Annotated in this window: 201 protein-coding genes and 4 pseudogenes (1 of these 205 only partly in view); 84 read left to right on the top strand and 121 right to left on the bottom strand. The window is 63.0% G+C overall.

Annotation, left to right across the window (positions count from 1 at the left end; genetic code table 11):
• The 4 genes from LVS58_RS09670 to LVS58_RS09655 all read right to left on the bottom strand — a co-directional run.
• Positions 1–1,162 carry the 5' portion of a sigma-54-dependent transcriptional regulator gene (locus LVS58_RS09670; protein ID WP_233690879.1) on the bottom strand. It extends 266 nt beyond the left edge of the window, so the window shows 1,162 of its 1,428 coding nt (coding positions 1–1,162); the start codon lies at positions 1,160–1,162; the stop codon falls past the left edge of the window.
• Positions 1,131–2,624 (bottom strand): sensor histidine kinase, encoded by a 1,494-nt coding sequence (locus tag LVS58_RS09665; protein WP_233690878.1) that lies wholly within the window; start codon positions 2,622–2,624, stop codon positions 1,131–1,133. The genes LVS58_RS09670 and LVS58_RS09665 overlap by 32 nt, the downstream gene beginning before the upstream one ends.
• 306 nt (positions 2,625–2,930) lie before the next feature.
• A complete protein-coding gene (locus LVS58_RS09660; RefSeq protein WP_233690877.1) occupies positions 2,931–4,382 on the bottom strand; it encodes a sensor histidine kinase in 1,452 nt (483 codons plus the stop codon).
• 112 nt (positions 4,383–4,494) lie between these two features.
• The gene (locus LVS58_RS09655) at positions 4,495–5,088 is read right to left on the bottom strand and encodes a lytic transglycosylase domain-containing protein (protein ID WP_233690876.1); all 594 of its coding nucleotides are present in this window, start codon (positions 5,086–5,088) and stop codon (positions 4,495–4,497) included.
• 185 nt (positions 5,089–5,273) lie between these two features.
• Between LVS58_RS09655 and gspG the strand changes: the two genes are divergently transcribed.
• From gspG to LVS58_RS09620, 7 genes are all read left to right on the top strand, one after another.
• A complete protein-coding gene (gene gspG, locus LVS58_RS09650; RefSeq protein ID WP_003253843.1) occupies positions 5,274–5,699 on the top strand; it encodes a type II secretion system major pseudopilin GspG in 426 nt (141 codons plus the stop codon).
• A gap of 11 nt (positions 5,700–5,710) precedes the next feature.
• The gene (locus LVS58_RS09645; RefSeq protein ID WP_233690875.1) at positions 5,711–6,898 is read left to right on the top strand and encodes a type II secretion system F family protein; all 1,188 of its coding nucleotides are present in this window, start codon (positions 5,711–5,713) and stop codon (positions 6,896–6,898) included.
• Between the two features lie 192 nt (positions 6,899–7,090).
• On the top strand, positions 7,091–8,332 hold the full coding sequence (gene mexE, locus LVS58_RS09640; RefSeq protein WP_104961573.1) for a multidrug efflux RND transporter periplasmic adaptor subunit MexE: 1,242 nt from the start codon (positions 7,091–7,093) through the stop codon (positions 8,330–8,332).
• A 12-nt stretch (positions 8,333–8,344) separates the two neighbouring features.
• Positions 8,345–11,524, top strand: a complete 3,180-nt coding sequence (locus tag LVS58_RS09635) for an efflux RND transporter permease subunit (protein WP_003253849.1) — start codon at positions 8,345–8,347, stop codon at positions 11,522–11,524.
• Positions 11,521–12,936 carry an efflux transporter outer membrane subunit gene (locus LVS58_RS09630; protein ID WP_233690874.1) on the top strand — a complete coding sequence of 472 codons (1,416 nt, stop codon included), beginning with the start codon at positions 11,521–11,523 and terminating at the stop codon, positions 12,934–12,936. Before LVS58_RS09635 ends, LVS58_RS09630 begins: the two co-directional genes overlap by 4 nt.
• A gap of 185 nt (positions 12,937–13,121) precedes the next feature.
• Complete coding sequence (locus LVS58_RS09625; RefSeq protein WP_233690873.1) at positions 13,122–14,177, top strand: tetratricopeptide repeat protein; 1,056 nt, start codon at positions 13,122–13,124, stop codon at positions 14,175–14,177.
• Between the two features lie 78 nt (positions 14,178–14,255).
• The gene (locus LVS58_RS09620) at positions 14,256–15,872 is read left to right on the top strand and encodes a response regulator (protein WP_233690872.1); all 1,617 of its coding nucleotides are present in this window, start codon (positions 14,256–14,258) and stop codon (positions 15,870–15,872) included.
• A gap of 6 nt (positions 15,873–15,878) precedes the next feature.
• On the opposite strand, the gene LVS58_RS09615 is transcribed toward LVS58_RS09620, so the two are convergent.
• Positions 15,879–17,996: a hybrid sensor histidine kinase/response regulator gene (locus LVS58_RS09615; protein ID WP_233690871.1), complete on the bottom strand. Its 2,118-nt coding sequence runs from the start codon at positions 17,994–17,996 to the stop codon at positions 15,879–15,881.
• A gap of 139 nt (positions 17,997–18,135) precedes the next feature.
• Here LVS58_RS09615 and LVS58_RS09610 point away from each other — a divergent pair, with 139 nt between their 5' ends.
• Positions 18,136–18,822, top strand: coding sequence for a type 1 glutamine amidotransferase domain-containing protein (locus LVS58_RS09610; protein ID WP_233690870.1), 687 nt, complete (start codon positions 18,136–18,138; stop codon positions 18,820–18,822).
• Positions 18,823–18,951: 129 nt separating this feature from the next.
• Positions 18,952–19,758: a CSS-motif domain-containing protein gene (locus LVS58_RS09605; RefSeq protein ID WP_233690869.1), complete on the top strand. Its 807-nt coding sequence runs from the start codon at positions 18,952–18,954 to the stop codon at positions 19,756–19,758.
• Positions 19,759–19,781: 23 nt separating this feature from the next.
• Here the strand turns inward: LVS58_RS09605 and hppD are convergent, their stop codons facing one another.
• On the bottom strand, positions 19,782–20,858 hold the full coding sequence (gene hppD / locus LVS58_RS09600; RefSeq protein WP_003253865.1) for a 4-hydroxyphenylpyruvate dioxygenase: 1,077 nt from the start codon (positions 20,856–20,858) through the stop codon (positions 19,782–19,784).
• Positions 20,859–21,156: 298 nt separating this feature from the next.
• On the opposite strand from hppD, the gene LVS58_RS09595 reads away from it, so the two are divergent.
• Both LVS58_RS09595 and rarD read left to right on the top strand, forming a co-directional pair.
• Entirely contained in the window at positions 21,157–22,743 is a 1,587-nt protein-coding gene (locus tag LVS58_RS09595; RefSeq protein WP_233690868.1) for an EAL domain-containing protein, read from the top strand.
• A 33-nt stretch (positions 22,744–22,776) separates the two neighbouring features.
• Positions 22,777–23,664, top strand: coding sequence for an EamA family transporter RarD (rarD, locus tag LVS58_RS09590; protein ID WP_233690867.1), 888 nt, complete (start codon positions 22,777–22,779; stop codon positions 23,662–23,664).
• Here the strand turns inward: rarD and LVS58_RS09585 are convergent.
• Positions 23,627–25,198, bottom strand: coding sequence for a TerC family protein (locus LVS58_RS09585; RefSeq protein WP_233690866.1), 1,572 nt, complete (start codon positions 25,196–25,198; stop codon positions 23,627–23,629). The two genes, rarD and LVS58_RS09585, sit on opposite strands and share 38 nt — an antisense overlap.
• Positions 25,199–25,486: 288 nt before the next feature.
• On the opposite strand from LVS58_RS09585, the gene LVS58_RS09580 reads away from it, so the two are divergent.
• Positions 25,487–26,068, top strand: a complete 582-nt coding sequence (locus LVS58_RS09580; RefSeq protein WP_233690865.1) for a LysE family translocator — start codon at positions 25,487–25,489, stop codon at positions 26,066–26,068.
• Here LVS58_RS09580 and LVS58_RS09575 read toward each other — a convergent pair.
• From LVS58_RS09575 to LVS58_RS09565, 3 genes are all read right to left on the bottom strand, one after another.
• Positions 26,033–26,881 carry an AraC family transcriptional regulator gene (locus LVS58_RS09575; protein ID WP_233690864.1) on the bottom strand — a complete coding sequence of 283 codons (849 nt, stop codon included), beginning with the start codon at positions 26,879–26,881 and terminating at the stop codon, positions 26,033–26,035. The two genes, LVS58_RS09580 and LVS58_RS09575, sit on opposite strands and share 36 nt — an antisense overlap.
• Positions 26,882–26,928: 47 nt before the next feature.
• Positions 26,929–28,047 carry a glycosyltransferase 61 family protein gene (locus LVS58_RS09570; RefSeq protein ID WP_233690863.1) on the bottom strand — a complete coding sequence of 373 codons (1,119 nt, stop codon included), beginning with the start codon at positions 28,045–28,047 and terminating at the stop codon, positions 26,929–26,931.
• Positions 28,048–28,119: 72 nt separating this feature from the next.
• Entirely contained in the window at positions 28,120–29,274 is a 1,155-nt protein-coding gene (locus tag LVS58_RS09565; protein ID WP_233690862.1) for a hypothetical protein, read from the bottom strand.
• A gap of 446 nt (positions 29,275–29,720) precedes the next feature.
• Here LVS58_RS09565 and LVS58_RS09560 point away from each other — a divergent pair, with 446 nt between their 5' ends.
• The 3 genes from LVS58_RS09560 to LVS58_RS09550 all read left to right on the top strand — a co-directional run bounded on the left by LVS58_RS09560 (position 29,721) and on the right by LVS58_RS09550 (position 33,163).
• A complete protein-coding gene (locus LVS58_RS09560; protein ID WP_233690861.1) occupies positions 29,721–31,340 on the top strand; it encodes an NADP-dependent glyceraldehyde-3-phosphate dehydrogenase in 1,620 nt (539 codons plus the stop codon).
• 110 nt (positions 31,341–31,450) lie between these two features.
• Positions 31,451–31,930, top strand: coding sequence for a VOC family protein (locus tag LVS58_RS09555; protein ID WP_233690860.1), 480 nt, complete (start codon positions 31,451–31,453; stop codon positions 31,928–31,930).
• Positions 31,931–31,981: 51 nt separating this feature from the next.
• On the top strand, positions 31,982–33,163 hold the full coding sequence (locus LVS58_RS09550) for a hypothetical protein (protein WP_233690859.1): 1,182 nt from the start codon (positions 31,982–31,984) through the stop codon (positions 33,161–33,163).
• A gap of 120 nt (positions 33,164–33,283) precedes the next feature.
• Here the strand turns inward: LVS58_RS09550 and ilvA are convergent, their stop codons facing one another.
• From ilvA to LVS58_RS09530, 4 genes are all read right to left on the bottom strand, one after another.
• The gene (gene ilvA, locus LVS58_RS09545; RefSeq protein ID WP_233690858.1) at positions 33,284–34,843 is read right to left on the bottom strand and encodes a threonine ammonia-lyase, biosynthetic; all 1,560 of its coding nucleotides are present in this window, start codon (positions 34,841–34,843) and stop codon (positions 33,284–33,286) included.
• Positions 34,844–35,024: 181 nt separating this feature from the next.
• Positions 35,025–35,456: a PACE efflux transporter gene (locus tag LVS58_RS09540; protein ID WP_003253887.1), complete on the bottom strand. Its 432-nt coding sequence runs from the start codon at positions 35,454–35,456 to the stop codon at positions 35,025–35,027.
• A gap of 159 nt (positions 35,457–35,615) precedes the next feature.
• Positions 35,616–36,914, bottom strand: coding sequence for an ATP-binding protein (locus LVS58_RS09535; protein WP_003253888.1), 1,299 nt, complete (start codon positions 36,912–36,914; stop codon positions 35,616–35,618).
• Between the two features lie 6 nt (positions 36,915–36,920).
• The gene (locus LVS58_RS09530; RefSeq protein ID WP_019437505.1) at positions 36,921–37,622 is read right to left on the bottom strand and encodes a response regulator transcription factor; all 702 of its coding nucleotides are present in this window, start codon (positions 37,620–37,622) and stop codon (positions 36,921–36,923) included.
• Positions 37,623–37,857: 235 nt separating this feature from the next.
• On the opposite strand from LVS58_RS09530, the gene LVS58_RS09525 reads away from it, so the two are divergent.
• The 3 genes from LVS58_RS09525 to mobA all read left to right on the top strand — a co-directional run bounded on the left by LVS58_RS09525 (position 37,858) and on the right by mobA (position 42,810).
• The gene (locus tag LVS58_RS09525; RefSeq protein WP_233690857.1) at positions 37,858–39,033 is read left to right on the top strand and encodes an efflux RND transporter periplasmic adaptor subunit; all 1,176 of its coding nucleotides are present in this window, start codon (positions 37,858–37,860) and stop codon (positions 39,031–39,033) included.
• 11 nt (positions 39,034–39,044) lie between these two features.
• Positions 39,045–42,173 carry an efflux RND transporter permease subunit gene (locus tag LVS58_RS09520; protein ID WP_233690856.1) on the top strand — a complete coding sequence of 1,043 codons (3,129 nt, stop codon included), beginning with the start codon at positions 39,045–39,047 and terminating at the stop codon, positions 42,171–42,173.
• Positions 42,174–42,234: 61 nt separating this feature from the next.
• Positions 42,235–42,810 carry a molybdenum cofactor guanylyltransferase MobA gene (mobA, locus tag LVS58_RS09515; RefSeq protein ID WP_233690855.1) on the top strand — a complete coding sequence of 192 codons (576 nt, stop codon included), beginning with the start codon at positions 42,235–42,237 and terminating at the stop codon, positions 42,808–42,810.
• A gap of 120 nt (positions 42,811–42,930) precedes the next feature.
• Here the strand turns inward: mobA and LVS58_RS09510 are convergent, their stop codons facing one another.
• The 5 genes from LVS58_RS09510 to peaA all read right to left on the bottom strand — a co-directional run bounded on the left by LVS58_RS09510 (position 42,931) and on the right by peaA (position 49,267).
• Positions 42,931–44,604 carry a fatty acid CoA ligase family protein gene (locus LVS58_RS09510; RefSeq protein ID WP_233690854.1) on the bottom strand — a complete coding sequence of 558 codons (1,674 nt, stop codon included), beginning with the start codon at positions 44,602–44,604 and terminating at the stop codon, positions 42,931–42,933.
• A 140-nt stretch (positions 44,605–44,744) separates the two neighbouring features.
• Positions 44,745–45,866, bottom strand: coding sequence for a quinohemoprotein amine dehydrogenase subunit beta (gene peaD / locus LVS58_RS09505; protein WP_233690853.1), 1,122 nt, complete (start codon positions 45,864–45,866; stop codon positions 44,745–44,747).
• Between the two features lie 31 nt (positions 45,867–45,897).
• Positions 45,898–46,221, bottom strand: a complete 324-nt coding sequence (gene qhpC, locus LVS58_RS09500; RefSeq protein ID WP_014590799.1) for a quinohemoprotein amine dehydrogenase subunit gamma — start codon at positions 46,219–46,221, stop codon at positions 45,898–45,900.
• A 1-nt stretch (position 46,222) separates the two neighbouring features.
• The gene (gene peaB, locus LVS58_RS09495) at positions 46,223–47,653 is read right to left on the bottom strand and encodes a quinohemoprotein amine dehydrogenase maturation protein (protein WP_233690852.1); all 1,431 of its coding nucleotides are present in this window, start codon (positions 47,651–47,653) and stop codon (positions 46,223–46,225) included.
• A gap of 48 nt (positions 47,654–47,701) precedes the next feature.
• The gene (gene peaA, locus LVS58_RS09490) at positions 47,702–49,267 is read right to left on the bottom strand and encodes a quinohemoprotein amine dehydrogenase subunit alpha (protein WP_233690851.1); all 1,566 of its coding nucleotides are present in this window, start codon (positions 49,265–49,267) and stop codon (positions 47,702–47,704) included.
• Positions 49,268–49,679: 412 nt separating this feature from the next.
• Here peaA and LVS58_RS09485 point away from each other — a divergent pair, with 412 nt between their 5' ends.
• Complete coding sequence (locus LVS58_RS09485) at positions 49,680–51,173, top strand: aldehyde dehydrogenase family protein (RefSeq protein ID WP_233690850.1); 1,494 nt, start codon at positions 49,680–49,682, stop codon at positions 51,171–51,173.
• A 140-nt stretch (positions 51,174–51,313) separates the two neighbouring features.
• Positions 51,314–52,627 (top strand): alginate export family protein, encoded by a 1,314-nt coding sequence (locus tag LVS58_RS09480; RefSeq protein WP_233690849.1) that lies wholly within the window; start codon positions 51,314–51,316, stop codon positions 52,625–52,627.
• A 76-nt stretch (positions 52,628–52,703) separates the two neighbouring features.
• Here LVS58_RS09480 and qhpG read toward each other — a convergent pair whose 3' ends face one another.
• From qhpG to mnxG, 23 genes are all read right to left on the bottom strand, one after another.
• The gene (qhpG, locus tag LVS58_RS09475) at positions 52,704–53,996 is read right to left on the bottom strand and encodes a flavin-dependent monooxygenase QhpG (protein ID WP_233690848.1); all 1,293 of its coding nucleotides are present in this window, start codon (positions 53,994–53,996) and stop codon (positions 52,704–52,706) included.
• On the bottom strand, positions 53,989–54,666 hold the full coding sequence (gene qhpE, locus LVS58_RS09470; protein ID WP_233690847.1) for a subtilisin-like serine protease QhpE: 678 nt from the start codon (positions 54,664–54,666) through the stop codon (positions 53,989–53,991). Before qhpE ends, qhpG begins: the two co-directional genes overlap by 8 nt.
• Positions 54,656–56,389: an ABC transporter ATP-binding protein gene (locus LVS58_RS09465; RefSeq protein WP_233690846.1), complete on the bottom strand. Its 1,734-nt coding sequence runs from the start codon at positions 56,387–56,389 to the stop codon at positions 54,656–54,658. Before LVS58_RS09465 ends, qhpE begins: the two co-directional genes overlap by 11 nt.
• A gap of 1 nt (position 56,390) precedes the next feature.
• Positions 56,391–58,301 carry a sigma-54-dependent Fis family transcriptional regulator gene (locus tag LVS58_RS09460; protein WP_233690845.1) on the bottom strand — a complete coding sequence of 637 codons (1,911 nt, stop codon included), beginning with the start codon at positions 58,299–58,301 and terminating at the stop codon, positions 56,391–56,393.
• 288 nt (positions 58,302–58,589) lie between these two features.
• Positions 58,590–59,441 carry a CsgG/HfaB family protein gene (locus LVS58_RS09455; protein ID WP_233690844.1) on the bottom strand — a complete coding sequence of 284 codons (852 nt, stop codon included), beginning with the start codon at positions 59,439–59,441 and terminating at the stop codon, positions 58,590–58,592.
• 34 nt (positions 59,442–59,475) lie between these two features.
• Entirely contained in the window at positions 59,476–59,889 is a 414-nt protein-coding gene (locus tag LVS58_RS09450) for a curli assembly protein CsgF (protein WP_233690843.1), read from the bottom strand.
• Positions 59,886–60,287: a curli production assembly/transport protein CsgE gene (gene csgE, locus LVS58_RS09445; protein ID WP_233690842.1), complete on the bottom strand. Its 402-nt coding sequence runs from the start codon at positions 60,285–60,287 to the stop codon at positions 59,886–59,888. Before csgE ends, LVS58_RS09450 begins: the two co-directional genes overlap by 4 nt.
• Positions 60,284–60,811, bottom strand: coding sequence for a type II secretion system protein (locus LVS58_RS09440; protein ID WP_233690841.1), 528 nt, complete (start codon positions 60,809–60,811; stop codon positions 60,284–60,286). Before LVS58_RS09440 ends, csgE begins: the two co-directional genes overlap by 4 nt.
• The gene (locus tag LVS58_RS09435; protein WP_003247965.1) at positions 60,786–61,160 is read right to left on the bottom strand and encodes a type II secretion system protein; all 375 of its coding nucleotides are present in this window, start codon (positions 61,158–61,160) and stop codon (positions 60,786–60,788) included. Before LVS58_RS09435 ends, LVS58_RS09440 begins: the two co-directional genes overlap by 26 nt.
• Before the next feature lie 5 nt (positions 61,161–61,165).
• Positions 61,166–61,645: a type II secretion system protein gene (locus LVS58_RS09430; protein WP_233690840.1), complete on the bottom strand. Its 480-nt coding sequence runs from the start codon at positions 61,643–61,645 to the stop codon at positions 61,166–61,168.
• The gene (locus LVS58_RS09425) at positions 61,642–63,507 is read right to left on the bottom strand and encodes a secretin N-terminal domain-containing protein (protein ID WP_233690839.1); all 1,866 of its coding nucleotides are present in this window, start codon (positions 63,505–63,507) and stop codon (positions 61,642–61,644) included. The genes LVS58_RS09430 and LVS58_RS09425 overlap by 4 nt, the downstream gene beginning before the upstream one ends.
• The gene (locus LVS58_RS09420) at positions 63,504–64,010 is read right to left on the bottom strand and encodes a hypothetical protein (protein WP_233690838.1); all 507 of its coding nucleotides are present in this window, start codon (positions 64,008–64,010) and stop codon (positions 63,504–63,506) included. The genes LVS58_RS09425 and LVS58_RS09420 overlap by 4 nt, the downstream gene beginning before the upstream one ends.
• The gene (gene pilO / locus LVS58_RS09415; RefSeq protein ID WP_233690837.1) at positions 64,010–64,573 is read right to left on the bottom strand and encodes a type 4a pilus biogenesis protein PilO; all 564 of its coding nucleotides are present in this window, start codon (positions 64,571–64,573) and stop codon (positions 64,010–64,012) included. The genes LVS58_RS09420 and pilO overlap by 1 nt, the downstream gene beginning before the upstream one ends.
• Positions 64,560–65,102 carry a pilus assembly protein gene (locus tag LVS58_RS09410; protein ID WP_233690836.1) on the bottom strand — a complete coding sequence of 181 codons (543 nt, stop codon included), beginning with the start codon at positions 65,100–65,102 and terminating at the stop codon, positions 64,560–64,562. The genes pilO and LVS58_RS09410 overlap by 14 nt, the downstream gene beginning before the upstream one ends.
• Before the next feature lies 1 nt (position 65,103).
• On the bottom strand, positions 65,104–65,883 hold the full coding sequence (locus LVS58_RS09405) for a hypothetical protein (protein ID WP_233690835.1): 780 nt from the start codon (positions 65,881–65,883) through the stop codon (positions 65,104–65,106).
• Complete coding sequence (locus LVS58_RS09400) at positions 65,867–67,654, bottom strand: GspE/PulE family protein (protein ID WP_233690834.1); 1,788 nt, start codon at positions 67,652–67,654, stop codon at positions 65,867–65,869. Before LVS58_RS09400 ends, LVS58_RS09405 begins: the two co-directional genes overlap by 17 nt.
• Before the next feature lie 60 nt (positions 67,655–67,714).
• Positions 67,715–68,248: a response regulator gene (locus tag LVS58_RS09395; protein ID WP_233690833.1), complete on the bottom strand. Its 534-nt coding sequence runs from the start codon at positions 68,246–68,248 to the stop codon at positions 67,715–67,717.
• Between the two features lie 249 nt (positions 68,249–68,497).
• Positions 68,498–69,139 carry a SurA N-terminal domain-containing protein gene (locus LVS58_RS09390; protein WP_233690832.1) on the bottom strand — a complete coding sequence of 214 codons (642 nt, stop codon included), beginning with the start codon at positions 69,137–69,139 and terminating at the stop codon, positions 68,498–68,500.
• 12 nt (positions 69,140–69,151) lie between these two features.
• The gene (locus tag LVS58_RS09385) at positions 69,152–70,642 is read right to left on the bottom strand and encodes a cytochrome c/ABC transporter substrate-binding protein (protein ID WP_233690831.1); all 1,491 of its coding nucleotides are present in this window, start codon (positions 70,640–70,642) and stop codon (positions 69,152–69,154) included.
• An 86-nt stretch (positions 70,643–70,728) separates the two neighbouring features.
• Complete coding sequence (locus LVS58_RS09380) at positions 70,729–71,394, bottom strand: SCO family protein (protein WP_233690830.1); 666 nt, start codon at positions 71,392–71,394, stop codon at positions 70,729–70,731.
• Entirely contained in the window at positions 71,391–72,047 is a 657-nt protein-coding gene (locus tag LVS58_RS09375; RefSeq protein ID WP_233690829.1) for an SCO family protein, read from the bottom strand. Before LVS58_RS09375 ends, LVS58_RS09380 begins: the two co-directional genes overlap by 4 nt.
• The gene (locus tag LVS58_RS09370; RefSeq protein WP_233690828.1) at positions 72,044–74,020 is read right to left on the bottom strand and encodes a cytochrome D1 domain-containing protein; all 1,977 of its coding nucleotides are present in this window, start codon (positions 74,018–74,020) and stop codon (positions 72,044–72,046) included. The genes LVS58_RS09375 and LVS58_RS09370 overlap by 4 nt, the downstream gene beginning before the upstream one ends.
• Before the next feature lie 18 nt (positions 74,021–74,038).
• A complete protein-coding gene (gene mnxG, locus LVS58_RS09365) occupies positions 74,039–79,876 on the bottom strand; it encodes a manganese-oxidizing multicopper oxidase MnxG (protein WP_233690827.1) in 5,838 nt (1,945 codons plus the stop codon).
• A gap of 328 nt (positions 79,877–80,204) precedes the next feature.
• On the opposite strand from mnxG, the gene LVS58_RS09360 reads away from it, so the two are divergent.
• The 7 genes from LVS58_RS09360 to LVS58_RS09330 all read left to right on the top strand — a co-directional run bounded on the left by LVS58_RS09360 (position 80,205) and on the right by LVS58_RS09330 (position 88,600).
• Positions 80,205–81,278, top strand: a complete 1,074-nt coding sequence (locus LVS58_RS09360; RefSeq protein ID WP_233690826.1) for an enoyl-CoA hydratase/isomerase family protein — start codon at positions 80,205–80,207, stop codon at positions 81,276–81,278.
• A gap of 16 nt (positions 81,279–81,294) precedes the next feature.
• Positions 81,295–82,446: an acyl-CoA dehydrogenase family protein gene (locus LVS58_RS09355; protein WP_020193591.1), complete on the top strand. Its 1,152-nt coding sequence runs from the start codon at positions 81,295–81,297 to the stop codon at positions 82,444–82,446.
• 219 nt (positions 82,447–82,665) lie between these two features.
• A complete protein-coding gene (locus LVS58_RS09350; RefSeq protein WP_233690825.1) occupies positions 82,666–84,369 on the top strand; it encodes an amidase in 1,704 nt (567 codons plus the stop codon).
• Between the two features lie 83 nt (positions 84,370–84,452).
• On the top strand, positions 84,453–85,127 hold the full coding sequence (locus LVS58_RS09345) for a helix-turn-helix transcriptional regulator (protein WP_233690824.1): 675 nt from the start codon (positions 84,453–84,455) through the stop codon (positions 85,125–85,127).
• A complete protein-coding gene (locus tag LVS58_RS09340) occupies positions 85,124–86,041 on the top strand; it encodes a pyridoxal-phosphate dependent enzyme (RefSeq protein ID WP_233690823.1) in 918 nt (305 codons plus the stop codon). The genes LVS58_RS09345 and LVS58_RS09340 overlap by 4 nt, the downstream gene beginning before the upstream one ends.
• Positions 86,042–86,225: 184 nt before the next feature.
• Positions 86,226–87,323, top strand: coding sequence for a carboxynorspermidine decarboxylase (locus LVS58_RS09335; RefSeq protein WP_014756455.1), 1,098 nt, complete (start codon positions 86,226–86,228; stop codon positions 87,321–87,323).
• Between the two features lie 32 nt (positions 87,324–87,355).
• Positions 87,356–88,600 (top strand): saccharopine dehydrogenase family protein, encoded by a 1,245-nt coding sequence (locus LVS58_RS09330; RefSeq protein ID WP_003248123.1) that lies wholly within the window; start codon positions 87,356–87,358, stop codon positions 88,598–88,600.
• Positions 88,601–88,697: 97 nt separating this feature from the next.
• Here LVS58_RS09330 and LVS58_RS09325 read toward each other — a convergent pair whose 3' ends face one another.
• Positions 88,698–89,744 carry a class I SAM-dependent methyltransferase gene (locus LVS58_RS09325; RefSeq protein WP_233690822.1) on the bottom strand — a complete coding sequence of 349 codons (1,047 nt, stop codon included), beginning with the start codon at positions 89,742–89,744 and terminating at the stop codon, positions 88,698–88,700.
• Positions 89,745–89,988: 244 nt separating this feature from the next.
• Between LVS58_RS09325 and LVS58_RS09320 the strand changes: the two genes are divergently transcribed.
• Complete coding sequence (locus tag LVS58_RS09320; RefSeq protein WP_233690821.1) at positions 89,989–91,317, top strand: UDP-glucose dehydrogenase family protein; 1,329 nt, start codon at positions 89,989–89,991, stop codon at positions 91,315–91,317.
• Positions 91,318–91,369: 52 nt separating this feature from the next.
• Here the strand turns inward: LVS58_RS09320 and mqo are convergent, their stop codons facing one another.
• Positions 91,370–92,947, bottom strand: coding sequence for a malate dehydrogenase (quinone) (gene mqo, locus LVS58_RS09315; protein ID WP_233690820.1), 1,578 nt, complete (start codon positions 92,945–92,947; stop codon positions 91,370–91,372).
• Between the two features lie 145 nt (positions 92,948–93,092).
• On the opposite strand from mqo, the gene LVS58_RS09310 reads away from it, so the two are divergent.
• Entirely contained in the window at positions 93,093–94,313 is a 1,221-nt protein-coding gene (locus tag LVS58_RS09310) for a putative DNA modification/repair radical SAM protein (RefSeq protein WP_003248106.1), read from the top strand.
• Positions 94,304–95,152 (top strand): TIGR03915 family putative DNA repair protein, encoded by an 849-nt coding sequence (locus tag LVS58_RS09305; RefSeq protein WP_233690819.1) that lies wholly within the window; start codon positions 94,304–94,306, stop codon positions 95,150–95,152. The genes LVS58_RS09310 and LVS58_RS09305 overlap by 10 nt, the downstream gene beginning before the upstream one ends.
• A 66-nt stretch (positions 95,153–95,218) precedes the next feature.
• On the opposite strand, the gene LVS58_RS09300 is transcribed toward LVS58_RS09305, so the two are convergent.
• From LVS58_RS09300 to LVS58_RS09290, 3 genes are all read right to left on the bottom strand, one after another.
• A complete protein-coding gene (locus tag LVS58_RS09300) occupies positions 95,219–96,190 on the bottom strand; it encodes a biotin-dependent carboxyltransferase family protein (protein WP_233690818.1) in 972 nt (323 codons plus the stop codon).
• Positions 96,187–97,074: a 5-oxoprolinase subunit B family protein gene (locus tag LVS58_RS09295; RefSeq protein ID WP_233690817.1), complete on the bottom strand. Its 888-nt coding sequence runs from the start codon at positions 97,072–97,074 to the stop codon at positions 96,187–96,189. Before LVS58_RS09295 ends, LVS58_RS09300 begins: the two co-directional genes overlap by 4 nt.
• Positions 97,075–97,166: 92 nt before the next feature.
• Positions 97,167–97,925: a 5-oxoprolinase subunit PxpA gene (locus tag LVS58_RS09290; RefSeq protein WP_233690816.1), complete on the bottom strand. Its 759-nt coding sequence runs from the start codon at positions 97,923–97,925 to the stop codon at positions 97,167–97,169.
• A gap of 120 nt (positions 97,926–98,045) precedes the next feature.
• Here LVS58_RS09290 and LVS58_RS09285 point away from each other — a divergent pair, with 120 nt between their 5' ends.
• From LVS58_RS09285 to LVS58_RS09270, 4 genes are all read left to right on the top strand, one after another.
• Complete coding sequence (locus LVS58_RS09285) at positions 98,046–98,963, top strand: LysR family transcriptional regulator (RefSeq protein WP_233690815.1); 918 nt, start codon at positions 98,046–98,048, stop codon at positions 98,961–98,963.
• 130 nt (positions 98,964–99,093) lie between these two features.
• Entirely contained in the window at positions 99,094–101,160 is a 2,067-nt protein-coding gene (treS, locus tag LVS58_RS09280) for a maltose alpha-D-glucosyltransferase (protein ID WP_233690814.1), read from the top strand.
• 172 nt (positions 101,161–101,332) lie between these two features.
• Positions 101,333–101,962 (top strand): riboflavin synthase subunit alpha, encoded by a 630-nt coding sequence (locus LVS58_RS09275; RefSeq protein WP_233690813.1) that lies wholly within the window; start codon positions 101,333–101,335, stop codon positions 101,960–101,962.
• Between the two features lie 9 nt (positions 101,963–101,971).
• Entirely contained in the window at positions 101,972–102,673 is a 702-nt protein-coding gene (locus LVS58_RS09270) for a YoaK family protein (RefSeq protein WP_233690812.1), read from the top strand.
• On the opposite strand, the gene proP is transcribed toward LVS58_RS09270, so the two are convergent.
• The 6 genes from proP to glaH form a co-directional block, all read right to left on the bottom strand.
• The gene (gene proP / locus LVS58_RS09265) at positions 102,674–104,176 is read right to left on the bottom strand and encodes a glycine betaine/L-proline transporter ProP (protein WP_233690811.1); all 1,503 of its coding nucleotides are present in this window, start codon (positions 104,174–104,176) and stop codon (positions 102,674–102,676) included.
• Between the two features lie 151 nt (positions 104,177–104,327).
• On the bottom strand, positions 104,328–105,302 hold the full coding sequence (gene hemB / locus LVS58_RS09260; protein ID WP_233690810.1) for a porphobilinogen synthase: 975 nt from the start codon (positions 105,300–105,302) through the stop codon (positions 104,328–104,330).
• Positions 105,303–105,499: 197 nt separating this feature from the next.
• Positions 105,500–106,393, bottom strand: a complete 894-nt coding sequence (locus LVS58_RS09255; protein WP_233690809.1) for a PA4780 family RIO1-like protein kinase — start codon at positions 106,391–106,393, stop codon at positions 105,500–105,502.
• Positions 106,394–106,480: 87 nt separating this feature from the next.
• A complete protein-coding gene (gene gabP, locus LVS58_RS09250) occupies positions 106,481–107,872 on the bottom strand; it encodes a GABA permease (RefSeq protein ID WP_233690808.1) in 1,392 nt (463 codons plus the stop codon).
• Positions 107,873–108,022: 150 nt separating this feature from the next.
• Positions 108,023–109,273: an L-2-hydroxyglutarate oxidase gene (lhgO, locus tag LVS58_RS09245; RefSeq protein WP_233690807.1), complete on the bottom strand. Its 1,251-nt coding sequence runs from the start codon at positions 109,271–109,273 to the stop codon at positions 108,023–108,025.
• Between the two features lie 114 nt (positions 109,274–109,387).
• Complete coding sequence (glaH, locus tag LVS58_RS09240; RefSeq protein ID WP_233690806.1) at positions 109,388–110,365, bottom strand: glutarate dioxygenase GlaH; 978 nt, start codon at positions 110,363–110,365, stop codon at positions 109,388–109,390.
• A gap of 194 nt (positions 110,366–110,559) precedes the next feature.
• On the opposite strand from glaH, the gene csiR reads away from it, so the two are divergent.
• From csiR to LVS58_RS09225, 3 genes are all read left to right on the top strand, one after another.
• Entirely contained in the window at positions 110,560–111,255 is a 696-nt protein-coding gene (gene csiR, locus LVS58_RS09235; RefSeq protein WP_233690805.1) for a DNA-binding transcriptional regulator CsiR, read from the top strand.
• Between the two features lie 74 nt (positions 111,256–111,329).
• A complete protein-coding gene (locus LVS58_RS09230) occupies positions 111,330–112,010 on the top strand; it encodes a response regulator transcription factor (protein WP_233690804.1) in 681 nt (226 codons plus the stop codon).
• Complete coding sequence (locus tag LVS58_RS09225) at positions 111,988–113,379, top strand: sensor histidine kinase (protein ID WP_233690803.1); 1,392 nt, start codon at positions 111,988–111,990, stop codon at positions 113,377–113,379. Before LVS58_RS09230 ends, LVS58_RS09225 begins: the two co-directional genes overlap by 23 nt.
• 129 nt (positions 113,380–113,508) lie before the next feature.
• On the opposite strand, the gene cysS is transcribed toward LVS58_RS09225, so the two are convergent.
• Together cysS and LVS58_RS09215 are read right to left on the bottom strand one after the other, a co-directional pair.
• The gene (gene cysS / locus LVS58_RS09220; protein WP_233690802.1) at positions 113,509–114,891 is read right to left on the bottom strand and encodes a cysteine--tRNA ligase; all 1,383 of its coding nucleotides are present in this window, start codon (positions 114,889–114,891) and stop codon (positions 113,509–113,511) included.
• 9 nt (positions 114,892–114,900) lie between these two features.
• A complete protein-coding gene (locus LVS58_RS09215; protein ID WP_233690801.1) occupies positions 114,901–116,604 on the bottom strand; it encodes a glutamine--tRNA ligase/YqeY domain fusion protein in 1,704 nt (567 codons plus the stop codon).
• A 248-nt stretch (positions 116,605–116,852) separates the two neighbouring features.
• Between LVS58_RS09215 and LVS58_RS09210 the strand changes: the two genes are divergently transcribed.
• Together LVS58_RS09210 and LVS58_RS09205 are read left to right on the top strand one after the other, a co-directional pair.
• Complete coding sequence (locus tag LVS58_RS09210; RefSeq protein WP_010953805.1) at positions 116,853–117,353, top strand: peptidylprolyl isomerase; 501 nt, start codon at positions 116,853–116,855, stop codon at positions 117,351–117,353.
• Entirely contained in the window at positions 117,350–118,072 is a 723-nt protein-coding gene (locus LVS58_RS09205; protein WP_060544958.1) for a UDP-2,3-diacylglucosamine diphosphatase, read from the top strand. The genes LVS58_RS09210 and LVS58_RS09205 overlap by 4 nt, the downstream gene beginning before the upstream one ends.
• 81 nt (positions 118,073–118,153) lie before the next feature.
• Here LVS58_RS09205 and pvdQ read toward each other — a convergent pair whose 3' ends face one another.
• The gene (pvdQ, locus tag LVS58_RS09200; protein ID WP_442796450.1) at positions 118,154–120,466 is read right to left on the bottom strand and encodes a bifunctional acylase PvdQ; all 2,313 of its coding nucleotides are present in this window, start codon (positions 120,464–120,466) and stop codon (positions 118,154–118,156) included.
• Positions 120,467–120,662: 196 nt separating this feature from the next.
• Between pvdQ and LVS58_RS09195 the strand changes: the two genes are divergently transcribed.
• The gene (locus tag LVS58_RS09195; RefSeq protein WP_233690800.1) at positions 120,663–121,037 is read left to right on the top strand and encodes a fe2+ zn2+ uptake regulation protein; all 375 of its coding nucleotides are present in this window, start codon (positions 120,663–120,665) and stop codon (positions 121,035–121,037) included.
• Between the two features lie 36 nt (positions 121,038–121,073).
• Here the strand turns inward: LVS58_RS09195 and LVS58_RS09190 are convergent, their stop codons facing one another.
• Positions 121,074–121,262: a hypothetical protein gene (locus LVS58_RS09190; protein WP_003248064.1), complete on the bottom strand. Its 189-nt coding sequence runs from the start codon at positions 121,260–121,262 to the stop codon at positions 121,074–121,076.
• A gap of 150 nt (positions 121,263–121,412) precedes the next feature.
• On the opposite strand from LVS58_RS09190, the gene LVS58_RS09185 reads away from it, so the two are divergent.
• The 4 genes from LVS58_RS09185 to LVS58_RS09170 all read left to right on the top strand — a co-directional run bounded on the left by LVS58_RS09185 (position 121,413) and on the right by LVS58_RS09170 (position 123,844).
• Positions 121,413–121,871, top strand: coding sequence for a hypothetical protein (locus LVS58_RS09185; protein ID WP_233690799.1), 459 nt, complete (start codon positions 121,413–121,415; stop codon positions 121,869–121,871).
• 251 nt (positions 121,872–122,122) lie between these two features.
• Entirely contained in the window at positions 122,123–122,503 is a 381-nt protein-coding gene (locus tag LVS58_RS09180; protein ID WP_233690798.1) for a Mor transcription activator family protein, read from the top strand.
• 66 nt (positions 122,504–122,569) lie between these two features.
• Positions 122,570–123,214 (top strand): DUF2589 domain-containing protein, encoded by a 645-nt coding sequence (locus LVS58_RS09175; protein WP_233690797.1) that lies wholly within the window; start codon positions 122,570–122,572, stop codon positions 123,212–123,214.
• Positions 123,215–123,289: 75 nt separating this feature from the next.
• Positions 123,290–123,844, top strand: a complete 555-nt coding sequence (locus LVS58_RS09170; RefSeq protein ID WP_233690796.1) for a DUF2589 domain-containing protein — start codon at positions 123,290–123,292, stop codon at positions 123,842–123,844.
• Between the two features lie 19 nt (positions 123,845–123,863).
• Here the strand turns inward: LVS58_RS09170 and LVS58_RS09165 are convergent, their stop codons facing one another.
• From LVS58_RS09165 to LVS58_RS09155, 3 genes are read right to left on the bottom strand one after another with little or no spacing between them, the layout of a single operon-like run.
• Complete coding sequence (locus LVS58_RS09165; protein WP_233690795.1) at positions 123,864–127,538, bottom strand: translocation/assembly module TamB domain-containing protein; 3,675 nt, start codon at positions 127,536–127,538, stop codon at positions 123,864–123,866.
• The gene (locus tag LVS58_RS09160; protein ID WP_233690929.1) at positions 127,535–129,277 is read right to left on the bottom strand and encodes an autotransporter assembly complex protein TamA; all 1,743 of its coding nucleotides are present in this window, start codon (positions 129,275–129,277) and stop codon (positions 127,535–127,537) included. Before LVS58_RS09160 ends, LVS58_RS09165 begins: the two co-directional genes overlap by 4 nt.
• A 52-nt stretch (positions 129,278–129,329) precedes the next feature.
• On the bottom strand, positions 129,330–129,980 hold the full coding sequence (locus tag LVS58_RS09155) for a GNAT family N-acetyltransferase (RefSeq protein WP_233690794.1): 651 nt from the start codon (positions 129,978–129,980) through the stop codon (positions 129,330–129,332).
• Between the two features lie 163 nt (positions 129,981–130,143).
• Here LVS58_RS09155 and xthA point away from each other — a divergent pair, with 163 nt between their 5' ends.
• On the top strand, positions 130,144–130,956 hold the full coding sequence (gene xthA / locus LVS58_RS09150; protein ID WP_233690793.1) for an exodeoxyribonuclease III: 813 nt from the start codon (positions 130,144–130,146) through the stop codon (positions 130,954–130,956).
• A gap of 40 nt (positions 130,957–130,996) precedes the next feature.
• On the opposite strand, the gene LVS58_RS09145 is transcribed toward xthA, so the two are convergent.
• Positions 130,997–131,749 carry an anti-sigma factor family protein gene (locus tag LVS58_RS09145; RefSeq protein WP_233690792.1) on the bottom strand — a complete coding sequence of 251 codons (753 nt, stop codon included), beginning with the start codon at positions 131,747–131,749 and terminating at the stop codon, positions 130,997–130,999.
• Positions 131,746–132,267: a sigma-70 family RNA polymerase sigma factor gene (locus LVS58_RS09140; protein WP_233690791.1), complete on the bottom strand. Its 522-nt coding sequence runs from the start codon at positions 132,265–132,267 to the stop codon at positions 131,746–131,748. Before LVS58_RS09140 ends, LVS58_RS09145 begins: the two co-directional genes overlap by 4 nt.
• Before the next feature lie 123 nt (positions 132,268–132,390).
• Here LVS58_RS09140 and LVS58_RS09135 point away from each other — a divergent pair, with 123 nt between their 5' ends.
• The 5 genes from LVS58_RS09135 to LVS58_RS09115 all read left to right on the top strand — a co-directional run bounded on the left by LVS58_RS09135 (position 132,391) and on the right by LVS58_RS09115 (position 136,187).
• Positions 132,391–133,443, top strand: a complete 1,053-nt coding sequence (locus LVS58_RS09135) for a catalase family peroxidase (protein WP_233690790.1) — start codon at positions 132,391–132,393, stop codon at positions 133,441–133,443.
• Complete coding sequence (locus tag LVS58_RS09130; protein ID WP_233690789.1) at positions 133,440–133,973, top strand: cytochrome b; 534 nt, start codon at positions 133,440–133,442, stop codon at positions 133,971–133,973. The genes LVS58_RS09135 and LVS58_RS09130 overlap by 4 nt, the downstream gene beginning before the upstream one ends.
• Positions 133,974–134,052: 79 nt before the next feature.
• Positions 134,053–135,258 carry an MFS transporter gene (locus LVS58_RS09125; protein ID WP_233690788.1) on the top strand — a complete coding sequence of 402 codons (1,206 nt, stop codon included), beginning with the start codon at positions 134,053–134,055 and terminating at the stop codon, positions 135,256–135,258.
• 81 nt (positions 135,259–135,339) lie between these two features.
• On the top strand, positions 135,340–135,885 hold the full coding sequence (locus LVS58_RS09120) for a cupin domain-containing protein (protein WP_003248033.1): 546 nt from the start codon (positions 135,340–135,342) through the stop codon (positions 135,883–135,885).
• 2 nt (positions 135,886–135,887) lie between these two features.
• Positions 135,888–136,187 (top strand): DUF7693 family protein, encoded by a 300-nt coding sequence (locus tag LVS58_RS09115; protein ID WP_233690787.1) that lies wholly within the window; start codon positions 135,888–135,890, stop codon positions 136,185–136,187.
• Here LVS58_RS09115 and LVS58_RS09110 read toward each other — a convergent pair.
• Both LVS58_RS09110 and LVS58_RS09105 read right to left on the bottom strand, forming a co-directional pair.
• Positions 136,160–136,774 (bottom strand): 2-hydroxychromene-2-carboxylate isomerase, encoded by a 615-nt coding sequence (locus LVS58_RS09110; protein WP_233690786.1) that lies wholly within the window; start codon positions 136,772–136,774, stop codon positions 136,160–136,162. The two genes, LVS58_RS09115 and LVS58_RS09110, sit on opposite strands and share 28 nt — an antisense overlap.
• Before the next feature lie 29 nt (positions 136,775–136,803).
• Positions 136,804–137,535: an SDR family oxidoreductase gene (locus LVS58_RS09105; protein WP_233690785.1), complete on the bottom strand. Its 732-nt coding sequence runs from the start codon at positions 137,533–137,535 to the stop codon at positions 136,804–136,806.
• An 89-nt stretch (positions 137,536–137,624) separates the two neighbouring features.
• Here LVS58_RS09105 and LVS58_RS09100 point away from each other — a divergent pair, with 89 nt between their 5' ends.
• Together LVS58_RS09100 and LVS58_RS09095 are read left to right on the top strand one after the other, a co-directional pair.
• Entirely contained in the window at positions 137,625–138,188 is a 564-nt protein-coding gene (locus LVS58_RS09100) for a TetR/AcrR family transcriptional regulator (RefSeq protein WP_233690784.1), read from the top strand.
• Positions 138,175–138,768, top strand: coding sequence for an eCIS core domain-containing protein (locus LVS58_RS09095; protein ID WP_233690783.1), 594 nt, complete (start codon positions 138,175–138,177; stop codon positions 138,766–138,768). The genes LVS58_RS09100 and LVS58_RS09095 overlap by 14 nt, the downstream gene beginning before the upstream one ends.
• 327 nt (positions 138,769–139,095) lie before the next feature.
• On the opposite strand, the gene LVS58_RS09090 is transcribed toward LVS58_RS09095, so the two are convergent.
• Positions 139,096–140,085: a bile acid:sodium symporter family protein gene (locus LVS58_RS09090; protein WP_442796449.1), complete on the bottom strand. Its 990-nt coding sequence runs from the start codon at positions 140,083–140,085 to the stop codon at positions 139,096–139,098.
• A gap of 119 nt (positions 140,086–140,204) precedes the next feature.
• Between LVS58_RS09090 and ampC the strand changes: the two genes are divergently transcribed.
• Both ampC and LVS58_RS09080 read left to right on the top strand, forming a co-directional pair.
• Complete coding sequence (gene ampC, locus LVS58_RS09085) at positions 140,205–141,347, top strand: class C beta-lactamase (protein WP_233690782.1); 1,143 nt, start codon at positions 140,205–140,207, stop codon at positions 141,345–141,347.
• Positions 141,348–141,647: 300 nt separating this feature from the next.
• Positions 141,648–141,980 carry a hypothetical protein gene (locus tag LVS58_RS09080; RefSeq protein WP_003253895.1) on the top strand — a complete coding sequence of 111 codons (333 nt, stop codon included), beginning with the start codon at positions 141,648–141,650 and terminating at the stop codon, positions 141,978–141,980.
• A gap of 46 nt (positions 141,981–142,026) precedes the next feature.
• On the opposite strand, the gene LVS58_RS09075 is transcribed toward LVS58_RS09080, so the two are convergent.
• From LVS58_RS09075 to LVS58_RS09050, 6 genes are all read right to left on the bottom strand, one after another.
• Complete coding sequence (locus tag LVS58_RS09075) at positions 142,027–142,338, bottom strand: hypothetical protein (RefSeq protein WP_010953779.1); 312 nt, start codon at positions 142,336–142,338, stop codon at positions 142,027–142,029.
• A gap of 141 nt (positions 142,339–142,479) precedes the next feature.
• A complete protein-coding gene (locus tag LVS58_RS09070) occupies positions 142,480–142,668 on the bottom strand; it encodes a hypothetical protein (protein ID WP_003253897.1) in 189 nt (62 codons plus the stop codon).
• A 137-nt stretch (positions 142,669–142,805) separates the two neighbouring features.
• A complete protein-coding gene (locus LVS58_RS09065; RefSeq protein ID WP_003253898.1) occupies positions 142,806–143,126 on the bottom strand; it encodes a YbjQ family protein in 321 nt (106 codons plus the stop codon).
• A gap of 68 nt (positions 143,127–143,194) precedes the next feature.
• Entirely contained in the window at positions 143,195–144,079 is an 885-nt protein-coding gene (locus tag LVS58_RS09060; protein WP_003253899.1) for an EamA family transporter, read from the bottom strand.
• Between the two features lie 162 nt (positions 144,080–144,241).
• Positions 144,242–144,997 carry a class II aldolase/adducin family protein gene (locus LVS58_RS09055; protein WP_233690781.1) on the bottom strand — a complete coding sequence of 252 codons (756 nt, stop codon included), beginning with the start codon at positions 144,995–144,997 and terminating at the stop codon, positions 144,242–144,244.
• 22 nt (positions 144,998–145,019) lie between these two features.
• Positions 145,020–146,063, bottom strand: a complete 1,044-nt coding sequence (locus LVS58_RS09050) for an ABC transporter substrate-binding protein (RefSeq protein WP_233690780.1) — start codon at positions 146,061–146,063, stop codon at positions 145,020–145,022.
• A gap of 173 nt (positions 146,064–146,236) precedes the next feature.
• On the opposite strand from LVS58_RS09050, the gene LVS58_RS09045 reads away from it, so the two are divergent.
• Both LVS58_RS09045 and LVS58_RS09040 read left to right on the top strand, forming a co-directional pair.
• Positions 146,237–148,189, top strand: coding sequence for an oxidoreductase (locus LVS58_RS09045; RefSeq protein ID WP_233690779.1), 1,953 nt, complete (start codon positions 146,237–146,239; stop codon positions 148,187–148,189).
• A gap of 39 nt (positions 148,190–148,228) precedes the next feature.
• A complete protein-coding gene (locus tag LVS58_RS09040) occupies positions 148,229–148,828 on the top strand; it encodes a helix-turn-helix domain-containing protein (protein ID WP_017147667.1) in 600 nt (199 codons plus the stop codon).
• Between the two features lie 63 nt (positions 148,829–148,891).
• Here the strand turns inward: LVS58_RS09040 and LVS58_RS09035 are convergent, their stop codons facing one another.
• The gene (locus LVS58_RS09035) at positions 148,892–149,503 is read right to left on the bottom strand and encodes an FMN-dependent NADH-azoreductase (RefSeq protein ID WP_043196405.1); all 612 of its coding nucleotides are present in this window, start codon (positions 149,501–149,503) and stop codon (positions 148,892–148,894) included.
• Between the two features lie 133 nt (positions 149,504–149,636).
• Here LVS58_RS09035 and LVS58_RS09030 point away from each other — a divergent pair, with 133 nt between their 5' ends.
• Both LVS58_RS09030 and LVS58_RS09025 read left to right on the top strand, forming a co-directional pair.
• A complete protein-coding gene (locus LVS58_RS09030; RefSeq protein WP_233690778.1) occupies positions 149,637–150,539 on the top strand; it encodes a LysR substrate-binding domain-containing protein in 903 nt (300 codons plus the stop codon).
• Positions 150,532–150,891, top strand: coding sequence for an MmcQ/YjbR family DNA-binding protein (locus tag LVS58_RS09025; RefSeq protein ID WP_233690777.1), 360 nt, complete (start codon positions 150,532–150,534; stop codon positions 150,889–150,891). Before LVS58_RS09030 ends, LVS58_RS09025 begins: the two co-directional genes overlap by 8 nt.
• A gap of 58 nt (positions 150,892–150,949) precedes the next feature.
• Here the strand turns inward: LVS58_RS09025 and LVS58_RS09020 are convergent, their stop codons facing one another.
• The gene (locus LVS58_RS09020; RefSeq protein WP_233690776.1) at positions 150,950–151,363 is read right to left on the bottom strand and encodes a DUF1294 domain-containing protein; all 414 of its coding nucleotides are present in this window, start codon (positions 151,361–151,363) and stop codon (positions 150,950–150,952) included.
• Complete coding sequence (locus LVS58_RS09015) at positions 151,356–152,186, bottom strand: undecaprenyl-diphosphate phosphatase (protein WP_233690775.1); 831 nt, start codon at positions 152,184–152,186, stop codon at positions 151,356–151,358. Before LVS58_RS09015 ends, LVS58_RS09020 begins: the two co-directional genes overlap by 8 nt.
• A 299-nt stretch (positions 152,187–152,485) precedes the next feature.
• On the opposite strand from LVS58_RS09015, the pseudogene mcpP (LVS58_RS25275) reads away from it, so the two are divergent.
• From mcpP (LVS58_RS25275) to LVS58_RS08960, 12 genes and pseudogenes are all read left to right on the top strand, one after another.
• Positions 152,486–153,247: pseudogene (gene mcpP / locus LVS58_RS25275) on the top strand (methyl-accepting chemotaxis protein McpP); the annotation flags it as partial.
• A 357-nt stretch (positions 153,248–153,604) separates the two neighbouring features.
• Positions 153,605–154,120: pseudogene (gene mcpP, locus LVS58_RS25270) on the top strand (methyl-accepting chemotaxis protein McpP); the annotation flags it as partial.
• A gap of 229 nt (positions 154,121–154,349) precedes the next feature.
• The gene (gene pnuC / locus LVS58_RS09005; RefSeq protein WP_233690773.1) at positions 154,350–154,916 is read left to right on the top strand and encodes a nicotinamide riboside transporter PnuC; all 567 of its coding nucleotides are present in this window, start codon (positions 154,350–154,352) and stop codon (positions 154,914–154,916) included.
• A 14-nt stretch (positions 154,917–154,930) separates the two neighbouring features.
• On the top strand, positions 154,931–155,482 hold the full coding sequence (locus LVS58_RS09000) for an AAA family ATPase (RefSeq protein ID WP_442796453.1): 552 nt from the start codon (positions 154,931–154,933) through the stop codon (positions 155,480–155,482).
• A gap of 297 nt (positions 155,483–155,779) precedes the next feature.
• Positions 155,780–156,217, top strand: coding sequence for a hypothetical protein (locus LVS58_RS08995; protein WP_233690771.1), 438 nt, complete (start codon positions 155,780–155,782; stop codon positions 156,215–156,217).
• Between the two features lies 1 nt (position 156,218).
• Positions 156,219–156,797 carry an adhesin gene (locus LVS58_RS08990; RefSeq protein WP_233690770.1) on the top strand — a complete coding sequence of 193 codons (579 nt, stop codon included), beginning with the start codon at positions 156,219–156,221 and terminating at the stop codon, positions 156,795–156,797.
• Positions 156,798–156,846: 49 nt separating this feature from the next.
• A complete protein-coding gene (locus tag LVS58_RS08985; RefSeq protein ID WP_233690769.1) occupies positions 156,847–158,298 on the top strand; it encodes a heme utilization protein in 1,452 nt (483 codons plus the stop codon).
• 61 nt (positions 158,299–158,359) lie between these two features.
• On the top strand, positions 158,360–159,040 hold the full coding sequence (locus tag LVS58_RS08980) for a C39 family peptidase (RefSeq protein ID WP_233690768.1): 681 nt from the start codon (positions 158,360–158,362) through the stop codon (positions 159,038–159,040).
• Between the two features lie 45 nt (positions 159,041–159,085).
• On the top strand, positions 159,086–159,838 hold the full coding sequence (locus LVS58_RS08975) for a hypothetical protein (RefSeq protein WP_233690767.1): 753 nt from the start codon (positions 159,086–159,088) through the stop codon (positions 159,836–159,838).
• Positions 159,839–159,884: 46 nt separating this feature from the next.
• Positions 159,885–161,165 carry a hypothetical protein gene (locus LVS58_RS08970; protein ID WP_004577464.1) on the top strand — a complete coding sequence of 427 codons (1,281 nt, stop codon included), beginning with the start codon at positions 159,885–159,887 and terminating at the stop codon, positions 161,163–161,165.
• A gap of 135 nt (positions 161,166–161,300) precedes the next feature.
• The gene (locus LVS58_RS08965) at positions 161,301–163,502 is read left to right on the top strand and encodes an LTA synthase family protein (protein ID WP_233690766.1); all 2,202 of its coding nucleotides are present in this window, start codon (positions 161,301–161,303) and stop codon (positions 163,500–163,502) included.
• 94 nt (positions 163,503–163,596) lie between these two features.
• Positions 163,597–164,325: a DUF899 domain-containing protein gene (locus tag LVS58_RS08960; RefSeq protein ID WP_233690765.1), complete on the top strand. Its 729-nt coding sequence runs from the start codon at positions 163,597–163,599 to the stop codon at positions 164,323–164,325.
• A gap of 289 nt (positions 164,326–164,614) precedes the next feature.
• Here LVS58_RS08960 and ureG read toward each other — a convergent pair whose 3' ends face one another.
• The 9 genes from ureG to LVS58_RS08915 all read right to left on the bottom strand — a co-directional run bounded on the left by ureG (position 164,615) and on the right by LVS58_RS08915 (position 171,375).
• The gene (gene ureG / locus LVS58_RS08955) at positions 164,615–165,238 is read right to left on the bottom strand and encodes an urease accessory protein UreG (RefSeq protein WP_225778078.1); all 624 of its coding nucleotides are present in this window, start codon (positions 165,236–165,238) and stop codon (positions 164,615–164,617) included.
• Positions 165,239–165,249: 11 nt separating this feature from the next.
• Positions 165,250–165,924 carry an urease accessory protein UreF gene (locus LVS58_RS08950; RefSeq protein ID WP_233690764.1) on the bottom strand — a complete coding sequence of 225 codons (675 nt, stop codon included), beginning with the start codon at positions 165,922–165,924 and terminating at the stop codon, positions 165,250–165,252.
• Entirely contained in the window at positions 165,924–166,469 is a 546-nt protein-coding gene (locus LVS58_RS08945) for a HupE/UreJ family protein (RefSeq protein WP_233690763.1), read from the bottom strand. Before LVS58_RS08945 ends, LVS58_RS08950 begins: the two co-directional genes overlap by 1 nt.
• Before the next feature lie 18 nt (positions 166,470–166,487).
• A complete protein-coding gene (gene ureE / locus LVS58_RS08940; protein ID WP_233690762.1) occupies positions 166,488–166,991 on the bottom strand; it encodes an urease accessory protein UreE in 504 nt (167 codons plus the stop codon).
• A 9-nt stretch (positions 166,992–167,000) separates the two neighbouring features.
• On the bottom strand, positions 167,001–168,704 hold the full coding sequence (ureC, locus tag LVS58_RS08935; RefSeq protein WP_233690761.1) for an urease subunit alpha: 1,704 nt from the start codon (positions 168,702–168,704) through the stop codon (positions 167,001–167,003).
• A complete protein-coding gene (locus LVS58_RS08930; protein WP_003253928.1) occupies positions 168,701–169,018 on the bottom strand; it encodes an urease subunit beta in 318 nt (105 codons plus the stop codon). Before LVS58_RS08930 ends, ureC begins: the two co-directional genes overlap by 4 nt.
• A gap of 19 nt (positions 169,019–169,037) precedes the next feature.
• Positions 169,038–169,340 (bottom strand): urease subunit gamma, encoded by a 303-nt coding sequence (locus tag LVS58_RS08925; RefSeq protein ID WP_003253929.1) that lies wholly within the window; start codon positions 169,338–169,340, stop codon positions 169,038–169,040.
• Between the two features lie 9 nt (positions 169,341–169,349).
• Positions 169,350–170,183 carry an urease accessory protein UreD gene (locus LVS58_RS08920; RefSeq protein ID WP_233690760.1) on the bottom strand — a complete coding sequence of 278 codons (834 nt, stop codon included), beginning with the start codon at positions 170,181–170,183 and terminating at the stop codon, positions 169,350–169,352.
• Positions 170,184–170,460: 277 nt separating this feature from the next.
• The gene (locus LVS58_RS08915; protein ID WP_233690759.1) at positions 170,461–171,375 is read right to left on the bottom strand and encodes a site-specific integrase; all 915 of its coding nucleotides are present in this window, start codon (positions 171,373–171,375) and stop codon (positions 170,461–170,463) included.
• A 215-nt stretch (positions 171,376–171,590) separates the two neighbouring features.
• Here LVS58_RS08915 and LVS58_RS08910 point away from each other — a divergent pair, with 215 nt between their 5' ends.
• Positions 171,591–172,772, top strand: a complete 1,182-nt coding sequence (locus tag LVS58_RS08910) for an NnrS family protein (protein ID WP_233690758.1) — start codon at positions 171,591–171,593, stop codon at positions 172,770–172,772.
• Positions 172,773–172,869: 97 nt separating this feature from the next.
• On the opposite strand, the gene LVS58_RS08905 is transcribed toward LVS58_RS08910, so the two are convergent.
• The 5 genes from LVS58_RS08905 to LVS58_RS08885 all read right to left on the bottom strand — a co-directional run bounded on the left by LVS58_RS08905 (position 172,870) and on the right by LVS58_RS08885 (position 181,230).
• On the bottom strand, positions 172,870–175,131 hold the full coding sequence (locus LVS58_RS08905; protein WP_233690757.1) for an ATP-dependent DNA helicase: 2,262 nt from the start codon (positions 175,129–175,131) through the stop codon (positions 172,870–172,872).
• Positions 175,128–176,777, bottom strand: a complete 1,650-nt coding sequence (locus LVS58_RS08900) for a VRR-NUC domain-containing protein (protein WP_233690756.1) — start codon at positions 176,775–176,777, stop codon at positions 175,128–175,130. Before LVS58_RS08900 ends, LVS58_RS08905 begins: the two co-directional genes overlap by 4 nt.
• A 164-nt stretch (positions 176,778–176,941) precedes the next feature.
• Positions 176,942–178,303 carry a GntR family transcriptional regulator gene (locus LVS58_RS08895; protein WP_233690755.1) on the bottom strand — a complete coding sequence of 454 codons (1,362 nt, stop codon included), beginning with the start codon at positions 178,301–178,303 and terminating at the stop codon, positions 176,942–176,944.
• Positions 178,303–179,688: a hypothetical protein gene (locus LVS58_RS08890; protein ID WP_233690754.1), complete on the bottom strand. Its 1,386-nt coding sequence runs from the start codon at positions 179,686–179,688 to the stop codon at positions 178,303–178,305. The genes LVS58_RS08895 and LVS58_RS08890 overlap by 1 nt, the downstream gene beginning before the upstream one ends.
• A 519-nt stretch (positions 179,689–180,207) precedes the next feature.
• A complete protein-coding gene (locus tag LVS58_RS08885; protein WP_233690753.1) occupies positions 180,208–181,230 on the bottom strand; it encodes a zinc-dependent alcohol dehydrogenase family protein in 1,023 nt (340 codons plus the stop codon).
• 206 nt (positions 181,231–181,436) lie between these two features.
• On the opposite strand from LVS58_RS08885, the gene LVS58_RS08880 reads away from it, so the two are divergent.
• From LVS58_RS08880 to LVS58_RS08860, 5 genes and pseudogenes are all read left to right on the top strand, one after another.
• Positions 181,437–182,351 carry a LysR family transcriptional regulator gene (locus LVS58_RS08880; protein ID WP_233690752.1) on the top strand — a complete coding sequence of 305 codons (915 nt, stop codon included), beginning with the start codon at positions 181,437–181,439 and terminating at the stop codon, positions 182,349–182,351.
• Between the two features lie 184 nt (positions 182,352–182,535).
• A pseudogene (locus tag LVS58_RS08875) lies at positions 182,536–182,667 on the top strand (type II toxin-antitoxin system PrlF family antitoxin); the annotation flags it as partial.
• Positions 182,667–182,765: pseudogene (locus LVS58_RS08870) on the top strand (toxin YhaV); the annotation flags it as partial. The pseudogenes LVS58_RS08875 and LVS58_RS08870, both read left to right, overlap by 1 nt.
• A 345-nt stretch (positions 182,766–183,110) precedes the next feature.
• Positions 183,111–183,689, top strand: coding sequence for an NAD(P)H-dependent oxidoreductase (locus LVS58_RS08865; protein WP_233690750.1), 579 nt, complete (start codon positions 183,111–183,113; stop codon positions 183,687–183,689).
• A 165-nt stretch (positions 183,690–183,854) separates the two neighbouring features.
• Positions 183,855–184,238, top strand: coding sequence for a MerR family transcriptional regulator (locus LVS58_RS08860; protein WP_003253954.1), 384 nt, complete (start codon positions 183,855–183,857; stop codon positions 184,236–184,238).
• 69 nt (positions 184,239–184,307) lie between these two features.
• Here the strand turns inward: LVS58_RS08860 and LVS58_RS08855 are convergent, their stop codons facing one another.
• The 14 genes from LVS58_RS08855 to LVS58_RS08790 all read right to left on the bottom strand — a co-directional run bounded on the left by LVS58_RS08855 (position 184,308) and on the right by LVS58_RS08790 (position 203,525).
• A complete protein-coding gene (locus LVS58_RS08855) occupies positions 184,308–186,917 on the bottom strand; it encodes an efflux RND transporter permease subunit (protein WP_233690749.1) in 2,610 nt (869 codons plus the stop codon).
• A gap of 33 nt (positions 186,918–186,950) precedes the next feature.
• Positions 186,951–187,787, bottom strand: a complete 837-nt coding sequence (locus LVS58_RS08850; protein WP_233690748.1) for an outer membrane lipoprotein-sorting protein — start codon at positions 187,785–187,787, stop codon at positions 186,951–186,953.
• A gap of 50 nt (positions 187,788–187,837) precedes the next feature.
• Positions 187,838–189,121, bottom strand: a complete 1,284-nt coding sequence (locus tag LVS58_RS08845) for a DUF1302 family protein (protein WP_233690747.1) — start codon at positions 189,119–189,121, stop codon at positions 187,838–187,840.
• 2 nt (positions 189,122–189,123) lie between these two features.
• Positions 189,124–189,888: an SDR family NAD(P)-dependent oxidoreductase gene (locus LVS58_RS08840; protein WP_233690746.1), complete on the bottom strand. Its 765-nt coding sequence runs from the start codon at positions 189,886–189,888 to the stop codon at positions 189,124–189,126.
• Positions 189,885–190,622 carry an SDR family NAD(P)-dependent oxidoreductase gene (locus LVS58_RS08835; protein WP_233690745.1) on the bottom strand — a complete coding sequence of 246 codons (738 nt, stop codon included), beginning with the start codon at positions 190,620–190,622 and terminating at the stop codon, positions 189,885–189,887. The genes LVS58_RS08840 and LVS58_RS08835 overlap by 4 nt, the downstream gene beginning before the upstream one ends.
• Before the next feature lie 9 nt (positions 190,623–190,631).
• A complete protein-coding gene (locus tag LVS58_RS08830) occupies positions 190,632–193,502 on the bottom strand; it encodes an aminotransferase class III-fold pyridoxal phosphate-dependent enzyme (protein ID WP_233690744.1) in 2,871 nt (956 codons plus the stop codon).
• 38 nt (positions 193,503–193,540) lie between these two features.
• A complete protein-coding gene (locus LVS58_RS08825) occupies positions 193,541–194,752 on the bottom strand; it encodes a beta-ketoacyl synthase N-terminal-like domain-containing protein (RefSeq protein WP_233690743.1) in 1,212 nt (403 codons plus the stop codon).
• On the bottom strand, positions 194,749–196,047 hold the full coding sequence (locus LVS58_RS08820) for a beta-ketoacyl-[acyl-carrier-protein] synthase family protein (RefSeq protein WP_233690742.1): 1,299 nt from the start codon (positions 196,045–196,047) through the stop codon (positions 194,749–194,751). The genes LVS58_RS08825 and LVS58_RS08820 overlap by 4 nt, the downstream gene beginning before the upstream one ends.
• Positions 196,044–196,970, bottom strand: a complete 927-nt coding sequence (locus tag LVS58_RS08815; protein WP_233690927.1) for a beta-ketoacyl synthase — start codon at positions 196,968–196,970, stop codon at positions 196,044–196,046. The genes LVS58_RS08820 and LVS58_RS08815 overlap by 4 nt, the downstream gene beginning before the upstream one ends.
• A gap of 157 nt (positions 196,971–197,127) precedes the next feature.
• Positions 197,128–198,402: a beta-ketoacyl-[acyl-carrier-protein] synthase family protein gene (locus LVS58_RS08810; RefSeq protein WP_233690741.1), complete on the bottom strand. Its 1,275-nt coding sequence runs from the start codon at positions 198,400–198,402 to the stop codon at positions 197,128–197,130.
• 11 nt (positions 198,403–198,413) lie between these two features.
• Positions 198,414–198,983, bottom strand: a complete 570-nt coding sequence (locus LVS58_RS08805) for an acyl carrier protein (protein WP_233690740.1) — start codon at positions 198,981–198,983, stop codon at positions 198,414–198,416.
• A 509-nt stretch (positions 198,984–199,492) separates the two neighbouring features.
• Positions 199,493–200,416 (bottom strand): homocysteine S-methyltransferase family protein, encoded by a 924-nt coding sequence (locus LVS58_RS08800; protein ID WP_233690739.1) that lies wholly within the window; start codon positions 200,414–200,416, stop codon positions 199,493–199,495.
• Positions 200,413–201,459: an ABC transporter substrate-binding protein gene (locus LVS58_RS08795; RefSeq protein ID WP_233690738.1), complete on the bottom strand. Its 1,047-nt coding sequence runs from the start codon at positions 201,457–201,459 to the stop codon at positions 200,413–200,415. Before LVS58_RS08795 ends, LVS58_RS08800 begins: the two co-directional genes overlap by 4 nt.
• 8 nt (positions 201,460–201,467) lie before the next feature.
• Positions 201,468–203,525: an ATP-binding cassette domain-containing protein gene (locus LVS58_RS08790; protein ID WP_267954369.1), complete on the bottom strand. Its 2,058-nt coding sequence runs from the start codon at positions 203,523–203,525 to the stop codon at positions 201,468–201,470.
• A 348-nt stretch (positions 203,526–203,873) separates the two neighbouring features.
• Between LVS58_RS08790 and LVS58_RS08785 the strand changes: the two genes are divergently transcribed.
• Genes LVS58_RS08785 through LVS58_RS08775 form a run of 3 tightly spaced genes read left to right on the top strand, consistent with a single transcriptional unit; the run spans position 203,874 to position 206,387 of the window.
• Positions 203,874–204,032 carry a hypothetical protein gene (locus tag LVS58_RS08785; RefSeq protein ID WP_233690736.1) on the top strand — a complete coding sequence of 53 codons (159 nt, stop codon included), beginning with the start codon at positions 203,874–203,876 and terminating at the stop codon, positions 204,030–204,032.
• A 55-nt stretch (positions 204,033–204,087) separates the two neighbouring features.
• A complete protein-coding gene (locus tag LVS58_RS08780; protein ID WP_233690735.1) occupies positions 204,088–205,275 on the top strand; it encodes an acyl-CoA dehydrogenase family protein in 1,188 nt (395 codons plus the stop codon).
• An 8-nt stretch (positions 205,276–205,283) separates the two neighbouring features.
• Positions 205,284–206,387, top strand: coding sequence for a sigma-54 interaction domain-containing protein (locus tag LVS58_RS08775; protein WP_233690734.1), 1,104 nt, complete (start codon positions 205,284–205,286; stop codon positions 206,385–206,387).
• A gap of 36 nt (positions 206,388–206,423) precedes the next feature.
• Here LVS58_RS08775 and LVS58_RS08770 read toward each other — a convergent pair whose 3' ends face one another.
• The 7 genes from LVS58_RS08770 to msuE all read right to left on the bottom strand — a co-directional run bounded on the left by LVS58_RS08770 (position 206,424) and on the right by msuE (position 213,417).
• On the bottom strand, positions 206,424–207,749 hold the full coding sequence (locus LVS58_RS08770) for an ABC transporter substrate-binding protein (RefSeq protein ID WP_233690733.1): 1,326 nt from the start codon (positions 207,747–207,749) through the stop codon (positions 206,424–206,426).
• 67 nt (positions 207,750–207,816) lie between these two features.
• Positions 207,817–208,884: a branched-chain amino acid ABC transporter permease gene (locus tag LVS58_RS08765; protein ID WP_233690732.1), complete on the bottom strand. Its 1,068-nt coding sequence runs from the start codon at positions 208,882–208,884 to the stop codon at positions 207,817–207,819.
• A gap of 12 nt (positions 208,885–208,896) precedes the next feature.
• Entirely contained in the window at positions 208,897–209,778 is an 882-nt protein-coding gene (locus LVS58_RS08760) for a branched-chain amino acid ABC transporter permease (RefSeq protein ID WP_233690731.1), read from the bottom strand.
• The gene (locus tag LVS58_RS08755; RefSeq protein WP_233690730.1) at positions 209,754–210,587 is read right to left on the bottom strand and encodes an ABC transporter ATP-binding protein; all 834 of its coding nucleotides are present in this window, start codon (positions 210,585–210,587) and stop codon (positions 209,754–209,756) included. Before LVS58_RS08755 ends, LVS58_RS08760 begins: the two co-directional genes overlap by 25 nt.
• Before the next feature lie 9 nt (positions 210,588–210,596).
• The gene (locus tag LVS58_RS08750; protein WP_233690729.1) at positions 210,597–211,727 is read right to left on the bottom strand and encodes an AMP-binding protein; all 1,131 of its coding nucleotides are present in this window, start codon (positions 211,725–211,727) and stop codon (positions 210,597–210,599) included.
• 11 nt (positions 211,728–211,738) lie between these two features.
• Positions 211,739–212,830: a dimethylsulfone monooxygenase SfnG gene (gene sfnG, locus LVS58_RS08745; RefSeq protein WP_233690728.1), complete on the bottom strand. Its 1,092-nt coding sequence runs from the start codon at positions 212,828–212,830 to the stop codon at positions 211,739–211,741.
• Positions 212,831–212,856: 26 nt separating this feature from the next.
• A complete protein-coding gene (msuE, locus tag LVS58_RS08740) occupies positions 212,857–213,417 on the bottom strand; it encodes an FMN reductase (protein ID WP_233690727.1) in 561 nt (186 codons plus the stop codon).
• A gap of 338 nt (positions 213,418–213,755) precedes the next feature.
• Here msuE and LVS58_RS08735 point away from each other — a divergent pair, with 338 nt between their 5' ends.
• Positions 213,756–214,994 carry an acyl-CoA dehydrogenase family protein gene (locus LVS58_RS08735; RefSeq protein WP_233690726.1) on the top strand — a complete coding sequence of 413 codons (1,239 nt, stop codon included), beginning with the start codon at positions 213,756–213,758 and terminating at the stop codon, positions 214,992–214,994.
• Between the two features lie 125 nt (positions 214,995–215,119).
• Here LVS58_RS08735 and LVS58_RS08730 read toward each other — a convergent pair whose 3' ends face one another.
• The 11 genes from LVS58_RS08730 to LVS58_RS08680 all read right to left on the bottom strand — a co-directional run bounded on the left by LVS58_RS08730 (position 215,120) and on the right by LVS58_RS08680 (position 227,451).
• Positions 215,120–215,506, bottom strand: a complete 387-nt coding sequence (locus tag LVS58_RS08730) for a hypothetical protein (protein ID WP_020193806.1) — start codon at positions 215,504–215,506, stop codon at positions 215,120–215,122.
• A 9-nt stretch (positions 215,507–215,515) separates the two neighbouring features.
• Positions 215,516–216,748 (bottom strand): SfnB family sulfur acquisition oxidoreductase, encoded by a 1,233-nt coding sequence (locus LVS58_RS08725; RefSeq protein WP_233690725.1) that lies wholly within the window; start codon positions 216,746–216,748, stop codon positions 215,516–215,518.
• A gap of 247 nt (positions 216,749–216,995) precedes the next feature.
• Positions 216,996–218,345, bottom strand: coding sequence for an OprD family porin (locus LVS58_RS08720; protein WP_233690724.1), 1,350 nt, complete (start codon positions 218,343–218,345; stop codon positions 216,996–216,998).
• Positions 218,346–218,629: 284 nt separating this feature from the next.
• Complete coding sequence (locus LVS58_RS08715; protein WP_233690723.1) at positions 218,630–219,406, bottom strand: ABC transporter ATP-binding protein; 777 nt, start codon at positions 219,404–219,406, stop codon at positions 218,630–218,632.
• 116 nt (positions 219,407–219,522) lie between these two features.
• Positions 219,523–220,857, bottom strand: coding sequence for an ABC transporter substrate-binding protein (locus tag LVS58_RS08710; RefSeq protein ID WP_233690722.1), 1,335 nt, complete (start codon positions 220,855–220,857; stop codon positions 219,523–219,525).
• 59 nt (positions 220,858–220,916) lie between these two features.
• Positions 220,917–222,257 carry an ABC transporter substrate-binding protein gene (locus LVS58_RS08705; RefSeq protein ID WP_233690721.1) on the bottom strand — a complete coding sequence of 447 codons (1,341 nt, stop codon included), beginning with the start codon at positions 222,255–222,257 and terminating at the stop codon, positions 220,917–220,919.
• A 78-nt stretch (positions 222,258–222,335) separates the two neighbouring features.
• The gene (locus LVS58_RS08700) at positions 222,336–223,400 is read right to left on the bottom strand and encodes a branched-chain amino acid ABC transporter permease (RefSeq protein ID WP_233690720.1); all 1,065 of its coding nucleotides are present in this window, start codon (positions 223,398–223,400) and stop codon (positions 222,336–222,338) included.
• 4 nt (positions 223,401–223,404) lie between these two features.
• On the bottom strand, positions 223,405–224,286 hold the full coding sequence (locus LVS58_RS08695) for a branched-chain amino acid ABC transporter permease (protein ID WP_233690719.1): 882 nt from the start codon (positions 224,284–224,286) through the stop codon (positions 223,405–223,407).
• The gene (locus LVS58_RS08690; RefSeq protein ID WP_233690718.1) at positions 224,283–225,053 is read right to left on the bottom strand and encodes an ABC transporter ATP-binding protein; all 771 of its coding nucleotides are present in this window, start codon (positions 225,051–225,053) and stop codon (positions 224,283–224,285) included. Before LVS58_RS08690 ends, LVS58_RS08695 begins: the two co-directional genes overlap by 4 nt.
• Complete coding sequence (locus LVS58_RS08685; RefSeq protein WP_233690717.1) at positions 225,050–226,021, bottom strand: AMP-binding protein; 972 nt, start codon at positions 226,019–226,021, stop codon at positions 225,050–225,052. The genes LVS58_RS08690 and LVS58_RS08685 overlap by 4 nt, the downstream gene beginning before the upstream one ends.
• A gap of 20 nt (positions 226,022–226,041) precedes the next feature.
• Entirely contained in the window at positions 226,042–227,451 is a 1,410-nt protein-coding gene (locus LVS58_RS08680) for an LLM class flavin-dependent oxidoreductase (protein WP_233690716.1), read from the bottom strand.
• Positions 227,452–227,630: 179 nt separating this feature from the next.
• Between LVS58_RS08680 and LVS58_RS25045 the strand changes: the two genes are divergently transcribed.
• The 4 genes from LVS58_RS25045 (at position 227,631) to LVS58_RS08665 (ending at position 229,652) form a co-directional block, all read left to right on the top strand.
• On the top strand, positions 227,631–227,756 hold the full coding sequence (locus tag LVS58_RS25045) for a hypothetical protein (protein WP_267954355.1): 126 nt from the start codon (positions 227,631–227,633) through the stop codon (positions 227,754–227,756).
• A 110-nt stretch (positions 227,757–227,866) separates the two neighbouring features.
• The gene (locus tag LVS58_RS08675) at positions 227,867–228,436 is read left to right on the top strand and encodes a GNAT family N-acetyltransferase (protein ID WP_233690715.1); all 570 of its coding nucleotides are present in this window, start codon (positions 227,867–227,869) and stop codon (positions 228,434–228,436) included.
• Positions 228,437–228,702: 266 nt separating this feature from the next.
• The gene (locus LVS58_RS08670) at positions 228,703–229,296 is read left to right on the top strand and encodes a GNAT family N-acetyltransferase (RefSeq protein ID WP_233690714.1); all 594 of its coding nucleotides are present in this window, start codon (positions 228,703–228,705) and stop codon (positions 229,294–229,296) included.
• Positions 229,293–229,652, top strand: coding sequence for a cupin domain-containing protein (locus LVS58_RS08665; RefSeq protein WP_233690713.1), 360 nt, complete (start codon positions 229,293–229,295; stop codon positions 229,650–229,652). Before LVS58_RS08670 ends, LVS58_RS08665 begins: the two co-directional genes overlap by 4 nt.
• A gap of 81 nt (positions 229,653–229,733) precedes the next feature.
• Here the strand turns inward: LVS58_RS08665 and LVS58_RS08660 are convergent, their stop codons facing one another.
• Entirely contained in the window at positions 229,734–230,621 is an 888-nt protein-coding gene (locus LVS58_RS08660; protein ID WP_233690712.1) for a MerR family transcriptional regulator, read from the bottom strand.
• Between the last annotated feature and the right edge of the window lie 65 nt (positions 230,622–230,686).

Here is a 230,686-nt window from a genome sequence, read left to right as displayed (position 1 = left end):
GCACGACCTCGTTCGGCGCCAGCAACACGGTTTGCTCCAGCATGTTGCGCAATTCACGCACATTGCCCGGCCAGCTATAACCGAGCATCAGGCTTTCGGCCTCGGCAGAAAAGCGCAGGTTCGGCTTGCCATAACGCCGGCTGTGGTGGGCAAGAAAATGCCGCGCCAGTAGCAGAATGTCCTGCCCACGCGAATACAGGCGTGGCACCTTCAGGGCGATAATGCGAAGGCGGAAGAACAGGTCACGGCGGAACTTGCCCTGCTGCACCATTTGCTCCAGGTTACAGTTGGTGGCACTGATCACCCGCAGATCCACCTTGCGCTCCTTCACCGCACCAATCCGGCGGATGCTGCGGTCCTCCAGCAACTTGAGCAACTTGGCTTGCAGCACCAGGTCCATTTCTCCGATCTCGTCAAGGAACAGGGTGCCGCCATCGGCTGCCTCCACCAGCCCCACCCGGCGCTCCTTGGCATCGGTGAACGCGCCCTTCTCGTGGCCAAACAGTTCGGCCTCAAGCAGGTTGGCAGGGATCGAAGCGCAATTGAACTCGATGAACGGCCCTTTACTGCGCGAACCATCAAAATGCAGGGCCCGGGCGACCAGCTCCTTGCCAGTACCGGTCTCGCCTTCGATCAGCACCGGCGGCAGGTCGTCACTGGCCATGCGCCGCTCGGCATCAAGCACCTGGCGCAGGGTGTGCTTGAGGGTGAGCATCACCGGCGACTCGCCGATCAAGGCCTGCAACCCGGACTTTTGCGCCTCGCGCTCCTGGTAGAACGACAGCGTGCGCTCCATGCGCTCGGTAGCCAGGGCCTTGTCCAGGGTCAGTTTGAGCTCGGCCAGTACCACCGGCTTGGTCAGGTAATGAAAGGCGCCCTCCTTCATCGCCTGCACGGCATCTTCGACATTGCCGTAGCCGGTCATCATGATCACTTTCAGGTCCGGCGCCTGGGCCACCAGGGTACGCAGCAGGTCGTGCCCGCTCATGCCTGGCAACGAGTTGTCGGTCAGCACCGCGTCGGGTTGCGCCCGCTTGATCTGCTCCAGCGCCAGCTCCGCGCTGTGGCACACGATGACTTCGTAGCCCTTTAGGCTGAGGTAGGTGCGAATGTTGTCGGCAAGGATTTCATCATCCTCGACGACCAGGATGCTGTGCTCCATGTTCCCCTCCCGCTGCAATATTGAATGTAAGGCTGACGCGGGTTCCTTCCTCCTCGCGGCTGCTCAGGCTGACCGAGCCGCCAAAACGTTCCATGATGCGTTTGACCAGGGCCAGGCCTACACCGAGGCCACCCTGTTTGGTCGTGAAGAACGGTTTGAACACCATCCGTTCCTGCTGTTGGCTCATGCCTTTGCCCGTGTCGGTCAGCACGAACTCGGCACGCAGGCCTTCCTGCACATTGACCTGGGCATTGAGCATCCCGCCAGCGGGCATGGCCTCCAGGGCGTTGGAAAACAGGCTGTTGAGAATCTGCGTGAGCTGCAGCGGCTGGCTGACCACCCACTGCTCGTCAGGCCCTTCGAAATGAAAGCGCACGCCGTTGCGTTCGATCTGCTGGGCGAAGGCCAGGTGGGTGTCCTCGATGGCCGCCACCAGGTCCACGGCCTCGGGTTCGTCACTGGCCGGGCGCAACGACACCAGCAGGTCGCGCACCCAGCGCGACATGCGGTCGACCTGGCTGATGATGTCAGTGATGTTCTTCTGCGCAGCTGGGTTGGCAGTTTCCTGGGCAAGTTCGGCACTGGAGCGTATGTTGGCCAGCGGGTTACGCATGCTGTGAGCCACTGCCGACGACATTTCTCCCAACGCCACGTAGGTTTCGCTTGCCACCAGCCGCTCCTGCTGCAGGTGCAGCATGTGCGCCGCCCGGCGCACGATCCAGAACAGGCCGAAGTAGATCAACGCCCCACCCACCAGTGTCGAGGCCCAGATCAACACATAGCCGCGCTGGATGCGGCGGATGAGGTCTTGCGGCTCCTTGTAGATTTCCACCATGGCCAGTACCTGCTCACCCTGGCTGTCGAACAGCGGGATGTAGTTCTCGATGAACAGGTAGCGTGGTGCACGCTGGAACTTCTGCTCTTCGCGATCATGCGCAACCTTGTGATAGCTGGCCCACACCGCCTTGCGCGAGCGGAAGGCGCGCTCAAGATCGCCATCAACTTCTATCCGCTTGCCAATCAGTTCTACGTTGGTGGACCAGACAATGGTGCGGTCGCGGGCATAGACGTTGGCCAGCAAGGTGTCCGGCAGGTGCTCGACATGATCGAGGAACTCGACCCGGGTCGATTCGGCCAAAGCCGGGGTGACTTGCAGGTGCTGCAGGTCCAGCCGCGGGTCCAGCAACTCGCCCATGGTGGTGCCAGGCGGCAATTGCGAATGACGCACTTCGGCCTGGGCCATGGCCTGAATGAACTGCGCGGTGAGCATGGCATCGCGCTGCACACTGTCGCGCACGACGAAGCGTGTTGAGACGTAACCCAGCCCAACTGCCACTGCGGTAATGATCAACAGGCTGATCACCGAAAACCAGCGCAGCAGGTTGAAGTCACGCAAGGGTACGGCCAGTCCGCTGGCGGTTGCATTGGCCTTGTCGGGCGCTTCGTTTTCCAGCATCTGCATCGCGTGGTTCCCGCGCAGGGCGTACGTTAAGAACTGCATCAAAGCCAATGGCAGTCGCCAGTGGGTCGCAATCCACCTGGGCAGTCGCAGCTGCCATTTGTCGCGTGTCGCGCTTCACAAACTTCGTAGCAAAAACCTGGCCAGAGGAACCATTACAAATTAAATTCGTTATTTTTCAGTTAGTTGCGAAAACTTATTAAGTGTAATTAGAGGGTGATCCCCCACATTTGGGTGACTAACACCCAAATATATAACTCTTATATCTATCAGTACCTTACTGGGCTTTATTAATGTAATTTGACGCACTCAGGCCAGTCGAAAACCTAACGAAACCCTCGTGCCGTGGCCTTCGCTGCTGCTGAGCCGGACCGTACCGCCGAACCGTTCCATGATGCGTTTCACCAGCACCAGCCCCACTCCCAGCCCTCCCTGTTTGGTGGTGAAGAACGGCCGAAAAGCCATACGCTGCTGCTCTTCGTTCATGCCTTTGCCATTGTCGGACAAGCGCAGGGTCAGGCCGCGCCGGTTGTGACGTACCACCTCGATACGCAACCGCCCGCCCTGCTCCATCGACTCCAAGGCATTGGCAATCAGGCTACTGAATACCTGGCGCAGCAATACCGGGTGCCCCAACACCTGCGCGGCCGGTAACGGTTGCAGGTCCAGGCTTACCCCGCTGCGCGCCAGCGGCACAGCGTAGGTCTGCAGACTTTCCTGCAACGCCTGCGACAAGTCCACCGCCAGCGCCTCGTCGTTCAGCGGGCGCAGTGATTGCAGCATCTGGCGGATCCACTGCGACATGCGATCGACCTGGCTGATGATATCGCCGACTTGGCGCTGCGCCGGGCCTTCGTCGAACGCCTGCGCCAGTTCGGCACTTGAGCGGATGCTGGCCAGCGGGTTGCGCAAGCTATGGGCCACCGCCGAAGACACCTCACCCAGTGCCACGTAGGTTTCGCTGCTGATCAGTCGTTTCTGCTGCACCGCCAGCAGCCGTGCGGCGCGGTGCATGATGCAGTAAAGGCCGACATAGACCAGTGCAGCGCCGACCGTGATAGCCAACCAGATCAGGATCAGGCCACGCTCGATGCGTACGATCAGGTCGCGGGGCTCCTTGTAAATTTCGACCATCGCTGTGACCCGATCGCCATCGGCATCGAACAGCGGAATGTAGTTCTCGATGAACAGCTGCTTGGGCGGGGTGATGAACTTCTGCTCCGCGCGAGCCTGTTCGAAATTGTGATAGCTGGCCGAGACCCGCATCTTGTACTCGAAAGCCCGGTTCAGGTCTTCGTCGCCTTCGATCAGCTTGCCGATCAGTGCCGGGTTGCTGGACCAGATGACTGTGCGGTCCAAGGCGTAAATATTGGCCAGCAGCATATCGGGCAGATGCGCGATATGGTCAAGGAACTCGCCACGCGCCTTGCGCCGGGCTTGCGGGTCGACGTCGGGCAAGCTGTCGCGGTCGGTGCGCGGATCGAGCAGTTCGCCCATGGTCCGCACATTGGGGATCGACACATGGCGCACTTCGGCATCGGCGATGGAGGTGATGAACTGTGCCGTGAGTAACGCATCACGCTCGACGCTCTCGTCGATGATGAAGCGGCTGGAAATAAGCCCCAGCCCGGCAGCCACCGAGGAAATGATGGCTAGACTGACCCACGCATACCAGCGCAGCAGGTTGAACGGCTTGCGCGGGGCGGCCAACTCGCTACCGGCAGGCACATCAGTAGTGACGGAACGAGGGGCGACGTCCATAACGGACTCCTCAGCTGGGCACCTTCAAAAGGTTATAGCCCAGACGTGCGGAAACCATAGTATTAAATTGATGGCATCCGCCGAAGGGTATTTATGCCCTCCTCACTTCACCTTACAAAGACGAATCATCAGTCACCCCTTGCAGCTTTCGATACTCCCGCAGCACCGCGGGCACATAGCGGCGGGTCTCGGCAAACGGCGGCACGGCACCGCGGCGCAGCACAGCATCCGGGCCGGCGTTGTAGGCTGCCACGGCCAAGGTGATGTCGTTGTCGAACAGGGTGAGCATCTGCTTGAGGTAGCGTGCCCCGCCCTGCACATTGTCTTCCGGGTCCAGGCGGTCTTGCACCCCCATCTCGCGGGCGGTGTCCGGCATCAGTTGCATCAGCCCCACGGCACCCGCCCGCGAACGGGCGTTGGGGTTGTAGCCGGACTCGGCCTTGATCACTGCGTGCAGCAGCGCCGGCGGCACATTGTGGATGCGCGCAGCCGTCGCGACGACCTCGGCGTAAGGGCGGCCGGTGATCAACTGCGCTTTGACCGGCCCACCCTGGGCTAGCGGCTCGCTGATCACCTTCTCATAGTGACGCCCTGGTCGGTGGACATTGGTCAGTACGTAGCCCCCCTTGGCATCGATTGAGATGTACACATCGGCCTGGGCAGAACCTGCCGCCAGCCAGATCAAACCGAGGATGAGTCCACGCATGCCGGTCGCCTCTTGGTCGTGGCCCCTGATGTGGGGGAAATGCCCCGGAAAACCCGAGGACAGTCACCACGACGCAAGCACTGTGCCGCTTCCTGTGCCGCATGGCGCAAGGCCCCGAGGCAGACGTGCACGGCTGTTGCATAGTGCAGGTCAACGCTTGTCCCCATGCAGTGGAGGGTTTCACCATGCAGCGCAGAACCAACCCGCAACGTGGCTTCACTCTGCTAGAACTCCTGGTGGTACTGGTAGTACTCGGCCTGCTGGCCGGCATCGTCGCCCCCAAGTACTTCAGTCAGCTAGGCCGCTCCGAGGCCAAGGTTGCGCGGGCGCAAATCGAGGGGCTGAGCAAGGCCCTGGACTTGTACCGCCTGGAGGTCGGCCACTACCCCAACAGCGAACAAGGCTTGCAGGCGCTGGTGGTCGCACCCAGCGGCGAGGCTCGCTGGACCGGCCCGTACCTGCAGAAGGCCGTGCCGCAAGACCCGTGGGGCCGCCCTTACATCTACCGGCAACCCGGCGAGAACGGCGGTGAGTACGACCTGCTGTCGATGGGCAAGGACGGCCAGCCGGGTGGCGACGGGGAAAACGCCGAAATTACCAGTTGGCAGTAGGGAGAGCGGCCATGCGCTACAGCCTCAAGGCCCTGGGTAGGCAGGGCGTGGTGCAGTTGCAGATCGACGCCGAGGACGCCGACCAGGCCCGCCGCCAGGCCGAAGAACAAGGCCTGCGTGTGCTCAGCCTGCGCGGCGGCGGTACCTTACGGGGCATGGCCTGGCGGCGTGAGGCGGCGTTCGACCTGGTGCTGTTCAGCCAGGAACTGTCGACCCTGCTCAATGCCGGCCTGCCGTTGATCGATGCCTTGGAGAGCCTGGCAGAGAAGGCGCCTGCTTCGGCAGCGCGCAAAGTGCTGGCCGGGCTGGTACGCCAACTCTACGAAGGCCGCTCGCTATCCCAGGCCTTGGGCCAGCAACCGCGGGTGTTCCCGCCGCTGTACGTGGCACTGGTGCAGTCCAGCGAGCGCACCGGGGCGCTGGGGGATGCCCTCGCCCGCTACATCAGCTATCGCCAGCGCCTGGACCTGGTGCGGCAGAAGCTGGTGGGCGCTTCGGTGTACCCCTTGCTGCTGTTGCTGGTAGGGGGTGGCGTGGTGCTGTTCCTGCTTGGCTACGTGGTGCCGCGGTTCAGCCAGGTATTCGAAGGCATGGGCACCGAGCTGCCCTGGTTGTCCCGGGTGCTGATGCAGATCGGCCTGTTCCTGCATGCCGAGCAGTTGTCCCTGGCGCTGGCCACTATCGCCGGCGTGACGGCGCTGTGGCTGCTGTGCCGCCACCGACGGGTACGACACTGGGCATCCTGCCAGCTACGACGCCTGCCGGCCCTGCACCAGCGCCTGATGATGTACGAACTGGCGCGCTTCTACCGCTCGCTGGGTATCCTGCTGCAAGGTGGCATTCCCATCCTTATCGCCATGGGCATGGCCCGTGGCCTGTTAAGCAGCGCGGCAGCACAGGGCCTGGAACAGGCCAGCCAGCGGGTCGGCGAAGGCCTGCCGCTGTCGGATGCGCTGGAAGCCGGCCACCTGGTCACGCCGGTGTCGTTGCGCTTGCTGCGGGCCGGCGAGCAGTCCGGCAACCTCGGTGTGATGCTCGAGCGCTGCGCCGACTTCCACGACCAGGAAATCGGCCGCTGGGTGGAATGGTTCGTCAAACTATTCGAACCATTGCTGATGACGTTCATCGGCCTGCTGATCGGCCTGATCGTGATCCTGATGTACATGCCGATCTTCGAACTGGCTTCAAGCATTCACTGAGACACAAGGCCCAAGCTTTCGCGTGACGTGGTGCCCGCACAGGCGGTGCCTTGCGCCCAATCCATGGCCGCCATCGATAGTTGATCCCCACTTATCATTCAGCGTGATATTAACCTTCGTCCCGTTCGATTCGTGCCTTTCGCGCAACACACTCACACTCCGCCCACTACTCATACATTGGCGGAGTTCTCCATGGAACAATCACTCAAACCTTTGCGCTTCCCCCTCGCTGCCCTGGCAGTGGTGGTGATCAGCGCGTGCGGTCGAACCCCCGACGCCGTGCAGGCTCCCGCCGCGCCCAAGGTAAGTGTGGCCAAGGTGATCGAGCAACCGATCACCGAATGGGACGAGTTCACCGGTCGCCTCGAAGCCCCGGAAACCGTCGAAGTGCGCCCGCGGGTCTCTGGCCAGATCGATCAGGTCGCCTTCACCGAAGGCGCGCAGGTCAAAAAAGGCGACCTGCTGTTCCAGATCGACCCCCGTCCGTTCCAGGCTGAAGTCCGTCGCCTTGAAGCCCAGTTGCAACAGGCCAAGGCCACCGCCATTCGCAGCGCCAACGAAGCGCGTCGTGGCGAGCGCCTGCGTGACAGCAACGCCATTTCCGCCGAACTGGCCGAATCACGCAGCAGCGCCGCCGCCGAAGCCCGTGCCGGGGTCGATGCAATCCAGGCCCAGCTCGACCTGGCGCGCCTGAACCTCAGTTTCACCCGCGTCACCGCGCCCATCAGCGGCCGTGTCAGCCGCGCCGAGTTCACCGCCGGCAACATCGTCACCGCCGATGTCACCCCGCTGACTAGTGTGGTGTCCACCGACAAAGTCTATGCCTACTTCGACGCCGACGAGCGCGTCTACCTCAAGTACACCCAGCTGGCCCGTGAAGGCCAGCGTAGCCAGAGCACCCCGGTATACCTGGGCCTCACCAACGAAAGCGGCAACCCGCACCTGGGCCAGATGAACTTCGTCGACAACCAGGTTAACCCGCGCACCGGCACCATCCGCGGCCGTGCGGTATTCGACAACAGCGACGGCCAGTTCACCCCGGGCCTGTATGCGCGCCTGAAGCTGGTCGGCAGCGCCCAGTACGACGCCATGCTGATCAACGACGAAGCCGTGGGCACCGACCTTGGCAAGAAGTTCGTGCTGGTCATGGACAAGGACAACAAAGCCACCTACCGCGCCGTGGAACTGGGGCCGAAGCTGGAAGGCCTGCGCATCGTGCGCAGCGGCCTGGGCAAGGACGACCGCATCGTGGTCAAGGGCCTGCAGCGCGTGCGCCCTGGTTCGCCGGTCACCCCGGAAGAAACACAGATGGCCAGCGAACAAACCCTCGCTGCCCTCGCCCAACAGCGTCAGGCCCTGGAAGCCAGCAACCCGGCGCCGAAGGTGGCGGGCAATAACGTGAAAGTCGCCAGCGCCCAGGCGCCACGCGGTTAAGGGACTCTACCGATGAACTTCTCGAAATTCTTCATTACCCGGCCGATCTTCGCCGCGGTGCTGTCGCTGGTGCTGCTGATCGCGGGTTCTATCTCGCTGTTCCAGCTGCCGATCAGCGAATACCCCGAAGTGGTGCCACCCACCGTGGTGGTGCGCGCCAACTTCCCCGGCGCCAACCCCAAGGTCATCGGCGAAACCGTCGCCGCGCCGCTGGAGCAGGCCATTACCGGTGTGGAGAACATGCTGTACATGTCCTCCCAGTCCACTGCGGACGGCAAGCTGACGCTGACCATCACTTTCGCCCTGGGTACCGACCTGGACAACGCCCAGGTGCAGGTGCAGAACCGCGTTACCCGTACCCAGCCCAAGCTGCCCGAAGAAGTGACCCGTATCGGTATCACCGTCGACAAGGCCTCTCCTGATCTGACCATGGTCGTGCACCTGACCTCGCCGGACAATCGCTACGACATGCTCTATCTGTCCAACTACGCCATCCTCAACATCAAGGACGAGCTGGCGCGTCTGGGCGGCGTAGGCGACGTGCAGCTGTTTGGCATGGGCGACTACTCGCTGCGCGTCTGGCTGGACCCGAACAAGACCGCTTCGCGCAACCTCACAGCCAGTGATGTGGTTGCTGCAATCCGTGAGCAGAACCGCCAGGTGGCCGCTGGCCAGCTGGGCGCGCCACCTGCCCCAGGTTCGACCAGCTTCCAACTGTCGATCAATACCCAAGGCCGTCTGGTCAACGAGGAAGAGTTCGAGAACATCATCATCCGCGCCGGTGCAGATGGCGAGATCACCCGCCTCAAAGACATCGCCCGGGTCGAGCTCGGCTCCAGCCAGTACGCCCTGCGCTCGCTGCTGAACAACCAGCCGGCGGTGGCCATCCCGATTTTCCAGCGCCCAGGCTCCAACGCCATCGAGATCTCCGACGAAGTGCGGGCGAAAATGGCCGAGCTGAAAAAGGACTTCCCGGAAGGGATGGACTACAGCATCGTCTATGACCCGACCATCTTCGTGCGCGGCTCCATCGAAGCGGTGGTGCACACCCTGTTCGAAGCCCTGGTGCTGGTGGTGCTGGTAGTGATCCTGTTCCTGCAGACCTGGCGCGCCTCGATCATCCCGCTGCTGGCGGTGCCGGTCTCGCTGATCGGTACCTTCGCGGTCATGCACCTGTTCGGTTTTTCACTCAACGCGCTGTCGTTATTCGGGTTGGTGCTCGCCATCGGTATCGTGGTGGACGATGCCATCGTCGTGGTGGAGAACGTCGAACGTAATATCGGGCTGGGCCTGAAGCCGCTGGAAGCCACGCAAAAGGCCATGAGCGAAGTGACCGGGCCGATCATCGCCACCGCCCTGGTGCTGTGCGCGGTGTTCGTACCTGCAGCGTTCATTTCCGGCCTGACCGGGCAGTTCTACAAGCAGTTTGCCCTGACCATCGCCATTTCGACAGTCATTTCGGCGTTCAACTCGCTGACCCTGTCGCCAGCCTTGGCCGCAGTGCTGCTCAAGGACCATCACGCACCCAAGGACCGTTTCTCGCGGTTCCTCGACAAGCTGCTGGGCAGCTGGCTGTTCTCCCCATTCAACCGTTTCTTCGACCGGGCCAGCCACAGCTACGTCGGTGGCGTGCGCCGCGTCATCCGTTCCAGCGGCATCGCCCTGTTCGTGTATGCCGGCCTGATGGGCCTGACCTACCTCGGCTTCTCGTCCACGCCGACCGGTTTCGTGCCAGCCCAGGACAAGCAGTACCTGGTGGCCTTCGCCCAACTGCCGGATGCGGCCAGCCTCGACCGTACCGAAGCGGTGATCAAGCGCATGAGCGAAATCGCCCTCAAGCAGCCTGGCGTGGCCGACTCGGTAGCCTTCCCGGGACTGTCGATCAACGGTTTCACCAACAGCCCCAACAGCGGCATCGTGTTCACCCCGCTCAAGCCATTCGATGAGCGCAAGGACCCGAGCCAGTCGGCGGCCGCCATCGCAGCCGCGCTGAATGCTCAGTTCGCCGACATCCAGGACGCCTACATCGCGATCTTCCCGCCGCCGCCGGTACAGGGCCTGGGCACGATTGGCGGCTTCCGTCTGCAAATCGAAGACCGTGGCAACCTGGGTTACGAAGCGCTGTACAAGGAAACCCAGAACATCATCGCCAAGAGCCACAACGTCCCAGAACTGGCAGGCCTGTTCACCAGCTACCAGGTCAACGTGCCACAAGTCGATGCCGCCATCGACCGGGAAAAGGCCAAGACTCACGGGGTGGCGATCACCGACATCTTCGACACCCTGCAGGTTTACCTGGGCTCACTGTACACCAACGACTTCAACCGCTTTGGCCGCACTTACCAGGTCAACGTCCAGGCTGAGCAGCAGTTCCGCCTTGATGCCGAGCAGATCGGCCAACTGAAGGTGCGCAACAACCTTGGCGAGATGATCCCGCTGGCGACCTTCCTCAAGGTCAGCGACACCTCCGGGCCGGACCGGGTCATGCACTACAACGGCTTCATCACTGCCGAGATCAACGGCGCTGCCGCCCCGGGCTACAGCTCTGGTCAGGCGGAAGCTGCGATCGAGAAGCTGCTGAAAGAGGAACTGCCCAACGGCATGACCTTCGAGTGGACCGATCTGACCTACCAGCAGATCCTCTCAGGCAATACCGCATTGCTGGTGTTCCCGCTGTGCGTGCTGCTGGCATTCCTGGTGCTGGCCGCCCAGTACGAAAGCTGGAGCCTGCCGCTGGCGGTGATCCTGATCGTGCCGATGACCCTGCTGTCGGCCATCACCGGTGTGATCGTATCGGGTGGTGACAACAACATCTTCACCCAGATCGGCCTGATCGTACTGGTGGGCCTGGCGTGCAAGAACGCGATCCTGATTGTCGAGTTCGCCAAGGACGAACAGGCCAAGGGCCTCGATCCGCTGGCTGCGGTGCTGGAAGCCTGCCGCCTGCGTCTGCGACCGATCCTGATGACCTCGATAGCCTTCATCATGGGTGTTGTGCCTTTGGTGTTCAGCTCCGGTGCAGGTTCGGAAATGCGCCATGCCATGGGTGTGGCGGTGTTCTCGGGGATGATCGGCGTAACGGTGTTCGGCCTGTTCCTGACCCCGGTGTTCTTCTTCCTGATCCGCCGTTTCGTCGAGCGTCGCCAGGCCCGCAAGGCCGAACACGCTCAAGTGCTGGAGAACCACGCATGAACCTGCTCAAACCCTTGACCCCAAGTCTGCTGGCACTGGCCCTGGCGGCTTGTGCGGTAGGCCCGGACTATCAGGCGCCAGCCACCGAACCTGCACAACTGGGCAACGATGTGCAGGCCAAGGCCTACGACCGTAGCCGCTTCGAGAGCCTGTGGTGGAAGCAGTTCGACGACCCCGTGCTGAACCAGCTGGTGCAGGCTTCGCTGGACGGCAACCGTGACTTGCGCGTGGCCTTCGCCCGCCTGAAGTCGGCCCGTTCGATCCGCGAAGACGCCGAGAACGACCCGTTCCCGGTGGTCACCAGCCGTGCCAGCAGCGATCTCGGCAAAGGCCAGATCCCCGGCCAGACCACGCAGCGGGTAAACAGCGAGCGCTACGACCTGGGCCTGGACATGGCCTGGGAACTTGACCTGTTCGGCCGCATCCAGCGCCAGATCGAAGCCAGCGAAGCCCAGGAAGCGGTAGCCGCGGCCGATCTGCAACAGTTGCAGGTCAGCCTGATCGCCGAACTGGTCGATGCCTACGGGCAACTACGCGGTGCCCAGCTGCGCGAGAAGATCGCCCTGGCCAACCTGAAGACCCAGGAGGAATCACGCACCATCACCGAAACCCTGCGCGAGGCGGGCGTTGGCAATGACCTCGACGTGGTGCGCGCCGATGCGCGCCTGGCCGGGGTCGAAGCCACCGTGCCGCAACTGCAAGCCGAACAGGCACGGGCGCGGCATCGCATCGCCACCCTGCTCGGCCAGCGCCCTGACGCGCTCAGTGTCGACCTGTCGCCCAAAGCCCTGCCGGCCATCGCCAAGGCGCTGCCGGTCGGTGACCCGGGTGAACTGCTGCGCCGCCGCCCTGACATCCGCAGCGCCGAGCGCCAGCTGGCGGCCGCCACCGCCAACGTTGGCGTGGCCACCGCCGACCTGTTCCCCCGCGTCAGCCTTAGTGGCTTCCTCGGCTTTACCGCCGCCCGCGGCTCGCAGATCGGTTCTTCGGCGGCCAACGCCTGGGCACTGGGCCCGAGCATTACCTGGGCGGCCTTCGACCTGGGCAGCGTGCGGGCCCGCCTGCGCGGCGCCAAGGCCGATGCCGAAGGGGCTCTGGCCAACTACGAACAGCAGGTGCTGCTGGCGCTGGAAGAGTCGGCCAACGCCTTCAGCGATTACGACAAGACCCAGCAGCGCCTGCTGTCGCTGATGCGCCAGAGCGACGCCAGCCGCAAGGCTGCAGAACTGGCCTCGATTCGATATCGCGAGGGCACTGTGGACTACCTGGTACTGCTCGATGCCGAACGTGAGCGGCTAAGCGCTGAAGATGCACAAGCTCAGGGTGAAGTCGACCTGTACCGCGGCATCGTCTCGATCTACAAGGCCCTGGGTGGTGGCTGGCAACCGCAGACCGTGGCCAGCGCACACTGACACACCTCGTTTCAACGACTCCTTTGGTTGGCTCCTCCCCCAACCGTTTGCCCCGCAGGCCATGGTCTGCGGGGCTTTTTTATGTTTGCTGTTGTATTTAGCACACTGCGCAGTGTGCCCGGTTCGGTTGCATTTACCCCCCGGCTGGCCCAAGCTCTGCCCTTCCCGCCGCCACGGATCGTCCGATGCCCAGACGCAACCGCTACCTGATCGCCCTGCTGTTGTCGATTCTGGTATCGGCGCTGTTCGGTTACCTGTGGCGCGACGCCCCGCCAATACCGCCGACCTTGCCAGCACACAGCTACGCCAAGGCGCTGCGCCAAGCCCACGACGGCCAGCCCGGTGCCGCACGGGTGCTGTACCAGCAATTGCAACGTGATGACCTGCCTGCGATCCGCCGTGCGGCGCTCTACGCCGAGTTGCCCAACTACCCCTCGCCGCTGGCATTGAAACTGGCCCGCCAGGACCTGGAACATGCCGAGCCGCTGGTGCGTCGAGCGGCCATTGCCAGTATCCGCCGCCTGTTACCGCCAGCACAGCGCAGCCTGGTACTCGGCCCGCTGCTGGACGACGGTGAGCAAAGCGTGCGTTTTGCCGCCGTGGACGCCTTGCTGGGGCTTGAACCCGACGCCATCGGCCTCTATTTCGGCCCCCTGCAGTCAGCCCTGGAGGACTACCAGCAAGCCCTGGAGCAACAGCCTGAAGATGCCGACGCCCAAGTGCACCTGGCGCGCCTGTACCTGCACGAAAACGACTACACGCACGCCGCTGAGGCCTTGCAACGTGCGCTTGCGGTTGCCCCCGGCCACCTCGATGCCCTGGCGACTCAGGTACGCCTGCTGGAGCGCCAGGGCCACCACGACGCCTCCCGCGAGGTGCTGGGCAAAGCCCTGGCGCTGAGCCCCGACTCGGCCTTTCTGCAGTATGAGCTAGGGCTTTGGCTGAAGCGCCACGAACAGCGCGAGTATGCCTTGCTGGCCTTGTCCCGCGCCGTGGAACTGGACCCGGACAACGCCGACTACCGCTATACGCTGGCGGTCACCCTGCATGACCTGGACCAGTTTGACGCCGCCCAGAAGCAACTGGAAGCCGTGCTCAATCGCCAGCCAGCCAATCGCCGGGCGCGGGTGCTGCTGATCCAGTACTGGAAAGAGTCCGGCCAACTGCAGAACGTGCAAGTATCGCTAGCCGAACTGGAGCGCCAGAACCCGGACGACCCTGCGCTGCAACAGGGCCTGTAGGCAATACCTGGATTCAGTTGAACCCTGAGCCCATGCCAGGGTCCAGTGGGTATCAGGCCACCCTGAAGGAGAGTCGTTTTGGCCAGTTCGTTGGCGCTGGATGAACGTGCCTTGATCCTCGCACCGCCACAACTGGCGGCCGACACCTCACGTCTGCTGACTTGCGCCGGCATCAACAGCCTCTGCGCGGACGACCTGGCCAACCTGCAGGTGTGTCTGGCCGAGGGCGCAGGCTTGGCGATCATTGCCGAGCAGGTGTTCAGCCAAGGCCCAAGCGCCTCGCTGCAGGCCTTCATCGACCAGCAACCGAGCTGGTCGGATTTGCCCATCGTGCTGCTGACCCAGAGCGCATGGTCGGCCGCGGGCGTGAGTCATCATCCGGTGGGCAATCTTCTATGGCTGGCCGCGCCCTACGAGAATGCCCAGTTACTGCACATGACCCGGTCTGCGCTGCGCAACCGCCGGCGACAGTACGTCATACGTGACCAGCTCTCTGGTATGCAGCAGCGCCTGGACAGCCTGCCTTCAACGCCGGAAGAAGCGCAGGACCGCAATGAACTCGCCCGCTGCCACGCACGCAAGATGGAGGCCATCGGCCAACTGGCCGGCGGCGTCGCCCATGATTTCAACAACCTGCTCACCAGCATCAGCGGCAGCTTTGAACTCATCCAACGGCGCCTGCGCCCAGACTGCGGCGACGGACTGGATGGCGTTCTGCGCATGGGCCGCGAGGCCGTTTCACGCGCTGCCCGCCTGACCCACCGCCTGCTTGCCTTCTCCTCCCGCCAATCGCTGCACAGCCAACGTATCGAGCTGCCTACCTTGCTCACGGCAGAGCGCCTGGAAGCTTGCCTGGGCCCGTCGATAACCCTGCAAGTGCACGCCCCCAAAGACCTGTGGCCTGTGGAGGCCGATGACCAGCAATTGCAGGAAGCGCTCGGCAACCTGCTGCTCAATGCCAGCGAGGCCATGCCCAACGGTGGCCTGCTGCGCATCGAGGCGGACAATTATCACATCGCCACCGAGCAATTCGCTGACGGCGCTTTGCGCACTGGCGACTATGTGCGCCTGCGAATCATCGACAGCGGCCAAGGCATGGCGCCAAGCACACTGGAGCGCGCCTTCGAACCGTTCTTCAGCACCAAGGCGACCGGCCAGGGCATTGGCCTGGGGTTGTCGATGGTGTACGGCTTCAGCAAGCAGTCCCATGGCCATATCACCCTCAGCAGCGAGATTGGCCGGGGAACCCAGGTGGAGCTGTATTTGCCACGCCATGTCGACCTGGCCCTGCCATCCAGCGAGCCTGTGCCGCCCAGGCAACGTGGCTGCAGCCACCACGTGCTGATTGTCGAGGACGATCCCCATGTGCGCCAACTGCTCTGCCAGGCGTTGTGCGAAAACGGCTTCCCCTGCCAAAGCGCAGCCGACGCCAACGAGGGACTGAAGGTGCTGCGCTCGGCACAACCGGTGGATTTGCTGATCAGCGATGTGGGCTTGCCCGGCATGAACGGCCGGCAATTGGCAGAAATTGCCCGCAACCTGCGCCCACGCTTACCGGTGCTGTTCATTACCGGTTACGCGGAAACGGCCATGGCCCGCGAAGGCTTCCTGGGCGCAGGCATGCACCTGATCTGCAAGCCGTTCGAGTTGCAGCAGTTGCAGGCTCGAGTGACACAGATTCTAGGCAAACCTTGAAGCGCCTTACGCATCGAGCATGCGTAGCGCCTCATCGGCAAGATGCGCCAGCGAAAACGGCTTGTTCAACAATGCCGTGCCCGGCTGTTCGAGCAATTGCGGTTCAATGGACTGATCCGCATAACCGGTGATGAACAGAATCTTCTGTTGTGCAAGTTGCATGCGCATGGCCTTGGCCACTTGTCGGCCACTGAAGCCACCCGGCAAACCGATATCGGTGATGACCAGATCGAAAGGGCCGCCATGGCGAAAGCGCTCCAATGCGCTGTTGGCATCGCCCACATCCGTGACGTCAAAACCACGCTCAGTCAGGTATTCGCGCATGACCGCACGCAGATCAAGCTCGTCATCCACCAGCAGCAGGCGCTCGCCGTGTGCCATGCGCTGCAAAAACGGTACCGGCGCGGGCTCATCCGGAACCGGCTCATGGCACCTGGGGAAAAGCATGGAAACCTTGGTGCCCTGCTCCGGCACCGACTCGATCCAGGCATACCCGCCCGACTGACGGACGAAGCCATACACCATCGAGAGGCCAAGCCCGGCCCCACGCCCGAGAGGTTTGGTTGTGAAAAACGGTTCGAAAGCCCTGGCGATATCCGCCGCTGCCATGCCATGGCCATCATCCTCGACATGCAAGGCCACATAGTCGCCTGGCGGCAAGCCACCTTCATCCGGGAAAAAGGTGGTCAGCCGTTCGTTGACGCTGCTGATGGTGACATTGCCCTGTTCCAGGCATGCTTCACGGGCATTGGCACACAAGTGGATCAAGGCATTTTCCAGCTGGGGTAAGTCCAGGCTCACTGCCCAAGGTGCAACGTCCAGTTGCCAGTGCAACCGCATCTCCGCCCCCAGCGCCCGCAGCAAAACGGGTTCGCTCAGGCGTAACTGCCGATTGAAGTCCAGTGGCCGAGGGGCCAAGGGCTGATGGCGGGAAAATGCGATCAACCGATGGGTAAGGTCCATGGCACGCTGCACCGAGTCGCGCGCAACGTCCACGTAGGCCTCCACACGCTCCAGCCGCCCCTCCTGCAGGCGCCGCTGCAACAGTTCGAGGCTGCCACCGATACCGGACAGCAAGTTGTTCATTTCATGGCCCATGCCGCCCGCCAACTGGCCAACCACCTCCATACGCTCACTGTTGTGCATCAGCGCCTCTGCCTGACGCGCAGCCTCTTCACGGTCTGCGGTGATGTCGCGGCCAACCGCAGTCAGCAGGCTGCCGTCAAACCTCGCGCTCCAGCGAAACCAGTGGTAGTGACCATCGCGATGTCGCAGGCGAACCTCCAATTGCTCCGCGTGGCTGCATTGCAGCAGCCCGGACACTGCCAATCGCACTTCAGCACGCTCTGTCGGGTGCACCAGCTCCATCACCGACATCGCCTGCACCTGCTCTTGTGTCCAGCCCAGAATGCGGTACCAGGCCGGGTTGGCAGCATGCAGTTTCAATTCAGGGGTGAGCATCATCATCGCTTCGCGCGACAGCAACCAGAACTGCTCTCGCTCGGCCACATGCTGCGCAACCTGGCGTTCAAAGCTCTGTACCTGATCACGCCAATGGCGGTGTGCCTCGACGCTGGCCGTGGTCTCGATCACCGTATGCAGAAACCCCGCCACGTTCCCGAGTTCATCGTGCAGGGGGGCATAACCGAATGCGCACCATAGCGGTTCGGCACCTTCACTGCGGGCGATCCGCAGGGGTGGATCTTCGACAAAATTCGAGTGGCCTTCCAGTGCCTTGAACACCCAGGGCCCCACTGCAGGCCAGATATCACGCCACAGGGTATCGAACGCCATGCCCAGCGCATCCGGTAATGCCCGCAACGCCCGGTAGCCATCGTTATGCACTACACACAGGTCGGGGCCCCAGACCACCGCACACGGGAAGGGTGACAAATGCATCATGTCCACGGCAATGCGCAACGAAGCAGGCCAGCGCGACAATGGCCCAAGCGAGGTACGCCACCAGTCAAACTGGGCTATCCGCTCCCCCATCGGCTCGATCAATGGCAAAACTGGCGACTGCAGAATGACCTGCGGCGCAGGATCGCGTGGCGTACCGTTTGCGACCAATATCGTAACTCCAGCAATGCTCAGGGTTGACCACAGCGCCGCCAAGCCTTGCATGCTCGCCCGTGGATTTGTTCAACTTAGCACAGCACGTCGCGCACACCATGGCGTACTTGCAGGTGGCAGCTATGCTATTTAGGTTTTCCCTCGGGCCAGGGAGCACCGGCCCATTCAGGTTGCCGACGGGAGCAGGGTCATGAGCAAGAAAATTCTGGTGGTGCTGACCAATACAGCGAAGTATCCAACCCTCAAACGGGCGACCGGGTTGTGGCTGGGTGAGGCCGTACACTTCGTCGAGAAAGTCGAAAAGGCCGGCTGCACGGTCGATTATGTCAGCCCACAGGGTGGCTACGTTCCCGTCGACCCGCACAGCCTGCAACTGGCTCCTGACCTGGACTGGCAGTGGTACGACGACAAGCGCTTCATGTCGCGCCTTGGCAGTACCTTGACCCCGGGGCTGGTGAAGGCCGACGAATACAGCGTCATCTATTACACCGGCGGGCATGGGGTGATGTACGACTTTGCAGACAATCAGCCGCTGCAGGAACTGGCGCGCAAAGTCTATGAGAAAGGTGGCATTGTTACAGCAGTCTGTCACGGCGTTGTCGGCCTGCTGAACATCAAGCTGAGTAACAACTGCCTGCTCCTCAAAGGCCGCAAGGTGACCGGCTTTTCCAATATAGAGGAGAAACTGGTCGAACTGGACGACGTAGTGCCTTTCTTGACGGAGAACGAATTGGTGGCTCGCGGCGGTGAATACAGCAAACATGATGAGCCGTGGAAGCCGTTCGTGGTCGACGATGATCGGCTGATCACCGGGCAGAACCCCGCCTCCACTGCCTTGCTAGCCGACGCCGTGCTCAAAAAGCTTAACGGCAGTTAGCTACATCAAGGCGCTCGATTTCCTACCCCTTCAACTGCCGCCGGCCTACAGCAGGCCGGACAGTAAATACATAGGCTCAGGGCTCAGCTGTTCACCACGAACAGTTTCAGAGCGGAGAACTATTAGCCTATGTCGAAAATCATGCACGCAGGGCGCAGCATGGTGGAGCTGCTGCTGCTCATTGCAGTGGCGCTGGTGCCTGTGGTTTCCGGTTTGCTGGTGATGGCTTTCCAGCTGGAAGCGAAACTTGCGGAAAACGCCAATATTTCCGTTCAGGAAGCGGTTTTCAGTGTCGATAATGCGCTGGACAGAATGCACGAGACGGCCCTGCGCACCCTGCCATTTGCTGGGGAATCTTGCGATAACGTCAAAAGTGCCTTGCAGGACCTGGTCGCCATCCGTTCCATGGTCCGGTCGCTGACCTTGCTCAAAGACAATCAACCCTACTGCAGCACGGTTTCAGGTTCGTTGGAGCATCATTCATCATTCGCCTCGTCCGGCCAGCGGGTCGCACTGTCCTATGGCCCTCCTGATACGCGCCAGAAGCTGCTGGTCGACTTTCACCAGAAGGGCAAAAGCAACAGCGTCATCGTGACCGCCTATGACATGCAGATTCGCAACGAACTGGACGGCTTTCTGGATGGGCTGATACTGCTGGTCGAGTTTGGCGACCGCTACATATGGAGCAATGGGGACAGTCGTGACCTTGAGCGCCCTTCACAGTCCGAATTCTTTACCAGCGCAATGTCGGCCAAGTATGGATACACGGTCAAAGGCGGCTACCCAGAGGGCTTCACCGCTCAGGAAATCCGCCAGTCGGTGCTGCAGATTGCCCCCTCGCTGATGCTGGTGGGGATCGTGACCGGCTCGATCGTCTACCTGGCACTGTTCAGGGCACGTGCCAACAGGCGGGGTACCGCCGCCGAACGAACATGACGACGACGGTACTTCAAGGGCGGTCAGTCTGTGCTCAGCACGCCGCGGCGTACCTGGTCACGCTCGATGGATTCGAACAGTGCCTTGAAGTTGCCTTCACCGAAGCCATCGTCACCTTTACGCTGGATGAACTCGAAGAAGACCGGGCCAAGCAGCGTTTCCGAGAAAATTTGCAGCAGTAGGCGCTTGTCTTCAGGCTGCGAGGCGCCATCTAGCAAAATGCCACGCGCTTGCAACTGATCGACCGGCTCACCATGGCCAGGCAAGCGCTCTTCCAGCATTTCGTAGTAGGTTTGCGGTGGCGCGGTCATGAAGCGCATGCCCAGCCCCTTCAGTGCATCCCAGGTCTTGAGCAGGTCATCGGTCAGGAAGGCCACGTGCTGGATACCTTCACCGTTGAACTGCATCAGGAATTCTTCGATCTGCCCCGCGCCCTTGGACGACTCTTCGTTGAGCGGGATGCGGATCATGCCATCAGGAGCAGTCATGGCCTTGGAGGTCAGGCCGGTGTATTCGCCCTTGATATCGAAGTAGCGGATTTCACGGAAGTTGAACAGCTTCTCGTAGAACCCGGCCCAATAGGCCATGCGCCCGCGGTAGACGTTATGGGTGAGGTGGTCGATGATTTTCAGGCCAGCACCTACCGGGTTGCGATCCACCCCTTCGATGAAGTTGAAGTCGATGTCGTAGATCGAGCTGCCTTCCTCGAAGCGATCGATCAGGTAGAGCGGTGCGCCCCCGATACCCTTGATCGCCGGCAGGCGCAGTTCCATCGGGCCGGTTTCGATTTCTACCGGCTGGGCGCCCAGTTCCAGGGCGCGGGCATAAGCCTCATGAGCATTGCGCACGCGAAAGGCCATCCCACATACCGACGGGCCGTGTTCAGCGGCGAAGTACGAGGCGATGCTTTTGGGTTCATTGTTGAGGATCAGGTTGATGCCACCCTGGCGATACAGGTGCACATCCTTGGAGCGGTGGGTGGCCACTTTGGTGAAACCCAGTATCTGGAATACAGGCTCCAGTACGCCAGGGGTCGGCGAAGCCAGTTCAATGAACTCAAAGCCCATCAGGCCCATTGGATTGTCGAAGATATCAGCCATGTTCGTGTCCTCATCTGCTGCGAAAATTAGAGATTGCGTAGGATGTGGAACAGATACGGCGGTGAGCACGGGATACCGCGCACGCTGCGGGCGAGGAAGTCACCTATGATCAGCTTGAACCCATGGTATGTCATATGGACCCATTCTCGGCGGGCTTGGTCCTTCGGAAGTAAAGGACCTTATTGTTGTATTCGTAAATCGATTCTACATTGCGTAAAAAGGTTTGTCGCGTTTTAGTTGCTCGTACGCGGCGACAAACGGCTATCCTCACGTTTTATTTCAGGATAGCCAGATCAGCATGCCCCTTACCGTCAAACGCCGCGCCGCACTCAGCTGGCGCACGCTCTTGCCTTGGTTCGTCGGCGTGCTGCCGGTCATGTGCGGCCTGGCCGTGATGAATTGGCAGGTTGAGCGTGAAATGCAGGCCAGCAGCCACGCCACCACCCGCCAGGCGTTGGAGCACATCGAACACATCCTCGACAACCTGTCCCGTGCCGCCAATTCGCTACTTCCACTGACTGACCGTTCATGCGAGCAGTCCCAGCTTATGCTGCGGGCCCAGGTCACCCGCAATGCCTTCGTGCGCTCGACCAACCTTTTCAAGCACAACAACCTTTACTGCACCTCACTGTTTGGCGAGTTCGAAGAACCCGTCAATCCTGGCGATTACGTCGACGGCAAGTTATGGCTGATGGACGGCAACTCGGTTACGCCAGGCCACCCGCTGCTGGTCTACCGTGCCAGCGACGGCGACCATGGTGCAATCTCCACGGTGGATGGCGACCACCTGCTAACAGCACTGCGCCTGATCGGCCCCGATGAAGAACTGCAAATCCGCGTGGGCGATGCCTGGATGGGTAAGGACGGCGTGGTCCACAAAGGCGTCTCCCCTGCCGCCCCCAGCGCCAACGTGCTGATAGGCTCGACGCGTTACCCTTTCAGCGTGCAGGGAGGCTACAGTGCTGACAAGCAAGGCCAACTGTTGCGCAACCGATACCCAGGCCTGCTCAGTCTGTTGCTGGTACTGGGCGCCCTGGCAGCGCTGGTATGCCGCTGGCAGATTCGCCGCGCCACCTCACCGCGTGCCGAACTGGACCGTGCCCTGCAGGCCGATGAATTCCTGCCGTATTTTCAGCCTGTGGTGCGCAAGGGCGATTACCGCTGGGCCGGTGCAGAGGTGCTGATGCGCTGGCACCACCCACGAGAAGGCCTGGTTCGCCCCGACCTGTTCATCCCCTATGCCGAACACAGCGGGCAGATTGTCGCCATGACCCGCGCGCTGTTGACACATACCGCGCAAAGCCTGGCGCCCTATGCCGGGATGCTGGAAGACGGCTTCCATATTGGCGTCAACATCACCGCTGACCACTGCCGCGATCTCAGCCTGCTCGATGACTGCCGCACGTTCCTGCAGCACTTTCCGCCCGGCCGGGTGGTGCTGACCCTGGAACTGACAGAGCGCAAGCTGATCGAGCCCACGCCGGTCACCCTTGAGTTGTTCGAAAAGCTGCACGCCATGGGCGTGATGATTGCCCTCGACGACTTTGGCACCGGCCAGTCGAGCCTCAACTACCTGCGGCAGTTCAAGGTTGACTACCTGAAGATCGACCAGAGCTTTGTTGCCATGATTGGCGCCGATGCGCTGTCAGTACACATTCTTGAGACCATTATCGAGCTGTCGGGCAAGCTGGACCTAGGCATCGTCGCCGAGGGTGTGGAAACTGACCTGCAGCGCGACTACCTGGCCGCGCACGGGGTGGACTTCCAGCAGGGTTACCTGTTCGCCAGGCCCATGCCAGCCGCCCAGTTCCTCGAAGCCCTGGCCACTCGCCCGGGCGCAACGCAGTTGCCGCAAGGCGTGCCCCCTGAGATCATGCGCGGCTGATCAACCCGCTCAATTCCCGTATTCGAGGCATTCGTGTCAAAAGGCATTGTTTCATCCGTCATGGCGTCCTGCCTGTTCGCTGTGATGTACTTCTATACCTCCCTGCTCAAGCCACTCGATGGCGAAGAGATCTTTGGCTGGCGTACCCTGCTGACACTGCCCTGCCTCACCTTGTTCATGCTTGTCTCGAAAGACTGGAAGCGGGTGGGCGAACTGATGGGCCGGGTAAAACGCACACCGGTGCTGTTGCTCGGCATGGTCGGCACTTCCTGGCTGATGGGGGTGCAACTGTGGCTGTTTCTCTGGGCGCCCCTGCATGGGCGCAGCCTGGAAGTGTCGATGGGTTACTTCCTGCTGCCACTGGCCATGGTCCTGACCGGGCGGCTGGTCTATGGCGAGCGCCTGTCACGCCTGCAAACGGTAGCCGTGGCCTGCGCCGCACTGGGCGTGGGCCACGAGCTGTACCAAAATGGCAGTTTTGCCTGGGAAACCCTGCTGGTAACGATGGGCTACCCGGTGTACTTCGTGCTGCGCCGACGTTGCCGTACCGACCATCTGGGCGGCTTGTGGTGCGACATGTGCCTGCTGCTGCCGTGGGCGCTGTACTTCGTGATCCAGAGCCCACTTTCCAGCGCCGACCTGCACGCACACCCCGGGCTGTATGTGTTGGTCCCGATCCTTGGCGCGATCAGCGCTTCGGCGCTTATCGCCTACGTACTGGCCAGCCGGATGCTGCCATTCAGCCTGTTCGGCCTGCTCAGCTACGTCGAGCCCGTGCTGCTGGTGGGAGTGGCGTTGCTGCTGGGCGAAACCATCGGCCCGGATCAGTGGCTGACCTACCTGCCAATCTGGGCCGCGGTATTGGTGCTGGTGCTTGAGGGCTTCAAGCACCTGCTGCGTCAGCGTCGCCGTTCGGTGTGAGCCGGACCTGCCGTACCCGTCGCTCTTCAACCGCCTCCACGGTCAGCATCCAGCCATTCCAGGCGAGCCGGTCACCGACCATCGGCAGGCGGTCGAGCAAGCTCATCACCAGGCCCGCAAGGGTCTGGTAATCCTCGGTAGCACGGGCACTGAACCCAGTACGCGCCTGCACCTGGCTGAGGTTCAGTGCACCACTGACCACAAAACCTTCTCCCTCCTGAATGATGCCCGGGCCTTCAACTTCGCTGGCATCCGGCAGCTCACCGGCAATCGACTCAAGGATGTCGGTCATGGTCAACAGCCCGGTGAAGTCACCGAACTCGTTGACCACAAAGGCAATGTGGGTCGACTGACCGCGCATTTGCTCCAGGGCATTGAGAATGCTGAAGCTCTCCAGCAGGTTCAACGGCGCCCGGGCCAGGCTTTCCAGGTCAGGCTGGCTACCCGAGAGCAGTTCTTTCAGCAGTTCCTTCTTGTGCACAAAGCCCAGGGGCTCGTCCACGCGACCATCGCGGATCAGCGGCAGGCGCGAGTACGGCGAATTGGCCAGGGCCTGGGCAATGGCGTCGGCCGGTTGCGCCAGGTCGATCACATCAACCTCGGCACGGGCAGTCATCACCGTACGAATCGGCCGCTCGGCCAGGTTCAGCACGCCGCTGATCATGACCCGCTCACGGCGGTCGAAAAGCACCTGTTCCCCGCCGCCCTCGACCAGATCGGCAATGTCCTCGCCGACCTCGTCAGCCTCGACCCGGCGGCCGCCCAGCAAGCGAAGCACGGCATGGGCAGTCCGTTCGCGCAACGGCCGATGCTGTTGCAAGCTGCGCTTGCGGCGGGCACGGGCCAGTTGGTTGAACAGCTCGATCAGGATCGAGAAACCGATGGCCGCGTACAGGTAGCCTTTCGGGATATGGAAGCCCAGGCCTTCGGCGGTGAGGCTGAAACCGATCATCATCAGGAAGCCCAGGCACAGCATGATTACCGTAGGGTGGGCATTGACGAAGCGGGTCAGCGGCTTGCTGGCAACGATCATGATACCGATCGAGAAGATCACCGCGATCATCATCACGGACAACTCTTCGACCATGCCGACCGCCGTGATCACGGCATCCAGCGAGAATACCGCGTCCAGTACCACGATCTGGGCAACGATCGGCCAGAACGCGGCATGACGCAGCGTGCCACTGGCCTGGGTAACGTGACCTTCCAGGCGTTCATGCAGCTCCATGGTGGCCTTGAACAGCAGGAACACACCACCGAACAGCATGATCAGGTCACGGCCAGAGAAGCTCTTGCCGAACACGTCGAACAGCGGTGCGGTCAGGGTGACCATCCACGAAATGCTGGCCAGCAGGCCCAGGCGCATGATGAGCGCCAGGCTCAGGCCAATGACCCGCGCGCGGTCGCGCTGATGGGGCGGCAACTTGTCGGCGAGGATGGCGATGAATACCAGGTTGTCGATACCCAGCACCAGCTCGAGGACGATAAGCGTCAACAGGCCTAGCCAGGCCGTGGGGTCGGCTAGCCATTCCATTAGCAGGTACTCACGAGGGACACGTCACAAGGACGGGTGAAGGATGGCCAGAAAGGCCGAAGACTGGGGGGCTCCGCGAAGGTGCTCATATAGACCTTGATAACAAATTGGGAGAACGATGCTACAAGCACAGCAGGTTTCTGTAGTAGCGCAAAACTATTACAAAACCTGTAACACCCAAGCATCCCCATCAGCCCAACAGCGGGTCGTGTGCAGGTACTTTTCTTCAATACATCAGAACGCCAGCCACGCAAGGATAACGCCTCCCCAACCACCCGGATCTTCCTCATGAGCCTGTACCTGTCCATGGCCGCCTTCGCGCTTGCGGCCTCGATCTCCCCCGGCCCGGTCAACATCGTCGCACTTGGCAGCGGTGCCCGCCATGGCCTGCGCGCCAGCATTGCACATGTGGCCGGCGCCACGCTGGGCTTCTGCCTGTTGCTGGTGCTGGTCGGGCTGGGCTTGCATCAACTGCTGTTGCGCTGGCCCCTGCTGGGTCTGATGCTGCACTGGGGCGGTGTGGCGTTTCTGCTGTACATGGCGTGGAAGCTGGCCTGTGACGACGGCAACCTGAATAACGCACAGCCTACCCAAGCCCCTTCAGTCTGGCACGGGGCAGCGATGCAGTGGCTTAACCCTAAAGCCTGGTTGGCAGCCGTTGCCGGGGTGGGTGCCTACACCGGCGGTGAACAGCACTTGCTGTGGCTGTTTACCTGGATCTATGGCCCGATCTGTTTCATCTCGGTGGCCTGCTGGGCCTGGGCCGGCAGCGTGATTCGCCAGTACCTGGACCACCCACGTCACCTGCGCATGCTCAACCGGAGCCTGGCCGTGTTACTGGTCGCCAGCGCGGTTTACCTGCTCCTTTGAAGCATGCACGGCGCCTGCAGGAGCGCCCAGGCTGGCGACGGCACTTCTGTAATGCCCCGGTGTCGCCGCCAGGTGCTGTTTGAATGCCCGCTGCAGGTGTGCCTGATCAGCGAACCCGGCCTCCTGTGCCACTTCAGCAATTGAGCGGCCCCGGCGCAACTGCGCCCGGGCCAGTTGCACGCGCTGGTCTAGCAGGTAGCCATGCGGCGTCAGGCCGAAGCGTTGGCGAAAGGCACGAATCAGGTAGGAACGGGACAGGCCGCAAGCCCCGCAGATATCCTCGAGGCTGAGCGGGTCACTGCGATGGGCGCGTATGAAAGCAGCCGCTGCATCCAGCCGTGGATTGCCCTCGTCAGCCTCCCTGGTATTACTGGCAAGCATGCCCGGCAACTCGCTGAACAGGGCAGCCAGGCGGGTTTCTCGATCAGGCAGCCTGGCGTCGAACAGGTCGGCAAAGGCCTGCAACAGCCGCCGATACAACACAGGCGAACGGCTCCAGGTCTGCGTTGGCAGGGTAAAACCTACTGCCTGCAACCAAGGCTGATCGACGAACAGCATCAGGTAAGACCAGGGTTCCCCGGCAACAGGGTTGCAGGTATGCACCACACCCGGGTTCATCAACACCGTGGTACCCGCCCCAACCTCAATGCACTGGCCACTGTTGATATAAGTGCTGCGCCCCCCCGTGATAACCCCGATGGAGAAGCTCTCGTGAGAGTGGGCGGCGTAGCACACCTTGCGCCCGTCCCCTACCCGTCGGGCTTCGACGAACGGCAAGGCAGCGTCGCGCCAAAACCGTGATACCTCGATCATCCTCTACTGCCCTGCCCGCCGCTGATCCATGCACGGATACTACACATTTATCGTGGGAACAGATCCAGCGTGCGCTCCACTTCGTCAATATCAACCCTGAAACCATCGCCTTCCGGCAGGCCTACCACAAAGCCGAAATGCTGGTGGTCACGATCCATCAGGTATTTGTAGTAACTGACGAAACGGTTCGGCGGCTGCAACGTCAGCAGGCAGCCTCCAGCCTGTAGTACATTCACGCCATGCACCAATTGGCTACCCTCCACCCCGATGACCACTTTCGCCCCGGCGCACGCCGCGATAATGCTCGGCACATCGGACTTCAGCGGGTTGACGATGCGAAAACCGCGGGTAGTGCGCAAGTGCTCGGCCAGCGCCAGCTCGTTGCGCAACAGGCGCAGGTCACCATCACCGCCACGCAACAGGAAAACCCCGGGGTGCTGCGTGTACGACACATGCGACAGCAGCTTTTCACCCATGGCCCGGTAGCGGGCATGCCGGCTGCGGTTGTTGCTCTGGTCATCGAACAGCACCAGCTCACGGAAGAACGCACTGCGCAGGCGCAAAGGCTGCATGTCCAGCCAGTCTTCATAGGCCGGTGCCTGGGTAAACAGCGGATACTTGGCAGAGGGGGCGGTGGTCACCGGGATGCCTTCGTTGCAGGCCAGTGCATAGGTGGGACAATCCTCCATCAGCCAGGTGCCGAACCAGGCGTTACCGTTTTGCGTGCAGTAGATTGCGGCGCGGTCGATTTCATTGTCGATGAGGACGGTCGGGAAGGTACTCGGCTTCTGCGACAGCCAATGGCTGGCCTTGCCCTTGTACAACGCCCCCTCAACCAGCCAAACGTCCTTGATCAAGTAACCGCGGGTTGGCCCTTGCAACGTGCTGATGCCTCCCGCCATGGTCTGCGCCGGGTGCACGTAGGGGTAAAACCGCTTGCCTTCCCAGCCCGTCACCCGCTCCAGCTGGCCAGGCAGGAAAATGGCCGGTGGCGAAACCGTGGCCTCGCCTGGGGCAATGTCCCACCGCTTGGTGGCGAGGCTCTTGATGTCGATCGCCGCTTTCCTGCTCAGCCGTTTGCGCAGCATGTGGCGGTAGGCGGCCAAGGTCCAGGTGTGTTGCCTGGCTGCGGGCGATGCACTGAACTGCGAGATGTCGCTTCCCATGAAGCGTCCCCCCTGATGACGAAGACTGGAGCCCGGCGCCCGGCGCCAGATCGGAGCATCCCTGGCAGTTACTCAACTACTCGAGACTCTTTCCATGGTGGGCGGTGACTGCAAACTGGCGTAACGGCTGCGCAACGTTTCCACAAACGGTTCGCCTGCCCGGCTGCCGCCATAGAGATAAATCTTGTGCAGGCCACCAAACACCATTTCGTGATAGCGACTGGCAACTTCCTCATCGCTTGGGCCATCCGGGAGCCCCAGATGCAAGGTCAGCTTGTCGCCTTCGACCGCGAACATCGGCGTATCCCACAAGAACTTCGCCGTACCGGTCTTGGGCAGGCGGACAAACAGGTACGCATGGTTACCCAGCGAATCGATATCCCCCCCGCGGCGGCGCTTCCACTTCAGCAGGCCGTCGTCCGGGCGCGCCAGGCACAGGCCGATGTCGTAATAATCGAAGCCCTGCTCCAGCGCCCATTCGAGCGCCATGAAGGTGGTGATCGAATTCACCTCGCGCAGTTTCTTCGCATCGGAAAACACCGCCTCGCAATAGCCAAAGCGCAATGTGCTCCAGTAACGCTTGCCGCCGCGTACCACTTCACACCCCAGGTGGCAGCCGATCACCTCTTCGCCCAGCATGATCAAATCCAGCCGGCCGACACCTTTGGCAATACGGAACACCTCCTGGGTAGGAAACTGCGCGGCGTGAATGCCTTGCCTGGCCGTAGCGTAAGGGCGCAGCAGATCGCGGTCGGCCATGGCGATTTCTTCGTCCGAAAGGGCTTGGCGCATGTGATACAGCGGCCGGTGCTTGCGAATGCTGCGCCGCAGTTCGCTGTCGTAGCGGGCAGTGATGTCTTCCAGCGGGCGCCCCAGCGGCACCACGGCGCTCAAGTAGTGCGGCACTGACAGCGCCCCCGACGTGGGCATTTCGCTGATGACCACCACGTGGCTGGCAGCCGCCGTGGCACTTGCACCGTCTACGATCGATGCGCTGCCCTGGCCCTTGCCACCGATCAGCAGCTTGGCCATTTCCCGTTGATGCTTGCGGCCGATGTAGAGGATTTCGTACGGGCTCTCCTGTTGCGGGCGAAACCTGGCGACTTCCCAACGCCAGAGACAGGCACGCGCCATCATTTCTCGCATTTTGCTGGCCAGCAGCCTGATTTCATAGCGCATGGAGGGCGACAGGAGCTTGCGCGCCACAGTCGTCAAGGTCTTTTTCATTTCTTCTTCGACGTCCTTTTGAAGTGCACCATTGGCCAATCGGAAAAAGAGAAATATTCAGTAAAAACACTTAACACTTTGATTTTTATAGTGTGGCTTGCAACTTTATTATCACATTCAGTAACAATTTAAGATGCCTGCAAACGCTTTGGCAAGCGGCTTGTGGCTCACTTTAGATCAAGTTTCATGGCGTCAAATTCTCTGCATCAAACCCACGTTCAACAACACTTTTGCTATAAGCGTGCCGATTAAGCTCCGTTGGGCACTTCGTTATCAATGAATCGCCTTTGACGCCTACTTTGCTTTGGGTTCGATGACGGCTTGCCGGTTAGGCACTGGCGTCCATGTTGAGCCAGACTGGAGTTTTTCCGGCAGCCAGTGCATGCTCGCAGCTGAAACGATTCAACTGACTTGAAAACCGCCCTTTGATGTGAGGTGCAGTACCCATGGACCGTTTGCTCGATTCACTCTTCCCCAGCGCCGAGAACATCCCGGAAACCTGGCGCCTGGGCGCCCCACTGGAACAACGCGACTACCTGGTCAACGGTGAACTCAGGCGCTGGGACGGCCCGTTGGCCACGGTGCGCAGCCCGGTGTGGCTCAAGCAAGGCAACGAAGAGCATCAGGTCATACTGGGCAGCGCCCCGCTGCTGGATGCCGATACCGCGCTGACCGCCCTCGATGCCGCCGTGCAGGCCTATGACAAAGGCCGCGGCGCCTGGCCGAACATGCGCGTGGCCGAGCGTATCCAGCATGTCGAAACCTTCCTTGCCCGCATGCGTGAACAGCGCCAGGCCGTGGTCAAACTGCTGATGTGGGAGATCGGCAAGAACCTGAAGGATTCGGAAAAGGAATTCGACCGCACCTGCGACTACATCGTCGACACCATCAACGCCCTCAAGGACCTGGACCGCCGCTCCAGCCGCTTCGAACTGGAACAGGGCACCCTCGGCCAGATCCGTCGCGCCCCGCTGGGCGTGGCCCTGTGCATGGGGCCGTACAACTACCCGCTGAACGAGACCTTTACCACGCTGATCCCGGCGCTGATCATGGGCAACACCGTGGTGTTCAAGCCGGCCAAGTTCGGCGTACTGCTGATTCGCCCCCTGCTCGAAGCGTTCCGCGACAGCTTCCCGCCAGGCGTGATCAATGTCATCTATGGACGCGGCCGCGAAACGGTGAGCGCACTGATGGCCAGCGGCAAGGTCGATGTATTCGCCTTCATCGGCACGCACAAGGCTGCCAGCGACCTGAAGAAACTGCACCCACGCCCGCATCGTCTGCGCGCCGCACTGGGCCTGGACGCCAAGAACCCGGGCATCGTGCTGCCTCAGGTCGACCTCGACAACGCTGTCGAAGAGGCTGTCACCGGGGCGTTGTCGTTCAACGGCCAGCGCTGCACGGCACTGAAGATCCTGTTCGTGCACGAGGACGTGGTCGAGGCCTTCCTCGACAAGTTTCAGCGCAAACTGGCCGCGCTCAAGCCCGGCATGCCGTGGGAACCCGGCGTGGCGCTGACACCGTTGCCCGAGCCTGGCAAGGTCGACTACCTCGATGGCCTGGTTGCCGATGCGACGGCCAAGGGCGCGCGCGTGCTCAACGAAAATGGCGGGCACAGCCGCGGCTCATTCTTCTACCCGGCCTTGCTGTACCCGGTCAGCCGGGAAATGCGCGTGTACCACGAGGAGCAGTTCGGCCCGCTGGTACCGGTGGTGCCCTACCGCGACCTGCAGACAGTGATCGACTATGTGCTGGACTCCGACTACGGGCAGCAATTGAGCCTGTTCGGCAACGACCCGGCCACCATCGGCAGCCTCGTCGACATCTTCGCCAACCAGGTAGGGCGCATCAACATCAACGCGCAGTGCCAACGCGGGCCGGACACCTACCCGTTCAACGGCCGCAAGAACAGCGCCGAGGGCACGCTCTCCGTGGATGACGCTTTGCGCGTGTTCTCTATCCGGACGCTGGTCGCCACACGCTTCCAGGAGGCCAACAAAACGCTGATCAGCGAGATCATTCGCAACCGCCAGTCGAGCTTCCTGACCACCGACTACATCTTCTGACCGCCGCGCTTATAGACAATCGATCTAGCGTCACTGTCGATTTTCCATCTGGGCGAACGACTCTAAGCAACAGGGCGCCTTTCGGCGCCCAGTGCACAGGAGAGTCGAACATGGCAGTCAAACCCATCCCCGAAGGCCAGCACAGCATCACGCCCTACCTGGCCATCAACGACGCCGCCAAGGCCATCGCGTTCTACAAGCAAGCCTTTGGTGCGGTGGAAATGTTCCGTCTCGATGCCCCAGGCGGTCGCGTTGGCCATGCCGAACTGAAAATCGGCGATTCGTCGCTGATGCTGGGCGACCCTTGCGACATGGAAGGCGGCCTTACCGCCAGCCAGAAGCTCAGCGGTGCGGGTGTAGGCCTGCATCTGTATGTTGAAGACTGCGACAAGGTCTACGCCCAGGCCCTGGCCGCCGGGGGCATCCAGTTACATCCCTTGACCGACCAGTTTTACGGTGACCGCAGCGGTACCCTGAAAGATCCGTTTGGCAACATCTGGTTCGTGTCCACCCACAAAGAGGACCTCACCCCCGACGAGATTCGCGCCCGCGCCGCGAAGATGTTTGGCGGCAACCAAGCGGCGAGTTGAAAGCAGCGCGACTTTGCTTGAAGCTTGAGGCTCGTAGCTTGGAGCTGCTTCATGCGAATCATCGACAAAACCGCCACCCAGGTGCGCAGCCTGACCCCCGCTGAAGAGGAACTGCTGGTCGGCTTTGCCACCGGCAGCCTCGCCGGCCCGCGCCTGCTGCAGGCCAACCAGCTACTGATGAAGGTGCGCAACGCCAACCAGTGGCTGGCTTGCGACTGCCGCAACGATGCCTTGCCGGTGCTCAATGTCACCCTCAACGGCAGCACCGGCACACTTTTCCTCAAGAACAACCCAGGCACCGCCGAGCACGCCCCTGGCTGCCCGTTCACCAAGGACGAGCGGGAAGCCGCCGAACGTGAAAACGACCCCGCACCACCCGCCGCCTGGCTGCCACCCGATACCCCCTTGCGCCTGATCAGCGACTTCCGTGCTGGCACGGCCGGTGGCGTCGGCGATGGCAACGACAGACGCGAACAGCAGCGCCTGCTGTCACTGCTGCTGACCTGGATTGAAACCAGCGGGCTCAACCTTTACGCCACCCACCTGAAAAAAGACCTGACCACGCAATTTGCCGAGTTGCGCAGCGTGGCCAGCCGCTATCCGCTGCTGGAGCGGGTGCCCGCCAGCAACTACCTGGAAACCCGCCTGGACATGAAGCACATGATGATGCTCAAGTCCCGCCTGCGCGACGCCTCTGTGTTCGGCAGCCATCGCCGCCACGGCCTGCTGCTGGACTGCGTCGACCAGATCAAAGGGCGCAAGTTGTTCAACAACCGCAGCGAGGAGGGCTTCGACTTCCAGGGGCATCACCTGTACTGGGGCGGGAGCCGCACCACCGGGCCGTTACTGGCGCTGATGATCTACTCGCCGACCAGCGCCGGTAGCCATTTCTATGAGCTGATCCATGTGGCCAGTGTGCCCGTGCTGTCGCGCGCGCACCTGTTCCCAGTGTACCGCGATGAAGAGCGCGAGCCGCTCAAGGCATTGGTGTCGCTGATCGACTGGATGGCCAGTAAAGGGGTGAAAGTGCAGATGCGTCGCCCCGTGATCGGTGGGCAGGTGATGGATGAGCTGGTGCTGACCTCGGACCAGGACCGGGTGTTGTCAGTGTCGCTGCTGGAGCAGCCCATCGGCCCCGAGCCGGATACCGAGAACTTCAAGCGCTACGCCGACTTCAAAAGCCTGGAGACATTCCGCAAGTTCGTTGCCGGCTTTTTCATGCGCGAGCGTTGAAACCCTCGTTGGCGTGCGCAGTTCCTTGCAGGAGATCGCCCTGCCCTTTGGGCGGGGCGATCACGCAGCGAACACAGGCGGCAAGCGGCTAGACAAGCTTGCATTGGCCACACAGGCGCGTCAGCCCAGGAACAGCTTGTAGGCCGGGTTGTCAGTCTCGTCCCAATACCGGTACCCCATCTCGTTCAGCCTCAGGGGCAAGCTCGCCAACTCGTCCGATGGCACTTCCAGAGCAGCGAACACCCGCGCCTGCGCAGCACCATGGTTGCGGTAATGGAACAGGCTGATGTTCCAACGTTTGCCCAACCGCTCCAGAAACCCCAGCAACGCCCCTGGCCGTTCGGGGAACTCGAAGCGCAGTACCCGCTCATCAGCCCCTGACGCGGCATGCCCGCCCACGGTATGGCGCACATGCAGCTTTGCCAGCTCGTTGTCGGTCAGGTCCAGCACACTGTACCCCTGCTCCCGCAAGCTGGCCAGCAACTGCTCACGTGGGTCGTGCACCGGATGGGTCTGCACGCCCACGAACAGGCGCGCCTCCTTGCCGGGGTAGAAACGGTAGTTGAATTCGGTGATCTGCCGCTTGCCCAGTGCCTGGCAAAAGGCACGGAAGCTGCCCGGCTGTTCCGGGATTGTCACGGCGATGATCGCCTCGCGCTGCTCACCCAACTCGGCCCGCTCGGCCACATGGCGCAAGCGGTCGAAATTGACGTTGGCCCCGGAGTCGATGGCCACCAGGGTCTGCCCCTGCACACCTTCACGCGCCACGTACTTCTTGATACCGGCCACGGCCAAGGCCCCGGACGGCTCGGTGATCGAACGGGTGTCGTCGTAGATATCCTTGATCGCCGCGCACAGCTCGTCACTGCTTACCGTCACCACCTCGTCGACGAAGTGGCGACACAGCTCGAAGCAATGAGCGCCGATCTGCGCCACCGCGACGCCATCGGCAAAGGTGCCGACCTGCGGCAGGATCACGCGTTCGCCGACGGCCATGGCAGCCTGCAGGCAGTTGGAATCCTCCGGTTCGACGCCGATCACCTTCACTTCAGGGCGCAGGTACTTCACATAGGCGGCGATACCGGCAATCAACCCCCCACCGCCCACTGGCACAAAGATCGCGTCCAGCGCCCCCGGGCGCTGACGGAGGATTTCCATGGCCACGGTGCCCTGCCCGGCGATCACATCCGGATCATCGAACGGTGGCACGAAGGTGGCGCCTTCGTTGTCAGCCAGCTTGAGTGCGTGGGCCAGCGCATGCGGGAAACTCTCGCCATGCAGCACCACATGCCCGCCGCGCGAACGCACACCTTCCACTTTCAACGATGGCGTGGTGGTGGGCATGACGATCGTGGCTTTGATACCCAGATGCGATGCCGCCAAGGCCACGCCCTGGGCATGGTTGCCCGCCGAAGCGGTGATCACCCCGCGCGCACGCTGCACGCTTGTCAGGCGCGACAGGCGGGTATAGGCACCACGGATCTTGAACGAGAACGTAGGCTGCAGGTCTTCGCGTTTGAGCAACACCTGGTTGCCCAGACTGGCAGACAATGCAGACGCGGTTTGCAGGGGCGTTTCGATGGCCAGGTCGTACACCGGCGCAGCAAGAATGCGCCGCACCTGCTCCGACAGCAGTTGCTGGGGGGTGACGGTAGTACGAGGGACACTGAGGCTGGTCATCGATGACTCCTTGGCTATTTTTACGTTGCCCAGGAGTCAGAGAGAAAAAACCCGCCTCCAGGGCGGGTTCGGTGCACGTACGCGCTAGCCCGCCAAGCTGATAATGGCGGTAATAATAATGGCGTTCACATGCGGGAATGTATTCATGGGGTAGGAACTTAGCCTGCCTCGCGGCCGGAAGTCAACACTTGGCCTGCTGCGCCGAAAGCGGTACATCGAACACCTTGTCGAAACCCCACTGAAAGACAAAGGCGTAAACGAAGAAGAACACGAACAGCGCCAGGTTGGTCAGCAGGGCTGCCCACAGGCTCACGTCCAGCCAGTACGCCACCAGCGGCAGCAGGATCACCACCAGCCCACCCTCGAAGCCCAGCGCATGCAGCAGGCGCCTCAAGAAGGTGCGCTCACGCTTGTGCTGGCGTGCTTCCCAACGTTCGAACACCCAGTTGTAGCCCATGTTCCAGCTCATCGCGATGCCCGACATCAGCACCGAGAGCACGGTCGACTGCGCCATGCCGGCGCCGAACGCCAGCTCAAGCGCGGGCGCCACACAGGCGACGGCGATGGCCTCATAGAGAATGGCCTGGACGATCTTGCGGGCCTTGCCTTGCATGTTCAGCTCCCTGAATGAACGACCTGTAAAGCTACAAGATGTAGCCCGCAAGAAAAAGCCCGAACGCTGGACAACTTCGCGCTCGGCTGCCCGGCTGAGCGGTGAAGCGTTCGCGAAATGCTTTGATGGGCTGGTCCCGCTGGCAGAAAAGACGAAACATCATCCGGCGGGCAAACGAATCCTGAACTGCGCCCCACCCAGCGCCGACTGCGCCAGGGTCAAGGTGCCTCCCTGCCCCTCGATTGCCCGGCGGCTGATTGCCAGCCCCAGGCCAAAACCACCGGTGTTGCGATCGCGGCTGCGGTCCAGGCGGTAGAACGGCTGGAAAACCCGCTCGCGCTCCTCCACAGGGACGCCAATCCCGTCATCCTCCACCGTCAGCAGGCAGGCGCCATCGGCTTCCAGGCGCAAGCGCAGCAACAGGCTTTCATCGCAATAGCGCATGGCATTGCGCACCAGGTTCTGCACCGCGCGCGCCGTCAGCCGCGGGTCCAGTACAAAGCGCGGCAACTCACCCTCGGCCCGCACTTCCCATTGGATACCCCGACCGTCGAGTTCCTCGGCAAAGCCACCAAGCACACTGTCGACCAGCTCCAGCAGCGATACCTCCACCCGCTCCCGCGCCTGGTCGGCGTTGTACAACCGGCTGTAGGACAGCAGCTCCAGCACCAGTTCATCCAGCTCGCGCACATGCCCGACCAGTTCCAGCAGGCGCTTGCGGCTGGCTGGCGGCACTTCGTCGAACAGCAGCACCAGGCCGAAGTCCAGCCGGGTCAGTGGCGTGCGTAACTCGTGGGATACCGCATTGAGCAGTTCGCGCTGCTGGTTGACATGGCGCTCCAGGTCACTGGCCATGGTGTCGAATACCCCGGCCAGTTCACCAATGTTGGAGTGGGGCGAAATGTGCGTACGCTCGGCCATCTGCCCCTGGCCCAGGCGCCGGGCAGTCTCCTTGAGGCGTTCCAGATCACGCCAGTGCGGCCATACCCACAGCAGCAGGCAGCCCAGCATGGCTGCACCAATCAATACGGTCACGCCCCACGACAGCACGTTGATGTCCAGCGGGTCTGGCGGGGAATGCAGGCGTACCAGCCACTCCTTGTCCAGCGGCGCCAGCACCGTCTCGTAATAGCCCCACTCGGCAATGCGCACTGCGTAAAGGCCCTGCGCCAGACGCGCCTGCTCCTCATCGCTCAAACCGGCCTGATCCCTGCGCAGCAGCTGCAGTTCCAGCGGCGCGAAATCACTGGCCAGCTCCTGTTCCACCGCTGGCCACTGCTCGCGCGGGGCCTGGCGGAACTGGCGCACGATCAACGCTTGTACCCCCTTGGCCTGGTCCAGGTTGTAGGCCATGAACCGGTCACGGAACAAGCCGACGATGGTGTCAGGGATGAACAGCAATGCGCCGGCGTAGGCGACGATAATCACCAGGTACAACCGCACCAGGATCTTGAGCATGGCCGATCAGCACTCCCACTCGACACGGCTGAACAGGTAGCCCTTGCCCCACACCGTTTTGATCTTGCGCGCTTCGCCGGCGTTGTCGTCGAACTTGCGCCGCAGTTTGGAAATGGCCACGTCAACGGAGCGATCGGTGCCATTGAACTCGATGCCACGCAGTTGTTGCAGGATGCGGTCGCGGTTCATCACCTCACCGGCATTGCGCGCCAGCACCACCAGCAGATTGTACTCGCCGCTGGACAGCTCCACCTCCTCGCCGCGCCAACTCACCGTGCGCTCGGCCAGGTCGATGCGTAGGCCACCAATCAGGATCAGGTCGTTGTCCAGGCGCGGTTCGTTGACACTGCTGCGGCGCAGCAGCGTGCGCACGCGGGCCAGCAGCACGCGTGGCTCACAGGGTTTGGTCACGTAGTCGTCGGCCCCCATTTCCAGGCCAAGCACCTGGTCATGGCTGTCGTCGCGGGCCGTCAGCATGAGGATTGGCAGGGTCTGCGACTCCTGACGCAGCAGCCGGCACAGCTGCAGGCCATCGATGCCCGGCAGCATCAGGTCAAGGATGACCAGGTCGGGCCTTTGCCGACGGTACTCGTCCAGTACATGATCGCCTCGGGCGATCACCTGGACATGGAAGTCGTTGCGTTGCAGGTAACTGGCGATCAGCTCGGACAGGGCGCTGTCGTCTTCGACCAGGAAAATATTCGGCATAGGTGCTTGGGCGTCTGGGTTGAAGTTAGCCTTTGGCGGGTAAACCCGCGCCTGCAAGCCCCCCGTAGGAGCGGGTTCACCCGCGAAGAGGCCAGCACAGGCCCATGCAGAATATAGAACCCAACCACACGACAGGATCATTCTTCACACTTTTTCACACTCGCCCTACAGGTATTAACAGCCGCCCAGGCAGCGTCTGCCTTAGCATACACACGGTCATCATCGGAAGATCCGCATGCCTACTACCCTCTCCCCAAGCCTGCGCCCGTTGGCGCTCCTGGCATTCCTGAGCCTGTCCCTGGCCGGTTGCAGCGACAGCGCCGAGCCAGACGAACAGGCCCCCACTGCGCACGTGCGCGTGGAAACCCTGCAACTGCAGCCACTGGCCATCAGCAGTGAACTCAGCGGCCGTATCCTCGCGCCACGCACCGCCGAAGTGCGTGCGCGGGTCGCAGGCGTGGTGCTCAAGCGGGTGTACCGCGAAGGCAGCGACGTCAAGCAGGGTGATGTCCTGTTCCTGATCGACCCGGCACCGTTCAAGGCCGACCACGACAGCGCCCGCGCCACATTGGCCAAGGCCGAGGCCACCCGGTACCAGGCGCGCCTGCAAGAGCAGCGCTACCGCGAGCTGGTCGACGACAAAGCCGTCAGCCGCCAGGAATACGACAACGCCAAGGCCAGTTTCCTGCAGGCCGATGCCGAAGTGGCCGAAGCCCGGGCGGCGCTGGAGCGCGCCCGGCTGAACCTCGGCTATGCCACCGTGACCGCGCCGATCTCCGGTCGTATCGGCCGGGCCCAGGTTACCGAAGGCGCGCTGGTCGGGCAAAACGAAACCACCCCGCTGGCGACCATCCAGCAGCTGGACCCGATCCATGCCGATGTCACCCAGTCTACCCGTGAGCTCAACGCGCTGCGCCGCGCCCTGCGCGCTGGCGAATTGCAGCAGGTGGGCGACGGCCAGGCACGCGCCACGCTGATCCAGGATGACGGTAGCGCGTACCCGCTGCCGGGCAAGCTGCTGTTCTCCGACATCAGCGTCGACCCCAGCACCAACCAGATCACCCTGCGCAGCGAGTTCCCCAACCCGGACCTCGACCTGCTGCCTGGCAGCTACGTGCGGGTACGCCTGGAGCAAGCGGTGCAACCCAAGGGCCTGAGCGTGCCGCAACGCGCCATCCTGCGTGACAGCGCCGGTGTGCCGAAGGTGCTGGTAGTAGACCAGCACGCCCGGGTCAGCGACCGCCAGGTTGTACTGGGCAGCGCCCAGGGCGACCGCTGGGTCGTCAGCGACGGCCTGGCGGCCGGCGAGCGGGTGGTGGTCGAGGGTCTGCAACACGTCAAGGCCGGTGACCAGGTGCAGGTCGACAACGCCCCCGCGGCTCCCCCCATCGCACAGCATACCGGCCAGTGAGGGCCTGATTCATGCCGCAATTCTTCATCGATCGCCCGGTATTCGCCTGGGTGGTCGCACTGTTCATCCTACTGGCCGGCGCGCTGGCCATCCCGCAGCTGCCGGTGGCCCAGTACCCCAACGTGGCACCGCCGCAGGTGGAAATCTACGCCGTGTACCCAGGCGCCTCGGCGGCGACCATGGACGAAAGCGTGGTCAGCCTGATCGAGCAGGAGCTCAACGGCGCCGACAACCTGCTGTACTTCGAGTCGCAGAGCAGCCTGGGCAGCGCCACCATTACCGCCACCTTCGCCCCGGGCACCCACCCGGACCTGGCTCAGGTCGATGTGCAGAACCGCCTGAAGGTGGTCGAGTCGCGCCTGCCACGCCCGGTCACCCAACAGGGCCTGCAGGTAGAGAAGGTGTCCACCGGCTTCCTGCTGTTGGCGACCCTCACCTCCGAAGACGGCAAGCTCGATGAAACCGCGCTGTCGGATATCCTTGCACGTAACGTGATGGATGAAATCCGCCGCCTCAAGGGCGTCGGCAAGGCCCAGTTGTATGGCTCGGAGCGCGCCATGCGCATCTGGATCGACCCGCGCAAGCTGATCGGTTTCAACCTCACGCCCAACGATGTGGCCGAAGCCATCGCCGCGCAGAACGCCCAGGTCGCCCCCGGCAGCATCGGCGACCTGCCCAGCCGCAGCACCCAGGAAATCACCGCCAACGTGGTGGTCAAAGGCCAGTTGAGCAGCCCCGAAGAGTTTGCTGCCATTGTCCTGCGTGCCAACCCGGACGGTTCCACGGTCACCATCGGGGATGTCGCCCGGGTTGAAATCGGTGCCCAGGAATACCAGTACGGCACACGCCTGAACGGCAAACCGGCCACGGCCTTCAGCGTGCAGTTGTCGCCCGGCGCCAACGCCATGGAAACCGCTACCCTGGTACGGGCGAAGATGCAGGACCTGGCGCGCTACTTCCCGGAAGGCGTCAAGTACGACATCCCCTACGACACCTCGCCGTTCGTCAAGGTGTCGATCGAGCAGGTCATCAATACCCTGTTCGAGGCCATGCTGCTGGTGTTCGCAGTCATGTTCCTGTTCCTGCAGAACCTGCGCTACACACTGATCCCGACCCTGGTAGTGCCAGTAGCATTGATGGGAACGTTCGCCGTGATGCTGGCCATGGGCTTCTCGGTCAATGTGCTGACACTGTTCGGCATGGTACTGGCCATCGGCATTCTGGTCGACGATGCCATCGTGGTGGTAGAGAACGTCGAACGCATCATGGCCGAAGAAGGCTTGCCGCCCAAGGACGCCACACGCAAGGCCATGGGCCAGATCAGCGGTGCAATCGTCGGCATCACGCTGGTACTGGTGGCGGTATTCCTGCCCATGGCCTTCATGCAAGGCTCGGTGGGGGTGATCTACCAGCAGTTCTCGCTGTCGATGGCGGTGTCGATCCTGTTCTCGGCGTTTCTCGCCCTCAGCCTGACCCCGGCATTGTGCGCCACCCTGCTAAAACCCGTGGCCAAGGGCGAGCACCATGAACGCAAAGGCTTCTTCGGCTGGTTCAATCGCCGCTTCGAAAGCATGAGCAACGGCTACCAGCGCTGGGTGGTGCAGGCACTCAAGCGCAGCGGCCGCTACCTGCTGGTGTATGCGGTGCTGCTGGCGGTGCTGGGCTACGGTTTCAGCCAGCTGCCTACAGCGTTCCTGCCCACCGAAGACCAGGGCTACACCATTACCGACATTCAGCTGCCGCCAGGCGCCAGCCGCATGCGCACCGAACAGGTTGCCGCGCAGATCGAGGCGCACAACGCCGAAGAACCGGGCGTAGGCAACACCACCTTGATCCTCGGCTTCAGCTTCTCCGGTAGCGGGCAGAACGCGGCGCTGGCCTTCACCACCCTCAAGGACTGGTCCGAGCGCAGCGCCGACGACAGTGCCCAGTCGATCGCCGACCGCGCGACCATGGCCTTCACCCAGCTCAAGGACGCGATAGCCTATTCGGTGCTGCCGCCCCCCATCGACGGCCTGGGTGAGTCGACCGGTTTCGAATTTCGCCTTCAGGACCGTGGCGGCATGGGCCACGCCGAGCTGATGGCAGCCCGTGACCAGTTGCTCGAAAGCACCAGCAAAAGCAAGGTGCTGACCAACGTGCGCGAAGCCTCGCTGGCGGAAAGCCCGCAGGTGCAACTGGAAATCGACCGCCGCCAGGCTAATGCACTGGGCGTGTCGTTTGCCGATATCGGCACGGTGCTGGACGTGGCCGTGGGCTCCAGCTACGTCAACGATTTCCCCAACCAGGGCCGTATGCAGCGGGTGGTGGTGCAGGCTGAAGGTGACCAGCGCAGCCAGGTCGAAGACTTGCTGAACATTCACGTGCGCAACGACAGCGGCAAGATGGTGCCACTGGGAGCGTTCGTTCAGGCCAGGTGGGTCAGCGGCCCGGTGCAACTGACCCGTTACAACGGTTACCCGGCGGTGTCGATCTCGGGCGAGCCAGCCGCCGGCTACAGCTCGGGCGAGGCCATGGCCGAGGTCGAGCGGCTGGTGGCGCAGCTACCAGCCGGTACCGGCCTGGAATGGACCGGCCTGTCACTGCAGGAGCGGCTGTCCGGTAGCCAGGCCCCCATGCTGATGGCGCTGTCGCTGCTGGTGGTATTCCTGTGCCTGGCTGCGCTGTACGAAAGCTGGTCGATCCCGACTGCAGTGCTGCTGGTCGTTCCGCTCGGCGTGCTCGGTGCGGTGCTGGCGGTGACCTTGCGCGGCATGCCCAACGACGTGTTCTTCAAGGTTGGCCTGATCACCCTGATCGGCCTGTCGGCGAAGAACGCCATCCTGATCATCGAGTTCGCCAAGCATCTGGTAGACCAGGGTGTGGACGCCGTCGACGCCGCCGTGCAAGCGGCCCGCCTGCGCCTGCGGCCGATCGTGATGACCTCGCTGGCGTTCATCCTCGGCGTGGTGCCACTGGCCATCGCCAGCGGCGCAAGCTCTGCCAGCCAGCAGGCGATTGGTACCGGGGTGATCGGCGGCATGCTCAGCGCCACCCTGGCGGTGGTGTTCGTGCCGGTGTTCTTCGTGGTGGTGATGCGCCTGTCCGGGCGACGCCAGGTGCATGACAACGACGGGCAACCCGTGCCCCGCGAAAGCTGACTGGACAAGCCCCGCGTGAAATGGGAGGGTTCCCGGCAATGACTGCCCGGAACCCTTTTTCATGCCTGATGCACTCCCCCCCTGCTCCATCCTCATTCTAGCCGGTGGCCGCGGCCAGCGCATGGGCGGCCGTGACAAGGGCCTGGTGGACTGGCAAGGCGAGCCGTTGATTGCACATGTTCATCGAACGGTGCGGCCACTGAGCGACGACCTGGTGATTTCCTGCAATCGCAACCAGGCGGCTTACCGGGTATACGCCGACCAGTGGGTGGGCGATGCAGAAGCCGACTTCCCCGGGCCGCTGGCAGGAGTGATTGCCGGGCTCAAGGTGGCACGTCATGCGTGGGTGGTGGTGCTGGCTTGCGATGCACCGCTGGTTGATCGCGACTTGATCGAGGGCCTGCTGCGGCTGGCAGTGGCCGGCAACAGCGCGGCAATGGTGCGTCAGGGTGGTTTTTGGCAGCCGATGTTCAGCGTACTGCCCAAGCGGGTGTTGCCGGTGCTGGAACAGGCCTGGGCAGCGGGTGAGCGGAGCTTGCAGAAGGCCCTGCTGCTCGAAGCGGTGCAAGGGCTGGACTGCGCCGAGAGCGATCGCCGGTTAAGCAACTTCAACAGCCCGGAATGGCTGCAAGACTGAGGGCATGACAGCGCCCCACAGGTAATTCACTGGCCAGCAGGACCGGCCCCTTCGCGGGTAAACCCGCTCCTACAGGCTACGCGCACAAGGCCGTTGCTTTTACCTCGGGCGCGTAATAGGTCATCTGGCAGAAAGTTCTTCGACACTTATCTCGCGCATCCGGAACTTCTGCACCTTGCCCGTAACCGTCATCGGGAACGCGTCGACAAAACGGAAGTACCTGGGCACCTTGAAGTGCGCAATCCTTGCCTTCGCCCACTCACGCAAGGCTTCCTCACTGACAGCATGTCCCGGGTGCAGCCGCACCCAGGCCACGATCTCTTCACCGTACTTGCTGCACGGCACGCCAATCACCTGCACATCGGCCACCGCCGGGTGGGTGAAGAAGAACTCCTCCAGCTCGCGCGGGTAAATGTTCTCGCCGCCGCGAATGATCATGTCCTTGCTGCGCCCGACAATACGCACGTAGCCCTGCTCGTCCATCACCGCCAGGTCGCCGGTGTGCATCCAGCCGTCTGCGTCGATGCTCTCGGCGGTGGCTTTGGGGTTGTTCCAGTAACCCAGCATCACGCTGTAGCCGCGGGTGCACAGTTCGCCGATCTCGCCACGCGGGACAATGTTGCCTTCGGCGTCCACCACCTTGCTCTCCAGCCGGGGCTGGGTGCGACCGACGCTGGTCACGCGACGCTCCAGGTCGTCAGCGGCACCGGTCTGCAAGGACACCGGGCTGGTTTCGGTCATGCCATAGGCAATCTGCACTTCGGCCATGTGCATCTCGCCAATCACCCGGCGCATCACCTCGATCGGGCAGGTCGCGCCGGCCATGATTCCGGTGCGCAGGCTCGACAGGTCGAATTCACCACGCTGCGGATGGTCCAGCTCGGCAATGAACATGGTCGGCACGCCATACAGCGCAGTGGCTTTCTCCTGCGCCACTGCGCGCAGCGTGGCCAGCGGGTCGAAGGCATCGCTGGGGTAAATCAGTGCACTGCCATGGGTCATGCAGCCAAGGTTGGCCATGACCATGCCGAAACAGTGGTACAGCGGCACCGGCACCACCAGCCGATCGTGCTCGGTAAGGCCCAGGCTTTCACCGACCATGTACCCGTTGTTGAGGATATTGCTGTGGCTAAGGGTCGCCCCCTTGGGAAAACCGGTGGTGCCTGAGGTGTACTGGATGTTGATCGGGTCGTCGCAACGCAGTTGTGCCTGGCGCGCGACCAGGGCCTCGCCACTGACGGCCTCGGCTCGGGCCTGCAGTTCGTGCCACGCCAGAAAGCCCGGCGGTGGCGACAGCGCCAGGCTGACCACGCCACGCAACTCGGGGAAGCGCTCGCAGATCAGCGCGCCCGGTTGGCCGTTGGCCAGGCCCGGGAGCAAGCCCTGCAGCATGGCGTGGTAATCGGAGGTTTTGAACGCATCGGCACAGATCACCCAGCGGCAGCCGGACTGGCCAAGGGCGTAGTCCAGTTCGCTGGAACGGTAGGCCGGGTTGATGTTGACCAGGATCGCGCCAACCTTGGCGCTGGCGAACTGGGTAATACACCACTCGGCGCAGTTGGGTGCCCAGATGCCAAGACGGTCACCGGGTTGCACGCCCAGGGCCATCAGCGCGCGGGCGTGCTGGTCGACGGCGCCGGCCAGTTGCCGCCACGTGTAGCGCAGGGACTGATGATGCACCACCAGCGCCTCACGGTCGGGGAAGCGGGCCACGGTGGCATCGAAGGCGTCGCCGATGCATTGGGTAAGCAGGGGCTTGTCCTGGTTGCCCTGGGTGTAGCTTGGCTGGGGCATGGGCGCTCTCTTGTTGTTCTTGTGTTATCTGTGCTGGCCTCTTCGCGGGTGAACCCGCTCCTACACAGGACGGCGCCACATTTGAGGCCTGTGGAGGTTTTTGCAGGAGCGGGTTCACCCGCGAAGCAGCACACACCGGTTTAGCGAACGAACACCTGCGGCGTCGTGGTAGACATGTCACCACCCGGCAACTGGATGTTCTTCACCTTTTCCAGCGTATCCGGGTTGAACACCGCCAGGTCATTGAAGGTGCCGCCCAGGTAAAGCTTGTCGCCCTTCTTGTCGAACGTCACGCAGTAGTAGGTGTGCTCCAGATTAGCCGCCTTGATCAGCTTGCGCTGTTTGATGTCGTACTTGGCCAGGCGGTTGAGCACGCCGTAGATCTGGTTCGGGTCCTTGGGCGAGCGCAGGCCGGTGAAGTACAGCTCCGTCAGGTCAGCGAACTCCTGGGTGTGGGTCTTGCCGGTCTTCAGGTCGATGCTGAGGTAGCCATACAGGGGTTCGGCAGTGGCCGGGTCCTGCTTGTCATCCTTGAACTTGGCAATGGTGTACAGCATGGTGAACTCATGGCGCGGGCTCTGGTGCGGCCAGAAGTACAGCACGTCCGGGGCGCTGTAGCCTTTGCGGTTCCAGTTGCGCAACGGCAGGGCCACCGTGTACTTGCCGGTCTTCACGTCCATCTTGTAAATGTCCGGCCCGGCAACGTACAGGCTGCCATCGTCGGAGGTGCGCATCAGGTACACCTGGCGCGGCATCGGGAAGGTGCGCACGGGCTTGGCCTGAAGGCCATCGGCGGTGCTGAACACCTCCAGCCGGGGTGGCTTGACCACGTAATGGTCATTCAGCATCTGGGTCGGATTGACCGTGGCATACACCTCTTTGCCGTCTGGGCTGATGGCGAACGAGTATATCGACCGGCCGACTTCACCGGCTACGCTGGACAGGTTGGCGTGGAAGGTGTTCTTGCAGGTGTCCAGGTCAATGCCGTAGATGTCGCCGTAATGGTTGTTGAGCACGTAGGCGGTGCGGTTGTCCGGCGCCATCATTGCGGTGCCAGGGCCGAACTTGTCCGGCATCCGGCAGCTCTTGTAGACCGTGTCACTGGCCACATCGACCACATGCAGGTTGTTCGGGTAGTTGGTCACGATCATGTATTCGTGGCCAGCCTTGAGTGCCGGGCCAGTGTCGTCGGCCTGTGCCAGCCCGGCGCAAGCCATGGCGGCGATGGTGAGCGCCAATGGCGCGCAGCGTCCAGCTTTCATGCGGTTTCCCCTTGTCATTCTTGTTGGGCCGTCACTTGTCTTTAGGGAACACGGTGCCGAGGTTGCGCCAATCCTCTGCCGAGTTGGTCGCCTGGGCGTTCCAGTCCTGGTAGGTGCTCATCATGTCCGGCACCTGGGCCGGCCACCAGCAAGGGTCGGAACAACCATAAAGGTCAGCCTCCATCGGTTGGCACAGCGAGCTCACGCCGCCAAAGGCGTCCACTTCCCAGCCCGGGTCGGTAGTGGCCGTGCAGCCTGCCACCGCGCTCATGGCCATCACTTCTTCGACACGGTCTTCGGCGGCAGCCTGCTCCAGGATGCGCGCCTTGTTGTTCAGGGGCTTCAAGTGCTTCATGTCAGTGCGCCTTCCGCGGGGTGATATAGCGATCGATGAAGGCCGGGTTGGCGGCCATGATGCGGCTGTAGACTTCAATGCCGAAGTCCACCCAGTCGCGCATCAGTTCGCAGTAGTGATAGGTCGGGTGCTGCGGGTCGCCGTAGCGCGCATAGCTTTCGTGGTAGCAGCCGCCGGAGCACAGGTTGCGGATGCGACAGCTTTCGCAGCCTGTGTTGCTGCGGTCCAGGCGCTGCGACAGAAAGTCGTTGAGCTGCGCCTGCTTCACGCCCTGGTGCACGTTACCGAAGGTCGGCAGGCTGGAGCCGGTGAAGCGGTGGCACAGGTTCAGCTCACCTTCGTGGTCCACTGCCAGCATCTTCAACCCGGCGCCACACGGCAGGGCCTTCTTGTGGCCTTCGTGGATGTCGGTGATCAACTGATGCAGGTTGGAGAAGCCGATGTTGCGGTGCTCCAGTGCCGCCTCCAGGTAGCGCCGGCCGAGGGACTTCATGTTGGCGAAGACTTGCACCAGCTCTTCGCCAGTGAGGTTGAAATCGGCCATATCACCAGACGTAACCGGGGCAAAGCCAACCTCGGCGAAACCCATTTCGTTGAACAGGTGGTTCCAGATGGTTTCCACGTCGGTGATGCCACGGGTCAGCGTGACCCGCGCGCCCACCGGCCGGCTGGTGTAGCGCGACAGCAGCAGGTCGGCCTTGCGCCGCACCACGTCATAGGTGCCCTGCCCACCCACGGTGATACGGTTGCGGTCGTGCACGGTCTTGGGGCCATCGATGCTGATCGACAAGCCAAAGCGGTGAGCGTTGAGCCAGTCGATGATTTCTTCGGTCAGCAAGGTAGCGTTGGTGGTCATGATGAACTCCACCTGCTTGCCCGCCTCGGCGAACCGCCGCTCGCAGTAAGCCACCATGTGCTCGATCAACGGTCGGTTGGACAGCGGTTCGCCACCGAAGAACACCACGCTGTAGCGCTGCTCGTTGGGTGATTCCTTGAGCAGCATTTCCACCGAGGCTTCGGCGGTGGCGGCACTCATCTTCTTGCCGGCGGATGGCTTGTCCAGGTCTTCCTTGTAGCAATAGGTGCAGCTGAGGTTGCAACCGGTGTTGACGTTGAGCACAACGGTGTTAAGCGCGGTGCGCTCGACCTGCCTGAGGGCGATTTCCGGGGTCAGCGGCGAGCCGTCGCTGACCAGCTCCAGCGCGATCAGCTCGCGCAGGGTGTCCTGGATATCGTCGCCGGCAAACTGCTGGCCAAGGCGCTGCATCAGCTCCTCGGCCGAGCAGCCTTGCTGGCGCAAGGTGTCGATGATGCCGCCGGTCACCGCGTCAGCGGTGAACAGCGAACTGCTGGGGATATGGAACAGCATGCGGTCGGCATCAACCTGTACTTCGTGCAGGTTGCGTTCGACCAGGTTCAGTAGTACGCCCATGGCGACCTCCCGATAATCGATCCGTTGGAAAACCGTTGCAGCCTGCCGTTACGGCAGCGGCGGGTTATTCCAGCGCTGTACGGTGACGATCATGTGCCCTTCACCGGTCTGGCCACCGTCGGCCAGCGTGGCGATGACCTTCAGGTTACCGGCGTTGTTGGTCATCATCTTGCGCTCAGGGTTGGGCCCGGCACCGCCTGGCACGAACACGCCGTCGGCCTGCATCTGCCCGGCGAACTTGACGTCCTCATCCTCGACAGCACGCTCGTTGAACGGCTCGACCTTCCAGCTGGCCGGCAGGTAGCCGATACGCAGCGGCTGGCCATTGGCATCCTTGCCCCAGGCTTCGGCCTCGAAACGCCCCTGCACTTTCGGCACGGCGGCGCCGTTCTCGCCAATGCGCGCGATGGAGAACGCCGGCACGACCTTCACTTCATCGACTTTGTCGTAAACCGCCAGGTTCACGCCCTTGAGCGCACCTACCGCCACCTCGCGCAGCCCTGGCCTGGCATCGGCCGCGGCGCGGGCCTTGACCCTTACCAGGGTCGGGGTCTGCTCCAGCACTTCGGTCACTTCCACCCCGGCGCCCAGGTCCGGCTTGCCAGCCAGGCCGCTGCCAACCAGGGTGATTTCGCTTTCGTCTCCGGCCTTGATGAACGCCGGTTGTACCGCCAGCAACTGCGCCTTGCCTTCTTTTACGGCGCTGAAGTCCAGGCCTCGTTCATCGTGATCGGCTTCAAACATACGGCCTTTCATTTCGCCATCGAGCGCGGCGAACACCTGGCGCAGGTTGGCATCGCCAACCTTCACATTGCCCCGCCATTCATAACCGTTGTACAGGATGGCCGAGCCGCTGCCGTTGAACGGTGTACCGTCGGCGTAAGCACCCTTGACCTCGACCTTGAAGGTATCGCCCTCTGCGGCCGTGACGCTCATCACCCCACGTACATCGCCCTTGGCCAACATATGGCCGCTGAATGCCCATTGCCCCGGCAGTACGTCCGCCTTGGGTTTGGCCTTCTGCCATTCGTCCCAGGCCGCGCTTTCCATCGGGTAACGCTTGGCAAGGTCCGGCACCACTTGCTGCAGGGCAATCGGCAGCCAATCGCGGTCACGCGCCTGGGCCTGGTATTCAAGGGAAGGCCATTGGCCAAGGTGGAAGTTGACCAGGTGTTCCCACTCCTTCGCCGGGCGCCGTTGCAAGGCAACACGGGCACCGGAGTGGCAACGGCCACAGGTCTCGCTGAGCTGGGTGTCGAAGTGCTCGACCGTATTGAGCCGGCGCTCCATGGCGTAACGCACGCCATCGGTTTCGCTGGGCGCCAGGCCCTGCTTGTCGGCCAGGTATTTGACCAGCGTGCGGCGGTCGTCGTCGCTGATCTGAAGGCCATGCATCACCTGCATGCGGGCGATGCTCATCAGCCAGCCTTCCGGCGTCTTGCGCTGGTGGCTGATGCGGCTATAGGTATCGTTGCCTTCGGGGATATGGCACCCCATGCACTTGTTCTGCAACAGGCTCGGGCCCTGCTCGGCCGCCATGGCCTGGGTGCTCAGCAGCGCGGCGGCGACCAGCGCCAGTTTGCCCGCATGCCGCCGGAGTCGAGTCGTCTTCAAGGTCAGACCTCCACGGTTGTTGTTCTTATCGTTTTCGCACGCTTTGGTACAGCAGGTGTGCATGTGAAGGTTGCGATACAGGAACTGTGCCAGTTGCAATAAAAGCTTTTCCTTTCAACCTTTTAAGCGGTTTTCGGGGTTTCACCAGCAGCAGAGATGGCCATTTGCAGCGTGCCATTTCGCGACAGCGTGTTTCATGTTGAGACAGGGGCCTGCTGCCCGCGAAGAGGCACGCACAGGCAGTGTTTCACCACCGTCTCACACCGTCTCAATGTGCAACAGCGCACCCTTGCAATCCGAACCTTGCATCACCGCAAAACCCAATCAGCTCAATGCCTTGCTGCCATCTGCCCAGCTTGGCACGGCCATTGCGCCAGTGCCCGTCACATCCAATGACAAGAGGCACAGCCCCATGCTTTCCGAACTGCCCATCCTGCCCGCCACCCGCGCCTTTCTCGAACGCAAGCTGAAGATGCGCATCGGTGCCGACTGGCAGGACGCCGCCAGCGGTCGCACCCTGTCGTTCCGCAACCCGGCCACCGGCGAGGTACTGGGTGAAGTGCCGGCCGCAGAGGCCGAAGATGTCGACCGCGCCGTGCGCGCTGCGCGCCAGGCCTTCGACGACTCGCCCTGGAGCCGCATGCGCCCTCGCGAGCGACAGAACCTGCTGTGGCGCCTGGCCGACCTGATGGAGCGCGATGCGCGCCAGCTGGCCGAACTGGAATGCCTGAACAATGGCAAGAGCGCCGCCGTGGCCCAGGTGATGGACGTGCAACTGGCCATCGACTTCCTGCGCTACATGGCGGGCTGGGCCACCAAGATCGAGGGTAGCACCGTCGAAGCGTCCATGCCGCTGATGCCCAACGACCAGTTCCACGGCTTCGTGCGCCGCGAGGCAGTGGGCGTGGTTGGCGCCATCGTTGCCTGGAACTTCCCACTGCTGCTGGCCTGCTGGAAGCTCGGCCCGGCACTCGCCACCGGCTGCACCGTGGTGCTCAAGCCCGCCGATGAAACCCCACTGAGCGTGCTCAAGCTGGCCGAGCTGGTCGACGAGGCCGGCTACCCGGCCGGCGTGTTCAACGTGGTAACCGGTACCGGCCTGAACGCCGGCGCCGCGCTCAGCCGCCACCCCGGCGTAGACAAGCTGACCTTCACCGGCTCCACCGAGGTCGGCAAGCTGATCGGCAAGGCAGCCATGGACAACATGACCCGCGTCACCCTGGAACTGGGCGGCAAGTCGCCGACCATCGTCATGCCCGACGCCAACCTGCAGGAAGCCGCAGCCGGTGCGGCCACGGCGATCTTCTTCAACCAGGGGCAGGTGTGCTGCGCAGGCTCGCGGCTGTATGTGCACCGCAAACACTTCGACAATGTGGTGGCCGACATCGCCGCAATTGCCAATGCCATGAAGCTGGGCAACGGGCTGGACCCGTCGGTGCAGATGGGCCCGCTGATTTCAGCCAAGCAGCAGGACCGCGTCACCGGCTACATCGAGCTTGGCCGCGAACTGGGGGCTACCATCGCCTGCGGGGGTGAAGGTTTCGGGCCTGGATACTTCGTCAAGCCGACGGTGATTGTCGATGTGAACCAGCGTCATCGCCTGGTACAGGAAGAAATCTTCGGGCCGGTACTGGTGGCGATGCCATTCGATGACATCGACGAAGTGATCGGCATGGCCAACGACAATCCCTACGGCCTGGGTGCCAGTATCTGGTCCAACGACCTGGCCGCTGTGCACCGCATGATCCCGCGCATCAAGTCCGGCTCGGTGTGGGTCAACTGCCACAGCGCGCTGGACCCGGCGCTGCCGTTTGGTGGCTACAAGATGTCCGGCGTTGGTCGTGAGATGGGCTCAGCGGCCATCGAGCATTACACCGAGCTGAAATCGGTCTTGATCAAGCTCTGATCTTTTTCCTGTACCGGCCTCTTCGCGGGTGAACCCGCGCCTACACGGCATGTGTTACCTGATGTAGGAGCGGGTTCACCCGCGAAGAGGCCGGTACAGGCAACAAAAAAACAACAATAAAAAACCATGGAGCAAACCCCATGAGGCACACCCTCGCCTGCACATTGGCCCTGCTATTAACCGCCCCCGCCAGCCAAGCCTACGAGCTGTACAACCACGATGGCACCACCCTCAACGCCAACCTCGAAGCCCTGTTCGGCGTCTTCCACAGCGACGAAAGCTTCAACCAGGCCGGCAACCGCCAACCCGGCAGCACCGCCTGGCAGGAAGGCTACGTAAAGTACGGCCTCAGCGGCAGCCAGACCCTGGCCGATAGCGGCGCCCTCTACGGCGCCTTCAGCCTGCTCAGTTCCGCCACCTGGGGCGATGGCGACGCCGCCGGCCTGACCTTGGGCGACGAACGCCGCACCGCCATCGAAGACCTGTACCTGGGCTGGCGCTCGGCCAACCTGTTCCCGGCGCTGGGCGAAGATGGCGTGGACATTTCCGGTGGCCGCCAGGTCGTCACCCTGGGTGATGGTTTCCTGATCCAGGGTGACCCGGTCAACCTGGGCAAGGTCGACCTGGGGGCCAACTTCGATCGCGGCGGTGCCTACTACCTTGCCGCACGCAAGGCCTTCGACCGCACCGCCGTGCTGCGCCTGGGTGGCAATCAGGGCTGGCGCGGTGACCTGATGTGGTTGAAGTCCGACAACCATTACCAGGCCGACACTTCCCTGGCGGTAGCCAACCTGGAGCACGTCGCCGATACCGGTACCGTCGGCCTGAGCTGGATCCGCGGCCTCGACGTGGACCCGCGTTACGCGCAGATCATGGGCCTGGAACATCGCGACGGCATGGACACCGCCAGCCTGCGCGGGCGCGGCAACCTGGGCGTCAAAGACCTGGAGCTGGCCGCCGAGTACGTGACCCAGGACAAGACCGGCGGGCGCGAGAATGCCTGGTACCTTGAGGGCAACTGGACCTTCTCCCAACTGCCCTGGTCACCGACCGCCACCTACCGCTACAGCCGCTTCTCCGAAGGCTTCGATCCGCTGTTCTATGGCCTGAGCCGGGGCTACGGCACCTGGTTCCAGGGTGAAGTGGCAGCCAACTATGCCGGGCCCTTCAACAAGAACAGCCAAGTGCACCATGTAGCGCTGAAGGGCAAACCACGGGACAACCTGACCGTCGGCGCGCTGTACTTCGACTTCGACACGCTGGACACCGACCAGGGCAACCTCGGCGGGCGCGAGCTGGACCTGTATGTGGAGTGGATGGTCAACGACCACCTGCTGATCAGCCCGGTGGCGGGGTTCTACAAGCCGGACCGCAGTGCGGCCAATGGCGGTACGCAACTGGGTGGGCGCGATACCGGGACCTACCTGCAGTTGGTCGTCGGTACCTTCTTCTGATCCGACGTCCTGGGTTGTATGGTCACTGTGGGAGCGGCCTTGCGTCGCGATGGGCCGCAAAGCGGCCCCAACAATCTCAAGCCAAGCCCTGCTCCCCCAGCCAGCGCCGCACACTGCCCTGCTGTTCAGCCGCAAGCCCTGCCAACACCGCCTCAACAGGCCGGCCACTGCGTATTTTTCGCACCACAGGCGCCAACTCCACCCCCTGCAAATGCCACACCCCCAACGGCTGGTCCGCTGTCACCACCACCTCGGCCGCATCCACCAGCCCATCACGCAGTACCGGCCGCCGCTCAACCCGCACCGCTTGCCAATCAGCCGCCTGATGCAGGGGTTGCGCATCCGGCCAGCCTTGGCGGCGTGACCAGAACGCTTGACCCACCCGGCGTTGTTCCTGGGCATAGAAATCCCGGCCAATGCGGGCAAAACGCAAGAACAGTTGCTCGACCCGCTGCTGGTGAAACTGCCGCGCCAACTCGGCCCGCTCAGGCCTGCGCAGCAGCGTATTGACCACCACCGGCGCCTGCAATGCCGAAGAGAGCGACTGAAAAATCCCGTTGCCCGACAGCGGGTCAACGGCCATCGCCGCATCGCCCACCCGGATCCAGTCCTGCCCGACACATTCACCCGCCAGAATGGCGGTACTGCTGCGTGCATGCACCTGGGCCGGTATCAATGCCTGATCGTCGAACAGTTCGGCGACCAACGCGCTGCCGCCCCGCAACGCCACGCAGTACGCTGCCAACCCAGCCTTCCCCGGCAGCCCTGCCGCGTCCTGGGTGACTTGCCAGTAACAGCGGCCATCTTCCAGCCGTGCCATCCACGCCCAGCCATTCTCCAGGCTCTCCACCGCCGACGCAGGCGCACCGGGGCTACCCTGCCAGACATTGAGCAGGCTGACCGTTTCCGGCCCACGCAGGCGGTCTGCGGCCAGGGGCGCCTGACGGCCTCGGGCCTCGACCAGGAAATCAGCGGTCAGCACCTGCCCATCGTCCAGGCGCACATGATGACCGCCCGCCTGCACGACCTCACGCACCCGCCCCTCGACCACTCTCACGCCTGCGCGCTGAAGATCTTCGCGCAGCGCCTGGTCAAAGCGCTGCCGGTCGAGCAAAAACTCCTGGTTCATGTGCAGGTGCTGGCCGTTCCAGTGCACCTGGCGGGTGGCCGGCATGGCCGCCTGGCTCAAGGCCCCGCCAAGGCCTGCGTGACGCAAGCCCTCCAGCACCCGCTGCGAAACGCCTTCAACTGCCGCGAAACGGCGCCACTGCGACACCACCGTCACGCTGTAACCCAGCCGCCGCAGGCCAATGGCCGTAGCGGCACCCGCAGGGCCGGCGCCCAGCACCACAATGCGCGGCTCAGCCATGGCGGGCACCTCGTCGCTCGGGGCCTTTGAAGGCTGCATGCTCACGCAACCAGTCATGCACCTGCTGGCGGTCCATGCCCTGGGCATCCCGCAGCAAGGCAGCAATCTTCCCGCTCAAAGCCGCGCAGCCCAGGCTCGCACCCGCCCGCTCCCCCGCGCCCACATACGCGCCAAAATCCGCCTGTCGAGTCCCCAGCCACGACCACTGGCCCGGTGCACAGCGGGCGTCGCCAGTGACCCGAATGACGCCTGGGTAGCTGGCCGGGAACACCGGACCACCCTGCGCCGGGCTGGATGCACACAACAGCACACCCGCAGCCAAAGCCTCGGCACAGGCCTGGTGCAATACAGGCCGGTCCTGCTGCAAGCCCAGGCTGAGGTTGACCAGCGTTGCCCCCGACTCCACCAGCCACAGCAATGCGGCAGCCACCTGCAACGCACTGGTGCTGGCCTGGGCACTGAACACCTGAGCCACCAGCACCGACACCGGGCCGGCCTCGTGTTGCAGGCTGGCGAGCACCGCACTGCCGTGCCCAAGCTGGTCAGGGAGCATTTCACCTTCGCGCAACTGGCCGTCTTCCAGCCAGAAACGGCGGGCGTCCAGCAAACCGCTGACCTGCTCCGGCGAGCAGCCACTGTCGATAAGGCCAACGCGCACGTCAGTGCCCATGTTTGATCACCTCCTGCGCCAGCACCTGCAACTGGCCGTCATGCAGTTGCAGGTGCAGGTCGGCATCGGCCAGGGTCGAAGCCCGGTGGCTGATCAGGATGCGCGTGCGGCCGGCGAACAGCTGGTCGATGGCCGCGATCACTTCGCGCTCGGTGGCTTCGTCCACCGCCGAAGTGGCCTCGTCCAGCACCAGGATCGCCGGAGCCTGCAATACCGCGCGGGCGATGGCAATACGCTGCTTCTGCCCGCCAGACAACTGCTGGCCACGCTCGCCCAGCAGGCCGTCCAGGCCCAACGGCAGGCTGTCGACGAGGCTGTCCAGCCGCGCCAGGCGCACCACCCGCTCCAGCGCTTCACGGCTGGCCTCAGGCACACCGTAGGCCAGGTTCTGCGCCAAGGTGCCACGGAATAACACAATGTCCTGGCTGACCACCGCAATACGCCGGCGCAGTGCAGCCAGGTCCAGGTCGCGCAGGTCGGTGCCGTCCAGCAGGATGCGCCCGGCGTCCGGGTCGTAGAAGCGCTGCAGCAGGTCGATCAGGGTTGACTTGCCCACCCCGGAGGCACCGCTGATGGCGACTTTCAGGCCACCCGGGATGCTCACCTGCACGTTGTTCAGTACCGCACCCTGGCGCCCCTCATGGGCAAAGCTCAGCGCCTCCAGGCGCAACTCGCCGGGGCCATCGGGGATGGGCTTCGGGTTGGCGGTCTGATGTACCGCTACCGCTTCCTGCTTCAATTCCATCACCCTTCCCAGGCTGACAGCCATGCGCTGCACCGCCACGTACAAGCCCAACAGGCTCTGCACCGGCCCAACCGCCATGCCCATGTAAGTTGAAAAAGCGATCAGCGCGCCCAGCTGCCAGGTGCCCTGGATAACCCACCAACCACCAACCAGGAACGCGCAGGCGCGGCACCACGAGGTGAGCGTGCCGGGGATGGCCTGGGTGAAAAACTCCGTCACCTGCACCTTCAGCAACTGGCGCATGTAACCTTGGCCAAGCTGGTCCAGGCGCCCTGCTTCCCGGCCTTGCTGTCCGGCCGCCTGGATGAACTTCATCGCCGGCAGGGTCTCGACCAGAAAAGACGACACATCCGCCGAGCGCTCCCGCAAGTTGCGCACTTCGCGTTCCACCTTGCGCCGCATCCAGCGCAGCCACAGCACCTCGATCGGCACCAGCAGCGCCAGCAACAGGGACAACTGCCACGACAGCATCAGCATCAACGCCACCGCGCCCACCAGGCCGATCACCGCCGACACCGCCGAGAACAGCGAGTCCACGGCAAAGCGCTGGATCTCTGCCACATCGCCATCCAGCCGCGAAAGAATGTCGCCGATACGCCGCCGCCCGTAGAAGGTCGGTGACAATTGCTGCAGATGGCGGTAAAGGTCGTCGCGCAGGGCGAACAGGATGCGCCCCGACAAGCGCGTATGCAGGTAGCGGTTGACCCCAGCCAGCACAGTGCCCAGCAGGCCCGCGCCGATCATGATTGCCGCCATGTGCCAGAGGGTCTGGTAGTCCTTGGCCAACAGCCCTTCGTCGATCAGGGTCTTGACCAGCCAGGGTTGCGCCAGCGCCAGCAGCGATGCACCCAGCGACAAGCCGAGCAACAGGCCGATGGCACGCCGGTGCGGGCGCACGAAACCATACAGCCAGGCCAAAGCCTGGCGCATGAGTACAGGGTCGCTGGAATCCACCAGCCTTGCGAACAGGCCGCCCACGTCAGCCGCGCAACTGCTTGAGCTTGCGGTACAGCGTCGCCCGGCTGATACCCAGTGCCTCGGCGGCGGCCGAAACGTTGCCTTGATGACGCGCCAGAGCACCGCGGATCTGTTCCAGTTCATGGTCCTTGAGGCTGCCGGAGGGCGCTGCGCTGCTGGCCAGTTCGTCCAGCAGGCAGTCGGTAAGGTGATCGAGGGTCAGCACCTGCTCGCCGTCCTCGCGCATGGCCAGGGCGGTGCGCACCACCATTTCCAGCTGGCGGATGTTGCCTGGCCAGTCGAAGCCTTCGAGCAACGCGGTCAACGCCGGGTCGAGGGTTACGCCACGCGCATCGGCCTTGTCCAGCAGGCCCTGGATGATCGCCGCCAGGTCATCACGTTCGCGCAGGGCCGGCAGGCGCAGCGACACCCCGTTGACCCGGTAGTACAGGTCTTCACGGAAGTGCTGTTCCTGGACCAGGCGCTTGAGGTCGCGGTGGGTGGCACAGATCAGCGCCACGTCGATGTCCTGCTCGTCACCCGCCCCCAATGGTGCCACGCGGCGCTCCTGCAGCACCCGCAGCAGGCGTGCTTGCAGGGCCAGCGGCATGTCGCCGATTTCGTCGAGGAACAGCGTGCCACCATGGGCCTGCATCAGCCGCCCGACCATGCCACCCCGGCGCGAACCTGTAAAGGCGCCCTCGCGATAGCCGAACAGTTCGGACTCGATCAGCCCCTCGGGTATAGCTGCGCAGTTGACTGCCACAAACGGTTTGTCGGCACGCGGGCTGGCCTGGTGCAAGGCGCGAGCGACCACTTCCTTGCCGGTACCGGTTTCGCCCAGCAGCAGCACTGGCAAACCATTGCCAAGCCCCTGGCGAGCCATGCGCAGGTTGCGCGCCAGGCGTTGATCACCACCGGCCAGTGCATAGAGCGCCGGCGACTGCTTGCCCAGCACCGGCTTGCTTGCCGGCGTGCTGCCATTGACCCGGCCATGGCGTGGCAGCTGCAAGGCACGGAAGTGGAACTCGCCCTTGGCCGTCTGCACACTGCTCACACCGCCCTGCCACAGGCGCGCAATGAACGCAGGCGACCGCTCGCCGAGCAGATCAGTGCTGCGCCGGCCGATCAGCTCATGGCGCGGCACCTGCAACAGCTGGCAGGCACTGTCGTTGGCGGCCAGCACTTCACCGTCCAGGCTCAGGGCCAACAGGCCGTGCCAGGCGCTGTTGAGGTACTGCGGGCGGCTGTGGAAGGCCAGCACCAGATGCTCCGGATGGCACAGGCCAAACAGGCGGCCTTCAATGTTGCCGGCAGCCAGCATCAGGGTCGACAGGCTGTCCTGCGGTTGCGCCATCACCCCTTCACGGGTGATGTCGAGCACGCCGATCACCTCGCCCCGCGGGTCGCGCAGTGGGACGGAAGTACAGGAAAAGGGGCTGAGGCGGTCGAGGTAATGTTCGCCGCAGTTGATCAGTGTCGGCCGGCCTTCGACCACGGCCGTGCCGATGGCGTTGGTGCCACGCAGCGATTCACTCCAGCAGCTACCCGGGTGCAGGTCGCGCAGGCCCTCACGTTGCAGCACGTGCTTCTGGCCTTCGATGGCCAGCACGTTGGCCTGGGCATCGCCGAGGATGACGATGCCAGCCTTGCCCTGGCGCGCGACCAGGTAGTCGAGTTCGGGGGTAACGGCATCGATCAGCAGGCGGTTGCGCTCCAGCAGCATACGCAGGTCATGGCCCTGTTGCAGGCCCAGGCCGACCTGTTCGCCCTGCAGGCAGTCCAGGCCGTGGCCCAGGCTGCGGCGCCAGGAGGCATCGATCTCGTCGCGCAGCATGCCCAGCGGTAGTTCGCCTTCGCTGGCCAGCTTCAGGCGGGCCTCGCGGGATTCGTGCAGCGGGTCGTGGGCGTTTGTTATAAGTTGTCGCGCCATTTTCTACTCCGGCTGTGCCCCGCAATGTGACGGGGTACGGGCTTGGGAATTTTCCGCAGTGTGCGGGAGAAATGGCTGGGCGTCATCTGGTTGATGAATGCGGCGTGGCCGGGGCATGGCGCGCGTTTTGAGAGGAGGCCCCGGGGTATCGGAGGCAATCACCTGATTGCGTTGTCTGCATCGGCCTCTTCGCGGGTAAACCCGCCCTTACAAGTACAGCGCTGGCCTCAGGCTTGGCGCGGTCCTTTGTAGGAGCGGGTTTACCCGCGAAGAGGCCCTCAAGCCCGATCACGGCTGCAGATTCTGGCTCAAGAACTTGTCCACCGTAGCCGTGCCCTCCCCCGCATCGCCCGCCACCTGCCACAGCCGCCGTTCAATCCCCTGCGCCAGCAAGTGCCCCACCGCCGATTCAATCGCCGACAGCACGCACAATTGCGCCGGCTCATTGGTGGTATACCCCACCTCGGCCTCCAGCAATTTCTTGAACTCAATGAACTTGAACACCCCGGCACTGCGCCCTACCGAGTAGATGGTCTTGCTGGTCATCACGTTGGCCAGCACCTGCCCGGTGCGCACGTCCACGGCGCGCAGGTTGACGGTGACCTGGTCGACGCGGTACTCGCGAGAGATGTCGATCCCCAGGTAACGGGCGCCTTCGCCGCCGCTGCGCACGTTGGTGTCGTAGGCGATGATGCCGCCCTCCAGCATCAGGTTGGCGGCCTGCAGCGGTGGCAGTTCGCCCATGATGTTTTCGGCTACATCCGGCTTTTTCTGCGAAGCACGGATGATCTTGCGCTCGGTCAGCAGGTTCTGCAGCCCTTCACGCTCCAGCACCACGAACCAGCCGCTGGCGCTCAGGGCGTCCATCAACATGCTTGCCGCGCCTTGGGTGACGCTGGTGGAAAACGAGCTGGCCGGGGTGGGCTTGTACTGCCCGGTCTGGTCGCGGAAGCCGTATACCACAGCCATCAGCCGGCCTTTGGGCCGTGGCATGTTGATCAGGTCGTAGTAGGTCGAGGCCCGAGGGGTCAGGGTCGGGGTTTCCGAGTCCTGTTCGGCCGACATGGGTTCGCGCAGGCTGCAACCACTTTGCAGGCCCAGGGCGGTGAGGATCAGCAGCGCGCTCAGCAGACGTTTCATGGTGTTCTCTCCCCAACATAAAAGCCCTTCCCTCTCAGGGGTTCAGGCCGCTGACCTCAATGATCGAAATCTCTCCTGTGGCACGATCGGTGACCTTGATGCTCAAGGCCCCGGAATCGTCGATGACGTCGATGAGAAACGCATCGGTCGCCATGCTGCCGGTGTTGCCGTTACTGATGTTGTCCAGCAACTGCGACAACATCCGCGACTCCAACTGGTTGCTGAAGCGCTCAAGGGCCGTGGTGCCGGTAAAGGCCGAGGCACGGTCCTTGAGGTCCGGGTCGTCGTAGTCGTTCTGCGCCTGGGCGTTGTTCAGCAGCCAGGTGCCGTTCAACGGGTTGCCGCCAAAGGCCGGGTTGACCGGGGTGTACACCAGCTCGGTGGCCTGGGCAGCACAGGCGCTGGCCAGCAGGCAGGCGGCAACGCAACGGGGTATGCGGTGGTTCATAGCTCGTCCCTCTCCAAGTCGGTGGTGTCCTGTAGCAGGCGTTGCAGCTTGCGTTGAATGATCTGCTGCTTGACCAGGTCGGCAGCGGCGACGGCCTCGTCCTTGAGCTCGGTGGTATTGGGTGGCAGGAAGCGGCGGTACATCACTTCACGCTCGAACTCCACCGTCACCAGGCTGCCCCAGCGGGCATCCGGGCGTTCGCGTACCACCAGGTTGAAGTCCAGACGGCTGGTGGCACGCAGGCGGTCGGCGAAGTAGTAGTAAAAGTCGTGGCCGATGTGCGAGATGGTGTTGTCGACGATAAAACCCTGCATCTCGTCTTCAGCACCCGCCCTGGCGCAGGTGGTCACCCCTGCCATCAGCAGCAGGCTCAGGCACAGCGCAGCCAGGGGCTTCATGGCGTGCCTCCCGGGCCTGCCTGCGTCTGCACACCGCGTGCACTTTCGGTAAAGGCCTGCTCGGCGACGAACTGCCAGTCGCTGTAGTGCTCCATCCCCTCGAACCCGCTCCATTCGGCGCTGAAGCCACTGCGCTTGAAAGGGGTGGCGTCGGAGCGGCTGTACACCCCGGTGATACGGCCGTCGATCGAGCGCAGCAGGCCCCATTCGTTGCTGTTGCTGATCGGGTCAGGGTAAAGCCTGCGAATGTGCCGTTTGGCCTGCGGGAAGCGGTTGTCCTGCAGCAGGTCGATAAGGTCCTGGGGGTACTGGGCCAGCCCTGGCGAGGCCCGGTAGTAGCTGCGCAAGGCCTGGGCATACTGGCTGCCGACCCACAGCAACTGGCGTTCGCGGTCGCGCTGGGCGGCGCTTGCCCAGATTGTGCCGGTGGCCGCCAGGGCTACGCTGCTGACCGCAATCAACAGCAGCACACCCAGGTAGGTGAAGCCGCCGTTGGCCTTACCACTCAGCGAAGAGGCTGCCATCACGCGCCCTCCCTGTGGCACCGCTCTTGATATCGGCAACGCCGCCCGCCACGCCCTCGGGCGGCGGCACCAGCTGCCAGGCATCGCTGCGCTCGGTGATCGGGTCGACCGGTGTGTTGCGCAGGTAACGTTGTTCCACCAGTTGTTCCAGCGAATCGGGGTAGTGGCCGGTATCACCGTAGTAGTGGTCCAGCGCCTCGCGCAGCACGGCCAGGCTTTGACGCAGGGTGGCCTCGCGCGAGCTTTCCAGGCTGTTGAAGTAGCGCGGCATGGCGATGGTCATCAGCGTGGCGATGATCGCCATCACCACCAGCAGTTCGATCAGGGTGAAGCCTTTGCTGCGCTTCATGGCTGTCACCATTGCCCGTAAGGGATATTGTTCAGGCCTTTGCCGCGGGCCCTGGAATACACGTCGAACACGTCGTCGCCCTCGCGCGGGTTGTCGGGGCTGCTGTCGTAGGCGCGCAGGCCCCAACCGCCTTCGTCTTCATCCTTTGCCGCCACCAGCGGGTCGTGCGGGATGCGCCGCAGGAAGTAGAACTTGGCGCCCTTGGCACTGCGCACATCGCGCACGCCCTCTACCAGCACCTGCAGGTTCGGCGGGTAGCCACTGGCATCCACGCGCTTCTCGATGTAGCCGGCGTCGAAGGCCCGCTTGTAGGCATCGATGGCGTCGCGAATCTGGTACAGCGCCTCGCGCAATTGCTGCTCCTTGCCGCGGCGTACCACCGTTTCGGTCAGCGGCGCCGCCATGCTGGCGAGCAACCCGAGCAGTGCCAGGGTCAGCACCACCTCGATCAGGCTGAAGCCGTGCATGCGACGCCGGGCGTTCATGGCCGGGGGCTCCCGTTGACCGGGGCGACCGCCATCTGGCTGTCCACGACCGGTTCATCGGTGGTCGGCGCATGGCCAGGGACGTCCATCGGCGGCAGTGGCGCCATCTGGCGCACCTGCATGGCCGACTCGGTGCCCGTGGCAAACTCCATGTCAGACGGGCTCTGGTACGGCAGGTTACGCACGATGCGCGGGGTGATCGCCAGCACCAGCTCACTCTTGCTCATGTCGTCCTTGTTGCTGCCGAACAGCCGGCCCAGGCCCGGGATGTCACCAAGGCCGGGAATCTTGTTGCCACTGGCGTTGTGGTCGTTGCGCACCAGGCCGGCCAGCACCTGGGTTTCGCCGTCATGCAGGCGCAGGCTGGTCTGCGCGTTGCGGGTGTCGACCTGGACCGGGATGGTGCCCTGGCGGGTGGCCTCCAGCGGGGTGGCATTACTCACCTCCAGCGCCACCTTGATCGCCACTTCGTTGTTCAGGTGCACGGTGGGCTGCACTTCTAGCTTCAGGCCGACGTCCAGGTAGGTGACGCTTTCGGTGATCACCGGGCCCTGGGTGGACGGCACCGAGGTGGCGCTGATGATCGGTACCCGCTGGCCGATGTGGATGCGCGCCTGCTCGCGGTTGCTGACGCGGATCACCGGGCTGGCCAGGGTGTTGATGTCTTTGTCCTGGGCGTTGATCTTGGCCTGCGGCGCCGGCGCAATGCTGATGCGGCTGGAATTGATGCCCTTGAGCTGGTCGAGCACGCTGACCGGGTTGCCATCGTCGCTCAGCACGCCGAAAGTGTTGGGCCATTGCAGGCCAAGGTCGAGGATGCGCGAGGTAGCCACCTCCATCACCTCCACTTCCAGCACCACCTCGGGGTTTGACTGGTCCTGCGACTGCAGCAGCTTCTCGGCCATGCGCACGGCATCGGAGGTATCGCGCATGGTCAGGGTGTTGAGGCGCTCGTCAACGAACACGTCACGGGTCTTGAGCATGGTCTTGACCATGTTCAACGCGGTATTGGCGTCAATGCTGGTCAGGTAGAACGTGCGCATCACCAGTTCCTGGTAGTCCTTGGTCTTCTGCGGCGAGTCGGGGTAGACCATCACGGTGTTGTCGTTGACGATCTTCTGGCGCAGCTGGTTTTGTTCCAGCAGCAGCGCTATCGCATCCTCGATGCGCACCTCGCGCACGAAGATGGTGGCCTTCATGTCCGGGCGCAGGTCTTTGTCGAAGATGAAGTTGATGCCGGCCACCTGCGACAGCACTTCGAAGATGGTCTTCAGGTTGGCATCGCGAAACTCCAGGGTGACCGGCCGCTCGAGCTTGCTGCGCAATTGCGGGTACGGCTGCGCGGTGCGTGCCTGCACGTTTTCGATGTCGCTGCGCAGGGTCATGCCCTTCTGGTTCTGCGGGTCCAGACGCAAGACTTCGCGCATGTAGCGTTCGGCACCGAACAGGTCGCCCTGGCGCAGCGCCGCCTGGCCAAGCGCTATGCGTTCGTCCAGGGTGCGGATCAGCTCCAACTGGCGAATGCCTTCCTGGGCGCGGCGGTTGTTTGGCTCCAGGGTGAGCACCCGCCCGTAGCCCATGCGGGCATTGGCGAAGTCATGGCGGACGCGGTCGCTGTCGGCCTGCGCAATCAGGGCCTCGACAGCCGCCTGGCGGCTGTGGGCCAGGGCGATATTCAGCTCTGTGTCACGCGGGTCTTCGCGCAGCGCCTCTTCCAGGCGGGCGATGCCGGCCTCGTACTGGCCCTCTTTCATCAACTGGTCGCTGTCCTGGCGAACCGCACTGGAGCCGCAACCGGCAATGGCCACGCACAGCGCCACGAGCAGAAACGGAGCAGGCTTGCACAGCTTTGACGACTTCATGGTGCGCTCCCGACAGACAAGGTCTGCGACTGGTGCAAAGGCAGGTAGACCAGGTTCAGCTCGCCGGCCGATACCCGATCAAGGCGATAGGTGTCTTCGATCACGTCGCCTTGGCGCACGACGTAGAGCTTTTCGCCGCTCTGCAGGAAGACCTGCAGGTCGTCGCGGTCACCCATGCGGCCGATGAACTGGAACGGCAGTGCCGGGGCCGTCGGGGCCGCGGCGACGACAGGTGCGGTCATCACGGGTTGTTCGGTGACCGTGGCCAGGGTTTTGGGTTTGGTCCATTGCTGGGTTGGGAACAGGTCGCCGGAGGCCTGTTCCGGCCCTTTCGCGGGCAAGCCCGCGCCTACAATGGACGCAGCGCTTTCTGTTGTAGGAGCGGGTTTACCCGCGAAGGCCGCGACGCCATCGTCCTGGCCAAACCAATGGTCCGGTGCCCAGGCCAGCGCCGCGCTCACGCCGAGGAAGCTGGCCCAGATGACTGCACGTTGTGTGTTCATCATGACCTCGACAGGTAAAGGGTCATGCGCAGGCGGGCATTGAGCTCGCTGTCGCCGATGCGTTTGCGTTGCAGCTCAAGGTCTTCCAGCACCAGCGTCGGCAGCTGCCTGAGCAGGCCCTTGATAAAGCCGCGAATCTGCGGGTAGCTGCCGCGCACTGGCAGCACGATCTGGTAGCGGGCCAGCTGGGTCTTGGGGTCGATGCCCAGCGCGTATTCACCGCGGGCCAAGCTGATGCGCTCGGCGCTGGCCAGGCGGTACAGACGCTCGATCAGCTCGCTGGCCTGGGGCTGACCGGGCAGTTGCCGGCGCAGGCTGTCGAGCGCCTGCTGCTCGGGCTGGACCGCAATCTTCAGCTCACCCCGCTTGACACGCCCGACCTGTTCGCTGGCCTGCGCTTCGTTGGCGCGCAGTTCGCGCACGCTTTGCCATTGCGGTAGCACACCGGCACACCCCACGCCAATGGCGAGCAGGCCTACGGCTATGGCAGCCAGGCCCACCGGGCCGATAACGCGCAGGCGCTCCTGGAGGATCAGGCTGCTGAACGATTCAAGGGCGTGCATGGCCGGTCTCCCAGGTGGCGGTGAGGGTGAAGCGCACCGGGTGCTCGGGCCGCGCAGCAAGCACTTCGTGGTTGAGCAGCGACACATCGCTGAGCTCGTCGCTGGCTTCCAGCCGCTGGTGGTACTGCAGCATCGCTTCGAGGTTGCGCGCCTCGGCGGCAATGCGCACCTGGCCCTTGCGCGCATCCGGCGTCAGACCCAGCAGCGCGACGTCGTCCTGCGGCATGGCTTCAAGCATGGCGAACAGTTGCTGCCAAGGGCGCTGCAGTTGCTGCGACACACTGCGCATTTGTGCCAGACGCTCAGCCTGCTCCCGGCTGGCAGCGCTGTTCCTGGGTTCTGCGATGGCCGGGCGGCGGCCCAGTTGCAGTTCCAGGCTATGGACGCTGGCTTCCAGCGCCACTTGCTCGGTCTGCAAGCGTTGCTGCAGCAGCACCAGGCCGGCGACCATGGCACTGGCAAGGACGAGCAGCGACCAGACCAGCGGGCCGCTGCGCCGTGGCTGGAATTCCAGGTCGAGGCGGCGCATGTCAGGCCACCGTCCGCCACATGGCGCACAGTGGGTCGGCATCGCTGGCCGGCTGGCACAATTGCACCGCCGCCAGTTGCGGCACGTCGCACCGGCCCGGGGCATGCAGGTACACCCGCGGCAGGTGCTCGCCGTACAGCTCACAGGTACGCTCGATCAGTGCTTGCAGGGCCTGGTCGCTGTCAGCACAGCCTTGTGCCAGCACTTGCTGCCAGGCACCGCCGGCGGCCAGCAGCAATACACTGCGGCGCGGCTCGGCCAGCACGAACAGGAAGTCACCCTGCTCCAGCTGTGCCCAGCAACGGTTGTAGGCAGCCATCAGGTAGGGCTGCACCGAGCGCAGGTTCAGGCGGCTCTCCCGGCCCAGTGCCTGCAGCCGCTGCAGCAAGGCTTCGGGCAGCGCCGTGGCGATGCGGGCGGCACCGGCAGGCTCCGGTGACAGCACGATGCGCCAGTCGTCCAAAGGCTGCCCGTAGAGGTTTTCGAAGCAAGCGCGGGCATAGGCGTCCATCTCGCGAGGGTGGCCGATGGCGTCACTCCAGGGCACCAGGCAGAAGCGGCTGTAGCGGGCCGACAGCAACACCTGCAACTGGGCGCCACGTACCGCATGCTCGGCCAGCAGTGCAGCCAGCCCGTCGACGGCAGCATCCCAGGCCGGTTGGGTGGCATCGCTGCTGAACGCGCAGCTACCCAGCCATTGGTGGTGATTCTTGTGCCAGCGACCCAGGCCGACACCCTCGGCGCCCAATACGGTGCAGTAACGGTCAGATGAATGTGACACGGTTGATCTCCTCAAGGGTGGTACGGCCATCACGGACCAGGTCCAGGGCCGAGGCTCGCAGCAGGCGCAGGCCGCGCTGGCAGGCAAGCGTCTTGATCTGCGCCAGCGGGCGGCGCTCCACGATCATTTGCCGCAGGTCGTCATCCAGGTGCAGCAGCTCGGCAATGGCACTGCGGCCGCGGTAACCACTGCCACGGCACTGGCCGCAACCCTTGACACGCACGAACGTCCAGCCGGCCACACCCTCGCGGGTCAGGCCTGAGCCATACAGGGTGTCGTCATCGTGTTCGCAGGGCATGGCGCAGTGCGGGCAGGCCAGGCGAATCAGGCGCTGGGCCAGTACGGCGTTGAGCGCAGAAACGAAGCTGTAGGGGTCGACCTGCATCTGGCTGAAGCGGCCAATCACGTCGAACACGTTGTTGGCGTGGATGGTGGTGAACACCAGGTGGCCAGTGAGCGCCGATTGCACGGCAATCTGGGCCGTATCGGGGTCACGGATTTCGCCGACCAGGATCTTGTCCGGGTCGTGACGCAGGATCGAGCGCAGGCCGCGGGCGAAGGTCAGGCCCTTCTTCTCGTTGACCGGGATCTGCAATACGCCGGGCAGTTGATACTCGACCGGGTCCTCGATGGTGATGATCTTGTCCACGCCATGGTTGATCTCGCTGATCATGGCGTACAGGGTGGTGGTCTTGCCGCTGCCAGTAGGGCCGGTGACCAGGATCATGCCGTAGGGTTCTGCCGCCAACCGACGCAGGGCGCGCAAGGTTTCGTCGGCGAAGCCCAAGGCTTGCAGTTGCACGCCGCTGACCCGGTCGGACAAGTCCTGCTTGTCGAGCACCCGCAGCACGGCATCTTCACCGAAGATACTAGGCATGATCGACACCCGGAAGTCGATTTGACGGTCGCCCACGGCCACCTTGAAGCGGCCGTCCTGGGGCACGCGTTTTTCGCCGATGTCCAGTTCGGCCATGACCTTGATGCGCGAGATCACCTGGTCGGCGAAGGCGCTGCCACTGGCCTTGCCGGCCCCGTTGAGCACGCCGTCGATGCGGTACTTGATGGTCAGGCCCTGGCCCGTCATGCCCAGGTGGATGTCGCTGGCGTGCAGCTTGAGGGCGTCATACAGGGTGGAGTTGACCAGCTTGACCACGCGGCTCTGGTCTTCGCTGATACTGGCCAGCGACAGGCGTTGCAGTGGGTCGCTCTCGCTGCTGGCGTCGGGGTCGTGGTCAAGGGCATCGACGGCGTGGAAGCTTTCTTCATGGCGGGCCAGAAAGGTGGCCAGGTCGGCGGCGTGGGCCAGGTAAAGCGGCGCGCCTTGCAATACGTCGTCGATCCAGGCCAGGCGGGCGTGGTCGAAGGGGTCGGCGAACACGCCCAGCAGTTGGCCGCCCTGCTCGATCAATACGAACTCGCGCTTCAGGCACACGGCCAGGCTGACCTTGTCGAAGCGAGGGGTACTGGCCAGCAGGGTGTGGCTGTCCAGGACCGGATAATGCAGGGTCAGGCCCAGGCGTTGGGTGAAGGTGGCCGGGGTGTCGCAGGCCAGACGCTCCAGGCAGTTGACCAGGCGTTCGTCGGTGGCTTGCAGGCGGGCCTGGGCCAGCAGTTCGCGGGGGTAGGTCTGGCACTGGTTCACCGGTACCGGCCCGTTCGCGGGTGAACCCGCGCCTACAGGTCTAGCGCAATCCTGTGGGAGCAGGTTCACCCGCGAAAGGGCCGGTGCAGGCTTTGCAGATTCCGGGGTTGTATCGAGTGCTTCTGGCATGGCCTGCGACTCCGCTCAGGGGCGCGTCGCAGGCTGGCTCGGCCAGGGGTGCGGGCGCCGCTATTCCCCTGTGAGCAGTTGATCGTCGCTGGGCCCTGGTGGCTTGGCGCCATTACGGCGGCGGTCGGCCAACACCCAGCTTCCATCGTACAACTGCAGGGGGAACGATTCGTTCCTGTTCTGGCGTCGTTCGACGAACCCTTCGGCCGGGTTGTCCGTGGCCCTGCGCCGGCGCTCGATGCCCAGTAGGTCGAAGATCGCACGCGCCAGTTCCATCAGTGGGAACGGCTTGAACAGGACGTGACTCACACCGAGTTCGGCGGCCCGCTCACGCACCTCGACGGTGGGGTGCGCAGTGATCAGCACGAAGTGGCATTGCCTGTTCTTGCGTACAGCCTCCAGAACCTGAAAACCTTCCATGTCGGGCAGGCGGTAATCCAGCACAACTACTTGCGGTGCCAGGCTTTCAGCCTGTTCGATACCACTGGCACCGTCGTGGGCAACGTGAACGTCCAGGCCTTGCGCCTGCAGATACGCTTGCAGGTTCTGCGCAAGGGTCTGTTCGTCATCGACTACCAATACTCTGTTCACCAAGGTCGACTCCCAAATACTGCCCGGTTCCCCGGTCTGCGAAGTACGCCCTTGTGGAGACTTGAGCAGGCTTCGTGCCAGTTGTGAATAGTCATGTTGCACCACTGTAAACCACTGATTTTACTGGGATGCCGGCCAGCAACCGACATACACTGAGCAGGCGCACCCGTCCTGTTCCCCACAAGCGGGGAAAATGATGGCACATTGCCAAATCCTAATTCCCCAGCATTGGGGCAAGCGCCCTCAACGGCCTCAGTCGGCGATCTCCACTTTAGCGGACTCGCGCAAACGTTGGCGCACGGATTGGCGCGCCTGCGCCTGCCGCTGCCCGATGAGCGTTGCCCTGGCCAAGGCCAGGCCGTGTTCGCGTATGACCGATGGATTATCACTTTGGTTCTGCGATCCTTGCAGTCTCTGCTGGTTGGCATCATAAAATGCCTCCACTTCGCCCTGGCTCGGCGCGTCGACTGCGCTGAGCTGGGCGTACACTTGCTGGGCAGCCATCTCGTGCCGGGTGTACTCAGTGTACTGCGCCCTATCGAAGCCCGCCTCTGCCAGGCGCCTTTCGAATAACGCCGGGCTGCCAAATGCCGCTTCCACCTCGCCAATCTGCGCCGACACGTGTTCATCGCTGACGGCAATGCCTTGCCGTTGCGCTTCCTGCCACAACAACTCCTTGTCGATCAGCTCGTCCAGCGCTTGGTCACGCAGGCGTTTGTACAGGCCTGGGTTGCGGATGCTGGTCACCGCTCGCCCCTGGGCGTCCAGGTACTCGCTGAAGTAGCGTTCCAGGCGCATCAACCCGATCTCGACACCATTGACCCGCGCCACGGGCACATCGGCCCAGCTCACGCTGGTCAATACCAGCAACAGACACAACCACACGATCCGCATGACAACCTCCGCTCAAGGGCTGACCGGCACTGGCCGGTAGGGGGTGACCGCAGTAAAGCGTGGCCCGGGCAGGGCAACCGCCACCACATGGGCGCCTGCCATGCCCTGGCGGCGACCAGGGCCAAAGCCCAGTGTCGGGGTCAGGCCGGTGGGCACATCGTGCAGGCCTTCGAGCGCAGCAATCAGTTGCTCGCGGCTGGCATCCCGCCCAATCTGCTTCAGCGCTTCGCTCAGCAGGCGCAACGCGCACAGCGTATTGACCTGCAACGACGCCTGACGCGGGTCCAGGCCCTGGCGCTGCTGCAGCCCGGCGAGCGTAGCCAGGCCTTGCTCGGTCCAGTCTTCTGGCACGTAGGGGTAGGCCAGAAACAGCCGCTGTGACCACTGCGCCGGCAAACGCGCCACAGCGCCGGCTACCTGACTGGACGCGGCGAACAGGTAGGGCTCGCGGCCCGCCACCTGCAACGCCGCCGCCAACTCGGCAAAGGCCTGGGCGCGGCCAAGGAAGACAATGCCCTGCCCGTCCACCGCCTGACCGTCGAAAGCCTGGATAGCGGGTAGCGCCCAGCCCTGCTGCCCTAAACGCTCGCGCACCTGCTCGGCGAGCGCGGCGTGTTCGTTGCCGGCATACACCACGCGTAACTCATCCGGCGCCAAGCCCAGCGCCACACGGGCATGGTCTGCGAGACTCAGCAATTGCTCGGGCAAGCCGGGTAACGGATCGAAGATCTGTGCGCTGCCGCCGCTGCGCGGGGTGCTGCCGACCATCGGCACGTTCTGTGGCGCCAGCACGGTCGCCAGGCGCTGGTCGAGCATGGGCACCAATGGCGCGATCAGGGCGAACACCCGCTTTTGCTCGAGCAACTGTTGCAAGGCGCGTTCGGCACTGACCGGGTCGGAACCTGGGTCCAGCACCACCAGTTCCAGGCGCCGCCCGTGAATGCCGCCTTGCTGATTGAGTTGACCCACGCCGTCTTCCAGCACGGCACGCACCACCTGCCCGGCTTCGGCCAGCGGACCGCTCGCGGGTAGCAGTGTGCCAAGGCGCAACACGCCCTCCTCCACACCAGGGTCGCGTTCTTGGGCCAAGCGTTTGAGATAGGCGGTGAGGTTGCGCTGGTCGGCCAAGGTCAACTCGAAGCGTGGCATGGCCGGGTCCAGGCGATTGCCAGCCGGGTCGATACCCTGCTGGATGGCCCGCGCCAGGCTGCTGTCGGTATAGGCCGGATAGCGGCGGCCGTTGGCCTCGCGCGGGCCCTGGCCGAGTGCCAGGCGTTGCCAGTCGAGGCCAGGGGGGCGAACACCGCCTTCGGCACGGCCACGCCCGTCGTTACCGTGGCAACTGGCGCAGGGCAGCACCGTGGCGGGGACTGTGATATCGCTGGCACCGACCCGGACTTGCAGTTGAACGTCGCTACTGGAGACACCTTCGCGGTAGAGGCGTTTGCCGGCTTGTTCGTGGTCGGTCAGCTCCAGGGCCAAGGCTGAGGTTGAAAATGCCATGCCAAGCAAGCATGTGAGCCATATCGCAGGCCGCGCCCACAAAAACTGATGCCACAGAGGCCAATTCCCAAGGCGGCCCATGATACTCACCGACCCGCCAGCGGCTGGGCCAACAGCTGCATGCGTTGGGCAATCGCCGCTGGCGGTGCATCCGGGCGAATCTTGCTCCAGCGTTTACCTGCAACATCACCGGCAATCAGCTGCGTCGAATGCTGTTCGGGACTCGGCAGGAACTGCCCTATACGGCCAAGCACCAGGTCGACATTGGCCTTGTCGCCGGTCAGGAACAACCAGTTCGGCCCATCCACTCCCTGCTTGGCGGCGAACGCCTTCAGCGCCTCGGGCGTGTCGTTCAGCGGGTCACTGCTGATCGACACGAAGGTCACCTGGCCGGCCAGCGCTGGCCCCATGGCCTCGCGCACCTCGCGCAGCTTGCGGGTGATCAGCGGGCAGGCATCGGTGCAGTGGGTGAAGATCACGTTGAGCATCACCACCTTGTCCTTTAGCACGTCACTGTAAAAGCGCAGCTCGCGGCCATTCTGGTCCTTCAGTACGGTGTCGGTGAACCAGGTCCTGGCGTCGCGTGTACCGCCACCACTGGCCATCGCCTGCGGTGCTGGCTGCGGCTCGGGGGCTTGCGGCGCATGGCCTTCGTGGGCGAACGCCACCGACGTGAGGATCCACAGACAGCCACCCAGCACCAGCCAGTCGAAAGCGCGCATGCCAGCACGGTGGGAGGTTGCAGTGCTCATGGTTGCACCTCGTGATGGTCGGCAATGGCGGTGCTCTTGGCATGTACCCGGCGCGCACTGAGGCGGTTGATTTCTTCGATCAAGACGCCCGGGTCAGTGAAGCCGTAGTAACGTGTCCAGTGCCCGCTACGCCCGTCACCCACCAGGATCAGCGGCGGGTGCTGGCTGAGGTCGGCGTTGAAACTGCCCAGCCCCTTCAGGGTTTCGGTGATGGCGTACGGGGTACCGGTCAGCCAACTCCAGCCCGGCCCTTTCTGGAATGCCTTGGCATAGTTTTGCAGGCGTTTGGCGTCGTCACGCTGAGGGTCGACACTGATCGACACCATACGAACCTCCTCGCCTACCCGGCCGCCCAGCTGCTGCTGGACCTTGCCCATGATCGACGACACCACCGGGCATACCGTGGTGCAGCTGGTGTAAATGAAGCCCATGACTACCAGATGGTCACCCACCAGGTCTTTCTCCAGGCGCACCGGCATGCCGTCCTGGTTCAGCAGCGACACATCGGCAAAGCGCACACTGGCCTTTTCCTGATGCGCCGCCGGCGGCTGCGCGGCATGGCCGTCATGGTCGTGACCGGCGTGGGCCATGGCCAGATGGCTGGCAAATGCCAGGCTCAGGGCCAACAGTGTGCAAGCAGGCTTGGCGTTCATCGCACATTCCTCACGTCAGTCTGGGAAGCGTTGGTTGCAGCAGCTGGCAGAACGCGCAGGCTGGTGTAGTTTTCTTCGGCAAACTTGCGCCCCAACGAGGGCGATTGCACATGCAGGTACCAGGCACCGGCTTCAGGCAAGTTCAGCGCCGCCTGGTAGACGCCTTCGCCCACCTCTTGCAGTTGCAGGTTGCGCGGCATCGACGACGGCGCCAGAAAATAGCGCAGGCTCAGGTCGTTCAGGCCCAGGCGTGGCTGCCCGTCGTCACCGACAATACGTACCCGCGCGGTGAAGTCGCTGTGCTGCGGCAGCGGCTGCTCGAGGCCGATGAACTCGGCACGCGCGCCTTTGCGTTTGCTGGTATTGCCCTCAGCGGCCACCTCGGTGCTGAAGCAATGAATGATTTGTGGCTGGTTGAGCAGAAAGGCAACGTCGAACTTGCCGGCGGCGGGCAGCTTTACCGTCGAGCCATACACCCCGGGGGCCACTTCGCGCAGGCTGCGGTCAACGACGATGACCGCGCGGGCCTGGTGGCCGCGGTTGTTGTAGCCGGACATCGGTGCATTCATGCCTTCGGCATAGAAGTAGGTGGTGTTGTCCACCGGGTTGACCACGAACACCGAATTGTCATCACGCGATACCGACAGCCCCTGGGCCAGTGGCAGGTCACCGGCCTGACGCGGCGCTGCCGGGCCAGCCTCGAAGCCTTGCACGATGGGCGAACGCCCCTCGCCCAGGCTGGCCAGATTGATCATGCTCACTTTCGGCGAGGCCAGGCCACGCACATAGGCATAGCCCTTGGTGAACGTCAGCTGGTACGGTTCGGCCGCCACCGGGATGTGGTGGATCAGCTTGTCGGTACTGGCGTCGATGACCAGGGCCTGGTTCTCCAGGGTATTGAGTACAATGCCGTAGCGGCCATCATGGCTGAAGCGCATCGGCCCCAGGCCCTGTTCGGCCTGGACCGTGTGGCGCAATTGATGGCTGCGGGCATCGAACACCCGTACGCTGCCCTCCTCGCCATCTACCACGTACACGGCCTGGGACAGCGCCGAATAGCTGACCGACAGCGGGTGTGGGCCAACCTTGATGGTCTTGTCCAGGTGCATTTCCGGGATGTCGATGACGCTGAGGGTGCCGCTGTCGCGATTGCTGACGTAGGCATAACGCGAGTCGGCGCTGAAGGCGATTTCGTGGTGCCCGGTGCCGGTATTGAAGTGCTTCAGGGCGCTACGCCCCGGCACGTCGATCACGGTTACCCCGCCTTTGGCCGGGTCGCTGCTGTTGTTGCCAACCCACAGCCGATGCTGGTCCGGTTGCAGGGCCACGCGCAGCGGGTGGTCGCCGGCGTCCAGGTCCGCCACGCGGGTGAAGGTTTCGGTATCGATCACCGAGACCTTGCCCCGCTCAGGGATCGACACGAAAACCTGCTTGTCGTCGCTGGTGGCCGCCCAATCCATGGGCCGCCCTGGCAGCTCGATGCGGGCCAGGGTGCTGGTCACGCCGCCCACCGACACCGTCGGATCGATCACTGTCAGGCTGGCGTCCTTGTTCAGCATCAGCAAGAAGTAGCTGTTCAGGTCGAGCAGCGGCCGGGCCCCGATGCTGCTCTTGAGAAACAGCGCGACCCGCGCCTTGCAGCTCTGCTCGCGGTCCCCTGCCGGGGCCGACTGCGCCGGGTCGATCCATGCCCCTGGGGCCATGCCTGACAACGGTTGACCGCTGGTCTGGTCGCTGAGTTTGAAGCGGATGTTGGCGAAGCCGCCCTCCTTCAGTTCGCCTCCGGCCAATGGCCGGGCCTCGAACTCCACGTTCACGCCGTCCCGGCTAAGCCGGTGCAAGGCCTGCGAGCCGCCCCGTTCCTGCAACAGCTCACGCGGGTCGCACCAGAGCTTTTCGTACGCCACGCCCAGGCCGATCAGCACTACCCCCAGTACTACCCCCAAGTAAGCAGGGCGAGTCTTTTTGTTCATGCTCGCATTCCCCTTCCGTCACTGCGCCGGGGCCGTTGCCGGCGGCGCTTCGTTGGTCACCCGCAAGATCCCCCACAGCCCCGAGAGGTTGCCGTAGGCGGCGTAGTCGCGGAACAGGTAGTCACCCGCCACCGCGTTGGCACCGCCGGCACTCGGCAGCATGAAACTGAAGTGCGCCGCGGGCAGTACGCTTTCCTGCGCGCCGATGTACATGGCCATCGGGTTGTAGCCAAAGCGCACCGAACCGATACCGGGCAGGCTGATCGGGTAACCGTCCGCATCGCTCTTCTCGGCCTGGTAGTTGTGCAGTGGCCATACGTGCCCGTCCAGCTGGTAGACCATGCCGCGGCTGCCACCACTGGGCATCACGATATGGTTGCGCACCGGCTGACCAGGCTTGGCGTACAGCACCGGGGTTTGCGGGTCACCACCGACCAGGGCGTTGGCGTAGGCCATGTGGGCGTTGGGTACATCACCAAAGCCCAGGCCATTGGCGCGGCCGAATGGCGAGTCGGGCGCCATGCCGAAGCGCAGCCACAACGGTTCGGTCCTGTAGTTGACCGCCATGTTGCCGTTATCCTGCGGATCACCGGCAGCACCGTTGCCTTCGGTATTGATGCCTTCTACCGGACGACCATCGGCCCAGCGCATGTTCAGTGCGCGCTGCCACACCGTGACGAAGTCGCGGTAGTCCGGCTGGCCGCTGACCTTCACCGTGGCCTGGGCACGGGTCGCGGTATCCTCGGTCCAGGTGGCGGTTTGTGGCAGGATGCTCATGGCACCCACCAGGCCTTTTTGCGGCTGCTTGATGAAGTCTGACGGGGTCAGGTTGAGGCCGCCGAACTCGATAGGCGTGGTGTTTATGTTGTCCACTGTACGGCCCAGCTGCGACACCGGTTTGCCTTCACGCTCCAGGTGGCCGGCGTAGTACTGGTACTCCTCGGTCGGGTAGGCGCCGCTGGTGCCGGCACGTGGTGGCACGGTCTGCACTGGGTTCAGGCCAACGTTGGCGCCGTCTGACTTGGTGATGTCGTAGGCCAGCAGCTGCGCATGCAGGCCCACGTGGCTGGACGGCCGCATCAGGTTGTTGGCAAAGGCGGTGGAACCTTCACTGTCGAAGCGGTCACGCTTGACCACGTTGTGCATCACTGCAGTGCTCGGCAAGTCTGGCATCACCAGTGGCAAGCGGTTCTCCAGGGTGATGCTGATGCAGTCGCCGGCATTGGCGCGCAGTACCAGCGGCTCTACCGGGATACCCGCCTTGAGCTTGCCGGTGGTGGTATCGAGGTCAGCTTTGCGCACGTACAGGATCGCGGTCGGGTCATGCAGCGGCGCACTGTGGCCACCGATGGTGAAAGGCACCCCATCTTCGGGGTCAACCCCGCTCACCAGCGGGATGGCGGTTCTACGGCTGTTGAACACCAGGGTGCCGCCGTTGGCCTTGAGCGCGCCACCGACATGCTGGCCGATGCCCGCCGGGTCATTGATGCTGACGCCGTTACGGTTTTCGAGGATGTCGTTGGCCAGCGCTGCGACGATCTCGTAGCTGCGCTTGACCGTGGTGCGGGTCCCGATGCCATTAGGGTTGGCCGTGGTTTTCGGGCAGATACCGTTGAAGTTCACGGTGTTGCGCATGGCCACCGGCTGCGGGTTGTTGGGCAACGGGAACAGGTCGGCACGCTGCACGGTGTAGTTGCGCATGATGCCCCAGATACCGTTCCAGTAGCCCTCCAGGGCGGCGTCCAGCGAGTACAGGTAGTCGCCGTTGGTGGCTGCCGAACTGGAGATCATCGACACCGGCGCCATGAAGCCCAGCTGCTCGGAGATGCCGATCATTTGCGACGACTTCCAGCCCGAGTTGGAGCTATTGCCGAAGCCAGAGCCGTTCTGCAGCCATTTCACGCCGTGCAGGGTGACGTTGTGTTCCTCTTCATGGCCACCGGCGTGCATGCGCAGGCGCACGTTGTCACCGGAGTAGGTACGCAGCAACGGGGTGAACGGGTCGCCCGGCTCGGCGCCAGCCGTGTTGATATGCGGCGGGAACAGCGTAGTGCCGCCGGTGGGGCCGACTGCCGAGGTGATCGCCGATGGCGACAGGTTCATCGCCGGGATGGCGCGGTCGGTACGGGTTTGCAGGGCATAGCTGAGGTCACCGGCCAGGCCGTCGGCCTGCATGCCACGCTTGCCGTCCGGGCCGACCTTGTTCGGGTCATACACGCGCAGGGCCAGCGGCTCGTTGCGGTAGTTGACGACGAACATCCCCGGGTCATCCACCGAGATCGCCTGCGGGCATGGCCGGCTCGGGCAGCCTGGGTTGATTCCGCCGCGCTCCTCGACAATGGCTTCAAGCAGGTTCGACGCCTTGCCACGCACGGGCGGGTTGATGGCGTAGCGGAAGCTGTCGGCAGTGGCCGGGTACGACTGGGCATTGGGAATGCCGTCCGGCCCTGCGCCTACATAAACCCCGGCCTCATAGGCATGCTGAAAGTCACTGTACTCCAGGAAGAACTCGCGGTAGCTGTCGTTCCTGCCGTCGCCATCGTGGTCGCCGGTCTGGATCACCGCCTGCCACGAGGTCGGGCCGCCGTCCTGGCGCGTGGCCGGGTTGTACAGCTGCTCGCCGGTTTCGGCGTGGTACCAGGTGGAGCCGGCCGGTTCGGCCAGCACAGTGGCGTATAGGCCCAGTTGCTGGTGGGTCGATGGGCCAAGGTGGTCATGGGTGAAGATGGTACCCAGGCCACGGTCGACGTTATGCACGTTCACCAGCGGGTCAGCGAACCAGCGCTGCATTGCGGTACGTGCCCCCAGCCAGTCGGCACGGCCAAAGCGGCCGAAGTACGGGTGCTGTCTGGCTTTGGGGCAGGCTGCAGTGCCATCGCGGCTATCCCCTTCGGTGCAACCGTTGTAGGTACGAATGGCATGCACGCGCTCGACCACGCTACCGGGCGAAAGAATGCCGTCTTCGTAGTTCCAGCCGTTGGCCGAGCCGTCGGCAGCGGTCAGGTCCCATTTGGGCAGGTGGATGTGCTGGCCAATCACGTCGGTTGGGGTGCGCACCTGGTAATCGTCCATCTCATAGATGTTCGGGATCAGGTTGGTGTGCTGGTACATCGCGCAGTCGAAGGTGTTCATGCGCATCACCAGCGGCTCTGGCGGGCGCTGCTTGGTAATGACCGGCCAGGCGTCTTCCCACAGGGCGATGATGCGTGCCTGCGGGAAGTGGTAGCCCACTTTGTTGTACACCGCGTCAAACTGGATGTTGGCCCCTTTGTAGATGCGTGGTCGGTCGGCAGTGAAGGCCGAGGCGCCACGGAAGTTCAGGCCCGTCAGGCTCTCTCCACTGTTGAACTCCCCAACCCCGGAAGACTGGGTCAGGCGTTTTCCACGGTCATCCATGCAGGGCTCGTAGTACGGCGCACCTGCAGTCGGCAACGCGCCGTTGGTGCGGAATGCCCTGGCCACAGGCTGGCTGCCGGGGATCAATGCATAGCTGGGGTGTTCAGCCATGGCGTGGAACTGCATGGCTGCCTGCTCGACATCGGTGCCCTCCTCCGGCAGGTAGATGGGCTTGGCCTTGTGCACGACCTTGGTGAAGTCCAGTTTGGTGGTGGTGGTATCCGCTACGCCACCGGCGGACACACCGTCCAGGGCATGGCGGCCAAGGCCGCCGTCCCAGCCATCGACCTGGTTCGCATCCAGGTTGGCCCACAGGGCTTTGCCACTGTCTTTCAGTTGCCGGGCAAGGGCCGGGTCGAGCATGTCCAGGGGCGGGGTTGGCGGGCGGTTGCCCACGCTGCTTTCCATGCCGCCGATCCAGAACGGGTAGCCTGGGTTTTTCAGCGTGCCATCGGCATTGCGGTTGGCCTCGGTGCGGTCGACCAGCGCCAGCGAGCCCACGGCCTTGCGCACGGGCGCCTCGCTGACAGGGTCGTCATCGTCTTCGTGGTCATCATCGTTGGCGGCAACCAACGCCTCGGAGAGCTTGGGCACGACCACGACTTTGCCGGGCATGGGCGCCATGGCCTTGCCAGGCAACGGCACGATGGCCGGAATCGGCGTACCGGCAACGATCTCGCCATCGGGCAGGGCCCGGGCGCCAACGGCCGGCTTACCGCTACGCAAGGCGAAGGGGGTACTGTGGAAGCCATTCTCGCCCTGCCCGCTTACCTCCAGGCGCGTGCCTTCCTCGAACACGTCATGTACCCGCCACATGGCCCACATGCCCTGGGCGAAGTGCGGGTAGAAGTGACAGTGGTAAATGGCATCGCCGGCGACGCGGTTGCGGTTGCCCGAACCACCGTTGGCGATTTCGTAGGTGTAGCCGACGCCGGCGCCGATGCCTTGGGCATCGATGTAGTCGGAGTTGTCGTCATTGGGGTTGAACAGCCACTGATGGCCGTGCAAGTGGAAGATGTGCTGCTCGTGCCCGTTGTGGGTATTGCGGAACTTGGTGAAGTCACCGATATAGCTGTGGTGCACGTTGGCGGGCTCTGAGGGGTAAAGGGCCATGCTGGCCTTGACCCCGACGGCGCTGGCCGGCGGTACTTCGCCCGGGCGGATGTGTTCCAGGCCGACGTTGGCCGGTACATCCACCAGGGTACCTATATCGCCGACCGTGTGGGCGCTGAGGAAGAACTCTTCATAGGCACACGACAGGCAGTCGTGCATCGGGCCCACCCCCAGGCGGTTGGCCACCACTTCGGCGCCCATGCCACCAGAGCCGTAATTGATCATGAACGAATCGCGCGCCGGCTCCAGCACGTGGCCCATCACTGGGTCGGCCCAGTAGCCAGGGAAGGCCTGGGTACCGGCAACCTCGTCGGCGAACTGCGAGGCGAAATCACGGAACGCTTCCAGTCGGTTGGGCAGCGCCGGGTTGCGTTTGCCCGCGCTTTCCAGCGGGTAAGTGGATTTGGGGAAGCTGCCGTCGGGGTTGGGGCCCATGACGATGGCATCGGTTTCGCTGCTGATGATCTCGTTGCCGTTGACCATGGCAATGATCGGTTTGCCGGCCTTGCCTTCGGTGATCCAAGGTTCGACCTGCGGATAGCGGGCTTCATAGTCGATCACGGGCTGGCCGGTGGCGGTTCGCCCCGTGGTGGCCAGGCGCATTTCTTCTTCAGTGAGGGTATTGCGGTAGGTACGGCCCAGTTTGGGCACGACCACCACCTGGCCGAACAGGCCGTTGGAGACGTTGCCCGCCGTGCCCTCGCCGCCGAACGTAGCGGCTTTGCTGGTGGCGGCGAAGGCGCCTTCGCGCTCGGCATACAGGGTGTAGCTGCGGGTGCTGCCGGGGCTGACGAAGAAGTTGCCGTTACGTCCGGTATAGGCGGAAATATCGGCAATGCTGTTCACCGCCTGCATCCCGTTGACCTGGAAGCCGACCATACGCTCGGCCACCTGTTCGTCGGCGACAAAACCTTCGCCGCCTTCGTTTTCAACCTCCGGTCCCTCTACCTCACCCTCAGGCTCTTCAGCCTCGATGCCGTGCTTGTTGGGGTTCGCCCTGTAATCCAGCAGGTTGGTCAGGTTGACCGTCAGGCAGTCACCGGCCGCCACGCGCAGCACGATAGGCCGCGGGCGCTTGTCCGGGCGCAGGGTGACCTTGCCCGGTACCGCGGCCCCACCCATGCTCAGCGGGACGAGCTTGTCGTCCACCACATCCTCGCGCAGGGCGAACATCATGCCATTGGCATTTTGCGCGCCAAGGCGGTTGAACATCAGTGGCTGATCCAGTGCCACCACATTGGCGACCAGGGTGCGCTGACACCGCACAGCCGCCTCGCTGGTTGCTTCCCAGCCAAGCAAGGCCAGTACGAGTGATGACACGATGGGGCCTTTGAGCGGCGTCGACATGCTGCACCTCCGGGACACAGGATCTCTGCGGGGAGCTGGAGCAAGGTGTGTGCCAGAAGGAAAATTTCATATTTTTCAGCAAGTTGTACGATCAACCGCAACGGATTGGGGAGGATACCCCAGCAGGTTCCCCCGAATCGGGGGGCGAAATCCCGAGGGGGTAAAGGCTGCTCCACAGGCGCGCGCTGGCCTCACCCAAGGTAAAAACGCACAGTACCCTTGCACAATTGTCGATTGTGCAAGGCAAATTCGCATGCCAGGATCCTGCGATCCTCCAGCGAACTCCAGACTTCACTTGGAAAATCAATAACAAAGCAGGGAGAACGCAATGACTGCACACGCTCATACCCCGGCAGCAACCGACCATGTACTGGCCGAGGTCCGCAACCAGATCGGCCACCTGACCCTGAACCGCCCAGCCGGTCTCAATGCCCTGACCCTGGACATGGTGCGCAGCCTGCGTCAGCACCTGGACCAGTGGGCCGACAACCCGCACGTGCGCGCCGTGGTCCTGCGCGGCGAAGGCCCCAAGGGGTTCTGTGCCGGTGGCGATATCCGCTCGCTGTACGACAGCTTCAAGGCCGGCGACACGCTGCACGAAACCTTTTTCGTCGAAGAGTACGCCCTCGACCTGGTCATCCACCGCTACGGCAAGCCCATACTGGTGGTGATGGACGGCTTCACCCTCGGGGGCGGCATGGGCCTGGCCCAGGGCTGCGACCTGCGGGTGGTCACCGAGCGCAGCCGACTGGGCATGCCCGAAGTTGGCATCGGCTACTTCCCGGACGTGGGCGGCAGCTACTTCCTCTCGCGCATCCCCGGCGAGCTGGGCATCTACCTGGGTGTCAGCGGGGCCCAGATCCAGGCGGCCGATGCCTTGTATTGCGGCCTGGCCGACTGGTACCTGGCCAGCGATCAGCTCGCTGCCCTCGATCAGGGCCTCGACCAGCTCCACTTCAGCGACCACCCCCTCAAGGACCTGCAAAACCTGCTGGCCAGGCTCGGTACCCAGGTACTGGATGATGCGCCACTGGAAAAGCTGCGCCCGGCCATTGACCACTTCTTCGCCCTGCCCAACCTGCCTGCCATCGTCGAGCAGCTGCGTGCGGTGAGCATTGGCGACAGCCACGCCTGGGCAGTGGCCACCGCCGATCAGCTGGAAACCCGCTCGCCTCTGGCCATGGCGGTTACGCTGGAGATGCTGCGCCGGGGGCGCGAGCTGGGCCTTGACGACTGCTTTGCCATGGAACTGCACCTGGACCGCCAGTGGTTCCAGCACGGCGACATCATCGAAGGCGTGCGTGCCCTGATCATCGACAAGGACAAGCAGCCCCGCTGGAACCCGCCGACCCTGGCCGCGCTGCAAGACCAGCGGGTCGAACAATTCTTCGAAGGCCTGTGAGCCCGGGAGTACACAGATGCAAGACCTCGAACTGAGCGAAGAACAGATCATGATCCGCGACATGGCCCGGGACTTTGCCCGTGGCGAAATCGCACCCCATGCCCAAGCCTGGGAAAAGGCCGGCTGGATCGATGATGGCGTCGTGCGCAAGATGGGCGAACTGGGCCTGTTGGGCATGGTGGTGCCAGAGGACTTCGGCGGCAGCTACACCGACTATGTCGCCTATGCCCTGGCCGTGGAAGAGATCGCCGCCGGCTGCGGCGCCACCGGGGCGATGATGAGCATCCACAACTCGGTAGGTTGCGGCCCGCTGCTGGCCTACGGTACTGCCGAACAGCAACAGCAGTGGCTGCCACGCCTGGCCAGCGGCGAGGTGATTGGCTGCTTCTGCCTGACCGAGCCACAGGCCGGTTCCGAGGCCCACAACCTGCGCACCCGCGCCGAGCTGGTGGATGGCCAGTGGGTCATCAACGGTGCCAAGCAGTTCGTCAGCAATGCCCGCCGCGCCGGCCTGGCGATCGTCTTCGCAGTGACCGACCCGGAGCTGGGCAAGAAAGGCCTGTCGGCGTTCCTGGTACCCACCGACAACCCTGGGTTCAAGGTTGACCGCAGCGAGCACAAAATGGGCATCCGCGCCTCTGATACCTGCGCAGTAACCTTCGACAACTGCCGCATTCCTGCCGCCAATATCCTCGGTGAGCGTGGCAAGGGCCTGGCCATTGCCCTGTCCAACCTCGAAGGCGGCCGTATCGGCATTGCCGCCCAGGCCTTGGGCATCGCCCGCGCCGCATTCGAAGCTGCGTTGGTCTACTCACGTGACCGCATACAGTTTGGCAAGCCGATCAACGAACACCAGAGCATCGCCAACCTGCTGGCCGACATGCAGGTGCAGGTGAACGCCGCACGTTTGCTGATCCTGCATGCCGCCCGCCTGCGCAGCGCCGGCAAGCCGTGCCTGTCGGAAGCGTCACAGGCCAAGCTGTTCGCGTCGGAAATGGCCGAGCGGGTGTGCTCGATGGCAATCCAGGTGCATGGTGGGTACGGCTATCTGGAAGATTACCCGGTGGAGCGCTATTACCGCGATGCGCGGATTACCCAGATCTATGAAGGGTCGAGCGAGATCCAGCGCATGCTGATTGCACGGGAATTGAAGCACTATCCGCTGTAACGCAAAGGCAACGCGGTTTTTGGGGGAGCGGGCGACGCTGCGGATGGCACCGGCTTTGCCGGTGTTCGCGGGCGCACCCGCCCCCACAAAAGCCCGCCAAGCGCACCTGACAATGCCCCCCTGCATAAAACCATTTGCCCCTGCGCAAACCTGCGTCCGCCAAGCCCTTCTTGTACACTCCTCGCATTAGCCCCCACCTGCACATTTTTTGGTGAACGCATGATCGAGGTAACCGAGGTTTCCATTGCCGAGCTGCGCGATGCGCTCGAGTCGGGCCGCACGACAGCGGTCGAGCTGGTCAAGGCCTACCTGGCGCGCATCGACGCCTACGATGGCGCCGACACGGCCACGGCCCTTAACGCTGTCGTGGTACGCAACCCGGAGGCGCTGAAAGAAGCCGAGGCCTCCGACGCCCGCCGCGCCAAGGGCCAAGTACTTAGCCCGCTGGACGGCATCCCCTACACGGCCAAGGACAGCTACCTGGTCAAAGGCTTGACTGCCGCCTCCGGCAGCCCTGCCTTCAAGGACCTGGTCGCCCAGCGCGACGCCTTCACCATCGAGCGCCTGCGCGCCGCCGGTGCCGTGTGCCTGGGCAAGACCAACATGCCGCCCATGGCTAACGGTGGCATGCAGCGCGGCGTCTATGGCCGCGCCGAAAGCCCGTACAACGCCAACTACCTGACCGCGCCCTTCGCTTCGGGCTCGTCCAACGGTGCCGGTACCGCCACCGCCGCCAGCTTCAGCGCCTTTGGCCTGGCCGAAGAAACCTGGTCCAGCGGCCGTGGCCCGGCCTCCAACAACGGCCTGTGCGCCTATACCCCGTCGCGCGGGGTGATTTCGGTGCGTGGCAACTGGCCGCTGACGCCGACCATGGACGTGGTGGTGCCCTATGCCCGCACCATGGCCGACCTGCTGGAAATCCTCGACGTGGTGGTAGCCGATGACGCCGACAAGCGCGGCGACCTGTGGCGCCTGCAGCCGTGGGTGCCGATCCCCGCTGCCTCGACAGTACGTCCGGCTTCGTACCTTGAACTGGCGGTAGATGCCAGCGCGCTCAAGGGCAAGCGCTTTGGCGTACCACGCATGTATATAAATGCCGACCCCGAAGCGGGCACCGCCGAGAAGCCAGGCATCGGTGGGCCGACCGGCCAACGCATCAACACCCGCGCCACGGTGATCGACCTGTGGCAACAAGCACGCCAAGCCCTGGAAGCGGCGGGTGCCGAAGTACTGGAAGTGGACTTCCCGCTGGTGTCCAACTGCGAAGGCGACCGCCCAGGCGCACCGACCGTGTACAACCGCGGCATCGTCAGCAAAGCATTCCTGCATGACGAACTGTGGGAACTGTCGGGCTGGGCCTTTGACGACTTCCTGCGCGCCAACGATGACCCCAAGCTTAACCGCCTGGCCGATGTCGATGGGCTGAAGATCTTCCCCCACGACCCGGGCACCCTGCCCAACCGTGAAGATGACCTGGCTGCCGGCATGGACGAGTACGTCAACATGGCCAAACGTGGCCTGAAGACCTGGGACCAGATCGAGACCCTGCCCGACGGCCTGCGCGGGCTGGAGCAGACCCGCAAGCTGGACCTGGAAGACTGGATGGACAAGCTGGGCCTGGACGCGGTGCTGTTCCCCACTGTAGCCGACGTTGGCCCGGCCGATGCCGATGTCAACCCGGTATCGGCGGATATCGCCTGGAGCAACGGTATCTGGGTAGCCAACGGCAACCTGGCAATCCGCCACCTGGGCGTGCCGACCGTGACCGTGCCGATGGGTGTGATGGCCGATATCGGTATGCCGGTGGGGCTGACCTTTGCCGGGAAGGCCTATAGCGACAACGCACTGCTGAGTTTTGCTGCCGCCTTCGAGGCCACCGGCTCGCGCCGCATGATCCCGCCGCGCACGCCGGCGCTCGGCTGAGTCTTACAGGGCCCGCAAAAGCAGATCGCGAATCTCAACCATATGTGTAAAAATACACAAACAGTTGATTTTCGCGATCTGCCATGCCTATCACCCCCAGCGACGAACGCCAACTCACCCTCACCGTGCTCAAGGCCGCCATCCAGGCCCTGGGCAGCGTTGCCGCGCGCAACATGGAAATACTCCTGCACGACCTTGATCACCCCGAACACTCGGTGGTGGCGATCGTCAACGGTCATATTTCCGGCCGCAGCGTAGGCAGCCCGATCCTCGCCGCACCGGAGCAGGACCAGGGGTTCAAGGCACTGATGCAGGCCTCGGCCGACCAGTACGGCTGTGAGCCGGTGGTGCTGCCCGATTACCCTACTACGCTCAAAGACCGCACGCTACGCAGTGCCACGGCAATCTTCCGTGACAGCAGCGGCCACCCGTTCGCCAGCCTGTGCGTCAACACCGACGTCACCGGCCTGGATGCGGCCATGAGCTTTCTCCAGCAGTTGCAGCCGCTGGGGGCCATACCTGCGGTCAACGAACCGGCCGATATGGAGCTGCTGATGAGCGAGATCATCCAGGCTGCCCTGCAGCGCAGCGGCCAGGGGCGGATGAACAAACAGGCCAAGGTCGAGGCCGTGCGCGTCATGCAGGAGCGCGGCCTGTTCATCGTCAAGGGCGGCGTCGAGAAGGCTGCCAGCGCCCTCGGTGTGACGCGCTACACCATTTACAACTACCTCGAGCAACTACGCGGAGCCAGCCAATGACCTTGCACATTCATACCCCTCTGATCGAGTCGCGCCCGCTGTCGTTGTCGGCCGGTCGTACTATCTGGCTCAAGCTCGACGCCCTGCAACCCTGCGGTTCATTCAAACTGCGCGGTGTAGGCTACGCCTGCGAGGTACATCAGGCGCGCGGCGCCCGGCATTTTGTGTCCTCGTCAGGTGGCAATGCCGGTTTGGCAGTCGCCTACGCCGGACGCAAGCTGGGGCTGCCGGTGACCGTGGTAGTACCCGAAACCACCACCGAACGGGCCAAGGAACTGCTGCACCTGGAAGGCGCCAAGGTGGTGGTGCACGGCAGTTCCTGGCAAGAGGCCAATGCCCTGGCACAGACGCTGGTAGGCCCGAACGATGCCTTCATCCACCCGTTCGACGACCCACTGCTGTGGGCCGGGCATGCCAGCCTGGTGGATGAAGTGGCCGCGGCTGGCCTGAAGCCGGACGCGGTGGTGTTGTCAGTCGGCGGGGGTGGCTTGCTCAGTGGCGTGGTAGAAGGGCTCAAGCGCAATGGCTGGGGCGATGTGCCGGTGCTGGCGGTAGAAACCGAGGGCGCGGCGTCGCTGCATGCGGCCATGCAGGCCGGGCATTCGGTGGAGCTGGAGCGCATCGCCTCGGTGGCGACGTCGCTGGGGGCCAAGCGTGTGGCTGATCAGGCGCTGATGTGCGTGCAGCAGCATCCGGTGCACAGCCATCTGGTAAGCGATCGCGCAGCGCTGGAGGCCTGTGAGCGATTCCTGCTGGACCACCGTGTGCTGGTCGAGCCCGCATGCGGCGCGGCGTTGGCAGTGGCCTACGATGCCAAGGCACTGGGCGCCTTGCGCAATGTCCTGGTGGTGGTCTGTGGCGGTGCTACCGCAACACTGGAGCAGATCCAGGCGTGGCTGCAGCAGGCAGACTGAGGCTGCCATCTGTCGGGGGTGATTACGACAGTCACATGCACCTGATCTACTAGGCTCGCCGCAACCGAAAAAGCCCTCGCAATGGCGTCAACCCTGACGAAATGCGCATCCCGCCCTTTCGGTCTGCGGCAAGTGAAGGCACAATGCGTGTCCTTTTTTTGGCCGGCCTGGCCGGGGGCCTTAAATGATCAAGACGCCGTATTACCTCATCGATAAAACCAAGCTGCTCAGCAACATGGAGAAGATCGCCTACGTGCGTGAACACTCCGGTGCCAAAGCGCTGCTCGCCCTCAAGTGCTTCGCCACCTGGTCGGTGTTCGACCTGATGCAGCAGTACATGGACGGTACCACCTCGTCCTCCCTGTTCGAGCTCAAGCTCGGCCGCCAGAAGTTCGCCGGCGAAACCCATGCCTATAGCGTGGCCTGGGCCGACGACGAGGTCGAGGAGATGCTTGAGAACTGCGACAAGATCATCTTCAACTCGATCGGCCAGCTGCAGCGCTTTGCCGAACAGTCCGAAGGCAAGGTGCGTGGTCTGCGCGTCAACCCGCAGGTCAGCAGCTCGGACTACCTGCTGGCCGACCCGGCCCGCCCGTTCAGCCGCCTGGGCGAATGGGATCCGGCCAAGATCGAGCAGGTGATCGAACACATCTCCGGCTTCATGTTCCACAACAACTGCGAGAACGGTGACTTCGGCCTATTCGACAAGATGCTCACGCACATCGAAGAGCGTTTTGGCCACCTGCTGCACAAGGTCGAGTGGGTCAGCCTTGGTGGCGGCATTCACTTCACCGGTGAAGACTATGCAGTAGACGCCTTCTGCGCGCGCCTGAAGGCATTTTCGGAAAAATACGGCGTGCAGGTTTACCTGGAGCCGGGCGAAGCCGCCATCACCAACAGCGCTTCGCTGGAAGTGACCGTGCTCGATACCCTGTACAACGGCAAGCACCTGGCCGTGGTCGACAGCTCGATCGAAGCGCACCTGCTCGACCTGCTGATCTACCGCCTCAACGCCAAGATGGCCCCCAATGACGGCGAGCATACCTACATGGTCTGCGGCAAGTCATGCCTGGCCGGTGACATCTTCGGCGAGTACCAATTCGACCGTCCGCTGGCCATTGGCGATCGCCTGTCGTTCATCGACACGGCGGGTTACACCATGGTCAAGAAAAACTGGTTCAACGGGCTGAAGATGCCTTCCATCGTGGTCAAGCAGCTCGACGGCAGCGTCGAAGTCGTCCGCGAGTTCGGTTTCGAAGACTACGTTTCCAGCCTGTCGTAAGACCGGCTTTCAAGTAAGGAGCAAAAGGTAAATTGAAGAAGAACGTTCTTATCATTGGTGCAGGAGGTGTCGCCAAGGTGGTGGCCCACAAGTGCGCGCAGCATAACGACGAACTCGGTCGTATCGCCATCGCGTCACGGAACATCTCCAAATGCCAGGCCATCATCGACAGCGTCAAGGCCAAGGGTAGCCTCAAGGTGCCCGCCGACATCCAGGCCTTCTCGCTCAATGCCCTCGATGTCGAGGCAACCAAGGCGCTGATCCGCGAAACCGAATCGCAGATCGTCATCAATGTGGGTTCCGCCTTCCTCAACATGTCGGTGCTGCGTGCCTGCATCGACACGGGTGTCGCCTATCTGGACACCGCCATCCACGAAGAGCCGGGCAAGATCTGCGAGACCCCGCCGTGGTACGGCAACTACGAGTGGAAACACCTCGAAGAGTGCCAGGCAAAGAACATTACCGCCATTCTCGGCGTCGGTTTCGACCCGGGTGTGGTGAACAGCTACGCCAAGCTGGCGCAGCAGCAGTATTTCGACAGCATTGATTCGATCGATATTCTCGACGTCAATGCCGGTTCACATGGCAAGTACTTTGCCACCAACTTCGACCCGGAAATCAACTTCCGCGAGTTCACCGGGCAAGTATGGAGCTGGCAGAACAGCCAGTGGACCAGCAACACCATGTTCGAGGTCAAGCGTACCGACGACCTGCCAGTGGTAGGCTCGCAAAACCTGTACCTGACCGGGCACGATGAAGTTCACTCGATTTCGAAGAACCTCAACGTCCCGAACGTGCGCTTCTGGATGAGCTTCGGCGAGCACTACATCAACGTGTTCACTGTCCTGAAAAACCTGGGCCTGCTCAGCGAGCAACCGGTGAAAACCGCCGAAGGTCTGGAAGTAGTGCCGCTGAAAGTGGTCAAGGCTGTATTGCCAGACCCGGCCTCGCTGGCCCCTGGCTACACCGGCAAGACCTGCATCGGCGACCTGGTCAAAGGCACCAAGGATGGCCAGCCGCGCGAAGTGTTCATCTACAACGTGGCCGACCACGAAGAAGCCTACGCCGAGACCGACAGCCAGGGCATTTCCTACACCGCCGGTGTACCGCCAGTGGCTGCCGCCCTGCTGGTCGCCCGTGGAGAGTGGGATGCCAAGCGCATGGTCAACGTCGAGGAACTGCCAGCCGAGCCGTTCCTCAAGGCGCTGGACGTGATGGGCCTGCCGACCCGCGTCAAAGATGAAAAAGGCGATCGTCCTTGGGACGCTGAAGCCTAAGCGACAAACAGAAGGGGCGCCACATGGCGCCCCTTCTGCTTTCCAGGTCCAGCCCCTGGCGGGCGAACCCGCGAAGCGGCCAGTGCAGGATAACCCTCTACTTGCGGGCCTCCAGAATCAGGTTGAACGGCGTCTGCGTCGCCCGCCGGAACCTGCTGAACCCCGCCTCCTCGAACACTGCCCGCAGTCGCGCCTCTCCGGCTTGGGCGCCCAGTCCCAGGCCCACCTCCTGCGACAACGAATTGGGCGTGCAGATAAACGTCGACGCCGCATAGAACAACCGCCCGACCGGCGTCAGGTTACCCTCCAGCGAGTCCTCGGCATACGGCTCCACCAGCATGACCGAGCCATCAGCTTTCAAAGCACGGTAGGCATGCCTGGCTGCCCCGACCGGGTCACCCATGTCGTGCAGGCAATCGAAGAAGCACACCAGGTCATGGTCATGCCCCGGGTACTCCTTGGCGCTGGCCTGCTGGAAGCTCACCCGCCCCTCCAAACCCGCTTCACGTGCACGCTCGTTGGCGGTGACGATCGAAGGCTGATGATAGTCATACCCCACAAAGGTCGAGGCCGGAAACGCCTGCGCCATCACCAGCGTCGAGGCACCATGACCGCACCCCACATCCGCCACCTTGGCCCCCGCCTGCAACTTGGCCACCACCCCCTCCAGCGCCGGCAGCCAATCAGCCACCAGAAAAGTACGATACCCCGGCCGGAAAAACCGCTCGGTACCGCTGAACATGCACGGGTGGTGATCGCCCCAGGCCAACCCGCCATCGCCGCGCATGGCGGCTACCAGCTTGTCCTTGTCATGGAACAGCGCCGCCACCACTGCCGCGCCGCCGGCCATGTACGCCGGAGAGTCCTCAAGTGCCAGGGCCATGGCCTGTTCTTCAGGCAGCACAAAACGACCCTTGTCATGGACCATGTAGCCTGATGCCGCCTGGGCATTCAACCATTCGCTCACCAACCGCGGGTGGCAGCCGGTCTTTTCCGCCAATTGCTCAGGGGTGACCGCCTGGCTGTCGGCCATGGCCCGGTACAGCCCCAGTTCATCGCCGAGGATGACATTGGCCAGCGTCGCCGCTGCGCCCATGTCGCCCACCAGCTTGCCCATGAAATCGTGAAGCCTTGCCTCGTCCATGACCAGCCCTCCTCTACAAGAAGGCCATCGCCAACGAGGGACATCCGCTCCGGGAAGGCGGTGGTCGGTTCAAGGGTTTTCGTTCGCGGTACAACACGCTACCGCGAGCTGCCGGTAAGTTTAGCTGCTCTGCCTGGGCGACGTGGGATAACGTCCATTTGGCCCACGAGCACATCCTTCAGGTCACAATTCCTAAACAACGATGTGACATTTTTTTTCAGCTTTCCTATCAAGGAGCTGTGAAATGAAGGTCACGGTTTACGGAACCGGTTATGTCGGCCTGACCCAGGCGGTGTGCCTGGCCCAGGTGGGCCATTCGGTGTTGTGCATGGATGTCGATGCCGATCGCGTGGCCAGCCTGAGCGAAGGCCATTGCCCGATCTTCGAGCCCGGCCTTGCGCCGCTGCTGGAGAAGAACCTCGCCTGCGGTCGGCTGCGCTTCACCACGGATGCCGCAATGGCTGCCAACTATGCCCGGCTGCAGTTCATTGCCGTCGGTACTCCGCCGCAAGCCGACGGCAGCGCCGACCTGACGCACGTTTTCGCCGTGGTCGACAGCATCCTCGAACATGCTGACGGGCCCAAAGTCATCGTCAACAAATCCACCGTGCCGGTGGGTACGGTACACCGTATCCAGGCACGCATCGCCCAGGCCGTGGCCGATACCCGCCGCTTCCAGGTGATCAGCAACCCGGAGTTTCTCAAGGAAGGCTCTGCGGTGGAGGACTGCATGCGCCCCCAGCGCATCATCATCGGCGGCGCAGAAGCAGCCGAGGTGGAGTTGCTACGCGAGCTTTACCTGCCGTTCAACCGCAACCGCGAAAAGTTTATGGTCATGGACGCGCGCAGTGCCGAGCTGACCAAGTACGCAGCCAATTGCATGCTGGCAACCAAGATTTCCTTCATCAACGAAATCGCCAACCTGGCCGAGCACCTGGGGGCCGACATCGAAATGGTGCGCCGTGGCATCGGCTCGGACCCGCGCATCGGTTACGACTTCATCTACGCCGGCTGCGGTTTTGGCGGCTCGTGCTTCCCCAAGGACTTGCAAGCCCTGCGCCACAGTGCCGAGGCAGAAGGCTTCGAGACGCAGTTGCTGCGCGCAGTCGAGTCGGTCAACGAGCAGCAGAAGGGCCGGCTGTTCAGCAAGATCCAGCGCCACTACCCCGGCGGCCTGCGGGGCAAGGTGTTTGCCCTGTGGGGGTTGTCGTTCAAGCCCAATACCAATGATATCCGCGAAGCCTCCAGCCGGGTCCTGCTGGAAGCGTTGTGGGCTGCGGGCGCGCGGGTGCAGGCTCACGACCCACAGGCCATGGAAGAAATCCGGCGCCACTACGGCCCGCGTGCCGACTTGCAACTGGTGCCCTGCAAGGACGATGCGTTGCGGGGCGCCGATGCCCTGGTGATCGTCACCGAATGGCAGGACTACCGTGTGCTCAACCTGGACGAGGTGCCGCAGCAGTTGGCCGACCGGGTGGTGTTCGATGGCCGCAACCTGTACGAACCCGAGCACATGGCCTCGGCAGGGCTGACCTACTATGGCATCGGACGTGGCAAGATGGCGCCCGCTTGACGGCGATGATTGCCGGCTGGCCACGCCCGGGCTGCCAGCCGGTTTTATCGACTCAGGGCGCAGCGTTACTGACGGGAGGTTCAAGCTGCAACACCTCGTTGGTGTATGCCCACTCCTTCTGTAACTGATCCGGGTGGTCGTTCAGGCGAATGCCATAGGACGGGATGATCTGTTTGATCCTGGCCTGCCACTCGGGCGAGGCCACCTTGTCCTTGAACACCTTGTTCAACACATCGAGCATGATAGGCGCAGCGGTCGACGCACCGGGTGAGGCCCCAAGCAAGCCGGCGATACTGCCGTCCCTGGACGTCACCACCTCGGTACCAAGCTTGAGCACGCCACCCAACGCTTCGTCTTTCTTGATGATTTGCACCCGCTGGCCCGCCTGCCACAGCCGCCAGTCTTCTTTCTTCGCCCCGGGGAAGTAGGTGCGCAGTGCTTCGAAGCGATCATTGTCCGATTGCAGCACCTGTCCGATCAGGTACTGCACCAGGTCGAACTCGCGTACCCCTACCCGCACCATCGGCCAGGCATTGTGCACGCTGGTACTGGCGAGCAGGTCAAGCAATGAGCCCTGTTTGAGGAACTTGGTCGAGAACGTGGCGAACGGCCCAAACAGGATCATGCGCTTGCCATCAAGTACCCGGGTGTCCAGGTGCGGCACCGACATGGGCGGCGCACCGGTTGCGGCAATCCCATAGGCCTTGGCCATGTGGCGCTGGGCGATAGCCGGGTTGTCAGTGACCAGGAAGGAGCCGCCGACCGGGAAGCCGCCATAGTCCTTGGCCTCGTCGATACCCGACTTCTGCAGCAGCGGCAGTGCCGCCCCGCCAGCGCCGACGAACAGGAACCGGGCATCGGTGGCTGCCTTGCTGCCATTCTTCAGATTCTTGTACTCGACGTGCCAGGAACCGTCGTCGTTACGGGTGATGTCCCGCACTTCGCTCGACAGCTTGAGATCGAAGTTCGGCCGCGTCTGCAGGTAACTCACGTACTGCCGGGTGATTTCGCCAAAATTGACGTCGGTGCCGATCGGCGTCCAGGTCACGGCCAGCTTCTGATTGGGGTCACGCCCTTCCATCATCAGGGGTACCCACTTGCGGATCTGCTCGTGGTCTTCGGAATACTGCATAGGTTTGAACAAGGGGCTGGCCTGCAGCGCCTCGTAGCGCTTCTTCAGGAAGCGGATGTTGTCATCGCCCCAGACAAAGCTCATGTGCGGGGTGGTATTGATGAACGAATGCGGGTTTTTCAGCACGCCCTGTTTCACTTGCCAGGCAAGGAACTGCCGGGTCACCTGGAAGGATTCGTTGATTTCCACTGCTTTGCTGATGTCGATCTTGCCGTCTTTTTCCGGCGTGTAGTTCAGTTCAGCCAGGGCCGAGTGGCCGGTACCCGCATTGTTCCAGCCGTTGGAGCTTTCTTCGGCCACCTTGTCCAGGCGCTCGACCATTTCCATCGACCAGCCAGGCTCCAGCTCGTTGAGCCACACAGCCAAGGTGGAACTCATGATGCCGCCGCCCACCAGCAGCACATCGACCTTTCTGGTTTCCGCAGCCTGGGCGTTGAGCATAGCCATTGCCAAGGCCAGCCCGGCCAGCGCCAGTGTCGGCTTGATGGTGATCTTCATAACCTCTCCCGTGCCTCGTTGCTATCCATGAGCTCAGCCACAAGCTTAGCTGACGGATCTGGTCGGGTATGACCGGCGCACAATCACTTGCAATCCATCAAATCTCAAAATACTGTATGAATATTCAGTATAGCGAGACAGCGCCATGCAACTCATCGCCAAACTCGGCATCCTGGCCGACGCCGCCAAGTACGACGCTTCCTGCGCCAGCAGCGGCGCGCCCAAGCGTAACTCGCGCGGCGCTGACGGCCTGGGAGCTACCAATGGCATGGGTATCTGTCATAGCTATACACCCGACGGCCGCTGCGTATCACTGCTCAAGGTGCTGCTGACCAACTTCTGCCTGTATGACTGCCAGTACTGCGTCAACCGCCGCTCCAGCAACGTGCCTCGCGCGCGCTTCAGCCCCGAGGAGGTGGTACGCCTGACCCTGGACTTCTACCGGCGCAACTGCATCAGCGGCCTGTTTCTCAGCTCTGGCATCATCCGCTCGGCGGACTACACCATGGAGCAGCTGATCCGTGTGGCCCGGCTGTTGCGTGAAGAGCACAGCTTCCGCGGCTACATCCACCTCAAGGCCATCCCCGATGCCGACCCGCTGCTGATCGAAGAGGCCGGGCGCCTGGCCGACCGCCTCAGCGTCAACATCGAACTGCCCACTGACGCCAGCCTCAAGCGCCTGGCGCCGGAAAAGCAAGGGCGCACCATTCGCCAGGCCATGGGCGTGATTCATCAGGGCCAGCAGGCCGTGGCCAACGAGCCCAGGGCGCCGCGCTTCACCCCGGCCGGGCAGAGCACCCAAGTCATCGTCGGCGCCGACAGCACCGACGACAGTACCTTGCTGCGCAATGCCGAGTCGCTGTACCAGGGTTACGGCCTCAAGCGCGTGTACTACTCCGCCTTCAGCCCGATCCCCGACAGCCCCGGCAGCGTGCCCCTCGCCGCACCGCCGCTGCTGCGCGAACACCGCCTGTATCAAGCCGACTTCCTGCTACGTGGCTATGGTTACAAAGCTGGCGAGCTGCTGGGCCACAGCGGTAACCTGGCACTGGACATCGACCCCAAGCTGGCCTGGGCACTGGCCAACCGCGAAGTCTTCCCGCTGGACGTGAACCGCGCCGAACCTGCGCTACTGGCGCGTATCCCAGGCATCGGCCTGCGCAGCGTACAGCGCCTGGTTGCTCTGCGGCGGGAGCGGCGCATCCGTTATGACGACCTGATCCAGCTGCGCTGCGTGCTGGACAAGGCACGGCCATTTATCGTTACAAGCGATTACCGCCCAGCCCAGGCAGAACTGCGCAGCGGCTTGCTGCGAGCGCGCTTGAGTGAGCCGCCAGCGCCCGTGCAGATGGGGTTATGGGGGTGATCGCACTCGACTGCGACGACCTGTTCGCCACTTGGCGCGACCAGGCCCGGGTGTTGTTGAGCCATGGCATCGACCCGTCGCACGTCACCTGGTCGCAAGGCCCGATAGCTGACCTGCTGGCCGTGCCGGCTGCGCCGCCTGAAGGGCCTGGCCCTTTCCGGGCCAAAGTCCCGGCAGCACTGCTGAGCCAGTTGGAGCAGGCCTCTCGCTACCGTGGCGAACAGCGCTGGAACCTGCTGTATGAAGTGCTGTGGCGCGTCGCCCATGGCGATCGCACGGCAATGCTGGCCGGTGACCGGCTGGGCAGCGAGCTGCAACGGCGCATCAAGCAGGTAACCCGCGAGGCACATCACTTGCACGCGTTCGTACGCTTCGTGCCATTGCCTGATGAACTGGCTGAGCACTTGCAGCTGGATCTGGTGGCCTATCACGAGCCGGCACACGACATTCTGCACAGTGCCAGTGCGCACTTCGCCGACCGCCTGGGGCGTTTGCGCTGGTTGATTGCCACACCACAGGATGGCATTCGCTTTGACGGCCAGTCGTTCGACTACCAGCGACAGTGCCCCGAACCCTGGCGCCAGTGGGCCCGCAACGCCGAAGACCCCGGTGCCGAACTCTGGCGCACCTACTACCGCCATACCTTCAACCCGGCCCGCCTCAACCCGGATGCCTTGCGCCTGCACATGCCGGGGCGATTCTGGCGGCATTTGCCGGAAGGCATGCTGATACCGCAATTGGAAGGCCTGGCGCGCCAAGGCAAACAGCGGGACGGCCAAGCCCTCGAGGTGGCCGCCCAAACCGGCAAGACAATCAGCAAGCCTGCGCGCTCGGTGTAGCCGCGCAGCCCGTTGCGGCCCCTTCGAAACACAAGGCCCCCCGCTGCTACAGCGAAAACATCAAGCTCAACTGAAGAGCCTGGCCAGGCAGGCCAGCTTCTTCTTGTACGAACGCCGCGCCTCCAGTGCCTGCTCCAGGCTCACCGGCAGGAACCGCGCCTGCTGATTGGGTTGCATCTGCCCGATCAGGTCGAGGTCGGCACTGATCACCGTGCCGATCATGGCGTAGCCGCCACCCGACACGGCATCGCGGTGCAGGATGATCGGTTCCAACCCTGCCGGCACCTGGATCGAGCCGATCGGGTAGCAGCTGTCGACGATATTCGACGGGTCCGACCCCGCACCAAACGGCTGCTCGCGCGGCTGGAAACTCAAGGGGCTGCCGCCTTTGTAGCGATAACCGATACGGTCCGCTTCGGAGCCAACCGTCCAGGCGTCGGTGAAGAAACTTTGCGCTGCAGCTTGCGTCAGGCGGTGAAAGTACAGCCCAGGCACCACCCGCAACACCACCTCGCCCCCCAAGGCCTGACGCAGGGCCATGGGCAGGCTTGCACCGGCACGGGTCCTGCCGCTGGGCACGCCGACCGGCAGCAGGTCGCCCGCCATCAGTTTGCGCCCATGAAAGCCTCCCAGGCCGCCCAGCGCGTAGGTGGACCGGCTACCCAGTACCTCGGGCACATCGATGCCTCCGGCCACTGCCAGGTAGGCCCGGGCGCCCGCTGTGGGAAAGCCGAAACGCAACACTTGCCCGGCACGCACGGCAAACGCCGTGTCCGGGCGCTGCTCGCGGCCATCGAGCAACGCTGGCATCTGCGCACCACACAAAGCGACCAGCGCGTCCTGCTGGAACTCCAGCTCCGGCCCCACCAGCGCACACTCCAGGCCCGCAGCGCCGGCCGGGTTGCCCACCAGGTGGTTGGCTGCGCTTAGGGCGTACTGGTCGAGTGCGCCGGACGGGGGAATGCCCAGGTGGTAGTAACCTTCGCGGCCCAGGTCCTGTACAGAAGTGGCCAGGCCCGGTTTGAGTACCTTGATCATGCCAGCACCTCCTGCAACGATTTGGGGTAGCCGACCGGGTCGGCAAGGAAGGCGTCCAGGGAAAACTCCACCGGGCGAATGCGCAGGTCGAAGCTGCCATCCTCTACTTGCGCCACCGCCTGGTCGTAAGTGCGGCGGTCGATAGGCTTGAACTGCACGATGTCACCCGGGCGGAAGAACACCATGTGCTCTTTCAGGTAGTTCATGGTCTGCTGCGGGTCGTAGATCGGTGCCGGGGTGACGCCGAACATCTGGTAGCCCCCGGCCCCGCGCACCGAGTAGATGCAACCAAAGCAGCCGCCATGGCCCAGGGTGAGCTTGGGCGTGTCGGTACGTGGGCGCAGGTACTTGGGCACCTGCAGCTGCCGCTGGCGCTCGACCATCTGGAACATGAACGGCAGGCCGGCTACAAAGCCGACCATCGACACGAACCATGGCGCGCCACTGTGGGCGGCGATGAATGCCTCGACATCGGCCAGTCCGTTGATGCGCGCGGCGTATTCTAGGTCAGTGCTGGTCGGGTCCTGGTGGCGATCCCGAAAGCGCATCAGGGTTTCATGGGTCCAGGGGTCGTTGTACAGCACCGGGATCTCGATGATCCGCGTCTGCAACGACCGCTCGGCCACCGCCTGCGCTTCGGCGCCGCGCACGGCTTCGAGGAGTGCCTCGGGGGCGATACGGTCCGGGTCGAAGCGGACCTGGAACGACGCATTGGCCAGGCACACATCAAGCACGCCATCCAGGGCCATGCGCTCCACCGCACGGGTGACGGCCATCCCCTTGAAAAAGGCCTCCAGCGACATGCTCTCGCTGACTTCGGCAAACAGGTGCTCGTCGGCGCCGAAGCTGTAACGGATCGGGGTTGTAGCAAGCGATTCGGCCATGACAGTTCCTTTTCTTGGAATCTTTATAGAAAGGCAGGCGAAAACAAAATGCACGGGCTCCGGCTTGTCTGTTTGCCGGATGCCTGACGGGTTCAGCGCGGTGCACGCACCACAATGCCGGCCGCATCCAGCGCCTTGCGCGTGGCTTCGACCAGGTCCAGTGCGCCCGGGGTGTCGCTGTGCAGGCAAATGGAATCGAAGTCGATCGCCAGGTCCTGGCCTTCGACCGTGCGCACCACACCTTGGCGGCAAGCACGCAGCACCCGCTCGGCGACGGCTTGGGGCTCGTAGCCACGCACATTGCGGGTAAACACGATCGACCCGCTCAGGTCGTACTCGCGGTCGGCATAGAACTCGCGAATCACCGGCTGCCCCATTTCCTGGGCAATGCGGCAGATCACCGAACCCGGCATGCAGTACAGCAGCAACTCGGGTTCGATCACCCGCAGGTTCTGCACCAGCAAGCGCGCCGCTTCTTCATCACGCGCCAGGTGCATGTACAGCGCCCCATGCGGCTTGATGTGCTGCAGGCGCACGCCCTGGGCACGGGCGATTTCACGCAGTGCGCCCAGTTGATAGAGCATGTCGTCGACCAGTTCCTGCGCCGAGGCGTTGATGTGCCGGCGGCCAAAGCCGACCAGGTCGCGGAAACCCGGGTGTGCCCCCACGGCAACCCCAAGGGCCTTGGCGCGCTCGACGGTGCGGCGCATCGTACCCGGGTCGCCAGCATGGAAACCGGTGGCGATGTTGGCGCTGCTGATGTAGCCCATCAGTTCGTGATCGACGCCGTCGCCTATAGTCCACGGGCCAAAGCCCTCACCCATGTCCGAGTTGAAATCCACTGCTTGCATGACGGCATCTCCTGGTACTTGTGACTGCATGCAAGTCACGTTAGATTCTCTGCACCCCCTTGGGAAGATCTATAAACAGATGGGGCGTCTTCTGAAAATCAGATACCAAGGGAGCCTACCGTGTCACTCACCCTGCGCCAGGTCCGCTACTTCGTTGCCACCGCTGAAATCGGCCAGATCTCCCAAGCGGCGATCCACCTGAACATCTCCCAGTCGGCAGTGACCACGGCCATCAAGGAGCTGGAAGCGATGCTCGGCGTGCTGTTGTTCCAGCGCTCGGCCCAGGGCATGAGCCTGACCGAAGCCGGTCGGCACTTTTTGAACCGTGCCTACGTCATCCTGCGCAGTGTCGACGATGCGTTGAACAGCCCGCTTCCGGATGTGCGCGCCAGTGGCCTGTTGCGCCTGGCGGCAAGTTACACGGTGATCGGCTACTTCCTGCCGCACCACCTGCAGCGCCTGGAACACTGGCATCCGGACGTGACCCTGGAGCTGTACGAGCAGGAGCGCAGCGCCATCGAGCAAGGCCTGCTGGAGGGACGTTTCGACATGGCGGTGGTGCTCACCGCCAACCTCACCCACCCCGACATCGTCTCGGAAACCCTGTTCAACTCCGAGCGCCGGCTGTGGCTGCCCGGGCATCACCCATTATGCGAGCGCTCGGCCGTGAGCCTGGCCGATGTGGCCTGTGAGCCGTTCATTCTGTTGACCGTCGACGAGGCCGAGCAAAGTGCCATGCGCTACTGGGAACAGGCCGGGCAACGGCCAAGCGTAAGGGTACGGACCAGCTCGGTGGAGGCCGTGCGCAGCATGGTCGCCAATGGCAGCGGTGTGGCGATCCTGTCGGACCTGGTGCACCGGCCCTGGTCGCTGGAGGGCAAGCGTATCGAGACGGTGAGCATCAGCGACCCGGTCACACCGATGAGCGTGGGGCTGGCCTGGCACCGGGAACGGGAATTCAGCCCGGCGATGCAGGCGGTGCGCAATTACTTCCATGATGCGTTTCTGGCGCCGCAGCAGTTGTCTGCAAGGCGCTGATCCTGCCTCTGCAGGCCCGTCCTCTTCGCGGGCGCGCCCGCGAAGCAGCCAACCCCCATCTCGAGCCGAACGTTCAGGCCGCAACGCCGTCATAACCTGAGCCGGTGCCGACACGCAAAGAGGACGCGAAATGACCCAGCCCGACCCGTCATACGTCAAATGGCTCGAAGACCGCGCCATGCTCAAGGCCTCCCAGGCGCGCGCCAGCCTGTACTCAGGCCAGTCGCGCCTGTGGCAACAACCCTACGCCGAGGCCCAGCCCCGCCGCGCCACCGAAATCGCCTCGGTGTGGCTGACCGTCTACCCCGACGCCATCATCGCGCCTGAGGGTTGCTCGGTGCTCGGAGCCCTGGCCCACGAAGCGTTGTGGAAGCGCCTGTCGGAGCTCGGCGTACAGGGCCTGCACACCGGCCCGATCAAACTGTCCGGTGGCATCCGCGGCCGCGAACTCACCCCCAGCGTGGACGGCAACTTCGACCGCATCAGCTTCGACATCGACCCGCTGTACGGCAGCGAGCAGGAGCTGATCCAGATGAGCCGCATGGCCGCTGCGCACAATGCCGTGACCATCGATGACCTGATTCCCTCGCACACCGGCAAGGGCGCCGACTTCCGCCTGGCCGAGATCGCCTATGGTCCCTACCCCGGCCTGTACCACATGGTCGAGATCCGCGAGGAAGACTGGGCGCTGCTGCCCGAGGTGCCCGCCGGGCGCGATGCGGTCAATTTGCTGCCAGCTCAGTGTGACGAGCTGAAGGCGCGCCATTACATCGTTGGCCAGCTGCAACGGGTCATCTTCTTCGAGCCGGGCGTGAAGGAAACCGACTGGAGCGCCACGCCGCCGATCACAGGCGTCGATGGCAAGACCCGCCGCTGGGTGTACCTGCATTACTTCAAGGAAGGCCAGCCATCGCTGAACTGGCTGGACCCAACTTTCGCCGCCCAGCAAATGATCATTGGTGACGCGCTCCACGCCCTGGACTGCCTGGGTGCACGCGGCCTGCGCCTGGACGCCAACGGCTTTCTCGGCGTGGAAACCCGCGCCAGCGGCACCGCCTGGTCGGAAAGCCACCCGCTGTCGCTTGTCGGCAACCAGCTGATTGGTGGCATGATCCGCAAGGCCGGCGGCTTCAGCTTCCAGGAGCTGAACCTGACCCTGGATGACATTGCGCAGATGTCCAGGGGCGGTGCCGACCTGTCCTACGATTTCATTACCCGGCCGGCCTACCAGCATGCGCTGCTGACGGGCGATACCGAGTTCCTGCGCCTGATGCTCAAGGAAATGCACGCTTTCGGCATCGACCCGGCCTCGCTGATCCATGCCCTGCAAAACCATGACGAGCTGACCGTGGAGCTGGTGCACTTCTGGACACTGCACGCGCACGATATGTACCTGTACAAGGGCCAGACCCTGCCTGGCAGCATCCTGCGCGAACATATCCGCGAAGAGATCTACGAACGGCTGTCGGGGGAACATGCGCCGTACAACCTGCGTTTCGTGACCAACGGCATTGCCTGCACCACCGCCAGCCTGATCGCCGCTGCACTGGGTATCCGCGACCTCGAGCAGATTGGCGTAGCGGATATCGAGCGGATCAAGAGAGTGCACCTGTTGCTGGTCATGTACAACGCCATGCAGCCGGGGGTGGTCGCCTTGTCCGGCTGGGACCTGGTCGGTGCCCTGCCCTTGCCCGCCGAAGCAGTGGCCGAACGCATGCTCGACGGCGATACCCGCTGGATTCACCGAGGCGGCTATGACCTGGCCGGGCTTGACCCACAGGCAGAGGCGTCCGTGCGTGGCATGCCCCGTGCCCGAGCGCTGTACGGCAGCCTCGACAGCCAGTTGGACGAGGGTGATTCATTTGCCTGTAAGGTGAAGAAACTGCTCGCTGTGCGCCAGGCTTACGGTATTGCCACCAGCCGTCAGGTGCTGGTACCTGAGGTGCGCAGCCCGGGGCTGCTGGTGATGGTGCATGAGCTGCCGGCCGGGCGCGGTATCCAGATCAGTGCGCTGAACTTCGGCCAGGCCCCCATTGCCGAGGAACTGCTGTTGACCGGGTTCACACCTGGGCCGGTGGTCGACATGATCAACGAGACGGTGGAAGGCGATTTGACCGAGGATGGGCGCCTGATGGTGAACCTGGACCCCTACGAGGCGCTGTGCCTGCGGATCGTGAACAGCATCGGGCATGTCTGAATCTGGCGTGGCCGTACTGTCGGCAAGCCAGGTTCGCCCACACGCACGCTGCATACTCCATGCGGGCGCCCGGCGTGCGAACCGGCTTGCCAGCCAAGAAGCCGGTCTTGCTTTTACGGCGCTACGGGCATAGCGTTCGGGAGTTTTCTTTTCCGTGCCCAGGAGCAACTCCATGTACACCGGCATCGTCCAGGCCGTCCGCCCTCTGCTTGATGTAACCACCTACCCGGGCTACAACCAGTTCACCATCGACCTCACCCCGGAACTGCTCGACGAGCTGAAGATCGGTGCCAGCGTCAGCGTCGAAGGTACGTGCCTGTCCGTGACCGAAATCGACGGCAGCCAGGTCAGGTTCGACGCCATGACCGCTACCCTCGAACGCACCAATCTGCGCAGCTTCAAGCCTGGCCGGAGCGTGAACATCGAACGCTCAGCGAAGATGAACGCCGAAGTCGGCGGCCACCTGATGGCCGGCCACATCGCCACCACCGCCGAGATCGTCGAGCTGTCAATCAAGGAAACCGGCGCCTTCATCAAGTTCCGCATGCCGCCGCAATGGGGCAAATACGTGTTCCCGCGGGGTTTCATCGGGGTCAATGGCTGCAGCCTGACGGTCGCTGACGTGGAGGACAACGTGATCACCATCAACCTGATCCCGGAAACCCTGCGTCAGACTACCTTCGCCAGTTACCACACAGGTGAACTGCTCAACATCGAGGTCGACCACCAGACCATGGTGCTGGTCGATGTGGTGGAGCGCACCATTAAAGGTACCCTGGCCCGCGAAAACCTGCTGCCCTGAGGCCTGCACATGCTCCCTAACACCCTCTCCGCGCGCACGGCCAGGCGTTTGCGCCTGCAGGTAATGCGTGGTCGCGTCGGCCTGGGCCTGGTCGCGGCCCTGTCGGTGCTGGCCGGCATGACCGATGCCATCGGTCTGCTGGCGCTGGGCGATTTCGTGTCGTTCATGAGCGGTAACACCACACGCCTGGCGGTAGCCATCAATGAAGCAGACCTGGCCCTTGTGCTACGCCTCAGTGGCGCGGTACTGGGCTTCGTCGCGGGCAATACGCTGGGTGTGCTCCTGGCTCGCGGATTGCGCCGTCGAGCCTGGCCGGTGCTGTTGGTGGTTGCTGCACTGCTGGCTTTCGCGGCAGCGTGGCCGTTGTCGGCCACCTTCCCCGCGCTGTTGGCGGCCACGCTGGCCATGGGCATGCTCAATGCTGTAGTCGAGCAGGTGAATGGCCTGCCCATTGGCCTGACTTACGTGACCGGCGCCCTGTCGCGTTTTGGCCGCGGCCTGGGGCGTTGGCTGCTGGGCGAGCGGCGCGATGGCTGGCGAGTGCAGCTGGTGCCTTGGGCCGGGATGTTGCTGGGCGCCGCGCTCGGCGCCTGGTTGCAAAAACACCTGGGCCTGCAGGCGCTGGCCGGCAGTTGTGCGCTGGCCTGCGTGCTGGCACTGGTATCGCGGTTCATACCGCGTTCCTGGCAGCGTGGCTACATGCCGCGCTGATCATTCGATACGCGGGTGCTGCTGCGCCAGTTTTTCGCGCTTGGCTTCCAACTCGGCGATCTGCGCATCGATGTCCTCGATCTTCTGCTCGATGTTGTCGTGGTGCTCCTGCAGCAGTTCACGCGCCTCTTCGATGTCTGACGCTGCGGGTGCGGCGCCGCGCAGTGGCTTGTTGGCGGTTTCCTTCATGGTCAGGCCGGTGACAAGGCCGACAGCAGCGATCACCATCAGGTAATAGGCCGGCATGTACAGGTCATTGGTGGTCTCCACCAGCCACGCAGCGAGGGTTGGGGTAAGGCCGGCGATCAACACCGAGATGTTGAAGGCGCTGGCCAGTGCGCTGTAGCGGATGTGCGTGGGGAACATGGCCGGCAGCGTCGAGGCCATCACGCCGATGAAGAAGTTCAGCAGCACGGCAATGATCAGCAGGCCGGCGAAAATAAGCCCAAGCACGCCACTGTTGATCAGCATGAATGCCGGAATGGCCAGGGCGCACAGGCCGACACTGCCAACAATGATGAACGGTCGCCGGCCAAACTTGTCACTGAGCAGGCCGATGATCGGTTGCACGAACAGCATGCCGACCATGATCGCGATGATGATCAGCACGCCATGGTCTTCGCTGTAGTGCAGGTTGTGCGACAGGTAGCTGGGCATGTAGGTAAGCAGCATGTAGTAGGTGACGTTGGTGGCAATTACCACGCCGATGCAGGTCAACAGGCTGCGCCAGTGCTGGGTAGCCACCTCCTTGAACGACACCTTGGGCCCGGAGGCCAGGCCTTCACGATCGCCCTGTTCCAGCTTGTCGACGTGCTGCTGGAACGCTGGTGTTTCTTCCAGCGCGTGGCGCAGGTAAAGGCCGATGATGCCCAACGGCAGGGCAAGGAAGAACGGCAGGCGCCAACCCCAGTCAAGGAACTGCTCTTCACCCAGAACCGTGGAAATGAGCACCACCACCCCTGCGCCCAGTACAAAGCCGGCAATCGAACCGAAATCCAGCCAGCTGCCGAGAAAGCCGCGCTTGCGGTCGGGTGCGTACTCGGCAACGAAGATCGAGGCGCCGGTATATTCGCCACCCACCGAAAAGCCCTGGGCCATCTTGGCCAGCAGCAACAGGATCGGCGCCCAGATACCGATGCTTGCATAGGACGGTATCAGGCCGATGGCGAAGGTGCTCAGGGACATGATCACGATGGTCGCGGCGAGGATTTTCTGCCGCCCGAACCTGTCGCCCAAGGCGCCGAAGAACAACCCGCCAAGCGGCCGGATCAGGAACGGCACCGAGAAGGTGGCCAAGGCCGCAATCATTTGCACGCTGGGATCGGCATTGGGGAAAAACACCTTGCCCAAGGCATAAGCGACAAAACCGTATACGCCAAAGTCGAACCACTCCATGGCGTTGCCCAGCGCGGCGGCTGTGATCGCCTTCTTCATCTTGGCGTCGTCGACGATGGTGATGTCCTTCAGGCCGATTGGCTGGACGCTTTTCTTGCGAGGTTTCATTCCTGTGTCCCTGTCGATGAATGCTCTAAGGGATCAGATACAACGGGACACTAAATAATTCAGCGCTTACTGTTTTTTTGTGGCACTACTCAACGGCGCCCCAAAAAAAAGCCGCTGCGATGGCAGCAGCTTTCATGCCGAAGGCCTGACTTCAGATACCTTCGCGCGCCAGGTCCATGGCGAAGTAGGTCAGGATCAGGTCGGCACCGGCACGCTTGATCGCGCCAATGCTTTCGCGCACCACCCGGCCTTCGTCGATGGCGCCAGCCAGCCCGCCGAACTTGATCATCGCATACTCGCCACTCACCTGGTACGCCGCCAGTGGCAGGCGCGAAGCGGCGCGGATGTCAGCGATCACATCAAGGTAGGCACCGGCCGGCTTGACCATCAGCACGTCCGCCCCTTCCTGCTCGTCGAGCAGCGACTCGCGCACCGCTTCGCGGCGGTTCATCGGGTTCATCTGGTAGCTTTTGCGGTCGCCCTTCAGTGCAGTGCCGCCGGCCTCACGGAATGGGCCATACAACGACGAGGCGAACTTGGTCGAGTAGGCCATGATCGCGGTGTCGTGGAAACCGGCACCGTCCAGGGCACTGCGGATCGCCTGCACCTGGCCGTCCATCGCCGCCGAGGGGGCAATGAAGTCGGCACCGGCAGCAGCGGCGATGATTGCCTGCTTGCCCAGGTTGGCCAGGGTGGCGTCGTTGTCCACGCCATGATCATGCAGCACGCCGCAGTGGCCATGGCTGGTGTATTCGCAGAAGCAGGTATCGGACATCACCACCATTTCCGGCACAGTGTCCTTGCAGATACGCGACATGCGCGCAACCAGGCCGTTTTCGTTCCAGGTGTCGCTGCCATCGGCATCCAGGTGGTGCGATACGCCAAAGGTCATCACCGACTTGATACCGGCGCGGGCATAGCGCTCGATTTCCTGGGCCAACCGCTTCTCGGGGATACGGTTGACACCGGGCATGCTGGTGATCGGCACGAAATCATCGATGCCCTCTTCGACGAAGATCGGCAGGATCAGGTCTTCAAGGCGGAACTCGGTTTCCTGGAAGATCGTGCGCAGGGACTCGTTCTGGCGCAGGCGGCGTGGACGAACGGACGGGAATTGGTTGGACATGACAGCTCCAGGGAATTTGAACGGCGTATACCTTATGCCTGTCGCGCGCCAGTGAAAAGGCTAAATGACGAGATTGTGTCTTGCGTCAATGGCAACGGCCGGGGTTTGCCTGTGTTGGCCTCTTCGCGGGTAAGCCCCGCACCTACAAATCCCGTAGGAGCGGGTTCACCCGCGAAGAGGCCTGCACAGGCACTCAATTACTGCAGCCAGGGCGGCGTCGGCTCCTCTGCCTTGGCCGGCCCATGCTCCGCCTCGGCGCGTGCTGCACGGCGGCGAGCGTCGTCCAGACGGGCGGCGTCGATCTCGCGCATCACACCGGTTACGTCAGCTTCATGTTCGTCATCCTCGAACACCCCGGTCAACGGGCTGTCGGGCAGTAACTCGCCGGCCTCGTACAACGCCCACATCTCCTGCGCATAGCGGGTGCTTTTCAGCTCCGGGGCAAAGCGCCCGAAATAATGGGCCATGTTGTCCACATCGCGCTGCAGCATGCTGAAGGCGTGATTGTTGGCAGCTGCATCCACTGCCTGCGGCAGGTCGATGATCACCGGCCCGTCCGGGCCGAGCAGCACGTTGAACTCGGACAGGTCGCCATGCACCATGCCGGCGCACAGCATCAACACGATCTGGCGAATAACGAAGGCGTGGAACGCGCGGGCATCCTCCGCTTCGAGGTGTACGTCGTTCAGGCGCGGGGCCGCATCGCCATCGGCATCGGTGACCAGCTCCATCAAGAGCACGCCGTCCTGGAAGTCGTAAGGCTTGGGCACCCTCACACCGGCGGCAGCCAAACGGAACAGCGCTGCCACTTCGGCGTTCTGCCAGGCATCTTCGGCCTCTTTGCGGCCGTACTTGCTGCCCTTGGCCATGGCCCGGGCCTGACGGCTGTTGCGTACCTTGCGGCCCTCTTGGTATTCGGCGGCCTGGCGGAAACTGCGCTTGTTGGCTTCCTTATAAACCTTGGCGCAGCGTACCTCGCTGCCACAGCGCACCACGTACACAGCGGCTTCCTTGCCACTCATCAACGGCCGTAGCACTTCGTCGACCAGGCCGTCTTCGATCAGGGGTTCGATTCTTTTAGGTGTCTTCATCAGGCTGCGTTCAGGGTCCTGGCTTTGTTGGCGAACATCCTCTCACAGCCTGATGCGACTTGCTCGTCTGTCTTCAGACCGAACGATTCAGGCGCCCTGCCCTACGCCAGCAACGGCCACCCTGCGCGCCCGGCGTCGGGTCACCAGCAACCCCGAGCACACCACCAGCACCGCCAGCACCATGGTCGAAACCACTTCCAGGCGATGGTCCGGCCGGAACAGCATCAATACCAGGACGCCGCTGATGAACAGGATCACGCCCCAGGTCAGCCACGGGAACAGCCACATGCGGTAACCCAGTGTCTTGCCCTGCGCCGTCAGGCGCTGGCGCAGGCGCAACTGGGAAATGGCGATGACCAGATACACCAGCAAGGCAATGGCGCCGGAGCTTGCCATGAGGAAGCCAAACACCTTGGCTGGCACCAGGTAGTTGGCGATCACCGCCAGGAATGCAGCCCCCGTCGACAACAAGACTGCCACTACGGGTGTACCACTGCGGCTGGTTACCTGGGCGCAGGCCGGGGCATCACCACGGCGGCTAAGCGAATAGACCATGCGCGAGGCGGTGTACAGCGACGAGTTGAGGCAGCTGGTCACCGACGTCAGCACCACGAAGTCGATAATGGCCTTTGCATTTGGCACGCCGAGGGTGTCCAGCACCGTGACATAAGAGCCTTCGGTAGCCAGGCGTGGGTCGGTCCACGGCACCAATGCGATGACGATGAAGATCGACAGGATGTAGAACAGCGTTATCCGCCAGATCACCGAATTGGTGGCCTTGGAAATATGCTTGCCCGCCTCGTCGGATTCAGCCGCAGCAATGGTCACCACCTCGGCCCCGAGGAACGAGAACATGGTGATCAGCATCGCGCTCAGCACCGCACCAAAGCCGTTGGGCATGAAGCCCCCCGCATCCCACAGGCGCGAGACGCCGCTGACGCCGGACCCCGGCAACAGGCCGAAAATGGCGCAAACACCCAGGGCGATGAAGCTGACGATGGCCACCACCTTGACCAGTGCCAGCCAGAACTCGAACTCGCCGTAGTTCTTCACGCTGAACAGGTTGGTGGCCGTCAGCAGCAAAGTGATCACCAACGACAACACCCAGATCTCCATCTGCGGGACCCAGGAGTTGATGATGGTAGCGGCGATATTGGCCTCGATCGGGATGATCAGCACCCAGAACCACCAGTACAGCCAACCGATGGTGTAACCGGCCCACTTGCCGATGGCCAGGTCAGCGTAGGTTGAGAACGACCCGGTGTCCGGGGACGCAACAGCCATTTCGGCCAGCATACGCATCACCAGCACCACCAGGCCGCCCGCCAGGATATAGGCCAGGATGGTAGCCGGCCCCGCTTCGGCGATGGCGCGGCCAGAGCCGACAAACAGCCCGGCGCCGATCACGCCGGCAATGGACAGCATGGTGACATGCCGTGATTTCAATCCATGACTCAAATTGTTCTTGTGGGTTTGCATGGCGCTACCTTGTTGTTTTTGTCATGCCCACGCAGGGGCCGCCGGCTGCACGTCACCGACGCAGGCGCGAAAAAGCCCGCCCTGCCCTGAATGGTGAGCAGGGCAGTACGGGTTGAGTAAAACGAAACCGCAGGAGGTGTTACCGGGGGGTCAGCTGGCAACCCTCTGGCTGGCCGACAGGTCGGCCTTGGGGAAGCTGCCGCCCTGCAGGCTGACCTGCTCGCACACCTTCTCGACGATGTAGGCGCCGATCGGTATGGCTGAGGTGGCGGCTGGCGACGGTGCGTTGCACACGTTGACACTGCGCGCGGTGTTGACGAACAGGAAGTCGTCGATCAGCTTGCCGTCACGCGACACCGCCTGGGCACGCACGCCGGCCGGGTAAGGCGTGAGGTCGGCTTTGGTAATGCTCGGGCAGTACTTCTGCACCTGCTTGAGGTACCCGCCCTTGAACAGCGAGTTCTTCATCTCGATCAGGCCCGGGCGGAAGTTCTTCGCCAGCACCTTGAGGATGCCGGGCGTGGTCAGGGTCTGGAACAGGTCGCTGGGGCTGACATCGGTCTTGCGGTAGCCCTCGCGCTTCATCGCCAGCACAGCATTGGGGCCTACGGTGACGGTGCCGTCGATCATGCGGGTCAGGTGCACCCCCAGGAAAGGCATCGACGGGTCGGGAATCGGGTAGATCAGGTGGTTGACGATCTGATTGTGCTGCTTGGGCAGCAGGTAGTATTCGCCACGGAACGGGCAGATCACGAACTCGGTACGCAGACCGAGCATGCTCACCACGCGGTCGGCCATCAGCCCCGAGCAGGTCACCAGGAAACGGCTGCGCAATTCATCACGTGGGGTGCGCACGATCACTTCATTTGCCTGCTCCTGCAGGCCGACCACTTCTGCGCCATAGCGGATTTCGCCGCCGGCACGCTGGAACTCTGCGCCCATCGCAGCGGTGACCTGGGCGTAGTTGACGATGCCGCTGGACGGTACAAAGATGCCCCCCATGCCGACGATGTTGGGCTCACGCTCGCGCAACTCGTCCGCTGACAGCCAGTAGCGTTCCAGGCCATTGGCCGCCGTGCGCTCCCACAGCGCCTTCATGCGCTGCATTTCCAGGTCGTTGGTGGCTACCAGCAGCTTGCCGCACTCATCGAAACGGATGCCGTGCCGGGTGCAGAAGGCTTTGGTCGCCTTGTTGCCTTCCAGGCAGAAGCGCGCCTTGAGGCTGCCGGGGGTGTAATACACGCCGGCGTGGATCACGCCGCTGTTATGGCCGGTCTGATGGCGGGCCGGGCCGGACTCTTTCTCCAGCAGGAGAATCTTCGCGTCCGGGTAGACCTTGATCAGGTGCATGGCCGTGGACATGCCCACAATCCCGCCGCCGATAATGATGAAATCGTACACAGCCTTACCTCACACGCAGGCATTGCCTGGCAGGCTCACCAAGGCCCGCATGGGGCCTGGTGGCATTATTTTGTGCAAAAACGCGTGGGCGGGCGCCCGCCCCGCGCCCTGTCATTATTGCCCGCGCTGGTACAGCGGCTTGGGGAAGGCGACATAACCACGCTGGCGCATCAGTTCGCGGCGCAGGCCCTCGTGCGGGGTGAAGCGATCGCGGCCATGCAGCCAGAACAGGTTGTTGATCAGCAGGAAACTGCCTACGCCTACCGGTACCGAGACTTTCTTGCCACTGCCTTCCAGTGACTCGGACAAAGCGTTCAGCCAGATACCTTCCTCGTAGTTTTCCGGCTGCACGAATTGGTCAATGTAGCGCATGGTCGGCCGGCCTTCGGCATCGGTGTCGAATACCGAATGGAACACATCTTCGGCCACCTTTTTACTCGGCGGTGCGGTCCAGCGCATTTCGCGACGGGCCATCGGGTGACGGAAGAACGCCTCGCACTGCTCCCAGTCGTCCAGGTGCAACAGCAGCGAGTTGCCGCCTTCCATGTTCTTTTCGTCGATCTTCAGCATCAGCACGTAGTCGGTGATCTGGTTCACGAACGTGCCGTCGTTGTGCAGCTCCATGACACGGTGCGGCTGGCGCAGGTAGCTGTCGGAGTTGTCGCTGTTGACCACCACGAAGCGCGCATAGAACTGGCCGCTCATGGCGTCATAGTTGGACCGGCCGATCAGGTGTGCACAGGCGGTGGTGAACTTGACCATGTCTTCGGCCTGGCTCACGTCATCCAGGCCGATCGGGGTAATCAGCATGCCGCCGGTGGCGCGGTCGAGGATGGTGTTGAGCAGCACCGGGCGCAGCGTGCCCTGGCACAGCTCGTCAAGGATTTCGCCTACGCGAAAACGCAGGAACGACTTGTACTCCAATGCTTGCACCGGCCATTGGGCAACGGCCTGCACGAACGCCTCGACAGTTTCCCGGGCAAAGGTCAGTTCAAGCAGGCGCGGCGACTGTTTCGAGGGCGCGATGGCGTAGCCCTGCGGTTCGAGCGGCAGTGGCATGACAAGTTCGTCGATCTGCGTAAAGGCGTTCATGGCAGTGTCCTGGCTAAAAAGTAGGTGGCGCCGTCCGGTCATGACCTGGATCAGTGCGGGCGAGCTAAAAATATCGCTACTAAACAAGAATGTCTACATTTTTCTTATTCAGCGACACTATCCGTGTTTGTCCATTGTTTTTCGCCGGCAGAGGGTTTCGGTATGATCGGCAAAACGTTTTGAGGAACAGGATTTTGGAAGCGCTCGCCCCCCGACAAAACTCAGCATTCAGCGGGTATGAGAGGCTCAAGAAGGACATCATCCGCGGGGTGTTCAAGCCCGGTGAAAAGCTGTTGATGAGCGCCCTCAAGGAACGCTACGACCTGGGCGTGGGCCCGCTGCGCGAAGCACTCTCGCAGCTGGTGGCCGAACACCTGGTCAATGCCATCAGCCAGAAAGGCTATCGGGTAGCGCCCATGTCGCTGGAGGAAATGAACGACATCTACGACGCCCGCGCCAACCTGGAAGCGATGATCATTGCCCTGGCCATCGAGCGCGGCGACGACGCCTGGGAGGCGTCGGTGCTGGCCCACTCGCATACCTTGGCCAAGGTGGTGGAAGTCAAAACCCGCGAGCAGCGGCTGGATGTGTGGGACGAGCGGCACAAGGCATTCCATGCTGCCATTGCTTCGGGCTGCGGCTCCAAGCACCTGCTGCAGGCACGCACCTACCTGTTCGACCAGGCCGAGCGCTACCGCCACCTGTGGCTGACGCAGACGGTGTTTTCCGAACAGGCGCTGGCACTCAAGCGCCAGGAACATGCGGCACTGGTCGAAGTGATCCTCGCCCGTGATGCCAAACGCGCCAGCGCCATGATGCGCTCGCACCTGATGACACCGGTACCGATCATTGCCCAGATCATGCACGCCGAAGGCATTGGTGCACGCTAGATGAATTTTTCTTAAATCGCCGGTTGTCTATTCTTTGGCACAATCAGATCTCTATTAGATGCCCAGGAACCAGCATGCCTCGCGTACTGACCATCGAAGACGACGCCGTCACCGGCCAGGAAATCGTCGCCGAACTTACCAGCCACGGCCTGGAAGTGGATTGGGCCGACAATGGCCGTGAAGGCCTGGCCAAAGCCATTGCGGGCGGCTACGACCTGATCACCCTGGACCGCATGCTGCCCGAGGTCGACGGCCTGACCATCGTCACCACCCTGCGCAACCTCAAGATCGCGACGCCGATCCTGATGATCAGCGCCCTCTCCGACGTCGATGAGCGGGTGCGCGGCCTGCGTGCCGGTGGAGACGACTACCTGACCAAGCCGTTCGCCTCCGACGAAATGGCCGCGCGCGTCGAGGTATTACTGCGCCGTAACAGCGCACCTACGACCCAGACCCGCTTGCAGGTTGCCGATCTGCAGCTGGACCTGATCAGCCACGAAGCGCGGCGCGGTGACAACACCCTCAACCTGTTGCCCACCGAGTACAAGCTGCTGGAATACCTGATGCGCCACAGCGGCCAGGTGATCACGCGGATGATGATTTTCGAGGAAGTCTGGGGCTATCACTTCGACCCGGGCACCAACCTGATCGACGTGCACATCGGCCGCCTGCGCAAGAAGATCGACTCACCCGGCCAGTCGCCGCTGATCCGTACCGTACGGGGCTCCGGCTATGCCATTGCTGAACCCGTCTAAAGGCTGGAGCTCTTCTACCAGCCGCTTGCTGGCGCTCTACAGCTTTCTGTTCGTGGCCTGGAGCAGCATCCTCATGGGGGTGCTGTACTTCGAGGTCTCCAGCTACCTGAACAAACTCACCCGTCACTCCATGCTGCAGCGCCAGCACCTGTTCGCCCACATGAGCGGCAAGCAACTGGACGACGCCCTGATTGCCAGCCAGGCCTTCGAGGAGCGCAGCTTTGACGCCTACGGCCTGTTCGACAGCCAGCTCAACCCGATTGGCGGCACCGTGCGGGCCTTGCCCCCAGAGCTCAGACTGGACGGCAAGATCCATGAGTTGGAACGCTGCCTGGATGCCGACGACCCACGCATGCCCCGCGACAGCTGCGACGCGGTGGCAATCAAGGTACAGGACGGCCGGTGGCTGGTGCTGGTGCGTGACAATGGCTCGCTGTTCGTGGTTACCCGGATCATCCTGCACGCCCTGCTCTGGGGCATCTCGCTGACCCTGATCCCGGGTTTTGCCGGTTGGTACCTGCTCCGGCGCAGGCCGCTCAAGCGTATACGTGCGATTCAGGCCCAGGCCGAACTGATCGTCGCCGGCGACCTGACCCACCGCCTGCCGCTGTCGGCCCGCCGCGACGAGCTGGACATGCTTGCGGCGATCGTCAATGCCATGCTCGACCGTATCGAACGGCTGATGCATGAGGTCAAGGGTGTATGCGACAACATTGCCCATGACCTGCGCACCCCCCTCACCCGTCTTCGTGCCCAGCTGTACCGTATTCGCCAGCAAAGCGACGTGGATTCTGCGCAAGCCGAAGCGCTGGACCAGGCCATCGGCGAAACCGACACCTTGATGGCGCGCTTTCGCGGGTTGTTGCGCATCAGCGAGCTGGAAGACCGCCAGCGCCGCGCCGGCTTCGTCCAGCTTGACCCGCATGAGCTGCTGGTAGAACTGCACGATTTTTACCTGCCATTGGCCGAGGATGGCGGCATTCATCTGCAATTGCACCAACCCGCGCAGCTACCAGCGTTGCACGGTGATCGCGAGCTGCTGTTCGAGGCCTTGGCGAACCTGGTGGGCAACGCGATCAAGTTTACGCCCGAGGGTGGTCGGGTGCGCATAAGCGCCACGCAGGATGACAACGGCGTGCACATGGCGATCGAGGATAGCGGGCCAGGTATTCCCGAAGACGAGCGAACGGCTGTACTGAAACGGTTCTATCGCAGCGATGAAGGCCACCGCCATGCTGGCTTCGGGTTGGGGTTGTCGATCGTGGCGGCGATCGTCGACCTGCACGGGTTCGGGCTGGAGATTGGCGAGAGCGAATTGGGTGGGGCCAGGCTGGTATTGCACTGCCCGCTCGCCGGTCTAGGTAAATAAAAGCTGGGGCCGCTTTGCGGCCCTTCGCGGGCACGCCCGCTCCCACAGAGATAACGCACACCTGAAATGTCGCGCCAAGCTGTGGGAGCGGGCGTGCCCGCGAAGGGCTGCAACACAGCCCCAGTTGCTTTAGTCAGCCAGACGCCAGGTAGTCGTGCCCTTGCTGTCTTCCAGCACCACACCCATGGCAGTCAGCTGGTCGCGAATGCGGTCGGACTCAGCCCAGTTCTTGTCCGCACGTGCCTGCAGGCGCGCCTGGATCAAGCCCTCGACTTCAGCCGCATCGACCTTGCCTTCGGCACCGGCACGCAGGAAGTCATCGGCCTCCAGCTGAAGCACACCCAGTACATCCCCCAGCTCACGCAGTCGACCGGCCAGACCGGCAGCCGCTTCCGGGTCGCTGTCACGCAGGCGGTTGATCTCGCGCACCAGGTCGAACAGAACGGCACAGGCTTCGGGGGTGCCGAAGTCGTCGTTCATCGCCACGCTGAAGCGCTCGACAAACGCTTCGCCACCCTTGGCCGCCACCCGTGGCAGGCCGCGCAGGGCGTGGTAGAAGCGCTCCAACGCGCCCTTGGCATCCCGCAGGCTGTCTTCCGAGTAGTTGATCGCGCTGCGGTAGTGGCTGGCCACCAGCAGGTAGCGCACCACCTCCGGGTGGTACTTCTCGAGTACGTCGCGGATGGTGAAGAAGTTGTTCAACGACTTGGACATCTTCTCGCCGTTGATACGGATCATGCCGCAATGCATCCAGGCATTGGCGTACTGCTTGCCAGTGGCCGCCTCGCTCTGGGCAATCTCGTTTTCGTGGTGAGGGAACTCGAGGTCGCTGCCGCCGCCGTGAATATCGAAGCTCTCGCCCAGGCAGCAGGTGGACATCACCGAGCACTCGATGTGCCAGCCCGGGCGACCCGGGCCCCATGGCGATTCCCAGCTCGGCTCGCCCGGCTTGACGCCCTTCCACAGCACGAAGTCCAGCGGGTCCTGCTTGGCTTCGTCGACCTCGATGCGTGCACCGATACGCAGGTCTTCGATCTTCTTGCGCGACAGCTTGCCGTAGCCGACGAACTTGCCGACCCGGTAGTACACGTCGCCATTGCCTGGCGCGTAGGCGTACCCCTTGTCGATCAGGGTCTGGATCATCGCATGCATGCCGGCGATATGGTCGGTGGCACGCGGCTCCTGGTCCGGCGGCAAAATGTTCAGGCGGCGCTCGTCTTCGTGCATCGCGTCGATCATGCGGGCGGTCAGGGCGTCAAAACTTTCGCCGTTCTCGTTGGCCCGGTTGATGATCTTGTCATCGATGTCGGTGATGTTGCGCACGTAGGTCAGCTCATAGCCACTTTTGCGCAGCCAGCGGGTGACCAGGTCGAAGGCCACCATGCTGCGGCCATGGCCCAGGTGGCAGTAGTCGTATACGGTCATGCCGCACACGTACATGCGCACCTTGTTGCCATCCAGCGGCTTGAAGGTTTCCTTCGTTTTGCTCAGGGTGTTGTAGATGGTAAGCACGGCGGTTCCTCAGCTGCCCCAGGAGTCACGCAGGGTGACAGTGCGGTTGAACACCGGGCGACCCGGCTGGCTGTCTTTCAGGTCGGCGCAGAAGTAGCCTTCGCGCTCGAACTGGAAGCGGTCCTCGGGCTGCGCCTGGGCCAGCGACGGCTCGGCACGGCAACCGCTGAGCACTTGCAGCGAAGCAGGGTTGATGTTGTCCAGGAAGCTGCCGCCCTCCTCGGTCTTTTCCGGGTTCGGCGAGCGGAACAGGCGGTCGTACAGACGCACTTCGCACTCGACGCTGCCCTCGGCCGGCACCCAGTGGATCACGCCCTTGACCTTGCGGCCTTCAGGGTTCTTGCCCAGGGTGTCCGCGTCGTACGAGCAACGCAGTTCGACGATATTGCCGTCGGCGTCCTTGACCGCTTCGTCAGCACGAATCACGTAGCTGCCGCGCAGGCGCACTTCACCGGCCGGTTCCAGGCGCTTGTAGCCCTTCGGCGGTTCTTCCATGAAGTCGTCGCGGTCGATGTACAGCTCGCGGGAGAATGGCAGCACACGCACGCCCATGTCTTCCTTCGGGTGACGTGGCAGCTCAAGCTGCTCGACCTGGCCTTCCGGGTAATTGGTGATGACCACTTTCAGCGGGCGCAGCACACACATCGCGCGTGGCGCGGTGCGGTCCAGGTCGTCACGGATGCTGAACTCGAGCATCGACATGTCGACCACACCGTCGGAACGGTTGGTGCCGATCATTTCGCAGAAGTTGCGGATCGAAGCCGGCGTGTAGCCACGGCGACGGAAGCCGGACAGGGTCGACATGCGTGGGTCGTCCCAGGCGTCGACGTGCTTCTCGTCAACAAGCTGCTTGAGCTTGCGCTTGGAGGTAATAGTGTAGTTCAGGTTCAGGCGGCTGAACTCGTACTGGCGCGGGTGTGCCGGCACCGGCAGGTTGTCGAGGAACCAGTCGTACAGCGGACGATGCCCTTCGAACTCCAGGGTGCAGATCGAGTGGGTAATGCCCTCGATGGCGTCCGACTGGCCGTGGGTGAAGTCGTAGTTGGGGTAGATGCACCACTTGTCACCGGTCTGATGGTGGTGGGCATGGCGAATGCGGTACAGGATAGGGTCGCGCAGGTTCATGTTTGGCGAGGCCATGTCGATCTTGGCCCGCAGCACACGCTCGCCATCCTTGAACTCGCCGGCCTTCATGCGGGCGAACAGGTCGAGGTTTTCTTCCACGCTGCGCTCGCGGAACGGGCTGTTCTTGCCCGGCTCCTTGAGGTTGCCGCGGTATTCCTTGGCTTGCTCGGGAGTAAGGTCGCAGACGTAGGCCTTGCCGCGCTTGATCAGTTCGACCGCCCAGTCGTGCAACTGGTCGAAATAGTCGGAGGCATAGCGCACGTCGCCGCCCCACTCGAAGCCCAGCCATTTGACATCGCTCTGGATGGCGTCGATGTACTCCTGGTCTTCCTTGGCCGGGTTGGTATCGTCGAAACGCAGGTGGCAGACGCCGCCGAACTCCTTGGCCAGGCCGAAGTTGACGCAGATCGACTTGGCGTGGCCGATGTGCAGGTAACCATTGGGCTCCGGCGGGAAACGGGTGACGATGCTGCTGTGCTTGCCCGAGTCCAGGTCGGCCTGGATGATCGGCCGCAGGAAGTTCGCAGGGACAGCGGGGGCGCCTTTGGCAGCGGCGTTGGGCGCGTTGTCGGCAGTGGGCTTGCTCATAGGATCCTTGAATGCGTGTGTCCAGCCTGGGTAGGCCGATTGAATCAAAGGGCCTATCATAGCCGAAGCAGTCAAGCTGCTGACAGCCGGGCCCGGACAAACTGGTGTGATTTATCACGGCTTTTTGCCGCAGCCTGGCAAAATGGCCAGTGCGCGCCATGTGTCGCGACCGCCTGATCCTGCGTCTGGTGATAACCCGCGCCTTGCGCACCCTATTTTCTGATTGCCTTGAAAGAGCGAATTTCAGCATGTCCAAAGTCAAACTGAGCACCAACCACGGCGACATCGTCCTGCAACTGGATGCCGAGAAAGCGCCACTGACTACCGAAAACTTCGTTCAGTACGTCAAGGACGGCCACTACAATGGCACCGTATTCCACCGTGTGATCAAAGGCTTCATGATCCAGGGCGGCGGCTTTGAGGCCGGCATGAGCCAGAAGAAAACCCGCGCCAGCATCCAGAACGAAGCCGACAACGGCCTGAAGAACAAGAAGTACAGCATTGCCATGGCCCGTACCATGGAACCGCATTCCGCCTCGGCGCAGTTCTTCATCAACGCCTCCGACAACGACTTCCTCAACCACAGCGGCAAGAACGTGCAAGGCTGGGGTTATGCCGTATTCGGTGAAGTGATCGAAGGCCGTGAAGTGGTCGACGCCATCGAAAAAGTGGCCACCGGCTCCAAGGCTGGCCACCAGGACGTACCGAAGGACGACGTGATCATCGAGAAAGCCGAGATCATTGAGTGATCCTGCTGATCTCTGATCTGCACCTGCAAGAAGAACGCCCGGACATTTCCCGGGCGTTTCTTGATCTGCTCGATGGCCGCGCCCGCCACGCCAAGGCCCTGTACATTCTTGGTGACTTCTTCGAAGCGTGGATTGGCGACGATGCCATGACGCCCTTCCAGCAGTCGATCTGCCAGGCCATGCGCCGGCTGAGCGACAGTGGCACGGCCATCTACCTGATGCATGGCAACCGTGACTTCCTGATTGGCCAGGCCTTCTGCGATGCCGCTGGTTGCACATTGTTGAGCGACCCCAGCGTGATCGAGCTGGGCGGTGAACAGGTGCTGCTGATGCATGGCGACACCCTGTGCACCCGCGACCTGGGCTACATGAAGATGCGCCGCCTGCTGCGCAATCCGCTGAGCTTGTGGATCCTGCGCCACCTGCCGCTGTCGGCCCGCTACAGGCTGGCGCGCAAGCTGCGCAATGAAAGCCGTACACAAACGCGTATGAAGTCCACCGAGATTGTCGACGTCACACCGGAAGAAGTGCCAAAGGTGATGGCGGCGCATGGCGTGCGCACGTTGGTGCACGGCCATACCCATCGGCCAGCGATTCACAAGCTGGTGGTCGATGGCCAGCCGGCACGGCGTATCGTGCTGGGCGACTGGGACCGCCGTGGCTGGGCCTTGCAGGTCGATGACCAAGGGTTTCAGTTGGCGCCGTTCGAGTTCTCCTGACAGTACAGGGTCTCGCGGGCAAGCCCGCAGGCCCCTGTAGGAGCGGGTTTACCCGCGAATGGGCCGGCGCAGGCTGACGCCTCAGGGCTGGCTGACTACCGCCCCCTTGTCCTGCTCACTGATCACCACTTCCCGGTACTCAGGGTCTGCTTTGATCTGCGCCTCGGTAAACGGGATCACCACCAGTTGCTTGGCCGCAAATGCCTTGGTCTGATCACTGGCATGCGCCGAAGCCTTCTCACTCGACTGGGAAAATGCCAGCAGACCACGGGCTTCTGGCCCCTTGTCGGTAAAGCTGACCAGTTGCAGGTAGCTGGTGCCGCTCACCACCAGCCGTTTGCCCTGCCCGTGCGGCACGCTGTATATCGCGTTGTACACCCCTAGCGCCTGTGGGCCGCCCGGTACCGGCGTGCCATCAAGGGCCTGTTGCACCTGCCCCCAGCGCGCCTCCCCGGCAACGCCACTTTCACTGACCTGCCTGAGCGACGCCAGTGCTGCCTGATGTACCAGCCTGCTCACCGCCGCCCGCTCCACAGCCAGGCCGCGCGGGGTGTGCTGAGGGTCGGCCGGGTTGAATGCCACTCGCCAGCTTTCCGGGTGCTCGGCCAGCGCGTCGAACAGGTTCTGGAAGTGCACCAGGCCCATACCACTGTCGAGGTCGGCCTTGCCGTTCCAGGCGGCCAGGCTGCTGCACACGGCCTGCACATCTGCGCTGGCGCCCTTGCACCATTGCAGCAGGTCTGGCAACACCAGGCGGGCCAGGTACACTTCGTCATCGGTGACCATGCGCTGCAGTTCATCTACACCTAACCGGGCTTTGCCCTGCAGGCGTTGCAAGGCAAAGCGGCCACGCATGCCCAGTGGCTGGTCATTGCGGCTGACCAGTGGAGAGTAGCCGGTCAGCGGCTGCGCCGGGTTGGCCATCCAGGCAGGGTCGTTGGAGTTCTGAACGAAGTCTTCGCGCTCCAGGCTTGGCAGCAGCCGCGCCGGGAAGATGCCCGGTTGCGCCGCCTGCGCGTCAACCTTCCACTGACATGCGCTACGCGAGCCATCCAGCACCACCAGGCGCCCTTGCGCCTGCGGGTTGCTGCAGGTATTCAACAGTTGCTGGTCAACATAGGGCACTACCGACTGGTTCAGGTACAACGCCCGCCCTCCCTGATCCACAGCCAGCGTGTTGACCCAAGGAATACCTTGCAACTGCTCGACCGATCCCCTCAATGCCGCCAGGCTGTCGGCTCGGTTGATCTGGTACCACTGCTGCAACACCCGTGCGTTTTCAAGGTTGGCGTCTCGCACGCTATAGGCCGCCTGTGCATCCCAGTCCAGGCGGCCTGGCCATTGCACCACCGGGCCGAACTGCGAACTGTAGACCGGCCGCTCAATCTGGCTCAGGCTGCCATCCGTGCCCTTGACCGCAACACGAATGGTTTGCCGGGCCATAGGTAGCGACTTGCCATCGAGCACATAGCGGGTCGGGTCCTTGGGGTCGAGTTGCAGGCGGTAGAGCGTGAAGTGCTTGGAGGTGTCGACGGTGTGCGTCCACGCCAGGTGCTGGTTGAAACCAATGTTGATCACCGGCAGGCCCGGCAGCGCCGCGCCCATCACATCGAGCTGGCCGGGAATGGTCAGTTGCATCTGGTAGAAACGCATGGCGCCCATCCAGGGGAAGTGCGGGTTGGCCAGCAACAGGCCGCGGCCATTGGCTGAACGCTGCGCGCCTACTGCCACCGCATTGCTGCCGCGCTCCGTGGCGAACCGCTCCTGCCGGGCCAACGCGCTGGCAAAGCCCGCTGACGCTTGCTGACGTGTCACCGTTGGCGGTTGCGCCCCTGCCAGCGCCTCGACGAACTGCCCGACACCGCCCTCGGCCAGTAGACGGCGGGTCAGTTTGACCAGATCCTGGCTACTGATGGGCCGCACCCATTCACCATCGCCACACTCGGCGGGCAGCCCTTGACGACGGCGCTCGAGCAACGCCCGGTTGTAGCCACTGGCATAACCCGCCAGCAATGCCTGTACCGGCGCGGGTTGCGCCTGCAGGAAGGCCTCGACCGCCACGGGGTTATTGAGCCAGGTGAAGAACAGGTCGCTGGCCAGGTTGTCACGCTGCTCCAGGGTCTTGCCCTTGGCGCCGAAATAGCGCGAGCGCTCACCGCTCACGGTCAGCACTTCATTGGCGAGCAGGCATAGGTTGTCCTGGGCGTAGGCATAGCCGACGCCATAGCCCAGGCCACGCTCATCCTTGGCCACGATATGCGGTACGCCGTAACGGGTATAGCGGATCTGCGCACTGGCATCGGCTATCGCGGGCTGCGCCTGCACTCCGACGCTGATGGCCACCAAGGCAGCGGCCAGGCCGGCGCAAGTCATGGGACGGCAAAGTGGAAACACGGGCACTCCTCGGGTTCGGGGGTCATCCCGATCAGACGAATGGCCAGATGAATATTTTACCTATTACAAGGCGATGGATCGTCTTGATAAGAAACAGGCATTTTTTTCACGAATGGGTTGCAGTTTTTGCGTTCTCATTCGTCCTAGTAAGTGAGCCACCCACATTTCGGGTTCGTCCACGAAAAGGAGCATTCGCATGTACAACCCGCAAACCGCGATCCAGGCCGGGCGCGTGCCAGGCAAAGCGTCCAAGGGACAGGACGTATTGGCTGAAGAACGAATCGGCAATGAACAGATCCGTGAGCTGTTGCGCACCTTCGGCCTGCGCACCAGCCTGATCCGCCTGAAGGTTATCGATGCCTTGCATGCCGCCGACCGCAATGGCCGCAGTATTGGCGTGCGCGGGGTGCACGCACAACTGGAACAGCTGGATATCCCGCTGTCATTCCTCAGTGTGCGAGAAGTGCTCAAGCGCCTGTGCACCGAAGGCGTCATACAACTGGGTAGCGACAAGTGCTACAGGCTCGACCCCCAGGCGCGCGCCGTACTGGAGCAAACACCCTCGCGCTGAGCGCATGGCCGGCCATACCTGGCCGGCCCGCACAGATCAGGGCTTGACCTTGCGCCGCAGAATGCCGTTGATCACCACGACCACCACGGCAATGGCGATGGCCAGCATCTGGAAGGTCTGCTCACTGATCGTGCCCTGCTTCTGCAGGTGGGACAGGCCCAGCATCAGGCCCAGTACCACCAGGATGATCAGAAGTGAATATTTGAGGCGCTGCACGTGTGTCATCGAATGTTCCTTGCAACATCAGGGGCAAATGGCTCGCAACGAGCCGCCGCAATGATACAACGGCACCGCCCCCGGCGCTGGATTTCCTGCTGGCTGGGGTGACGTCAGCCTGAAAGCATGGGGCTTCCTAGCACCCACGCCGGAGGCACCATGTACAAACCCCTGTTGTTCGCATCGCTGTTACTGACCCCGCTCTCCCTTCATGCACTGGACACTCAGCAGACGCCGCCCGAACACCTGCTCGATCTGGGCCGCCAGTTGGCCACCCATGCCGGTGCCAGCCAATGGCAACAACTGTGGCAACGCGTACGCCAGGCCGGCTACCTGCAGACAGAAACTGCACCGGTACATTTCAGCGTGCCCACAGCCCGCTTGCCCGACCTGGCCCGACTAACACTGGCGCAGGCCGACCTGGCGCAGCCACTGCGGCAGACCCAGGTACTGTACCGCCGCCACTTTGCCGACCAGGTCATCGGCCAGCGCAACGGCCAGCCGTTGCACGCGCTGTGCCTGCTGGTCGATTGGCGCACGTTGCCGCCAGGCATGCACGCCACCCCTCAAGCCTATCTGGGAAGTGCCAGCTTGCTGAGCAGCTACCCCTGCGATTGAGGGGGGCCGCACCCATTCCGCATCGTTGCGAGCGACCCGACAGGAAATCAGGAGGCACAGCCAGATGTCGATGCCATTTCCTACAGAGCCAGATATCGCTGCCTGCAAATCCTGTTCACCGAAGCTACAACCCCCAACCCATATGCCGCCTAGCGACGCGCCTCGGCTGTCGCACAGAATTTGTTCACACCTTCGACATAACGCCGCGGGTGATCGGGTCGCACATCCCATCTACCCCGAAGGAGCGCCATATGCAAACGCCAGATTTGAGCCAGATCGATATCAGCCAACTGCCCCACTCACTGCAGGCCCTGATCGACTGCATCGGCATCGAAAACGCCTACCAACTGACCTGCGCCTACGGCGGCAGGCCCAAGTACATCCCCAAGCACCGCGAGCGCACCAAGCTCGCTGACGTGCTACCGGCCGAAGCGCTCGACGCACTGATCAAGCGTTTCGCCGGGGTCGCCCTGGAGATCCCCAAGGCTGACCACTTTCTGCGTCAGCTGCGCAACCAGCAGATCCAGAAGGAAAGCGCCAACGGCTTGTCCCGCAGCCTGCTGGCCAACAAGTACGGCCTGAGCCTGCGTCAGATCGGCAACATCCGGCGCCAGGAGCTTTGCACGCGCTGACGCCCGTACACCTTGCCTGCTATTCGCGGCTGCCTTACCCCACTCCAATAGAGCGAGCTTCCCGATATGTCGTTAGATAACAGCCTGATAGGCTCCGTGGTCAATGCACTGCCGATGGACCGCATGATCGCCGGCCCCTTGCAGGCCATGGTCCAGGCGCAGGTAACCGCCAGCAAATCGTACGCCGACTTCCTGATGCAGGTATGCGTCCAGGATGGCAAGGCAGTCGCCATCCAGTTCGACTACGATGAAACCATCGTCGACGAACAGGGCGAATACAAAGGCGTGGTCAGCAAGACCATGAAAGTGCCGCTGATGGCGGCCATTACCCACCCGAATATTTCCATCGAAGAGGGTACTGTAGAGTTCGAGCTGGTTATCAATCAGATGTCGGAGGATGTTTCCAGCAAGGACATGAATGCAGAAGCTACCGGCTCACTGGGATGGGGGCCGTTCAAACTGAACGTGAAAGGCAGCGTGAGTCACAAATCCACGCAAACCCGCAAAACAGATACCCGCGCCCGTTATGCCTTCAACACGACCCTGAAGCGTCAGGAACCGCCCGAAGCGATGATGAGGGTAATCGAGTTTCTCACCGACGCCGCAACCAAACCAACCGTTGTCCGAACCGCCGAACTGGAAAGCCTGGACGAAATATCCCAGGCGGATACCTTGAAACGGCCCGCACCTGCAACCCTGCCGACCCCGTAAAACGCTAGCGTTTACCCCCATAGCCCCTCCTGCCGGTTGCGGGAGGGGCACACCCTGGCCTGAGGAGTCGAATCGTTGCAAAAGCCCCCCGCACCCATGACCTCCATTGACCTGCGTGAAATTACCCGCGGTCTGCAAGAAGCCGCCAGTGCCACCAACAGCCTGATTGCCCAGCAGTACATCACCCTGTTCGACCAGTTTTTCGAGTGCGACACCGAGGCGCTGGGCGCCCCCATGAAAGCCAAGATGGTCGAGGTGGCCATGGATGGGCAGCACATCATGCGCGTCCCCCTGTTTGCGCTGGTGTCACCCAAAGGCCTGGCCCTTGAGCGCATGCAGGTCGACCTGTCGGTAAGGGTCAAAGGCACCGAGGCGCAGCAGGCACTGCTGAACGCAAGCGAGAGCAAGGCCGCCAGTTTCAAGGTCACCATTGGCGGCCAAGGCCGTCAGGGCGAAAACCGAGACCCGGACGAAGTGCAGATCCGCATGCAGTTCCAGGCAAGCGAACCGCCAGAGGCCCTGAATCGGTTGATCGAGGAATACACCAACCTGATCGTCCCGGTACGCGCCACCACCCCACCGTCCTCGCCCGACACCAACGAGTTCATCGAGGCGGCCACCGTGCGTTGATGGCCGCCACGCTGCGGGCCTAGAAGTCGCGCTTGTAGAAGATATCCAGTGAGCTTGCCAGCCCACTGGCGGCCTCGAGGTAAACCTTCTTGCTCAGCTTGTAACGCAACGCGATCGTGTTGGCCGGTTCGAACACGCCCACCCCGTAACGAAGGCTCAGCTTCTCGGTGATGTTGCCGCTGGCGACCACGCTGGTGCTGTTGCCAGAACCTTCGGTATCCAGCTGAAAGTCGTCGATCCCCAGGCTCGACGCCAGGCTGCCGGTAATGCCTGCGCTCCCGGCAAGGCCCAGGCCAAGGGCCGCCTCGGCCAGCATGTTGTTATCTTCGCCGCTATTGCCCAATGGCCGCCCCAGTACCAGGTACGAAAGCGCCTGCTCCTGGCTCATGGCCGGTTCCGAGAACACTTTGGTCGTCGGCTGCTCGGCGCTGCCGCTCAGGCGGATGCCGGCAATTACATCGTCAACCTTGCGGATCGCTTCGATGTCCAGGTATGGCTGGTCGATCGGGCCGGCGAACAGCAGACGCGCCCGGCGTATGGTGAGGCGCTGACCGTAGGCACGATAGCGGCCGTCTGCCAGGCTCAGTTCGCCACGGGTATCGAGGTTATCGCCGATGTGCACATGACCCAGCAGGTTGGCAGTAAGCCCGAAGCCGCTGAACGACAGCTTGTCGCGGCCGACTTCGACATCGATGTCCATGGCCATTGCCATGGGCGGTTTGCCTTCCTCGGTCTGGTGACCGACGATTACCGTGTCATCCGACACCTTGACCGTGGACGGCGGCAGCTCACGTACCGTGATCTTGCCCTTGGGCACCTGCACCTTGCCGGTCACCGCCAGCTTGTCATTGATCAGGCGCAAGGTCAGGTCCGGGGCAACTTCCAGTGTGGCGTAGGGCTCGACCGCGACCGGCAGTTGCTGGCCTTGCAGACGCACATCCATGCCCAGTGCCTGCCCCCAGGTGAGGTTGCCGCTCAGCTGGCCACGTCCCGCCTCGCCACTGCGCCAGTTACCGTTGAGCTGCACTTGCTCGCCGGCAATCAGCGCCTGCAATGACAGGTCCTGAAGGCTGGCCGGCAGCTCGGCACCACTGACCTCGCCACCACTGAGCATCAGGTTGCCGTTGACCTGAGGTGCCAGCAAGGTGCCTGAAAGCCGACCACTGCCATTGAGCTGCCCGGCCAGGCGTTCGACCATGGGCACGAATGGGCGGGCCACCGACAGGTCCAGCCCGGCCAGGCGGAAATCACCCGACAACGGTTTGTTCTTGCCCAGCGGATCGAGCCGGGCGTTGACGTTCAGCTCCCCCAGGCGCTCGCCGCGAAACGCCAGGCGCGTATCGATGCGCCGCGGTGCCAGCGTGCTGTCCAGGCGCAGGGCCTGGTAAGGGAAATCGACCCAGCGGCCGTTGTCGCGCACGCGCAAGGTGCCGCCACTGGCATCGACAACAACAGTGCCCTTGGGGCCGCTGGCCGGGATTTCCAGGTTGATATCGGCATTGAGCAGGCCTTGCCAGGCAAAGTCCTTCGGCAGCCACTGGGCCAGGCTGCCCAGCGGGAACTGCTTGAGGTGATAGCGCAGGCGCGGTTCGGGGGCCAGCCGCTGATCGTCCCCACACAGGCTGGCCTGGCCGGAGCGCCAGCAGTGGGCCCCAAAGTCGAGCTGGCCGCTGGCCAGCCGCTGCAGGCGTGCAGGCGCCTGCAACTGCCAGTCCTGGCCACCGGCCTGGATTCGTCCAGTGGCCAGGCGCCCGCGCCAGTCACCTTTGCTCAGCTGGCCATCCAGGCCAAGGTCTAGCTTGAGCTGCGGACCGTCCAGCGACAGGGTCAAGGCCTGTTGGCGAATGTCGCCTTTGCCGTTGGCCTGCAAGGTGCCCAAGGCTGTATCACCCAGGTGGATACCGGTTGCCTTGAGCCCGACTACACCGCGTTGGGCGTTGTCCAGGCGGGCATCCAGGTCCAGCTGCTGCAGGCGGTTTTCGCCCTGGGCCAAGCGCTGGCCCTGCAGGGTGAGCGTACCTTGCGGGGCCTGCAAGGTGCCGGCGACATCCAGCCGCCCCTTGACCCGGCCTTGCAGCCTTGGCCACAACTGGCCCAGGCGCGGCAAGTCAAGGTCGATTTGCCCAGCCAGGCGCTGTTGCAAGCTGCCACTGCCGTTGATGCGGTTGTCACCTAGCTGGATAGCCAGCGCGCCCAGGGTCCAGCTTTGCCCTGCCCCTTGGGCCTCGGCCTTGAGCATGGCTGGCTGACCACGCAGGCGGCCTTTGAGATCAAGCTGGGCATCGAGGGTAAGTGCATCGCCTTTCAGTTCGCCTTTGCTGCGCAGTGGTCCCGCCAGGGTACCGGGCAGTTCGGCCAGCCAGTAGGCCGGGTCGAGCGCGGAAAGCTGCAGGTCGACATCCCAGGCCAGGGTGTCGGCAAAACGTACGGCGACACTGCCGGCTGCCTTGCCCTGGCCGGCGGTCAGCGCCAACTGCGGCAGTTTCACCTGGGCGAGGTCACCTTCGAACGGGCTGGCCAGGCTGAACGCTCCCGCCGGGCCGTCCAGGTCCCCCGTGAAGGTCCCCTGGTAATTGCCATCGCGATAATGCACCTGGGTGTTGAAGCGCTTGAGGGTGACCTCGGGCGGTGTCTCCAGTGGGAACAGACGCAACCACGGGAAGTCCTGCCAGTCCAGCTGCGCATCGGCGCTCAGGCCTTGCTGCCAGTCAGCCGTGGCTTGCAGCTTGACCCGTTGGCTGTCGCTGGCGGTCAGGTCCAGGGCGTCAAGCCGGGCGCCCTTACTGTCGACCAGCCCGGACAGGGCCAAGGCGATGGGTGACTGCTCAGCCGGCAGGCTGGCCGTGCCAGACAGTTGATAGCCATTGAGCAGATCGCCCTTGGCATCGAGCTTGAGCTGGTTCAGTTGCAAGGTATCAGGCAACGCGCCTGCCGGTTTGAACGCCTCGGAGCGGATCTGCAAGGTCGCCGGCAGGTGCTCGGCCAATGCCTGCAACTGCCCGCTCAATGTGGCATCGAGGTAACCACTGCTGGTGCCGGCGAGTGCCAACGTCTTCTGCAATTGGCCACTGGCCGTCAGTGTCAGTTGCCAAGGTTTTGCGTCTACCGCAGGCAACTGCAATTGCGCCTGCAGTTGCACCGGCCAGTCGCCTTCGGGTTGCAGGTCGCCCTGCAGGTTCAATTGCAAGTCATCGCGCAGCAACCGCAGGCTGTCAATGCGTATCCCGCGGGTGGTCCAGTGCGCAGCCAGTTGCAAATCGCCAAGCAGGTCGCTGCCATCCAGGCGCAGCTGCCCGACCTTGACCTCGCCCAGTTCGATGGCTAGCGGCAAGCGCAGGGCTGGCAATTGCAGCGGGGCGCTTTCGGTCGGTTCGGTGCTTGGCGCAAAGGCCATGTCAATGCGGTGTGCCTGCAACCGATCAATGCACAAGGTAGCGCGCAGCAAACAAGCAGGCGACCAGGCCAGCAATGGCGCCTGCATCTCCACCTTGCTGCTACCGTCGGCCCAGCTCAGCCGGCTGGCCTGCCAACTGCCCGCCAGGCGACCCTGGAAGTCGGCCACTTCAAGCCCGGGTACCTTGCCCAGTACCCAGCGGCTGCCGCCCTGGGTACCCAGCAGCAAGCCGAGCACCAGGCCCATGCCCGCCACGCCCCCAAGCAGGCCCAGTGAAATATATTTGATTACGCGCTTCACAGCTCAGGCCCCATGGAAAAGTGCAGGCGAATGCCCCCTTCGTCATCCAGCGCCTTGGCCAGGTCCAGACGCAGCGGCCCGACCGGCGACACCCAGCGCACACCAAAGCCGACACCGGTCTTGAGGCTGGGCAGTTCCAGGTCGTTGAACGAGTTGCCTTGGTCGACGAACGTCGCCACCCGCCATTTTTCGGTCAGCGAATACTGGTACTCGACACTGCCTGCCACCAGGTAGCGCCCGCCAATACGGTCACCGTCGCTGTTCTTCGGCGACAGGGTCTGGTAGTCGTAACCGCGCACGCTCTGGTCGCCACCCGCGAAGAAACGCAGCGACGGCGGAATGTTGTTCTTGAAGCCATTGGTTGCACTGCCACCAAACTGTACCCGCCCCAGAAAGCGGTGGTTGTGGCCAAGCGTGGTCAGGCCTTTGAGCAAAACGTTGCCGTGCAGCAGGTTGGTGTCGGAAACCAGCCCTTCCTTGGCCCCTTGAACATCGAACTGTAGGCGATAGCCGTTGTGCGGATCGATGCGGTTGTCACTGCGCAGGAAGGAATAGCTGATGCCAGGCATCAACAGATTACTCAAACCCGAGTCGTCACCCAGGCGATATTCTTCGCGTTGGTACTTGAGCGAAATCACCCGCTGCCAGCCACTGGGCAGCTTGCTGTGCCACTCGGGGCCGACCGTCAACAGCTTGCTGAGCGTGTCGGTGCCGGCAAGCTCCTCGTTCTGGTAACCACCGGCGAAGCGCAGCTTGTCGGTCAGTGGCGGATCGAGCGGAATGTCATACCACAGGCCCACGTTCTGGCGCGGGGCCGACAGTTCGGTTTCCCAGCCATAGCTGTGACCTTGCGGGTTGACCCAGTGGCGGGTCCAGTTGGCCTTGCCGCGCGGCCCGACGTCGGTCGAGAAGCCCAGGCCAAGGCCCATGGTGCGTGGTTTACGGGTTTCCAGGTGAACATCCACCGGGACGTCTTCGCCCACAGCAGCAGTGGGCGCCGCATCCACACGCACGCCTTCGAAATAGCCGCTCGACTGCAGGTCGTTGTTCAGTTCCGCAATCAGTTCCGAGTCGTAAGGGGTGCCCGGTTTGAACGAAACCATGCGCTGCAGCAGGTCCTCGTCCAGCGGCGTATCGCCACCGAAGGTGACGGCGCCCAGGCGATAACGCGGGCCACTCTGGTAGACCAGTTCGATGTCCGCCACACCGGCTTGTGGGTCGACGGCCAGGCGCTGGCTACTGAAGCGCCCACTGAAGAAGCCATAGCGCGACGCCTGGTTCTGGATTAACCGCTTGGCATCCTCGTAATGGCCGTGATTGAGTTGTTCACCCGCGCGCAGGGCCTTGCTGTCAGGCACGCGGAAGGCCTTCATCTCGCTGGCAGGGCCCTCGATGCGCACGGTCACGTTGCGCAGGCGGATCGGTTCGCCCGGGTCGATATTGATGATCAGTTGCGGGGGATGGTCGGCGTCGCTGGCGGGCTTGACCTCGGTATCGATCTGCGCTTGATAGTAGCCAAGTGCCTGCGCCGCTTTGCGCGCCTGCTCCTCAGCCCCGCGACTGAAGCGCAAAAGTGCTTCTTCGTCGCGGTCACCCAATGTGCCTATATAGCCTTCGACATTGGCCTTGAGCGCCTTGTTGGCCGGCTTCACCTTCACCAACAACTCGCTCTGGCCCCATGCTGCGAAACTGGCGACCCAGAAAACCAGGCCCCAGGTCAATCTTCCTGAATACGTCATGCGGCGCATGCTACCAGAGCCAGGCGCTCAAGGGAGCCGCCCGGCGGCCTGTTCAGGCAAAAGCGGGTTTTGAAGAGACTGGATTAGGATGAAAGAACACCCTCTCTCGGATCGGTCCTACAGCTACTTCGCCAATTTCCTCATAACCCTGACGCTGGTAAAAAGCCAGGTAGTGCTCGTTACCGGTATCCAGCACCACCCCTTGGGTGCCTGGGTCCTCCGCGCACCAGTCGTGCACAGCTTGTAACAATTGCTCGCCGTAGTGCTTGCCCTGAAATTGCGGATGCACCCCCAGCAAAGGCAGCACATGCACCTGGTCAGTGGGCAGACAGGTGGCCAGGGCGGCCTGGTAGTCCATGTAGCGACGCGTACAGCGCAGGCCGGTACCCAGCATCATGCGCAGGCGCCAGGCCCAGCTGTCGGCCACGCCCAGCCTGCGTAGCGGCGGCACGATCAGGGCCAGGGCAATGAGGCGGTCCTCGACCAGCAGACCGATGGCGGGCAGCTGCAGGTAGAAGTGCTGGCGCACCCATTCACGCACCATCACCCGCAGGCGCCGCTCATACCCCGTGCGCTGGGCTTCGAAGATATAGGCGAAGGTGGGCTCGTGGCGGTAGGCGTTGTACAACAGCGAACGCGCCTCGCGGCTGTAACCGTCGTCGAGCAGGCAGACACGGGCCGGGGCGGCTATGGTTTCGGGCATTGCGGGCAGACCTCCTGGAATGGGCGTTCAGTGCCTTGGAGGTGCCCCTGCGCGCTTCGTTCACCCCCAACAGCACGTTAGCAGCAGGCTCGCCTGGCCGCCATGCTGGTGATGAAGGTCGATGTCGGCTAGCATCGCGCCTTTTTACCGGGATTGTCTTTCCATGAAGATCGTCTGTTTCAACATCAACGGCCTGCGGGCCCGCCCGCATCAGCTGGCGGCGCTGATCGAAAAGCATCAGCCGGACGTGATCGGCCTGCAGGAAACCAAGGTCAGCGACGATCAGTTCCCGCTGGCCGACGTGCAGGCACTGGGTTACCACGTGCACTACCATGGCCAGAAAGGCCACTACGGCGTGGCCCTGCTGTCGCGCCAGGCGCCGCTGAGCCTGCACAAGGGCTTTGCCACCGACGAAGAAGATGCCCAGCGCCGCTTCATCTGGGGTACCTTCGCCGATGCCGACGGCAGCCCGATCACCATCATGAACGGCTATTTCCCCCAGGGCGAAAGCCGCGACCACCCCACCAAGTTCCCGGCCAAGCAGCGCTTCTACAGCGACCTGCAGGCACTGCTGGAAAGCCAGTTCCGCAACGACCAGCCAGTGCTGGTGATGGGCGACATGAACATCTCGCCGCAAGACTGTGATATCGGCATTGGCCCGGACAACGCCAAACGCTGGCTGAAGACCGGCAAGTGCAGTTTCTTGCCGGAGGAGCGTGAGTGGATGGAACGTTTGAAAGGCTGGGGGCTGGTGGACAGCTTCCGCCACCTGCATCCGGACGTGACCGACCGTTTCAGCTGGTTCGACTACCGAAGCCGCGGCTTCGAGGACGAGCCCAAGCGCGGCCTGCGCATCGACCTGATCATGGCCTCGCAGCAGCTGGTGCCGCGCATCAAGGCAGCAGGCGTGGACTATGAGCTGCGCGGGATGGAAAAGCCGTCGGACCATGCGCCGATCTGGCTGGAGTTGAGCTGATTCTGATCACGGGCCCAAGGCGCACCCCTTGGGCCCACACTCATAACCCCAACCTCAACGCCTCCCCCACCCCCGCCCCACGCACATCGTCCGCCGCGCTGACCAAGGCAAAGTTATAAGCCCCATGCGACCAGTACCGCGCCTCCAGCTGGCCATCGACCCGCTGCCCGTCCGGCATGCGCCGATACAGGTTGCCCGGAGAACGCAGGAACAGGCTGATGCGCTGCCCCTTGCCATCTTCGAACACCAGTAATGCAGCTGGGCCCTGCTCGTTGCTGAGCAAACGCGCGCCCACCGGTTTGAAGCCATAGCCCGCCAGGTCCGGTAACTGGCCCACCCGGCTGAAATGGCGCCCCAGCCAGTCGCGTAACTGCCCAGGATCACTGACCTGGATATCCAGTGCTTCACTGCTGGCGAACAAACGGTGCGCCTGAACAGCATCAGCCATGGGCAGGTCGACCCGCGCCAAGGTTGCATCGCGCACTTGCCAGCCGCCCAAGCCCCCCACACCCAACGCCAGCATCACCACCGCCGCCGCAGCCCAACGCCGCTGCCGACGCTGGCGCAACTGCGTACGCAACTGGCCAAGATCCAGCTGCGCCGCACCGGGCAGCTCGCCCAATCCGGCCAGCGCTGTGCGCAGCCGCCGGGCATCGGCACGCCAACCTTCCACCCGTGCCGCAGCTTGCGGATTGGCCGCCAGCCAGGCCTGCACTTCGGCCCGGCGCACAGGTTCCAGGCGCTCATCGACGTAAGCGTGCAATTCGTCATCGCTGGGGATCAGGCGCTTCATTTCAGTCTCCGCAAGGCCGGGGGCTGGGGGTTGCCCTCGGTCAGTTCGCGCAAGGCAACGCGCGCGCGCGACAGGCGCGACATCACAGTGCCGATGGGGATGCCCAAGGCCTGGGCGGCCTCCTTGTAACTCAAGCCTTCGATGCTGACCAGCAACAACAAGGCACGCTGCTCCGCCGTCAGCTGGGCAAACGCCTGCAGGTCGGCCTGTGCCAGAATGATGGTTTCGAGGTTGTCACCGACCGGCTCCTCGTCGTGCTCGTTACGGCCGAACCAGGACAACCAGCGCGCATGCAATCGCTCGCGGCGCTTACCGTCGAGGAACTGCCGATAAAGGATGGTGAATAGCCAGGCACGCAGAGCATCGGCGTCCCGTTGCTGGTCGCGACGGTTCAGGGCCCGCTCGACCGTAGCCTGCACCAGGTCGTCAGCGCTACCCGGCTCACGGGTGAGCCACACGGCAAAGCGGCGCAGGCGAGCCAGCAGCTCGCGCCACTGGTGGTCGTCCAAATCATGCATGGCTAGGTCCCGGCCTCTGGGTCGTCAGTGTAAAGGGCAGACGCCTGTGAACACATTCTATTCCCGATGAGGGAATAACTTTTTCTCTGATACGTCGTACTGGCATCTTCACTGAACCGGACGATGACCATGAACACACCCTTGCACGGCCCGGCCAAAGCCTTGCGCCTGGCCGCCATTGGCGGCACGCTGCTGGCCGCAGGTGCCGGTTTTGCCTATGCCGCCGGCTGGCTCGGCGAAACCCGACTGACGCCACAGCGCATCATCGACACCTTCGAAGCCCAGGCCGGGCATTACCCCGGCTACCGCAAGAACCACGCCAAGGGCTTGTGCGTGAGCGGCTACTTCCAGGCCAGCGGGCAGGCCGCCAACCTGTCCACGGCGCGCGCCTTTAGCCAGCAACGGGTGCCGGTGGTTGGCCGTTTTGCCATTGGCGGTGCCAACCCGTTCGCCCCGGATACGGGTATACCCGTACGCAGCCTGGCGATTGAGCTAAGCACCGACGACGGCCAGGTCTGGCGGACCGGCATGAACAACCCTCCGGTGCTGGCAGTCAGCACGCCGCAAGGGTTCTACCAGCAAGTACTGGCGAACGCACCAGACCCGGCTACCGGCAAACCCGACCCTGGCAAGCTGCAGGCGTTCTTCGCCGCCCACCCGGAAACTGCGGCGTTTCGACAATGGGCGGCAAGTTACAAACCCAGCGACAGCTTTGCCAGCACGCAGTACCACAGCATCAATGCCTTCCGCCTGATCGACGCAACTGGCGCGGCCCACCCGGTGCGTTGGCAGCTTGAGCCGCAAACGGCATTTACAGCATTGCCCGCGCAGGTTGATGACAAGCAATTCCTGCAACACGACTTGCAGCAGCGCCTTGCCCAAGGCCCGCTGCGCTGGAAGCTGCGCCTGGTACTGGCCGAACCGGGCGATGCCGTGGACGACCCTGCCCGGCCGTGGCCCGCCGAGCGACGCAGCGTGGACGCTGGCACTCTGGTGCTGGAACAGGTAGACGCCCCCGAGCAAGGGGCCTGCCGCGATCTCAACTTCGACCCGCTGATCCTGCCCCGCGGCATAGAGGCGTCGGCCGATCCGATCCTCGCCGCCCGCTCGGCCGCCTATTCGGAATCGTTCAACCGCCGTAGCCGCGAATCGCTCAGCACCGGAGCCAAGCCATGAAACCTCAAGCCTTCCACCCTTTCGCCCGCTTGTTGCACTGGCTGATGGCCGTGCTGATTCTGGCCATGCTGTTCATCGGCGTGAGCATGGTCGCCGACCTGTCGCTACGCCACCCGGTGCTGATCAGCCTGCACAAGGTCACCGGGCTCGCCCTGATGGTGCTGGTGGTACTGCGCATCGCTGTGCGCCTGACCCTACCTCACCCGCCCCTGCCGAACGATCTGCCAAAACTGCAGCGCTGGGCCGCCGGAGCCTCGCATCTGCTGCTCTATGGCCTGATGCTGGCCATGCCATTGCTGGGCTGGGCCATGCTGTCGGCAGGCGATTACCCGCGCCCGCTCGGTTTGCCCGCCATCGCCCCCCACAACCTGCAGCTGTATGCCGTGTTGCGCCTGGCCCATGGCTGGGCCGGCTACCTGCTTTTCGCCACGGTGCTGGTGCATGTGGGGGCAGCCTTGATGCATGCGTGGGTGCGCCGCGACGGTGTGTTGCGTAGCATGTGGCCTGGCCCCTTGCACCGCAGCGAATGACGGTAGCAGCACGGGGCTCGATAATCGATAATGATTCCTAATATTATCGGTTTGTTTGCCACTCTGCCCTGGACTGCCCATGAACGTCGCAAAGGACCCTGCAACCCTTCTGCCTGCCAGCACCCTGAACTTGCGCCCGCTGCTGCTGGCCAACATGGCCTGCACCATGTCGATGATGGCCTTCGTCGCCCTGATCGGCCCGATAGCCCGCCAGCTTGGCATGGCCACCTGGCAAGCCGGCGCCGCTGTGACCGTGGCTGGCGTGGTCTGGGTGCTGCTGGCGCGGCCCTGGGGCCGCGCGGCAGACCGCCTGGGCCGCCGGCGCATCCTGCTGTTGGGCAGCGCCGGCTTTACCCTGGCCTACTGGCTGCTGTGCCTGTTCGTCGAAGGCGCACTGCGCTGGCTGCCGGGGGCAACCTTGGCGTTCATCGGCCTGATGATCGCGCGCGGTTGCATCGGCGCCTTTTATGCCGCCATCCCGGTAGGCTGCAATGCGCTGATCGCCGACCATGTCGAGCCGCAACACCGGGCGCGGGCCATGGCCGCACTGGGGGCAGCCAACGCCGTCGGTCTGGTGGTCGGGCCGGCGCTGGCTGCACTGCTGGCGCGGCACAGCCTGAGCCTGCCGTTCCACATCATGTCGCTGCTGCCGGCCATTGCCTTCCTCGTGCTGTTGTTCACCCTCAAACCACAGGCGCTGCCGCACAGTCACGCCCCCAGCCCGGTGCGGCTGAACGACCCGCGCCTGCGCCGGCCGCTGCTGGTGGCATTCAGCGCCATGCTCAGCGTGACCGTGTCGCAGATCATCGTCGGTTTCTTTGCCCTTGACCGCTTGCATCTGGGCCCTGCCGAAGCGGCCCAGGCGGCTGGCATCGCCCTGACCACCGTGGGTGTGGCACTGATACTGGCCCAGGTGATACTGCGCCAGCTGGAGTGGCCACCGCTGAAGATGATCCGGGTAGGTGCCACGGTATCGGCACTGGGCTTTGCCTGTGGCTCGCTGGCCACCACGGCCCCCTGGCTGTGGGCGTGCTATTTTGTTGCGGCGGCGGGCATGGGCTTCGTGTTTCCGGCGTTTTCAGCGCTGGCGGCCAATGCCATGCAGGCCTCAGAGCAAGGTGCCACGGCCGGTTCCATTGGCGCCGCCCAGGGCATGGGCGCGGTGATCGGGCCGCTGGCCGGTACCTTGGTGTATGCCCTTGATCCGCGCTTGCCATTCCTCGCCGTGGCCGTGCTGTTGCTGCTGGTCGGGTTGTGGCCAATGCCCCGTGAGCAGCGGGTTTGACAAGCACAGCGCGCAAGGGCGCAGAGTGTGTTTTAATGCGCATCGCTCATTATTATTGACACCTCTGATTACAAGGCGGCTATGGACACGGGGACGCGACTCAAACTGGTGCGTGAACGCAACAACCTCTCCCAACGGGAACTGGCCCGCCGCAGCGGGCTGACCAATTCGACGATCTCGCAGATCGAGCAGAATCGCGTCAGCCCTTCGGTCAGCTCCCTGAAAAAACTGCTCGAGGGCATTCCCATGAGCCTGGCGGAGTTTTTCAGCTTCGACGAGCCGGTGCGTGAGGAACGCTACGTATTCCGTGGTGGCGAACAACCCGACCTGGGCCGCAATGGCCTGCGCATGCTGCTGGTCGGCGCCAGCGTCGAAGGCCGACAAATGCGCATGCTGCGTGAGCTGTACGCACCCGGCGCCGACTCTGGCGAGCCAATCGTGCACGCAGAAGGCGAAGAATGCGGGTTGGTCACCCGTGGCACCGTCGAGCTGTGGGTCGACGGCCAGGTCAGCGTCCTCAATTCGGGCGACGGCTACTACATCCCCACGACCCTGCCGCACAGCTTCAAGAACATCGGCCCGGATGAGGCCGAGATCATCAGCGCCAACACGCCGGCGAATTTCTGATCTTGACACACAGAGGTTCACTGAGCGCCCGGGATGTCTATCAGTGCCTGCGCAATGTTGCCCTTGGCGTGCATCACCTTGAGGTGGTCGCACGCCGCGAGGGCGGCTTGGTTGATGTCGGTATCCAGGGCTGGCAACTGACGTTGGCCCTGGACACTGAAGGCTTGGCGCATTGTGTTCATTGCCAAGCCCCCGGCGGCAAACAGGCTGGTCTCGAGCATTGGCAGCGCTATGGCACCAACCCCACCGACCTGCTCAGCCTGTGGGAGCGCACTCAGCTGGAGAGGTTGCTGGCCCCCTGACGCAGCGCCTCCTCGACAAAGTCCAGGCGGTCCTGGCCGAAGAACATGCCATCACCGACAAAACAGGTGGGCGCGCCAAACACCCCGCGCGCCACAGCGGCCTCGGTCGCCTGCTTTAGCGCTGCTTTTACTTCACTTTCAGCGGCCAGGGCATGAAAAACCTGCGGGTCGAAGCCTGCCTGCGCGAGTGTTTCATTCAGCACAGCGCTGTCGCTCAGGTTGCGGCGCTGTACCCACAGCCCAGTGAACAACACCGATAGCAATGCCTCGAAGCGATCCGGTGAACGCAACTGGGTACCTGTGACGCCGCGCATCAAAGTCAGGGTATTGACCGGAAAGCCCGGCGGCATCCCGAATGGCACACCGTAGCGTTCGGCAAAGCGTGCCAGGTCGGTGAACATGTAGCGCCCTTTGGCCGGGATCATGGCCGGCGAAGCATTGCCGGTAGCCTGGAAAACCCCGCCTAGCAGCATCGGCCGGTAGCGCAGCGTAGCGCCGTGGCGGGCACACAGGTTCGGCAGTTGGGTCCAGGCCAGGTAACTGGCCGGGCTGCCCAGGTCAAAATAGAAATCGACAGACGTGTGCATGGTGACGGTCCTTGCGTGTTAACGGGGGTTTACCAGCGTTCCATCCAGGGGCGCAGGTCTAGCTCGAACGTCCAGGCGTCGCGAGGCTGGGCGTGCAGGAACCAGTAACTGTCGGCAATGTGCGCCGGGTCAAGGATGCCCTCCTGGTCCTTGAGGCCATAGCGCTCGGGGAAATTGTCGCGGATGAAAGCCGTGTCGATGGCACCGTCCACCACCACATGGGCGACATGGATGTTGCGTGGCCCCAACTCGCGCGCCATGCTCTGAGCCAGGGCACGCAAGCCATGCTTGGCCCCGGCGAAGGCAGCAAAACCGGCTGCGCCGCGGGTTCCGGCTGTAGCCCCGGTGAACAGCAGGGTGCCGCGCTCGCGCTGAACCATGCGCCGGGCCACCGCCTGTGCGGTAAGGAAACCGGCAAAGCAAGCCATTTCCCAGATCTTGAAGTACTTGCGTGGGGTTTCCTCGAGAATGCTGCACGGCACATTCGCACCGATATTGAAGACAAATGCCTCGATCGGACCGATATCACGCTCGATTGTCTCGACCAGCGCCGTCACCTCCTCCTCCTTGCGCGCATCAGAGCCAAAACCGTAGGCCTGGCCGCCAGCAGCGTGTATTTCCTCCAGCAGCGGCTGCAGTTTGTCGGCCTGGCGACGGGTTACGCAGGCAACATAGCCCTCCCGCGCGAAGCGCTTGGCGATCTCGCCCCCCGTGGCGTCGCCCGCCCCGATCACCAGCACGACTTTTTGTTGTTCTGACATGCCTGCCTCCATGGGTAAATGATCGTTTAGTAAATGAACGCTATGTTATGATCGCGGTCATCGTCAAGCCTGTCTGCCGAGGCATGTGAATGCGCTATTCCAACGAACACAAACAGCAAACCCGCGAACGGTTGCTGGCCAGCAGCGGCGCGCTGGCCAAACGCGGGGGTTTTGCCAGCACCGGCGTGGCCGGGTTGATGAAAGCGATCGGGCTGACCGGCGGTGCCTTCTACAACCACTTCCCGTCCAAGGACGACCTGTTTACCGAGGTGGTACGCCGGGAGCTGAGCAACAGCCCTCTGGCACGCCTGGCCTGCCAGGGCGCCAACCGCGAACGCCTGGGCCGCTGCCTGCAGCAGTACCTGAGCCTGGCCCACCTGCACAACGCCGAAGGTGGGTGCCCGTTGCCGCCGCTGGGTGTGGAAATCGCCCGGGCCGACACCCCGGTGCGTGAAGGGGTTGAGCACTGGCTGGTAGAACTGCACCAGGCCTGGAGCACAACCCTGGAGGATGAGCATCTGGCCTGGGTGCTGATAAGCCAGTGTGTAGGGGCATTGTTGGTCGGGCGCATGCTGGCCAGTGAAAGCGTGCAAGCGCAGGTACTGGGCGCCAGCCGCCAGTTTGTCGAACAGGCCCTGCATGAGGCGGATTAGTGCCCTGCTGGGTTTGCTACTGGCCCTGCCAGCGCTTGCCGAACAGGCCTGCCCGCCTGGTCAGTATCAGGTGTGCCTGATGGGCTGCTTCTGCGCCCCGATCGACCCAGGCCAGGCCGGGCAGATCCTCAAGGATGTGGAGGTCATGGCCTCGTCCAGCCTGACCTACGCCTTGCGCCAGGCCCGCGACGAAGCCACGGCCAGTGGCGTGCAGCCTATTCCGTTGCATATTCGGGCGCAGCTGGAACCTTGGTATGACTTTGCCGTGCTCGACGCGGCGCGCTTCCGGGTGGGGGATGAGCAACAAATGAGCGCAGCCAATGCGCTATTGCAGAACCCCGACGTGAACGCCGTTACACTGATCGACACGATCATTTTCCGCCGAGCCGGCGATGCCGAGGACAACGTGGCCTTGTGGGCGCACGAGCTCAAGCATGTGCAGCAGTATCAGGAACTGGGCGTGGAGGAATTTGCCCGACGCTATACGCGCAACTTCGACGACCTGGAGGGGCCGGCCTACAAGATCGAGGCCGAAGTCGACAAGGCGCTGCGCGAGCGTCGTTCAGGCCTGGCCCGCTGATCGCTGCCATCGCGCTCCAGCGCATGTCTTGCCAGGCGCAAAATTCATTTACCCACGAATGCAATAGCGGCACCAACGGTGAACGACGGGTGGGAATTGGCCCGCAGGGCCGGCCCTTTCGCGGGTGAACCCGCTCCTACAGCGGCCTGGGTCCAACCCCCGATGTGTGTCCACCCCCGATCTGTGTAGGAGCGGGTTTACCCGCGGATACGGTAGCGGCGGAAACGGTGAACGACGGGTGGGAATTGGCCAGCAGGCTTTTCAGCTCTGAGCACCGCAGAAAAGCTTGACCGCCAACAGTACATCTACATAGGAACACAAAGGGGCTCAAGGCACCGCAGAAGCCTCCACCTCCTGCTCACGGCTTGCATAACGCTGCGCCAGCACAGCACACACCATCAGCTGTATCTGGTGGAACAGCATCAGCGGCAAGATCATCGCGCCAATGCCACTGCCCACGAACAACACCTGGGCCATGGGCACACCCGTAGCCAGGCTTTTCTTGGAGCCGGCAAACAGAATGGTGATGCGATCCTCAAGGTCGAAGCCCAGCGCCTTGCCAAGCAAGCGGGTGCCGAACAGCACCACCGCCAGCAGGATCCCGCACACTACGAACAAGCCAGCCAGGTGCTGCGGCGATACGGTGTGCCACAGCCCGGTAACCACGGCCTCACTGAAGGCGGTGTACACCACCAGCAGGATCGAACCCTGGTCCACCACCTTGAGCCAGCGCGCATTGCGCTTGACCCAGGCACCGATCCAGCGCCGCGCGATCTGCCCGGCAACGAACGGCACCAGCAGCTGCAAAGTAATCTTCAACACCGCATCCAGTCCGGAACCTGTATCACCACTGGCACCCAGCAGCAACATCACCAGCAACGGTGTGAGGAAGATACCCAGCAGGCTGGAGGCCGCCGCGCTGCAAATGGCCGCTGGCACGTTACCGCGGGCCAGCGAAGTGAAGGCAATGGCCGACTGCACAGTCGCAGGCAAAGCACACAGGTACAGGACACCCAGGTAAAGCTCGTTACCCACCAACGGTACGAACAGTGGTTTGAACGCCAGCCCCAGCAGCGGGAACAATGCGAAAGTGCAGGAGAACACCAGCAGGTGCAGGCGCCAATGCCCGGCACCGGCAATGATGGCTTCACGCGACAGTTTGGCGCCGTGCAGGAAGAACAACAGGCCGATGGCCAGGTTGGTCATCCAGCCGAAATACACCGCGCCATCGCCCGAGCAAGGCAGCACGGTGGCGATGAGCACCACACCGAGCAAGGCCAAGGTGAAATTGTCAAATAACATGCGCAAATACTTCATCACTGTATCCATCTTGTCAGGGTTGCTGGGCAGACGATAAGGTCTTTGGCTCTCCATCACTAACGCCGGAACCCCGAGCGGTATCGCTCAACGGACACGTTCCACAAAAAGGACTCGCCATGCTTCGCCCACGTCTGGCTGCACTTGCAGCCGCCATCACCCTTGCCTTGGGCCATGCCAGCGCCCAGGCCGACGACCGGTTACAGGCCAAGGTAGACCAGATCATCCGCCCGCTCATGCAGGAGCAAGGCATTACCGGCATGGCTGTGGCCATCTATGCACGCGACCACGCGCATTACTTCAGCTACGGCGTGGCCAGCAAGGCCGACAACGTACCGGTCAGCCGCGATACGCTGTTCGAAATCGGATCGCTAAGCAAGACCTACACTGCCACCCTGGCCGCGCTGGCCACCGCAGAGGGCAAGCTTGATCTCGAGGCCCCGGCCAAGCGCTATCATCCGGCACTGGCCGGCGTCCCCATCGGCGACGCGACTGTGCTTGAACTGGGCGCCTATAGCGCCGACTGCCTGCCACTGCAGTTCCCCGATACTGTGCAAACACCGCAGCAGGTAGTCGATTTCTTCCGCCACTGGCAACCTCGCGCCAAGCCCGGCACCCAGCGCTGCTACTCCAACCCCAGCCTGGGCTTGTTCGGTGACCTGGCCGCCCGTGCGCAGCATCAAGCGTTTTCCACGCTGATGAGTGAGGGCCTGCTGACGAAGATGGGCCTGAAAAATACCTACCTTCAGGTTCCGGCCAGCGCCCAGGGGCTTTATGCCCAAGGGTATGACGCCGACGACAAGCCGGTGCGTGTAGGGCCCGGCCCCTACGCCGATGAGGCCTACGGCATCAAAACCAGCGCCAGCGACCTGCTGCGCTACGTGCGGTTGCACATGCAGCCGCAGGGCTTGCCACCGGCCCTGGTGAAAGCCACCGCCATTACCCAGCAGGGCTATTTCCAGGTTGGCGCCATGACGCAAGGCCTGGGCTGGGAACGCTACCCCTACCCGGTCACGCTGAGCACACTGATCGATGGCAACAGCCCACGGCTGATCCGCGAACCGCAGGCCACCACTCGCTTGCAGCCGGCCCTGCCCGCGCTATCAGCAGCCTGGTACAACAAGACCGGCGCCACCAACGGCTTCGGCGCGTACGCCGCGTTCGTGCCGGCAGAACAGCTGGCAGTCGTACTACTGGCCAATCGGAATTACCCCAACCAAGCGCGGGTACAAGCCGCCTTCGACATCCTTTCCGGCTTATAACGCAAGCTTTGATTGTCGGACAAAACGACAGAATGTAGTGAGCAAAAATATTCACTACAAAATGGTTGACGCCGTTCATCACGCTTGGGCATGATGAAGCCGTCTCCCCGATCGGGAGCGGTGGCAAGGGTGTTCCAGACGGCCTGCGCGGTAACGCAGGCCGTCCGTGGAGAGGGAAACTGTCCAAAAGGCAGCGTGAGAAAGCCCCTGTTGCGATGCTGCTGTAGCAGCCTTGGTAGTGCGCTACACCGTGATAGCGCCAACTGTGAAAATCACCTATGAATGGGTAATGGGGGCTTTATGATGAACTTGAACAACAATCCGACTATCGACCAATTGGCCCAGCTGTTTGCCGTGCGCAAGGACAGCCTTGACGACCATCTGCTGTGGGTTAGCCAAACCGGTGAAGTGCGCCTCGACCGCCTGCCACCGAACACCGTCGAAGATGAATTTGAAGAGCACCTGCCCAGCATGCGTGCCCGCTTCAAGGTCTACCGCCGTGGCCAAGGCTACGTCGGCAAGAAAGCCGCCGCCGACACCGAATTCGTTGGCCGCGTGCTGCAGACCCTGCAACAAGAATGGCCCGCTGCCCGTGAGCAGCAGGCAGTCAAGGTGATCGAACCGCTAAATTGAGGGTTCGCACCCTTATCAGAGCCCGTCCCGCATAGGCCGGGCTTTTTCATGCCTGACGCCGCTGCAGGCGTGTTTCCGGCAGAGGCAAGGCGCCCGTTGCCATCGCCCGGGCGCGGTCGACACCCCACACCAGCGCACGGGTCATGGTCTCGCCCGGCAGCGCAGGGTAATACTCTTCCAGCAACGCCCGCCCATCCCCGGCGTACAACCCCAGAAACAGCTGCGTCGCCCCCAGGCGCGACAAGCGCACCTGCACGTCCAGTGTGGTGCCGTCGCTGAGCGCTTCGTCGTGGCAGCGGCTGTGCAACTGTGCGTCGGCCCACTGCCAATAGGTTTCTTCCCTGACTCGCATGAGCATTCAATCCTCCGTTGCTGGAATGCCGCGTCAGAAAACCACAGGCCGGGCCATCCGGCGAGCGCTACCGGGCAATACCATGAGGCGGATCAACGAATGTCAATAAAAAACCCGCCGTTGGGCGGGGCGTGTACGGGCGCGGGATCACTTCTTGAGCGGTACCCGCGGCATGAAGCGGCCTTTTTTGCTGCGCTGCAGATGTGCAGGCTGGAGCTGTTCGGAATCATCCAGTGTCATGTGGGCGAAACCCAGGCGAAATGCCGCCTGGCCGCAACGCACCTGGCTGTTGATCGGGAACGCGTCGTTCAGGTCTTCGAAAAAGGATTCGCTCATGCCCAGTCTCCCTCCAGTGGCGGTCGCGTCGGCAACCAGACAAGTTGCCCAGGAAACGCGGCCTGTGAAAGTGAGACTAGCTGGTCATTTGCAGACCGACCGGACAAGAACCTTTGCAGCCGACCAATGGCAGAAGGCTACTTCAGGCGTACTGCCGTGCCGGTGGCAAATACCACAACCATGCCGCCCTGTACCGACGGCATGCTGATTTCAAAATCCACCCCCACTACCGCATCAGCCTGCAACTGTCGTGCCCGGGCCTTGAGTTCTTCAGTGGCCTGCTCCCGGGCCTCGCGCAGCGCGCTTTCCAGGGTTTGCGAACGGCCACCGAAGAAGTCGCGAAACCGTGTAAAGAAATCGCGCACGAAGTTGATGCCCTGCACCGATTCGGAACTGACTACGCCCAGGTACTCGGCAATCGGGCGACCTTCGAGCTGGCTGGTGGTGGAAATGATCATGGGTGCGCTCCATTGGCCTGGCAAAAAGGCCGATTCTAACAGAGCGCAGGTCTTCAGATTGGCGCGCTTTATGCGTTGGCAGCCCGCAAACGCTGACCGATTCGCGCCCCGAAAACATTCACCAGCAGGCCGGCCATCACCAGCAATGCGCCCCAGCCCTGCGTAGCGGTCAGGCGCTCTCCCAGCAGCAAAGCCGACGAACTCAGGCCAATCACCGGTACCAGCAACGAGAACGGCGCCACCTTGCCTGCCGGGTGACGCGACAGCAACTTGCTCCACAGGCTGTAGCCGAGCATGGTCGCCACAAAGGCCAGATACGCCAGGGCCAGCACCGAACTCCAACTGATGTTGGCCAACGCATGGCCTATGCGCTCGGGGCCTTCCAGCCACCAGGACAGTGCCAGGAATGGCAGTGGCGGTATCAGCCCACCCCAGATCACCAGCGCTACGAGGTCAACCGAGCCAAACCGTCGGGTAATGATGTTGCCCAGGCCCCACATTGCACCGCCACACAGTGTCAGCACCAGCGCCAACATGGGCACATGGCCGCCGTCTTCGCTGCCGATCAGTGCCAGGCCGCCGGCCGCCACCAGCAGCCCCAGCACGCTTGCAAGGCGCAACCGCTCACCGAGAAACAATGCAGCGAAACCGAGGGTGAAAAAGGCTTGCGACTGCAGGATCAACGAAGCCAACCCTGGCGGCATGCCGCTGTACATGGCCTGAAACAGGAACGCGAACTGGCCCAGTGAAATGGTCGCACCGTAAGCGATCAGCCAGCGCCACGGCAGTTTGGGCCGCCTGACCAGCAAGATGGCCGGGAACGCCACCAGCAAGAAACGCAATGCCCCCAGCAACATCGGTGGCAGCCCGTCGAGGCCAACCTTGATAACCACAAAGTTGACGCCCCAGGCAACAATCACCACCAGGGCGATAAGCAGGTCCTTGAGTGGCATTGCGACTTCCTTCTGCAGGCTTTTAGACATATTTCGTTACAGCATAACGGTATTCCTTGAGAAGGGACCCGCACAGTTGAAACCAATGGTTGCACTACAGTGTCTGTTTCGTCCGCCGCTGCCGGACCGGACATCTACGTTGCTTGATCAGCAAGTAGAGGTTCAATCCTGATAACCAGGCGCCACCTTTTCCAGCATTCGCAACAACGCCGCCCACGCCAATTGCAGCGCATCCGGGTCGGTCAGTTCCCCCTGCTTCAACCCCCTCCCCGGCGCATTGAACTGCTGTTCGGTATGCCTGCACACTTCGGTCGATGGCAGTATCAATTGCCCAGCACTCTGAGCCGCCAGCTGGATCTCGCAAGCCCTCTCCAGGTAGTACATGCGCAGGAAGGCTTCCGCCACACTGCGCCCCGTGGTCAACAGCCCATGGTTGCGCAGTATCATCACCGGCTTGTTGCCCAGGTCGGCCACCAGCCGTTGCTGTTCATCCATGTCCAGGGCAACGCCCTCGTAGGCGTGGTAAGCCACATTGCCGTAAAACTCCATGGACATCTGGTTGACCGGCAGCAGGCCACATTCCAGTGCGGCCACCGCGCAACCTGCGCGGGTGTGGGTGTGCAGCACGCACTGGGCATCCTCGCGGGCGGTGTGGATGGCACTGTGAATGACGAAACCGGCCGGGTTGACCGGGTGAGGCGCTGCCTCTACCGGCCGTCCCTGCAGGTCGATCTTCACCAGGCTGGAAGCAGTGATCTCGTCGAACAGCAGGCCATACGGGTTGATCAGGAAGTGATGCTCCGGCCCAGGCAGGCGCAGGGAGATATGCGTGAAGATGAGATCGCTCATGCGAAAATGCGCGATCAACCGGTAGCAGGCAGCCAGCTCCCGACGCAGGCTCAGTTCCGTTGCAGTCATCTTGTTGCCCCTTTACTGAACGCTATTTGCTGGCCCAGGCATTGAAGCGTTGCTCCAGTTCTTCGCCATGATCGACCCAGAATTCCACGTTCATGGCCAGCGCCCCTTGCAGGTTCTGGGGCGAAGTGGGTACCCAGTTCGCCAGGGACGGGTCAAGCCTGGCCGCGGCCTGGGTATTGGTCGGTCCGTAGGGGATCTGTTGTACATACCGCACCTGGGTATCCGGTTGATTGGCATAGGCAATCAGCCGCTTGGCCTGGTCGACATGCCGCGAGCCTTTGATGATCGCCCAATAGTCCATACCGTACAGGCTGCCAGGCCATACCACGGCCAACGGGCTGCCCTGTTGCGCCGCCACCGCAATTCGTCCGCTGTAGGTGGAGGTCATGACCACGTCACCGGCTGCCAGCCATTGCGCAGGTTGAGCGCCGGCGTCCCACCACTGGATATGGGGTTTGAGTTCGCTGAGTTTGGCGAAGGCCCGGTCGACGCCTGCCGGGGTGGACAATACCCGGTAAACGTCCTCGACCTTGACCCCGTCAGCCAACAGTGCGAATTCCAGGTTGTACACCGCACGCTTGCGCAGGCCGCGCTTGCCAGGGTACTTGTCGACGTCCCAGAAGTCGGCCCACGAGGCCGGTGCCTGGGCCAGCTTGCTGCGGTCGTAGGCAATGGCCACGCTCCAGACCAGCGCGGCCGACCCACAATCCTGTGCGGCTGCCGGGATCAGTTCGGCTGCATGGCCGAGACGCTGCCAGTCCAGGTGCTCGTATATCCCCTCGTCGCAGCCGCGCATCAAGTCAGGCCCTTCGATCTGCACCACGTCCCAATCGACGTTGCCGGTGTCAGCCATGACCTGGATTCGTGCCATTTCGCCGTTGTATTCACTCTGGATCAGTTGGCTGCCGTCCTGGGCGCTGAAGGGCTTGAAGATCGCCTCATCCTGGGCCTTCTGGCCCGCGCCGCCATAACCGACCACGACCATTTGCGGCGCAGCTTGCGCTGTGCCCAGGCCAAGGGCCATCAAGGCGGTACAAAGGCCAGTCAAACGTGGAAATAGCTGCATCGTAGTTTCCTCCTGCCGGTGCCCGACGGGCCCGTTTTCTTGTTGTTGTGAGGTCACACCCTCGTCCTGCGAGTGAGGAAAACCTAGACAGGCATCAGTAAAAAAACAAGTTGATTTTTTACTATGGCTACACTTTGATAGGAAAATAACAACAACGTACCGGAGCCGCCTGTATGCAGACCGCCTTCCCACACCTGTTCGAGCCCTTGCAGATCCGCGGCAAACGTTTGAAAAACCGCATCATGTCCACCGGGCACGACACCTGCCTGCCCACCGACAACCTGGTCAACGACAAACTGATCGCCTACCAGCGCGACCGCGCTGCTGGCGGCGTCGGCCTGATCGTGCTGCAGGTCGCCGGGGTGCACGACAGTGCCCGCTACACGTCGCATGTGCTGATGGCCACTGACGATGCCTGCATCGACGGCTACCGCCAGCTTGCCGAGGCCTGCCACGCGCACGGCACCGTGGTGCTGTCGCAACTGTTTCACCCCGGAAGAGAGATCATGGAGTCGGCAGACGGCCTGTTGGCGGTCGCCTACTCGGCCTCTGCGGTGCCCAATGAGCGCTTCCGGGTGATGCCCCGGGCGCTGGACCAGGCAATGATCGACGAAATCGTCCAAGGCTATGCCGGCGCCGCCCGCCGCCTGCACCAGGCCGGCCTGGATGGCGTCGAGGTGGTCGCCAGCCATGGCTACCTGCCCGCGCAGTTTCTCAACCCGCGGGTGAACGTGCGCAGTGATGGCTACAACGGCGACCTGGATCAGCGCCTGAGGTTCTTGCGCGAAGTGCTGGCCGCGGTGCGCGCCGCCACCGATGAGCAGTTCATCATTGGCCTGCGCATCAGCGCTGACGAGCGCGACAGCCAGGGCCTGAGTGAAGACGAGTCACTGGCTGCTGCCGTGGCCTTGCAGGGCCAGCTCGACTACCTGCATATCGTCGCCGGTACCTCGGCCTCGCTGGGTGGCGCGGTGCATATCGTGCCACCGATGGCCATCGAACCGGCGTACCTGGCCCGCGAGGCGGGTACCTTCAAGCAACAGCTGGCTATCCCCCTGTTCGTCACCGGACGCATCAACCAGCCCCAGGAAGCCGAGCTGATCCTGGCCCGCGGCCAGGCTGATGTGTGCGGCATGACCCGGGCGCTGATCTGCGATCCGTCGATGCCGAGCAAGACCGAACACGGCCAGGTCGAAGACGTGCGCGCCTGCATCGCCTGCAACCAGGCATGCATCGGCCATTTCCATCGTGGCTTGCCCATTTCCTGCATCCAGCGCCCGGAAACCGGGCGTGAGTTGCAGTACGGGCACCGCACGCCCACTTCCTCGCCCAAGCGCATAATGGTCGCCGGCGGCGGCCCTGCCGGCATGAAGGCCGCTGCCGTGGCCGCCGCGCGCGGGCACCAGGTCACCCTGTACGAGGCGGGCCCGCAGCTCGGTGGGCAGGTGCTGCTGGCCCAGCTACTGCCACGGCGCAGCGAGTTCGGTGGTGCCAGCACCAACCTGCAACGGGAAATGGCCCTGGCGGGTGTACAAGTGGTGCGCAACACCCGGGTGGACCGCGCGCTGGTCGAGCGTGAGCGCCCTGACCTGGTCATTGCAGCGACCGGCGCCACCCCCTATTGGCCCGCGTTCGAGCGTACCGGTGAGCTTCAGGTAGTGGACGCCTGGCAAGTGCTGCGCAATGAGGTGAAACCGGGGCGTTCGGTGCTGGTGATCGACTGGCGCTGTGACTGGATCGGCCCCGGTATCGCCGAACGCCTGGTGCGCGAAGGCCATCAGGTCCAGTTGGCGGTCAACGGCACGCATTGCGGCGAGAGCCTGCCGCTTTATGTACGTGACCAACTGGCCGGCGAGCTGCATCGCCTGGGCATCCCTGTCACCCCATACGCACGCCTGTATGGCAGCGACGACAACACGGTGTACCTGCAGCACACCGCCAGCGGTGATCCGATGATCTTCGAAGGCATCGACACCCTGGTGCTGTGCATGGGGCATCAACCGCAAGACCGCCTGGCCACCGAGCTGGCAGGTGTGGTCGACGTACGTCGGATTGGCGACTGCCTGGCGCCGCGCACGGCCGAAGAAGCGATTCACGATGGCCTGACGGTTGCCTGGGCACTCTGAGGCTGTACATACTGCGGCTTTTGCGACGGACCGACGCGCATGAGCCAACCCTCCCAGCCCCCCGCCAGCGAACCCGGGGGCGCCGCGCCGCAGTTCCTCGGCACCCGCATCCGCGGCCTGCGCAAGCGCCGCGGCATGACCCTGGCGGAGCTGGCCGCACACAGTGAACTGACCGCAGGCTACATCAGCCAGCTGGAGCGCAACCTCTCCTACCCGTCGATCCCGGCGCTGTTCAACATCGCCCGCAGCCTGGGCGTGACCATCCAGTGGTTCTTCGCCAGCGAAGCCACCACCGCGCCCGAAGACCAAGGCTATGTGGTGCGGCGCAACAGCCGTCTGAGCGTGCATTACGAAGACGGCATCGTCGATCAACTGCTCACCCCCCAGCCCAACCGCCAGCTGGAGATGCTGCACTCACGCTTCCCCCCGGGCACCTACAGCCAGCAAAGCTACAGCCACGACGGTGAAGAAGCGGGCTACCTCCTGAGCGGCACGTTTGAGCTGTGGGTAGGCGAGCGGCATTTCCAGCTGAGTGAAGGCGACAGCTTCAGCTTCTCGAGCCAGGAACCACACCGCTACGGCAACCCCGGTGAAGTGGATGCCGTGGTGATCTGGGTGATCACGCCGCCTACATTCTGAAGCACACCAGCAAGCGGCCCTATGCCTCGACAGGGCCACTCTCGCAACCAATCGCTCCCTTGATCAGGCAGCAGCGAACAGCTCGTTGGCAATCTGCGCCTGTGCAGCATCGATCGCCTGGCTGCGCTGCTCCGGGCCATAGGCCAGGCCGTGGGCCCGGACGATTTCCAGGTCGGTAACCCCGATGAAGCCCAGGAACACTTTCAGGAAGTCCTCATGCCCGGCGCCAGTCGGCTGGCCAGCGTGCAGGCCACCCGCGGTGGAAACCAGCACCACTTTCTTGTTGCCGCACAGGCCTTCGGGACCGGCTTCGGTATAGCGGAAGGTCTTGCCGGCGACGGCCACGCGGTCAATCCACGCTTTCAGCTGGGTCGGCACGGTGAAATTGTACATTGGCGCGCCAATCACCACGGCATCGGCAGCCAGAAACTCTTCGAGGGTCTCGGCGCTCAGCTTGGCTTCGAAAGCCTGGGCCGCGTCGCGTACGTCTTCAGGGGTGCCTGCAGCGACCAGGGTGGCAGCGGAGAAGTGGGCAATGGCATCGGCAGCCAGGTCGCGATAAACCACCTCAACGCTTGGGTCTGCAGCCTTCCAGGCTTCGACCACTTCGCGGCTCAACTGGCGCGAGGCGGAATTGTCGCCCAGGATGCTCGAATCGATGTGCAACAGTTTCATGGGACTCTCCTGTGATTGAAGACCGCATCTGTGGGCGATCACGATGGAGAGAATCCTATCGAAGTGATCAATAGCTGATAAGTAAGCAAAAATGCGTTAGTTTGTCCCACAGATGGAACAGTGAGACATTCCCATGCAAGACCTCAACGACCTCTTCTATTTCGCGCGCGTTGTCGAAGCCGGCGGATTCGCCGCCGCCGGGCGCCAGCTGGGTATCCCCAAGTCCCGCCTGTCGCGGCGTATCGCCGAGCTTGAAGAGCGCCTGGGCACACGCCTGTTGCAGCGCACCACACGGCAACTCAAGCTGACCGCAGTAGGTGAACGTTACTTGCATCATTGTCAGGCCATGCTGCTGGAGGCCGAAGCCGCCGACGAAACCGTGGCCAGCATGAGCAGTGAGCCGCGCGGGCGTTTACGGGTTTCCTGTCCGGTGGCACTGGCACACGCCTTCCTGCCGGATGTGATCAGCCGCTTCCTCGAGCAGTACCCGCTGGTGCAACTGGACATGGTATTGCTCAACCGCCGGGTCGACCTGATTTCCGAAGGCATTGACGTTGCGTTGCGCGTACGCGACCTGGGCGACGAAGACCCGGCCCTGGTGACCCGCCGCCTGCGCCAGGCACAAATGCAACTGGTGGCCGCCCCCGGTTTTGCCGACCACATTCGCGAACCGGGCGAGTTGGCATCATTGCCAGTGCTGGGCGCAGCCGAAGCAGACCGGCTGGTACACTTCCGCCTGTTCGGCCCACATGGCAAGCAGCAGGAAATCGCGCTGGAGCCACGCTTGGCCATCGATGATTTCGTAGTACGTAACGCTGCTGTACGGGCCGGCCTGGGGTTCACTGCGCTGCCCAGCATGTTCTGTGAAGCGGAACTGGAACGCGGCGAACTGGTGCGCCTGCTGCCAGACTGGTCGCTACCGGGTGGCTACCTGCAGGCAGTTTACCCACACCGGCGCGGCCTGTTGCCTGCGGTTCGGGTGTGGATCGATCACCTGGCGGCGTCATTCGAGGCGTGCGGAGAGCGGTATGTCTGAACGGAAGATGAACGAAGCCCAGGTGGCAGCATTTTGCCTGAGCCTGCCGGGGGCGCGGGAAGACTACAAATGGGGCGGCATCCGCGTGTTTTCGGTGGCAGAAAACAAGATGTTCGCGGTGCTCGACCTGGCGGGTGCCGGGTTGTCGTTCAAGGTAGCCGACGCGCTGTTTCTGGGGTATTGCGATCGCCCCGGGATACGGCCGGCGCCGTACCTGGCGCGGGCGCGATGGGTCAGCATGGCGCCGCCCTACCCCATGGGGCGTGATGAACTGTGTGACGTGTTGCAGCGGTCGCACCAGTTGGTCGTGCGTCGGTTGCCCAAGCGGTTGCAGGTGGGGCTGGTCCTGTGATCTACCTGTGCCGGCCCTTTCGCGGCTTTACCCGCGAACAGGCCGGCACAACTGCACATCAACCAAGGGGCAGATAACGCCCTTCAAGAAACAGCCAGTCTGCCCAGAACACCTGGTGCAGCAGCACAATCCCCCAGCACACCAACTGGAACGAAACCTTGCGGGTCTTGTGCCGAAACAGCTGCTGCGCCAACAGCGCCCCCGGCCAACCACCGAGCAACTCACTGGCATGCAGCACTTTCTCGGGTGTACGCCAGGCCTGGTTACGTGCCTGCTGCTTGTCCTGCCAATACAACAACAGGCTGATCAGGCTCATGGCCGGGTACAACGCCAACGGCCACCAGGTCTGATCGTTCCAGGCCATGCGCGCCGCCCCCAGGCCGGGCAACAGGCAAAGCACGCCCAACAGCAGCAGCTTCAGGCGCACATTGCGCACGCCTTCAGCCCGTTGCCCACGCAGCGCCTCAGCCATGTGCCGTGGACCAGTCGACCCAACCAAACTGCCAGGTCGCCAGAATGAACAGGCCGAACACAATGCGATACCAGGCAAATGCCGCGTAGCTATGGTTGGCAATGAACTTGAGCAATGCCCGTACGGCAATCATGGCGAAGATGAACGAGGTCACGAAGCCGATCGCGAACACCGGCAGATCGCCGGGCTGGAACAAGTCACGGTATTTGTAGCCCGAATACACCGCCGCACCGACCATGGTCGGCATTGCCAGAAAGAACGAGAACTCGGTCGCTGCCTTGCGCGACAGGCCGAACAGCAGGCCACCGATAATGGTCGAACCGGAGCGCGACGTGCCCGGGATCATCGCCAGGCATTGGATGAAGCCGATTTTCAGCGCATGGCTCCATCGCATGTCGTCCACATGGTCCACCTGCACGCGGTGCTCACGGCGCTCGGCCCAGAGCATGATGACGCCACCCACCACCAGTGCCGCCGCCACGGTAACGGGGTTGAACAGGTATTCGTGAATAAGGTCGGCGAACAGCACACCCAGTACCACCGCCGGCATGAACGCCAACAGCAGGTTGCCCGTGAAGCGGCGCGCCTTGGGCTGACGGGTCAGGCCGAAAACCACTTCGAAAATCTTGCTGCGAAACTCCCACACCACCGCCAGGATCGCCGCCAGCTGAATGATGATGTTGAAAGCCATGGCCCGTTCGCCGCCAAAACCGATCAGGTCGGCGACGATAATCTGGTGACCGGTACTGGAGATCGGCAGAAACTCCGTCAGCCCTTCGACCACGCCTAAGATGATTGCCTGGAAGGCAGTCCAAAAATCCATCATTCCCCCGGATGGAGCTCTGCTTGTCGCAGGCCCCTTGTTCTTGATTTGCTTGAGATCGCCTTACACGGCCCGGCTGTTTTACAGCGACTGTTGGGCGCAACGCCAGTGGAAAAGTTCACCCCTGCTAAAGGTTTCATCTTGCGCGGCCGAAAACCTGATAGAGCCCCTGGCAATCGCTTTGCACGACCCGTTGCAGACTATCATCAACATAGCACTTAGCCATTAGTCGAGTGTGGGCTCGCTGCAAAGCATGTTTCGATGCACCTCAATAAAAAGAACAATGCGGGAGCTGATGGATGAACACTCTGAGATCGATGTCAATCAGTCGGCGCCTGTGGCTGATCCTTGTGGTGGCGGTGGCCATGCTGGTGGTGCTGGGCCTGCTGATGCTGCGCCAGATCCACGGTGACCTGTACCAGGCCAAGGCGGAGAAAACCCGCCATGTGGTGCAGACCGCTGCGGGTGTGTTGGCCTATTACCAAGGCCTGGAAGCTGCCGGCACGCTCAGCCGCGAAGCCGCCCAGCAACAGGCACTGCAGGTGGTGCGCGCGCTGCGCTACGACGATGACGACTATTTCTGGATCAACGACCTGGGGCCGAAGATGATCATGCATCCGGCCAACCCCAAGCTCGACGGCCAGGACCTTTCAGCCATCCGCGACCCCGATGGTTTCGCCCTGTTCAACGAGATGGTCGCCCTTGCCCGCCAGCAGGACGCCGGCCCGGTCAACTATCGCTGGCCCAAGCCCGGCGCCAGTGAGCCGGTAGCCAAGACCTCGTATATTCAGCTGTTCAAGCCGTGGGGCTGGATCATCGGTTCGGGCGTGTACGTCGATGACGTGCAGGCCGAGTTCGCTCGCCAGTTGCGCGACGCTTCGCTGGTTGGCGTGGGCATTGCCCTGCTGATGGCGCTGGTGGTCATGCTGATTGCCCGCAGCATCGCCCGCCCGCTGCAGGAAGCGGTGCAGGCGATGGGCAATATCGCCAGCGGCGAAAGCGACCTGACCCGGCGCCTGGACACCCGTGGCAGCGACGAGATCACCCACCTGGGCGAACACTTCAACCGCTTCAACGGCAAACTGCAAGGTGTCGTCGGCCAGCTGCAAGGCGCGGCCCACGCATTGGCCCAGTCCGCCGGGCACGTCGGTGACAATGCCGGTGCCGCACAACAGCGCAGTGCCCAGCAATCGCTGCAGATGGACCAGGTGGCCACTGCAGTCAATGAGGTGACCTACGCCGTGCAGGACGTGGCCAAGACCGCTGAACAGGCCGCCGAAGAAATGCGTACGGCACAACAACAGGTGACGCACGGCCAGCAAGCCATCCACGGCAGCCTGGCGCAGATCGACCGCCTGTCGCTGACCATCGATCAGGCCGTACAGGTGATCCGCGACCTGGCCGGGCACAGCACGCGCATCGGCGGCGTACTGGACGTGATTCGTTCCATTGCCGAACAGACCAACCTGTTGGCGCTGAATGCCGCCATCGAGGCGGCTCGGGCTGGCGAGCAAGGCCGAGGCTTTGCCGTGGTCGCCGACGAGGTGCGGCTGCTGGCCCAGCGTACAGCACAATCGACGGCCGAGATTCATACCATGATCGAGCACCTGCAGAGTCAGTCGGACGCTGCAGTCAAGGCCATAGACACCAGCAGCGAGGCATCGCGCCAGACTGTCGAACAAGCCCGTGAGGCCGGCGCCAGCCTGGACGCCATCAACCAGGTGCTGAACAACCTCACCGCGTTGAATGCCTCCATCGCCAGCGCCACCTTGCAGCAGTCGCATGTGGTCGAAGAGATCAACCGCAATGTGCTGGATACTGCCGGGCTGTCGCAGCAGACCGCCGATGCGGCGCGACAGTCCAGCGATGCCGGGGCGGCGCTGGGGCGGTTGAGCGAAGAGTTGGAGCAGTTGTTGCGGCAGTTCCGGGTCTGAGCCTACGTCGTCCATCGGTGGTTCGGCACAAGCCGTCGTAGGAGCGGGTTCACCCGCGAAAGGGCCGGCCCTGCCGGCCAATCTCCACCCGTCGTTCACCGTTGCCGCCGCTACCGTATTCGCGGGTAAACCCGCTCCTACAAAGGGGTATCACACCGCTGCGCCCTACACCTTCACCGGCCGACCCGGTACAATCTCGCCCCTTCCCCGTAGCCTCCAAGGATCGCCGATGTCCGGCCTTGAACTCATTGCCGCCGTCCTCGGCGTAACCGCTGTCTGGCTGACGGTCAAGCAGAACGCCTGGTGCTGGCCGATCGGCCTGGTCATGGTGCTGATCTATGGCTGGCTGTTCTACGAGGTAAAACTGTACTCAGGCATGTTGCTGCAAGTGGCCTACGCCATCCTGCAACTGTACGGCTGGTGGCAATGGAAACGCCCCGACCACACTGAAGACGCCCGTCAGGTCTCCCGCCTGCAGCGCCCGGCACTGTTCACCGGGCTGGCCGTCGGGGTGTTGCTGAGCGCCGCCCTGGGCGCGGCCATGGCCAACTGGACCGATGCCGCCCTGCCCTGGCTGGATGCCACCCTGACCGGATTCAGCCTGGTGGCGCAACTGTGGATGGCACAGAAACGCCTGCAGTGCTGGCCACTGTGGGTCGTGGTCGACATCATCTATGTGGGCCAATACCTGCATCAGCAGTTGTATTTCACCGCAGGCTTCTTCGCCGTGCTCACCCTGATTGCTGTACGCGGCTGGCTGGAATGGCGCCGCGACCCGGCGTTGGTACAGCCATGAGTGCGCAGCAAGCAATGAAAGTGCTGGTACTGTGCGGCCCTGAATCCAGTGGCAAAAGCTGGCTTAGTGGGATAATCCAGGCACATTTTGGTGGCGTGGTGGTGGGTGAGTACGTGCGTCATTTCATCGACCAGCAATGCCGTGACACCTGCTACGCCGATATTCCCGCCATCGCCCGCGGGCAACTGGCATGGGAGGACCGTGCGCGTGAGCAGGCGCCACCGCTGCTGATTCTGGACACCCACCTGCTGAGCAACATGCTCTGGAGCCACGCACTGTTCGACGACTGCCCAACCTGGTTGGAAGAGGCGCTGCTGGCACGGCGTTACGACCTGCACCTGTTGCTCAGCCCGCAAGGGGTTGACTGGATTGCCGATGGTCAGCGTTGCCAACCCGACCTCAGCGATCGTCAGCGCTTTTTCGACGACAGCCTGGCGTGGCTGAAGCGACACAACCAACCGCACCAAATACTTGATGGCAATTGGCCGCAGCGCCAATTGCTGGCCTTGCAATCGGTTGCTATGCTAATCGGTAGCGATGCGCCATCATGCCCAACCGAGTGTTAAACCACTGACACAACCCGGTGCGGCAAAGCCCCCGAAATTGCGGGGCTTCCCCCTGTCCTGGGGGCAGTGTCAAGCCCGTGAAACACACCTGCAAAAACCCTTCCAATCAAGGCCACAGCCGCCTTTGCCGGCAATGCGCGAGGCAAGCTGTTTCAAGCCTGAGACAGCATACGTCGCATCTTGTCAGGCTCTTGCCCTAACTGTCTGATCTGCAAAAGATTCTGAAAAGCGGCACACCTTCTGCTCTGTCGTTCGCATCGCTGAACAGGGCCAGCGCTCAAAGAAGGAGTTGCCGTCGTGAGGAAACCTGACAAACGCCTCTATCACCTATTACTGGTGGGTTGTGTACTGGGGTCACTCAGCCTGACGGCTCAGGCAGACAAGGGGATCATCATCATCAAGCGCGATGTGCAGGTGCGCAACGCGACCATCCCCCCCCTGATCCCAGACCCGAGCCCTACCACCGTCAATGCCAACCCTTCTGCCCACGTGCTCAAGCAAACCAACGAGCTGAGTGATGGCGACTTCGCCAGCATCAGCAGTGGTGCAGGCATCAGCAACCTGATCACCCAACAAACCAACAACCTGGGCGGCAACCTCGGCAACCAGAACCAGCTTCCCAACTTGGCGGGCGGACGTGGCACGGGGTCGGGTAACGGTATCTCGAACATGGTCAACTCAAGCGTGCAGCGTGGCCTCGCGCCGCTGCAGATTCTGACCGGCGGGGGCAAGTGAGATGAAGTGCACACTGCTGATGCTGGCCGCCCTTTGCACTGCACCGGCCTTCGCGCAATCGCTGGTTCCTGTCATCAACAACGCCGATATCGACAGCTCCGGCAGCCGCTATCAGGGCAACCTCTCTGTCAACCAGGCCGCTGGGGACAAACAGCAGCAAGTCAATGCGCGTGCCATTGCCGTCGGCCCCGAAGCCAATGCAAGCACCCAGATCCGGCAACGGCTCAACACGCCCGCCGATCCCGCGATGGACGCCCGCTCCACCATCCAGGGCAACGCCTTCAGCAACGGCAGCGGCGCCCTGGGGGTCAACCAGAGCGCAGGTGCCAACACCCAGCAAGCCAACGCACTGAGCATCAGCATTGGTACACAGCCGCAAAGCATCGACGACAGCGTCCTCATGCAACAGAACGTGGCGCTGATCAACAACTCCGGAGCAACTGACATTCCAGCAGGCTATCGCCAGGTCACCACCAGTGACCAGGCCTTCACCGGTAGCCGAGGGGTGATCCAGTTGAACCAGAGTGCCGGGGTGGGAAACCGAATGGCCAACACCTTGAGCATCCGGGTCGCGGATTGACCCTGCAGTTAAGAACGACACTTAACCTAATAGCGTACGGAGAATCACCATGAAACCCTCGATGGCAATCAAGCCTCTGGTTTTCGCAATTGCTGCGGTCATGGCTGTTGCTGTACAAGCTGGGCAAAATGATCGGCGTAATGACCACCATAACGGCCACCACAACAATGGTCATCACACGCCTCCACCCACCAAGATCCCTGTGTATGCTACGGCCAATGCCCTGGATACCCAAACCAGCACTGGCAACCGCATCTCCAATGCAGGCACCATCAACGAAGCCGAGATGAGTGACTCTGGCACCGGCTCCAGCGGCAACGTTGGCATAAACGTGGCGGCCGGTAACGGCAACCAGCAAGACAACGCCGCTGCCATTGCCAACGCCGGCTCCGACTCGAGCCTGGACAACAGCTTCGTGTTCGGCATGGCCAGTGCCACGGCTGACGTTGTGCAAACCAGCAGAAACAACCGGGTCGACAACTACTCGACCCAGTCTTCGGCGGTGATGAGCGGCTCGGCCAGCGGGGCTGAGGGCAACATTGGCATCAACATTGCCGGTGGTGACCTCAACCAGCAGAAAAACACCATGGCCATCGCCAACACCGGAGCCCCGCTGGGTAACGCCACGGCCACGGCTTCGGCCAATCAGGACGGCCCAGGCCTGATTGTAAACAACAGCGCTGACCGCACCTACCGGGTGGATACGATTACCATCACCAAGTCGGCCAGCGGTTCAAGCTCGCGGGAAGGCACCTTCAACTCGACCGACGACCGCAGCTCGTCTTCGAGCTTCAGCGTCGCCGGTGCGCAAAGCGCCAGCTCCAGCGGCTCCAGTGGCTGGAACGCCAGCGGCTCGCAATCCAGCAATGCCAGCGGCTCCAACAGTTCGAGCGCAAGTGGCTCGTTCGGCTGGGGTGCCAGTGGCTCTGCCAGCGGCAGCAACAGCGCCTCGAGCAGCGCCAGCCTGACTGCTTCACTGGACGCTGCAGCCAACGCCACGCGTACCTTTACCACCGATGATGGCCGTCGCGAGCGCACTCGCTCCAGCACCTTCGATGGTTCGCTGAGTGCGTCGCTGGATGTGTCGGTCGACAAGTCGCGCGAAAGTGCATACGACTCCTCGTTCGAGAAAGCATTCGACTCCAACTACGACAAGTCGCATCAATCGGCGTATGACAAGTCCAAAGACTCTTCATACACCAAGTCTCACGACTCTTCGTACGAGAATGCTTCGGCGTCCGAGTTCTCGAAGTCTGGCGAGCAATCAAAACAATCCTCGAACGACGTTTCGAAGAGCTACAGCGAAAGCAGCGCCTACGACTTGAGCAATACTGTGTCCTTCCAAGTGCTGACCCCGACCGGCTGGGCCAACCCAGTTACCAACACTGCAACCCTTAACGGTTCGGTGAACGGTGGCAGCGGTAACCTGGGCGTGAACGTAGCAGCCGGTGTGGGCAACCAGCAAAGCAACTCGCTGGCCATCTCCAACACCTCGTTCTGACCGCTGTGCTTGAGGCCCCCTTCGGGGGGCCTTTCTTAAACACACCGTAAGGCGCCCGATCATGCGTATTTTCGCCTTGGCGTTTGTGCTGTGCCTGGCCAGCGTGAGCGAAGCTGCACAAATGCCGCTGTCCGTCCTGCCGGGCGGCGCTGTGGTGTTCAAGCCGATCCAGAGCTTGCGTGAGCGCAAGTTCGCCGACCTGGTGCAACAAAAAACCGACTTCAGCTGCGGCGCCGCTGCGCTGGCGACCATCCTGCGCCAGGCGTACTGGCTGGATGTGGACGAACATCAGATCATCGAAGGCATGCTGGCCCACGCCGACGAGGACCTTGTGCGCACGCAAGGCTTCTCGATGCTCGACATGAAGCGCTACGTCGAAAGCCTCGGGATGCGTGCCCGCGGTTACCGGGTGGCACCCGAAACCCTGCACAGCGTGCGCATTCCCGTCGTGGTGCTGATGGATGTGCGCGGCTACAAGCACTTCGTGGTCATGCAGAAAGTCGACAAAGGTTGGGTGTACATCGGTGATCCGGTGCTGGGCCACAGGCGATACAAGGTCGAGGATTTCCTCAAGGGCTGGAACGGCATCATCTTCGCGGTGATCGGCCAGGGTTACGACAAGAACAACATCCTGCTCGACCCGCCCCTGCCACTGACCGCCAAGGGCCGGGTGAACAACTTCACCCCCGTGCAAGACGCAGAGCTGCTGGACTTCGGCTTCATCAGAAGCGACTTCTTCTAACGACTGTTCTAATGACAAGGAGCATGAGGCTCCAGGGAGCATTTCATGAAGACTTCATTGTGGTTGGCCATCGCCTGCCTGGCCGCCAGCTTGCCCAGCCACGCAGAGGCGTTGAAACCCATTGAACTGAAAGACCAGGAGCTGGCCAACCTGCGGGGCCGCTATGTAATGCCCGGGCGAATCGTGAGCTTCGGCATCGTCATGTCCAGCACCTGGCAAAATGCAAAAGGGGATGTGATCGGGGCAACGTCCACGCTGCAGGTTCAGCAATCGACGATCAAACCCCAGTTCTATGTATCGATGATCGATAGAAAAGGCGCAGGTACGGCCTCGAGCAGCGCATCTGCTGCCGGGACTGGCGTGGTAACGGGCGGCAACGGCCTGACCACCACCGAAGGTGTGACCCAGGTGGTCCGTGCAGCCGGTGACAACAACGCCGCTTATAACAACGTCGATATCAACGTGACCAAAGCCAACCAGGCCCCCGCTGCACAACAGCAAGGCCAGGTACTGGCCGCCGGCCAGACCCTGGTCGGGGAAAATGGCGCCGGCGCGCTCAGCGTGTCCTCGAGCGGTGTGGGCGTGCAGCTCAACATCAATGCCAGCAACAACCAGGGCAGCAGCGTGCAACGCCTGGCCCAAGGTGGCCTGCTGCAGAACTCGACGCTGCTTGGCAACGGCAACCTGGTCAACAACGTCACCACCCTGAACGTTGTCATGCGCGAGAGCGTGCCGACAGCCGCTTCGCTCAACGGTAGCCTCGACCAGCTCAAAGGTCTTCGCACCTTCGGATACTGATCTACGCTCAGTCTCATCAAAAGTAGTTGGAAGGGACGGCAACTCCATGTACCGATCTTTTACGCTCAGAGCTTTTGTGTGCTTGACTACCTTGGCCCCCGCCACCGCACTTTACGCAGCCGCCGACCCACAAGTCGAAGCGCTGAAACAGGAACTGATTGAACTCAAACGCCGCTATGAGGCACAGCAACAGGCACTGATGGTGCTGGAGCAACGTGTGCGTCAGGTCGAGGAGGCTCCTGCTGCCGCGCAACCCAAACGCTTGGTCAAGTCTCCGGCGGAGGGGGTGAAAGGTGCGCAGACCGTCGCTTCTGGCGCCCCGGGCACTACAGGGAGCTCCTACGGCCAGGCGCTGACGGCCGATTCGGAGCCAGCGCAAAGCGTTTCCAACCTGTATGACGAAGCCAGCGGATTCTTTGGCGGGGGCAAGTTCAGCTTCGAAACCGGCGTCACCTATACCCATTACGATACCCGTGCGCTGACCCTCAATGGTTTTCTGGCACTGGACTCGATCTTCCTCGGCAGCATCAACCTCGACCGGATCAAGGCTGACAACTGGACTCTGGACATGACCGCGCGCTATAACCTGGCGCAGCGCTGGCAGTTCGATATCAACGTCCCCGTGGTTTACCGCGAGTCCACCTACTCGTCTGGCGGTGCGGGGGGCGCCGGGGCAACCACTTCCGATGCTAGCGTGACCCGCGACCCGGAAATCGGCGATATCAACGTTGGGGTAGCCTATAAATTCCTCGACGAGGACGAAACCTGGCCTGACGCAGTGGCCACCCTGCGAATCAAGGCACCCACCGGCAAAGACCCCTATGGCATCAAACTGCGCGAGGTGGACGGCAACAACAACCTCGCGGTACCGGAAAGCCTACCGACCGGCAACGGTGTATGGTCGATCACACCGGGCATCTCGCTTGTCAAGACCTTCGACCCGGCCGTGCTGTTCGGCAGCCTGTCCTACACCTACAACATGCAAGACTCGTTCAGCGACATCAGTCCCCAGGTGAACAGCAAGGTGCCGGGTGACGTCAAGCTTGGTGACTCGTGGCAGATCGGCGGTGGCATTGCCTTTGCCCTTAACGAAAAGATGAGTATGTCGTTCTCGGTGTCCGACCAGTTCGCCCGCAAGAGCAAGATCAAACCGGATGGCGGCGACTGGCAATCGATCTCCAACAGTGACTACAACGCCGCCAACTTCAACATCGGCCTGACCTTCGCCGCCACTGACAACCTGACCATCGTGCCCAACCTGTCCATTGGTCTGACCGATGACGCGCCTGACTTTTCTTTCAGCCTGAAATTCCCTTATTACTTCTGATAGTTGCCATCGGCCGGGCCTGTGCGAACGGGCCCGGCTTTGGTTACAAGCCTTGTAACCGGCCGCCTTCCCTGCTTTGGCCTGTTATCATCAAGCACAGATGCATGACGATTTAATGGCAAAAGGGAAGTTTTTGTGAAGAACCTGTCCGACCACCCGAACACCCGGCTTGCCGCTTTGGCGGCCCTGGTGCTGGTGATCCCACTGGGTACGCGCGCCATGCTGGGTTGGTCCAACCCATTCGGTTACCTGTCCGATCTCGCCCTTGGCAGCCTGTTGCTGTTACTGCTACACCGCAGGCCGTGGTGGCTGGCGCTGCCGGTGCTGCTGGCCTGGGCGGCGCTGTGGGTGGCCTCGGCCGAACTGGTAAGCGCAGTGGGCCGGCTGCCCACCAGCGCCGACCTGAACTACCTGGCCGATCCGCAATTCATGGAGAATTCGGCCGGTGGCAGCCTGGCCCACACCTGGCTGCCCTGGGCCCTGGGCGGCGGCTTGCTGGCCTGGCTGGCGTGTGCGTGGCGCAGCCGTGCACGGGCCAGCCAGCCACTGCCGCGCAAGGCCTGGGCCATACCCATACTACTGTTCGGCGCGCATTGGGGCAGCCAGCAGTTGGTACCTTCCGATGCCGACCAGTGGCGGCAATACAACCTCCCCCACCAGTTGATGTCGGCCGGGGCCGGTAACCTGCAACGCCAGGTCGACCACTGGATGGGCCGCACGCAAACCTTCACCCCGCTGGCCAGCAGCGGCCTGACTCAGTCCGACCTGCATGGGCAAAGGTTGCTTGCCGGCCCGGGAAGCGCCCGCAACTTGCTGGTGATTACCCTCGAAGGCATCCCAGGCGCCTACCTGCTGGCTAACCGCCAGGCGCTGAACAGCCGTTTCAACGAGGACTTGATGCCCAAGCTCAGCAAATGGGCCGAGCGCGGCATGAACACCCCAGACTATGTGCTGCACACCCACCAGACCATCCGTGGCCTGTATGCGATGCTGTGCGGCGATTACGACAAGCTGGCCAACGGCACACCCAAGGGCGTGGAACTGCTGACCCAGAACGAACGCAACCAGGCCTGTCTGCCGGCACAATTGCGCCAGGCCGGCTTCACTACCCACTACCTGCAAGGCGCGGGCCTGCGCTTCATGGCCAAGGACCGCATCATGCCGCACATCGGTTTCGATTCGGTGCATGGCCAGGAGTGGTTCGGCAACAAGAACTACCTGGAATTCCCGTGGGGCAAGGATGACCGCGCCTTCTTCGAAGGTGCCCTGGGCTATGTGGGCCAGCTGCAGAAGCAGGACAAGCCATGGATGCTGACGCTGCTCACCGTGGGCACCCATCAACCCTATTCGGCGCCGGCCGAGTACCTCGAGCGCTACGCCACACCGAAGCAGGCAGCGGTCGCCTACCTGGATGACGCAGTCGGGGCATTTCTTGACAATCTCGAGCGCCAGGGCGTCCTCAAGGACACACTGGTGGTGGTGACTTCCGACGAGTCCCACGGCATCGATGGCGTGCGCCTGGCCTCGTCCTGGGGCTTCAACCTTACCCTTGCGCCGGAGCAGGCCCAGCTGCCAACCATCAAGCGCGGCACCTACGGCCATATCGACCTGGCCACCTCGCTGCTGGACTACTTCGCACTGCCCATTCCCGTCGCGCTTGGCGGTCGCTCGTTGTACCGCGACTACGACAGCGGTCGCGAGATGATCTCCTACACCAACGGGATGCTGCGCTACCACAACGGCCAGGGCCTGTTCACCGAATGTGACTTCCAACAGCGCTGCCGGCGTTATGCCAGCGAAGGCTTCATCGCCGACCAGGCCCGCTACCTCGGGCCGGCCGACAGCCTGCTGGGCCAGCAGATCGGAGCCCTGGCCGGAGTGCTCGACCAATCCTTGCTGCAAACCCCGCTCAACCTACGTTACCAGTTCGGCGGCCCTTCGCCGATCAAGTTGCGAAAGCGCATTGACGATGACTGGGCCGACAACCTCATTGGCGCCCAGTATCTGGAAATGCCCGGAGGCTCGCATACCCGCGTGCGGGTCAAGGTACGCTCGCTGGACCCTAAACGTGCGGCCTACATCCGGCTCAAGGCCAAGCAGTTGGAACAGGACGTGCCGCTGGGCCTGCCAGAAGAGGTAAAGGTCACCGCCGACGCACCACTGGAGATGGAGTTCAGCTTCGACAACCCGACCGAGCGCAAGGCGTTTTCCTTCCACTTGCTAGGCTATGGCGGCGGCAAGGTAGAAGTCAGCGACTTCAGCGTGATCACCGCCCTGCCTGGCGAGGAGGACAGCGCCGATGAGCTGGCCGAGGGGCATGTCGCCCATTCGGGCTGAGCAGGTACCGCTCATCGCCCGGCCCCCGGTGCTTGTCGAATCGACCTGGTCGTACTCGACAAGGGTGTGAATCCCCCAGCGAGGAGACAGCACCATGAGCACCAGCGAAAGCAGGCACCCGGTGGTTTCCCGCAGCCAGTGGCTGGCGGCTCGCCAGCAACTGTGGCTGCACGAAAAAGCGTTTACTCACCACCGCGACGCGCTAGCCGCAGCCCGTCGCGCCCTGCCTTGGGTAAAGGTCGAGCAGGATTACCGCTTCTCCGGGCCAAATGGCGCGTTGAGCCTGGCCAACCTGTTCGCAGGCCACAGCCAGTTGCTGCTTTACCACTTCATGTTCGCCGAGGGCTGGAGCGAGGGCTGCCCCGGCTGCTCTTTTCTGGCCGACCACTTTGACGGCGCCAACCTGCACCTGGCCCACCACGATGTCTCGCTGGTGGCGGTATCACGGGCCCCGTATGCGGAATTTCAGGCATTTCGCCAGCGCATGGGCTGGCAGTTCCCGTGGTACTCGTCGAATGGCAGCGATTTCAACGAGGACTTTGGCGTAAGTATCGGCAGCGAAGGTCAGCGGCAGTACAACTATGAGCCGTATGAGGGCAATGAAAGCGAGCTGCCCGGCTTGAGTGCATTTTTCCGCGAAGGTGACGGCAGCGTTTACCACACCTACTCAACCTACGCCCGCGGGCTGGACATTCTGGTCAACACCTACAACTTCCTCGACATTGCGCCACTGGGGCGCAATGAAGGTGGGACCATGGACTGGGTTCGGCACCATGACCGCTATGAAGGGCAACCGGACAAGCCTCACTGTTGTCACAAATGATGCAGGCAATACACACCTCTGTAGGCAATTGCTGCGCGGTCGCCCTTAGGAGCGGGGTCACCCGCGAAAGGGCCGGCCCTGCTGGCCAATCTCCCTGGCCATTCACCGTCGCAGCCGCCACCGTATTCGCGGGTAAACCCGCTCCTACACACAGATCGGCGGTGGACACACATCGAGGGTTGGACACAGCCGGTTGTAGGAGCGGGTTCACCCGCGAACACCGGCAGAGCCGGTGCCATCCACCGCGTTGGCTTCTTCGCGGGCATGCCCGCACAGAGACCTCGATCTGTCAGGCTCGCACACCCAGCATCCCGCGCTCGACGATAAAGTCGATCACGGCCTGCAACCCCTCGCCTTTCTTCAGGTTGCTGAAGGTCCAGGGCCGCTGCGGCCGCATGCGCTGGGTGTCGCGCGCCATCACTTCCAGTGAAGCCCCTACATAAGGCGCAAGGTCCGTCTTGTTGATCACCAGGAAGTCCGACTTGGTAATGCCTGGGCCGCCCTTGCGCGGGATCTTCTCGCCCTCGGCCACGTCGATCACGTAAATGGTCAAATCAGCCAGCTCCGGGCTGAAGGTGGCGCTGAGATTGTCACCGCCGCTTTCCACGAAAATAACTTCGAGGTTACCGAACTTGCGCGCCAGCGCTTCGACCGCCGCCAGGTTCATCGAGGCATCTTCACGAATGGCCGTGTGCGGACAGCCCCCGGTTTCAACGCCAACGATGCGCTCCGGCTCAAGGGCGCCGGCCTCAGTGAGAATGCGCTGGTCTTCCTTGGTGTAGATGTCGTTGGTAACCACGGCAATCTGGTAGTGATCGCGCATGGCCTTGCACAGCGCTTCCAGCAGTGCGGTCTTGCCAGAGCCGACCGGGCCGCCGACACCGACGCGCAGGGGTTGTTGATAGCTTTGCATGCAGGCAATCCTCAGGAACGGAACAAACGGGTGTATTGGGTTTCGTGACGCGATGAAGCGATGGCCAGCAGCGGCAGCCCGCCGCCGAGCTGCTCATCGCCCAGAGCCAGCGCCTGGTCCAGTGCAGCGGGCAAGTCGGCGCCCAGGTCGCGCAGCAAGGTCTGGGCCGCCTGCTGGCCGAATGGCACCAGCTTGACGCCAGCCATGACCGCGCCCTCCAGCCAGGCAAAGCCATGGCCCAATGCCAGCTGGCGCAGCGGGATGGCCCAGTGTGCAGCCAGCCAGGCCATACCGCCCAACTGGGTCAGCTCGAGGCTGGCGCGCCAGGCCGGTGCCTGGCCCAGTTGCCAACCATCGAGCAACCGCGCCAGCGCTGCGCCGCGCTGCTGTTCTTCCAGGCGCAGTTCGGCGGTTTCGCGGTTGGCCAGCAAGAACCGGCTCCAGTGGCCGAACGCTTCGGCGTCCTCAGCCTGGCAGGCGTGGTACAGCCGCGCCAGCACCGGCCAGTCGAGACAGGCCAGGGTGTCGTAAACCTGCTCACGCTGCCAGGCGGCAAAACCGTCCACGCCCCGAACCCAGCCGGCCTCGACCGCCCACTCCAGGCCTTGCGAGTAGGTAAAACCACCCACCGGCAAGCCGGGGCTGGCCAACTGCAGCAGGCGCAGTAGCGCCAGGTCGCTGTTCATCAACCGGCCAGTACCAACGCGGCGCCGGCCAACAGGCCACCGCCAAAGGCTTTCTGCAGGCCGCTGTGGCGGCGAAGCAGGCAACCGACTGCAAAGCCCGCCGCCAGCAGCAGGCCGCTGACCGCGACAAACCCTGCGCTGAATTGCCAGAACGCGCTCGGCGTAGCTTCTACGCCATGTGCCCAGCCATGGAACAAGGCAAACACCGGCATGGCCATGGCCAGCAGCGACTGGCGGCTCGGCAGCAGCACCGCCCCGGCAGCCACCGGCAGCGACACGGCAATCAGGGTTTCCATGCCCAGCACATCGCCGAACAGATGACCGCACACGGCGCCACCAAACATGGCCGCCAAGGTAGCCAGGGGCAATGCCAGGTTGCGCCGGGTCAACGCAGCGAGCACGCCGGTGCCCAGCAGCATCAGCAGGTGATCGAGCCCGGTCAGCGGGTGCAGCAGGCCGTCCTGCAGCGGGTTACTGTCATGGCCTGGATGGGCGAAGGCTGGCAGTGCCAGCATCAACAAAAACAGGGCGAAAGTCTTTTTCATCGGTTGCTCCAGGGCAGTTCAGGAATGGGCAGGCAGGCGTACGAACGGATGATCGTGGCCATGGGTATGACTGTGGCTGTGGCCATGCGGTGCACTTTGGTAAGCGCCCGCCTCAGGCTCGAACGGGGCTTGTTCGGCCTCTACCGTCAGGCCCAGCCCCCGCAGCATGTCGTCCAGCACATGGTCGTGCTGGAAGCGCAACAGCCCGGGTTCGATCTGCAGCGGCACATGGCGGTTGCCCAAGTGGTAGGCGGCGCGGGCCAACAGGTGTGGATCGGTACAGCGCACCGTGGACACCGCCTCGGGCGCCGCCAGCACGCGGATCAGCTGGGTGCCCTCGGCATCGGCCAGCAATTCACCTCCGCGCAGCAGGTGGCCGCGCTCCAGCATCAGCCCGGCTTCGCGGCCGTCGTCCAGGGTGACTCGCAGGCGGCTCTTGATACGGCTGTCCACGTCAAGGGTGACAGTGCCACTGACAACCCGCGTGCCGGGTTCGGAGATACGGCGGCTCAAAACAATCATGGGGGCTCCTCAGAACAGGAAATAACGTTGGGCCAGCGGCAGTTCGCTGGCCGGTTCGCAGACCAGCAGCTCGCCATCGGCACGCACCTGATAGGTCTGCGCATCGACTTCGATCAGCGGCTGCAAGGTGTTGTGGACCATGTCCGGCTTGCGTACCCGCCGGCAGCCGTTGACCACGCCAATCAGGCTGCGCAGGTTCAGCGACTCGGCCAGCCCGCGGTCCATTGCCGCCTGGGGCAGGAATGTCATGCGTGTGGCATGCCGCGCCGCCCCCAGCGCACCGAACATCGGCCGATAGTGCACCGGCTGGGGGGTGGGAATGGAGCCGTTGATATCGCCCATGGGCGCGGTGACGATCATCCCGCCCTTGAGCACCAGGGCCGGCTTGACGGCAAAGAACGCGGGTGACCACAGCACCAGGTCGGCCAGCTTGCCGACCTCCACCGAGCCCACTTCGTGACCGATGCCATGGGTGAGTGCCGGGTTGATGGTGTACTTGGCGATGTAGCGCTTGACCCGGAAGTTATCGCTGTATGGGGTATCCGGTGCCAGCGGCCCGCGACGCAGCTTCATCTGGTGCGCCACCTGCCAGGTGCGCAGCACCACCTCGCCAACCCGGCCCATGGCCTGCGAGTCGGACGAAGTCATGGCAAAGGCGCCCATGTCGTGGAGGATGTCCTCGGCAGCGATGGTTTCGCGGCGAATGCGCGATTCGGCGAAGGCCACGTCCTCGGCGATGCTCGGGTCCAGGTGGTGGCAGACCATGAGCATGTCCAGGTGCTCGTCCACGGTGTTGATCGTGTAAGGCAGGGTCGGGTTGGTCGAGGATGGCAGCACGTTGGCCTGCCCCGCCGCACGGATGATGTCCGGGGCATGGCCGCCACCGGCACCTTCGGTATGGAAGGTGTGGATGGTGCGGTCGCCGATGGCCGCCAACGTGTCTTCGATACAGCCCGACTCGTTGAGGGTGTCGGTGTGAATCGCCACCTGGATATCCATCTCTTCGGCCACGCCCAGGCAACAGTCGATGGCTGCGGGCGTAGAGCCCCAGTCTTCGTGCAGTTTGAGCCCGACAGCACCTGCGGCAATCTGCTCGCGCAGCGCGTCCGGCCGCGAGGCATTGCCCTTGCCAAGCAGCCCGATGTTGATCGGCAAGCTGTCGGCGGCCTGCAACATGCGCGCAAGGTACCAGGGGCCGGGCGTGCAGGTGGTGGCATTGGTGCCAGTGGCCGGCCCGGTTCCACCGCCGATGAACGTGGTGACACCGCTGTTCAGGGCCTCATCCACCTGCTGTGGGCAAATGAAGTGGATATGCGAATCGACACCACCGGCGGTGACGATCTTGCCCTCGGCCGCGATCACCTCGGTCCCTGGCCCGACCGGCACGTTCACGCCCGGCTGCACATCGGGGTTGCCGGCCTTGCCGATCACCGCGATGCGTCCATGCTTGATGCCGATGTCGGCCTTGACGATGCCCCAGTGGTCGATGATCAGCGCGTTGGTCAACACCAGGTCCATGGCCTCGGCCGCCAGCATCTGGCCCTGCCCCATGCCATCGCGAATGACCTTGCCGCCGCCGAACTTCACCTCTTCGCCGTAGATCGTGAAATCTTTCTCGACCTCCACCCACAGCGCAGTGTCGGCCAGGCGTACGCGGTCGCCAACCGTGGGGCCGAACATGTCGGCATAGGCCTGACGGGAAATGCGGCTCATGCCCTGCCCTCCAGCGCGCCCATCACCTTGCCCTGAAAACCATAGACTTCACGTTTGCCGGCGTACGCCACCAGTTGCACGGTACGCGCCTGACCCGGCTCGAAGCGCACGGCAGTGCCGGCTGGGATGTCCAGGCGAAAGCCCAAGGTTGGCGCACGGTCGAACACCAGCGCGTCGTTGACCTCGTAGAAGTGGTAGTGCGAGCCGACCTGCACCGGCCGGTCGCCATGGTTGGCCACACTGACGCTGACCGTTTCTCGGCCACTGTTCAACTCGATGTCGCCCGTGGCGACCTGGATTTCACCTGGGATCATGCGACGCTCCTTGGCGGATTCAGACGATGGGGTCATGCACGGTCACCAACTTGGTGCCATCCGGGAAGGTCGCTTCGACCTGCACGTCGTGAAGCATTTCAGCGATACCGGGCATCACCTGCTCACGGGTCAGTACTTCACGCCCCAGGCTCATCAGTTCGGCGACTGTGCGGCCATCGCGTGCGCCTTCAAGCACCGCGGCACTGATCAGCGCCACGGCTTCCGGGTAGTTGAGCTTCAGGCCACGGGCCAGACGCCGCTCCGCCAGCAGCGCGGCCGTGAACAGCAGCAGTTTGTCTTTCTCTCTCGGGGTAAGCTCCATGGCGCTCTCTCAGGTAGCCCAGATACGCGGCGGGCAGGCTGGCAGGCCGAGGATGGCCGGGCGCAGCACATGCCACAGGCGTTGCAGGGTGCGTTGCAGGTGTTGGTTGTCATGGTCGAGCAGGCGGATCACCAGCAACGACCCGAGCAGGGTCGCACCGGCCGGGTTGCCCAGCTCTTCGAGCAGCGGGCGAACCTGCTCCAGCACTGCCTGATCGGCCGGTGCGGCACAGAAGGTGGCGAGTAGCGGATGCCCACCCAGCTTGTCCAGGTGCCCGCCTTCAAGACGCAGGCGCTCATGCAGGCCAACCTCGTCAGGTAGTGCGATGTGCAATAGGCTGTCGAGGGCGCCGTGGTCGAAACGCTCGTGCATGACCGGTCGGCCCAGGCACAGGGTTTCCCAGGCCAGCAGGCGGGCGCCCGGCGCGAGGGTAAAACGGCTGGCGAGGCTGGCGCGGGCGCCGGAGAAGAAGATGCTGTCCTGCGGCAGCCACTCCAGGGTGCTGCCCGTGGCGAGGTGGAAGCGTTGGGCCAACCGTGCGGTCGGGCCGATACTGCGGTAGAACTTGCTGGCACCGGGCATGGTCAGCAGCGCGTGGCTACCCGGCTCCAGGTGAATGTCAAGCTCCAGGCGGTCGCCGGCAACGATGCCGCCCGGCGGGTGCAGGACATAGACATGGCACGGCGCCCCTTCAGGATAGAAAGGCCGCTGCACCAAAAGAGGTCCGAAATGCTTCCACGCACCAAGGCGGGTCACGCCGTCACGCTGGACAAAGCGCAACTGCAGGTGAGCACTCCAGCCCGCATCGTCTTGCTGTTGTTCGATCTGCTCCGCGAGCGACATCCTGCGGCCCCTGAAATCCGTGGCCTGCTGGCCGTTTAGAGGGTCCGGCGCGGGCGCCTGCCAGCGCGCACGGCCTGACCACTCGATCAAATTCTCAGGCTGGATGTAGCAGGTTGCGGGCCAACTCCGCAGGTGAACGATGATGAAACCTGTGCTGTGCCCGCTCTGGCATCGGGCATGCGGGGGAATGGCGCACAAAGCAGGGGCGTGAGTCGGCCCTGTTTCGGTGCCGGCACACGTGAAAATGGGGCTGCTTTGAGCCCCACAATATCAAGCCTCAGTAATCGAAGCGGTCCACGGCACGCCGACGCTCGTTGTCATCACGCCGGTCATAGATGGCCGTGGTCTGGATATTGGCATGGTGCGCCAGCTTCTGCGCAATCGACAGGTCGTGCTCTTCGATCACCCGGGTAATGAATGCCCGGCGAAAATCGTGAGGCATGATCTTCACCCCCACCTGCGCGCCGCGCTGGCGGGCAATGTAGTAGATCGCATGCTTGGTAATGCGCGCCCGGGTGATGTGGCTGCCGCGGCGGATGCGGTTGAACAGGAACGGGTCATCTTCCGCCCCGGCGGGCAGGTCTTGGCGGCGCAGTTCAAGCCAGGCCTTCAGCTTCTCGAACGCCCACGGCGGTGCGTACTTGACCAACTGGTGGTTGCCCTTGCCCACCACCTGCAGGCTGCGCGCCTCGAAGTCGACCTGGTCGAGGTCGATGTCGACCGACTCCGACTTGCGCATGCCGGTGCCGTACAACAAGGCAATGATCGCCGCATCACGTACCCCCTGTGGCCGCGGGTCGGCTGCGCACACATCCATCAGCTCGCGGATCAGGCTGCGGCGCAGGTTGCGCCCTGGCGGCAGGCGGGTGCCCGTGGCCGGTTTGACCTCTCGAATACGCAACAGCTGCTCGTGGTCGATCAGGCCCTGACGCCAGGCCTCGTTCATCACCCCGCGAATCGCGTTGACATACAGCGACGAGCTGTTGGGCGCGTAGCCATCGGCACGCAAGGCAGCCACCAGTGCAATCACATGGCCCGGCTCGAGCCGATGCCAAGGCACATCGACAATGTTGCAGTCGACAAAGCCCAGCCGGTCGGCGGCGTCCTGAAGAATGTAGCGCATGGTTTGCTGGCTGGACGGGGCCAGACGGGCCATGTACTGCAGCAGCGGATTTTTCGAGAGGTCGGACAAAACGTGAATCCTGTAGCGAAGCGTCAGCCGGCAGTGAACCAGGCGAACCCTGAAGCGAGTCAAAACGACATACAAGCAAGTCCGAATGACTGCAAGACGCGCGAGTCATTCGGACCCTGAGAAGTGCCATCACCTTGATATTCAAGGGCTTTGCGACTGGCACGGATCGTGATCTTACCCCAATTGCAGCCTACTGAACGAACCAAGGACCGCCCATGCTCTTGCAACCCACTGCTTCACGCCCACGCCAAGCCGTCTGGAGCTTGGGTTTTCGCCCGTTCTTCCTGGGTGGCAGTTTGTTTGCGCTGATCGCCCTGCTGTTGTGGGCCGGCGTACTGGCCGGGGTACTGGCCCCTGCACCGCCCGGCGGCATGCTCGCCTGGCACCGCCACGAGATGCTTTACGGCTTCGCCGCGGCCATTATCGCGGGTTTTCTGCTGACCGCCGTGCAGAACTGGAGCGGCATCCCAGGCTTGAGCGGGCGTGCGCTGCAGGGTTTGTTCCTGCTTTGGCTGCTGGGGCGGGTAAGCTGGTTTATGCCACTACCGGGAAGCTTGCTGGTACTGGTCGAAGGCTGCTTCCTGCCATTGGTGGCATTGAGCCTGGCACGACCGATCATGCAACGGCGCCTGCACAACAACTACCCGATCGTCGTACTGGTGCTGCTGATTGCCGCCTGCCAGTGGTTGACCTTGGCCGGCTGGTTGCACCAGGACGAGCTGTGGCAGCGTCGTGGAATATTTGCCGGGCTGTGGCTGGTGACGGCGATGATGACCGTGCTCGGCGGCCGGGTCATACCCTTCTTTACCCGCCGTGGCCTGGGTAACCTTGACGCGGCCCCTGCCCGCCCATGGCTGGACCGCGCCTGCCTGTTACTCAGCGTCGCAGTACCGCTGGCGTTTGCCACCGGCCTGGCCGATACGCCGCAACCAAGTCTGGCGGTGCTGTTTTTTGCCTTGTTCGCGCTGCACGCGACCCGGCTGGTGCAGTGGCACGACCGTGGCCTGTGGCGCGTACCGTTGCTGTGGTCGCTACACCTGGCCTACGCCTGGATCGCCCTGGCCTGCCTGGGCATGGCGCTGTGGCATAGCGGGGTGACCCTGAGCCCGAGCCTGGTGACCCACGCGCTGACCGTTGGCGCGATGACCGGGCTGATCCTGGCCATGATGGCGCGGGTCAGCCTGGGCCACACCGGCAGGCCATTGCAGGTGCCGACCAGCATTGCCTGGGCCTTTGCCCTGATGCAACTGGCGACCTTGGCCCGGGTGATTCTGCCGCTGTTCACATCGCTGGGGGTAAGCGCTTCGGCACTGTGCTGGAGCCTGGCGTTGTTGCTGTTCCTGCGCCATTACCTGCCCATCCTGCTGCGGCCCCGGGCAGACGGAATGCCCGGTTGACGCGCTTGGGCCGCCTTGCATCAGTGTGCCGTGAGGGGCGCTTGGTGGGTGGTTTGATCCCCCCCAATTACGACTGATCGCCAGAGCCAAAGTATTGCTAGACAATAGCCGCCGCCCACCACCCCGGAAACATCTGCTGCACCCGGGGCTCGGCGAAGCGTTCGTCGATCAGCACCAGTACGCCACGGTCCTGGTCACCCCGAATAACCCGGCCCGCCGCCTGGATCACCTTGCGCACGCCCGGGTAGAGATACGCGTAATCGAAACCCGCACCAAATTGCCGCCCCAGGCGCTGTTTGAACTGCTCATTGACCGGGTTGACCTGAGGCAGCCCCAGCGTGGCAACAAACGCGCCAATCAGCCGCGTGCCGGGCAAATCCACCCCTTCGCCGAAAGCACCGCCCAATACGGCAAAGCCCACACCTCGGCCATCGGCGACAAAGCGATCGAGAAATGCCTGGCGGGCCGCCTCGTCCATGCCCGGCGCCTGTGACCATAGCGGAATCTGGCCATGCTGCTCGGCCAACAGCCCCGCCACCTGTTGCAGGTATTCGAAGCTGCTGAAGAACGCCAGGTAGTTACCCGGCATGCGCTCATACTGCCGGGCAATCAGGTCAACGATCGGCGCCAGGGAGGCTTGGCGCTGTTGGTAACGGGTGGACACCTGGCTAGCAATGCGCACTTCCAACTGTTCGGCACGAAACGGCGCGGCCACGTCCAGCCAGGCGGTATCGGCTGGCATGCCCAGCAGGTCGCTGTAGAAGTGCCGTGGGCTCAGCGTGGCGGAAAACAGCGTCACACTGCGCGCCGCCTGCATGCGTGGTGCCAGCAGCCGCGCCGGGGTGACATTGCGCAGGCACAGCGTGGCCAGCCGCCGCTTGCGCGGGCCCTGGCGCTGGCTGATGTCGAACAGAAAGTGCTCGTCGAACAACTCGGCAACCCGGCAGAACTGCAGGGCCTGGTAGTAGAACTGCAACACCTGGGGGTCCATGTGCGTGGGTGTCTGGTTCATCTGCTCCTGGATCAGCCCGACGCACTGCTGAAGGGCGCGCAGTAGCCCTTCAGGCAGCGACTCGCTGGCCTGGTACGGCGCACGCTGCTCTTTATACAGCGCGTTCCACTGCCTGTTCAGGCGGTCCAACGCACTGACCAGCCCAGGCGGTTTGCTCTGGCGCAACGCCAGCAGCTGGCCCTGGTCAAGGCTGGCGCTGTACATGCCGCGCCCACGCTCGACCAGGTTATGCGCTTCGTCCACCAGCACTGCCACTCGCCACTGGTTCAGCTGGGTCAGGCCGAACAGCAAAGCATGCGCATCGAAGTAGTAGTTGTAGTCAGCGACCAGCACATCGGCCCAGCGCGCCATCTCCTGGCCCAGGTAGTACGGGCACACCTGGTGCGCCAAGGCCACTTCGCGCAGGGTGGCGCGGTCGAGCAACGGCAGTGCAGCGGCGGCCTCGCGCGCAGCCGGCAAACGGTCGTAGAAACCTGCGGCCAACGGGCAGGACTCACCATGACAGGCCTTGTCCGGGTATTCACAGGCTTTATCGCGGGCGATCAGCTCCAGTGTGCGCAGGGCAGGTTGCGGCGCGGCATCGGTGATCTGGCGCATGGCATCCAGGGCGAGCGCCCGGCCAGGTGTCTTGGCAGTGAGAAAAAACACCTTGTCCAGCTGCTGCGGCACCATGGCCTTCAGCAGCGGGAACAAGGTACCGAGGGTTTTGCCAATGCCGGTGCTGGCCTGGGCCATCAGGCAACGGCCGGTGCTCACCGCCTTGTACAAGGTTTCAGCCAACTGCCGCTGGCCCTTTCGGAACTGTGGGTAGGGGAAACTCAGCGCCAGCAGGCCTTGGTCACGTTCGGCCAGGCGTCGTTGCTGCCCTCGGGCCCAGCCCAGAAAGCGCTGGCACTGGGTTTCGAAAAAAGCCCGCAACTCGGCAGCCGAACAGTGCTCAGTGAACAGCGTCTGGCCGTCGCTGTCCACGTCAAGGTACACCAGCGCCACCTCGATGGCGGGCAGTTGTCGAGCCTGGCACATCAACCAGCCGTAGACCTTGGCCTGTGCCCAGTGCAACTGACGGTGATTGGCCGGTTGGCGCGCCAGATCGCCACGGTGCGTCTTGATCTCTTCCAGGCGATTGCTGCCAGGGTCATAGCCGTCGGCACGGCCCCGCACCTTGAGGGTTTCGAACTGGCCTTCAAGGGTGATTTCCGACTCGTAGCCAGCAGCGCGCCGTGCCACCACCCGCTGATGCCCTTCGATACCCTCCTGGGCGGTGGGCGATGGCGTGAAGCGCAGGTCCAGGTCGCCGACCTTGGCGCTGAACTCACACAAGGCGCGCACCGCTACGCTGTAGCTCAAGGCGTTTCGCTCCAGCGCACGTGGCACACCGCGACCGGCAGGCCGTGTTGCCTGCAGAACTCCAGCCAGCGCAGCTGATTGTCCTGCAGCCGGTCACCGGGGCCTTTGACCTCGACCATGCGATAACGGCCCTGCTCGGGCCAGAACTGAATCAGGTCGGGCATGCCGGCACGGTTGCTGCGAATGTCCTGCAACAGGCGCAGGAAACATTGCTTGAGCACAGCGGCCGGCAGGCAAGCCAGGGCCTGCTCCAGCAGTTCCTCGCTGAGCATGGACCAGAACACGAACGGCGACTGCAGCCCCTGTTTGGCCACGTAGCAGTCGAGAATCGCCTGGCGATGGCTACCCTCGTCGAGCCTCCCGAGGCAGCGTTCGAACAGTGCACTGCGCCGTTGCTGGAAGTCGCTGTCGTGCAGGTCCTGTGGCGCGGCCTGGAACGGGTTGAAGAATGCACCGGGCACCGGGGCGAAGATGGCCTCCCAGCACAACAGGCCAAACAGGCTGTTGAACAGCGTGTTCTCCACGTAATGCGCCTGCCCCCCCTCTTGCATCAGGTGCTGACGCACGGCTTCTTCAACGCCCAGCGCAGCGTGCCCGCGGGGCAGTTCGAGCTCGATCAGTTCCAGCGGCTTGGTGCGCTGACGCCGCTGTGGCGGGCCGCCAAGTTTGCGCGCCAGGCGTGGCAGCATGCGTTGCAGCGCCTGCACCTCCAGCGCGTTGGCAGGTGCCGCAGCCAGTTGCAACGCCAGTGCATGGGCCTGGTGCCACTGTTCGCTGCGCTCCAGTACCCTCACCTGGCGAATGCGCGCCTGGGGATGGTTGCACTGCGCATACACAGCCGTGGCCAGGTCCCATTCCCCCAGGCGTTCGCATTGTTGGCCCACGGCGAATTGCAGCCGCGCATGGCGCCGGGCCAGCCAGGGGTTGTTGCTGTGCAGGCCCTGCAGGGTGGCAAGGATCGGCAGGGGGTCGCCGCCCTGCTCCAGGCGCTCGGCGCACCGGTGCAGGGCCATGGCCAGGTCGACATCGTCACGCTGCTGCAAGGCACGCGAATCGGCGCTGAACGGCACCTGCTCGTAACGCAGCAAGCCCAGGTCGGCGAGGACGAAGTCTGACCAGTCCTGGTACAGGTTGCCAAAGAACAGCAGACGGATGCGGTCGCACAGAGGTTGCAGGCACCACTGGAGGATGCGCACCTCGCTGCCAGGAAACCACTCGACCAGTGACCGGGCCGCCAACGCCAGGGGTTGCAGCTGTGCCAACAACTCATGCTTGGCCGCGCGCGGGCGGCTCAGTTGCCGGGCGAAGCAGCGGGCCAGTTCTTCCTTGCGCAGCAACGCGAACAGCTGTTCAAGGTCCAGTTGCTCGGGCTCCCGTACCCAGCCGAGGGCCAGCAACGGCTGCAGCGCCAGCGCAGTATCGCCGATTTCGGCGTAGTCGAGCCGATCGCTGCGAAACAACTCGCCCTTGCGCATGACCATGCGCACCATCAAGGCCTGGGCTGGCGCTTGCAGTTGGCTGAAGGCACGGATGAAGGCCAGTTCCTGGTCATCGAGCAGGTCCTGATAGCGCTGTTCGACCCACAGCACGACCTGGCGGAAGTTATGCAGGTAGTAGAACGGGTCGTCGACGGAATGGGCGATCACGGGCGAAAGTCAGATGGCGGCAACAGGCACTGTTTATACATACAGATACCCATCCATGACAAGCGCCGCAGGTCGCGTCACGATCAGCCAGGGGTTCAGGGGCTGCACTGCAGCCCCTTAGCGTTCACGCCTGTTCAGTTGTGCCAGCCATCCCGCCCGCCATTTCAACCAGAGAAGCGGGTGTTTCGCCCACAGCGCACCTCAAGCGCCTGCGCCAGTCGCCTTACCGCCAGTTGCAGTTCATCCGGGCTCCCCCCCAGCCAGATCAGCGCAAGGTGTTGAGGGTAAAGCCCCTGCAGGCCGAACTGTTCGCCCGCTAGTGCGTGCAATGCAGACCCTGCCAACGCTGCGGCAATACCGTCCCACGCCAGCGGCTGGGAAAAGCTCACCCACAGCATTTGCCCACCTTTCGGCATCTCGAAGACCACCTGCTGGCCGAATTGCGACTGCAGCACATGCGCCAGGTATTGCGTACGCCTTTGCAAGTCTGTGCGCTGCTGTACGAGCTGCGTTTCGATTTCCCCCTTGCCGAGCATGTGAGCAAGCGCCTGCAAACGTAGCGGCGCAAGCCGAAACGCCCGTTCAGCGAATGCCTTGGCCAACACCGTGTCACGGCTCAGTAAATAGGCATACGGTGCCTCTGCCCCCACTGCGGCCTCGAACGTGCCCATCACCAAAAGCCAGCGCGGGTCGATCCAGTCACGCAGACGGGTGCTCGGCGGCCCGTCGTAACAGAGTTCGCTGTCCAGGTCGTTTTCCAGCAGCCATACAGGGTGCTGGCCCAGCAAAAGCCCAAGCTGCTGCTGGTAATACGGTGAAACCAGCCGCCCTTGTGGCATGCCCAGGCAAGATGGCATGACCAGCAGGCTTACCGGCTCGCTACCCAGCAGCTTGGCCAAGGCGTGCAGCTCGGGGTTGCCGCGGGCATCCATTGGTGCCTCCAGCACGCGCATGCCGGCACGCGCCAATGCCCGCAACACTTGCGAGCAACAGGGCAAGTGCACCAATGCCGTACCACCTTGCATGGCCAGCGCCGCGAGCAGCGTCTCCAGCAACGCGAGCACATCGGGGGCTAGCTGCACATCATCGGCATGCCAGTACTGATTGGAGCAGCGGGTGTATCGCTCAGCCACAGCATTGCGCAAACGGGCGCTACCAAGCGCTCCCCAGGACGCAACGCTGCGATCACGCTGACGGGCCAAACGCCGTTCGTGACCAAGCAGCATGCGCTCCAACAGTGGCTGCGTTGGCAAGGGAGGCTGCCGGGCCACGGCCACGGCCACAGCCTGATCTTTGCCATCGTTTTGTACGTAATAGCCCGACCTCGGCAGGCAGTGTACACGGCCCTCCTCTTCCAGCAGGCTGTAGGCACTTTGTACCGTGGCCAACGACACCCGCAGCCGCCGGGACAGCTCACGCAATGACGGCAACCGGCATGTGCCAACGCCTGCAGCTTGTTCGATCAACGCTTCCAGGTAGCGATACACCTTGCGATACGCGAACTCGCCTGGGACCGCTCGCCCCATCAGGGCAGCCCCGCAGCACCACGCCGCCGCCCCAACGCCAGCTGTGGCAGAAGCCTCAGGTGTACATCGCGGCGGGCCAGGTTATTAAGCAGGCGCCATCCCGCCAACGGCAACTGTCCATCATAAATTTGCCGCAGTTGCCCCAACGGCAAGCCACTGGTATTTACCAGCCAGGCTTTGACTGCATCGGGGCAGGGTTTGCCTTGCAAGGCCCTGTGCAGGTACGGCAACGCCACCACCATGTCGGCGTGCCGACACTGCAAGAACCGCTCGAGGTTTTTCCCCTGCCTGGCAAACGGGCTGAACAGCAGGCACACCAGTTGGGCCTGGTTAAGGCCGTAGGCTTTGCCAAACAACAACGGCGCGACGTCACTCTGCTTGCTGCCACCCGCCTGCCCAGCCAGCTTCAGCGCTGGGCGCCCGGCCAGCGGCTCCAGACTGCGGACGCGCAGTTCATGCAGCTGTGCGGTGGCAAGCGAGTCGACAAATTCGGACAGCGGCAAAGCATCCGCAGCCGTCTCGAAGTGACAACCCAACATGGCGTCAAGCTGCTGCTCTTCAAGCAAGTGCGGCAACAGGTCATCAATAGCAATCAGCCGCACCGGCGCACGCTCCGGTACGGCGCCTGGAACCGGCTCGTGCTGACCACCCGGTGCGCCCCCGACAGCACCGTGCAATCGGCTCAGCCCTTGGGCCAGCGCCGCCAGGCACTGGTGCACTGCATGCGGGCCGCTTACGCCCGCCAGGCGCAGGCTACGCCGGGCCCACGCCAGGTATCGGCGCCGCTGCAGCCCGGGCATGGCGGTGACCAACGCATCGGGAGGCACCGCTGCCTGCAGCGCCTGAACCACGGCCGCCGCCAGCTCCAGGTGCAGGCGACAACCCAGCAGGGCTTCAGGCCTGGCATCGATCATGTGGCCGAACACCAACATCGCGTCCCTCGCCAGCAGCCAGCGCTCAGGCATTACCGAGAGCCGACGGCTGAACGGCACCACTGCGCGCCCCTCGATCATCTGCAATTGCACCCGCGGGTCATCCTGCATGAACAACGCGCTAAAACTGCGCTCGTGAGCTTCCAGCGTGGCGTTATCGGCTACCGGCAGGCTGACCACCAGTACCCGTAGCTGGAAGGTTACTGGCGAACGCAAGGCAATGCTCAGTTGCGCGGCACGCAACATGGCCAGCAGCCGGCTGCTGTGGCGGTCGCTGCCTTGCAATACCTGCAAGCTGAAAGTACCGATGTACTCGGGCCCGCCCGCAGCGACCAACAGGCGTTGTATCAGCAACTGCAGGGAGGCGCGCTGCGCCTGGGACATGTGGTTCAACAAGCGCTCGAGAACTTGCTGGTAGATATAATGCATCGCCTGGTCGTGAATAGCAGTCACGCAATCACCTCATCAACTTCATGCAGCCAGCGCATGCGGCACCCAACATATGAACGTGGGCATGCGCCAAACTTACCTAGAAGAAATTTCCTACAACAAAATGAAAGTAATGACGTAACCCTTCACTGTCGCCAAGCCATCGAGAAAAAACCACCGCTGCGATGGCCTGTCGCTGTCACATGCTGCTCTATATCAGGCATAGCCATGCTCATCCCACGTTCCTTGCACAAACTATCATTGGGCCATTATCGATAGGGAGGCAGCGCGAATTGAAGATACAGTTCAGGGTAAAAAAACCATTCAGCATCCGTGTCAGCTCACAGTGACTCGCAATGCAAAAGCGTTCAAGGCTGATTATTTGGCGGGATATTTCTGACAACCCGAAAGATACGGACTTATATGTAGTCCGTATCGGGATTTATTGTAGGAACAATCCTACTTTTAAGTGTTGAATAACTTTACCTCGCGCATAAAAAACCCGGGAGCTTGCCCGGGTATGTCACTTTGCGCCATCCACCGTCAGTGTTGCGCCATGTCCAGCACGACGCGCCCACCACACGGGCATTGGTCCATGTAGCGATGCGCCTCAACCACTTGCTCGAACGGGTACACCTTGATGATCTGTGGTGTCAGCAACTGGTCGGCGGTGAACTGGTTGATATCGCGCAAGGCACGCTGCAGTGCCACCTGGTCCTGGCTGATGCCAAGCTCTGGCTTGCCGGTGAAATTACCGATGCAGTGCACATAGAACTGAATGTTCTTCTGAAATGCCGCGCAGGCCGGGAACGGCGTCTGGTTGCCGCCTTGCAGCCCGTACAGCACCAGGCTGCCACGCGGCGCCAGCACATCACCCAGCAGCGACATCTGTGGGCCGCCCATGCCATCGAGCACCATGTCCACGCCGCGGCCATCGGTGTACTTGCCTATCTGCAGCAGCAGGTCCTGCTCTTCGGTCACGATCACTTTGTCTGCGCCCAGGCTCAGCAGGTAGTCACGCTGCTCCGCTTCCTTGGTGGCGGCGAACACTTTCAACCCCAGGGCCCTGCCCAGCTGCACGAAGGCAGGCCCGGCGCAGTGGCTGGCATCGGTGACCAGTGCTGTCTGCCCGGCCTTGGCCCGTGCCAGGTCGACATAGGCGAAGTAGGCGATCAGCAGCGGGGTGTAGTGCACGCTGGCTTCGATCGGGGTGAGCACATCAGGGTAGCGAGTGATGGCTGTACGGGGCAGTACGATGACATCGCCGTACACCGGGTGGTCGTTGGCACTGGTGGCCGGGAAGCTGGCGACCCGGTCACCGATGGCAATGTCATCGACCCCTTCACCGACCGCTGTCACCACCCCGGCCATTTCGTGGCCGATCCCCGCTGGCAGACGCGCCTGGGACGGTGCCAGGTTCTGGCGCCAAAGCACGTCATACCAGCTGACGCCAACCGCTTCGACGCGGATCTGCACCTCGTCGGCAGCGGGTGACGGCTCGGCCTGCTCTTCGCAACGGAGCACGTCAGCAGCGCCGAACTTGTGGAAACGGATCATGCGGGACATCGCATACCTCGCCTTTGTGAACCTCTAATTACCACTGACTCTATCCGGGCTTTACCCGTTAGACCATCAGTGGTCATTAATAGTCGACATGCTTGTCATCGATTGGGCACCTGACTTTCCCTGCGATTGGTCCCCCTAAACCCGTGCAGGGTAACAGCCTTTGGCCTTAAGATTCACCTCTGCCCCACATTAGGCGAAGCGCACCGATGAATCGAAACGACCTGCGTCGTGTAGACCTCAACCTGCTGATCGTGTTCGAAACGCTGATGCACGAGCGCAGCGTGACCCGTGCCGCAGAAAAACTGTTTCTCGGTCAGCCGGCCATCAGCGCGGCGCTGTCGCGCCTGCGCAACCTGTTCGACGACCCGCTGTTCGTGCGCACAGGGCGTAGCATGGAGCCGTCGGCACGGGCCCACGAGATCTTCGCCCTGCTGTCACCGGCACTGGATTCGATTTCCACTGCAGTCAGCCGCGCCGCCGAATTCGACCCAGCCACCAGCAATGCGGTGTTCCGCATCGGCCTGTCGGACGACGCCGAGTTCGCCTTGCTGCCGCAACTGCTCAAGCGCATTCGCGCCGAGGCGCCCGGTATCGTGCTGGTGGTGCGACGGGTCAACTACTTGCTGATGCCAACCCTGCTGGCCTCGGGCGAGATATCGGTGGGGGTCAGCTACACCAGCGAACTGCCGGCCAACGCCAAGCGCAAGGTGTTGCGCCGCAGCACACCGAAACTGCTGCGCGCCGACAGCGTACCCGGCAGCATCACCCTGGATGACTTCTGCGCCCGGCCCCATGCATTGGTGTCGTTTGCCGGGGATTTGTCCGGGTTCATCGACGAAGCCCTGGAAGAAATCGGCCGCAAGCGCCATGTGGTGCTGGCGGTGCCGCAGTTCAACGGGCTGGGGAGCTTGCTGGCAGGCACCGATATCGTGGCAACGGTACCGGACTACACGGCGGATGCACTGACGGCCGCCGGCGGCTTGCGGGCCGAGGACCTGCCGATACCCGTGCGCAGTTTCGAACTGCACATGGCCTGGCGCGGGGCACAGGACAATGACCCGGCGGAGCGGTGGCTGCGGTCGCGGATACAGATGTTCTTCGGGGACCCTGAGAGTCTTTAGAGGATCGTGTCCCGAGAGGTGGTGTAAATCATACTACGGCATTACTGAGCGTCCTCCCCGCCTATGCTTTACCAGCAGAAAACCAGGATCGGCCACGTAGGGATTATTCCTTACCATTCAATCAATACATCTGGGATGTACGCTCATGCCTGCTATCCACGGAATCGCCACGTTGACCTCGAATTTGCTGGAGGCTGATATCCGAAGCGGGCGCAACCTCACCACCCTGCCAGAAGACCTGGCGCAAACCATGCTCGCCAATGCGGGCCACGCTGTAAATCTGGACGAAGATATCGACGGTGAGGTCGCGATCTGATGCTGCGACATAGCTGGACACCATTGTTCCATGAAGGTGTGACTTTAGAGCTACGCAAATTGCAAGAAGCCGCCGACCGGGCCGAGCAGAACGACCCGTTCTCCGGCGACCCTGACAGTCTTTAGGGAAACTCCAAACAAATCACCCAGCACCCGGCAACGGCTGACTTCTAGGCTTAGAAAAGCTCGATTTGCAGGCGAGGATTATTGAACACCAGGGCAGTCCCCTGGTTTTCTGGCTTTGACATGCTCTAGTCCTGTTGCCGGACACTGCCATGTCCACTGCGTCGGCATCGATTGCATTTCTGCGCCCGCTCATTCGACGGTTTACCGGGCTACACCCGAGCGCTGCGGGACTGTTTGTCTCTACCGCTATCCGACAAGGCTTGACTCTACCGTAAGGGGCAGACTTTACCCTTGGCACTTCATTACCTGGAGTTTGTCATGAAGCGCAAACGCATGCTCGTAATCCTCGGCCACCCTTCGAACGACAGCTTTTGCGGCGCTGTGTCCGAACGTTATGTCGAGGCCGCCAAGCAAGCAGGCCATGAGGTGCGCCTGCTGCGCCTGGACACTCTGGATTTCGATCCGGTGTTGCACGATGGCTATAACCAGATCCAGCTGCTTGAACCCGATTTGATCGACGCACAGAACGACATTACCTGGGCCGAACACCTGACATTGGTGTACCCGATCTGGTGGGGCGGCATTCCGGCGTTGCTCAAGGGGTTCTTCGACCGCGTGTTTCTACCCGGTTTTGCCTTCAAGTACCGCAAGGGCTCGCCCTTCCCGGATAAGCTGCTCAAGGGCCGCACGGCTCACCTTTTGGTGACCATGGACACGCCGCCGTGGTACTACCGGTGGGTGTATCGCATGCCGGGCCTGCACCAAATGCGCAAGACCACCCTGGAGTTCTGCGGCATAAAACCCCTGAAAACCCTGACCTTCGGTCCGGTATTGGGCTCCAAGCCGAAACAGCGTGAAGCCTGGCTAAAACAGGTCCAGGCAGTCGCCAGTCACTGATCGGCCCCGGTCGGGCCCTGCCCTGCGCAGCCCAGCCGAGCCTCCCTGCCGTGACACCTCGTCGAACGTGGCTTCCCAGCCCCTGACGCTTGTGCAAAGATGTCGCGCGCCTGTACGAGCGCGCGACATCTTTTCGCTTCTGCTGCGTCAAAAAAAGGGATTTTCATGTACATCGGCAAAGCAGCCCAGCTGTCGGGCACCACCGTCAAGAGCATTCGACATTACGAAGAAATCGGCCTGTTGCCTCCCCCGCAACGCGAAGGCAAGTACCGCATCTACAGCCAACAAAGCGTAGAGCTGCTGACCTTCATCAAATGCGCTCAGCAACTGGGTTTCAAGCTCAAGGAAATGCAGGCCATTCTGCAGGATCATCGCGGCCAGGAGCTGCCCTGGGATCTGGCCATGCAGGCCATCGATAACAAAAAGCAGGAATTGATGGGGCAGATCCAGGCCTTGCAGCAAGTGCATGACGGCTTGGTTGAGTTTGAGCTGAGCCTCAAGGATGCTCAGATGCAATGCCAGTTCGAACACCTGGAAAAAGCCCGCTGAATCCGCACCGCCACCCCTGAACGGCCATGGCGCCCCGTGCCGTTTCCAGCACGCAGGCGCCCCGGCGATTTAGCCTGGCACAGCCCCACCCCTCGGCTGCTCGCCCTCTTGCACTGCTGGCTGCGGCACAATCGAGGCAAAGAACCACGGCGAAATCAGCGTGACCAACAAAATGGTCATGAAGCCGCTGGATGACAGCGCCAGTATCACCAATACACCCAGGTCAATGACGGGTTTGTAGGCGGAGAACAGCAACGCGACAAAGCCCATCGAGAAGATCACGACGTTGACCACCGTCGAGCGCCCAACGCCCTGCATCGCCGCCAGGATGGCCTCGTCGATCTCGATGCCCTTCTGCACCAGCATCTTGATCCGTGACAGCAGGTGAACGGCGTAATCCACCACGCCCACCACCAGGAACGTCACCAGTGTGGTACCGATGTTCAACTCGATATCCAACAGGTACATGCTGCCGTACACCGTCACCGACGTGGTCAGCAACGTCAGCATGCCGAGGATGCCCAGGCGTACTGACTTGAGCCAGAACATCATCATCAAGGTCACGGCCAGCAACGCCAGCGAGAAGCTCAGCACCTGACCCTGGGTGATTTCCTGCAACACGCCGGTCCATATGTACGGCGTACCGGCGTGGGTGACTTGCAGGTTGGCCGGTTTGTTGATGGCCAGCCAGGCGTCCAGTTTATCGAGCATCGCCTGGTAGTCGCCCGCCACAGAGGAAGTCATGGTGAACAGCGTCACCGCCTTCGAATAATCGGCATTGAGCACGTTCTGCAAGTCAGTGCCGCCACCGTTCTCGAACATCATGATGTGTTGTTCGATGAGCGAGTTGCCATCGACATCGAAGGTCTCCGGTTTCCCGTCATCATCGACCACCGTCACCTGCTCCACCGCCTGCGGCACCCGCAGGAAAGCAGGGTTCATGTCGTTGAGCACGAGGTTCATGCGCTTGATGTAGGTCGCCACCGAATAGGTGTAACTCACGTTCGGCTGAGCCTTGATGAACTGGTCCAGACGTTCGAGGAACTGCACGGTTTCAGTGGTCAGCGCGCCACGCGGCGTATGGGTGTCGAAAGCGATCCAGCCCGGCGATGTACCCGCGACTCCGGCCCGGTTGATGAACTCGTCGGACATCCGCACCGGGCTGTCCTTCTTGAAGTAGGCAATGCCCGAATCTTCGATATCCACCTTGAACGTGAACACCGTCATCATCGCCAACAACGGCAGGGTCACCAGCAGTACCGGTTTGCGCCAGCGAATCAGCCAGGCACAGAACACCACCAGATAGTGGGAGATCAGCGACTCTTTCAGTTGCACTTTGCGCGGGACGGCATCTTTGCCCCAGATCGAAATCCACGCCGGAATCAGTAGCAACGAGATGATCAGCGCCGCCGTCAGGCCGATGGACATGAACACGCCAAAGTTGCGGATGCTGACAATGTTGTTGGTGGTGGAAATCAGGAACGTCGCAATCGTCGTGACCGTTGTCAACACGACGGGCGTGACCATCAGGCGCTGGGTTTCACGGTTGGCTTCGCGGAAAGACTTACCCGCATTGAGCTGTTCGTAATACTCGGCCATCACGTGGATCGCGTCGGCACAACAGATGGTAAACAGGAACACTGGCAAGACACTGGTGAGCAAGTCCATCGGCACACGCAGCAGCGCCATCAGGCCAAGGGTCCAGATGGTGCAGAACAGGATATTGAACAGCGGCAGCACCACGCCAAGTGGTTTGCGAAAGAAGAAAACCAGCAGAGAGGTCACCAACAGGAACACGATCGGGAACAGCATCGCCAGGTCGTGATCGATGATTTCCTGCTGTGCCGCAATGAAAATCGGCATGCCGGCGATGAACACCTCATCGGTGAACTCCGGGTGAGCGGCCTGGTACTTCGCGATGATCTCGCGGACCTGGTGATAGGCACGCAACTGGGCCTGAGCGTCATCCTGTTTGGTGCCCAGTTCGGCGACGACCATGGCGACTTTCTTGTCCGCCGAGACGACGCCGCCGACCATCTGCTCGTTGCCCATGATCTGCGCTTCGACCTTGATCGGGTCCATATCCAGGGCGTGCAGGGTCTTGTGGATCCACAACTCGCCATCGGCACTCAAGCTGATGTTCTCCAGGTCAGCCATCGAGGCCATTTCCTGGATCGGGTTGAGCCGCTCGGCAAGAAAGCTCAGGAACTGCAGGTCATGGCTGTCCCAGTGCCGGGCAATCGCATGGTCGCGCAGCGCTTTGGCGGCAGCATAATCGTTCTGCGAAAAACCCTCGGCGAGGATCTGCACCAGCAAACCCTGGGCCTCATGGTCGCCACTGTGGAGGCCGACGATGCGCTGCAGTTCGACACGGTCCTCATCGTTCGCCAGCATCAACCGGCGTATGGCCTGGGACAGTTCGAACTGAGCGTTCAGCGACGTGGTGTTGAAGACACTCTCGGGGTTGCTCAGCGCCACCATGACCGAGTCATACGTGCCGGTAAACTCGCGCTGCAAGTCAATGATCGTCTTGCGCGCCGGGTGAGTGTCCTTGAGCAGATACGGATTGGTGTCCGACATCAGCGCGCCGAGGGTGTAGGTGAAGTAGGCGGTGATCGCCACCAGCACGAACACAATTGCCCGCGCATAGCGCTCGACGAAGTTCAGGTATCTTTCCATGAATGAGGGTTCCAGATGAAACGAAAGCGGCGCTTAGCGGGCAGACACGGCGTATTCCGGCAAGTCGCCGGCTTTCAGCCCGCGCTTGATCGCGGTCTGCGTGAACAGGCGGTCGTCCAGCGCGACGTTGTACTGCAACTGGTTGAAGCGCAGCTGAGAGCGCGTACCGGCGATGAAATCTTCGGTTTCGCTGAAGGTAATGCTGTCGATCTGGTCGATGGTTTCAGTCTTCAGGGTGCGCATCTGCTTGAACATCACACCTTTTACATCGAAGAAGTCCTGGCGCAGCACCAGTGAGTTCTTCTTGTCAATCCAGACCTTGAGCTTGTTGTAGCCGGTCTTGGCCAGCACGGCTGGCGTCGCCGGCTCACGCTCGATCACGTAGCAATCGCGACCCTGCAACTGCTCTTCGCCAACCAGCGTTTGGCGATAGTCTTCGGCGCGAATCTTGTCGAGGTCGGCATAGGAGTAGTCGCTACCCATGAACGCCCCACGTTTGTCGGTGGTGGAAATCCTTCGGGTCTGTCGACTGACCGGCAAATACATCCATTGGCTGTCTTCGAGGCCCAGGGCCTCCCGCGGGTTTTCGATGTGGAAGGCGACGTCACGCACATCACTCGGCGCGGAGAAATACATGGTGAACTTGTCGCTGTCCGGATAATCCTTTTGCAGGTAGCTGAACTCGCGGATGCGGCTGTTACCTTGCTTGTCGATCAGGATCAGGGACACCTGGGACATGAAGCTCTTGCCGTCATCGCGGTCCCGGGCCTGGCGGATGATATCGTCGGCCGTGCGTGTTTCAGCTGCCATGGCGGCAGCGGCGCTCAGCAGCAGTGCGCTTGCAGTCAGGGTCTTGAAGATGGGCAACATCGCGATTTCCTTTTCATGGTTTGAGTGGTTCGCACACCGCACCGGTGTGGTCAGAACAGATAACCGGCGGACAAGCGCACCTGGTCGCGGTTGGCGTACGCACCGAACTGGCGGTCGGGCTTGCCGAAGAACACATCGACTTCGAGCCCCAGCTTGAGCCAGTCCACCGGTTTGTAGGTGAAGATCCCCTGAACGAAACTGTCGTCCTGCGCTGGCGGCGACATGCCGAAAACCAGACGGGTCTTGAGACGATCCTGGAGCTGCGAGCCCTCGGCAGACACGGTGAACAGGTCGTCGCGTTTGTCCTGGACCATGCCGGGCTGCCAGTCGAGCAGCCGCTGGTGTTGCCACTGCGTCGAAATCAGCCAGTCCCGCAATAGGTAATCGACGCCCAGCAGCGACTTGGTCATCGCCGTCTGGTCGCTGCCGTAAGCGCGGTAAGGATTGGTGACGCGCCAATTGTCGAAGTAGGCAACTTCACTGCGTATCACGATGCTGTGGCCGGCATCGATGGCCACACTGGCGCCGCCCATGGAATAGCGCGGAAATTGCCGTTCGAGGCGAATCAGGCCCTCTTCGGTTTGGCCTTCGACGGCGTAAACCGGGTCCTGTTGGCGGGCGTTGAGGGCAACGAAGCTGACATCCACCGTGCCGATCCGGCCGTTGGCACTGGCGCCGTAACCGAAGCCACTGTGACCGTCATAACCGGGCCGCGAATCGACCACAAACATCTGCGGATCGGGTGTGGCAAAGATCGGTGCATCGAACTCGCTGCCGACGGCCGGCGCCTGGTTTTTCACAAAATCAGTGATCACCAGCGCTTCCAGCTCCCACTCGGCGACCGGCTGCACCATGCGAATCATCGGCACGGCAATGCGGCTGTCTTCCAACAGACCGATCACACCCTCGCGATAATCCAGCGGGTTGATCTGATCGAGCACCCGTAATTCATCTGCACGCCCCCACACCACCTGCTGCCAGCCCACCGTCAGTTCGCCGTCACCGACGTAGAGCCCCCAGTAAAGGTGCCGCCAATCGGCAGTGGCCCGGTAATCGTCCCGGGCTTGCGCGCTGTAGGGGTTGTTGCCGTCATAACGGAAGTCGTAACGGGCTCGGCCCTTGGCCTTGTAGTAGCCGCTGTCCCAGGCATCCTCCAGGCTGAACTTCAGGTACACGGCCTTTTGCGTGACCTTGTCGTCACCGTGCAGACGCACGGCCGTGGCAACGCCGATCTCCGCTTCATGATGCTCCGGCAACCACTCGGCGATCGCCACTGGCGAGCCGAGGCTGACCAGCGCGGCCAAAAGGCCGCGGTTCAATCCCAGTCGAGCCATGGTTACATTCCCAACCCGGCACCGCCGTCGATCATCAGGCTTTGCGCCGTGACACCACTCGCCTGCGGGCTCGCCAGATAACGGACCATGGCCGCCACTTCGTCGCCCTGAATGAAGCGCCGTAGGGGCAACTTCTTCTTGGCATTGCGCAGGATTTGCTCGTGGGTGATCCCGGCGATGCGCGCTTGAGCCGCCAATTCGCCTTGCAGCATCGGTGTGTCGATCCAGGCGGGCAGGATGGCATTGACGGTGATTCGCCGTGGCGCCAGGTCCAGCGCCAAGGCTTTGGTCATGCCGATGATGCCGTGCTTGGAGGCGCAGTAAGCGGTGTTGCGAACCTTGCCCGCTCGGCCGAGGATCGACGACATGTTGACGATTCGCCCACCATCCGCCATCAGTGGCAGGCACAACGAGGTGACGTAAAAGGTGCCGTTGAGGTTGATCGAAATGACCTTGTGCCAGTTGTCGAGGTCTTCGGGTTCGTTCTCGTCGCAGACCCCGGCGCTGTTGACCAGCACATCGACAAAACCGACCCGGTTGGCCAGGCCCTTGAACAGAAGTTGCAGGCTGGCGAGATCGGCGATATTCGCTTGATGGGTTTCGATGCGAGCGGCAAACGCGCCCTCGGTGACCCAGCTCTGCAAGGTTGCCAGATCCCGATCAAGCAAGATCAAAAGGTGCTCGGCCTGGGCTGCAAAATTTTCCGCGACGGCGCGGCCAATACCATTGGCCGCGCCGGTAATCACAATCGTGCGTGCCTGGCTCATAGCATTTTCAATCCGCCGTTGACGGACAAGACTTCGCCCGTGACGTACAGGCCGCGCTCGGCCAGATACAGCACCGCGTCGGCAATTTCTTCCGGCCGGGCGAACCGTTTGATCAACAGCCGCGACTGGATTTCCTGCTCATGGGCGCCAACCAGTGCTTGGCTCATGTCGGTGCTGACGATGCCGGGAGCCACCGCGTTGACCCGGATGTTGCGTGGCGCCAACTCCACCGCCAGTGCCCGTGTCAATGCTTCTACACCGCCTTTGGCGGCGGCGTAGTTGCTCTGGCCCTTGCCGGGCTTTTGCGCAGCCACCGAACTGAGGTTGACGATGCACCCGCTGCGTTGGCGCATCATGCAGGGCAGCACCTGCTGACAGCACAACAACGTGCCGACCAGGTTGGTCTGGATGACCTCGGTGATGTCGCTCAACGATTGCGTGGCGAGCAAACCGTCACGGGTAACACCGGCGTTGTTGACCAACAAGTCGATACGCTCGAAACGTTGCTCGACCCGCTCAAAAAACGCCTGAATGCTCTGCGCGTCCTTGACATCACACTGCACGGCCAGGCACTCCCGGCCGAGCCCTTCGACCTGCGCCTGCAAGGCAGCGGCTGACGCCTCGTCACGCACATAACTGAAGGCAACCTGATAACCCGCGCCGGCCAGGGCCAGCACGATGGACTTGCCAATGCCGCGGCTGCCGCCGGTCACGACAGCTATTTTCTGAGTCATGACCGCTCCTTAAAGTGAGTTTTGAGTTTTGAATTGCGCGAGGGTAAAGCCGTGGGTCGCGGCCAGTGCGCGGACCTGCTGAACTTGCTCACGGCTGATATCGCCGTAGGAGCCGTGCTGGCTCATGCCAGACAAGCCCATCAACACCGACTCGGCCATGCACGCATACAGCTGGCCTTTTTTCAGGTAGGCCCGCACGTTTGGCGCCAGGCCGTCGTCGAACGGCGTCTGGACGATACCGCCGTGCATGTAGAGCACGTCTTCGCGTTGGCTCGGCAGGTCTTGGTGGACGTTCAGCGGCACGGCGATATCGCAAATCACGCTGCGCTCGGCAAAATGTTCGGCACCGAGGAACGGCTGAGGCGCATTGGCAGCGCACAGGACAATCCGTGCGCCCTTGAGGGCGTCGAGATCGTTGGTGACCGTGATGAAGGCGTTCGCGCCAAGGCGCTCGTCCACCAGACGGGCGATGTGCAAACCGAGGTCGGCTTTTTGTCCATGTGAGTGCAACAAACCACCAAAACCCTCAAGTGCCAGCAGTCGCTGCGCCAACCGGTCGTGTTCGGCCGTGCCTTTGAGGATCGAACGGGCCGCGTCGGCATAAATCTGCTGCGCGGTTTTCTCCAGGCGCCGAACCGAGCCGTCACGACCGCTGCCGATCAGAATCAGGTGAGCGACGGTGGCGGACAGCACCGAGGCATAGGTCGACGCAACGTTACCGGCGGCACCGACAACGGCAGCGGTTTGCTCGCGCAGTGCCAGACCTTGCTGTACACAGCCTTGCTCGATGGCTTCGAGCCCCATGCCGATGGTCAGGGCATTGCCGGACGTCAGCGCCATGTCGGCAATCTTCAGCGCCTGACAATTGTTGGTGACGATCGAGGTGTACATCCCGAGGCCGGCGATGTTGCAGCCATCGGCGCGGGCATCGGTGACACGTCTGCCGACTTCTTCGCGAATGCTGTCCAGGTCACCGCTGCGGATGTATTCGGCCATGGCATCCGAATCCATGCACAGCGGGTACAACGTGAACTCCACCGCCATACCGAGGCGCGACCGAATGATCACCGGGCCAACTGGCACAGCGCGGCGTTCAGGCTTGGTGCGGTTGATGAACGTGCGTTTTTGTTCCGGGCTCAGGGCTGCCAGCGAGGGATCGACGTCACCGAGGATATCGGCATCGATCAGGTGGTTGATGAACGCTACCCGAGCGACGACCTCGACTTTGGCATCGATGTTTTCAACGGGCTCAGCCACCCGAAAATCGTCCTGACGGGCTGGCACGGCGGGCATCGAGTCCGCGCAGATACCCGCCGCCAACGGCAACGCATCGCCACGGCGCAGCATGTCGCAGACCCGTTGCAGGGCACCGATCAGCCCGTCGATTTCGCTCAGGGTGATACAGGCTGGTGGCTCCAGGCGAATCACGTTGGAGTTGCTGCCCGACGGTGCTACCCGCAACGCCTCGAATTGCAACAGGTAACCGGCGATCAAGTAACCCAGGGCATCGTTGTACTGGGCCGACGCCTGTACCAGCGAGCTGCTGACACTCAAGTCGTGCAGTTCCAAACCCACCAGCAAGCCACGCCCGCGCACATCGGCGATCACATCCGGGTAGGCCATCTTCAGTTCATTGAGCGAAGCTTTGAGGTAGGCGCCCTTGGTGCGTATGTCCTTGAGCATCGCGTCGTCATTGGCAAACAACCGGCGCAATGCCGACAGCGCGATATGGCAGGACGGATCGTCCTCGGCGAAGGTCGAGCTGTGGATGTAGCTGAACTCACCTTCGTAGTGGCTGCTGCGGATCACCGTCGCGGCGATTTTCATCAAGCCGCCGCCGAGGGCCTTGGACAGGCAGTAATAGTCGCCTTGCAGGTTGAACTGGCTGCTGGCAAGAAACGTCCCGGCGCGACCAAAACCCGACTGCACTTCATCGACCACCAGCGGGCATTGTTGCTCGTTACACAGCTTGCGCAGCCCCAGGTAGAACTCGGCCGCGAACTCGTTGATACCGCCTTCGCCCTGAATCGGTTCCACCAACACGGCGGTAATCGCACTGAACGGCAGTTGCAGCACGTTCAGGTGGTCGCCGTCCCATTGCAGGCTCAACCAATGGTGCGTGTGTCGGGCCGGCAACTCCTGCAACTGATGGGGCTGCTGTGGGTCGATGAACTCGACGTTCAGACCAAAACGGGCAAACGGCGCGCGGTACTGACGGCCATAGGTCAGTTGCACGGTATTGACCAATTTGCCGTGGAAACTGCCGCGCAGGGCGATGAATACCGGTTCGATGTGCAACTGCGCCAGGTTGTGTTGGCGAACGGCTTCAACTACCTGACGCAAGGTCACGCTGTTCAGGGTGGCCGGCAGGACACCTGCAGGCAGGTCGAGGTCGGCCACATCCAGCTCGCGGTAAGCGCGCTCGCTGGCGGTCAGGCTGGCCAGGGTGAAATCGATGTCGTCGAACTGCTTTTGCAGGTTCTTCTGGCGACGGAACTCCGCGTGCTTGACGGCAATTTCCACCGCCTCCGCGCCACTGTTGGAAAAAGTCGAAATATAACGTTCGGTGTTCTTCAGCTCGCGATTGAAGGCGTCGCTGAGCGCCCGCCCCAATTGCCCGGCCGCACCGCGGATCGACATTTGTGCGTTGAACGGCACGTCGCTGCGCAGCAGCGCACATAGCTGATCGACAAACTGTGGGTCGTTGTGGCCGAACAGAGCCGCACCGTAACCGCCGAGAAAGTCGGTGACCGTGACCATGTCGCCCTTGGGGTTGCGGTAGAACAACTGGCTACCGAGGGCGCGCTGAAATTCACACTCCAGGCCCAGTGCCTGGAGCAGGCCGACGAATTTGGGCCGAACGAAATCGCGATAATCCATGACAGTCATATCCCTTGAAAGTAAAAAAGAGGCGGTAGTCAGCGGCAGTCCCGAGTGACCTTTGCGCTGTAAAGCACCTGATAGGCGGCGCTGAATCCGTTGTCGTCGCGGTTCAGCACCAGGCAATGCGCAAGGCTCGCGGTGTGGGGCGCGCCCTTAATGAACGGCAGGTTTGCCACTGGCTGCTGCAAACCGGCAATCGGCGGCACGCTTTGGGCCTGCAATGCGCAACGCGCAAGCATCAGATCCACCAGGCTCGGCGCCGCGCTGAGAATGCCGTTGATCGCCAACCCGCTGGTAATGTGCGAGGCGCGCGCAAGGGCCAGCGTCTTGCACAACACGCGGTCTTTGTGCGCATCGCCGGTGCCGCTGCACACCAACATATCGGTAGGGCTGTCGGGCAGGCTCAAGTGACCGAGGGCGGCATGGGCCGTCATGTCGGCGAGGCACACCTGAGGACCGGCCGGCAGGTCTTCGCGCCGGCGCAGCACCAGTGCCGCCGCGCCCTCCCCGGCAATGCCGCCGGTGCCCCGAAGGTCAAACGGCAGCAGAGAGTTCGAGCCGTTGGCGCTGATGACACCCGCCTGGACCAACCCGGACAGCGCCAGGGCATCCAGCTCGCTGCCCGCACCGACAACGATTGCCGCGTCAATTCGGCCATCCTGCAAAGCGGCCGTAGCCTCACGCAAGGCTGCCAGGTTGCCGGCGACACCTTGCATATAGGCGTTGCACTCACCCACCAGTTTCAGCGCCAGGCTGGTGACACCCAGCAAGCAGTTGCTCAAGCCTTTGAGCACCAGAAAAGGGTCCTGGGCACGGTCTTGCAGGATCCGTTTGGCGAACGCCGCCATGTCGGCGACGCCGTCCTGCCGACAGCCGAGCAACAACTCGGCGTAGGATTCCAGAGACGGATGGGTGTAGCCGCCCTGGCAGCAATACAAACCGAAACGGACATCCGGCTGATCATCGGCCAGGCCTGCTTCTTCCAACGCCTGACGAACCGCGCTGACACCCCAGATTACTGCCGGCGTGCAGTAACGCTGAAGGTTTTGCGCAAGGTCTTGTCGGCTGCGTTGGTGGTCCTGATCCTGAATTTGCCCGAACGCCACCACGCGTTCACTGCTGAACCGTCGGGCGTTGAGCGCCGTAATTGCACTGCGCCCTTCGGTTGCGGCCGCCCAGAAAGACTCGACACCCCAGCCGCTGGGCAACACGCAACCCGCACCGGCAATCGCGACCGCCTGTTTCATCGCGGCGCCTCCCGGTACTTGCCCAGCGCCAGGGAAGTGTTGAGGCCGCCGAAACCGAAGGAGTTGCTCAGGGCAACGTCGACCTTGCGCTTGACCGCTTGATGGGCGCAGTAGTCGAGGTCGCATTGTTCGTCGGCATCATGCAGGTTCAGGGTTGGTGTAACCCGATCATCCCGGCAGGCCAGGGCCGTGAGCATGAACTCCGGTGCTCCGGCGGCCGCAATCAGGTGGCCGAACTGGGATTTGTTGGCCGTCACCAGCAACCGCCGATAATGTTCGCGCTCGGCGAACAGGGTCTTGATCGCCAGGGTTTCGGCGGCATCGTTGAGGGGTGTCGACGTACCGTGGGCATTGATCAGATCGACCTGTTGCGGCGCAAGCCCCGCATCTGTCAGGGCCGCCTGCATCGCCAGCACCGCTCCCCGGCCCTGCGGGTCGGGTGCGGTGATTTTGTAGGCATCCAGGCTGCTGCCGAAACCCAGCACTTCGGCGTACGGCGTTGTCCCTCGGGCGAGCGCCCGTTCGAGGGTTTCGAGCACGACAAAACCACCGCCCTCACCCGCAATCAAGCCACTGCGATGGCGATCGAACGGCCGGCACAGTTCGGTGCCCCAACGCTGTTCGCTGCTGGCAGCGCCAAGCAGATACAGCGCGGTCATGGTGTCCAGGCTCAGCACCGAATCGGCGCCCCCGGCAATGGCCAGCTCGACCTCGCCGCGACGGATCATCTGGAATGCATTGCCGATGGCCTGGGACGCTCCCGCGCAGGCGCTGCTGATATTGATCACCGGGCCTTCACTGCCGATGCCATCGGCAATCACCCGCGCAAGTCGGTCGTTGCTCTGACACAGTGAACTGTCAGGATCGACCTGCGCCTTTCGTGCCATCAATTGAGCCCAGGACGGCGCCTGCGCCGGGTTATCCGGCAGGCCGAGCAGCATGTCCTGCAAACGATGAGCAGGCGCGCCGGACGCTGACAATACCGCCGCGCCACGCAACTGTTCAGGGCTCAGGCCACTATCGGCAATGGCTTGGGTGGCCGCGACCCAACCAAAGCGGGTGCGTTTTTCCAGCGACAATCCCCAGGCCGGATGGTCTTTCAAGTGTGCCGGCATCAGGCCCATATCCACGGGCGCTGCGTAACGCACGGGGAACGCACCCGCCTCGACGCCTTCCGGTTGCCATGGCCGAATGCAATGCTCGCCGGCCAACATTCTTTGCCACATGGACTGCCACTCGAAACCGAAGCCGGTGACGGCGCCCATGCCCGTGATCACGATCCGTGTGGGGCTCATGGGTAACTCTCCATTGTCTCTGTGTCCGACGACGTTCTGGCCAGCAGCACCGCGCCCCAATGTCCGCCTCGGCTATGTTCGAGCAACAGCGTGTAACGGCTGCAATCCAGTGCCCAGGTCACAGCGATTTCGCTGAGCAAGGCGCTGGCGCCCAAGTCGCCTACCAACGCCTTGGAGTGTTCGAGGGTGTGCCCAGATAGGGTGAACAACGCGGCAATCTGCGGATCCTGTGCATCGGCGACGACTTGCCCGATATCACTCAGGCGCAGTTTTTCGTTGCTCAAAGCACGCTCGATGACGTCGCGACCAACTGCCAGTCCACGCTCGGGTTGCGCGCTGTAACCACGGGCAAACCCGGCAATACGCAACGCAGGTTGAGCACCGCTGCCCGGGGTTGTCGTCAGCAACAGTGCCGCAGCACCTTCGCCGAAAACCCACGGGCCGGGGTTCACAGGGGGGTGAGTCGCGTCACGCAGGTACAACGCCGGGGTGATGTTCGGACTGCTACTGACGACGACGGCAGCATCGGCACGGCCTTCGCTCAGATGGGCGGCGGCGTCCATCAAAGCATCCAGCCCCGCATTGCCCTGGGAGCAGAAACCGCCCATGGGCCCCTTGCAACGCAAGGCCTCAGCCGCGTGGGCCATGACGCTGCTGTTGAGCATCATCAGCGCATGCAGCGGCGGTGTGTGGGCAAAGAATTGCGCCAACAGATCTGCCGGTTGTGCGCCAATGGCCTGCACTGCATCCCAGCAGGAGCTGGGGCCATCCACTTCCGGAATGGCAGCGATCAATGCGATCCGCTCGTCGGGCAGTTCCAGCCCACGCAAGGTCTCGGCGAGACGGCCGGCGCAGTACAGCAGTCGCGCACCCTGAGGCTCGAGGCTGCGGGACAGTTTGCGGTCGTACACACCCGCCGGCAAGGCGGGCGCTGCGACACAATGGGCCCGAAGTGCCGGGTCGAAATCCAGCGGCTGCGCGGCCTGAGGTTGGCTGTCACGAGACGCACATTCAGTACCGGCGGCGTTGAGCACCGACGCAGCAGTGATATAAACAGCGAGTGAATTGGATCTGGTCATGTCATGCCCTGCCCAGCACCAACGAACTGTTCACGCCACCAAACCCGAAGGAGTTGGAGAGCACGACATTGATCGGTTGCTGCAACGGTTCGCAAAGGAATTTCAACGCCGGAAATTCGGATTTTTCCGGCTGAAAATTGAGGGTCGGCAAGGCCACGCCCAATTGAATGCTCATCAACGACAGCACTGCCTCAATGGCACCACTGCCGGCCAGCGAATGCCCTACGGCAGATTTGTTGGCGGTGAACGTCATCTGCTCCAGGCTTTCGCCGAAGACCTGCGCCAGGCCCAGGGCCTCGCAACGGTCATTGGCCTGTGTCGAAGTGCCGTGAACATTTACATGGTCCACAGCCGCACCGGTCAGTCCGGCATCGGCCAGGGCCGCCGTCATGCAGGCGGCATATTTGCTGCCGTCGCGGCTGCTGGAGGTGATTTTCTCTGCCTCGCACAGGTTCGCGTAACCCAGCACCCGGGCCAGCGAACGGGCCTGACGACGCTCGGCATGCTCGCGGGATTCCAGCACCAACAGCGCCGCCCCTTCACTCAGCACAAAACCGCAGCGGTCCGGCATGAACGGCCGGCTCTGTTCTTGTGGGGAAAAGTCAACTCGCTGGCAGAGTGCGCCCAGCCCATCAAAGCTGTAGTAGGACAATTCATGGGCCATCAACTCCACCGCGCCACACAACGCCAGGTCGATCTCGCCACGGGCGATCGCTCGATAGGCGCTGCCGATGGCCATGGTGCCGGCGGCACAGGCATCGGAATGTGTGGAGATATGGTCACGTACACCCAGCCATTCGGCGAGATGGCGGGTTTGCTGATCAACCCGCCGGGCAAACGCACCACCGCTGAGGGTGTGGTTATCCAGGTACTGGTCGAGATCGACCCGCCCATGATCGTCCATGTAACGGCTGGCGTCCCGCAAATCACCGCTGACGCAATGTTTGTTGGCCCCGACGAAAACACCGCTGGCGACGCGGGCAAATGCGCCGTCGGCCAACCCGGCATGGGCCAGCGCCTGACGGGCCACGTAATGCGCCAGCCATTCCTGGCGGGAGGTGGTTTGCAGGTCGCCCGGAAAGGCCGCCGCGATGACCTGCCATTGTTGCTCATCGATAAATCCGGCCGCCGGGTTCGCAAACCCCAGTTCGACAAACGCCGGGTGCTGGCGAATGCAGGAACGGTTTTCGCTGATCGTCGTGAACAGCGAGGTCGCATCCAGTACCGTGGGAGCCACCAGGCCATAGCCCGTGACCAGAACCTCTCGGACCTGCATCAAGGCAACCCCTACGCCGAAGCCTTCAACTGGGTGGCCGCGTACTGCTCAACCAACAGACGTGAGATCGAGTCACCGTCCAAAGGGGTCAGGCGAGCACTGCAACCGCCACACACCACTTGTTTGCGTTCATTGAGTTGAGCATGAACCGCGCCACACTCAGGGCAGGTCTCGGGGAGGTAGTTGAACACGTTATGGCATTGCTGCGCCCAGTTACGCACGGTGGTGGCCGAGAAGACATCGCCCGGCTGCATGCCCGCATGCAACTGGCCCGGCGCATAAGCGCTGAGGCTCTGCTCCAGCAAGGCCACGCCGTCCTGCGTGATTCGGCCTTTTTCGACAAACCGGGTGGCGTCACCGAACACCGCTACCGCGTGATCCAGCACGCTGGTTTTTGGCAAGGTGCAACCATACTGACGGCCCAGCTGGAAGCTCAGGTCGACGATGTCCAGCGAGTCGGCGCTGAGGTCGTCAACGATGCTGCTGTGCTCTGTCACGTCGCCCCTGTCCAACACCAGCAACTGCGCAAGAATCTCCTGTGTACTGCTGATAACGCTGTCCAATTCCAACGGATTGTTCATTGATTGTTTCCCTACAAAAGCCGCATTGAACGAATAAATTCATCGGGCCAAAAAAGCGGTTTTCAGGCCAGATCTATCGAGGGCCGGGAGTCTAAAGTCTCCCCTTAAGGGGAGAGTCAACGCGCCATCATTGCTTTTTGTGAGAAATCCCGACGCGCCCTGAAACCTTTGATTCGTGCAGCTCAATGGGGCTTGGAGAGGGATCGTAAAAGGACAAAAACGATTGATTGAAACAGCACGATAGTTCCAGAAATGGGTGTCACCGTGCCCGCAAGCCCCAGAGGCACCCTGCGCAGCGGAACGGCTTTTTCGGGTCGTGAATGTCGTCGATCAGCAGGTTATTGCCCGCGTTCACCGGCGTGCCCATCAGGTGATGGACCAGCCCCGATGCAAAGCCGACCAAAGGCAACAGCCAGATGACCCAGCGGTGGGTAGTTGTTTGATAGTTGGGTAGCAGCCCTGGTCAATGATTATCGAGAGCTGCCAGGACAAACGCCTTGACAGGCAACTCAACCGCCTCGACGAGCGCCGGCTTGCAGATGCTCGTCAAGTCGGGCGATGTGCTCCGGGCCGATGCCGCAGCAGCCGCCCACAATGCCAGCCCCCTCCTCGACCCACTGCTGCGCCCACTGCAGGTACGCCTCGGGCCCTAGGTCGGCACGAATATCGAGCAGCGTATCGTTGGCCTGGGCATCTTCACGGACTGGAGGAAAGGCATTGGCATAGACACCCAGCGCTAACTCGCGAGCCTCCTGCTTCAATACCTGCCGGGCACTGCGCAGCGCTGCGCCCATGCTCTCCGGTTGGCTGCAATTGAATAGCAAGGCGCTGGCCCCCAGTTCAAGCGCCAGCAAAACTGCCTGCTGCACGCTTTCACCCGAGCGCAGCAAAGGCACCGCGTGCTCTGTGTCGGGATCGAGTAACGTGAAGGACAGCCAGAGCGGCTTGCCATCGCCGTCCAGGGCCGCGTGCACGGCGCGCGCTTCGGACAGGGAGCTCTGGGTTTCCGCCAACCAGAAATCCACATGGGGCGTCAGCCCGCAGATCAATTCACGGTGGATGGCCTGGGAACGGGCTGGATCAAAAAGGTCCGGGCGATACGACCCCAACGCCGGCGGCAGTGAGCCGGCGACCTGTACCGAAGCACCCGCCTCGTCGGCAGCACCACGGGCAAGCCGCCCGGACAGTTCAGCCAGCGCCCGCCCGGAGCGCGCAAAGCGTTCCTCGCCAATGTGAAACGGCACCACCGCGTAGCTGTTGGTGGTGATTACCCTGGCCCCGGCGGCAATGAACGCTCGGTGAACCTGCGTCACGTATTCGGGCGCTTCGAACAGCGCCAGTGCCGACCATTCCGGCTGCCGGAAGGGTGCGCCGATCCGCTTGAGTTCTCGTCCCATCCCACCATCGAGCAACGTCCATGCACGCCGAGTCATTGGGCTGCCACCTGGGTGCCAGTGGCACTCAACCAACGATCGACGGTCGCCTGATTGGCGGCGACCCAGGCTTTGGCCGCAGCATCCGCCGGCTGCTTCTCACGCTCGATCTTGAGGATCAGGTCGTTGAGGGAGGCCGGGTCGATACTCACGTTCTCCAGGAAGGCGGCAATCCGCGGTGCGCGCTGGCGTAGCGCAGAAGACGCGAGGATGTGCACCTTCGCATCGGGATACGCGCAGGTGATGCTGCTCTTGTTCAGCCAGTCGGCATCCACGGTCGGGCTGATGAATTTCCAGCAGCCGTCAGCCTTGTACAACGGGTCGCCCTTCTTGTTGTCCTGAGCATAGCCATCGAATGGCGGTTCATCGAGACGGCGCAGGTCATAGGCGGAGAAGATCCAGTCCGGTGTGTAGGCGTAGAAAATCACCCCACGCTCGGCCTTGTAGGCAGCATCCAGCTTCGCGTAAGTCACCGAGGCCTCCGTGGAGACCGACTCGAAGTTGCCGTCGAAACCGAAATCCTTGGCTTTGATCTGACCGATATAGGTCGACTCCCAGCCTGCCGGCCCGACCAATAGCTGGGACTTGCCACCGCCCAGCGGAGCAAACAACTTGGCGACCTCTGGCTTTTTCAGGTCATACACCGACTTGACGTTGTACTTGTCCTGGATGTAGCCCGGAATATAGAAGCCCTGCACTCCGACATAGGGCTGCTTGTTGGGGATCAGCGACCGGGTACCGCCGGTCACATACTTGGCGAAGGCTGCTGATTGGTTCGGCAGCCAGATGTCGGTCAGTACGTCCACCGAACCGTCACCCTTGGCAGCGGCGGCGAACAGTACCGGCAGATCACCGGCCAGGTAGGAAACCTCGCCGTCAAGGCGATTGGAAATGATGTCGCCGAGGATGTGCTGGATGGCGATGGCGCCGGTCCAGTTCTGCTCGCCAATAACGATCTTGTCCTTGGCGAAGCTTGCTGTCGCCGGCACCAGCGCGGCCAGCAGAGCGAACCCGGCAAGGCCGCGGGAAAGGAATCGGGTCATGGAACCTGTTACTCCTGAGTAGAATGATGACGTTTGCGAAGGGATGCCTGAATGATCCGGTCGGGCACCAGGGCACAAAAAACAATGGCAATACCCGCCAGGACGCCCTCACCACCCTTGATGTTGCGCAAGGCGGTCATGACGTCGTAGCCAAGGCCTCCGGCACCAATCAGTGCTGCCACGACGACCATGGACAGACTCATCACGATGGTCTGGTTCACCCCCAGCAACAGAGAGCCGGAGGCCAATGGCAACTCGACCCGGGTGAGCGTCTGCCAGGGCGTTGCGCCATGGGCGAGCGCAGCCTCCACCGCGGCCTTGGGCACCTCCTGAATACCCAGGGCGGTGAGACGGATCATCGGTGCCAGGGCGAAAATCACCGTGGCGATCACCGCGGGCGTCTTCCCGACCGAGAAGAAGGCCACCGCTGGAATCAGGTAGACGAATGTCGGTAAGGTCTGCATGACATCCAACAGCGGCGTGACCAGGCGCCGAGCCAGCGCCCGCTTGGCAAGAAGAATGCCGGTGGGAATGCCGATCAGCAGCGACAGCAGCACCGAAGCACCGACCAGAGCGATGGTAGAAATCGTACGCTCCCAGAAACCGAACAGGCCGATATAGCCCAGGGCTAACGCAGTCGTCAGGGCCAGGATTGCACCGGCGGAGCGCCAGGCGAGGTAGACCAACGCAAGCGCCGGTACCGGCCACGGAATCCAGCCCAGCGCACCTTCGACGCCATCGATGACGGTGCGCACCGCCACGATCACCCCGACAAATGCGCTTTCGAAGGTTACCTGAGACCAGCCAATCAACGCGTCGATGGCACCAGCGGCCGCCAGCATACTGTCGCGATCGGCGGGGAACTGCACCAGTGTTCCGGCAGCCTCCGGCGTCAGGGCGCGCCATACGGTCAGTGCCTGACTCACCAGTAGCAGCGCCAAGGGTAAAGCGACACCCGGAGAGTCACGGCCGTGGCCGTGCAGGCTCACCCAAGCACAACCCAAGCGATTGACCAGCAGCACTGCCAGTGCTGAGGCCGATAGCCACCCCGCCCCCTCGCGCCAAGCGCCAGCAAGCATGGCCAGGGCCGCCAACTCCACCAGCAGCGCCAGCCAGAACCAACCACCTCGTCCGGCGGCAGCGAGCGCTGCCGGGCCCAACACGCTTTGGCGAATCCAATGGATTGTCGATCGCGCTGGCAGCTCGGCCGACGCTGGCTCGCTGAGCACCTCGTCGCTAGACGACGCAATGCTCGGGCCGATATGCGGCCGCTCGTCGAAGAAATCCGCCACGCCCTCGTCCGCCGGGTGTTCAAGCAATTCACCCGGGGTGCCGACCTGAATCAGCCGACCACCGCGCAAGACGGCGATACGGTCTGCCAGACGTAACGCCTCGCCCGGGTCGTGGGTCACTAGCAGCGTGGTGATTCCCCGTTCGCGTACCAGTTGCATGAAGCGCCCCTGCAAATCGCGGCGGATGGTGGGATCCAGTGCACTGAAAGGTTCGTCCATCAGCAGAATGTCAGGATTGGTGACCAACGCCCGCGCAAGCCCGACACGTTGCTGCATGCCACCAGACAACTCGTGGGGAAAACGCTCGCTCCACGCTTTCAGCCCCACCGCCTGCAACTGCCGTAGTGCCGCTGCGCGGCGGGTACTTTCTGGCTCACCGCGCAACTCCAGGGGCAAGGCCACGTTGTCGAGCACGCTTCGATGCGGCAGCAAACCGAAATGCTGGAACACCATGCCGATGCGCTGCGACCGCAGCTGGCGCAGCGTAGGCTGCGTCAAGCTGCTCAGGACCTCACCGTCGATGAGCACCTCGCCGCTGCTCGGCTCTATCAACCGGTTGACGTGGCGCAGCAAAGTCGACTTGCCGCTGCCGGATGTACCCATCAAGCAAAGCACTTCGCCACGCCGCACCGCGAGGCTCACTTGCTCAACCGCGTTGGTGGAGTCTGACCGGCTCCCCTCGTACCGTTTGGTGACCGCGCGAAATTCCAGCGCAATATCGTGAATCGATACAGAGCCAAGGGCGTCTGCGCTGACCCGCGCAGTGGTTTCCAAAGGGTCGTTGGCAATTTGTGGGTATTTATCAGCGATCACGTCGCCCCCTGGCGTTCAATGGATTCCAGGGCAGCGAAGCAGGCTCCATGCCAATCGGCCAAACCCCGCGGAATCAAGCGCGGGATGGGGTTTTACCCAGACGGCATGGTGTTGAGGAGGCAGCAACGTTGCATGGCTGCTGTTGCGTGGGAAACAGCGATGAACAAGCCTGCGGTCTTAGCCGATTTATATTACTAGAAAGAATATAAATATTATTTTTTATTATTTTTAGAGATATAAATCGACTTTTATACTTTCATCAGACCCGCGATGGATCGGAGTGACAGTGTTGGAGGGTAGACATTTCTGATGCCAACGTCATTGCCTGCCTACGGCCGATCTCTGGTGCTGTTGCCGCTGCACCCGCTGTTCAGTTTCTTCCAGGCGCTGACGCTGCCTCCGGCGTATACGCCAGCAAGGCCGACTTCTGCGACTCCCCAAGCGTATGTGCTGAGCAAGATTGCCTGAGGAGCCGCTATGCCCCCCTTATCCGCCCTCCCCACCCGCCAGCGAGGAATACCGAGTGACAACCCCTCTACGACCTGCCGTGCTCACCCCCTTGCAGACTGCACGTCGCCTAGCGACGGAGTTCGCCGAAACCGCCGTCGAGCGGGACGAGGCCGGCGGCACCCCCAAGGCCCAGCGCGACGCTATCCGCCAGAGCGGCTTGTTGGCCCTGAGCATACCCACCCAGTTTGGCGGCCTCGGCGCTAGCTGGAGCGAAACCCTGGAGGTGGTGCGCGAATTTGCCCGGGTCGACAGTTCCATTGCCCACGTCTTCGGCTTTCAACACCTGATGCTGGCAACCGTACGCCTGTTCTCCCGCCGCGATCAGTGGCAACCCTGGTTCGAGCAGACCGCACGCAAGAACTGGTTCTGGGGCAATGCGCTCAACCCCCTGGACAACCGCACCGTACTCACACGCTTCGATGGTTGGTACGAGTTTTCCGGCAAGAAGAGTTTCTGCTCAGGCGCCAGCGACTCGGAAATGCTGATTGCCTCGGCAGTCGATGAAAGCGCTGGCGGCAAGCTGCTGATCGCTGCCATCCCCAGCGGCCGCACCGGTATCACACTGCATGATGACTGGAACAACATGGGCCAGCGCCAGACCGACAGCGGCAGCGCGACTTTCGAGCGCGTGCGCGTCGAAGAGAATGAGATGCTTCTCGACCCCGGCCCGCTGAGCACCCCCTTCGCCAGCCTGCGCCCGCTGATCGCCCAGTTGCATTTCGCCAACGTGTTCCTGGGTATCACCGAAGGCGCTCTGGAAGAGGCTCGCCATTACACCCTGAAGGAAGGCCGCCCGTGGTTCCGCTCCACAGCCCGACATGTCAGCGAAGACCCTTACATCCTGCGCCACTACGGCGAGTTCTGGGTCGGTCTGGAGGGCGTGCGCCTGTTGGTGGAGCGCGCCGCGACGCAACTCGACGCGGCCTGGCACAAGGAGCAGGCGCTCGGCGCCGAAGAGCGTGCGCAACTGGCGCTGGCCATCGCCACGGCCAAGGTGGCGGCGGCCCGCACTGGCCTGGACATCTGCAACCGCCTGTTCGAGGTCACTGGCGCACGCGCGACCCACGCCTCGCTACGCCTCGATCGCTACTGGCGCAACCTGCGTACCCAGAGCCTGCACGACCCGCTGGACTACAAACTCCACGAGCTGGGTGAGTGGGCACTGAGCCACACGCGACCCACCCCATCTTTCTACTCATAGGAATCGCCATGCAGTTGCTGACCCTCCCCCCTTCGCCGTCACTGGCGACATCGATCCGGGCAACCGCACAGGTCTTTGAAGACGCTAGATCGCAGGCGCTGCTCGCCCACCTGCAACAGGTCGCCCCCAGCGAGGCCAGCGTCCTGATCATTGGCGAGACCGGCACCGGCAAGGAGCTGGTCGCACGCCACATACACAACCTCAGCGGACGGCGCAACGGCCCCTTCGTCGCGGTGAACTGTGGCGCCTTTTCCGAGTCGCTGGTGGAGGCCGAGCTGTTCGGCCACGAGAAAGGCGCCTTCACCGGCGCCCTGGCGGCCAAGGCCGGCTGGTTCGAGGAGGGCAACGGCGGCACGCTGTTCCTCGATGAAATCGGCGACCTGCCCATGGCTATACAGGTCAAGCTGTTGCGCGTGCTGCAAGAGCGTGAAGTGGTGCGCCTGGGCTCGCGCAAGAGCATCCCCATCGACGTGCGCGTGGTCGCCGCCACCAACGTGCAACTGGACAAGGCCATCGCTGCCGGCAACTTCCGCGAAGACCTGTACTACCGCCTCAACGTGGTCAGCCTGCAACTCTACCCGCTGCGAGAGCGCCCGGGCGACATCCTGCCGCTGACCCGACACTTCATCAAGACCTACTGCAACCGCCTGGGTTACGGCGAAGTGCGCCTGTCCCCCGAGGCCGAACGCAAGCTGCTGAGCTACGACTGGCCCGGCAATATCCGCGAGCTGGAAAACGTCATCCACCACACCCTGCTGGTGTGCCGCAATGGCCTTGTGCAGGACGACGACCTGCGCCTGTCGCACCTGCGCATCGAGCGCCAGGACAAGTCGCCGGTGAGCACCGCCGAAAGCGCCGAAGAACAGTTGCTGCGAGCCTTTCAGCGCCTGTTCGAGGAGCAGGCCGGCGGCCTGCACGAGAAGGTCGAGGACAGCCTGCTACGCAGTGCCTATCGTTTCTGCCACTGCAACCAGGTGCACACGGCCAGTCTGCTGGGTCTGAGCCGCAACATCACCCGCGCCCGACTGATCGCCATCGGCGAACTGGTGGTCAACCGGCGCCGGCCAGAGCCCCAGACGCGCCCTGAGCGGGCGATACAACTATCAATCTGAGAGGCCGGGGGGACGCCACCGGCCCTGCGGGCACGCTCAGCCTTCCTGGCTGCAATCACGCGGGGTAATACCCTTTTCCTTGGCATATTGATGCGACGAGGCCTCGATGATCGGCCGCAAGAACGCGCGGTCGGCCTGTACCCAGTCGCTGATCAGTTTCCACTTCTGCCCGTCCCACTGCTGGAAGCGCACCGCGCCACCGCCTTCATGGTCGGAGCAGGACAGTTTCAGCGGCTGCACCAGCCCCTTGGCGCCGAGTGCCTGCAGGCGGGTATCGTCCAGGTTCAGGTGTTCGAAGCCCCAACGCACCTGCTCGCCACTCAGCGGTTGCCTGCCGAACTTCTCCTGAGCCAGACGCAACGCCTCGACGTTGAGGATGCCGTTGACCACGCCGAGGTTGTAGTACACCGTGCCGAAGCGCTTCGGATCGGCCAGGTCGCCTTGACCCTTGTCCACCACCGCCTGTTTGATGCCCTGCAGCACCGGGAACTCGGTACCGGACGGATGCGTGGTGATGGCAATGAAGCCCTTGGCTGCAGCGCCGGCAGGCGCCGCATCTTCCTCGGAATTGCTCCAGATATTGCCAATGATGCGGTCGGCAGGGAAACCGACCTTCTGCGCGGTCTTCAGCGCCACCGGGTTCATCACGCCCCAACCGCGCAGGATGACCCAGTCCGGCTTCAGGCGGCGGATGTTCAGCCACTGTGATTGTTGCTCGTTGCCGGGGTGCGGTACCTCCAGCAGGCTCAACTCAAAACCGTACTTGTCCGCCAGGGCCTGCAGCACCTCGTTGGTTTCCTTGCCATAGGGCGAACCGTGAAAGAGCGTGACGATCTTCTTGCCCTTGAGCCCCTGCTCGCCGCCTGACTGTTGAGCGATCCAGTTGACGATGGCCGATACCTCGGAATAGGGATTGAGCTGCAGCGGGAAGACGTAAGGGAATACGCTGCCGTCGGTGGAGTCGGTACGCCCATGGTTGATGGTGATCAGCGGCAGCTTGTCGGCCGTGGAGCGCTCCAGGGTGGCATACGCGATACCCACCGACAGCGGATTGGTGGCGGCAGCCGGTGCGCCGTTGAGCCCACCCTTGAGGCGCTCGTAGCATTCCACCCCCTTCTCCACGACGTATTCAGTCTCGCACTCGCTCCAGGTCAGCTTGACGCCATTCACGCCGCCTTCGGCGTTGACGTACTTGAGGTAATCGATAAAACCACCGAAGAAACCGGTACCACCTGCGGCATAGGGGCCAACGCGGTAGCTCTGCAGGGGGAAATACTGTTCGTTGGCCGCGTGCACGTTGAGTGCGCCGGCAGCTAAGCTTACGGCCAGCGCCAGGCGGCCGAGGACGGATCGGGTCGACATCGTGGTTATCCTTTACAAATCAGTGGGCAGTGACATAAGGCGGGCGAAGCCCGGTGCGAAGGTTCGCTCAGTAGCGCAACGGCCAACGCCGAGCGCGCTCGCGAAAGCGTTGCCAGAGGCGCGCCAGGCCCTCCGGTTCCCTGATCAGGAAGATGATGATCAGCGTGCCGAAGGCAATCTTCTGCAGGTTCTCTATCTGCCCGGCGTCGATCAGCCCAGTCGGCAGCAATCCGGCCAGGTTCGACAGCAGCACCGGGAACAGCACGATGAAGGCGGCGCCCAGGAAGTTCCCGAGGATGCTGCCCAGGCCGCCAATAATGATGATGAACAGGATCTGGAACGAGCGGTTCAGGTCGAAGCCGTGTGGCTCCACCGTGCCCAGGTAGGTGAAGGCCCAGAGCGAACCGGCCACGCCGAGGTAGAAGCCGCTGATGGCAAAAGCCAGCAGTTTGGTCTTCAGCAGGGGGATGCCGATCACTGCGGCGGCGGTGTCCATGTCGCGCACCGCCATCCAGTTGCGCCCCAGCTCGCTGCGCACCAGGTTGGCGCCCAGCCAGAAAAGCGCGCTGACCACCGCCAGGGTCAGCAGGTAACGCCCGGCCGGCGACGAAAAGTCATACCCGGCCATCAGCAGCGGCGGCGCACTGATCACCCCCGAGGCACTGTCGTTGCTGAACCAACTGAAGCGGGTCAGCGCCCATGGCACGAAGAACTGCGCCGCCAGTGTCGACACCAGCAGATAGAAACCCTTGATGCGCAGGCTCGGCAGGCCGAACACCACGGCCACCAGCGCCGCCACCAGGCCGCCGAGCAGCAGGCTGGCGAGCAGCGGCAGCCACGCCACGCGCAGCTCAAGATTATAGGCCGCGAAGGCACCTACTGCCATGAACGCCGCCGAACCCAGCGACAGTTGCCCGGCATAACCGGTCAGCAGGTTCAGCCCGAGGCCGGCCAGCGACAACAGTAGAAATGGAATCAGGATGGCACTGAACCAGTAATCGTTGCCCAGCAGTGGCACACCGATGAAGGCAAACAGGACCAAGGCCGCCAAGCCCAGCCGATCCTGGCGCAGGCGGAAGAATCGACGGTCGTCGGCGTAACGCACGCTGAACTGACCCGCTTCTCGATACAGCATGATCGACGCTCCTCAGACTCGCTCGATGGCGCGCTCGCCGAACAGCCCAGCCGGACGCACCAGCAGGAACAGCAGGGCCAGCACATAGGGAAACCAGTTTTCGATGCCGCCGCCGATGAGCGGCCCGAAATACACCTCGGCGAGCTTCTCCGAAGCGCCGATGATCAGGCCGCCGACGATCGCCCCGCTGATCGAGGTAAAGCCGCCGATGATCAGCACCGGCAGGGCCTTGAGCACCACCAGCGAGAGCGAGAACTGCACCCCCAGGCGTGCGCCCCAGAGCAGCCCGGCCACCAGCCCGACGAACCCGGCCACCGCCCAGACCACCGCCCACACCCTCGGCAGGCGGATACCGACGCTCATCGCCGCGCGGGGATCGTCGGCCACCGCACGCAGCGCCAGGCCGATGCGCGTGCGGTTGAACAGCAAGGACAGAAGCACCACCAGGGCCGCCGCCGTTGCGGCGGCGAACAGGTCGAACTGCGACAGCAGCAGACCGCCCAGCTCCAGCGGCGCGTCGCTGATGGCCAGCTCCAGGCCGTGAACCTGGGCCCCCCACAAGGCCTGGGCGGCGCCCTCGATGATGTAGGCCAGGCCGAGCGTGGCCATGAACAGGGTTATCGGCGAACGCCCGACCAATGGCCGCAGTACCGCCCGTTCGATCAGCAGCGCCAGGGCGATCATCGTCGCCAGGGTGACGAGAAAGGACAGCCAGAACGGCACGCCGCGCTCCAGCAGGCTGACGAAGGTCAGCGCGGCGAACAGCACCATCGCCCCCTGGGCGAAGTTGAACACACCGCTGGCCTTGTAGATCAGCACGAAGCCGATGGCCACCAGGGAGTACATCACCCCCGCCAGCAGGCCGCCGATCAGCACTTCGAAAAAGAATTCCATGTAGCGCTCCTGTGTGGGAACAGCCCCGCGTCGGCTGCCGGGCGGACACCCAGGTAGGCAGCGATCACGTCGGGGTTACGGCGAACCTGCTCGGGGGAGCCGTCGCCGATCTTGCGGCCGTAATCGAGCACCACCACATGGTGGGAAATGCCCATGACCACGCCGATGTCGTGCTCGATCAGCACCACCGTCATGCCGAACTCGCGGTTGATCTCGACGATGAAGCGGCTCATCTCGCGCTTCTCCTCGGCATTCATCCCGGCCATCGGCTCGTCGAGCAGCAGCAGGCGCGGCTCGGCGGCCAGCGCACGGGCCAGCTCGACCCGCTTCTGCAGGCCATAGGGCAAGGTGCCAACGATTTCGTCACGCCACGGCTGGATGCGCAGAAACTCGATCACCCGCTCGGCGGCAGCACGCTGGCGATTGTCCTCGCCTGGTGCGCGGCCGATGCGCAACGCCTGCTCCAGCCAGGCACTACGGCGTTTGAGGTTGCGCCCGGTGAGCACGTTGTCGAGCACGCTCATGCCCTTGAACAGCGCGATGTTCTGGAAGGTGCGGGCGATGCCGCCGCGTGCCGCTGCATGTGGGTGCATCACCCGACGCTGCTGCCCGGCGAACCGAATACACCCCTGCTGCGCCCGGTAGACGCCATTGATGATGTTCAGCAGCGAGCTCTTGCCCGCGCCATTGGGCCCGATCAGCGCACAGATCTCGCCTTCGGCGACGCTGAAGCTGATGTCGCTGATGGCCTTCACGCCCTTGAACGACAGGCTGATGCCCTCCAGTTCCAGCAACGGGGAATTCGACATGAACGCTCCTCAGACGGACTGAGCCCGGCTTTGCGACCGAGCAGCGAGGGATGAACGAGGGCTGCGCACGGCCTGCCAGCAGGGCGCCTCCAGCCAGATGCGCGGCGCCACCCCAAGCACGGCGAAAAACGCCTGCACCTCGCCAGGCAGGGCCTCACCGACCAGCAGCGGCACCCGGGTACGGCTCAGGCCCAGCACATCACGCAGCGGCCGACGCAGCAACACGTGGCCAAGGCTGTTGCGCAGCAACCCACCGCGCGCGTCCAGTGCCCAGTCCAGCCAGCGACGCAGCAGGCTGCCCGGCAGCGGTAGGCGCTGCTGCGCCAGCGCATACAGGCGGCCGTAGCTGTCATGGGTGCCGAGTACCAGGGTCGGGCCGAGTTCACGGCGGTCGGTGTCGCGGGTCGCCAGGCTCTCCGGAAAGTTCATCCGGAAGCCTGCCAGCAGCCAAGGCGCCAGCAGGTAGCGGGCCTGGCCGCTGGTGGCGAAGTTGCGGGAGGCCAAGCCTTCCTCGGCCGCCGTCAGGTGCTCCTGTTCGACCAGCCGACGCCCCTCGGCCAGCAACTCGGCATGGCTAAGCCCGTGCTGCTGAACCTGGCCACCGGCACCCAGCCGGTGAAAGCTGAACGCCAGGCGCTCGCTGTGCGCCTGGACCGCCAAGGCAGGATCGGGCAACTGCGCGGCCAGACGAGCGTAATTCGGCACGCCGGACTCCGCCAGGCCACGGCCATCGGCGTAGAACAGCAACGCCGGCACATGACCGCTCGCCAGCACCCGCTCGACCTCCTCCTGGCCTTCGGCGAAGACGAAACCGACCTGCAGTTCACGCAACAGCATCCGTTGCTCCGCGTCCGGCATCAGCGGATCGAGGAGTGCTGCGACGCCGCCCAGCCACTGCGCCGCCAGGCTTGCCAGCAGCGCCTCAGGGCGCGGCCGGCTGACGATCAGCAGACTGTCGCCGGCCGCGAAGCCGGCCTCGCGCAGCCCGGTGGCCAGGCTCTGCACCTCGCCCAGCAGTTGTGCCCAGCTGCGCGCCTGCCACAAGCCTAGGCGCTTGTGGCGCAATGCAATTTCCGACCCGCGTTGATGTGCCTGGGCCAGCAAGCTGGCCGGCAGGTTGTCGGCGAACGCCTCATGCATGGCAGCGCACCTCAGGCCACAGCGAGGGATGCATGCTTCTCCTGCTCCAGCTCGCGCACCAGCGGCAACACATGCTTGCCGAAGTACTCGACCTCTTCCTGGAAGTGCAGGAAGCCGGAGAGGATCAGGTCGACGCCGACCGCCTTGAGCGCGACGATGCGCTGGGCGATCTGCCGTGGCGTGCCGATCAGGTTGGTCTTGAAGCCGTCGTTGTACTGCACCAGGTCTTCGAAGGTCGACTTGGCCCAGTTGCCCTCGCCTTCGGGGCTGGCCGCACCGGCGTTCTTCACTTCGCTGCCGAAGCCGTTGACCGCCTCCGGGTCGGCCTTGGCAATGATCTCCGCCAGCACCGCACGGGCCTCTTCCTCGCTGTCGCGGGCAATGATGAAGGCGTTTACGCCGATCTTCACCGAATGCCCGTTGGCCGCTGCCTTGGTGCGGATATCGTCGACCTGGGTCTTGATGCCCTCGACACTGTTGCCATTGGTGAAGTACCAGTCGGAAACCCTCGAGGCCATGTCGCGCGCGGCCCGCGAGCTGCCGCCCTGGAAGATTTCCGGGTGCGGTTGCTGCAGCGGCTTGGGCTTGAGGGTGTAGTCGTTGAAACGGTAGAAATCGCCGTGGAAGCTGAAGTTGTCCTGCGTCCAGATGCCCTTAAGGGCACGAATGAACTCCTCGGAACGGCGGTAGCGCTCGTCATGGTCCAGCCATGGCTCGCCGATGGCGCGGAGCTCGCCCTTGAACCAGCCGGACACCACGTTGATGGCGATGCGGCCCGCGGTGAACTGGTCGATGCTTGCCAGTTGCTTGGCTGCCAACACCGGCGTCCAGGGTCCGGGCAGGATGGCGGCGATCACCTTGAGTTTTTCGGTGGCAGCCAGCAGCGCGTGGCTAATGGTGACCGACTCGTGCTGGTTGTCAGCGCCATATCCGGCGGTGAAGCGGATTTGCGAAAGCGCGTACTCGAACCCGGAACGCTCGGCAATCTGCGCCAGCTTGCGGTTGTAATCGATGTCCCAATGGGTGCGTTGTTCGATCTTGCTGACGACGAGGCCACCGCTGACGTTGGGCACCCAGTAGGCGAATTTGATCGGTTGGCTCATGGCGATGTCTCCTGTAACTCGGAAAGTCAGGCCGCGCGGGCGACCGGGATATGAAAGAAGGCGCCGACGGTATCGAGTACCCGCTCGATCCGTTCGAACTGCGCAGGGTCAGCCAGGCGCTGATCGTCGAAAGACTCGGCACTGGCGTACAGGCCGTACGGCAGGGTGTGGGCCTGGAAGAAAGCGAATAGCGGGCGCAACTGGTGATCGATCATCAAGGCATGTCGCTCGCTACCACCGGTGGCGGCAAGCACCACGGGCACGCCCTTGAGCGACTGGTGATCGACCAGGTCGAACAGGTGCTTGAACAAACCGGTGTAGGACGCGCGATACACCGGGCTGCCGACCAGTAGCAGGTCGGCTTGTTCGATGGCCTGCAAATGCGGCCGCAGGTCAGCCGAGGCGCTATCGCGCTCCAGCGAACCGGCCAGGCTGGCGGACAGCTCGGCGATGCGCACCCAGTGCACCTCCAGCTTCGGCAACACGGCCGGCAGCCGCTCCACCAGGGCCTGCAGCAGACCATGGGTGCGTGATGGGACCCGCAGGCTGCCGGACACCACCACGATCCTGATAACACGTGCGTTCATGCTCATCCCTCCTCGCCCAGCGGGCATTGCCTGAGGGAGATTCAGCAGCAACCGTGCCAACCCATAAAAACCATTAAATTCAAATACTTGCTCGCTACCGCCAACAGCCTGAACTGTCTTTTGGCCAGCAAGCTGTTGAACCACTGCCCCTCCACCAACAGTTGCCCGGGAAAACGCAACTGCCCGCCCACCAACAGTCATTCAGCAAGCTGTCGGCAAGCGAACAGCCAGCCCCACCAGAAATTTCACAACCCATTGATTTAAAAGACATTCACTGCAAGGCACGAAGTTTGCGAGAGCATCGCCGTCAGCAATCGCATCAATCGAGGAGAACTGCGATGACCGCCCAAGCCCAGCTGCCCCATCTGTCTACCGGTACCCAGTACCAATCCCTTGCCGCCCGCTTCCGCCCCATCTTTACCCGCATCGCCGAATCCAGCGTGGAACGAGAGCGCAACCGCACCCTGCCCCATGAGCCCATCCAGTGGCTCAAGGAAGCCGGCTTCGGCGCCGTGCGCGTGCCCGTCGAGCACGGCGGCGCGGGGGCCTCGCTGCCCCAGTTGTTCCAACTGCTGATCGAACTGGCCGAAGCAGACTCCAACGTGCCGCAGGCGCTGCGCGGGCACTTCGCCTTTGTCGAGGATCGTCTCAACGCCCATGCCAGTGCGCCACAGGATGTCTGGTTCAAACGCTTCGTCGAAGGCGACCTGGTAGGCTGCGCCTGGACGGAGGTGGGCTCGGTGAAGATCGGCGACGTCATCACCCGAGTCTCGCGCCAGGGCGACCAGTGGGTGGTCAACGGCACCAAGTATTACAGCACCGGTAGCCTCTTCTCCGACTGGATCGACCTGTTCGCCCGCCGCGACGACACCGGCGCTGACGTGATCGCGGCCATCCGCACCCGGCAGCCCGGTATCACCCAGAGCGACGACTGGGATGGTTTTGGCCAGCGAACCACCGGCAGCGGCACCTCGGTGTTCGAGAACGCGGTGGTCGAGGAAGAGAACATCATCGACTTCGCCACCCGCTTCAAATACCAGACGGCCTTCTACCAACTGGTGCTGCTCGCCGTCATCGTCGGTTCCGGCCGCGCCGCCGTGCGTGACTTCAGCCAGGAAACCCGCAAGCGCACGCGCGTGTTCAGCCATGGCAATGGCGCAGCGGTAAGCGAGGACCCACAGGTTTTGCAGGTTATCGGCAGGGCCTCCGGGCTGATCTATGCCGCCGAGGCAGGCACCCTGCGCGCCAGCGAGGCCGCGCAGCAAGCCTACCTGGCGCGTTTCGGCAATGACGAAAACGCCGAGCGCAAGGCCAACATCGCCGCCGAACTGGAATCGGCCCAGGCCCAGGTGGCGGCCATCGAAGCGGTGCTACGTGCCACCAGCGACCTGTTCAACACCCTCGGCGCCTCCGGTACCAGCACCACCAAACAGCTCGATCGCCACTGGCGCAACGCCCGTACTGCCGCCTCGCACAACCCGGTGATCTACAAGGAACGCATCATCGGCGACTGGCACGTCAATGGCAGCGAGCCGCCCTATGTCTGGCAGATCGGTGGCGGTGCCAAGCAGTCCTGAAAGCATGGCCTGGGGCACACCCCCAGGCCTCGTCATGACACTGGCGTTCCGCCCGGAACGCCAGAACTATCCAGCGCCGAGTCGCAATGCCAGCACCAGGGCGGTGAGCAACGTCAGGATTCGACTCATGCCTGCGCCCTTTGCTGATCTGCCAAGGCGGCACCGTTGAGGTAGTGGTCGCCGAGCAGTCGCCGTTGAGTGGGCAGTGCCGGTTCGGCGCTGCCCGGCTGTGGACGCGGCAGACTACTGCCGACCAGTTCGAAATGCGTCTGCGCGGCCAGGCGCGCGGCCTCGGCGGCGCCCAAACGAAAAGCGATGGCGGCCGACTGCGAGGCGTCGGCGCGTGCCAGCAACGCGTCGGCGGCATCGATACGGATGCGCAATTCGCCGACTGCAGCGATGACCAGCGCTTCATGGCGTGCACTCTGCCCGCGCAGGTAGTCAAGCAGAGCGGCCTCGACATGACGGGCATGGGCCAGGTCGCCCCGGCCTTGGGAATGGGTGTTGGACATGGCGTGACCTCAGTTCCAGGAATGACGTTGCGGCTTGATGCCGTTGAGCAGTTGATTGCCGACCAGGTGGTACTTCCAGCGCACCGGGTCATGCAGCGTGTGGGTGCGCGCATTGCGCCAGAAGCGATCCAGCCCCTGGCTGGCCAAAACGCTGCGCGTGCCGCCCAGCTCCAGCAGGCGACTGGACGCCTCTAGGGAAATCTCGGTAGACAGCACCTTGGCCTGGCCGACCACCACTGAGGCTTCAGCAACGTGCTCTTCGCTAGGCTCGGCGACGGCGCGATCGACGGCCTCGGCAGCGCGCTGCAAGATCGCCTCGGCCGCCTGCAGGCGCCAGGCCAATTCGCCGATCAGCGCCTGGCCAAGTGGATCCTGCCAGCCATGCTGCAAGCCGCTGTCGACCCAGGGGCGTGCCTGACGCGCCACGCGCAGGGTTTCGGCAAAGGCACCACGGGCGATGCCGGTGTCTACGGCGGCCTGGATGATCTGCGAGATCGGGCCATCAGCGGTTGGCTGGTTGTAGGCCTTCCAGGCCGGTATCACATCGCTCGCTGGCACCCGGACGCCTTCGATACGCACCTGGCCGCTGGCTGTAGTGCGCTGGCCGAAGCCATCCCAACTGTCGATCACCGTCAGGCCAGCGGCATCGCGTGGCACGAAGGCGATGTGCGGGCGGCCCTCCTCGTCGACACCTGCGACAGGGACGATGTGGGCGAACAGCGCCCCCGTGCAGTAGGCCTTCTCGCCATCTAGCACGGCGCTGTCGCCGTCGAAGCGGATCTGCGTCTGGAAGGTGGTGACGTACTGGCTGCGCGCCTCGGAAAAGGCGTTACCGAAACGGTAGCCTTGCAGCACCTTGGCGTAGTAGCGGCGCTTCTGCGCCTCGCTGCCGGTCAGGCCGAGGTTGCTGAGCACACCAAAGTGGTTCTGCGGCAACTGGCCGAGTGATGAGTCGGCGGCGGAGATGGTCGCGATCACCTCGCTGAGGGTGACATAAGACACCCCGGCGCCGCCGTGCGCCTTGGGCACACTGATCGCCCACAGACCGCTTTCGGAAAAGCGCTCCAGTTCCTCCCAGGGCAGCCGCCGCTCGCGATCACGCCAGGCCGCCTCACGGGCAAAATCCTCGGCCAAGCGCTGCGCCACCTCGATGGCTTCGGCGTCGCTACGGATGATCTGTGCCGGGCGCCGTGGCGCCGAGCTGACCTGCTCACGCAGATCGGCGGGTTGTGACTGGGTCATGTGTTGCTCCAAGCGTGATGGATTCCCCAGGGCTAGTGCACAGCCCGTACCAACCAGGAAAATCCTTCATATTCAATGGGTTGACGTGCAATCCAGATAATCGGAAAAGCACCTGTGGCGGCAAACTGTGGATTGGCTGTTGCCGGGCGGACACTTGCCTCAGAACCTGCCGACCGCTCCTCGCCTGTTTTTGCCAGGCCGCCATCGGTGTTGCATGGCGGTATCTCGCGAGACCGTTAGCTGGTGCTCAGAGGCTGATATCCAGCGGGTACTGGACGATCAGCCGCAGTTCGTCGACATTGGACTCGGCGACGTGATCGCCACCGACGCGGTGGGTGGCCTGCATCAGGTTGAACGAGAGGTCCTTGGCCGGCCCACTCTGCAGCACGTACTTCAGCCACAGGTTGCGCTCCCAGTGGCGGCCGTCCTCGGTTCCATTGAAGTAGCTGTAAGCGCCACCGGCGCGCGTGCCGTCGATGTCGGTACCGCGTACGTAGCGGGCCGTCAGGCTCAGCCCAGGGACGCCAAGCGGGGCGAAGTCATAGTCGTAACGGGCTTCCCAGGCTCGCTCATTGGGGTTGTTGAAGTCGGAAACCTGCGAGGCGGCATCCAGCTGCAGGTCATAGGTGTTCCACACGTAGTCGAACGGCGTGTCGCCATCGATGCGCGTGTAGGACAGCTTGAAGCCATGAGCGCCAGCGGCCAGACCGGCATGCACGCTCCATGAGTCGTTGTCGATCTGGCCGGCCAGCGCCTGGCCGCTGTCACGGGTGCGGTAATAATTGAGGCCGGTCTTCAGGCTCAGCTCGCTACCCAGCGGCTGCACATGGTCGACGCTGAAGAACGACTGGTTCCATACGTCGTCGAGGCGGCTGCTGTGCAGGCGCAAGGTGAGCTGGTCGTTGAACCGGTAATCGCCACCCAGGTACACCACATCGTTGGCCCCCTTGATACGCCCGGCATAGACGGTGCCGAGATCACCACGGTGGTTGCTGGCGTTGCGGTCGCTGCTCGACTCCAGCTTGCCGCCCTGCAGGCTCAGGCCATCCAGCGAGTTGTTGTTGAAGATGAAGCCGCGCAGCGTCTGCGGCAGCAGGCGAATGTCGCTGGCGTGCAGCACCGGGCTGGTCGGGCTGACGTCGCCATAGCGCAGCTCGGTGTCGAAGGCGCGCACCTTGAGCGCGGTGCCAACCTTGCCGTAGCTGTCCTTCGGCTCGCCATCGAAGTTGCTCCCCGAGCGCGACACGATGCCAGGCACACCGACACCATTGCCGACCGCCCCATTGCCGCCATCGAGCTTGAGCCCGACCAGCCCCTGCACATCCACGCCGAAGCCGACAGTGCCACGGGTGAAACCGGATTGCAGATTGGCGATGATGCCGTGGCCCCATTCACGATGCAGGCTCTGCCGCTCGCCATTATTGGGGTTGAGGGTAAAGTCGCCGTTGCGATAGTCCTGGCTGAAGAAGAAATTGCGGTTGAGCACATGGACCCGCGTGCCGTCGATGAAGCCTTCATCATCGCTGTCGGCAAAAGCGGGGCTGGCCAGCAGGATGGCCAGAGAAAGAGCTGTTCTGTAGCAAGCGGTAGAGCGCATGGCAGTGGTCCTTGGAATGACGAGGTAGGCGCCTTTCCAGGCGCTGCAGATCCCGTTGTTCCAACAACCATGCCAACAGAAAAAACCATTGTTATTCAAGCAATTGAACAACTTCCTCAACACTATGACGCACCGTCTGCGAAGCAATCTGCACAACTGCTGTTGCCGGCGCCACAGCGCTTTCGTCAGGGCGAAAAAAACGCGGCCTGGGCCGCGTTGAATGGAACATCACCTACTCAGTAAAAGGCGGTATGACTGCGCCGCTCCACAGCCGTCGCCACCGCTCAGTCAGCCTTGCCGCCCAGGTAGAAATGCTGAATATCTTCCCGCGCGGCCAGCTCGGCAGCACTGCCCTCACCTACCACTCGGCCGTTTTCCAGGATGTAGGCATGGCTCGCATAGCGCAGGGCAACGTTGATGTTCTGCTCGGCCACCAGAAAGCTCACGCCCTCCTGCGCATTGAGCTGGGCGACGATGGCGAAAATCTCCTCGACGATGATCGGCGCCAAGCCCATCGAGGGTTCGTCGAGCAGCACCAGGCGCGGTTTGGTCATCAGCGCGCGGCCGATGGCGAGCATCTGCTGCTCACCACCGGAAGTCAGCCCAGCCTGAGTCTTGCGCTTGGTCTTCAAGCGCGGGAACCAGGCATAGATGCGCTCCAGATCCTGCTCCAGTTGGCGCCGCGTCGGGTTACGCAGGAAGCCGCCACTGCGCAGGTTCTCCTCAATGGTCAGGTGGGCGAACACATGCCGTCCCTCCAACACATGGACGATACCCTGGCGTGCCAGCAGGTTGGCCGCGACACCTGCGGTGTCCTGCCCCTGGAAACGGATATGGCCACGGCTGACCTGCGCCCGGTCAGCCTGCACCAGGCCGGAAATAGCCTTGAGTGTGGTGCTCTTGCCAGCACCGTTGGCGCCTAGCAAGGCGACGATATCGCCCTGCCCGACCCGCAGGGATACACCGGCCACGGCGAGGATCGTGCCGTCGTAGATCACCTCGATGTCCTCCACTGCCAGCAGTTCGCTGCTGACGGCGGCTGGAAGCGTCGCATTGGTCATGGATTATTGCCCTCTGGTCGTCGTTCAGCGGGCGGCGCCTGCCGCCCCCAAGCCTTGAAATGCGTTGCCCGTCCCGGTCGCGGCCAAAGCCCCTGCCACAGCTGGAAAGCGCGCGCTCACGGCGCGTCGCACACGCGGGGCGTCACGCCTTTCTCTTTCGCGTACTCGGCAGCCTTGGTGTCGATCAGGGGGCGCAGGGTGGCATGATCGGCCTGCACCCAATCGGTGATCAGCTTCCACTGCTGGCCATCCCACTGCTGCACCTTGACGGCACCGCCACCCTCGTGGTCGCTGCACGACAGCTTCAGCGGCTGCATCAGCCCCAGGAAACCGATCGCCTTGAGGCGCGCATCGTCGAGGTCGAGGTGCTCCAGGCCCCAGCGCCCTTCCTCGCCATTGAGCGGGCGTGCGCCGAAGTGCTTCTGCGCGGCGCGGATCGCCTCGACGGCGATGGCGGCATTCACCAGGCCGGAGTTGTAGTAGACGCTGCCAAAGCTCTTCGGATCCTTGAGGTCGCTCTTGCCCTTGTCGAGGATGTGTTCCTTGATGCGCTGGTGGATGTCGAAGTCGGCACCGCCCGGATAGGGCGTCAGGGCCAGATAACCCTTGCCCGCCTCGCCGGCTGGCAGCACGTCTTCATTGGAGCTGGCCCAGATGTCGCCAATGATGCGGTCGACCGGGAAGCCGAAGCGCGCCGCGGTCTTGATCGCCACCGGGGTGGACACGCCCCAGGTGCGCAGGAATACCCAGTCCGGCTTGAGCTGGCGCACCTGGCGCCACTGCGAGGCCTGCTCGTTACCCGGGTCGGCGACGGGAATCTGGATGTTCTCGAAGCCGTACTTCTCCGCCAGCAGCTTCAGCGGCCCCTGGGTTTCCCGGCCATAGGCGGAGTCGTGGTAGACGGTGGCAATCTTCTTGCCCTTGAGCTTGTCCAGCCCTCCCTCACGCTCGGCCACGTAGTTGATGAATGCCGAAGCCTCGCTGTAGAAGGTCAGCATCACCGGGAAGTTGTAGGGAAAGACGCGGCCATCGGTGGCCTCGGTACGACCATAGCCGAGGGTGATCAGCGGAATCCGGTCGGCCTCGGCCTTGTCCGCCAGGGCATAGGCAGCCGGCGCACCATTGGGCTGGTAGACCGCCACCGGAGCGCCGTTGAGGCCGTTCTTGAAGCGCTCGTAGCACTCGATGCCCTTCTCGGCCGTCCACTCGGTCTCACACTCCTGCCAGACCAGCTTCACGCCATTGATGCCGCCTTCGACTTCGTTGATGTAGCGTAAGTAATCGATCATCCCGGCCCACACCGGAATGCCGCTGGAGGCATAGGCACCGACTCGGTAGGTGGCTAGCGGGAAGAATTGTTCATTGGCCGCCTGGGCCGCCACCGGCAGCGCGGCGTAGCTCGCAAGCGCCAGGCCGAAGGCGGCGATACTGCGTTTCAGGGTTGCATGCATGGTCTTTCTCCACAGCCGCCCGGCCCACGCGACGGTGGCCGAGCGTAGGTCATAGGGGTTTATTGCTCGTTGGCGCAATCACGCGGGGTGATGCCCTTCTCCTGGGCATAGGCGGCGGACTTGGCCTCGATCAGCGGACGCAAGGTGGTGCGGTCGGCCTGGATCCAGTCGGTCACCAGCACCCATTTTTCGCCGTCCCATTGCTGAACGCGGGCCGCACCACCGCCCTCGTGATCGGAGCAGGACAGCTGCAGCGGTGGCAGCAGCCCTTCGAAGCCACTGGCCTTGAGGCGCGCGGCGTCGATATTCAGATGCTCGAAGCCCCAGCGCGCTTCCTCACCAGTGAGCGGGCGGTGACCAAACTTGCCCTGGGCGGTGCGCAGCGCCTCGACGGCAATCGCGGCATTGATCAGGCCGATGTTGTAGTACACCTTGCCGAAGTAGCGCTTATCCTTCAGGTCGCTCTTGCCGACATCGAGGATGTGCTGGCGCAGGCGCTCGTGAATCTCGAAACCATCGCCACCGGGGAACGGCGCCAGGGCCTGATAGCCCTCGGCCGCCGCGCCGGCAGGAAGCACGTCGGCCTCGGAGCCGGCCCAGACGTCGCCGATGATGCGCTCCACCGGGATGCCGAAGCGCGCGGCCGTCTTTATGCCGACCGGAGTAGACACGCCCCAGGTACGCAGGAACACCCAATCTGGCTTGATCTGCCGCACCTGGCGCCACTGCGCCGACTGCTCATTGCCCGGATCGGCCACCGGAATCTGGATGTTCTCGAAGCCGTATGTTTCCGCCAGCAGCTTCATCGGCGCCTGGGTTTCCCGGCCGTACGCCGAGTCGTGGTAGACGGTGACGATCTTCTTGCCTTTGAGCTTGTCGAAGCCGCCTTCGCGCTCGGCGATGTAGTTGATGCCCACCGAGGCCTGACCGTAGTAGTTCAGCAGCAGTGGGAAGGCATAAGGGAACACGCTGCCGTCGGTAGACTCGGTGCGCCCGCCGGCACCATCGATCAGCGGGATGCGGTCGGCTGCGCCCTTCTCCATCAGCGCATAGGACCCCGGAGTGCTGTGGGTGAAGAAGAACGCCGTCGGTGCGCCATCCTTGCCATCCTTGTAGCGCTCGTAGCACTCGACGATACGGTCGACGTTCCATTCGGTCTCGCACTCCTGCCAGACCAGCTTGACGCCGTTGATGCCGCCTTCCACCTCGTTGATGTAACGGAAATAGTCGATCTCCCCGGCCCACCAGGGAATCCCGCTGGAGGCATAGGCGCCGACCCGGTAGGTGGCCATGGGAATGAACTGTTGGTTGTCGGCGGCCTGGGTGACGACCGGCGACAGGGCCTGGACGCCAATCACGAAGAGGCTGACGAGCAGGTGGCGATGCAAGGGTTTGCGCATAGTGTGAGCTTCTTGTGCTGGGGTGAAAACCTCCTTTCCCGCGGCCGGGTCAAGGTTGATGGAAAGCGGCGGTCGTGCTCAGAATCGCAGCGGCCAGACCCTGATACGTTCGCGCAGGTTGCCGAGCAGGCGTACCAGGCCTTCCGGCTCCTTGATCAGGAACCAGATGATCAGGCTGCCGAAGAGAATCTTCTGCAGGTTCTGCAATTGCCCGGCATCGACGTTGCCGCCGAACAGCCACTGCCCGGCATGGCTGAGCAGAATCGGTGTGAGGCTGATGAAAGCGGCGCCGATGAAATTGCCGGCGATACTGCCCATGCCACCGATGATGATGATGAAGAGGATCTGGAACGAGCGGTTGATATCGAAGCTGCCGGCACTGGACGTGCCCAGGTAGGCGAAGGCCCAGAGCGCCCCGGCGATGCCCAGGTAGAAAGAGCTGACGGCAAAGGCCAGGCGTTTGTAGCGCTCCACTGGAATGCCGATGACCGAGGCGGCGGTGTCCATGTCGCGGATCGCCATCCAGTTGCGCCCAACCTGGCTGCGCACCAGGTTGACCGCGACCCAGGTCAGCAGCACCACGCAGCTCAGGGTCAGCAGGTAGCGACCGACCGGCGAGGCCAGGCTGTGGCCGAACAACTCCAGGCGCGGTGCGCTGATGGTGCCGGACGAGGCATGGTTGTAGAACCAGGGAAACTTGGCGAACACCCACTCGAGGAAGAACTGCGCAGCCAGCGTGGTGACCATCAGGTAGAAACCCTTGATCCGCGAGCTGGGAATGCCGAACAGCAAGCCGACCAGGCCGGCAATCAGCCCACCGCCGATCAGCGCCAGCGGCAAAGGGAGCCCGGGCACCCGCAGCAGCAGACCGTAGGTGGCGAAGGCGCCCACCGCCATGAAGCCGGCGGCACCGACCGAGGTCTGCCCGGTGTAGCCGGTCAGCACGTTCAGCCCCAGCCCGGCCAGCGACAGCACCAGGAAGGGTATCAGGATCGCGTTGAGCCAGTAGTCGTTGCCCAGCCAGGGCAAGCCGACAAAGGCCACCAGCAGCAACAACGGCAGGCCCACTGGCCAGCGACGGCGCACCAGGGTCAGCGGCGCCTCGTCGAAGCCGGCGCCCAAGCGTGAAACGGTAGCGGTCATTGCGTCATACCCGTTCGATGGCCCGGTCGCCGAACAGGCCGGCCGGACGGATGTAAAGGAATATCAGGGCGAGGAAATAAGCGAACCAGGGCGTGATGCCGCCGCCGATCAGTGGGCCGATGTAGGCTTCGGCGAGGTTCTCGGCGGCGCCGACGATCAGCCCGCCGACGATGGCTCCGCCAATCGAGGTGAAGCCGCCGATGATCAGCACCGGCAGCGCCTTGAGCACGACCAGCGAGAGCGAGAACTGCACCCCCTGGCGCGCCCCCCAGAGCAGCCCGGCCACCAGCCCGACCATGCCGGCCACGGCCCAGACGATCTGCCAGATGCGGTTGAGGTTGATGCCCAGCGACAGCGCCGCGCGGGTATCGTCAGCCACCGCACGCAAGGCCACACCGATGCGGGTTGTGTTGAACAGCAACGCCAGCACCGCCACCAACAAGGCGGAAACGCCAGAGGCGACCAGGTCGAACTGGCTGATCATCAGTTCGCCGACGAACAGCGGGACGTCCTCGATGCCCAGATCCAGCGCACGTACCTGGGCGCCCATCAAGCCTTGGGCCAGGCCCTCGATGATGAAAGACAGGCCAAGGGTGGCCATGAACAGGGTGATCTGCGAGCGATTGACCAGGGGCCGCAGCACCAGGCGCTCGATCGACAGCGCGCCGACGATCATCACCAGTACGGTTAGGGCCAACGCCAGGGCGATCGGCAGGCCCTGCTCGTGGAGGCTAACGAAGGTCAGCGCAGCAAACAGCAGCATCGCGCCCTGGGCGAAGTTGAACACGCCGCTGGCCTTGTAGATCAGCACGAAGCCGATGGCCACCAGCGAATACAGGGTCCCGGCGAGCAAGCCGCCGATCAAGGTCTCCAGGAAGAAGTTCATCCGTGCGGCGCTCCCAGGTAGGCGGCGATCACATCGGGATTGGCCTGCACTTCGGCCGGTGTGCCATCGCCGACCTTACGCCCGTAGTCCAGCACCACCACATGGCTGGACAGCCCCATGACCACCTGAATGTCGTGTTCGATGAGAATCACCGTGGTGCCGAGATCACGGTTGATATCGGCGATGAAGCGGCTCATGTCCTGTTTCTCTTCGGCGTTCATCCCCGCCATCGGCTCGTCGAGTAGCAGCAGGGTCGGCTGCGCGATCAGCGCACGCCCCAGCTCAACGCGTTTCTGCAGGCCATAGGCCAGGCTGCCCACGGCAACATCGCGCCAGGGTTGCAGCTCGAGGAACGCCAGCACCTGCTCGGCGCGCTCGGCAAAAGCCCGGGCCTCGCGCCGGGCACGTGGCAGGCCCAGCGCCTGTTCGAGAAAGAAACTGCGCTGGAAACGCGACAGACCGGTGAGCAGGTTGTCCAGCACACTCATTTTCTTGAACAGCGCATTGTTCTGGAAGGTACGGCCGATCCCCAGCCGCGCCGCCTGCAGCGGGTGCGGCCGGCGCAACGGCTCGGTGGCGAAGAACAGCTGGCCGGCATCGGCCCGGTAGACGCCATTGAGGATATTCAGCAGCGAGCTCTTGCCGGCGCCATTTGGCCCGATCAGGGCGCAGATCTCGCCGCGCCTGACGCTGAAGGACAAGTCGGAAATCGCCTTCACGCCCTTGAACGACAGCGACACGTTGCGCACCTCCAGCAAAGCACTCATGCCGCGCGCTCCTGATATTCGTGCAGCCATGACAAGCGTGCCGGGCCTTGTAGCGCCACGCTGACAGATGTATTTGGCACCTCGATCCGACGCACGCGATGGAAGCCGAGCAGACGCCGCACCCGCTGCTTCAGCCAGCGACGCAAGCCCCGGTGTGGATTCTCCAGCGTCCAGTCACACAGACGCCGTCGCCAACTGCCTGGTGGCGCCAGGCGGGCATCGATTTCGTCAGCCAGCGCCTGGGCTCCCGCAGCGGACAACAACAACCCGGTCGGGGCGATTTCGCGGCGATCGCGACCAGCAGACTCGCTAGTCTCCGGGAAGGCTAGAGCTTCGCCATGTTGCAACCAGCGGCGCAGCAAATGCCCCAATCCCTCACTCCATTCGGTGCCCTCAACGATCCACAGCACGTCATCGCCTGCGACCTGCGCCCAACCCTGGCGCTGCGCCACCGGCGCCTCGCCGACAAACAGCGTCGACAGCGGCTGCACCTGCCACAAGCCGTTGCTCACGGCATTGGCCTGGGCGGAAAACAAACGCAGTGGCCACAGTTCGGCAAGGCCGCTACCCAACCAGTGCGACACGTCTTCACGGCGCTGAACGAAGGCGAACGACGCATGTGCCTGGCGCAGTTGCCGTTGCAGGTCATCGCCACGGCTGTCGCGGCCAATCACCAGGCTCTGGCCGCCAAGCTGGTGGGCGGCCAACGCCAGCATCAGCAGGCTCGGCTCGAAGGCACCGCTCAATGCCAGTCGCGCGCCAGGGGTGAAACCCTGCTGGCGCAAGCCATCGGCAACCCGATCGACCTCGCGCAGCACATCGATCCAGCGCCAGGCCTTCCACGCACCGAGACGGCGATGACGCAGGGCGATTTGTGTCGGGCGTTCTCTGGCCCAACGTTGCAGCGCCGTCAGGGCGCTGTCGGCCACTATGTCGGGCAACGGCGGATAGCGTTCATGTATGCTCATGCGATGACTCCTCTGCCGATTCAGGCCGGCACTGCCGGGCCGACACTGACGTATTCGCGTTGCTGATTGAGGTCGCGATAGCCGGCGCCAGGATGGTTGGCGGGCAGTCGCGGGCCATCACCGAACAGCTTCTCGCGCAAGGTTCCGGAACGATATTCGGTCTTGTACACGCCGCGTTTCTGCAACTCGGGCACCAACAGGTCGACCACATCGCGGAAGGTTTCGTGGGCCAGGACGTAAGCCAGGTTGAAGCCGTCCACGTCGGTTTCCTCGACCCAGGCCTGCAGCTCGTCGGCGACGGTCTGCGCACTGCCGACGATCAACGGGCCGAAGCCGCCAATACCGACCCAATCGGCCAGTTCCTGCACCGTCCATTGCTTGTCGGGGTCGGCGGTGGAAAAGGTTTCCACTGCCGACTGAATGGCATTGGTATGGATATGCTTGAGCACCTGGTCGGGCCGATACTGACCGAAGTCGATACCCGTCCATCCCGAGATAAGCGCCAGCGCACCTTCGTAGCTGCTATATGACGCGAGCTCCTGCCACTTGGCCTGAGCCTTGGCGTCGGTCTCGTCGACGATCACCGTCTGCAGGTTGAAGATCAGCACCTTGCGTGGATCACGCCCGGCCTCGGCAGCGCGACGGCGGATGTCGGCCACGGTTTTCTTCAGGATCACCTTGGACGGTGCGGCGACGAACACGCACTCGGCGTGCCCGGCTGCGAAGTCCTTGCCACGGCTCGACGCCCCCGCCTGATAGAGCACCGGTGTGCGCTGTGGCGAAGGCTCGCAGAGGTGGATGCCGGGCACCTGAAAGTGCTTGCCCTGGTGGCGGATCTCATGAACCTTGTTCGGATCGCTGAAAATGCCGCGCTCGCGATCCCGCAGCACAGCGCCCTCTTCCCAGCTCCCTTCGAACAGCTTGTAGAGCACTTCAAGGTATTCATCGGCGTAGTCGTAGCGCGCATCGTGGTCGCTCAGCGCCTTCTGCCCGAGGTTGCGCGCGCCGCTGTCGAGGTAGGAGGTAACGATGTTCCAGCCGATGCGCCCCTTGGTCAGGTGATCCAGGGTCGACAGGCGCCGGGCGAACGGATAAGGGTGCTCGAAAGTCAGCGAGGCGGTGAGGCCAAAACCCAGGTGTTCGGTAACCAGCGCCATCGGGGTGATCAGCGCCAGCGGGTCATTGACCGGAACCTGGGTCGCCTGGCGGATGGCCGCATCGCCATTGCCGCCCAGCACGTCGTAGATGCCGATCACGTCGGCGATGAAGATGCCGTCAAACTTACCGCGCTCAAGCAACCTGGCCAGGTCCGTCCAGTATTCCAGATCCTTGTATTGCCAGGCGCGATCCCTGGGGTGCCTCCAGAGTCCGGGCGACTGATGGCCGACACAGTTCATCTCGAAGGCGTTCAAACGAATTTCACGTGGCATGGGGGCTCCTGCTCGATAGGCTCGGCACCCTGTTTCGGCGCCTTTCAATGCTCTATCAACACAATTCATGCCAATAAATATTTTCTTTATTTACAAGGGCATAGAGATTGCTCGAAGCAGCTTCAATGCCTGCAAGACGACATTACTGCTGATCAGCTGTACAACAGCAAACAGTGTTGATGCGCAGCGAGAACCATGCCGAGCGCTGCGACCCGGTCATGCAGGCCGACAATGGCCTGACCTACGGCACAGGCAACGGCGGAGCGACCCTGATCCTGGACGATCCGCTTTCGATCCCCGCCTGACCGATGACAACATCCGTCAACCGTGGAATTGACAACTGTCAAGTTGGCGCAGGGCCGAGTGCCGAAACTAAGCCTCCATTGTTCATTTCCAACACACGAGGATGACTGCCATGGCTCCTACGGACCCTTCCCGTCAACACACCGCCCCCTCGTTTCCCAAGCCTGCGGGCGAGCATTGGATCGAAGCCCTCGACAATGGCACCCACGTACTGATCAGGCCACTGCAAGCCAAGGACAGGGAGCGCGAAAGGGCCTTCATCGAGCGACTGTCACCGCAGTCGCGGCATTTTCGCTTTCTGTGCCAGATCAAGGCGCCCGGCGAGGCCATGCTCGACCAGTTGATGGCAATCGACCAGGACAGACAAGCCGCCTTCGTTGCCCTCGCCCATGTGGACGGTGAGCTACAAGAAGTGGGCATTTCCCGTTACGCCGCCATGGCCGGCAAGGATGAATGCGAGTGCGCGGTCACGGTGCTCGATAGCTGGCAGCATCATGGCCTTGGCCGCCTGTTGCTCAAGCACCTTACCGACCATGCCCGGGCCAAGGGCCTGCGGCAGATGTACTCGATCGACTCAGCCGCCAACCTGGCGATGCGCGACCTGGCCAAGGCGGCAGGGTTTACCACCAGTACCGACCCGGATGATCCGACCCAGGTCATCCATCGCCTCGACCTGACCTGAAGCGCCGCTGCAGCAGCACCCGGGGCAGCCACCGCGCTGCCCCGCCCGCTTTTCGCTTCATGTCCTGCGGCGACTGCTCGATTGAGTACCCACGCCATCCCGAGCCTGTTAAAGCCACGTGCATTTGGGCATGAGTGCTGTGTCGCACGCCATGCCGATGGTGTTCGCGCAGAGCATCATGGGAACCGCTTCAACCGTCTACCCTGCCTCCCAGCCAAAGGCGTAACCCTTGAAAACTGACACCTGGCACCCTGGGAGCACTGTACATGCCTATCGACTTCAGACCCGCTCGAGTCTCGGACGCGCATGATATTGCGCGCTTCTTTCAACTGACATCGGAGGGGATGGCCGATTACATATGGAGCAAGCTCGCCGCACCTGGAGAATCATTGCTGAGTGTCGGTGCGTCTCGCTATGCCAGAGAACAGGGCGACTTTTCATACAAGAACTGCCTGATGGCCACTTTCGAGGGGCGCGTCATCGGCATGATGCATAGCTATGCCTTGCGTGCAACGCCTGACAGGCCAGTCGAGACCGACCCCGTCCTCGCGCCTTATTCCGACATGGAAATACCCGATACCTTGTACATATCCAGCCTGGCACTGGATGAGGCCTGGCGGAGCCAGGGGCTGGGCGCCCAGTTTCTTCGCCACGCCCAGCAGCGCGCTGACGACGCGGGCCTTGATGGGTTGTGCCTGATCGATTACGCAGAAAACCACGGTGCACGCCGCTTCTACGAACGTCATGGGTTTCAAATTGTTAAAACCTGCCAGATCGTTCCGCACCCGATGCTGGGCGTAACCGGTGAAGCCTATTTAATGTATCGCCCTACTCACAACGTGCTCGAGAAACAGCCATGAACCAGAAACTGACCGTGTTCCGCGAACTGGATATTCAACCGCTGCGCGACCTTCCCTTCTTTGAAGAAGTCCTGGAAGGCAGCCCTCACACGCTGACGTCCAAGTATTATCACGATGAACAGCAAGGCCGCATTTGCGGAGAATGGGAAGCCAGCACCGGGGCGTGGCGCATTGACTACAAGGTCTGGGAGTTCTGCCATGTCCTGAGTGGATGCTGCGTCATCGAGCTTGAGGGTTGTGCCCCAGTCACACTGGCCGCTGGCGACACGTTCATTATCGAACCGGGCGCCAAGGGCAAATGGACCGTAGTGGAAGACATGAAGAAGAAATTCGTGATCCTCTTGCCCGCGAACTGAGCGCTGTACGAAACCCCGGAAACCCCGTGCCCAAGGAGCAGGCCACACTGCGCCCCCCTTGAGCATCGGGCAGGGCCAGGCTCAAACGTCCAGCATGCCCCTGAGCAAGGCGTCCAGCACACGCGCGACGTCAGCACCATGCTCGTCCAGCAGGCACACCGGCAGCCCGTGCAAGGCCGCTTGCACACCGGCCAGCCCTTCGCCAGTCAAGGCCAGCGGACACGCAATGTCCATCTGCAGGGAACGCAGGCGCTTGGCCAAGGCAGGGCTCACCGGCGGCTGCAGCGCTATCACCACGGCTGCAGGCTGCATCGCCGCACACAGCAGCGGGAGCTCTTCGAGCGGCTGCCCGCAGCCGAGCACTTCGATGCGGTGTTGCTCACTGCTCAACAGCAGCCCCGCACACAACACCTGGAATTCGGCTAGCCCTTCGGTGCCTGCCAGCAGCACCCGTGGCCCATCGGCCTGGTTCATCTGCAAGCGCAGCAGCAGGCGGGCGCGCAAGAACGTATCAAGAAACAACCATTGGCTACGCTGGCCCGGGGCAGTGCCTGAAGCCAGCTCATGCCAAACCGGCATCAGCACTTCCCGCAGCACCGTGGCCTTTGGCAAGAGTGTGAACAGCTGCCCATGGATCGCTTCCAGCGCCTGCGCATCGAATGCCCTGGAAGCGCGCGCGACGGCGGCGCGCCAATCGTCAAAGGCCGAGGGCTGCTGCATTGGCGCTTCAGGCTGGCTGGCGAGCCTGTCACCGACCTTGCTGATGGGCAGGCCATTGGCGGTCCAGCGCAGGATGTCGCGTATGCGCTGCACATCCTGGGCCGTGTACAAGCGATGGCCGCCTTCGGTGCGCTGCGGGCGTATCAACCCATGACGCCGCTCCCAGGCACGCAAGGTCACCGGATTGATGCCGGTCAGGCTGACCACATCGCGCATGGGTAGCAGTTCGGGTGGGGTGGCGTCAGTCATAACGAGGTGTCATCCAGGGGGTGATACATTCTAAACCCAGATGCACCTTCTGCGGCGAGCCTCCT

Source organism: Pseudomonas sp. JR33AA (assembly GCF_021378985.1).
GTDB lineage: Bacteria > Pseudomonadota > Gammaproteobacteria > Pseudomonadales > Pseudomonadaceae > Aquipseudomonas > Aquipseudomonas alloputida.
The sequence above is the reverse complement of the archived record's forward strand: the minus strand, read 5'-3'. Positions and strand labels throughout refer to the sequence as shown.

Coding starts and splice junctions, on each gene's coding strand:
- LVS58_RS09665 (WP_233690878.1), bottom strand. CDS start 2,624: ATGCAGATGCTGGAAAACGAAGCGCCCGACAAGGCCAATGCAACCGCC.
- LVS58_RS09660 (WP_233690877.1), bottom strand. CDS start 4,382: ATGGACGTCGCCCCTCGTTCCGTCACTACTGATGTGCCTGCCGGTAGC.
- LVS58_RS09655 (WP_233690876.1), bottom strand. CDS start 5,088: ATGCGTGGACTCATCCTCGGTTTGATCTGGCTGGCGGCAGGTTCTGCC.
- gspG (WP_003253843.1), top strand. CDS start 5,274: ATGCAGCGCAGAACCAACCCGCAACGTGGCTTCACTCTGCTAGAACTC.
- LVS58_RS09645 (WP_233690875.1), top strand. CDS start 5,711: ATGCGCTACAGCCTCAAGGCCCTGGGTAGGCAGGGCGTGGTGCAGTTG.
- mexE (WP_104961573.1), top strand. CDS start 7,091: ATGGAACAATCACTCAAACCTTTGCGCTTCCCCCTCGCTGCCCTGGCA.
- LVS58_RS09635 (WP_003253849.1), top strand. CDS start 8,345: ATGAACTTCTCGAAATTCTTCATTACCCGGCCGATCTTCGCCGCGGTG.
- LVS58_RS09630 (WP_233690874.1), top strand. CDS start 11,521: ATGAACCTGCTCAAACCCTTGACCCCAAGTCTGCTGGCACTGGCCCTG.
- LVS58_RS09625 (WP_233690873.1), top strand. CDS start 13,122: ATGCCCAGACGCAACCGCTACCTGATCGCCCTGCTGTTGTCGATTCTG.
- LVS58_RS09615 (WP_233690871.1), bottom strand. CDS start 17,996: ATGCAAGGCTTGGCGGCGCTGTGGTCAACCCTGAGCATTGCTGGAGTT.
- LVS58_RS09610 (WP_233690870.1), top strand. CDS start 18,136: ATGAGCAAGAAAATTCTGGTGGTGCTGACCAATACAGCGAAGTATCCA.
- LVS58_RS09605 (WP_233690869.1), top strand. CDS start 18,952: ATGTCGAAAATCATGCACGCAGGGCGCAGCATGGTGGAGCTGCTGCTG.
- hppD (WP_003253865.1), bottom strand. CDS start 20,858: ATGGCTGATATCTTCGACAATCCAATGGGCCTGATGGGCTTTGAGTTC.
- LVS58_RS09595 (WP_233690868.1), top strand. CDS start 21,157: ATGCCCCTTACCGTCAAACGCCGCGCCGCACTCAGCTGGCGCACGCTC.
- LVS58_RS09585 (WP_233690866.1), bottom strand. CDS start 25,198: ATGGAATGGCTAGCCGACCCCACGGCCTGGCTAGGCCTGTTGACGCTT.
- LVS58_RS09580 (WP_233690865.1), top strand. CDS start 25,487: ATGAGCCTGTACCTGTCCATGGCCGCCTTCGCGCTTGCGGCCTCGATC.
- LVS58_RS09575 (WP_233690864.1), bottom strand. CDS start 26,881: ATGATCGAGGTATCACGGTTTTGGCGCGACGCTGCCTTGCCGTTCGTC.
- LVS58_RS09570 (WP_233690863.1), bottom strand. CDS start 28,047: ATGGGAAGCGACATCTCGCAGTTCAGTGCATCGCCCGCAGCCAGGCAA.
- LVS58_RS09565 (WP_233690862.1), bottom strand. CDS start 29,274: ATGAAAAAGACCTTGACGACTGTGGCGCGCAAGCTCCTGTCGCCCTCC.
- LVS58_RS09560 (WP_233690861.1), top strand. CDS start 29,721: ATGGACCGTTTGCTCGATTCACTCTTCCCCAGCGCCGAGAACATCCCG.
- LVS58_RS09555 (WP_233690860.1), top strand. CDS start 31,451: ATGGCAGTCAAACCCATCCCCGAAGGCCAGCACAGCATCACGCCCTAC.
- LVS58_RS09550 (WP_233690859.1), top strand. CDS start 31,982: ATGCGAATCATCGACAAAACCGCCACCCAGGTGCGCAGCCTGACCCCC.
- ilvA (WP_233690858.1), bottom strand. CDS start 34,843: ATGACCAGCCTCAGTGTCCCTCGTACTACCGTCACCCCCCAGCAACTG.
- LVS58_RS09540 (WP_003253887.1), bottom strand. CDS start 35,456: ATGCAAGGCAAGGCCCGCAAGATCGTCCAGGCCATTCTCTATGAGGCC.
- LVS58_RS09535 (WP_003253888.1), bottom strand. CDS start 36,914: ATGCTCAAGATCCTGGTGCGGTTGTACCTGGTGATTATCGTCGCCTAC.
- LVS58_RS09530 (WP_019437505.1), bottom strand. CDS start 37,622: ATGCCGAATATTTTCCTGGTCGAAGACGACAGCGCCCTGTCCGAGCTG.
- LVS58_RS09525 (WP_233690857.1), top strand. CDS start 37,858: ATGCCTACTACCCTCTCCCCAAGCCTGCGCCCGTTGGCGCTCCTGGCA.
- LVS58_RS09520 (WP_233690856.1), top strand. CDS start 39,045: ATGCCGCAATTCTTCATCGATCGCCCGGTATTCGCCTGGGTGGTCGCA.
- mobA (WP_233690855.1), top strand. CDS start 42,235: ATGCCTGATGCACTCCCCCCCTGCTCCATCCTCATTCTAGCCGGTGGC.
- LVS58_RS09510 (WP_233690854.1), bottom strand. CDS start 44,604: ATGCCCCAGCCAAGCTACACCCAGGGCAACCAGGACAAGCCCCTGCTT.
- peaD (WP_233690853.1), bottom strand. CDS start 45,866: ATGAAAGCTGGACGCTGCGCGCCATTGGCGCTCACCATCGCCGCCATG.
- qhpC (WP_014590799.1), bottom strand. CDS start 46,221: ATGAAGCACTTGAAGCCCCTGAACAACAAGGCGCGCATCCTGGAGCAG.
- peaB (WP_233690852.1), bottom strand. CDS start 47,653: ATGGGCGTACTACTGAACCTGGTCGAACGCAACCTGCACGAAGTACAG.
- LVS58_RS09485 (WP_233690850.1), top strand. CDS start 49,680: ATGCTTTCCGAACTGCCCATCCTGCCCGCCACCCGCGCCTTTCTCGAA.
- LVS58_RS09480 (WP_233690849.1), top strand. CDS start 51,314: ATGAGGCACACCCTCGCCTGCACATTGGCCCTGCTATTAACCGCCCCC.
- qhpG (WP_233690848.1), bottom strand. CDS start 53,996: ATGGCTGAGCCGCGCATTGTGGTGCTGGGCGCCGGCCCTGCGGGTGCC.
- qhpE (WP_233690847.1), bottom strand. CDS start 54,666: ATGGGCACTGACGTGCGCGTTGGCCTTATCGACAGTGGCTGCTCGCCG.
- LVS58_RS09460 (WP_233690845.1), bottom strand. CDS start 58,301: ATGGCGCGACAACTTATAACAAACGCCCACGACCCGCTGCACGAATCC.
- LVS58_RS09455 (WP_233690844.1), bottom strand. CDS start 59,441: ATGAAACGTCTGCTGAGCGCGCTGCTGATCCTCACCGCCCTGGGCCTG.
- LVS58_RS09450 (WP_233690843.1), bottom strand. CDS start 59,889: ATGAACCACCGCATACCCCGTTGCGTTGCCGCCTGCCTGCTGGCCAGC.
- csgE (WP_233690842.1), bottom strand. CDS start 60,287: ATGAAGCCCCTGGCTGCGCTGTGCCTGAGCCTGCTGCTGATGGCAGGG.
- LVS58_RS09440 (WP_233690841.1), bottom strand. CDS start 60,811: ATGGCAGCCTCTTCGCTGAGTGGTAAGGCCAACGGCGGCTTCACCTAC.
- LVS58_RS09435 (WP_003247965.1), bottom strand. CDS start 61,160: ATGAAGCGCAGCAAAGGCTTCACCCTGATCGAACTGCTGGTGGTGATG.
- LVS58_RS09430 (WP_233690840.1), bottom strand. CDS start 61,645: ATGAACGCCCGGCGTCGCATGCACGGCTTCAGCCTGATCGAGGTGGTG.
- LVS58_RS09425 (WP_233690839.1), bottom strand. CDS start 63,507: ATGAAGTCGTCAAAGCTGTGCAAGCCTGCTCCGTTTCTGCTCGTGGCG.
- LVS58_RS09420 (WP_233690838.1), bottom strand. CDS start 64,010: ATGAACACACAACGTGCAGTCATCTGGGCCAGCTTCCTCGGCGTGAGC.
- pilO (WP_233690837.1), bottom strand. CDS start 64,573: ATGCACGCCCTTGAATCGTTCAGCAGCCTGATCCTCCAGGAGCGCCTG.
- LVS58_RS09410 (WP_233690836.1), bottom strand. CDS start 65,102: ATGCGCCGCCTCGACCTGGAATTCCAGCCACGGCGCAGCGGCCCGCTG.
- LVS58_RS09400 (WP_233690834.1), bottom strand. CDS start 67,654: ATGCCAGAAGCACTCGATACAACCCCGGAATCTGCAAAGCCTGCACCG.
- LVS58_RS09390 (WP_233690832.1), bottom strand. CDS start 69,139: ATGCGGATCGTGTGGTTGTGTCTGTTGCTGGTATTGACCAGCGTGAGC.
- LVS58_RS09385 (WP_233690831.1), bottom strand. CDS start 70,642: ATGGCATTTTCAACCTCAGCCTTGGCCCTGGAGCTGACCGACCACGAA.
- LVS58_RS09380 (WP_233690830.1), bottom strand. CDS start 71,394: ATGAGCACTGCAACCTCCCACCGTGCTGGCATGCGCGCTTTCGACTGG.
- LVS58_RS09375 (WP_233690829.1), bottom strand. CDS start 72,047: ATGAACGCCAAGCCTGCTTGCACACTGTTGGCCCTGAGCCTGGCATTT.
- LVS58_RS09370 (WP_233690828.1), bottom strand. CDS start 74,020: ATGAACAAAAAGACTCGCCCTGCTTACTTGGGGGTAGTACTGGGGGTA.
- mnxG (WP_233690827.1), bottom strand. CDS start 79,876: ATGTCGACGCCGCTCAAAGGCCCCATCGTGTCATCACTCGTACTGGCC.
- LVS58_RS09360 (WP_233690826.1), top strand. CDS start 80,205: ATGACTGCACACGCTCATACCCCGGCAGCAACCGACCATGTACTGGCC.
- LVS58_RS09355 (WP_020193591.1), top strand. CDS start 81,295: ATGCAAGACCTCGAACTGAGCGAAGAACAGATCATGATCCGCGACATG.
- LVS58_RS09350 (WP_233690825.1), top strand. CDS start 82,666: ATGATCGAGGTAACCGAGGTTTCCATTGCCGAGCTGCGCGATGCGCTC.
- LVS58_RS09345 (WP_233690824.1), top strand. CDS start 84,453: ATGCCTATCACCCCCAGCGACGAACGCCAACTCACCCTCACCGTGCTC.
- LVS58_RS09340 (WP_233690823.1), top strand. CDS start 85,124: ATGACCTTGCACATTCATACCCCTCTGATCGAGTCGCGCCCGCTGTCG.
- LVS58_RS09335 (WP_014756455.1), top strand. CDS start 86,226: ATGATCAAGACGCCGTATTACCTCATCGATAAAACCAAGCTGCTCAGC.
- LVS58_RS09325 (WP_233690822.1), bottom strand. CDS start 89,744: ATGGACGAGGCAAGGCTTCACGATTTCATGGGCAAGCTGGTGGGCGAC.
- LVS58_RS09320 (WP_233690821.1), top strand. CDS start 89,989: ATGAAGGTCACGGTTTACGGAACCGGTTATGTCGGCCTGACCCAGGCG.
- mqo (WP_233690820.1), bottom strand. CDS start 92,947: ATGAAGATCACCATCAAGCCGACACTGGCGCTGGCCGGGCTGGCCTTG.
- LVS58_RS09310 (WP_003248106.1), top strand. CDS start 93,093: ATGCAACTCATCGCCAAACTCGGCATCCTGGCCGACGCCGCCAAGTAC.
- LVS58_RS09305 (WP_233690819.1), top strand. CDS start 94,304: ATGGGGGTGATCGCACTCGACTGCGACGACCTGTTCGCCACTTGGCGC.
- LVS58_RS09300 (WP_233690818.1), bottom strand. CDS start 96,190: ATGATCAAGGTACTCAAACCGGGCCTGGCCACTTCTGTACAGGACCTG.
- LVS58_RS09295 (WP_233690817.1), bottom strand. CDS start 97,074: ATGGCCGAATCGCTTGCTACAACCCCGATCCGTTACAGCTTCGGCGCC.
- LVS58_RS09290 (WP_233690816.1), bottom strand. CDS start 97,925: ATGCAAGCAGTGGATTTCAACTCGGACATGGGTGAGGGCTTTGGCCCG.
- treS (WP_233690814.1), top strand. CDS start 99,094: ATGACCCAGCCCGACCCGTCATACGTCAAATGGCTCGAAGACCGCGCC.
- LVS58_RS09275 (WP_233690813.1), top strand. CDS start 101,333: ATGTACACCGGCATCGTCCAGGCCGTCCGCCCTCTGCTTGATGTAACC.
- LVS58_RS09270 (WP_233690812.1), top strand. CDS start 101,972: ATGCTCCCTAACACCCTCTCCGCGCGCACGGCCAGGCGTTTGCGCCTG.
- proP (WP_233690811.1), bottom strand. CDS start 104,176: ATGAAACCTCGCAAGAAAAGCGTCCAGCCAATCGGCCTGAAGGACATC.
- hemB (WP_233690810.1), bottom strand. CDS start 105,302: ATGTCCAACCAATTCCCGTCCGTTCGTCCACGCCGCCTGCGCCAGAAC.
- LVS58_RS09255 (WP_233690809.1), bottom strand. CDS start 106,393: ATGAAGACACCTAAAAGAATCGAACCCCTGATCGAAGACGGCCTGGTC.
- gabP (WP_233690808.1), bottom strand. CDS start 107,872: ATGCAAACCCACAAGAACAATTTGAGTCATGGATTGAAATCACGGCAT.
- glaH (WP_233690806.1), bottom strand. CDS start 110,365: ATGAACGCCTTTACGCAGATCGACGAACTTGTCATGCCACTGCCGCTC.
- LVS58_RS09230 (WP_233690804.1), top strand. CDS start 111,330: ATGCCTCGCGTACTGACCATCGAAGACGACGCCGTCACCGGCCAGGAA.
- LVS58_RS09225 (WP_233690803.1), top strand. CDS start 111,988: ATGCCATTGCTGAACCCGTCTAAAGGCTGGAGCTCTTCTACCAGCCGC.
- LVS58_RS09215 (WP_233690801.1), bottom strand. CDS start 116,604: ATGAGCAAGCCCACTGCCGACAACGCGCCCAACGCCGCTGCCAAAGGC.
- LVS58_RS09210 (WP_010953805.1), top strand. CDS start 116,853: ATGTCCAAAGTCAAACTGAGCACCAACCACGGCGACATCGTCCTGCAA.
- LVS58_RS09195 (WP_233690800.1), top strand. CDS start 120,663: ATGTACAACCCGCAAACCGCGATCCAGGCCGGGCGCGTGCCAGGCAAA.
- LVS58_RS09190 (WP_003248064.1), bottom strand. CDS start 121,262: ATGACACACGTGCAGCGCCTCAAATATTCACTTCTGATCATCCTGGTG.
- LVS58_RS09185 (WP_233690799.1), top strand. CDS start 121,413: ATGTACAAACCCCTGTTGTTCGCATCGCTGTTACTGACCCCGCTCTCC.
- LVS58_RS09180 (WP_233690798.1), top strand. CDS start 122,123: ATGCAAACGCCAGATTTGAGCCAGATCGATATCAGCCAACTGCCCCAC.
- LVS58_RS09175 (WP_233690797.1), top strand. CDS start 122,570: ATGTCGTTAGATAACAGCCTGATAGGCTCCGTGGTCAATGCACTGCCG.
- LVS58_RS09160 (WP_233690929.1), bottom strand. CDS start 129,277: ATGACGTATTCAGGAAGATTGACCTGGGGCCTGGTTTTCTGGGTCGCC.
- LVS58_RS09155 (WP_233690794.1), bottom strand. CDS start 129,980: ATGCCCGAAACCATAGCCGCCCCGGCCCGTGTCTGCCTGCTCGACGAC.
- xthA (WP_233690793.1), top strand. CDS start 130,144: ATGAAGATCGTCTGTTTCAACATCAACGGCCTGCGGGCCCGCCCGCAT.
- LVS58_RS09145 (WP_233690792.1), bottom strand. CDS start 131,749: ATGAAGCGCCTGATCCCCAGCGATGACGAATTGCACGCTTACGTCGAT.
- LVS58_RS09140 (WP_233690791.1), bottom strand. CDS start 132,267: ATGCATGATTTGGACGACCACCAGTGGCGCGAGCTGCTGGCTCGCCTG.
- LVS58_RS09135 (WP_233690790.1), top strand. CDS start 132,391: ATGACCATGAACACACCCTTGCACGGCCCGGCCAAAGCCTTGCGCCTG.
- LVS58_RS09130 (WP_233690789.1), top strand. CDS start 133,440: ATGAAACCTCAAGCCTTCCACCCTTTCGCCCGCTTGTTGCACTGGCTG.
- LVS58_RS09125 (WP_233690788.1), top strand. CDS start 134,053: ATGAACGTCGCAAAGGACCCTGCAACCCTTCTGCCTGCCAGCACCCTG.
- LVS58_RS09120 (WP_003248033.1), top strand. CDS start 135,340: ATGGACACGGGGACGCGACTCAAACTGGTGCGTGAACGCAACAACCTC.
- LVS58_RS09110 (WP_233690786.1), bottom strand. CDS start 136,774: ATGCACACGTCTGTCGATTTCTATTTTGACCTGGGCAGCCCGGCCAGT.
- LVS58_RS09105 (WP_233690785.1), bottom strand. CDS start 137,535: ATGTCAGAACAACAAAAAGTCGTGCTGGTGATCGGGGCGGGCGACGCC.
- LVS58_RS09100 (WP_233690784.1), top strand. CDS start 137,625: ATGCGCTATTCCAACGAACACAAACAGCAAACCCGCGAACGGTTGCTG.
- LVS58_RS09095 (WP_233690783.1), top strand. CDS start 138,175: ATGAGGCGGATTAGTGCCCTGCTGGGTTTGCTACTGGCCCTGCCAGCG.
- LVS58_RS09090 (WP_442796449.1), bottom strand. CDS start 140,085: ATGAAGTATTTGCGCATGTTATTTGACAATTTCACCTTGGCCTTGCTC.
- ampC (WP_233690782.1), top strand. CDS start 140,205: ATGCTTCGCCCACGTCTGGCTGCACTTGCAGCCGCCATCACCCTTGCC.
- LVS58_RS09080 (WP_003253895.1), top strand. CDS start 141,648: ATGATGAACTTGAACAACAATCCGACTATCGACCAATTGGCCCAGCTG.
- LVS58_RS09075 (WP_010953779.1), bottom strand. CDS start 142,338: ATGCTCATGCGAGTCAGGGAAGAAACCTATTGGCAGTGGGCCGACGCA.
- LVS58_RS09070 (WP_003253897.1), bottom strand. CDS start 142,668: ATGAGCGAATCCTTTTTCGAAGACCTGAACGACGCGTTCCCGATCAAC.
- LVS58_RS09065 (WP_003253898.1), bottom strand. CDS start 143,126: ATGATCATTTCCACCACCAGCCAGCTCGAAGGTCGCCCGATTGCCGAG.
- LVS58_RS09060 (WP_003253899.1), bottom strand. CDS start 144,079: ATGCCACTCAAGGACCTGCTTATCGCCCTGGTGGTGATTGTTGCCTGG.
- LVS58_RS09055 (WP_233690781.1), bottom strand. CDS start 144,997: ATGACTGCAACGGAACTGAGCCTGCGTCGGGAGCTGGCTGCCTGCTAC.
- LVS58_RS09050 (WP_233690780.1), bottom strand. CDS start 146,063: ATGCAGCTATTTCCACGTTTGACTGGCCTTTGTACCGCCTTGATGGCC.
- LVS58_RS09045 (WP_233690779.1), top strand. CDS start 146,237: ATGCAGACCGCCTTCCCACACCTGTTCGAGCCCTTGCAGATCCGCGGC.
- LVS58_RS09040 (WP_017147667.1), top strand. CDS start 148,229: ATGAGCCAACCCTCCCAGCCCCCCGCCAGCGAACCCGGGGGCGCCGCG.
- LVS58_RS09035 (WP_043196405.1), bottom strand. CDS start 149,503: ATGAAACTGTTGCACATCGATTCGAGCATCCTGGGCGACAATTCCGCC.
- LVS58_RS09030 (WP_233690778.1), top strand. CDS start 149,637: ATGCAAGACCTCAACGACCTCTTCTATTTCGCGCGCGTTGTCGAAGCC.
- LVS58_RS09025 (WP_233690777.1), top strand. CDS start 150,532: ATGTCTGAACGGAAGATGAACGAAGCCCAGGTGGCAGCATTTTGCCTG.
- LVS58_RS09020 (WP_233690776.1), bottom strand. CDS start 151,363: ATGGCTGAGGCGCTGCGTGGGCAACGGGCTGAAGGCGTGCGCAATGTG.
- LVS58_RS09015 (WP_233690775.1), bottom strand. CDS start 152,186: ATGGATTTTTGGACTGCCTTCCAGGCAATCATCTTAGGCGTGGTCGAA.
- pnuC (WP_233690773.1), top strand. CDS start 154,350: ATGTCCGGCCTTGAACTCATTGCCGCCGTCCTCGGCGTAACCGCTGTC.
- LVS58_RS09000 (WP_442796453.1), top strand. CDS start 154,931: ATGAAAGTGCTGGTACTGTGCGGCCCTGAATCCAGTGGCAAAAGCTGG.
- LVS58_RS08990 (WP_233690770.1), top strand. CDS start 156,219: ATGAAGTGCACACTGCTGATGCTGGCCGCCCTTTGCACTGCACCGGCC.
- LVS58_RS08985 (WP_233690769.1), top strand. CDS start 156,847: ATGAAACCCTCGATGGCAATCAAGCCTCTGGTTTTCGCAATTGCTGCG.
- LVS58_RS08980 (WP_233690768.1), top strand. CDS start 158,360: ATGCGTATTTTCGCCTTGGCGTTTGTGCTGTGCCTGGCCAGCGTGAGC.
- LVS58_RS08975 (WP_233690767.1), top strand. CDS start 159,086: ATGAAGACTTCATTGTGGTTGGCCATCGCCTGCCTGGCCGCCAGCTTG.
- LVS58_RS08970 (WP_004577464.1), top strand. CDS start 159,885: ATGTACCGATCTTTTACGCTCAGAGCTTTTGTGTGCTTGACTACCTTG.
- LVS58_RS08960 (WP_233690765.1), top strand. CDS start 163,597: ATGAGCACCAGCGAAAGCAGGCACCCGGTGGTTTCCCGCAGCCAGTGG.
- ureG (WP_225778078.1), bottom strand. CDS start 165,238: ATGCAAAGCTATCAACAACCCCTGCGCGTCGGTGTCGGCGGCCCGGTC.
- LVS58_RS08950 (WP_233690764.1), bottom strand. CDS start 165,924: ATGAACAGCGACCTGGCGCTACTGCGCCTGCTGCAGTTGGCCAGCCCC.
- LVS58_RS08945 (WP_233690763.1), bottom strand. CDS start 166,469: ATGAAAAAGACTTTCGCCCTGTTTTTGTTGATGCTGGCACTGCCAGCC.
- ureE (WP_233690762.1), bottom strand. CDS start 166,991: ATGATTGTTTTGAGCCGCCGTATCTCCGAACCCGGCACGCGGGTTGTC.
- ureC (WP_233690761.1), bottom strand. CDS start 168,704: ATGAGCCGCATTTCCCGTCAGGCCTATGCCGACATGTTCGGCCCCACG.
- LVS58_RS08930 (WP_003253928.1), bottom strand. CDS start 169,018: ATGATCCCAGGTGAAATCCAGGTCGCCACGGGCGACATCGAGTTGAAC.
- LVS58_RS08925 (WP_003253929.1), bottom strand. CDS start 169,340: ATGGAGCTTACCCCGAGAGAGAAAGACAAACTGCTGCTGTTCACGGCC.
- LVS58_RS08920 (WP_233690760.1), bottom strand. CDS start 170,183: ATGTCGCTCGCGGAGCAGATCGAACAACAGCAAGACGATGCGGGCTGG.
- LVS58_RS08910 (WP_233690758.1), top strand. CDS start 171,591: ATGCTCTTGCAACCCACTGCTTCACGCCCACGCCAAGCCGTCTGGAGC.
- LVS58_RS08895 (WP_233690755.1), bottom strand. CDS start 178,303: ATGGGGCGAGCGGTCCCAGGCGAGTTCGCGTATCGCAAGGTGTATCGC.
- LVS58_RS08885 (WP_233690753.1), bottom strand. CDS start 181,230: ATGTCCCGCATGATCCGTTTCCACAAGTTCGGCGCTGCTGACGTGCTC.
- LVS58_RS08880 (WP_233690752.1), top strand. CDS start 181,437: ATGAATCGAAACGACCTGCGTCGTGTAGACCTCAACCTGCTGATCGTG.
- LVS58_RS08865 (WP_233690750.1), top strand. CDS start 183,111: ATGAAGCGCAAACGCATGCTCGTAATCCTCGGCCACCCTTCGAACGAC.
- LVS58_RS08860 (WP_003253954.1), top strand. CDS start 183,855: ATGTACATCGGCAAAGCAGCCCAGCTGTCGGGCACCACCGTCAAGAGC.
- LVS58_RS08855 (WP_233690749.1), bottom strand. CDS start 186,917: ATGGAAAGATACCTGAACTTCGTCGAGCGCTATGCGCGGGCAATTGTG.
- LVS58_RS08850 (WP_233690748.1), bottom strand. CDS start 187,787: ATGTTGCCCATCTTCAAGACCCTGACTGCAAGCGCACTGCTGCTGAGC.
- LVS58_RS08845 (WP_233690747.1), bottom strand. CDS start 189,121: ATGGCTCGACTGGGATTGAACCGCGGCCTTTTGGCCGCGCTGGTCAGC.
- LVS58_RS08840 (WP_233690746.1), bottom strand. CDS start 189,888: ATGAGCCAGGCACGCACGATTGTGATTACCGGCGCGGCCAATGGTATT.
- LVS58_RS08835 (WP_233690745.1), bottom strand. CDS start 190,622: ATGACTCAGAAAATAGCTGTCGTGACCGGCGGCAGCCGCGGCATTGGC.
- LVS58_RS08830 (WP_233690744.1), bottom strand. CDS start 193,502: ATGGATTATCGCGATTTCGTTCGGCCCAAATTCGTCGGCCTGCTCCAG.
- LVS58_RS08825 (WP_233690743.1), bottom strand. CDS start 194,752: ATGAAACAGGCGGTCGCGATTGCCGGTGCGGGTTGCGTGTTGCCCAGC.
- LVS58_RS08820 (WP_233690742.1), bottom strand. CDS start 196,047: ATGAGCCCCACACGGATCGTGATCACGGGCATGGGCGCCGTCACCGGC.
- LVS58_RS08810 (WP_233690741.1), bottom strand. CDS start 198,402: ATGCAGGTCCGAGAGGTTCTGGTCACGGGCTATGGCCTGGTGGCTCCC.
- LVS58_RS08805 (WP_233690740.1), bottom strand. CDS start 198,983: ATGAACAATCCGTTGGAATTGGACAGCGTTATCAGCAGTACACAGGAG.
- LVS58_RS08800 (WP_233690739.1), bottom strand. CDS start 200,416: ATGACTCGGCGTGCATGGACGTTGCTCGATGGTGGGATGGGACGAGAA.
- LVS58_RS08795 (WP_233690738.1), bottom strand. CDS start 201,459: ATGACCCGATTCCTTTCCCGCGGCCTTGCCGGGTTCGCTCTGCTGGCC.
- LVS58_RS08785 (WP_233690736.1), top strand. CDS start 203,874: ATGCCAACGTCATTGCCTGCCTACGGCCGATCTCTGGTGCTGTTGCCG.
- LVS58_RS08775 (WP_233690734.1), top strand. CDS start 205,284: ATGCAGTTGCTGACCCTCCCCCCTTCGCCGTCACTGGCGACATCGATC.
- LVS58_RS08770 (WP_233690733.1), bottom strand. CDS start 207,749: ATGTCGACCCGATCCGTCCTCGGCCGCCTGGCGCTGGCCGTAAGCTTA.
- LVS58_RS08765 (WP_233690732.1), bottom strand. CDS start 208,884: ATGCTGTATCGAGAAGCGGGTCAGTTCAGCGTGCGTTACGCCGACGAC.
- LVS58_RS08760 (WP_233690731.1), bottom strand. CDS start 209,778: ATGGAATTCTTTTTCGAAGTGCTGATCGGCGGCCTGCTGGCGGGGGTG.
- LVS58_RS08755 (WP_233690730.1), bottom strand. CDS start 210,587: ATGTCGAATTCCCCGTTGCTGGAACTGGAGGGCATCAGCCTGTCGTTC.
- LVS58_RS08750 (WP_233690729.1), bottom strand. CDS start 211,727: ATGCATGAGGCGTTCGCCGACAACCTGCCGGCCAGCTTGCTGGCCCAG.
- sfnG (WP_233690728.1), bottom strand. CDS start 212,830: ATGAGCCAACCGATCAAATTCGCCTACTGGGTGCCCAACGTCAGCGGT.
- msuE (WP_233690727.1), bottom strand. CDS start 213,417: ATGAACGCACGTGTTATCAGGATCGTGGTGGTGTCCGGCAGCCTGCGG.
- LVS58_RS08735 (WP_233690726.1), top strand. CDS start 213,756: ATGACCGCCCAAGCCCAGCTGCCCCATCTGTCTACCGGTACCCAGTAC.
- LVS58_RS08730 (WP_020193806.1), bottom strand. CDS start 215,506: ATGTCCAACACCCATTCCCAAGGCCGGGGCGACCTGGCCCATGCCCGT.
- LVS58_RS08725 (WP_233690725.1), bottom strand. CDS start 216,748: ATGACCCAGTCACAACCCGCCGATCTGCGTGAGCAGGTCAGCTCGGCG.
- LVS58_RS08720 (WP_233690724.1), bottom strand. CDS start 218,345: ATGCGCTCTACCGCTTGCTACAGAACAGCTCTTTCTCTGGCCATCCTG.
- LVS58_RS08715 (WP_233690723.1), bottom strand. CDS start 219,406: ATGACCAATGCGACGCTTCCAGCCGCCGTCAGCAGCGAACTGCTGGCA.
- LVS58_RS08710 (WP_233690722.1), bottom strand. CDS start 220,857: ATGCATGCAACCCTGAAACGCAGTATCGCCGCCTTCGGCCTGGCGCTT.
- LVS58_RS08705 (WP_233690721.1), bottom strand. CDS start 222,257: ATGCGCAAACCCTTGCATCGCCACCTGCTCGTCAGCCTCTTCGTGATT.
- LVS58_RS08700 (WP_233690720.1), bottom strand. CDS start 223,400: ATGACCGCTACCGTTTCACGCTTGGGCGCCGGCTTCGACGAGGCGCCG.
- LVS58_RS08695 (WP_233690719.1), bottom strand. CDS start 224,286: ATGAACTTCTTCCTGGAGACCTTGATCGGCGGCTTGCTCGCCGGGACC.
- LVS58_RS08690 (WP_233690718.1), bottom strand. CDS start 225,053: ATGAGTGCTTTGCTGGAGGTGCGCAACGTGTCGCTGTCGTTCAAGGGC.
- LVS58_RS08685 (WP_233690717.1), bottom strand. CDS start 226,021: ATGAGCATACATGAACGCTATCCGCCGTTGCCCGACATAGTGGCCGAC.
- LVS58_RS08680 (WP_233690716.1), bottom strand. CDS start 227,451: ATGCCACGTGAAATTCGTTTGAACGCCTTCGAGATGAACTGTGTCGGC.
- LVS58_RS25045 (WP_267954355.1), top strand. CDS start 227,631: ATGCGCAGCGAGAACCATGCCGAGCGCTGCGACCCGGTCATGCAGGCC.
- LVS58_RS08675 (WP_233690715.1), top strand. CDS start 227,867: ATGGCTCCTACGGACCCTTCCCGTCAACACACCGCCCCCTCGTTTCCC.
- LVS58_RS08670 (WP_233690714.1), top strand. CDS start 228,703: ATGCCTATCGACTTCAGACCCGCTCGAGTCTCGGACGCGCATGATATT.
- LVS58_RS08665 (WP_233690713.1), top strand. CDS start 229,293: ATGAACCAGAAACTGACCGTGTTCCGCGAACTGGATATTCAACCGCTG.
- LVS58_RS08660 (WP_233690712.1), bottom strand. CDS start 230,621: ATGACTGACGCCACCCCACCCGAACTGCTACCCATGCGCGATGTGGTC.